General features: G+C 43.8%; 185 protein-coding genes (2 of these 185 only partly in view). 110 read left to right on the forward strand and 75 right to left on the reverse strand.

Features of this window, described 5'->3' with window-relative positions; genetic code table 11:
* The 3 genes in view from ACFQ21_RS17625 to ACFQ21_RS17635 are tightly spaced (at most 1 nt apart) and all read left to right on the forward strand, a layout consistent with a single transcriptional unit that may run on beyond the window.
* A protein-coding gene (locus ACFQ21_RS17625; protein WP_377580598.1) for a PAS domain S-box protein crosses the window boundary here: on the forward strand, nucleotides 1-2112 show its 3' portion. The gene continues 948 nt to the left of window position 1, outside the view; the window shows 2112 of its 3060 coding nt (coding positions 949-3060); its start codon lies beyond the left edge, outside the window; the stop codon is at nucleotides 2110-2112.
* 1 nt (nucleotide 2113) lies between these two features.
* Complete coding sequence (locus ACFQ21_RS17630; RefSeq protein WP_377580599.1) at nucleotides 2114-2482, forward strand: response regulator; 369 nt, start codon at nucleotides 2114-2116, stop codon at nucleotides 2480-2482.
* Nucleotides 2475-3149: a response regulator gene (locus ACFQ21_RS17635; protein WP_377580600.1), complete on the forward strand. Its 675-nt coding sequence runs from the start codon at nucleotides 2475-2477 to the stop codon at nucleotides 3147-3149. The genes ACFQ21_RS17630 and ACFQ21_RS17635 overlap by 8 nt, the downstream gene beginning before the upstream one ends.
* A 38-nt stretch (nucleotides 3150-3187) precedes the next feature.
* Here ACFQ21_RS17635 and ACFQ21_RS17640 read toward each other — a convergent pair whose 3' ends face one another.
* On the reverse strand, nucleotides 3188-3544 hold the full coding sequence (locus ACFQ21_RS17640) for a hypothetical protein (protein ID WP_377580601.1): 357 nt from the start codon (nucleotides 3542-3544) through the stop codon (nucleotides 3188-3190).
* A 313-nt stretch (nucleotides 3545-3857) separates the two neighbouring features.
* On the opposite strand from ACFQ21_RS17640, the gene ACFQ21_RS17645 reads away from it, so the two are divergent.
* Complete coding sequence (locus ACFQ21_RS17645; RefSeq protein ID WP_377580602.1) at nucleotides 3858-4235, forward strand: hypothetical protein; 378 nt, start codon at nucleotides 3858-3860, stop codon at nucleotides 4233-4235.
* A 42-nt stretch (nucleotides 4236-4277) separates the two neighbouring features.
* Here the strand turns inward: ACFQ21_RS17645 and ACFQ21_RS17650 are convergent, their stop codons facing one another.
* A complete protein-coding gene (locus tag ACFQ21_RS17650; RefSeq protein ID WP_377580603.1) occupies nucleotides 4278-4874 on the reverse strand; it encodes a phosphatase PAP2 family protein in 597 nt (198 codons plus the stop codon).
* 298 nt (nucleotides 4875-5172) lie between these two features.
* On the opposite strand from ACFQ21_RS17650, the gene ACFQ21_RS17655 reads away from it, so the two are divergent.
* The 3 genes from ACFQ21_RS17655 to ACFQ21_RS17665 all read left to right on the forward strand — a co-directional run bounded on the left by ACFQ21_RS17655 (nucleotide 5173) and on the right by ACFQ21_RS17665 (nucleotide 11745).
* A complete protein-coding gene (locus ACFQ21_RS17655; protein WP_377580604.1) occupies nucleotides 5173-7569 on the forward strand; it encodes a glycoside hydrolase family 127 protein in 2397 nt (798 codons plus the stop codon).
* Nucleotides 7570-7606: 37 nt separating this feature from the next.
* Nucleotides 7607-9970, forward strand: a complete 2364-nt coding sequence (locus tag ACFQ21_RS17660; RefSeq protein ID WP_377580605.1) for a beta-L-arabinofuranosidase domain-containing protein — start codon at nucleotides 7607-7609, stop codon at nucleotides 9968-9970.
* Nucleotides 9971-10047: 77 nt separating this feature from the next.
* Nucleotides 10048-11745 carry a DUF885 family protein gene (locus ACFQ21_RS17665; RefSeq protein ID WP_377580606.1) on the forward strand — a complete coding sequence of 566 codons (1698 nt, stop codon included), beginning with the start codon at nucleotides 10048-10050 and terminating at the stop codon, nucleotides 11743-11745.
* Between the two features lie 167 nt (nucleotides 11746-11912).
* On the opposite strand, the gene ACFQ21_RS17670 is transcribed toward ACFQ21_RS17665, so the two are convergent.
* Nucleotides 11913-12779 (reverse strand): AraC family transcriptional regulator, encoded by an 867-nt coding sequence (locus ACFQ21_RS17670; protein WP_377580607.1) that lies wholly within the window; start codon nucleotides 12777-12779, stop codon nucleotides 11913-11915.
* A gap of 500 nt (nucleotides 12780-13279) precedes the next feature.
* Between ACFQ21_RS17670 and ACFQ21_RS17675 the strand changes: the two genes are divergently transcribed.
* The 17 genes from ACFQ21_RS17675 to ACFQ21_RS17755 all read left to right on the forward strand — a co-directional run bounded on the left by ACFQ21_RS17675 (nucleotide 13280) and on the right by ACFQ21_RS17755 (nucleotide 36976).
* Nucleotides 13280-15844, forward strand: coding sequence for an alpha-L-arabinofuranosidase C-terminal domain-containing protein (locus ACFQ21_RS17675; RefSeq protein ID WP_377580608.1), 2565 nt, complete (start codon nucleotides 13280-13282; stop codon nucleotides 15842-15844).
* 293 nt (nucleotides 15845-16137) lie between these two features.
* Nucleotides 16138-16647 (forward strand): hypothetical protein, encoded by a 510-nt coding sequence (locus ACFQ21_RS17680; protein WP_377580609.1) that lies wholly within the window; start codon nucleotides 16138-16140, stop codon nucleotides 16645-16647.
* A 133-nt stretch (nucleotides 16648-16780) separates the two neighbouring features.
* Nucleotides 16781-18970, forward strand: a complete 2190-nt coding sequence (locus ACFQ21_RS17685) for a patatin-like phospholipase family protein (RefSeq protein WP_377580610.1) — start codon at nucleotides 16781-16783, stop codon at nucleotides 18968-18970.
* Between the two features lie 246 nt (nucleotides 18971-19216).
* A complete protein-coding gene (locus tag ACFQ21_RS17690; protein WP_377580611.1) occupies nucleotides 19217-20626 on the forward strand; it encodes a hypothetical protein in 1410 nt (469 codons plus the stop codon).
* Between the two features lie 68 nt (nucleotides 20627-20694).
* Nucleotides 20695-21225 carry a hypothetical protein gene (locus ACFQ21_RS17695; protein WP_377580612.1) on the forward strand — a complete coding sequence of 177 codons (531 nt, stop codon included), beginning with the start codon at nucleotides 20695-20697 and terminating at the stop codon, nucleotides 21223-21225.
* Between the two features lie 644 nt (nucleotides 21226-21869).
* On the forward strand, nucleotides 21870-24323 hold the full coding sequence (locus ACFQ21_RS17700; RefSeq protein ID WP_377580613.1) for a TonB-dependent siderophore receptor: 2454 nt from the start codon (nucleotides 21870-21872) through the stop codon (nucleotides 24321-24323).
* A 16-nt stretch (nucleotides 24324-24339) separates the two neighbouring features.
* Nucleotides 24340-25545: a PepSY-associated TM helix domain-containing protein gene (locus ACFQ21_RS17705; protein WP_377580614.1), complete on the forward strand. Its 1206-nt coding sequence runs from the start codon at nucleotides 24340-24342 to the stop codon at nucleotides 25543-25545.
* Nucleotides 25546-25707: 162 nt separating this feature from the next.
* A complete protein-coding gene (locus ACFQ21_RS17710) occupies nucleotides 25708-26607 on the forward strand; it encodes a helix-turn-helix domain-containing protein (RefSeq protein WP_377580615.1) in 900 nt (299 codons plus the stop codon).
* Between the two features lie 395 nt (nucleotides 26608-27002).
* Nucleotides 27003-28457 carry a TolC family protein gene (locus ACFQ21_RS17715; RefSeq protein ID WP_377580616.1) on the forward strand — a complete coding sequence of 485 codons (1455 nt, stop codon included), beginning with the start codon at nucleotides 27003-27005 and terminating at the stop codon, nucleotides 28455-28457.
* Nucleotides 28454-31684, forward strand: a complete 3231-nt coding sequence (locus ACFQ21_RS17720) for an efflux RND transporter permease subunit (RefSeq protein ID WP_377580617.1) — start codon at nucleotides 28454-28456, stop codon at nucleotides 31682-31684. Before ACFQ21_RS17715 ends, ACFQ21_RS17720 begins: the two co-directional genes overlap by 4 nt.
* The gene (locus ACFQ21_RS17725; protein ID WP_377580618.1) at nucleotides 31671-32798 is read left to right on the forward strand and encodes an efflux RND transporter periplasmic adaptor subunit; all 1128 of its coding nucleotides are present in this window, start codon (nucleotides 31671-31673) and stop codon (nucleotides 32796-32798) included. The genes ACFQ21_RS17720 and ACFQ21_RS17725 overlap by 14 nt, the downstream gene beginning before the upstream one ends.
* 165 nt (nucleotides 32799-32963) lie before the next feature.
* Complete coding sequence (locus ACFQ21_RS17730; protein ID WP_377580619.1) at nucleotides 32964-33209, forward strand: hypothetical protein; 246 nt, start codon at nucleotides 32964-32966, stop codon at nucleotides 33207-33209.
* Between the two features lie 106 nt (nucleotides 33210-33315).
* On the forward strand, nucleotides 33316-34875 hold the full coding sequence (locus ACFQ21_RS17735; protein ID WP_377580620.1) for an alpha-amylase family protein: 1560 nt from the start codon (nucleotides 33316-33318) through the stop codon (nucleotides 34873-34875).
* Nucleotides 34876-34893: 18 nt separating this feature from the next.
* Nucleotides 34894-35688: a TIGR03885 family FMN-dependent LLM class oxidoreductase gene (locus ACFQ21_RS17740; RefSeq protein WP_377580621.1), complete on the forward strand. Its 795-nt coding sequence runs from the start codon at nucleotides 34894-34896 to the stop codon at nucleotides 35686-35688.
* Nucleotides 35666-35869 (forward strand): hypothetical protein, encoded by a 204-nt coding sequence (locus tag ACFQ21_RS17745; protein ID WP_377580622.1) that lies wholly within the window; start codon nucleotides 35666-35668, stop codon nucleotides 35867-35869. The genes ACFQ21_RS17740 and ACFQ21_RS17745 overlap by 23 nt, the downstream gene beginning before the upstream one ends.
* 456 nt (nucleotides 35870-36325) lie before the next feature.
* Nucleotides 36326-36766 (forward strand): cold-shock protein, encoded by a 441-nt coding sequence (locus ACFQ21_RS17750; protein ID WP_377580623.1) that lies wholly within the window; start codon nucleotides 36326-36328, stop codon nucleotides 36764-36766.
* 9 nt (nucleotides 36767-36775) lie between these two features.
* The gene (locus ACFQ21_RS17755) at nucleotides 36776-36976 is read left to right on the forward strand and encodes a hypothetical protein (protein WP_377580624.1); all 201 of its coding nucleotides are present in this window, start codon (nucleotides 36776-36778) and stop codon (nucleotides 36974-36976) included.
* Nucleotides 36977-37016: 40 nt separating this feature from the next.
* On the opposite strand, the gene ACFQ21_RS17760 is transcribed toward ACFQ21_RS17755, so the two are convergent.
* From ACFQ21_RS17760 to ACFQ21_RS17770, 3 genes are all read right to left on the reverse strand, one after another.
* Entirely contained in the window at nucleotides 37017-37274 is a 258-nt protein-coding gene (locus ACFQ21_RS17760; protein ID WP_377580625.1) for a hypothetical protein, read from the reverse strand.
* Between the two features lie 62 nt (nucleotides 37275-37336).
* Nucleotides 37337-38440: a fatty acid desaturase family protein gene (locus ACFQ21_RS17765; RefSeq protein WP_377580626.1), complete on the reverse strand. Its 1104-nt coding sequence runs from the start codon at nucleotides 38438-38440 to the stop codon at nucleotides 37337-37339.
* 49 nt (nucleotides 38441-38489) lie between these two features.
* On the reverse strand, nucleotides 38490-38744 hold the full coding sequence (locus tag ACFQ21_RS17770) for an RNA recognition motif domain-containing protein (protein WP_377580627.1): 255 nt from the start codon (nucleotides 38742-38744) through the stop codon (nucleotides 38490-38492).
* 756 nt (nucleotides 38745-39500) lie between these two features.
* Between ACFQ21_RS17770 and ACFQ21_RS17775 the strand changes: the two genes are divergently transcribed.
* On the forward strand, nucleotides 39501-39821 hold the full coding sequence (locus ACFQ21_RS17775; protein ID WP_377580628.1) for an RNA recognition motif domain-containing protein: 321 nt from the start codon (nucleotides 39501-39503) through the stop codon (nucleotides 39819-39821).
* Between the two features lie 215 nt (nucleotides 39822-40036).
* Here the strand turns inward: ACFQ21_RS17775 and ACFQ21_RS17780 are convergent, their stop codons facing one another.
* Entirely contained in the window at nucleotides 40037-40411 is a 375-nt protein-coding gene (locus ACFQ21_RS17780; protein ID WP_377580629.1) for a sensory rhodopsin transducer, read from the reverse strand.
* A gap of 159 nt (nucleotides 40412-40570) precedes the next feature.
* Here ACFQ21_RS17780 and ACFQ21_RS17785 point away from each other — a divergent pair, with 159 nt between their 5' ends.
* Together ACFQ21_RS17785 and ACFQ21_RS17790 are read left to right on the forward strand one after the other, a co-directional pair.
* A complete protein-coding gene (locus ACFQ21_RS17785) occupies nucleotides 40571-41116 on the forward strand; it encodes a toll/interleukin-1 receptor domain-containing protein (protein WP_377580630.1) in 546 nt (181 codons plus the stop codon).
* A gap of 188 nt (nucleotides 41117-41304) precedes the next feature.
* Nucleotides 41305-41736 (forward strand): hypothetical protein, encoded by a 432-nt coding sequence (locus tag ACFQ21_RS17790; RefSeq protein WP_377580631.1) that lies wholly within the window; start codon nucleotides 41305-41307, stop codon nucleotides 41734-41736.
* Between the two features lie 346 nt (nucleotides 41737-42082).
* On the opposite strand, the gene ACFQ21_RS17795 is transcribed toward ACFQ21_RS17790, so the two are convergent.
* The gene (locus ACFQ21_RS17795; RefSeq protein ID WP_377580632.1) at nucleotides 42083-42643 is read right to left on the reverse strand and encodes a hypothetical protein; all 561 of its coding nucleotides are present in this window, start codon (nucleotides 42641-42643) and stop codon (nucleotides 42083-42085) included.
* Between the two features lie 163 nt (nucleotides 42644-42806).
* On the opposite strand from ACFQ21_RS17795, the gene ACFQ21_RS17800 reads away from it, so the two are divergent.
* Nucleotides 42807-43895: a type I restriction endonuclease gene (locus ACFQ21_RS17800; protein ID WP_377580633.1), complete on the forward strand. Its 1089-nt coding sequence runs from the start codon at nucleotides 42807-42809 to the stop codon at nucleotides 43893-43895.
* On the opposite strand, the gene ACFQ21_RS17805 is transcribed toward ACFQ21_RS17800, so the two are convergent.
* The 4 genes from ACFQ21_RS17805 to ACFQ21_RS17820 form a co-directional block, all read right to left on the reverse strand.
* Nucleotides 43888-44202: a cupin domain-containing protein gene (locus tag ACFQ21_RS17805; protein ID WP_377580634.1), complete on the reverse strand. Its 315-nt coding sequence runs from the start codon at nucleotides 44200-44202 to the stop codon at nucleotides 43888-43890. The two genes, ACFQ21_RS17800 and ACFQ21_RS17805, sit on opposite strands and share 8 nt — an antisense overlap.
* A 126-nt stretch (nucleotides 44203-44328) precedes the next feature.
* Complete coding sequence (locus ACFQ21_RS17810) at nucleotides 44329-45495, reverse strand: sensor histidine kinase (protein ID WP_377580635.1); 1167 nt, start codon at nucleotides 45493-45495, stop codon at nucleotides 44329-44331.
* A gap of 2 nt (nucleotides 45496-45497) precedes the next feature.
* Entirely contained in the window at nucleotides 45498-46319 is an 822-nt protein-coding gene (locus tag ACFQ21_RS17815; protein ID WP_377580636.1) for a CheR family methyltransferase, read from the reverse strand.
* A gap of 7 nt (nucleotides 46320-46326) precedes the next feature.
* A complete protein-coding gene (locus tag ACFQ21_RS17820; protein WP_377580637.1) occupies nucleotides 46327-49788 on the reverse strand; it encodes a response regulator in 3462 nt (1153 codons plus the stop codon).
* Nucleotides 49789-50458: 670 nt separating this feature from the next.
* On the opposite strand from ACFQ21_RS17820, the gene ACFQ21_RS17825 reads away from it, so the two are divergent.
* Genes ACFQ21_RS17825 through ACFQ21_RS17835 form a run of 3 tightly spaced genes read left to right on the forward strand, consistent with a single transcriptional unit; the run spans nucleotide 50459 to nucleotide 52457 of the window.
* Complete coding sequence (locus tag ACFQ21_RS17825; RefSeq protein WP_377580638.1) at nucleotides 50459-51142, forward strand: dioxygenase family protein; 684 nt, start codon at nucleotides 50459-50461, stop codon at nucleotides 51140-51142.
* Between the two features lie 36 nt (nucleotides 51143-51178).
* Nucleotides 51179-51748: a hypothetical protein gene (locus tag ACFQ21_RS17830; protein ID WP_377580639.1), complete on the forward strand. Its 570-nt coding sequence runs from the start codon at nucleotides 51179-51181 to the stop codon at nucleotides 51746-51748.
* Between the two features lie 4 nt (nucleotides 51749-51752).
* Nucleotides 51753-52457 (forward strand): pirin family protein, encoded by a 705-nt coding sequence (locus ACFQ21_RS17835; protein ID WP_377580640.1) that lies wholly within the window; start codon nucleotides 51753-51755, stop codon nucleotides 52455-52457.
* Between the two features lie 65 nt (nucleotides 52458-52522).
* Here the strand turns inward: ACFQ21_RS17835 and ACFQ21_RS17840 are convergent, their stop codons facing one another.
* From ACFQ21_RS17840 to ACFQ21_RS17850, 3 genes are all read right to left on the reverse strand, one after another.
* Nucleotides 52523-53392, reverse strand: coding sequence for an SDR family oxidoreductase (locus ACFQ21_RS17840; protein WP_377580641.1), 870 nt, complete (start codon nucleotides 53390-53392; stop codon nucleotides 52523-52525).
* 12 nt (nucleotides 53393-53404) lie between these two features.
* Nucleotides 53405-54892, reverse strand: a complete 1488-nt coding sequence (locus ACFQ21_RS17845; RefSeq protein WP_377580642.1) for a baeRF7 domain-containing protein — start codon at nucleotides 54890-54892, stop codon at nucleotides 53405-53407.
* Nucleotides 54893-55085: 193 nt separating this feature from the next.
* Nucleotides 55086-57569, reverse strand: a complete 2484-nt coding sequence (locus ACFQ21_RS17850) for a zinc-dependent metalloprotease (protein WP_377580643.1) — start codon at nucleotides 57567-57569, stop codon at nucleotides 55086-55088.
* A 260-nt stretch (nucleotides 57570-57829) separates the two neighbouring features.
* Here ACFQ21_RS17850 and ACFQ21_RS17855 point away from each other — a divergent pair, with 260 nt between their 5' ends.
* Complete coding sequence (locus tag ACFQ21_RS17855) at nucleotides 57830-58198, forward strand: hypothetical protein (RefSeq protein ID WP_377580644.1); 369 nt, start codon at nucleotides 57830-57832, stop codon at nucleotides 58196-58198.
* Nucleotides 58199-58284: 86 nt separating this feature from the next.
* Here the strand turns inward: ACFQ21_RS17855 and ACFQ21_RS17860 are convergent, their stop codons facing one another.
* Together ACFQ21_RS17860 and ACFQ21_RS17865 are read right to left on the reverse strand one after the other, a co-directional pair.
* Nucleotides 58285-59148: a DUF4349 domain-containing protein gene (locus ACFQ21_RS17860; protein WP_377580645.1), complete on the reverse strand. Its 864-nt coding sequence runs from the start codon at nucleotides 59146-59148 to the stop codon at nucleotides 58285-58287.
* 223 nt (nucleotides 59149-59371) lie between these two features.
* A complete protein-coding gene (locus ACFQ21_RS17865; RefSeq protein ID WP_377580646.1) occupies nucleotides 59372-59560 on the reverse strand; it encodes a hypothetical protein in 189 nt (62 codons plus the stop codon).
* A gap of 120 nt (nucleotides 59561-59680) precedes the next feature.
* Here ACFQ21_RS17865 and ACFQ21_RS17870 point away from each other — a divergent pair, with 120 nt between their 5' ends.
* The gene (locus tag ACFQ21_RS17870) at nucleotides 59681-60244 is read left to right on the forward strand and encodes an RNA polymerase sigma factor (protein WP_377582044.1); all 564 of its coding nucleotides are present in this window, start codon (nucleotides 59681-59683) and stop codon (nucleotides 60242-60244) included.
* Nucleotides 60241-61332, forward strand: coding sequence for a trypsin-like peptidase domain-containing protein (locus ACFQ21_RS17875; protein ID WP_377580647.1), 1092 nt, complete (start codon nucleotides 60241-60243; stop codon nucleotides 61330-61332). Before ACFQ21_RS17870 ends, ACFQ21_RS17875 begins: the two co-directional genes overlap by 4 nt.
* Nucleotides 61333-61502: 170 nt before the next feature.
* Here ACFQ21_RS17875 and ACFQ21_RS17880 read toward each other — a convergent pair whose 3' ends face one another.
* Both ACFQ21_RS17880 and ACFQ21_RS17885 read right to left on the reverse strand, forming a co-directional pair.
* Entirely contained in the window at nucleotides 61503-61880 is a 378-nt protein-coding gene (locus tag ACFQ21_RS17880) for a hypothetical protein (RefSeq protein WP_377580648.1), read from the reverse strand.
* A 267-nt stretch (nucleotides 61881-62147) separates the two neighbouring features.
* The gene (locus ACFQ21_RS17885) at nucleotides 62148-63176 is read right to left on the reverse strand and encodes a bile acid:sodium symporter family protein (RefSeq protein WP_377580649.1); all 1029 of its coding nucleotides are present in this window, start codon (nucleotides 63174-63176) and stop codon (nucleotides 62148-62150) included.
* Nucleotides 63177-63309: 133 nt separating this feature from the next.
* Between ACFQ21_RS17885 and ACFQ21_RS17890 the strand changes: the two genes are divergently transcribed.
* Both ACFQ21_RS17890 and ACFQ21_RS17895 read left to right on the forward strand, forming a co-directional pair.
* Nucleotides 63310-65790 (forward strand): glycoside hydrolase family 95 protein, encoded by a 2481-nt coding sequence (locus tag ACFQ21_RS17890; RefSeq protein ID WP_377580650.1) that lies wholly within the window; start codon nucleotides 63310-63312, stop codon nucleotides 65788-65790.
* 62 nt (nucleotides 65791-65852) lie between these two features.
* On the forward strand, nucleotides 65853-67574 hold the full coding sequence (locus tag ACFQ21_RS17895) for a M3 family oligoendopeptidase (protein WP_377580651.1): 1722 nt from the start codon (nucleotides 65853-65855) through the stop codon (nucleotides 67572-67574).
* Here ACFQ21_RS17895 and ACFQ21_RS17900 read toward each other — a convergent pair whose 3' ends face one another.
* The 3 genes from ACFQ21_RS17900 to ACFQ21_RS17910 form a co-directional block, all read right to left on the reverse strand.
* Complete coding sequence (locus ACFQ21_RS17900) at nucleotides 67575-68021, reverse strand: MarR family winged helix-turn-helix transcriptional regulator (RefSeq protein ID WP_377580652.1); 447 nt, start codon at nucleotides 68019-68021, stop codon at nucleotides 67575-67577.
* A gap of 39 nt (nucleotides 68022-68060) precedes the next feature.
* A complete protein-coding gene (locus ACFQ21_RS17905) occupies nucleotides 68061-68636 on the reverse strand; it encodes a YceI family protein (RefSeq protein ID WP_377580653.1) in 576 nt (191 codons plus the stop codon).
* A gap of 105 nt (nucleotides 68637-68741) precedes the next feature.
* Entirely contained in the window at nucleotides 68742-69461 is a 720-nt protein-coding gene (locus ACFQ21_RS17910; protein WP_377580655.1) for a tRNA1(Val) (adenine(37)-N6)-methyltransferase, read from the reverse strand.
* Between the two features lie 49 nt (nucleotides 69462-69510).
* On the opposite strand from ACFQ21_RS17910, the gene ACFQ21_RS17915 reads away from it, so the two are divergent.
* Entirely contained in the window at nucleotides 69511-70500 is a 990-nt protein-coding gene (locus ACFQ21_RS17915) for a Gfo/Idh/MocA family protein (protein ID WP_377580657.1), read from the forward strand.
* 3 nt (nucleotides 70501-70503) lie between these two features.
* Here ACFQ21_RS17915 and ACFQ21_RS17920 read toward each other — a convergent pair whose 3' ends face one another.
* The 4 genes from ACFQ21_RS17920 to ACFQ21_RS17935 all read right to left on the reverse strand — a co-directional run bounded on the left by ACFQ21_RS17920 (nucleotide 70504) and on the right by ACFQ21_RS17935 (nucleotide 73884).
* Nucleotides 70504-71061: a hypothetical protein gene (locus ACFQ21_RS17920; RefSeq protein ID WP_377580659.1), complete on the reverse strand. Its 558-nt coding sequence runs from the start codon at nucleotides 71059-71061 to the stop codon at nucleotides 70504-70506.
* Nucleotides 71062-71121: 60 nt separating this feature from the next.
* Nucleotides 71122-71655 (reverse strand): hypothetical protein, encoded by a 534-nt coding sequence (locus ACFQ21_RS17925; protein WP_377580661.1) that lies wholly within the window; start codon nucleotides 71653-71655, stop codon nucleotides 71122-71124.
* A gap of 90 nt (nucleotides 71656-71745) precedes the next feature.
* Entirely contained in the window at nucleotides 71746-72417 is a 672-nt protein-coding gene (locus ACFQ21_RS17930) for a hypothetical protein (protein WP_377580663.1), read from the reverse strand.
* Nucleotides 72418-72501: 84 nt separating this feature from the next.
* Nucleotides 72502-73884, reverse strand: a complete 1383-nt coding sequence (locus tag ACFQ21_RS17935; protein ID WP_377580665.1) for a serine hydrolase domain-containing protein — start codon at nucleotides 73882-73884, stop codon at nucleotides 72502-72504.
* Between the two features lie 98 nt (nucleotides 73885-73982).
* On the opposite strand from ACFQ21_RS17935, the gene ACFQ21_RS17940 reads away from it, so the two are divergent.
* Together ACFQ21_RS17940 and ACFQ21_RS17945 are read left to right on the forward strand one after the other, a co-directional pair.
* Complete coding sequence (locus ACFQ21_RS17940) at nucleotides 73983-74780, forward strand: TIGR02757 family protein (RefSeq protein ID WP_377580667.1); 798 nt, start codon at nucleotides 73983-73985, stop codon at nucleotides 74778-74780.
* Nucleotides 74781-74924: 144 nt separating this feature from the next.
* On the forward strand, nucleotides 74925-75545 hold the full coding sequence (locus ACFQ21_RS17945; protein WP_377580669.1) for a hypothetical protein: 621 nt from the start codon (nucleotides 74925-74927) through the stop codon (nucleotides 75543-75545).
* A 61-nt stretch (nucleotides 75546-75606) separates the two neighbouring features.
* Here the strand turns inward: ACFQ21_RS17945 and ACFQ21_RS17950 are convergent, their stop codons facing one another.
* Nucleotides 75607-77517: a CHASE3 domain-containing protein gene (locus ACFQ21_RS17950; RefSeq protein WP_377580671.1), complete on the reverse strand. Its 1911-nt coding sequence runs from the start codon at nucleotides 77515-77517 to the stop codon at nucleotides 75607-75609.
* 180 nt (nucleotides 77518-77697) lie between these two features.
* Here ACFQ21_RS17950 and ACFQ21_RS17955 point away from each other — a divergent pair, with 180 nt between their 5' ends.
* The 5 genes from ACFQ21_RS17955 to ACFQ21_RS17975 all read left to right on the forward strand — a co-directional run bounded on the left by ACFQ21_RS17955 (nucleotide 77698) and on the right by ACFQ21_RS17975 (nucleotide 81797).
* Nucleotides 77698-78273, forward strand: a complete 576-nt coding sequence (locus tag ACFQ21_RS17955; RefSeq protein WP_377580673.1) for an RNA polymerase sigma factor — start codon at nucleotides 77698-77700, stop codon at nucleotides 78271-78273.
* Between the two features lie 41 nt (nucleotides 78274-78314).
* The gene (locus ACFQ21_RS17960) at nucleotides 78315-79112 is read left to right on the forward strand and encodes a HEAT repeat domain-containing protein (RefSeq protein ID WP_377580675.1); all 798 of its coding nucleotides are present in this window, start codon (nucleotides 78315-78317) and stop codon (nucleotides 79110-79112) included.
* A 69-nt stretch (nucleotides 79113-79181) separates the two neighbouring features.
* The gene (locus tag ACFQ21_RS17965; protein WP_377580677.1) at nucleotides 79182-80063 is read left to right on the forward strand and encodes a hypothetical protein; all 882 of its coding nucleotides are present in this window, start codon (nucleotides 79182-79184) and stop codon (nucleotides 80061-80063) included.
* Between the two features lie 171 nt (nucleotides 80064-80234).
* Nucleotides 80235-81137, forward strand: coding sequence for a DUF4097 family beta strand repeat-containing protein (locus tag ACFQ21_RS17970; RefSeq protein ID WP_377580679.1), 903 nt, complete (start codon nucleotides 80235-80237; stop codon nucleotides 81135-81137).
* Between the two features lie 186 nt (nucleotides 81138-81323).
* On the forward strand, nucleotides 81324-81797 hold the full coding sequence (locus ACFQ21_RS17975; protein ID WP_377580681.1) for a peroxiredoxin: 474 nt from the start codon (nucleotides 81324-81326) through the stop codon (nucleotides 81795-81797).
* Here ACFQ21_RS17975 and ACFQ21_RS17980 read toward each other — a convergent pair.
* Entirely contained in the window at nucleotides 81794-82573 is a 780-nt protein-coding gene (locus ACFQ21_RS17980) for an HAD-IIA family hydrolase (RefSeq protein ID WP_377580683.1), read from the reverse strand. The two genes, ACFQ21_RS17975 and ACFQ21_RS17980, sit on opposite strands and share 4 nt — an antisense overlap.
* Before the next feature lie 184 nt (nucleotides 82574-82757).
* Nucleotides 82758-83777, reverse strand: a complete 1020-nt coding sequence (locus tag ACFQ21_RS17985) for a LacI family DNA-binding transcriptional regulator (protein WP_377580685.1) — start codon at nucleotides 83775-83777, stop codon at nucleotides 82758-82760.
* 258 nt (nucleotides 83778-84035) lie between these two features.
* Here ACFQ21_RS17985 and ACFQ21_RS17990 point away from each other — a divergent pair, with 258 nt between their 5' ends.
* The 17 genes from ACFQ21_RS17990 (at nucleotide 84036) to ACFQ21_RS18070 (ending at nucleotide 107771) form a co-directional block, all read left to right on the forward strand.
* Nucleotides 84036-84605, forward strand: coding sequence for an RNA polymerase sigma-70 factor (locus ACFQ21_RS17990; RefSeq protein WP_377580687.1), 570 nt, complete (start codon nucleotides 84036-84038; stop codon nucleotides 84603-84605).
* A 74-nt stretch (nucleotides 84606-84679) separates the two neighbouring features.
* Nucleotides 84680-85693, forward strand: a complete 1014-nt coding sequence (locus ACFQ21_RS17995; RefSeq protein ID WP_377580689.1) for a FecR family protein — start codon at nucleotides 84680-84682, stop codon at nucleotides 85691-85693.
* Between the two features lie 223 nt (nucleotides 85694-85916).
* Nucleotides 85917-89234, forward strand: coding sequence for a SusC/RagA family TonB-linked outer membrane protein (locus tag ACFQ21_RS18000; protein ID WP_377580691.1), 3318 nt, complete (start codon nucleotides 85917-85919; stop codon nucleotides 89232-89234).
* A gap of 18 nt (nucleotides 89235-89252) precedes the next feature.
* Nucleotides 89253-90815 carry a RagB/SusD family nutrient uptake outer membrane protein gene (locus ACFQ21_RS18005; RefSeq protein WP_377580693.1) on the forward strand — a complete coding sequence of 521 codons (1563 nt, stop codon included), beginning with the start codon at nucleotides 89253-89255 and terminating at the stop codon, nucleotides 90813-90815.
* A 77-nt stretch (nucleotides 90816-90892) separates the two neighbouring features.
* Nucleotides 90893-92632 (forward strand): sugar-binding protein, encoded by a 1740-nt coding sequence (locus ACFQ21_RS18010; RefSeq protein ID WP_377580695.1) that lies wholly within the window; start codon nucleotides 90893-90895, stop codon nucleotides 92630-92632.
* 6 nt (nucleotides 92633-92638) lie between these two features.
* Complete coding sequence (locus tag ACFQ21_RS18015) at nucleotides 92639-94381, forward strand: family 43 glycosylhydrolase (RefSeq protein ID WP_377580697.1); 1743 nt, start codon at nucleotides 92639-92641, stop codon at nucleotides 94379-94381.
* The gene (locus ACFQ21_RS18020; RefSeq protein ID WP_377580699.1) at nucleotides 94378-95379 is read left to right on the forward strand and encodes a glycoside hydrolase family 43 protein; all 1002 of its coding nucleotides are present in this window, start codon (nucleotides 94378-94380) and stop codon (nucleotides 95377-95379) included. The genes ACFQ21_RS18015 and ACFQ21_RS18020 overlap by 4 nt, the downstream gene beginning before the upstream one ends.
* Nucleotides 95380-95395: 16 nt before the next feature.
* Nucleotides 95396-96544, forward strand: a complete 1149-nt coding sequence (locus ACFQ21_RS18025) for a glycoside hydrolase family 172 protein (RefSeq protein ID WP_377580701.1) — start codon at nucleotides 95396-95398, stop codon at nucleotides 96542-96544.
* Nucleotides 96545-96559: 15 nt separating this feature from the next.
* Complete coding sequence (locus ACFQ21_RS18030; protein WP_377580703.1) at nucleotides 96560-97594, forward strand: glycoside hydrolase family 43 protein; 1035 nt, start codon at nucleotides 96560-96562, stop codon at nucleotides 97592-97594.
* A gap of 14 nt (nucleotides 97595-97608) precedes the next feature.
* Entirely contained in the window at nucleotides 97609-98643 is a 1035-nt protein-coding gene (locus ACFQ21_RS18035) for a glycoside hydrolase family 43 protein (protein WP_377580705.1), read from the forward strand.
* 4 nt (nucleotides 98644-98647) lie between these two features.
* Nucleotides 98648-99751 carry a glycoside hydrolase family 2 TIM barrel-domain containing protein gene (locus ACFQ21_RS18040; protein ID WP_377580707.1) on the forward strand — a complete coding sequence of 368 codons (1104 nt, stop codon included), beginning with the start codon at nucleotides 98648-98650 and terminating at the stop codon, nucleotides 99749-99751.
* Nucleotides 99752-100127: 376 nt separating this feature from the next.
* Nucleotides 100128-101312, forward strand: a complete 1185-nt coding sequence (locus ACFQ21_RS18045) for a galactokinase (RefSeq protein WP_377580709.1) — start codon at nucleotides 100128-100130, stop codon at nucleotides 101310-101312.
* A gap of 3 nt (nucleotides 101313-101315) precedes the next feature.
* Nucleotides 101316-102347 carry a UDP-glucose 4-epimerase GalE gene (gene galE, locus ACFQ21_RS18050; RefSeq protein WP_377580711.1) on the forward strand — a complete coding sequence of 344 codons (1032 nt, stop codon included), beginning with the start codon at nucleotides 101316-101318 and terminating at the stop codon, nucleotides 102345-102347.
* A 64-nt stretch (nucleotides 102348-102411) separates the two neighbouring features.
* Entirely contained in the window at nucleotides 102412-103482 is a 1071-nt protein-coding gene (locus tag ACFQ21_RS18055) for a UDP-glucose--hexose-1-phosphate uridylyltransferase (RefSeq protein WP_377580713.1), read from the forward strand.
* A 4-nt stretch (nucleotides 103483-103486) separates the two neighbouring features.
* Entirely contained in the window at nucleotides 103487-104656 is a 1170-nt protein-coding gene (locus tag ACFQ21_RS18060; RefSeq protein ID WP_377580715.1) for an aldose epimerase family protein, read from the forward strand.
* 224 nt (nucleotides 104657-104880) lie between these two features.
* Nucleotides 104881-106554 carry a sodium/sugar symporter gene (locus ACFQ21_RS18065; RefSeq protein WP_377580717.1) on the forward strand — a complete coding sequence of 558 codons (1674 nt, stop codon included), beginning with the start codon at nucleotides 104881-104883 and terminating at the stop codon, nucleotides 106552-106554.
* Nucleotides 106555-106802: 248 nt separating this feature from the next.
* A complete protein-coding gene (locus ACFQ21_RS18070; protein ID WP_377580719.1) occupies nucleotides 106803-107771 on the forward strand; it encodes a helix-turn-helix transcriptional regulator in 969 nt (322 codons plus the stop codon).
* A gap of 205 nt (nucleotides 107772-107976) precedes the next feature.
* Here ACFQ21_RS18070 and ACFQ21_RS18075 read toward each other — a convergent pair whose 3' ends face one another.
* The gene (locus ACFQ21_RS18075) at nucleotides 107977-108510 is read right to left on the reverse strand and encodes a hypothetical protein (protein ID WP_377580721.1); all 534 of its coding nucleotides are present in this window, start codon (nucleotides 108508-108510) and stop codon (nucleotides 107977-107979) included.
* Between the two features lie 304 nt (nucleotides 108511-108814).
* Here ACFQ21_RS18075 and ACFQ21_RS18080 point away from each other — a divergent pair, with 304 nt between their 5' ends.
* The 6 genes from ACFQ21_RS18080 to bla all read left to right on the forward strand — a co-directional run bounded on the left by ACFQ21_RS18080 (nucleotide 108815) and on the right by bla (nucleotide 117355).
* Nucleotides 108815-109795 (forward strand): aldo/keto reductase, encoded by a 981-nt coding sequence (locus tag ACFQ21_RS18080; protein WP_377580723.1) that lies wholly within the window; start codon nucleotides 108815-108817, stop codon nucleotides 109793-109795.
* Nucleotides 109796-109829: 34 nt separating this feature from the next.
* Nucleotides 109830-110723 (forward strand): NAD(P)-dependent oxidoreductase, encoded by an 894-nt coding sequence (locus tag ACFQ21_RS18085; protein WP_377580725.1) that lies wholly within the window; start codon nucleotides 109830-109832, stop codon nucleotides 110721-110723.
* A 212-nt stretch (nucleotides 110724-110935) separates the two neighbouring features.
* Nucleotides 110936-114145 (forward strand): SusC/RagA family TonB-linked outer membrane protein, encoded by a 3210-nt coding sequence (locus tag ACFQ21_RS18090; RefSeq protein WP_377580727.1) that lies wholly within the window; start codon nucleotides 110936-110938, stop codon nucleotides 114143-114145.
* A gap of 19 nt (nucleotides 114146-114164) precedes the next feature.
* The gene (locus ACFQ21_RS18095; protein ID WP_377580729.1) at nucleotides 114165-115619 is read left to right on the forward strand and encodes a SusD/RagB family nutrient-binding outer membrane lipoprotein; all 1455 of its coding nucleotides are present in this window, start codon (nucleotides 114165-114167) and stop codon (nucleotides 115617-115619) included.
* 330 nt (nucleotides 115620-115949) lie between these two features.
* The gene (locus ACFQ21_RS18100; RefSeq protein ID WP_377580731.1) at nucleotides 115950-116345 is read left to right on the forward strand and encodes a hypothetical protein; all 396 of its coding nucleotides are present in this window, start codon (nucleotides 115950-115952) and stop codon (nucleotides 116343-116345) included.
* Nucleotides 116346-116455: 110 nt separating this feature from the next.
* A complete protein-coding gene (gene bla, locus ACFQ21_RS18105; RefSeq protein WP_377580733.1) occupies nucleotides 116456-117355 on the forward strand; it encodes a class A beta-lactamase, subclass A2 in 900 nt (299 codons plus the stop codon).
* A gap of 265 nt (nucleotides 117356-117620) precedes the next feature.
* Here bla and ACFQ21_RS18110 read toward each other — a convergent pair whose 3' ends face one another.
* Nucleotides 117621-117755 carry a hypothetical protein gene (locus tag ACFQ21_RS18110; protein WP_377580735.1) on the reverse strand — a complete coding sequence of 45 codons (135 nt, stop codon included), beginning with the start codon at nucleotides 117753-117755 and terminating at the stop codon, nucleotides 117621-117623.
* A gap of 70 nt (nucleotides 117756-117825) precedes the next feature.
* Here ACFQ21_RS18110 and ACFQ21_RS18115 point away from each other — a divergent pair, with 70 nt between their 5' ends.
* Entirely contained in the window at nucleotides 117826-119529 is a 1704-nt protein-coding gene (locus tag ACFQ21_RS18115) for a GAF domain-containing protein (RefSeq protein WP_377580737.1), read from the forward strand.
* 95 nt (nucleotides 119530-119624) lie between these two features.
* A complete protein-coding gene (locus ACFQ21_RS18120; protein ID WP_377580739.1) occupies nucleotides 119625-119987 on the forward strand; it encodes a VOC family protein in 363 nt (120 codons plus the stop codon).
* Here the strand turns inward: ACFQ21_RS18120 and ACFQ21_RS18125 are convergent.
* Together ACFQ21_RS18125 and ACFQ21_RS18130 are read right to left on the reverse strand one after the other, a co-directional pair.
* Nucleotides 119974-120852, reverse strand: a complete 879-nt coding sequence (locus ACFQ21_RS18125) for an alpha/beta fold hydrolase (protein ID WP_377580741.1) — start codon at nucleotides 120850-120852, stop codon at nucleotides 119974-119976. The two genes, ACFQ21_RS18120 and ACFQ21_RS18125, sit on opposite strands and share 14 nt — an antisense overlap.
* Before the next feature lie 173 nt (nucleotides 120853-121025).
* The gene (locus ACFQ21_RS18130; protein ID WP_377580743.1) at nucleotides 121026-122675 is read right to left on the reverse strand and encodes a S41 family peptidase; all 1650 of its coding nucleotides are present in this window, start codon (nucleotides 122673-122675) and stop codon (nucleotides 121026-121028) included.
* Between the two features lie 141 nt (nucleotides 122676-122816).
* On the opposite strand from ACFQ21_RS18130, the gene ACFQ21_RS18135 reads away from it, so the two are divergent.
* A complete protein-coding gene (locus ACFQ21_RS18135) occupies nucleotides 122817-125798 on the forward strand; it encodes a M16 family metallopeptidase (protein WP_377580745.1) in 2982 nt (993 codons plus the stop codon).
* Between the two features lie 58 nt (nucleotides 125799-125856).
* Here ACFQ21_RS18135 and ACFQ21_RS18140 read toward each other — a convergent pair whose 3' ends face one another.
* From ACFQ21_RS18140 to ACFQ21_RS18230, 19 genes are all read right to left on the reverse strand, one after another.
* Nucleotides 125857-126603: a hypothetical protein gene (locus tag ACFQ21_RS18140; RefSeq protein WP_377580747.1), complete on the reverse strand. Its 747-nt coding sequence runs from the start codon at nucleotides 126601-126603 to the stop codon at nucleotides 125857-125859.
* Between the two features lie 129 nt (nucleotides 126604-126732).
* Nucleotides 126733-127812, reverse strand: coding sequence for a dipeptidase (locus tag ACFQ21_RS18145; protein ID WP_377580749.1), 1080 nt, complete (start codon nucleotides 127810-127812; stop codon nucleotides 126733-126735).
* A 241-nt stretch (nucleotides 127813-128053) separates the two neighbouring features.
* Nucleotides 128054-129166, reverse strand: coding sequence for a D-TA family PLP-dependent enzyme (locus tag ACFQ21_RS18150; protein WP_377580751.1), 1113 nt, complete (start codon nucleotides 129164-129166; stop codon nucleotides 128054-128056).
* Nucleotides 129167-129177: 11 nt separating this feature from the next.
* Entirely contained in the window at nucleotides 129178-129648 is a 471-nt protein-coding gene (locus tag ACFQ21_RS18155; RefSeq protein ID WP_377580753.1) for a RidA family protein, read from the reverse strand.
* A 41-nt stretch (nucleotides 129649-129689) separates the two neighbouring features.
* Complete coding sequence (gene trhA / locus ACFQ21_RS18160; protein ID WP_377580755.1) at nucleotides 129690-130322, reverse strand: PAQR family membrane homeostasis protein TrhA; 633 nt, start codon at nucleotides 130320-130322, stop codon at nucleotides 129690-129692.
* 69 nt (nucleotides 130323-130391) lie between these two features.
* Entirely contained in the window at nucleotides 130392-131708 is a 1317-nt protein-coding gene (locus ACFQ21_RS18165; protein WP_377582046.1) for a gluconate:H+ symporter, read from the reverse strand.
* A gap of 312 nt (nucleotides 131709-132020) precedes the next feature.
* Nucleotides 132021-132794: a hypothetical protein gene (locus ACFQ21_RS18170; RefSeq protein WP_377580757.1), complete on the reverse strand. Its 774-nt coding sequence runs from the start codon at nucleotides 132792-132794 to the stop codon at nucleotides 132021-132023.
* A gap of 5 nt (nucleotides 132795-132799) precedes the next feature.
* The gene (locus ACFQ21_RS18175) at nucleotides 132800-133465 is read right to left on the reverse strand and encodes an ABC transporter ATP-binding protein (protein WP_377580759.1); all 666 of its coding nucleotides are present in this window, start codon (nucleotides 133463-133465) and stop codon (nucleotides 132800-132802) included.
* Between the two features lie 68 nt (nucleotides 133466-133533).
* Nucleotides 133534-134127: a hypothetical protein gene (locus ACFQ21_RS18180; RefSeq protein WP_377580761.1), complete on the reverse strand. Its 594-nt coding sequence runs from the start codon at nucleotides 134125-134127 to the stop codon at nucleotides 133534-133536.
* Nucleotides 134128-134299: 172 nt separating this feature from the next.
* A complete protein-coding gene (locus ACFQ21_RS18185) occupies nucleotides 134300-134557 on the reverse strand; it encodes a DNA-binding protein (protein WP_377580763.1) in 258 nt (85 codons plus the stop codon).
* A 427-nt stretch (nucleotides 134558-134984) separates the two neighbouring features.
* Nucleotides 134985-135209, reverse strand: coding sequence for a hypothetical protein (locus ACFQ21_RS18190; RefSeq protein WP_377580765.1), 225 nt, complete (start codon nucleotides 135207-135209; stop codon nucleotides 134985-134987).
* A 114-nt stretch (nucleotides 135210-135323) separates the two neighbouring features.
* Nucleotides 135324-136325: a 3-oxoacyl-ACP synthase III family protein gene (locus ACFQ21_RS18195; RefSeq protein ID WP_377580767.1), complete on the reverse strand. Its 1002-nt coding sequence runs from the start codon at nucleotides 136323-136325 to the stop codon at nucleotides 135324-135326.
* A gap of 196 nt (nucleotides 136326-136521) precedes the next feature.
* On the reverse strand, nucleotides 136522-139362 hold the full coding sequence (locus ACFQ21_RS18200; protein ID WP_377580769.1) for a sugar-binding domain-containing protein: 2841 nt from the start codon (nucleotides 139360-139362) through the stop codon (nucleotides 136522-136524).
* Between the two features lie 588 nt (nucleotides 139363-139950).
* Nucleotides 139951-140682 carry a putative quinol monooxygenase gene (locus tag ACFQ21_RS18205; protein WP_377580771.1) on the reverse strand — a complete coding sequence of 244 codons (732 nt, stop codon included), beginning with the start codon at nucleotides 140680-140682 and terminating at the stop codon, nucleotides 139951-139953.
* 31 nt (nucleotides 140683-140713) lie between these two features.
* Nucleotides 140714-142333, reverse strand: coding sequence for a carboxylesterase/lipase family protein (locus ACFQ21_RS18210; RefSeq protein WP_377580773.1), 1620 nt, complete (start codon nucleotides 142331-142333; stop codon nucleotides 140714-140716).
* A gap of 124 nt (nucleotides 142334-142457) precedes the next feature.
* Nucleotides 142458-143762, reverse strand: a complete 1305-nt coding sequence (locus tag ACFQ21_RS18215; RefSeq protein ID WP_377580775.1) for a toxin-antitoxin system YwqK family antitoxin — start codon at nucleotides 143760-143762, stop codon at nucleotides 142458-142460.
* A gap of 153 nt (nucleotides 143763-143915) precedes the next feature.
* Nucleotides 143916-145094, reverse strand: coding sequence for an acetyl-CoA C-acyltransferase (locus tag ACFQ21_RS18220; RefSeq protein WP_377580777.1), 1179 nt, complete (start codon nucleotides 145092-145094; stop codon nucleotides 143916-143918).
* A 131-nt stretch (nucleotides 145095-145225) separates the two neighbouring features.
* Nucleotides 145226-146131 (reverse strand): tetratricopeptide repeat protein, encoded by a 906-nt coding sequence (locus tag ACFQ21_RS18225; protein WP_377580779.1) that lies wholly within the window; start codon nucleotides 146129-146131, stop codon nucleotides 145226-145228.
* 24 nt (nucleotides 146132-146155) lie between these two features.
* Entirely contained in the window at nucleotides 146156-147130 is a 975-nt protein-coding gene (locus ACFQ21_RS18230; protein WP_377580781.1) for a vWA domain-containing protein, read from the reverse strand.
* An 851-nt stretch (nucleotides 147131-147981) separates the two neighbouring features.
* On the opposite strand from ACFQ21_RS18230, the gene ACFQ21_RS18235 reads away from it, so the two are divergent.
* A complete protein-coding gene (locus tag ACFQ21_RS18235; RefSeq protein WP_377580783.1) occupies nucleotides 147982-148374 on the forward strand; it encodes a hypothetical protein in 393 nt (130 codons plus the stop codon).
* 37 nt (nucleotides 148375-148411) lie between these two features.
* On the opposite strand, the gene ACFQ21_RS18240 is transcribed toward ACFQ21_RS18235, so the two are convergent.
* From ACFQ21_RS18240 to ligA, 4 genes are all read right to left on the reverse strand, one after another.
* Nucleotides 148412-148903, reverse strand: coding sequence for a GNAT family N-acetyltransferase (locus tag ACFQ21_RS18240; RefSeq protein ID WP_377580785.1), 492 nt, complete (start codon nucleotides 148901-148903; stop codon nucleotides 148412-148414).
* 123 nt (nucleotides 148904-149026) lie between these two features.
* Nucleotides 149027-149899, reverse strand: coding sequence for a 4-hydroxy-tetrahydrodipicolinate synthase (dapA, locus tag ACFQ21_RS18245; protein ID WP_377580787.1), 873 nt, complete (start codon nucleotides 149897-149899; stop codon nucleotides 149027-149029).
* 32 nt (nucleotides 149900-149931) lie between these two features.
* Nucleotides 149932-150438, reverse strand: coding sequence for a DUF6913 domain-containing protein (locus ACFQ21_RS18250; RefSeq protein ID WP_377580789.1), 507 nt, complete (start codon nucleotides 150436-150438; stop codon nucleotides 149932-149934).
* Nucleotides 150439-150446: 8 nt separating this feature from the next.
* Nucleotides 150447-152465, reverse strand: a complete 2019-nt coding sequence (ligA, locus tag ACFQ21_RS18255; protein WP_377580791.1) for an NAD-dependent DNA ligase LigA — start codon at nucleotides 152463-152465, stop codon at nucleotides 150447-150449.
* Between the two features lie 126 nt (nucleotides 152466-152591).
* Here ligA and ACFQ21_RS18260 point away from each other — a divergent pair, with 126 nt between their 5' ends.
* Nucleotides 152592-152837, forward strand: coding sequence for a hypothetical protein (locus ACFQ21_RS18260; RefSeq protein WP_377580793.1), 246 nt, complete (start codon nucleotides 152592-152594; stop codon nucleotides 152835-152837).
* Between the two features lie 48 nt (nucleotides 152838-152885).
* On the opposite strand, the gene ACFQ21_RS18265 is transcribed toward ACFQ21_RS18260, so the two are convergent.
* From ACFQ21_RS18265 to ACFQ21_RS18335, 15 genes are all read right to left on the reverse strand, one after another.
* Nucleotides 152886-155267 carry a TonB-dependent receptor domain-containing protein gene (locus ACFQ21_RS18265; RefSeq protein WP_377580795.1) on the reverse strand — a complete coding sequence of 794 codons (2382 nt, stop codon included), beginning with the start codon at nucleotides 155265-155267 and terminating at the stop codon, nucleotides 152886-152888.
* A 313-nt stretch (nucleotides 155268-155580) separates the two neighbouring features.
* Nucleotides 155581-157452: a M1 family metallopeptidase gene (locus ACFQ21_RS18270; protein ID WP_377580797.1), complete on the reverse strand. Its 1872-nt coding sequence runs from the start codon at nucleotides 157450-157452 to the stop codon at nucleotides 155581-155583.
* 52 nt (nucleotides 157453-157504) lie between these two features.
* Nucleotides 157505-158455, reverse strand: coding sequence for a hypothetical protein (locus tag ACFQ21_RS18275; RefSeq protein ID WP_377580799.1), 951 nt, complete (start codon nucleotides 158453-158455; stop codon nucleotides 157505-157507).
* A 56-nt stretch (nucleotides 158456-158511) separates the two neighbouring features.
* Nucleotides 158512-159030, reverse strand: coding sequence for a hypothetical protein (locus ACFQ21_RS18280; protein ID WP_377580801.1), 519 nt, complete (start codon nucleotides 159028-159030; stop codon nucleotides 158512-158514).
* Nucleotides 159030-159452: a hypothetical protein gene (locus ACFQ21_RS18285; protein WP_377580803.1), complete on the reverse strand. Its 423-nt coding sequence runs from the start codon at nucleotides 159450-159452 to the stop codon at nucleotides 159030-159032. The genes ACFQ21_RS18280 and ACFQ21_RS18285 overlap by 1 nt, the downstream gene beginning before the upstream one ends.
* Nucleotides 159453-159489: 37 nt before the next feature.
* A complete protein-coding gene (locus ACFQ21_RS18290) occupies nucleotides 159490-160026 on the reverse strand; it encodes an RNA polymerase sigma factor (protein ID WP_377580805.1) in 537 nt (178 codons plus the stop codon).
* 83 nt (nucleotides 160027-160109) lie between these two features.
* A complete protein-coding gene (locus tag ACFQ21_RS18295; protein WP_377580807.1) occupies nucleotides 160110-161192 on the reverse strand; it encodes an aminotransferase class V-fold PLP-dependent enzyme in 1083 nt (360 codons plus the stop codon).
* Between the two features lie 408 nt (nucleotides 161193-161600).
* The gene (locus ACFQ21_RS18300; protein WP_377580809.1) at nucleotides 161601-162209 is read right to left on the reverse strand and encodes an ion transporter; all 609 of its coding nucleotides are present in this window, start codon (nucleotides 162207-162209) and stop codon (nucleotides 161601-161603) included.
* Complete coding sequence (locus ACFQ21_RS18305) at nucleotides 162203-162346, reverse strand: hypothetical protein (RefSeq protein WP_377580812.1); 144 nt, start codon at nucleotides 162344-162346, stop codon at nucleotides 162203-162205. The genes ACFQ21_RS18300 and ACFQ21_RS18305 overlap by 7 nt, the downstream gene beginning before the upstream one ends.
* 222 nt (nucleotides 162347-162568) lie before the next feature.
* Nucleotides 162569-164461, reverse strand: a complete 1893-nt coding sequence (serA, locus tag ACFQ21_RS18310; protein WP_377580815.1) for a phosphoglycerate dehydrogenase — start codon at nucleotides 164459-164461, stop codon at nucleotides 162569-162571.
* Nucleotides 164462-164630: 169 nt separating this feature from the next.
* Nucleotides 164631-165068 (reverse strand): arsenic resistance N-acetyltransferase ArsN2, encoded by a 438-nt coding sequence (gene arsN2, locus ACFQ21_RS18315; RefSeq protein ID WP_377580818.1) that lies wholly within the window; start codon nucleotides 165066-165068, stop codon nucleotides 164631-164633.
* Nucleotides 165065-165424, reverse strand: coding sequence for an ArsR/SmtB family transcription factor (locus ACFQ21_RS18320; protein ID WP_377580821.1), 360 nt, complete (start codon nucleotides 165422-165424; stop codon nucleotides 165065-165067). Before ACFQ21_RS18320 ends, arsN2 begins: the two co-directional genes overlap by 4 nt.
* 87 nt (nucleotides 165425-165511) lie before the next feature.
* Nucleotides 165512-165895: a VOC family protein gene (locus tag ACFQ21_RS18325; RefSeq protein ID WP_377580823.1), complete on the reverse strand. Its 384-nt coding sequence runs from the start codon at nucleotides 165893-165895 to the stop codon at nucleotides 165512-165514.
* A gap of 91 nt (nucleotides 165896-165986) precedes the next feature.
* Nucleotides 165987-166943, reverse strand: coding sequence for a transketolase family protein (locus ACFQ21_RS18330; RefSeq protein WP_377580826.1), 957 nt, complete (start codon nucleotides 166941-166943; stop codon nucleotides 165987-165989).
* Nucleotides 166944-167279: 336 nt separating this feature from the next.
* Nucleotides 167280-168683, reverse strand: coding sequence for a vWA domain-containing protein (locus ACFQ21_RS18335; RefSeq protein WP_377580828.1), 1404 nt, complete (start codon nucleotides 168681-168683; stop codon nucleotides 167280-167282).
* A 318-nt stretch (nucleotides 168684-169001) separates the two neighbouring features.
* On the opposite strand from ACFQ21_RS18335, the gene ACFQ21_RS18340 reads away from it, so the two are divergent.
* From ACFQ21_RS18340 to ACFQ21_RS18405, 14 genes are all read left to right on the forward strand, one after another.
* Entirely contained in the window at nucleotides 169002-169442 is a 441-nt protein-coding gene (locus ACFQ21_RS18340) for a CBS domain-containing protein (RefSeq protein WP_377580831.1), read from the forward strand.
* Nucleotides 169443-169555: 113 nt separating this feature from the next.
* Entirely contained in the window at nucleotides 169556-169984 is a 429-nt protein-coding gene (locus ACFQ21_RS18345) for an NADH-quinone oxidoreductase subunit A (RefSeq protein WP_377580833.1), read from the forward strand.
* Nucleotides 169981-170631, forward strand: coding sequence for an NADH-quinone oxidoreductase subunit B (locus tag ACFQ21_RS18350; protein ID WP_377580836.1), 651 nt, complete (start codon nucleotides 169981-169983; stop codon nucleotides 170629-170631). The genes ACFQ21_RS18345 and ACFQ21_RS18350 overlap by 4 nt, the downstream gene beginning before the upstream one ends.
* A gap of 6 nt (nucleotides 170632-170637) precedes the next feature.
* Nucleotides 170638-172386, forward strand: coding sequence for an NADH-quinone oxidoreductase subunit C/D (nuoC, locus tag ACFQ21_RS18355; RefSeq protein WP_377580838.1), 1749 nt, complete (start codon nucleotides 170638-170640; stop codon nucleotides 172384-172386).
* 95 nt (nucleotides 172387-172481) lie between these two features.
* Nucleotides 172482-172973 (forward strand): NADH-quinone oxidoreductase subunit NuoE, encoded by a 492-nt coding sequence (gene nuoE / locus ACFQ21_RS18360; RefSeq protein WP_377580841.1) that lies wholly within the window; start codon nucleotides 172482-172484, stop codon nucleotides 172971-172973.
* Nucleotides 172974-173023: 50 nt separating this feature from the next.
* The gene (nuoF, locus tag ACFQ21_RS18365; RefSeq protein WP_377580843.1) at nucleotides 173024-174346 is read left to right on the forward strand and encodes an NADH-quinone oxidoreductase subunit NuoF; all 1323 of its coding nucleotides are present in this window, start codon (nucleotides 173024-173026) and stop codon (nucleotides 174344-174346) included.
* 74 nt (nucleotides 174347-174420) lie between these two features.
* Nucleotides 174421-177159, forward strand: coding sequence for an NADH-quinone oxidoreductase subunit NuoG (nuoG, locus tag ACFQ21_RS18370; protein WP_377580845.1), 2739 nt, complete (start codon nucleotides 174421-174423; stop codon nucleotides 177157-177159).
* Nucleotides 177160-177170: 11 nt separating this feature from the next.
* Entirely contained in the window at nucleotides 177171-178124 is a 954-nt protein-coding gene (nuoH, locus tag ACFQ21_RS18375) for an NADH-quinone oxidoreductase subunit NuoH (protein WP_377580847.1), read from the forward strand.
* A 46-nt stretch (nucleotides 178125-178170) separates the two neighbouring features.
* The gene (nuoI, locus tag ACFQ21_RS18380; RefSeq protein WP_377580850.1) at nucleotides 178171-178686 is read left to right on the forward strand and encodes an NADH-quinone oxidoreductase subunit NuoI; all 516 of its coding nucleotides are present in this window, start codon (nucleotides 178171-178173) and stop codon (nucleotides 178684-178686) included.
* Nucleotides 178687-178881: 195 nt separating this feature from the next.
* Nucleotides 178882-179403 (forward strand): NADH-quinone oxidoreductase subunit J, encoded by a 522-nt coding sequence (nuoJ, locus tag ACFQ21_RS18385; RefSeq protein ID WP_377580853.1) that lies wholly within the window; start codon nucleotides 178882-178884, stop codon nucleotides 179401-179403.
* Nucleotides 179400-179708 (forward strand): NADH-quinone oxidoreductase subunit NuoK, encoded by a 309-nt coding sequence (gene nuoK / locus ACFQ21_RS18390; RefSeq protein ID WP_377580856.1) that lies wholly within the window; start codon nucleotides 179400-179402, stop codon nucleotides 179706-179708. Before nuoJ ends, nuoK begins: the two co-directional genes overlap by 4 nt.
* Before the next feature lie 21 nt (nucleotides 179709-179729).
* Nucleotides 179730-181616 (forward strand): NADH-quinone oxidoreductase subunit L, encoded by a 1887-nt coding sequence (gene nuoL, locus ACFQ21_RS18395; protein ID WP_377580858.1) that lies wholly within the window; start codon nucleotides 179730-179732, stop codon nucleotides 181614-181616.
* A gap of 11 nt (nucleotides 181617-181627) precedes the next feature.
* Nucleotides 181628-183190 (forward strand): NADH-quinone oxidoreductase subunit M, encoded by a 1563-nt coding sequence (gene nuoM / locus ACFQ21_RS18400; RefSeq protein WP_377580861.1) that lies wholly within the window; start codon nucleotides 181628-181630, stop codon nucleotides 183188-183190.
* A 4-nt stretch (nucleotides 183191-183194) separates the two neighbouring features.
* Nucleotides 183195-184610 carry an NADH-quinone oxidoreductase subunit N gene (locus ACFQ21_RS18405; RefSeq protein WP_377580863.1) on the forward strand — a complete coding sequence of 472 codons (1416 nt, stop codon included), beginning with the start codon at nucleotides 183195-183197 and terminating at the stop codon, nucleotides 184608-184610.
* A gap of 249 nt (nucleotides 184611-184859) precedes the next feature.
* On the opposite strand, the gene ACFQ21_RS18410 is transcribed toward ACFQ21_RS18405, so the two are convergent.
* Nucleotides 184860-185711, reverse strand: a complete 852-nt coding sequence (locus tag ACFQ21_RS18410; RefSeq protein WP_377580866.1) for a transketolase — start codon at nucleotides 185709-185711, stop codon at nucleotides 184860-184862.
* 84 nt (nucleotides 185712-185795) lie between these two features.
* A complete protein-coding gene (locus ACFQ21_RS18415) occupies nucleotides 185796-186437 on the reverse strand; it encodes a peptidylprolyl isomerase (RefSeq protein WP_377580868.1) in 642 nt (213 codons plus the stop codon).
* 154 nt (nucleotides 186438-186591) lie between these two features.
* On the opposite strand from ACFQ21_RS18415, the gene ACFQ21_RS18420 reads away from it, so the two are divergent.
* Nucleotides 186592-187485, forward strand: a complete 894-nt coding sequence (locus ACFQ21_RS18420) for an EamA family transporter (protein ID WP_377580871.1) — start codon at nucleotides 186592-186594, stop codon at nucleotides 187483-187485.
* 258 nt (nucleotides 187486-187743) lie between these two features.
* Here the strand turns inward: ACFQ21_RS18420 and ACFQ21_RS18425 are convergent, their stop codons facing one another.
* Entirely contained in the window at nucleotides 187744-190218 is a 2475-nt protein-coding gene (locus tag ACFQ21_RS18425) for a transglycosylase domain-containing protein (RefSeq protein WP_377580874.1), read from the reverse strand.
* A gap of 547 nt (nucleotides 190219-190765) precedes the next feature.
* On the opposite strand from ACFQ21_RS18425, the gene ACFQ21_RS18430 reads away from it, so the two are divergent.
* The 23 genes from ACFQ21_RS18430 to ACFQ21_RS18540 all read left to right on the forward strand — a co-directional run bounded on the left by ACFQ21_RS18430 (nucleotide 190766) and on the right by ACFQ21_RS18540 (nucleotide 230592).
* Complete coding sequence (locus tag ACFQ21_RS18430) at nucleotides 190766-191176, forward strand: type IV pilin protein (RefSeq protein ID WP_377580876.1); 411 nt, start codon at nucleotides 190766-190768, stop codon at nucleotides 191174-191176.
* Nucleotides 191176-191691, forward strand: a complete 516-nt coding sequence (locus ACFQ21_RS18435; protein WP_377580879.1) for a hypothetical protein — start codon at nucleotides 191176-191178, stop codon at nucleotides 191689-191691. The genes ACFQ21_RS18430 and ACFQ21_RS18435 overlap by 1 nt, the downstream gene beginning before the upstream one ends.
* 38 nt (nucleotides 191692-191729) lie before the next feature.
* Nucleotides 191730-193121, forward strand: a complete 1392-nt coding sequence (locus ACFQ21_RS18440; protein ID WP_377580882.1) for a GspE/PulE family protein — start codon at nucleotides 191730-191732, stop codon at nucleotides 193119-193121.
* A gap of 4 nt (nucleotides 193122-193125) precedes the next feature.
* On the forward strand, nucleotides 193126-195039 hold the full coding sequence (locus ACFQ21_RS18445; RefSeq protein ID WP_377580885.1) for a type II secretion system protein GspD: 1914 nt from the start codon (nucleotides 193126-193128) through the stop codon (nucleotides 195037-195039).
* Between the two features lie 3 nt (nucleotides 195040-195042).
* Complete coding sequence (locus ACFQ21_RS18450; protein WP_377580888.1) at nucleotides 195043-196260, forward strand: hypothetical protein; 1218 nt, start codon at nucleotides 195043-195045, stop codon at nucleotides 196258-196260.
* Entirely contained in the window at nucleotides 196260-196814 is a 555-nt protein-coding gene (locus ACFQ21_RS18455) for a hypothetical protein (protein ID WP_377580890.1), read from the forward strand. Before ACFQ21_RS18450 ends, ACFQ21_RS18455 begins: the two co-directional genes overlap by 1 nt.
* Complete coding sequence (locus ACFQ21_RS18460) at nucleotides 196792-197772, forward strand: hypothetical protein (RefSeq protein WP_377580893.1); 981 nt, start codon at nucleotides 196792-196794, stop codon at nucleotides 197770-197772. Before ACFQ21_RS18455 ends, ACFQ21_RS18460 begins: the two co-directional genes overlap by 23 nt.
* Entirely contained in the window at nucleotides 197773-198276 is a 504-nt protein-coding gene (locus tag ACFQ21_RS18465) for a hypothetical protein (protein WP_377580896.1), read from the forward strand. It abuts the gene before it with no gap.
* Entirely contained in the window at nucleotides 198261-199142 is an 882-nt protein-coding gene (locus ACFQ21_RS18470) for a toxin-antitoxin system YwqK family antitoxin (protein ID WP_377580898.1), read from the forward strand. Before ACFQ21_RS18465 ends, ACFQ21_RS18470 begins: the two co-directional genes overlap by 16 nt.
* 26 nt (nucleotides 199143-199168) lie before the next feature.
* Nucleotides 199169-200425, forward strand: coding sequence for a hypothetical protein (locus ACFQ21_RS18475; protein ID WP_377580901.1), 1257 nt, complete (start codon nucleotides 199169-199171; stop codon nucleotides 200423-200425).
* Nucleotides 200413-200775 carry a type II secretion system protein gene (locus ACFQ21_RS18480; RefSeq protein ID WP_377580904.1) on the forward strand — a complete coding sequence of 121 codons (363 nt, stop codon included), beginning with the start codon at nucleotides 200413-200415 and terminating at the stop codon, nucleotides 200773-200775. Before ACFQ21_RS18475 ends, ACFQ21_RS18480 begins: the two co-directional genes overlap by 13 nt.
* Before the next feature lie 13 nt (nucleotides 200776-200788).
* The gene (locus tag ACFQ21_RS18485) at nucleotides 200789-201247 is read left to right on the forward strand and encodes a hypothetical protein (protein WP_377580907.1); all 459 of its coding nucleotides are present in this window, start codon (nucleotides 200789-200791) and stop codon (nucleotides 201245-201247) included.
* A gap of 8 nt (nucleotides 201248-201255) precedes the next feature.
* Nucleotides 201256-202395 (forward strand): type II secretion system F family protein, encoded by a 1140-nt coding sequence (locus ACFQ21_RS18490; protein WP_377580910.1) that lies wholly within the window; start codon nucleotides 201256-201258, stop codon nucleotides 202393-202395.
* A gap of 280 nt (nucleotides 202396-202675) precedes the next feature.
* Nucleotides 202676-203218 (forward strand): OmpH family outer membrane protein, encoded by a 543-nt coding sequence (locus tag ACFQ21_RS18495; RefSeq protein WP_377580913.1) that lies wholly within the window; start codon nucleotides 202676-202678, stop codon nucleotides 203216-203218.
* 32 nt (nucleotides 203219-203250) lie between these two features.
* On the forward strand, nucleotides 203251-205464 hold the full coding sequence (locus ACFQ21_RS18500) for a hypothetical protein (RefSeq protein WP_377580916.1): 2214 nt from the start codon (nucleotides 203251-203253) through the stop codon (nucleotides 205462-205464).
* Nucleotides 205464-206072, forward strand: a complete 609-nt coding sequence (locus ACFQ21_RS18505; protein WP_377580919.1) for a hypothetical protein — start codon at nucleotides 205464-205466, stop codon at nucleotides 206070-206072. Before ACFQ21_RS18500 ends, ACFQ21_RS18505 begins: the two co-directional genes overlap by 1 nt.
* Nucleotides 206073-206103: 31 nt before the next feature.
* A complete protein-coding gene (locus ACFQ21_RS18510; protein WP_377580921.1) occupies nucleotides 206104-211890 on the forward strand; it encodes a hypothetical protein in 5787 nt (1928 codons plus the stop codon).
* The gene (locus ACFQ21_RS18515) at nucleotides 211887-212627 is read left to right on the forward strand and encodes a hypothetical protein (protein ID WP_377580924.1); all 741 of its coding nucleotides are present in this window, start codon (nucleotides 211887-211889) and stop codon (nucleotides 212625-212627) included. The genes ACFQ21_RS18510 and ACFQ21_RS18515 overlap by 4 nt, the downstream gene beginning before the upstream one ends.
* A gap of 15 nt (nucleotides 212628-212642) precedes the next feature.
* Nucleotides 212643-217340 carry a hypothetical protein gene (locus ACFQ21_RS18520; protein WP_377580927.1) on the forward strand — a complete coding sequence of 1566 codons (4698 nt, stop codon included), beginning with the start codon at nucleotides 212643-212645 and terminating at the stop codon, nucleotides 217338-217340.
* A gap of 3 nt (nucleotides 217341-217343) precedes the next feature.
* Complete coding sequence (locus ACFQ21_RS18525) at nucleotides 217344-226568, forward strand: RHS repeat-associated core domain-containing protein (RefSeq protein ID WP_377580930.1); 9225 nt, start codon at nucleotides 217344-217346, stop codon at nucleotides 226566-226568.
* Between the two features lie 12 nt (nucleotides 226569-226580).
* Nucleotides 226581-227060, forward strand: a complete 480-nt coding sequence (locus ACFQ21_RS18530) for a hypothetical protein (RefSeq protein ID WP_377580933.1) — start codon at nucleotides 226581-226583, stop codon at nucleotides 227058-227060.
* A gap of 701 nt (nucleotides 227061-227761) precedes the next feature.
* Nucleotides 227762-228595, forward strand: coding sequence for a class I SAM-dependent methyltransferase (locus ACFQ21_RS18535; protein ID WP_377580935.1), 834 nt, complete (start codon nucleotides 227762-227764; stop codon nucleotides 228593-228595).
* Between the two features lie 50 nt (nucleotides 228596-228645).
* Complete coding sequence (locus tag ACFQ21_RS18540) at nucleotides 228646-230592, forward strand: hypothetical protein (protein WP_377580938.1); 1947 nt, start codon at nucleotides 228646-228648, stop codon at nucleotides 230590-230592.
* 6 nt (nucleotides 230593-230598) lie between these two features.
* Here ACFQ21_RS18540 and rffA read toward each other — a convergent pair whose 3' ends face one another.
* Nucleotides 230599-230686, reverse strand: the final stretch of a protein-coding gene (gene rffA, locus ACFQ21_RS18545) for a dTDP-4-amino-4,6-dideoxygalactose transaminase (RefSeq protein ID WP_377580941.1). 1037 nt of this gene lie beyond the right edge of the window; the window shows 88 of its 1125 coding nt (coding positions 1038-1125); the start codon falls outside the window, past its right edge — the gene reads right to left on this strand; its stop codon occupies nucleotides 230599-230601.

Here is a 230686-nt window from a genome sequence, read left to right on the forward strand (position 1 = left end):
TTTATACTTTTCTCGGGAGTGCCCGATGATAAGAAGCAACAGTGGATGCAATACTATAGTCGTGCATTGGCGGGTGAATATTTTACCGAAGAGTATGAAGAGCATGATCCTCGTTCGGAGCAAAATACCTGTTTTGAACTTACCATGAATCCGGTATATAATGAAAAAAGGCAAGTGATTGGTGCTGGCTGTTTTTCGCGTGAGATAACGCTTCGTAAACAGACGGAACGAAATATACAGGCGGTGAATGAGAAGTACGAAATACTATCGCGGGCTACAAACGATGCTGTGTGGGACTGGAGCCTGGTAGACGATAAAGTTACCTGGAACCAGGGGCTCGAAGTAATTTTTGGTTATGAAAAGCGAAGCGAACAATATACCGGTAACTGGTGGCTTGAAAATATACATGAAGATGATCGTCTGCGCGTGATTGATGAACTGTCTTCCGAAGTAACCCGCGGGGAGTCCAATACCAGTGCAACCTACCGGTTCCGGTGTGCGAATGGTACCTATAAATATGTTTTCAGCAGAGGCTATATTTTGTATGATGGCGGCCGGCCGGTGCGCATGATCGGTGCCATGCAGGATATAGATATACTCACGCGTGCGAACAATGAGATCAGGAGATTGTCACTGGTAGCCAGCGCTACCGATAGCCTTGTAACCATTCTCGATGAAGATGAATATATAGAGTGGGTAAATGAAAGTTTTGAAAAACTGACGGGGTACAGACTGTTTGAAATTCAGGACAAGAAATTAAAAGATATACTGAACGGTCCAGAAACCGATGGTGCCACACTTGAACGTATACGCAAGCAACTGGATGCCTGTGTGCCGGTAACAGAGGAGATATTAAACTACGCTAAAGACGGGCGCAAATTCTGGATGAAGATCAATATAAACCCGGTGTTCGATCAGCGTGGTAAACTGGCAAAGTTTATTGCTGTAGGAACCGACATCACGATTCTGAAAGAGTATGAACGAAATATAACAACCATTGCCAAGGAACTATCGGATCTGATTGAGAATGCCAATGCAGTAATTTTTGGTATAGATGCAACCGGGGGTGTGAATGAATGGAATACACTCGCGGTATCCGTTACAGGCTATAGCAAGGAATATGCTGCCGGAAAGAAGCTGCTGGAATTACTCGTGAGCAAGGAAGACTGGGAAGATACCGAGCTCATGATGCGATCCGTGTTGCAGGGATTTCCGGTGAGCCATTATGAATTCCCGATGGTAAACCGGGCCGGTAATAAAATTATTCTCCTGCTCAGTGCAACACCGAGGAGAAATGCTTCCGGAGAAATTACCGGTCTGCTTGCCGTAGGACAGGACATTACCGAACTCACGCATTACCGTCACTCACTGGAAGAAAAGGTAAAGGAGCGCACGCATAAATTGCAGGCGGCCTTGGAAAAAGAGAAGGAACTTGTTACATTAAAGAGCAGGTTCGCTTCCATGGTGTCGCATGAATTCAGAACCCCGCTCGCAACGATACGTCTATCCGTTAACCACATTAAAAAGTACAAGAGTCGTATGAGCCCCGATGCTATTGATAGTAAAATAAAAGTTGTCTCGGAACAGGTTGATCACATGACGCACATGCTCGAAGAAGTGCTTACGCTGGGCAAGGCAGAAGAAAGCAAAATTCAGATATCGAAACGCAAGGTAAATATTGAGACATTCTTCGCCGGTATACAGGAGGAGGTGGAGAATATATTCAAGCATTCTCATACAATTCATCGTACGCTGGACATGCAGCAGTATGAAATTGAGACAGACGTAGATTTACTGCGCAATGTATTTATCAACCTGCTGAGCAATGCTATAAAATTCTCACCGGGTAAAGCAGATATTTACCTGGAAGGACACCAGGAGGATAAAAAGCTGATCGTGCAGGTGCGCGATGAAGGATTGGGTATTCCCGAAGAAGAATTACCCAAGATCTTTGACCCGTTTCACCGCGGTACCAATGTCGCAACAATTCAGGGAACAGGACTAGGACTGTCCATTGTGAAGAAAGCAGTTGATTTGATCGGAGGGGAGGTTACAGTGTCGAGCAAACCCGGTGAAGGCACAGTTTTTACCGTTACTATCCCGGTTGGCTGATATGAAGTATATTTTAATCGTTGACGACACCAAACCATTGGCAGAAAGTATAGCCGATATATTGCAAATGGAAGGTTACGAAGTGCATATAGCGACAAATGGTATACACGCGCTGAATACAATGGCATCCCGGATTCCCGATATGGTGATTACCGATTTACTTATGCCTGAAATGGATGGTCTTTCGCTTATTCGGAAAATTCGTTCCAGCGAAAAATATAGTGCTGTGCCTGTGATTGTATTAACAGCCGATGCCAGTGAAGAGAGCGCACGCCTGGGAAAAGAAGCCGGAGCCGACCTGCTGCTGACAAAACCTTTTGATGATACATACCTGGTTGAATGGATACAAAGATTTTTAGCCGATGAATAGGACAGAACGCATAAAAGTATTGTTGGTTGACGATCATACGCTGGTTCGTGATGCACTCGCCATCATGTTGAAGCAGGTCGATGATATACAGGTGGTAGGAGCACTCTCCAGCGGAGAGGATGCTGTGAACAAAGTAAATATACTCATGCCCGATGTTATACTCATGGACATCATGCTGAAGGGCATGACGGGCATTGAAGCTACGCGCTGGATCAAAGAGCGGAACAGCAAGATTAAAATTATACTGCTGTCCATGGAGGTAAAGAAAGAGTTTGTAACAGCCGGCATTCAGTCGGGGATAGATGGATATTTACCGAAAGATGTTGAGCGGCACATTTTGCTCGATGCTATTCGCATGGCATACCAGGGTGGTAAATATTTTAATGAAGCGATTACAAGCCTGGTGTTTGAAGATTTCTATAAAAAAGAGAAGAGCACCCTGCAGACCGAAGAGCGTTTGAAAGTTACCGATCTCACCAAGCGTGAGCGTGAAGTACTGGCCCTTGTTGCCAATGGAAAAAGCAATAAAGAAGTTGCCGATCAGTTATTCATCAGTACCAAAACAGTTGATACACACAAGACGCATATACTCGATAAACTTGGATTGAAAAACACAGCCGAACTGGTGAAGTATGCTATTAAAAACAAACTGATCCCGATGGAGTAGCCGGCTGTGTTGTAATATATATACCGGCAGCGTGATGCCTATGAGTTTACAGCTGCCATTAATAATTCGTACAGAAGCTTTTCTTCTTTCGGTGGGGTTGAGTAGAACGATGTAGCCGGAGTCTGCACTGAATTTTCATAGTATTTGAAAAATACTGCTTTATCTTTATAGATCAGCGTAACTTTAAGAACCGATACATTGCCCATTTTCACCATCATGTCGCCCTGGTCGGGAAATGCGTGGATCAGCGTAATTATTTTTTTGATTGTCTCGGTGTCCGTGAGCACAGTTTCTTTTTGCGGAGCAATGTTATCACGCTCATCCGATAATTGGTTGTAATATTCCAGTAGAATTTTGTCGCATACATCAGCCTGAAAAGTTTCTATATAGTTCATCGTTTCGGGTTTAATGCTTTCAGAAGAATTCAAATTCCGGGATGAACGGTTGCAGCCGTACAACAACATCGTAGCTGTTAGTACAGACAGCATTACCGGGTTAAAATAAAATCGTTTTAGATGCATAGAGAATATTCAATACAGGATACAAATATACTCAGGGTGTATTATATTTAGTTATAAATACAGCGTAGCCGGGACTTTTTTGAGGAACGAAATCCCATCCTTCAGCAAGTGAAGCATTTGCAGGAAGACCAACAGCCCGGCATATATTTTTACGTATTTTCTGTGCGATCACCTTAATCCTGGTACTATGTCAGTTAACACATTGGAAGTGCGGCAATTTTTGTGCAATGCTCCGTGGGATGCAGTTGAAGAAGCCATACACGAGCAAGGTCTCGTGTTTAATACCAGGTCGCTTGTTGATATAGGATTTGATCCGTGCGATGAAATAGGTTCGGCAGTAGAGCGTGCCATGCAGGTATGTAATTACAACGGCCTGCGCCTGAATGATCATTTCAAACCTATTTACGTTTCCGATAATGATACGCATACCGTGCGAAAAGAGTGGAAGCTTTCGCGCCTGGCGTACATGCTGGTAATGCTGAACGGTGCATCAGACAACCCCATGGCTGGACGCCTGCAATACGAAGTGCTAAAAGTATATATGCAGAAGACGGACGAAGACTAAATCTGTGTCTCAAAATTATTCGCCCGTATTATTTTTATTTGGCTATTTCTGGAAATAGTTGTTGGTAATTCCCGCTATAAATCCCGTAGCTGCCCCGGTAAGAATTTCAATAGTCGTATGACGTTTCAGAATAAGACGCGAGGTCGCGATGACGATCGTAAAAATAAACATGGCGATGCTTCCCGTTATAGAAAACTGCCATAATACCGTTGCGAGATAAATGGATGCAGAAGTATGCAGTGAGCATTTGATGACGCGGTTAATGAGTGCCGATGCGATCAGCAATGCAAGTAGTATACACGTGCCTGTAAAAAATGAACCTGTACCTGGAGTGAAATATAGCAACGTGGTTACAAGCGTTGTCAGTGCGATGACGAACGGATAGAACGATTGCCGCTGCTGCCGATCCGATATGTCGAAGTTGGTATACTCATTTCGTTTTGTCTTGATGTAATTTCGTATCGTTACAGGCACCACGATAAAACCAATAATCAGGAGCGATACCCAGGCAGCTTTGTAGGGGGCAAAAAGATTAAAGGCCAGCAACGTGGTAAATACCGGCAAGGTTAGCAGCGGATGCCCCAGCACGGAAGCGAAGCGTGCCGTTTTGTAAAGTACAGATGTGTTTTCTTTATCCATTTCCTGGTAGGAGGAAGCAAGGAGCAAATTAGGCAATACAGATAGTAAAGTAAATACCGGTGCAAGGGAAGTGAAAATAACAGGAGCGGTAATTTTCTACGATATATTGTCAAGCCGCTGTTCACGAATACAAAAATGCGAATGATGTGCTAGCTATGAGACGCGAACAGTGTATTTTGAATGATAATATTTTACCAGCAAAAGATAAGATCAACAAAAAAAACGTTTGGGTATTGGTGTAGGTTTGTGAAGCGTGAATGCTGACTATACCTGCGGCACGCCATAGACTACAAACGATATGAATAAACCTGCCATTCTAAGTCTGCTTTTTCTGTTGAGCCTGTGGACGACTCCGCGCGCCTTACAAGCCCAGCATGGAGACTACCCGATCCATCCTATACTTTTCACATCGGTAAAACTCTCCGATAACTTTTGGGCTCCACGCATTAAAACCAATCACGATGTAACCATTCCTTTTACGCTGGCGAAATGCCAGGAGACCGGACGCATTAAAAACTTTGAGATTGCAGCCGGATTAAAGACCGGAAACTTCTGCACGGAATTTACCTTCGATGATACGGATGTTTACAAGATCATTGAAGGAGCGTGTTATTCCTTTCAGATATTTCGCGATCCGGCCCTGGAGAAGAAAGTAGATTCACTGATTGACCTGATCGGTAAAGCGCAGGAACCGGACGGCTATATTTATACCAACCGCACCATTATGGGCGATCACGCGCACGAGTGGGCCGGTTCAAAACGCTGGGAGAAAGAAGAAGACCTTAGTCACGAACTATATAATATAGGCCACCTCATTGAAGCGGCAGTCGCACATTACCATGCTACGGGTAAACGGAATTTTCTGGATATAGCCATTCGTGCTGCTGATCGTGTATGTGCTGACTTTGGTCCGGATAAATTACATATATACCCTGGCCACCAGATCATCGAACTGGCCATGGCAAAATTATACCAGGTAACCGGTGACAAGAAATACCTCGACACCGGTAAGTTCTTTCTCGATGTGCGCGGTCCGGGAAAAGATGAATACAACCAGGCACATTTGCGTGTGGTTGATCAGCACGAAGCGGTAGGCCATGCCGTACGCGCTACCTATATGTATGCAGGCATGGCTGATATAGCAGCGCTTACACAGGATCCTTCTTATATAAAAGCCATTGATGATATATGGGAGGATGTAGTCTCTAAAAAGATATATCTCACAGGCGGGATCGGCGCCACCGGCCACGGTGAAGCATTCGGTAAACCGTATGAGCTTCCCAACATGTCTGCCTATAATGAGACATGCGCCTCTATCGCCAATGTATACTGGAATTACCGCTTGTTCCTCATGCACGGTGATGCTAAATATTACGATGTACTGGAGCGCACCCTGTACAACGCATTTCTCTCGGGCGTGGCACTAACCGGTGATAAATTCTTTTACCCGAACCCATTGGAGTCACGTGGACAACATGCGCGGAGTCCCTGGTTCAGTTGTGCCTGCTGCCCGGGAAATGTAGCGCGCTTTGTACCTTCTGTAGGCGGATATTTTTATGCGCAGAAAGACAAATCGTTATATGTAAATCTGTTTGCTGCAGGCAGTGCGCAATTCAAGCTGACCGATAACACAGTGACACTCGAGCAGAAAACAAACTATCCGTGGGATGGCGATATACAGATTACCGTACAGCCGGAAAAGACAACAGCTTTTGAAGTGCGCGTACGTATACCAGGATGGGCTGTAAACAAACCAATGCCAAGCGATCTGTATACCTTCAAAGACGCTTATACCGAACAGCCCAAAGTATTTCTGAATGACAAACCGGTAGCCCTTACGTTGCAGCAGGGTTATTTGGTGCTGAATCGTAAATGGAAAAAAGGCGATCGCATCCATGTACAACTGCCGATGCCGATTCGCAGAATAGCTGCCAACCCGAAAGTAGAGGCCGACCGCGACAAGCTTGCTATACAACGCGGTCCGCTGGTATATTGTGCCGAGTGGCCCGATAACAAAGATAATCGCGTACTTAACCTCGTGCTTGCTTCAGCAACTCCGCTTAAAGGTAATTTTGATGCGAACCTGTTAAAAGGTCTGTATGAAATTGAGGGAGCTGGTAAATCTGCGGCACGCGTTAACGCGAAAGAGATCACGATGGCAGATGCAGAAGTGAAATTGATTCCGTATTACGCCTGGGCACACCGTGGTGCGGGTGAGATGATGGTGTGGATTCCCGAGAAGCCTGATGCATCCCAGCCGTTGCCCGCCCCAACCGTTGCGTCACGTAGTAAGATAACAGCATCACACCGCACAAGAACATTGATGTCGTTGAATGATCAGATGGAACCGAAGAACTCCAACGATCAGTCTGTCATATTTTATCACTGGTGGCCGATGAAAGACACGGTGCAATGGGTGCAGTATGATTTCGAGAAACCGGCAGCTGTCACTTCCTCCAAAGTATACTGGTTTGATGACGGTCCTTTCGGAGGATGCCGTATACCGGCCGGCTGGCGACTGCTCTACAAAGATGGCGAGTCGTGGAAACCAGTGAAGAATAAAACATCCTATGAAGTAAATAAAGATGCATACTCTTCGGTATCCTTCGAGCCGGTAACGACACAGGCCCTGCGTTTAGAGGTAACATTACCGAAAGATCATTCCGGAGGTATTATGGAATGGATTGTAGAATAAAACTGTTAAATCAAGATACTATATATCCCAACCCTATATGAATTTAAAACGACTATATATATACCTGTTACTGGTAGTGCTGGCCCATGTTTCCGTGGCACAGTCGTATGTGCCCGAAGTCAATAACGATCGTGTTAAAGTCAAACCGATTGTGGATGTTAAAGCCTATACCTTTCACCTGAGCGAAGTACACATATTGGCGAGCCCGTTCAGGCAGGCGATGGATGCAGACCTGAAGTATTTGCTAATGATCGAACCGGATCGTTTACTCGCACAGTTCCGATCGCATTCCGGATTGCAACCGAAGGGAAAGAAGTATGGCGGATGGGAAGACTCCGGGCTGGCCGGGCATACATTAGGACATTACCTCTCCGCATGCGCTATGCATTACGGTGTCTCAAAAGATCCCGAGTATCTCAAGCGCGTTAATTATATAGTGGATGAACTCGAAGAATGCCAGAAGGCACGGAAGACCGGCTATGTAGGTGCCATACCAAAAGAAGACACCGTGTTTCTCGAAGTATCGCAGGGAAATATACGGTCGCGTGGATTTGATCTGAACGGAGCGTGGTCTCCCTGGTATACCGTGCACAAAGTAATGGCCGGTCTGCTGGATGCATACCTTTACTGCAACAATGATAAGGCGCTGAAGGTAGAGCAAGGTATAGCCGATTGGACAGGAGAGATACTAAAGAATCTGAACGATGAACAGCTTCAGAAAATGTTACTGTGTGAGTATGGCGGTATGAATGAAGTGCTGGTAAATACATACGCCTTTACACAGAATAAAAAATATCTGGACTTGTCCTATAAATTTCATGACAAGCGTATACTTGATTCACTCGCGATGGGTGTCGATGTATTGCCGGGTAAACATTCTAATACACAAATTCCAAAAGCCATTGGTACCGTGAGGCGTTATCAGCTCACCGGTGAGAAGAAAGATTTTGCCATTGCGGATTTTTTCTGGACAACGGTGGTAAAGCATCACACCTTTGCGCCCGGTGGTAACAGTAATTACGAATATTTGAGCAAGCCCGATGTACTCAACGACAAGCTCACCGATAACACCATGGAGACTTGCAATACCTATAACATGCTGAAGCTTACGCGACACTTGTTTGCGTTGCAACCCTCGGCATCCTATATGGATTTTTATGAGCGTGCACTATACAATCATATACTCGCATCCCAAAATCATAGTGACGGTATGATGTGTTACTTTGTGCCGCTGCGCATGGGTACACGCAAGGAATTCAGCGATCAGTTCCATACGTTTACATGCTGTGTCGGGTCTGGTATAGAGAACCATGTGAAGTATGGCGAGAGTATATATTTCAAAGGAAAGGATGGAAGCCTGTATGTAAACCTGTTCATTCCTTCCAAACTGAACTGGCAGGATAAAGGATTGCAGGTTACCCTGAATGCAAACCTTCCGGCTGACCCAACGGTGAAGCTCACGATCAACACAGCAAAGCCTCAGGCTATACCGGTACACATACGCAAACCTTATTGGCTGCAGGCAGTACCGGTTATCAAAGTCAACGGTAAGGCTACACAAACTATAGCAGTTGACAAGGAAGGTTACTGGGTATTGACCAACACCTGGAAAAACGGTGATGTGATCGAGCTGACGCTGCCTTCTTCATTATATAGCGTGGCGATGCCCGATAATGCTTCGCGCAAAGCATACTTCTATGGTCCGGTGTTGCTGGCCGGAAATCTCGGAACGAAAGAACCCGATCCGATGAATGGTATACCGGTACTGGTAACGGGCGAGCCCGATGTAAAACAATGGCTGAAGCAGGACGCATCTGATCCGCTTACCTTCAAGACTCAAAAGACTGGCTTCCCCGGTGATGTAACACTGCAGCCTTTCTATCTGCTGGACGATGAGCATTACAATGTATACTGGGACGTATTCACACCGCAAAACTGGAAAGAGCAACAGAAGCTATACGAAGAAAAAAAGAAACAGGAGTATGCCCTCGAGCAGCGCACAACGGACTACCTACGCGTAGGCGAGATGCAGCCGGAACGAGATCATAATTTTACCGGTGAGAAAACAGAAGCCGGAGAATCACACACACGCAAGTTCAGAGTAGCAAACGATGGTGGCAACCTGGTGTTCACCATGAAAGTAGATGCCAGCGCTACGCACAACCTGACAGCAACGTACTGGGGCATGGATAACCGCGGCCGTAATTTCGATATACTGGTAGATGGAACGAAGGTGGCCAGCGAAGACCTCAACAAGTATAAGGACAGTAAGTTCTACGATATAGTATATGCAGTGCCGGCAACGCTTACCAAAGGGAAGAAGACCGTAACGGTAACGTTTCAGGCCAGGCCGCAGCAACAGGCCGGTCCACTCTATGGCGTGCGTATGGTAAAGCAATAAACATAAAGCTTTTCAGGTATATACTTTTAACTTCAGGCTTTCTCATTAACTTTAGCATACAAGAACCCCATTTGTGCATGCGTCTGCGTAAATCTTTCTTCCAGGTAGTATTCTTTTGCTGCGTTAGTATTCCATCTGTTTATGGCAATGAGCTGTATGAAATGATCAGTCAGTTTGAGGCCGATAAATATGCCTTGATGCGTAAATATACTATACGCGAATCTGCCGAGTATTACGATCGTTTTGTAAAGTTCTATGGTGACTGGAACGATGCGCTGAAGAAGGTTGCATTCGATAAGTTATCGCAGGAAGGAAAGGCAGACTATATCCTGCTCAGAAATCAAATTGATAAAGAGCTATACTTTCTCAGGATCAAACAAAAAGATTTTGAAGAAGTGGCGTATGTAACGGAGTTCGCTTCACCCATCTATACATTTATCCGCGAACGCAGACGCGGTACAACACCCAACGCGATGACACTTGCCAAAAGCTTTGACGACATGCTGGGGGCTATAAAAACATCGCAGGAAAAAATCAGCAAAGCCACGCCATATTCAAGCTGGCAAAAGGCAGATAAAGCTTCGGAGGTAGTTAAGTCGTTGCGTGAAAATCTGAAAGAGTCGTATGAGTTTTATAATGCCTACGATCCGCAGTTTACCTGGTGGATACAAAAGCCGTATGATACATTGTGGCATACTCTGAAACGTTACGAAGAGTTTCTCAAGAAGCACTATGTGAATACTTCCATTAAAGATGATGGCAGCGGTATTATAGGCAGACCTATAGGACGTGATGCACTCATCAAGAGCCTGCAGACAGAATTTATATCGTATACACCGGAAGAGATCATCGCGATTGCACAGAAACAGTTTGCCTGGTGTGATGCTGAAATGTTGAAGGCTTCACAAGCCATGGGCTTCGGTAACAATTGGAAAGCTGCGATGGAGAAGGTAAAGAATACGTATGTCCCCGCAGGACAGCAGCCGGCACTGGTAGACTCACTTGCCGAAGAAGCGATACGCTTTATAGAGCAACGCAATCTCGTAACAATACCGGCATTGGCAAAAGAAACGTGGCGCATGCGCATGATGTCTCCTGAAGCACAAAAGGTCAATCCATTCTTTTTAGGAGGAGAGGAGATCATTATTTCGTATCCTACCTATACCATGGAACACCGTGAGAAGATGATGAGTATGCGTGGCAATAACCCGCACTTCTCACGTGCCACCGTTCAGCATGAATTAATACCAGGACATCATTTACAGATGTATATGAATGAACGGTATAAACCGTATCGCAATGTTTTTGATACACCGTTCTGGATCGAAGGATGGGCGCTATACTGGGAGTTTAATTTATGGGACAAGAATTTTCCGCGCACTCCGGAAGATCGTATTGGTATGTTGTTCTGGCGAATGCACCGTTGTGCGCGCATTATCTTCTCCCTTAATTATCATCTCGGTAAAATGACTCCCCAGCAATGTATAGACTTCCTGGTGGAACGTGTCGGACATGAATATGCCAACGCAGCTGCTGAAGTGAGACGTTCGTTCATGGGAAGCTACGGCCCGCTATACCAGATCGCCTATATGGTAGGCGGACTACAATTCTACGGTCTCAAAAAAGAACTCGTAGACTCCGGTAAGATGACCGAGAAAGATTTTCACGATCGCATCCTGCAGGAAGGAAACATTCCTGTGGAGATCGTGCGCGCTATACTGACGAACCAGCCTCTTAAAGAAGACTATAAATCTACCTGGAAGTTTGCACCCTGAAAAAATCCAGAAACACAAAGAAATCACAGAGAAGATACAAAAGTTACACAGAGAAAAATCCTTTGTGAGACTTTTTGTCTTCTCCGTGCCCTCTGTGCCGTTGGATTTGATAATAGCTATATATAGCGCTCTTCTTATTTTACTCCTCACTTCTTACTTCTAAAAAATCACGCCCCTTGCGACCTCCTGAATTCCGTAGGCGTAATCTCGCACAGCTCACGGAATTTACGATTGAAGTTAGAGAGATTGTTGAAGCCTACCTCAAAACATATCTGTGATATACTCAGATCATTCTGCTGAAGCAACTTCCGCGCCTGTCCAATACGAATCTCGGTAAGGAAATCTATATAGGATTTGCGTGTACGCTTCTTGAAGTAACGGCAGAATGAATTGGTGGTCATGTTGGCGATGTCGGCAACTTCATCGAGGTGGATTTTACGATGATACTCGTTCATGGTAAAGCGATATACATCGGCGAGCTTCTTGCCATCAATCTCGTCAAACTCATTATATATACCTGACGAAGCCAGCGGGTCTATACTATCAGCATTCGAAAGTATATTCAGGATCTTGAGCAACACGATCAGGCGGTCCATCTCGCTGGTGCGAAACAGTTGCTTCATCAGTTGTGATATGCGGCTGCGCACCGGGTCTTTAATATATAATCCGCGTTCGGATATTTTTGTGAATTCCTGCAGCCTCTTCAATTCCGGTAACGACAGGAACTTTTCTCCGAACGATTGCCACTCAAAGAATACAGTATAGGAATGCGCGATGGATATATCAGCCTGCTCGTAGTAGCGTGAATCATTCCGGAATACATGGGGCAGGTTCGGACCGATCAGAAATATATCACCAGGTTTAAACGCTCCTATATAATCACCGGCTATAACTTTTCCTTCGCTGCTAAGAATCAACGTAAGTTGAACCTCCGGGTGCTGATGCAGGTAGTCGTAAAAGTGTGGTTCGCGATCCTCCTGCAAGCGGAAAGACTCTTGGGAAGTCTTGGGAATTTTGAACGGTAGAATTTTCATGGGTGGGTAAAATTCAATCAGTACAAAATATTCATAATTATTTAATGAAATTCAAGAGTAGGGATAAAATAGTATCAATGAAGGCTAAAATCAGCTTAATTTTGCCGTTCTCCTCCCCAGTGCAGCGTTAGGAATTTCAGGTTCCAACATGACTGTTTTTATATGCGTTACTGGAAAATATTGAAGGAAGAAGGTATGTCACATCGTACCCGGGTTCTTCAAAAACTTCCAATGATCACGACCTGGTGAACGAGATAAAATAATATTAACACCTGTCAATATCAGTAAAACAGACGGCTGCTTTTAAAACGTACTTTATAGGATCAACAGATTGGGTAGAATTTATTGGTTTGGTTTAATTGAAGAATGGATTGGCAGCCGCTCGTGCGGCTGCTATATCTACAGATAGTATACATGTATAGCATATCGGTATTGCAATCCTCTCTCTTTATCCCCGGCTATATATTCAAAATCAGTATGCACATTTACAATCAGGATTTATGAAGCATTCCGTGCTGTGTTTTAGGTTGATGATACACTTTGTTGGTCTGATGTTGCCCCTATATGCTATTGCACAGGATGCAACGCTGGTGATTGATACCCAGCATCCCGGGGCAAAAGTATCTTCGAGGTTACATGGTATATTTTTCGAAGAGATAAGTCACGGGGGAGAAGGCGGGTTGTATGCTGAACTTATTCAGAACAGAGGTTTTGAAGAAAGCACTATACCCCCTGGTTGTACACTTGATTCCGGTTGGCTTGTACCACCCCGCACATCACACTTTGCTTCGAATAAGGTAAGCGACTGGAAGATGCCGTGGGAACCAAAGTCACCGTGGCCTGCGTGGTCTTTACGAACAGCAGCTAACGCCCGGGCATCGCTGTCATTATCCACGAAAGTGCCCCTTCATGCTGCTACACCGCATGCTTTACAAGTTGACATTCACTCAGCCGGAAAAGCGGATAGCGTATCCGTTGTGAACGAAGGGTTCTGGGGAATCAGAGTCGATAAGGGCGAATCGTATAATCTTACGACATATATACGAGCTCCTAAATTTAAAGGGGCGGTTACGGCATCACTTCGTGCGTCCGATGGTCGTATACTGGCATCCTATACCTTCAACAATGTAAAGCAGTCTTCGTGGAGGAAATATACCTGTACCGTAAAGGCAACCGCTTCCGATGCGAAAGCGAAATTTTATCTCACGATGAGTTCACCCGGCACGATCTGGTTTGATCTTGTTTCGCTGTTTCCGGCCAGGACATTCAAGAACAGACCCAACGGCATGCGACCTGATCTGGCCAATTACCTTGCTGATCTGAAACCAGCTTTTGTACGGTGGCCCGGTGGATGTTTTGTAGAAGGCATCAGTACGGAAAGTGCGCCCGAATGGAAACGATCACTTGGTCCGATAGAAGAGCGCCCCGGTACATATAGTCCGTGGGGATATTGGTCTTCCGATGGTATAGGCTATCATGAGTTTTTGCAGTTCTGTGAAGATATAGGCGCCGATGCCATGTATGTATTTAACTGCGGTGTATCGTGCGAGATGCGATCCGGTGTATTTCTTCCGGACGATAAAATTCCTGCACTCGTACAAAATATACTGGATGGCATTGAATATGCAATCGGACCTGCGGATTCGAAGTGGGGAGCTGTGCGCGCCAGGAATGGACATCCACAACCATTCCCGTTGCGATATGTAGAAGTAGGAAACGAACAGGTAGGTACGCGCTATGCTACGCGGTTCAATATATTTTACAAGGCTATCAAAGAAAAATATCCGCAGTTGGAAGTAATCACCAGCACCGGTATAGCACATGTACACAAACCCACGATCGATGCAGTAACCAAAACCGATATAGTTGATGAGCATGCCTATAAAGCCGTATACTGGCCCATGATCTATCACGACTGGTATGATAAATATCCGCGCAAAGACTGGAAACTATATGTAGGTGAGTATGCATGCAACAGTGGTGTAGGCAGTGGCAACATGCTGGCCGCGCTGAACGATGCCGTGTTCATCATGGGAATGGAGCGCAATGGAGATCTTGTCGCGATGAGCAGCTATGCACCTTTGCTGGAAAATATTAATGATACGGATTGGCCGGTAAATCTTATTCGTTTTGATAATGCTTCGAGCTTTGCGCGCACATCGTACTATACTATAAAAATGATGAACGATCACAAGGCTTCTGAGAATGTAGCGGTTTCACTAACATTTCATTCGTCAACGTCAACCCCGGTGGCCCGGTATAGCGGAAATATAGGTTTGAGCACGTGGGATACCTATGCCGAGTTTAAGAATATACAGATACTCGACAAAAATAATAAAGTACTTTATGCGGCCGATCTTATCAATCACAAGAACGATTGGAAAACAGAAGGCGGAAAGTGGACAATAGGCGATAGCGTAATAGCACAAACTGCAGACGGTGCGTGGCCTATGGCTATCCTTCAAAACAAAATTCCCGATGTATATACTTTAAGGTTGAAAGCACGAAAGACAGGAGGTCCGAATGCTTTTATGATTCCGATTGCTGTCAAAGACAATGATAATTACCTGCGTGCGCACATCGGTGCCTGGTGGAATCGGGTCAGTGCATTTGAAATGGTAACGAACGGTGCTGATGCAATGGTAACACAACCCGTTACACTTGAGACACCTGTTGAGACCAACCGTTGGTATACCGTTGAACTTCGCGTAAGCTATACTTCGATCGAATGCTACCTGGACGGTAAATTACTGATGACCTATAAAGAGCCGCGTACATTTTTTAGTATAGCCGGTACCGATGAACGAACCGGTGAAATTATAGTTAAGGTGGTCAATGCCGGCAAAGAGCCAGTTCGCTCGGCTGTCGAGGTAAAGACAGCGAAAGCTATAGCGGGAGTAGGGAAGACGTTAACACTTTCTGCTGATGCTCCTCAGGCTGAGAACTCGCTGGAACATCCGTTGCAGTATATTCCTGTAGAACGAAATTTCACCGGGTTTAAGAACAGCTTTGAATATGTGTTTAAACCGTGGTCGGTAACCATATTGCGTATCCGGCAGGAGTAAGGAAAATTTTTGGATATGAGCACGATGGATTTGGGGTGGACGTTTAAACAATCATCGATGCGAAGCAGCTTCTAAAAAATCAGGCCGACCCTCGGTAATGAAGTATAACGAAAAAACTTTCATAGCGCATAGTCGGGTGTGTGGTAAATAGAATATTTACCACTAAATTAGTTCTCCCTGCTGAAGACGTTGCTTGTCAATGAACCGAGGAGATAAAAGTTGTTGAGCGTTTTATTGGAAAAGCAATAAGTGGATCACAGGTAATTTAATTCCTTCACATCTGCTTTGTATCTATGCTACAGAATTTTTCATCCGAAAATCCGGTTCGTAAAAGCTCGGTTCGTATTGTACTCATGCTCGGCTTGCTGGTGGGTACATTAGACATTACCGGTGCCATCATCAATTACGTGGTTGCTACCGGAAAAAATCCCATTGCTATCTTTCGGTATATAGCCAGTGCTTTATTTGATACATCAATGCCTGCGTTGTTCCTGGCGGTGATGGGTCTCATCATGCACTATTGCATTGCCATGGGGTGGACGGTGTTATTCTTTTTTATATATCCTCGTCTCCGTTTTCTTCGTCAAAGCCAGGTTGCAACGGGGATGCTATACGGCATTTTCATCTGGATCATGATGACCCTGGTATTTTTACCACTTACCAGAATTCCACCGCTGCCGGTACGCCCCATGCAGGCAGCAATCGGTATTGGTATTCTGATTGTCGCTATTGGTTTACCGCTGTCGTTCTTCACGCACCATTATTATTTCGGTAAGTCAAACGCATACCGTCAGCAGGTATGACGTAACAACTTCCTCTAACAGGCATTACCGGTTTATGTGATTTCAAAATTCACATAAACCATTACCTTCGCGGGTAGATTTACAGGCTGATGGAAATATAGCCTGATCGTTTTACTTTACCCGAAGCCTTGGCATGTTTACACAGTTGCGCGTTTTTCTAACGTACCTTCCCAAAGCACTCTGGCTCTATGCACCCGGATTGATATCCGTTATGGCCGCATATTTCCTGCTGATGAAATTGCCGCAGGGACAAGACCTGATCATTCAGCTTGGAGAATACCCGGGACCTTTTGTGTTTTCAACGGTAGGGGTACTGGTCTGGTCGTTCTTCGTGTGGTATAGTTCCAAGCTGGTGAGCTATATGAAAGTGAATAAAGGCGTTACGATACCGGCAATTTTTTACCGGCATGTGCCGCGCCTGCTCGGTTACAATGCACTGGTTATGCTGCAGATGGGTATACTGGCGTTGCCAACCATGCTCGATCTTTCTGCAGGCTATATTCTTTGCTTCATGCTGCTGCACAATACGCTATATTTTTTGCTGAGTCACTTCTGGACGGAAGGGTATACTTACCCGGTAACCAAGTGGCTGATCATACTTATCGTGTTGAGTAAAATTGTTTTGATGTTCTGGCTATGCTGGGCACACCGTGACGTTGAACCATTTTTGAGACACCAGTTTTACTTACCCATCATCGGTCTCGGACTTTTTCTATTGGAGATACTCCTCGTGCGGTTCTATATTCTTCGCAGAAGGTATATCAATGAGAAAGAAAAGAATGATCGCATTGATGATCAGGAGTGTGATTACGTTCGGTTCATGGGACGCGAAGTATTGAAAGTACCCAAATCATCACATCGTATTGAACAGCTATATTTCACAACGTTTAACATCGTTGCATTGATTGGTGGACTGGTTTTTACCTGTACTATATTCTTTGTCGGAGTGGCTGATCGTATCGGCCCTCTTGCGTTTGCGTTACTTACGTTTGGTGTACTGGTGGGGTTGGCAAACCTCGTAGGCTATCAATCCGTAAGACGAAATTTCAATTTTCATTTTCTCATCGTTCTCTGGATCATCATCATTGGCTGGTTTGATTTTGCCGAGCTATACCGCGTGCGCCTGGTGAAGACACGTAAGGAGAATATATATGGTGAACGCCCTGACCTCAAAACGTATTTCAACCGGTGGATACAAGACCGTCAGGTAGACATAGCGCAGTCAACAGAGTTCCCGGTATACATTATTCTGTCCGATGGAGGTGCATCACGGTCGGGCTACTGGGTGGCTTCTGTACTGGCTTCGTGGGAAGATCTTCCCGGCAGAGATACTACGCAGGTCTTTTCCAATCACCTGCTTTGTTTGTCTGGTACATCCGGAGGGAGTGTAGGCAATGTTACGTTCTATGCGTTGCTGAAAAATAAACAGCATAACCGTGAGCTAAAACTTACCAAACGTGCTCAGGAATTCTTAAGTACAGATTTTCTCACGTACTGTATTGCCCATTACTTTGGTTCTGACCTGATGCGCCATGTTGTGCCGATACATTTTACCGATCGTGCTGCTGCATTGGAGAAAGTCATGGAGCATGCGTCAGATTCGTGTCTCGAAGGTGCGTTCCGAAAACCGCTGAGCGAAGTGATAGATGTTTCTGGTAAATTACCGATTCTCTTTTTGAACACTACCGAGGTGCAAGGCGGTAGCCCGGCCGTTGTAAGCTCTGTAAAATTGACAAGTTTCAGTAATCGTATGGATGTGTTAACGGAGATAGACTCAACGGGCAAAGATGGTTACGGAGACATCCGGTTAAGCACGGCCACTATATTGAGTGCACGCTTTCCCTATATCTCACCGGCAGGAAGTATACGGAATTATTACTTTGTTGATGGCGGCTACTTTGATAATTCGGGAGCCGGTGTAGTACACGAAATGCTACAGGAACTTCAACGCGTGATGGAGGAGGACACAGTATATAAACCGCTCTACGATAAACTGAAATTTCATTTGGTACATGTTACCAACACACCGTTGGATTCTGCTGAGCTGAAAACGATTCACCCGCTCACCAATGATATAGGGGCGCCTTTGCTTACCGTATTGAATACCTATAGCTCGCAGACAACCGTAAACGATCAGCGCCTCATCAACTACTTCCGCGAACGCGATAACATGGTGATCGATCCGGATATAAATCTGTATAAAGATTATAAGAGCAATGGTATAAAACGCGACAGTGTTCATTACCCGATGAACTGGGTTATCTCCGATTACAATCTTCAGCGTATGAACAAGCGACTCCGCCAGGAGTTTAATGGAAGGTAACGATATAATGATAGCGTTTTAAGTATATATACGGATGTATATATACCTTTTTTTTATGTACAGGTCTGTGTAAATCTCCTCTTGATATAGGCACTTCGCGCCACCTAGCTTTGGTATAACACAGCCGGAAGTATAGGTGTTGATTGCGCGTACGAGGTATAGAAAGGTGTACTTCCGTTGTCCCTGGCAAATATACCACTTTAACGTTACATCTGTTTAAACATTATTAACCTTTATCTATACCCTATGAGAAAGCATTTAGCCTTTGCGCTCCTCATGCTCTTTTTGTTGAGTGCATCCTGTGATGACGAGACACCTGTTTCCAATGATGCGGAACCGAAGATCACCATGACCGACATCCACCACGAAACGGGCGTGCAGGAATTATTATCAAAAATAAAAACAGGTTCTGCCAACGGACGAGTGAGCAGTCTTGAGATCAGTGGAGCCTTCTTCAAATACGAAGAACCCGACAGCGGCATCCTCAACTATACCTTTCTGTTGCCCGATGATTCTCCTGCTTATTATGAAAACCTGATTCTCTCCAAACAGGCGGAAGGCTTTTACGGTTATATATACCGCTATATTCCGGATAGTACGCAGGAAGCTGATGGATCTTTTCAAGGTACTATCAAACAGTTTGATCTTGATGGGAAACAAATTGGTAAATTCTCCATTCCATTTACCCGCGATACTATATATTCAGGAGGAAGAACGCAGCTCATCAATCAATGTATACAAAGCATTGATCAGGTATGTGTTACGGAATATGAAGTCAGAGTTGTTACAGACTATCCATGTCATTGTCAGTACGAGCGTAAAACAGCGGTTGGTCAAGTCTGTACCTTCTCTTTTAACAGGGGCTGGTGCGATGATATGACGGGCGTGCCACCTGCCGGAGGTGGAACTTATGTTGGTATAGGAGACGGACCAGCCCCGCGCAGTGGCTCCGGCAGCAACAGCGGTACAGTAAAGCCCGTCAAGAAAAATCCGGTTGTAGTAGTTCCAGGCAATGATCTTTATGCAGGCGATAAATGTGTAGCCTGTATTGAAAATTACCTCAAGGATCCCTGTTTGAAGATGGTGGCCAAAAAAGTATTAGACCCAGCGATAGCGAGTAGTTATAATAAGCTGATACAGGATATATTTAATAAGAACGACAAGGTAAATCTGATCATTCGGGAGGGAGATGCAGAGGATATGAAAAATGACGATAAGAAGAGTGCAAACGGTTGGACAGAACCTGTTGAGTCACATAATGGCATAGTGGACATCATTATAGAATTAAATACAGAAAAGCTCAATAGCAATGTTTCTCAGGAGTATATTGCCTCCACTATATACCATGAGGCCTTTCATGCCATAGTGCATTACTTCGATAAGGATAAATGGTTTTTTGTAAACACCCCTACAGATGACCATATCTCTATTTTTTACACTTATCTCGATTTAATAGCTTCAGGGCTTCAAAAGGCATATCCTAATTTAACTTTGCGCGAAGCTCAAGGACTTATTTTAAAGGGGATGATGGATTATAAAAAAGAATGGGGAGTCTTATATGATAAGATCCTACAGAAAAAAAATATTACAGAAGATCAACTTCGTGACATCGTCAGACGGCATAGTAGTAAAATATCAGGAACATCTTGCAACTAATCATTATGAAGAGTTATCACTTCCTTATCCTATTAATATTAAGCTTTTCGTCATGCAATTCCTCGAAAGTGGATGGAGAAAACCCTCAGTTTGATTCAAATGCAACCATTGCAGACGTAGATAGAAGTATTCAATACATTGTATCACGCTATCAATTTAGTGTCACTTTTTTTAAAAGGGGCAATAATAACCATGGATGGTATAAAATGTTCGCACGTCATGGGAGCCACTGGGAGAAAATTGAAATAAGAGAAGGCATATTTGATGAGTTACAAATCAAGAAAGACCCTGACTACTATATATCCAGGGACATCACAACGAGAAAACTCTGCAAACCAGAAGAAGCTGAATTTTTTTTAACCAAATTGAAAGCTATGCATGTATTCGAACTGCCGGAAGAAAGTGTGCTCTTTAAAGATTGTAAAGATAGTGGCGTAACAGATTTAGGGAGTACTTATATAGAGATAGTCGCTGGTGATAAAGTAAGAACTCTTAAATATTCTGGCGTTTATGAATGCTCTAATGGAGAGTGGGAGAATCTTCACAAGATAGAAGAACTATTTGAAATGGAGTGGTTTGAAAATGAAAAAGGCAGATGATTGGGCATATATATACTAACTCGCTTCTTCACCAAACATCCACTATTTTTTAGGGATATAGTGCCTCAACTATATACCATGAGGCCTTTACGCTATTGTTCCTTATTTTGATAAGGACAAATGGTTCTTTTAAAAACACTCCAACCGATGATCATATTGCCATATTTTATAATTACCTGGACCTGATTGCATCCGAACTTCAGAAGGCATATCCGAATTTGACATTGCGGGAAGCTCAGGCGCCTTATAAGCAATATGAAAATTGTCCGGAGGTAATGGAGTGGTATTATGTGGATAGAATACAAAATCTCCTTGAATACCGATGGCAATAAGTGATTCAGTGAACTATGAAATAACTGTGGGGTCTTCTTCTACAATTATAGCAAGAGGTCTCAGTGTGGTTACTTTTAAAAAGTTTGATGCGAAGTCTGGAAATCCGGGTGTCTCCCATACACTCATTTACTATACACAGGTGGATAGCAGATACACGCTATCCACTACCTTCTAACCTGTAGAGGGTATATACCTGTCACTGGGTAAGGGTATTCTTCTGAAGAGTAAGGCAAAATCTTTGTTTTCGTTGCGGAGCGAGTGAATATTTGCGGCTGTTAATTAGAAACCTACTATCAAGCAGTCGTAACCTCATGAAATATCTTTACTCCCTTTTATTTATACAAGTGCTTTTTTTTGCCGGCACATCAGCCTATGCGCAGAGCGGTAAGATTAAAGGTACCGTGAAAGATGCACAAGGCCAGGTGTTGCCGGGTGCCACGATACTCGTGGAAGACAACCGAACGGGTACATCATCCGATGCATCCGGAAATTTTGAAATCACGATCAAGCCAGGTCAATACAGACTCGCTGTGAGTATGGTTGGCTTCGAGACTATATATAGCGATGTTACGGTAACAGATGGTGAAGTAACGGTTGTTGATGCTCCGCTCACAGAGAGCAAGAATGTATTGCAACAGGTTGAGATCATCGGAAGAAAAGAGCAATCGTATAAGAATACGTCTTCTTTTGTAGGCTCGAAGACTGAGTTGAATTCGAAAGACCTTCCGCAATCTGTATCGTTTATTACCAAAGAACTTATCAGCGATCAGGGACAGATGCGTGTAGGGGAGGTGGTGAAGAATATGAGTGGGGTAAACCAGTTCACGTTCTATGATGACATCACGATCCGTGGTTTTCGTATCAACGGTCAGAGCAACACACAACTTCTGAACGGTCTGCGTACATCTTCCGGTTTCTGGAAGCAGCCGTTGGCGAACTATCTCGAGCGTGTTGAAGTATTGAAAGGTCCTTCATCAGCACTTTTCGGAAATGCTTCTCCGGGCGGTGTATTAAATCGCGTTACTAAAAAGCCGCTGGACTACAATCGTAAGTCTCTTGATTTTTCATTTGGCAGTTTCAATACGTTCCGTGCCCTCGCAGACTTTACTGGTCCGATGAACACCGAGCGTACCTTACTATACCGATTAAATATAGGCTATGAAGATGCAAACTCATTCCGTGAGTTACAGTTTGACAAGAACCTGGTAATTGCTCCGTCCGTGTCATTTTTACCAACGGAAAAGACACGTCTGAACTTCGACATCATCTACAATCAATCCAACAGCAGGCTCGATCGCGGACAGGCTGTAAATACCAACGATCTATACTCAACACCTACATCCCGTGCATTGAGTTCAGCAAATGATTATCTCAACGAGAATACCTATAACATTTCGGCTTCACTCAATCATTATTTCACAGAGAAGTTATCGGTTACGCTGGCGTATCTGAAGACAGGTTATAACGAAGATCTGCTCGAGCACCGCAGTGCCAATGGGTATGCTGTGGATGGCGACAGTGCTATTATTGAAGACAAAGTGGCGATGCAGGTTTTCCAGCGAAAACGCAGACGCTATATTGATAACGTATCGGTATTCTTTAACTATGCCGCTACAACGGGTGCCCTGGAGCACAAAATGCTGGTCGGCTATGATTACTCACAAGACCAGGTTCCTACAGGCGGTTCGCAGCTAACAGCGAGTGGCTACCGCAATGCTGCCAATAATGGATTTATAGCGACCTACAACCCTGCGAAGAAATCGAATTACCTGTTGGATAAAGATGGTAATCCGGTACCGAATGCAGCGCACTTTAATTTATCAGATCCTATCGGTTCACAATTATTAAAAGACATCAGCAAGTATTTCTTTACACCGCGTTCGTTCGATCCTACATTCTATGAATTGCATGGTATATATGCGCAGGACCTGATCAAGCTCGGTAAATTTCAGGCATTGCTGGGCTTCCGTTATGAGAAGTATATAGACAAAGAAAATTACCTGAAGGCCACCGAGAAGAAAGTAAGACAGGAAGCATTCCTGCCGCGTGTCGGACTGGTATACGAGTTACTGCCACAGATCAACCTGTATGGAACTTATGTGGAAGGTTACAATCCACAAACGGCTTCGTCTATTTCGAATCCCAATGCAGGTGGTCCGTTTGATCCACTCATGAGCAACATGTTTGAAGCCGGGGCGAAGAGCGAATGGTTCAATAAGCAATTGGCGGTGACGGTAGGTGTATATCGCATCGAGCAGAAGAATACACTATATAATGCAAGCGATGCTACCAACCCGGACCTCTTGAGACAAGTTGGTAAAGAATTATCAAAAGGTATTGAGTTTGATGCCGTGGGTCACATCACACCAAACTGGAGCATACTGGCTACCTATTCTCACAACGTAGCACATATTACAGAGAGTCCTGTGGAAGCAGAAGTTGGTCGTCAGAAACCGAACGCACCTAAAAACACGGCGAGCATCTGGACACGTTATTCGATTTCACACGGTGCATTTGAAGGACTCGGCTTTGGTCTCGGTTCTAACTATATAGACGAGCGTGTGCTGAGTATTAACGCCAATCAAACTGTACCAAGCTATATATTGGTTGATGCCGGACTTTACTACACGGTAAATAAAGTTCGCGTACAATTCAATATGAATAATATCTTTGACAAAACGTACTGGGTGGGCGGATATGATTACGTTCGTCTGTTCCCCGGTAAACCAAGAAACTTTCTTGTAACAATAGGCTATACATTCTGATTTTATAGATATAGACATGGTAAAAGCAGTTCTTCTTTTTCTTCATCGGTGGCTTGGTATTATCAGCGGGCTTGTTGTATTCGTGGTTAGTATAACCGGTGCCATCTTTGTTTTTGAAGAAGAACTGTTCCGTGTATTTCACCCGGATATAGTGTATGTTACTCCGGGCAAAACGTTGCGTGATATTAACGATCTTAAGGCTATTGCACAGAACACAATTGGTGCGGATAAAAATGTTAATGTTGTATTTATACCAGGTTCATCCGATCGCGCGTATTGCTTCTCTGCATTCGAACGGGATGCCAAGAGCAAAAGCATCTGGGACAAGGATGAGATTGCATACTACTACCAGGTTTTTGTAGATCCTTATACCGGTGCTGTAACCGGTGTAGTAAATAAGGAGACCGAATTCTTTTATGCTACAAGACGCATTCACCAGAACCTGATGCTGAGACGCGACATCGGTAATATGATTGTCGGTACATCTACGCTTATCTTCCTCTTCATTCTCATCAGCGGTATTGTATTGTGGTGGCCACAACGCATTGCTCAATGGAAACAGCGTTTCGTAGTAAAATGGAAGGCGCGCTGGAAAAGGGTAAATTATGACTTGCACAGTGTAGTTGGTTTCTATGTATTTCTGATCGCGATGCTGATTGCCACCACAGGTTTGGTGTGGTCGTTCGACTGGTGGGAGAATGGTATCTATGCCATGCTGGGTTCATCCAAGAAAGACGCTGCCTTCCTTACGCAGCGCGACACTACGTATACCGCTACCAACCAGGGTATAACACGCGCCTGGAAAGATGCACTGAAGCGATACGAGAAAGGCTTTGAACGCATCACACTAAACTTTCCGACCAAAAAGAATAACCGGGTAGGAGCGTTTGTACACTATGACGGTTCTTCTGCCTGGACTGACAGTGACTATATATATTACAACGGAGCTACCGGTAACGTTCAGCAAGCTATACTACAGGATGACAAGAGCACCGGTATGAAGTGGCGAAACACAAATTATTATATACATACCGGTAAACTATACGGCTGGCCAACCCAGATATTGGCGGTGATTGTAAGCCTGGTGTGTGCGTCATTACCCGTTACCGGAGTAATTCTATGGGTGGGAAGAAAGAATAAAAAGCAGGTGCCGGCATCGCCTCAGCCGGTTTCTGTAAAAACAAAACCGAGACCGCGTATAGCTTCGCGACAACTCACATGAACCTTTCAACAGGTTTTATATCCATCGTTCCCGTTTTATATCCTTTAGGCCCCAACTCACTATTGTTCATTTCGTACTGCCGGCAGGCAATAACCCCCGTCATGCTTTTTTCTCCTGCCATACTGCGTGCAAATATCTATTTGAATTTTATAATTTTGCAGCATGCAGAGAAGCGAGACTTTGGCAGACTTTTACAAGCGCTATCCGGCCATCTATCAAACACAACCCGGGGCAGTGCCTCATCAGGCTTTGGGGGCGTTTAATGTAAACTCGCGCGATTCATGCAATCGCTATGCTCCGTATAACCGGAGAGACTATTATAAGATATCGCTGATCATCGGGCAGGGTAATCTATACTATGCCGATAAAACGATTGAGATCGATCGTACGGCATTGGTGTTCTTTAATCCGCAGGTGCCCTATGCCTGGGAGGCAACATCCGAAAAACAAGGCGGATACTTTTGTCTGTTCACGGCAGACTTTATTCATGCCCAGGGAAATGTAAGCATCCTGGAGTCTCCGTTGTTCCAGATCGGGGGAAGCCCGGTATTCTTTATCGACAAGAAACAAGAGGTAGAACTGTGCGCAATCTTTGAAAAAATGCTCGCAGAGCGCGATTCAGAGTATATATATAAGTATGACTTGCTGCGTACCTATGTGAACCTCGTTATCCACGAAGCGATGAAGTTCCGTCCGATGGATACACAGCATCATCATCCGAGTGCGTCTTCACGCATTGCGTCACTCTTTATTGAATTACTCGAGCGCCAGTTTCCGGTTGATTCCATCGAGCATTCACTGAAACTGCGCACGGCAAATGACTACGCCAGCCACCTTTCTATTCATCCGAATCACTTGAACCGTGCCGTACGCGATGTTACCGGAAAGACAACCACCGAGCACATCACCGGCAGAATTGTGAAGGAAGCCAAGGCATTATTGATGCATACAGACTGGAGTGTTGCCGAGATTGCCTATTGTCTGGGCTTTGAATATCCGGCCTACTTCAACAATTTTTTCAAGAAACAGACAACGCTAACGCCACGTTCGTTCCGGAAGTAATGTTTGAATTTTATAATTTTTAGTTTGAAATCCATAAGCCTGAGCGCCTAGCCGGCACATACCTTTGCACAGGAGCAATCTCTGAAAGACCCTGTCACCTAAATCTCCTGGAATTAAACTACGGATTACCGATGCTGTAAAATCTGAGGGTGACATTGCGCGCTATATATAATTTTTGCAACAGCCCGTTACCTATCAGCAGCAGCATTGAATTTTACGAGACTTTATTTGGTTATAGTATTTTGTTATAGAACAAACGAATGGTTAAGACAATTCTTGATAGTCAAGTTACAAATGCCTCCATTCATACCAATCCAACGAGCAGAAAACGTTTGCTGCAACGTACTGGGTATACGCCAAATCTTTTTCATATACTTTCTGATTTATATATACCAATGCAAAATGAAAAGCGCGCGGTCATGACCGCTCCACCGGCCTTCGTTGTAGGTGCACGAAGAATGGTGATCGTTATGGTAAGTTGTTTTTTACTGACGGACATTCGTGCACAGGAAGTGCAGCAGCCGCTGTCGCTGGGGCAGGCGCTTGAAACAGGCGTGCAGAATTTTCAGCGTATACAGGCCAAGCGAAACTACGTGCAGTCATCGGAAGCACTGACACGCAATACCCGTAACGAATATCTTCCCAACGTTATCGCTTCTGTACAACAGAACTATGGAACGGTTAATGGACAGTTCGGCCCGCTGGGAGCAGTCGGTGTACTAGGTGTTGCTTCGGCAGGTCCGGTATACCAGGAGCAAAACTGGAACGCAGCGTTTGGCGCGCTATATATAGTCAACATGAACTGGGAGGTATTTACATTCGGTCGTGTACACTCGCGCATTGAGGCTGCGAAAGCACAAGTATCGCGCGACTCGGCTGACCTTGCGCAGGAAGAGTTCGTACACAAAATAAAAATATCCGGTGCATACCTGAATTTACTCATCGCACAACAACTGGTGCGCAGTGCGCAGTCTAATCTCATCCGTGCTGAAATTGTACAGCGAACGGTACGAGCGCGTGCGCTCTCCGGATTAAATCCCGGTGTAGATTCAGCGCTTGCCAATGCAGAAGTATCGCGTGCTAAATTATCGCTTATCGATCTGCGTAACAACGAACAACAGGTACGCAATCAACTGGCACAACTCCTCGCACTCAACGGACTGCAGGCTGTACTCGATACATCTTTCTTTACGCGTGAGCCGACTATATTTACTACCGATGCTGTGATCGCGCAAAACCCGCAGGTAAAATTTTACCAGGCGCGTATCAACCAGGCCGAGAAGACTACATCGCTGGTGAAGAAAAGTATAATGCCAGGTGTAACGCTCTTCGGTATATATCAGGCGCGTGCCTCAGGGTTTGACTATAATTATACTCCGCAGTATTCGGATCGTTACTCACAACGTTACTCCGATGGCGTGGATCCATCACGCTTCAATTATGTAGCCGGTGTAAGCTTGTCGTGGAACCTGATGAGCCCGCTAAAGGTAAAACAACAAACGCGCTCCCAGCGTTTTATCAGTGAAGCCTACAGGAATGAATACGATCAGATCTCCGTACAACTTCAGAACGAGTTGATACTGGCCGATCAACGTATCGAGAATAGTTTACAAAGCATTCGTGAAGTACCGCTGCAATACCAGGCAGCATCCGATGCTTATACACAGAAAAGTGTACTCTATAAAAACGGACTTACCACGCTTGTTGATTTGCAACAGGCTATATATGCGCTGAACCGTGCTGAAATAGACAGAAGTGTAGCGTACCTCAACGTATGGCAGGCACTTTTACAGAAAGCTGCGGCTTCAGGCGATTTTAATTTATTCAGTAACCAGGCTCAACCTCAATGAACTTAATACGATCAGCACTTCGTAAACCTATTACCATATTGGTATTGGTAGCCGGTATGTTGTTCTTCGGGATCAACGCTGTGCGTACCATCAAGGTAGATATATTCCCCGCGATGAATCTGCCGGTAATTTACTTGTCTCACCCCTTCGGAGGATTTACACCTTCGCAGATGGAAGCGTTCTTCGGTAAACAGTATATCAACATCATGCTGTTTGTGAACGGTATAAAAACCATCGAGACACGAAATATACAGGGACTTACCCTCATGAAAATTACGTTCTATCCGGGTACCAACATGGCGCAGGCGGCTGCCGAGTTAAGTGCCTTTGCCAACCGGATACAAGCTATATTTCCACCAGGGTCGCAACCACCGTTCATTATACGATTTGATGCATCAACACTGCCGGTAGGACAGTTGGTGTTGAGTAGCCCTATACGATCCAACAACGAGTTGATGGATCTTGCCAACGTATATGTGCGGGCCTCCTTTACTTCTATACCCGGACTCGTTGCTGCGCCTCCTTTCGGGGGAAATTTACGTACCATCGTTATCAAAGCTGATCCTGATCTGATGCGTTCGCACAATCTTACACCCGATCAGCTGGTGGAGGCACTGCGGTTAAACAACCAGACTACACCTTCGGGGAACGTACGCATAGGAGACTATAACTATATGACGCCAACCAACACCACGATCAAAACGGTTAAGGATTTTGAAAAGATACCGTTGTTCAAAGGTGGCGTGCAGAATCTTTACCTGGGCGATGTTGCTACGGTGGAAGATGCGGCCGATATAACCGTGGGCTATGCGCAGGTAAATGGTAAGCGTTCGGTATATTTGAATATAGCGAAGTCTGCCGATGCCTCTACCTGGGAAGTGGTGCAGAACCTGAAGAAAAATCTTCCGCGCTTCCAGGCGCAACTTCCTGAAGATGTAAAACTCTCGTATGAGTTCGATCAGTCTACATACGTTATCAATGCCGTAAAGAGTTTGATGAGCGAAGGTATCATCGGTGCTATATTAACCGGATTGATGGTAGTGTTGTTTCTCGGAGATTTACGCGGAGCCCTGATTGTAATTCTCACCATACCAACGTCAATTATTTCCGGTGTCTTGTTCCTGCAACTCTTTGGGCAAACCATTAACATCATGACGTTGAGCGGTCTCTCACTCGCCATCGGTATATTGGTGGATGAGTCCACCGTAACCATCGAAAATATACACCAGCACATGGGCATGGGTAAACCGAAGGCGCTGGCTATATGGGATGCCTGTAAAGAAATAGCATTCCCGAAACTGCTCATCCTCTTTTGTATACTCGCTGTGTTTGCTCCGGCTTTCTCGATGAAAGGTATACCTGGCTCCTTGTTCCTGCCATTGGCATTGGCCATCGGGTTCTCGATGATAACATCGTATTTACTGTCTCAGACTTTTGTGCCGGTAATGGCGAACTGGTTAATGAAGGATCATGCGAAGGAACATCCGGAAATAAAATACGATCCTACACTCGATGCAGGCCAGCAGAAGATACACATGCTGGAACATGCGGAAGGCGGAAAGGTGTCACGCTTTGAGCGCATCAGAAATCGCTTTGTGTCATTCCTGCAGCGGTTGTTTCCCTTCCGTAAACCGATTGTTATAGTATATGCTATTGTAGTAATTGGTATAACTGCACTGTTGCTTTCCACGATCGGACGTGATGTTTTACCAAAAGTAAATTCACGTCAGTTCCAGGTGAGATTACGTGCACCTGATGGCTTGCGTATTGAACGCACCGAAGAGCGATTACTCAGCGCAGTATCGATACTCGAGTCGATGGTGGGTAAAGATAAAGTTGCTATCAGCTCCGCCTATATAGGTCAGCATCCCGGACAGTTCTCCATCAGCCCTATATATCTATTCACCAGCGGACCGCACGAAGCTGTATGGCAGGTGAGTTTGCAGGAAGACTTTGGCGGCACCATGGATGAGCTGAAAGAAAAATTCCGTGCTGAAATGGAAAAGAAAATGCCGGATGTAAAAATATCGTTCGAGCCGATTGAACTCACGGATAAAATTTTGAGTCAGGGTTCACCAACGCCAATCGAAGTAAGGATCGGCAGTCGTAACAAAAAGCAGAATGAAGCTTATGCCAAAAAGGTTGTAGAGAAACTCAAAGCCATACCGTACCTGCGCGATGTGCAGATTGCTCAACCTATTAATTACCCGGCATTGAACATCAATATAGATCGTGTTCGGGCAGCGCAGTTGGGCATCGATATGAATGATATATCTCGCTCGCTGATCGCTTCAACATCATCATCACGCTATACCGAGAAAAATGTATGGCTTGATGAAAGAGCAGGTCTCAGTTATAGTGTACAGGTGCAGGTTCCTGAAAACAAAATGACATCGGTAAGTGATATATCACAGATACCGGTGTTGCGAAATACAACACGTCCGGTGCTAGGTGATGTTGCCACGATTGAGAATGATACTATATATGGCGAGAACGATAACCTCGGTGCCATGCCTATACTTTCTGTTACGGCGAACTTGCAGAACAAAGATCTCGGCACAGCAACAACGGATGTACAGGAAGCACTAAGCTCATTAGGCGAACTACCACGCGGACTTACCATTGAGACTATTGGTCTCAGCCAGGTGCTTACTGAAACATTGGACAGTCTTCAATCTGGTTTGCTGGTGGCGATCGTGGTGATCTTTCTGATGCTGGCAGCAAATTTCCAGTCGTTCAAAGTATCGTTAGTCGTATTAACAACAGCACCGGCTGTGATTTTAGGAGCGCTTTTGGTGTTATTGATAACGGGATCAACGCTTAACCTGCAGTCCTATATGGGTATCATTATGTCGGTAGGTGTATCCATTGCCAATGCGGTGTTGTTGATCACCAATGCAGAACAGCTTCGTCTTACGAATGCCAACGCGTGGGAGTCTGCAAAAGAAGCCGCAGCCCTTCGCATGCGTCCGATCGTTATGACGAGTATAGCGATGATTGCCGGTATGATACCGATGGCCATTGGACACGGTGAAGGTGGAGACCAGGTGGCTCCGCTGGCGCGTGCCGTAATCGGTGGACTATTTGCCTCTACACTCGCGGCACTATTTATACTGCCACTCGTGTTTGCCTGGTTACAGGAAAAAACAACTACACAATCAGTATCACTTGATCCGGAAGATAAAGACAGTAAATATTATATACCTTCAGCGTATGAAACGAAATAACCAATCGATACAATTTTTTAAAACAACTTTAGGTGTAGCCCTGCTGATAACTCTATTCAGTCGTTGCAACTCCTCTGAAGGAAATGCTTCCGGTCAAAAGGCAGCATCGCCATCGGTACCAACCGTAGAAACATTTTCCCTCGAGAAAGGATTACTGTCTACCGAGATACAAATACCGGGAGAGTTATTCTCGTTTCAACAAGTTGATCTCTATGCACACGAAACGAGCTTTGTAAAGAAGCTATATGTTGACGTAGGATCAGAAGTAAAGGAAGGACAATTGCTGGTATCACTCGATGCACCGGAGATCCGTTCGCGCCTGGCAGGAGCAGAGTCTCGCTGGAAATCACAGGAGTCTGTTTACAAAGCGAGTAAAGCAAGTTACGATCGCCTGCTCGAGACCAGTAAAACACCCGGCACTATATCTCCGAATGATCTTGATCAGGCACATGCGCGCATGAGTTCGGACTACGATCAATTGCAGGCAGCGAAAGCAAGCTATCGCGAAGTAACCAATAGTCTTGATTACCTCGAAGTGCGCGCACCGTTCAGTGGTGTGATCACTGCGCGTAACATCAACCCGGGTGCGTATGTTGGTCCTTCCGGGAGAGGATCTGAGCATCCGTTATTTACATTGCAGGAACAGAAACATTTGCGCCTGGTGGTATCCGTGCCGGAAGCCTATACATCGTACCTGTTGCAGAATGATGAAGTGCAGTTCCGTGTAAAGGCATTGCCACAAAGTACATTCAAAGCTACTGTAAAACGTCAGGCGAGAGCACTCGATGTACGCCTGCGTGCAGAACGTGTGGAGATGGATGTATATAACAACGATAAGAAATTAATGCCGGGTATGGTTGCCGATGTTACGATACCACTGCCGGCTCGTGACAGTACGTTTATTGTTCCGAAATCAGCTGTGATCAATACAGCAGAAGGCGTTTTTGTAATTCGCATCACCGATGGAAAAGCAGAACGTGTAGCAATAAAACCGGGCCGGTCGGCAGAAGGAAAAACAGAGATATTCGGAGCGTTGAACGTGAACGATAAAATTGTTACAACGGGTTCTGAGGAGATCAGGGATGGGGCTGCGGTGGCGGCTGCTAAGAATTAGAGGTAAGAAGTAAGAATAGGAAGTAAGATTCTTTTTAAGGGCACTCGTTGTTTTTGGGACAGCGGGTGCTTTTGTTTTTTTAGGGCGGTATGGTTTTTTATGGGAATGTAGTACTGGTGATGTTGGAATTGCCGGGTATAAAATGTTCCATTAACGCTGTTTATTATGCAAACTATAGATGTCCCGATTGTAGATGAAATATCTTTTCGCGATCTGAAAGAAGGAAATTCCATTCAGGTGCGTGTTACGGTGTTGAACGATGAGCAGACACGTTTTGAAAAGGGAAATACAGTGCGTGTAACGTGCAAGAATAAAAGCGCAGTAGCGAAGATCGTTTCTGATCCGATTATTATTGATGAAAAGACCGATGCCGACCATAAAGTATTGTCGCTGATCGTGGAAGAAGAATGAGACTACACTATATATAGCACGTAGCAAGTATGATCTTATAACCTTTACGATCCCTTTAATGTCTGATAATCTTTGGTACCGGTACGTCACCATTTACTCCTTGGATGTGGAGACGTTTTTTGATTCGAACGATGATGGTATAGGAGACTTCCAGGGGCTTATTCAAAAGCTTCCGTATCTGAAACAACTGGGTATAGATTGCCTTTGGTTGCTCCCGTTTTATCCGAGTCCTAACCGTGATGACGGATACGACATTGCTGACTTCACCGCAGTTGATCCGCGCCTCGGCACGCTCGATGATTTCCGGCAATTTCTGATGGCAGCCAAACAACTTGGTATATATGTGCTGATTGATCTGGTAGTGAATCATACGTCTGATCAGCATCCGTGGTTTAAGAGTGCGTGCAGTGATCGTAATTCTCCGTATCGCGAATACTATATATGGTCAGACTATATCCCGCAAGGACAGCATAAGACTATATTTCCGGGCGAGGAGGACAATACATGGACCTGGAGCGAACAGACGGGTCAATATTATCACCATCGTTTTTACCGCGAGCAGCCGGATCTGAATATATATAATCCGAAAGTAAAGGAAGAGGTACGCAAGATCATAAAGTTCTGGCTTGATGAAGGTGTATCCGGGTTTCGTGTGGATGCTGTTCATATCCTGATTCAGTTCGCGCGTCCTGATCATGTTAATGGTCAGGATCACGAAGCTATCCTCGATGACATGAGGCGCTGGCTCGATGAGTGTAATTCCTCTGCCGTGATGCTGGCGGAAGCAAATGACGATATTGATAAATTACCGCGGTACTTCGGTAATAGCGATCGCATGCACCTGATGTTCGACTTCATTACCAATCAGCATTTGTTTCTGGCGCTGGCGCGTAATACAGCCCAGCCGTTGCGCGAGGCGATTGATATTCTTTTGAAAGTACCTATACCAGCCGGTTGTGGCTACGTAAATTTTATACGCAAGCACGATGAGCTCAATCTCGGCAAACTGAAAGAAGATGAACGTAACGAAGTATTTGAAGCATTTGCTCCCGAAGAGTATATGCGCATCTACGGACGTGGCATACGCAGGCGACTGGCGCCAATGCTGAATAATGATCGTGCACGTATGGAGATGGTATATAGCATTATGTTTTGTTTGCCGGGTACATCCATGATCCGGTATGGCGATGAACTGGGCATGGGCGAAGATCTCCAGTTAAAGGGCCGTGAAAGTATACGCACGGTTATGCAATGGTCTTCCGGGAATAATGCAGGATTTTCAAAGGCATCAGCCGAAGCATTGCCATACCCCGCAATCGACAAAGGTACGTTCAGCTATAAGAATATAAATGTGGCGGAGCAACTGCGGGAGGAATCGTTTCTGCAGTGGATGACCAGTGCTATACAATGCCGCCAGCAACTCGGTGCTACTACCATCGATAAATTTAAAATGCTGGAGTCCGGGAACGAATCGGTTATTGTATTTCGATATGACGAAGGTTCAAAGCGATTTATACTCGTTCACAACCTGAATGATATGCCTGCTTCATACGCGTTAACCGAAGATATAGGCGCTGTGATGTGTTTTTTCGGTCCGGGTATACTGGGCAATAATCGCGAGTTACAGCTGGGACGTTACGGCTATGCCTGGCTAAAGAATATATAGCTAATATATAGTATAAAGATGAAGCCGGTAAAGATTGGATATCACGCATCGCATGAACAGTTTCTTCCCAGTGAATTGCTGCGATGGGTGGTTGCTGCGGAAGGCGCGGGGTTTCAAGCGGCACTCTCCTCGGATCATTTTTACCCGTGGAGTGAACAGCAGGGGCAAAGTGGTTTTGCATGGTCATGGTTGGGCGCTGCGTTGCAGGCTACGTCCAGAATTGATTTCGGTATAGTCAATGCACCGGGGCAACGGTATCATCCTGCGATTATAGCACAGGCATGCGCTACGTTAGCAGAGATGTTCCCGGAACGATTCTGGATTGCTATCGGCAGTGGACAAAATCTGAACGAACATATTACTGGTGATCGCTGGCCCGGCAAACCCGAACGCAATGCGCGATTGTTCGAGAGTGCAACCATTATACGCAGGCTTTGGGCGGGTGAGACAGTTACAACGGATGGGCTGGTGGTTACGGATGAAGCGCGGCTATATACTTTGCCTGCCAGGCAACCATTATTGCTTGGAGCAGCCGTAACGGAAGCAACAGCACGCTGGATCGGAAGCTGGGCTGATGGCCTGATTACAACATCACGACCGACAGAAGAATTGAAACACATGCGCGATGCATTTATACAGGGTGGAGGAGAAGGTAAACCGATCTACGTGAAAGTACAACTTTCGTATGGCCGCTCAGAAAAAGAAACACGTGGCGAAGCATTACTCCAATGGCGCAATAACATTTTCGATAACGTTGTTATGACCGACTTGCGAACTCCTGCGCAATTCGATGCCATTGGTAAAAACGGTTGACGTAAAAGAGCTGAAAGAGAAAGTATTTGTCAGCTCATCACTACAACAACATATGGATTGGTTAAGTGAATATATAGATGCAGGCTTCACAAACCTGATGCTTCACAACGTAAACCGTCATCAACAAACCTTCATCGAAGATTTCGGTGACAAAGTATTACCGGTACTGAAGGGTTTATAGTTCATCTTGTTCGAACCGAAACGGCGTGCATACGTTATATATTGGAGCACCGTAATCATTTCGGCAAGCGGGAATTGACAATTCATGACCGGGCTCTGAAATAATGAATAATATATTCAGTTGTCAATTATTATCCATACCTTTAGCATGCTTTATCAGCCATTCCTCCAATTGTAGAACGCTCTTATCTAATGTCCGCACTTGAGGATAAGTCATTTTGAAGAAACGTAATAAAGCAGTCGTCTTTACGAAAGAATAATACTTCAGGCGAGTATTGCAAACGAGGTAAACCACTCTCTAGTCATTGTTGTAGATTACTAATTAGTGTTATCAGGCAAATTGCATAATGAATTGTTCAAAACGTTATGCGAGATGTATCTCTTCCATTAAGGATCAAAGACAGATTCATCTTTATAAAAGATCTGTGTAGAAATTAAATATCAATAAAAATAGCCTATGAATGGAACATTCAGCAAAAGAGAAAAAGAAAAAAAGAAAGAACAAAAGCGAAAAGAAAAGGAAGAGCGCAAGGCCGAAAGGAGGGCGAATGTAAAAACGGGACAATCGCTGGAAGATATGCTGGCTTATGTGGATGAGAACGGTAATATTACTTCTACACCGCCAGATCCCAATAAAAAATATACTACCAGGACAAATGATATTATTATAGGAGCCCGCAACATTGACAGCGCTTCTGTAAAACCGGTTCGTAAAGGTCGTGTAACTTATTTTAACGTTCCAAAAGGATACGGTTTTATCAAAGATCTGAATACGCAGGAAAGCATTTTTGTGCACGCCAATGCTCTGAAAATTGCCATAAAGGAAAATGATATGGTATCATTTGAAACGGAGCGTACGCCCCGGGGGTTCAATGCAGTAGAAGTGAAGAAAATATAATATTTCAGAATGGATCCGGGTGTTGAAGTGCTTATTCGCAAGGGGTATGACTCTGATCGTAAAGACCTATATTACCTTACACTCTTTACAAAGCTTGAAGATATGAATGAACTCTTCATGCATCCGGATATAATCGATATCATTGGAAAAAACGTGGTTCGTTTGGAGAAGATCGACAATTACCGCTTTAAGCTATTTGTCTCGAAATAAACTTAATTGAATATAGCGAACGCTATAGCAGTGGTATACTTTAAAAATACGAATGGAAGTTCTGCTTCCACCAGAAACTGAAACTGGAGTGGGGATGGTCAAGAGAAATCCGGGAGGCCAGATGCGTTACAGCTTCTTCAATCGTAGTTCCCTGCAGGGGCGTTCGCTTTTCATGTTGATCCACCATATAGAAGTAACCACTTTGTGTCTGCAGTACAATTTCGATATGTAGATCGCTGCTATAGATGTGTTGCAGTACTTCGCCTACATAACTTCGGTCAATTATTCGCTGTGTCATAAGTATAGGTATTGTCCTAGAAAAAAAACCTGCCCCAATGCAACAGGTTTTTTGAAATTATACTATGCTACTTCTACCGGTTTTACACCTAACTGTTTTAGCAATCTGGCGTGGCCTCCCAATGCTGCTATAAATGTGTGGGCGCTTTTATAGGGTAAACCAAATTCGGCTGCTGTTTCCTTTACGATGCTTGCTATCTTTCTATAATGGACATGGCATACATTGGGGAATAAATGGTGCTCAATCTGGAAATTCAAACCACCCACATACCAGGAAAACCAACGGCTTTTGTTGCCAAAGTTTGTTGTGGTGTGTAGTTGATGAACAGCCCAGTTATTTTCAAGCGTGTTATGTTCATCCGGAAGCGGAAACTCGGTGCCTTCAATAACGTGTGCCGGTTGAAAGATAATAGCCAGTATAAAACCAGCGATATAGTGCATAACAACAATACCAATAAAAATTGTCCACCAAGGTAAATTTGTAAAGAGCAGGGGAATTAAGAATATATAGCCGAGGTATACAACTTTGGTAGCCACGAGTATAAACCACTCTTTCACGATATTGGCGTTGTTCTTTTTGGCCATTCCGTTTTTATGATAGCGCACAATGCGAACAAAATCCTTTACAAATAACCAGACCAGCGTCATTAGTCCGTAGAGAAACCATGCATATATATGTTGGTAACGATGAAAGCGCTTCCAGGCAGAGTGCGGTGTGAGGCGCAGTACACCGCGTGGACTTATATCTTCATCCTCTTCATGCACATTGGTAAAAGAGTGATGAAGTACATTATGCTGCATTTTCCAGTTAAATGAATTGGCGCCAACGAGATTGAGGGAATATCCCATGGCTGTATTCAGCCACTTCTTGTTTGAATATGCGCCATGATTGGCATCGTGCATTACGGATAATCCTATACCTGCCAGCCCGAGACTCATAATTATTGTCAATAATAATAGTAACCAGCTGTTGGTAATGCCCAATGCTATGATACAGGCATACGGTATAAAATACAGCGAAAACATAAACACCGTCTTTATCAGCATTTCTTTGTTGCCATGTCTGGAAATACCCGTTGTCTTAAAATAGTCGTTTACTCTTTTGTTGAGCGTGTTCGAAAAGTCGCGCCTTGTGGTGGAAAACGTTACGGTTTTGTTACTTGTCATTCTTTATAGTCAGGTGTATATATAGTTTGTTCTTCTAAAATCCGGGAGATTAGAATATAGTTGTTTGTGGTCTTGCTTTTGAAACACGGAGTTTGCTGCCAAAGAAGCTGGCATTTGAAAGCTTCCGAACGGCTTCCATAGCTTCACGATCATCGGGCATATCAACAAAGCCAAAACCTTTTGAAATGCCTGTAGATTTGTCAATCATAATTTTAACGGAAGCAACTTTACCAAATTCAATAAACAAGGCTTTTAAGGCATCATCAGTAACAGCACGATTAATGTTGGTCACAAACAGATTCATAATAAAAAAGTTGAATGGATAATAGGAAAACTGAGACCTGCGTCTCTTTCAATTGATAAAATCTAAGGAGGAATAATCTGTTGGTGAGAATTACCTTCGGCGGATTCGAGGAATTGAATAACAAAACTACATAAAATTATCCGATAAAGTTCAATCACTGTTTGGAGATGCGGTGAAGATGAGTGTGAACACGCGTTGTCATCGGGCTGAAAGCAACAGCTATACATGTTTACGCATACAGTTCATTGTTTTAACGATATAATTTTATATGTGCGTATAATCTTCATCAATTATATTTATATAAAGTAAAAGCAGGAGTTTTGTTGCTGTGTAAATTTGAATTTTATAGGTTTACCGGTTTATTTAACTATCTTTGTGACATCAATTGCGGATTCTTTTAATTCACCCCATATTCTTCTCGAATTCGGAGTCTCTTAATCCTCTCCACAATTACTGGTTTTTTATAGCAGTTATAGCCGTTCGTAAGGTCTGTAAAATCTTATAGAGACTTGTGAAGATCATAAGGACCTTCACCATTTAGTGAATATGCATTCCAGGGATTAACAGAATTTGTAAGGGCTCTGTACGAAAGAACATATATTCTTATGTATATAATCCGAAGGAACGAAAATAAACTCAAAACATTAAGTAGCGTATTGCTGATAGCCGGAAGGAGTGCATTCTTAATTATGCCAGGGCTATGTAATTCAGCTTCGTTATCCTCAAAAAAGAAATTACATTTTAATTTTTATAATCATGAACATCTATGTTTCAAACATCGCATTCAAAGCAACCGACACTGACTTACGCGAGTTATTTGAACAGCACGGTGAAGTATCATCGGCAAAAATCATTTTAGACAAAATGACGCAACGCAGTCGCGGCTTTGGTTTTGTCGAAATGCCAGACAATGCATCTGCTCAACAGGCTATATCTGAACTGAATAACTATAATTTTCTGGGTAAAGATATATCTGTAAATGAGGCGAGACCAAAGACTGACGCACCACGAAGCGGTGGTTACGGTAACCGCAGCGGTGGTGGTAACGAAGGTAACAGTTTCAGAAAACGCTGGTAATTTGTTGATTACGATCTGCCGGCAAGCTATATTTGAATAGCTTGCCGGTTGATTGTGTCTATACTTTTTAGGGGCATGGCTTCATGCCGCTTCACGTTGGCTATAATTTTATACACCTGAAGATATAGAGGGAGTGTACTATAGATGCGATAGTTGCCACATAGGTATATATTCGGCAACATCATTAAACGTAAGGTGTTAAATGGTATTGAAAACTAATCCGCTGGAAACGCCATCGTGCTTAACAAAGCATTTTCCGCCTGGCGACTGTCCAACCGCGTATGCTGTACTACAATCGGAATGTCAGATTCAATGATACAGGCGTAATCTGTTCCGGTGGGAACGGACTGCGGATCTTTCAGGTCGTTAAAGCGAACATGTTTGGTTCTTCGTGCTGCAACATCTATTTTGTATGGACCTACCGGATCGCGGTCTGAAAAGTAAATGGTAAACGTTACGTGCGCATCTTCATCGTTGGCATTGAGAATGCAGGCTGTTTCATGACTCTCCATTTCAGGAGCAGGTCCTGTGCTATAGGTGGGTATATACCCTTCGGCTATCGCCCATATTTTATGTCCGATGGTTTTCATCCGTGATCGTTTACAAAATATACCGGTAAAAAGAAATGCCAATGCAGGTCGTGTGCGAATCTGTGAAAAGCATCCGTTCGGAAGAAAAAATGACGCTTTCGGAAACATACTTTGCACACCGGGGAGAAAGCTTCTATACTTCGGCTTTACGATTTATAGATGCATCACAATTATTCGTACGACCTTTTTATATCGCATGCGGTAGAAGACAAGATTCTACTGGTGAACGAACTTGCTGCACGACTCGAAGCACAAGGTATAAAAGTGTGGTATACCGGGCAGGAACTTAGTATTGGCGATGTGGTATGCGATACACTGGTAGAAGGTATGCGTCACTGCCGCTATGGTATTGTTGTTTTCAGTCCAAGCTATATATCAAAAATGAAGCCCTCGGCTGAATTCAGTACACTGATCAATTATAAACGCCAGGGCGAAAAAGTAATTATACCGGTACTGTTCGAAGTTACACCGGGTGAATTGGCGATCAGGAATATATTACTACACAATGTCATGGCTATATATAGTAGTAATGGATTGGATGATATCGTAACCCGTTTATTACAGCAAATCAACTTACCGCACAAACTTTCTCCCGCTAAAAGTACATCCGTATTTAAATCCCGGAAGGGTAAACTATATGCCGCCCTGTTACTGGCTGCCGGGGTGGTGTTGCTTCTTTACGGCTTTAGTATGTTGCTGATGTAACGTGATAAAAGGTATATATGTAGCATAGAATGCGAGGTCCGCGATCGGTTGTATAGGTTTATTTATACCGGTCGGTAAATCGTTTCGGAAAGAAAAATGATACCTTCGGAAAAAATCTGCTGCATCCCGGAGAAAACTTTTTACCGGCAGCGATTCCGTGGCGTATTTCATTCTATGAACGAAGTGATATGCGGTTTAACAATTACATAGTCCGCACAACGGTGCTGTTTCTATTCCTGGTTCTGCTGCAGGGATGTGCCTTCAGCCAGGCCGATGATCAAACGGTATACATTACCCGCACAGGCAACAAATATCACAAGAGTACATGCCAATACCTGAAGCATAGTCGCATCGGTATAGAGATTTCGGTGGCAAAGGAGCAAGGCTATACTCCCTGCAGCGCGTGTCACCCAGGTTCTACCAAGAACCCCGTAGCGCCTGCCAAACCACAACAGCAAACTAAACAGCAGATACAGCAGGTACGCGGTTCTTCCGAAAAAGTAACAGCATCTGAGAAGACAGTTACAGCATCACGACAGTGCACAGCCAAAACAAAATCAGGCAGTCGCTGCAAGCGCATCACGCAAAATGCCAATGGAAAATGCTGGCAGCATCAGTAGCAGTGAAAGATTATAATGAAAGATTATAAGATTGGAGATTATAAAATTAAAAAGGAGTTAGTGTTTATCGCTTTTGTTACCACTATGTTTTACAAACAGAAAATTATAATGTTTCAATTTTCCAATTTTAAAATCCATGTATGAATTTCTATTGTGTCGATACTGATGCAGGGCAGAAGGGTGAGCATATCGTACACCGTGTCAAATGTCAATATTTACCTTCGGACAAGATCGAGCTTGGGCCGTTTCCTTCCTGTTACGAAGCCATTCAGGCAGCTCGTAAATATTACCGGCATATAAATGGATGCCAGCATTGCTGCATCGAATGTTATCGCGTGCAAACAGTTTAGGCGAGGTTAACAGATTTGTTTGTCGTGTTGGCAACTCCGGCTTCCTGCGGCTTCACCAGCGTTTCTGTTAACTGTCGCGAACTGATCTCAAAATTTTCAAGGTGTTGGTGAATTTCGCGAAGTGTAGCCTGCGAAAGTGTGGAATCTTTCATCACCGCCAGGTATTCTTTCTGCGTCATGGCTTCTACAGTCGTGCAGCAGTCAGATAGTGATCTTCGTTTGTAGGAGACTTCGAACTTCATCCAGCGCAAGGCTTTTCGATATATGGTATCTTTCGTAAGATCCAGCGCCTGGGCTGAGCCATACGCGATGAGCCAGCGCGAAAGATGATCTTTATTTACCTGCGATTGATATGCAAATTCATGAAAGAGGTCATGCAGCATAGCATTTTTGGAGATGAGTGCGGCATGCTTGTAAAACTCTTCACGCTCATGGTTGGCCATAATAAGTCTGACCAGGTCTTCTACATTCTTCACTACATTTTCCATTGGGATAAGTATAATATTGTGATTTATAAAATACCGTGCCAGGTGTTTAGCGTCCTCCTTTACCGACATAGACAAATTTATACTGTTACCGAAGCCAGTGATTAACATGGTGTATCACGTTCGGAAACATAAAGGCAGCGTTGGGAAACAAAATATAGTGCTTGGGAAAGATCGTCATGTTAATAGGAGGTGGGTGATTAGCTTGATGGATAAACGTTAATTCACGAACCCTATGGACTTTAAAGATCAGATCAAACAACTTGGTGATCGCGTAGCCAAGATGCTGCCTCAGATTCAGACGGAGGAAGCTACCAAAACCTCGCTTACGTTGCCCTTTATTCAGATTCTTGGTTATGATATATTCAATCCGGCTGAAGTAAATCCTGAATTTGTAGCAGACCTCGGCATTAAGAAAGGCGAGAAGGTTGATTATGCCATTATGAAAAATGGTGAACCGATTCTGCTGATCGAATGCAAGCACTATCAGGAAAAACTCGATCCACACAACTCACAGTTGTTCCGGTATTTCCATACTACCAAAGCTAAATTCGGATTGCTCACTAACGGCTTGCATTACCGCTTCTATACCGACCTGGTGGAAGCAAACAAGATGGACGAAAAACCGTTCTTCGAATTTATGCTTACCGATATCAAAGAAGCTGAAGTAGATGAACTGAAGAAATTTCACAAATCGTACTTCGATCTCGAAAGTATATTTACTACAGCCAGTGAATTGAAATATTCCAACGAGATAAAAATAGTGTTGACTTCGGAGTTTAAAGAACCAAGCGAAGACTTCGTACGGTTCTTCATCAGTAAAGTATACGATGGCAAGGCTATGCCCAAAGTAGTATCACAGTTTACCGGTATAGTGAAGAAATCGGTTAACCAGTTGATCAGCGATATGATCAACGACCGATTGAAATCAGCTTTGGCAAAAGAAGCTGAATCAGAAAAAGCACGCGTGACAGAAGAAGCCGCAGCACGCCCGGAAGAAGATAAAGCCATTGAGACAACGGCACAGGAAATGGAAGGCTTTATGATTGTGAAGTCGATTATACGAAAGAAGATCGATGCCAATCGAATTGTTGCCCGCGATACCAAAACGTACTACGGCATTCTGCTGGATGACAACAATCGTAAACCGCTATGCAGACTCTGGTTTAACGGTACGAAAAAATACCTCGGCTTGTTTGATGAAACTAAAAACGAGACACGTCATGAGCTGCAAAAGCTGGATGATATCTTTAATTATACCGAGCAGCTTTTGAAGAGTGTTGATCTGTACGAAAAAGAAGAAAAAGTAGCAAACCCTATATAGCTACTTTCGGCCCGAAGAAAATTACCCAGGTAGAAAAGTCATCGGTAAAATTCTGAAAGCGGTGTACAACACCGGCCGGCACAAACAGAAAGTCGCCCGCTTTGAAAGGTATAATTTCCTGCTCGTAGAGAAAGTCACCGGAGCCGGCTATAATGATATAAAGTTCATCCTGGTCGTGTGGATTCTGAAGATCAACACGATCAGGTTTATATACCTCGACAGACAGTGTATCACGTCTGAAAAATTCTGCAAAAAGTTTGTTTGAATTCTTTAATGAACGCAAGGCGTCTTCGGGGGAGATCTTCATATCCGGGATTGAGACATCAAGATATTATATGCAGTATAAAAATGCAAAATACCCTGCAATAGAATAGTTGATATAGCTTATCATATTCTGCTCGGTCGTGAGATCAGGATATAGCAGGATGAGAAATTACTCCGTTTTCTCAGCCGGAAGCGTAAAGAAAAATGTAGCCCCTTCGTTTACTTTGGCTTCGGCCCATACGCGTCCTCCGTGGCGGGCGACAATACGTTGTACAATGGCGAGTCCGACACCGGTGCCTTCGAAATCACTGGGTTTGTGCAGCCGCTGAAATACACCAAACAGCTTTTCGGCATACTCCATGTTGAAGCCGGCTCCGTTGTCTTTTACGTAGTATACTATATATCCATTGTCGCGATACGACCCGATTTCGATAGCCGGATTTTCTTTTTTAGCAGAATACTTATAGGCATTCGAGATGAGGTTAATCCATACCTGCGTGAGCAGCGCACGGTCTGCGTATGCCGGTAGTAGTTCGTTAACGGTAACTTTTGCGTGATAGTCACTGGCATCGGTAACATCGCTGATCACATCCTTCACCAGGTCCGCTATATTTATCGCTGACTTCTTGACTTCTTTTCGACCCATCTTGGAGAACTCCAGCAGGTCATCAATGAGCGAACCCATTTTGATAGCATTTTTGTGGATTACGCCCAGCATACGTTTCGCCTCATCATCCAGTGTATCGTTATAGCTTTCTTCCAGCATTTTTGAGAAGCCTACCAGCGCACGGACAGGCGCGCGAAGGTCGTGCGAAACAGAGTATGAAAACGATTCGAGTTCTTTATTTACTTCTTCCAGTTGGAAAAGGTTCTTCTGCAGATCAGCGTTCAATTGTTTGATCTGCGCATCGGCTTTTTCAAGCGACTGATTTTTTTCGATCAGTTCTTTTTTCTGCAATTGTATCTTTAGCAGAACCGATACCTTGGCCGTGGTAAGTTCCGGGTCGAGAGGTTTGGAGAGATAGTCAACAGCACCTTCTTCAAAACCTTTCATCACCGATTGCCGCTCTTTCTTTTCGGCTGAGGCAAAGATGATGGGTATATCTTTTGTTTTTTTATTGAGCTTTAATATCTGCGCTACCTCGAAGCCATCCATCTCCGGCATTTGTACATCGAGAATGATCAGGTCAATATCATTGTTCAGGGCAAGCTTCAGCGCATCATTTCCATTGGTCGCATTCAGAAAAGTACGATCGGGTTTATCGAGTAACGTTTCCAGCGCATATATATTGGCTGGTTTGTCGTCAACGATCAATATAGTTACACGTTCCTGCATAGCTACTTCATCTTCATGAATATCTTTTCTTTCTTGTCCGTTTCTTCAAAGCAATCTTTTTTATCAGCAAACAAAAGCGATTCTTTGTCACCGAGTCCTAAAAAGCCAAACGAGCATAAACTCTCATGAAAAAGATTGACAACCCGGTTCTGAAGGTCCTGGTTAAAATACATGAGAACATTTCTGCAAATGATAAACTGAAACTCATTGAAGGATTTATCGGCTACCAGGTTGTGCGGAGAGAACACCACATTTTCACGCAGCGACTTATCAAACAAAACGGAATTATACTTTGCTATATAGTATTCGGAGAAAGCTCTTTTCCCTCCGGCTTCCATATAGTTGCTTGTATATAGTTTCATGCTGCCGAGCGGATATACTCCTTCGCGCGCAATCTTCAGCGACTTCTGGTTTATATCCGTGGCATAAATGATGGAACGATCCAGCAGGTTTTCTTCTTTCAGTAAAATCGCAATCGAGTATATTTCCTGCCCCGTAGCGCAGCCGGCTATCCAGATACGAAGCACCGGGTACGTGGCCAATCGTTTCACTACTCTTTCGCGTATACTTTTGTAAAAGGTCGGGTCTCGAAACATTTCCGTTACGGTAACGGAAAGCTCCTGTACAAACTCTTCGAACAAGTGCTCGTCCTTCAACAGCATTTTTCCGAGCTTGTCGAGTGCATATATATCCCGGTTCTTCATGAAGTGCACGATTCTCCGCTTTACGGATAGTTCAGCATACTCTGTAAAATCGTACCCGTATATAAAGCGGATCGATTCCAGTAGTTCTTTGAATTCAATATCGTCAATCGTGATCGTCATGCATAACTCAACGGTATAGCCATACGCGCATCAGCGAAAGCAGTTGTTCTAGGTTCACCGGTTTGGATATATAGTCTGACATGCCTACGGCGAAACATTTCTCTTTATCTTCCTTCATAGCCTTGGCTGTGAGTGCAATGATGGGCAGTGTCTTCAGCGACTCGATCTTGCGAATCTCCTGCGTGGCTTCATAGCCATCCATCTCCGGCATCATTACATCCATCAACACCAGGTCGATCGACTTGTCTTCTTTGACAACGTCAAGGGCAACTTTTCCATTCTCGGCCGTTACCACCTCCAGTCCTTCGCTCTCCAGTGCGTTGGTGAGCGAGTATATATTTCGCATATCATCATCTACCAGCAATACTTTTTTGTTTTGCAAGACTTCATCAGACTTGTGCAGATTGCGAATGATGCGTTGTTTCTCCTTCGGCAATTTGGATTCTACGCGGTGCAGGAATAAAATCGTTTCATCCAGCAGGCGTTCATGCGAGTCGGCAGTTTTTAGTACCACCGTATTGGCAAGTTTGCTCAGCTGGCTGCTCTCTTCTTTCTTCAGATCTCTGCCGGTATATACGATGATGGGAATCTGGTTGATGTTGCCGTCCGATTTTATTTTCTCAAGCAATTCAAAGCCCGTCATGTCGGGCAGGCCGAGATCAACAATGATACAATCAAACGATCTTTCCTGAAGTATTTCAAACGCTTCTTCACCGCTATAGGCTGAAGAACATTTCACATCACTGTCAGCAATCAGTTCACGAATCGCACCGTTCTGTTGCTCGTTGTCTTCTACGATCAGCAACTTCTTGAGTTTTTTATTCGAGAAACGCTCGATCTTTTCAAAAGCGCCCTGCAAGTCCTGCGTAGATACAGGCTTCATAATATAGTCGAAGGCACCCAATTCAAGACCTTCTTTTTTCTGATCGTAAGCTGAAATGATTTGAACCGGTATATGGCGAAGATCGGGATTGCTCTTGAGCTGTTTGAGTATTTCAGTACCGTCCAGCCCCGGTAATTTCATGTCGAGTAATATAGCAACAGGTTTATAATGGCGCGCATAGCTGATCGCGGCATTACCCTGTGTAGCGATAACACCTTTGTACCTCCGATCGTGTATGAAGTCGAGCAGTATCTTGCTGAACTTCTCATCGTCTTCAACGATCAGTATCACACGATCGCTTTCGATAATATCATTGCGATCATCGTGGGAAGGAGTAGAGGTCGGCACTTCGGCTGAGATGGGGAGGTGTTTATATTCTATTTTGAGAGGTTCCTTTTCCTTGATTTCAACTTTCTTATCTATAGAGGAACTATATGAACTATCGAAGTGGAGGGGTAGATATAGTGTAAATGTACTGCCTTGTCCTTCTTCACTTTCCAAATGTATTTCACCTCCGAGTGCATAGGCAAGTTCGCGACTGATGGACAGTCCCAATCCTGTACCGCCATATTTACGTTTGGTTGACCCATCGGCTTGTTGAAATGCTTCAAAGATTATATCACGTTTAGCCTTGGGTATACCAATGCCCGTGTCGGAAACAGCAAAGGCAACCATGTTGGGTATATTGTTTAGATCTTTCTTGCGGAAGGGTATAAATGCATCGGGCTTGTAAATCTTCAATTGCACCTGGCCGCCTTCGTAGGTAAATTTGAACGCATTGGACAACAGGTTACGAATGATCTGCTCTACGCGTTGCCGGTCTGTTGTAAAAGCAGGAGGAAGTGAATCTTCTTCATAGTCGATTTTGAATGTAACAGACTTGTTGTGGGCAAGCTCTGTGAACATAGATGATATATGCGTAATGATATCATGAAACGGAACGTTCTCGATCTCCAGCTGCATTTTGCCAGCTTCGATTTTTGAAAGGTCCAGGATTTCGTTAATCAGGTTGAGCAGATCGGTACCGGAGTTATATATATTCTTCGAGTATTCAATTTCCTTATCGCCAAGCCGGTTGGTTTTATTTTCCGATAGCAACTGTGCAAGGATCAGGATGCTATTGAGTGGTGTTCGCAGTTCGTGCGACATGTTTGCCAGAAACTCGGATTTGTACTTACTGGTAACTTCAACTTCGCGCGCTTTTGTTTCCAGGCTAACTTTGGCGTCTTCCAGTTTTTCGTTTTGTTCTTCCAGCAGGTTTGATTTTTCTTCGAGCTCGGTATTGATCTGCTGCAATTCCTGTTGCTGCATTTTTAATTCTGTTTCCGATCGGGACAGCAATTCTGTTTTTACATGAAGTTCTTCATTGGCCTGTCTCAATTCTTCCTGCTGCGCTTCGAGTTCCTCGGCCTGTGTTTGTGTTTCAGTCAGAAGCAATGCTGTTTTTTCGCGCGCCCGTGCCGATACCAAAGCAATCGCTATACTATCAGACACCAGTTGCAGATATTGCTGCTGTATATCCGTGAAGTCATATATACTCCCCAGCTCGATCACACCGATTACTTCATTTTCAAAAATAAACGGAACGACAATTATATTCTTCGGACGCAGTTGTCCAAATCCCGTTGCAACATTAAAATAGTGCTCCGGTATATCCCGCAACAGTATAGATCGCTTGTCGTTCGCGGCTTGTCCGGCAGCGCCTTGTCCAAAACGCAGCGACTCAATGGAAGTATTATTTTTATCAACTGAATAAGTAGCGATCGGGTAAAGGGTACGTTGCTCCGGGTCTGTAAGGTATATTACTCCGGCCTGTGCATTTAAATACGTTACCAGTTGGTTGATGGTGATCTCGGCCAGATCGTTCAGTGGTTTGTTTCCCTGTATACTTCGAATAAGGTTTCGGTTTCCCTCCAGGTTCCAGTTTTTAATTTCGGCTTCTTTCTCGGCACGTTTCAACGCACGCAGGTTCGTGGTGATCAATATGTATACCACCACCAGCGTAAATCCAATTACGAGGAGTAAGATAATGAAGAGAATGTTGAAATTGCGTGAATCGGTCTCGCTGGCAAGTTTACGCTGATCAAGTAATTTTTGCTCTACACCTTTTGCCTTGGCTACCATGTTTCTGATTTGTTGCAGTATTTGCCTGCTTTTACCAGTAGAGAACTCGGCTATAGCTTCATCATAGTTGGTCTTTCGTAACCCGATAAATTGTTCCAGTTGTTGTATATGCCGGATTGTTAAACTATCTAACTTCCTGGCGTTGTTTTGTTGTCCCGGATTGTCAACCGTTAGTTGAAGGATTTTGTTGGTGTGATCGGACAAACTGAGTTTCGAATTATAGAATGGCTGCAGAAAATCTTCTTTACCCATGATGACAAAACCGCGAGCGGCATTTTCTGCATCGATGGAATATACCAGCACCTGCTCAAGTTCATAAAGAACCTCTTGCGTGTGGGTTACCCATTGATTCGTGATAACAAGTTTCTCGCTGTTGTTATACGAGATAACAACCACAAATAACAGCACAACCGAACAGATAGAAAATCCGAGGAGTATTTTTTTATCCAACGTTAACTTCATAGTATACGAGAATCGGTTAATAAAAAATCAATCCAACAGGCACACCGATCGGGCAGTGCCATACGGGCGATCCAGGTAATCGACCCGATACTTTTTAATAAATCATGCAAAAATCCCTAACCCTTGACTGCGGGCTATTCTCAACGACCTTCTATAAATATAAATGAAAGCTCCTAATCTTCAAAAAATAAAATACATCAATACACAAAGAATCATCATGTTGTTTATGCATGGATTTCTTATGCCGGGGCACATACACTATAACGATGAGGCTACACGCATTTGCAAATACTCGTTGTGAGACATTGGACAATTGGAAATTGTACTTTTTGCACACTGATGGTAGTATACATAGTAACTCTCATCTGTGTTGAAATGACATTTTAATATCCCGTAAAAGGAAGGATGAAAACCACCTTGATAGAAAATAGCGGTACGCGCGGATATGCTGCAATTCATAGGAAAAAATGCTCTATAGTAGCTTATTTAAGCTGCTATCACCGAAGAAAAGCACGCGTTCACCTCATTTTACCCGCGGGCGCAAAGAAAAGCACTTACATAATCGTTATAGATATAATAAACCCACGGGCATAGGCATTAGCTTGGACAAACGAGGGAGATGCGTGCCGCCCAAGTCTGGTTGTAACGATAACCTAATTTATATACCGCTATGGAACGCAAACAATTTTTGAAACGTCTGGGTATGGGAAGTCTCATCGTACCCTTGTTGCAGGCTTGCAGCAGCGATGATGATGATGCAACATCAGGCGCATGCAGCACAACGCCTTCTGAGACTGCGGGACCTTTCCCGACGAAAAATCCTTCATCCCTGGAGATGGTAGATATACGTTCTGACCGGACGGGATTGCCGCTCACGGTGAAGATTACGATCCAGAATAAAAATAACAATTGCGCTGTGCTGGCAGATGCTATTGTAGATATATGGCATTGCGATAAAGATGGTTATTACTCCGAGTATGGCGGCACGTCCATGCAGACGGTTGATTTTACTTCGGTGCACTTCCTGCGCGGAAGACAGGTTACTGACAGCAATGGACTTGTTGGATTTACCTCTATATTTCCCGGCTGGTATTCATCGCGTGCGCCCCATATACATGTGCATATTTACAACGCCAGCGGAGTGTCATTACTGGTTACGCAGATCGCTTTTCCAAGTGAAGTAACGGACGCAGTATATACTACGGCTACACAATATTATACCAAAGGCAAGCAGGATACATACAATTCATCCGACAACATTTTTGCTGATTCGGTTGCGAGCGAGCTGGCTACGTTAACCGGTAATACAACGGATGGCTATGAGCTTACCCATACCATTGTGGTAAATGCCTGATCAATGTATATAATGTAGTATATTCAGAATATAATTATGGCAAAAGGTCTCATACGGCTGTGTTACGCCAAGGTAATAGATGCTTCGGCATCGGGTACGTGGGAGAAGTATGTATTTGATGATACATACCGTGAGTTTTTTATGCAGGCGCAATACTATAATCAGCAGCAGAAGTTTTCAAGCTTTCGCGAGATTCTTGAGAACGATCCGAAGGCTGACCGGTTGCATGCCCTGGTGAGTACGGCAGCTATAGGCTACCTGCGCCAGTTGAACGAACGTATACCGGATGTTACCAATGTTTCAGGCAAGGTGTTTATTCCGTTCAAAAATTTCAGATTTGAAATTATGCAGTCGCATGTGAAGGATAAATACCAGCATAAGATTGCCATTCACTTTTATAGCGAGGTATTAACGTGGATTGATACGGTGCAGAATATGTTTCTGCTGGCTATTGGTGATCAGCGCGATGCCTTACGTAACGGGCAGATGATCGATACGGAGATGGTTGCCTGGCGCCCGAACCTGGGCATCAGTGCATTTCAACTGGCTGCGGCGGTACAGACTATAGATGCACACGTGCAGGAGGGAAGTGATCTTAAACTATAGCCTTATGCTGTCGAAAACAAAAGCGATGATATACCTGGCCGACCAGCGCGGGTGTTCACAGGAAGACTGGTTCCGGAGTTTCCATATTTTCAATGCCGGTAAATATTTTCATGAAAGCAGAAGGCCGTTCGGCAACCTGAAGGCATTCAATGATACAACGCTGAAAAGTGAACATACGCTGGTGCGATATGCCAGGGAAGACACGGTAATTATGCTGTTGCCGATGGTAGGTGCACTGAATGTTCGCATTGACGCTGGTGAATATATACTTGCCGATGTAGGGGAGGCATTTACCGCGGCAGTTCCGAAAGACTCGGTAGTAGAGATCGCCAATCCGTACGAAGATGAACTCATCAATTTCCTGGAGATATGGTATACAGTGCCTTCCGGAAATATAGCGGCTTCCGGTAAAGTTCTGTTTGATCTGGACAATCGCAAAGATATACTTGTTCCACTGGCATTGGATGCTCAACTCAGTTCAGGTGCATCGCCCTGTATCGGCAAATTTAACGGCAGGGGAGAAGGTATATTTACTCCGGCCGACAGCAACAGTGGTGTTTTTGTTTTTGTACTGGAAGGTGCTTTTGAAGTCGCCAACCGGTTGCTACATGCACGCGATGGCCTGGCGCTGTGGGAAGTGGAAGAAGTGGATTTCGAAGCGCTGTCTAATAACGCGATTATTCTGTTTGTAGAGGTAAAACTCACCTGAAGTATAAAAGGCATCCCGCAGTATATATAGCAGGATGCCTTTAGTTTTTTAAGTATTGATGATGTTTATGTATTGATAACCGAGCCGCCATTCGGGTGTAGTACCTGGCCGGTAAAGAACGATCCTTCCCGCGAAGCGAGAAATACATATGATGGTGCAATCTCTACCGGTTGAGCCGGCCTGCCGAGAGGTGTATCCTTACCAAACTTTTCAACTTTCTCTTCATCGAACGAAGCCGGGATCAGCGGTGTCCAAACCGGGCCGGGAGCTACAGCGTTTACGCGTATACCTTTCTCGACCAGTGATTGGGACAAGCTCCTGGTAAACGCAATGATAGCGCCTTTGGTAGACGAGTAATCCATCAGCGTCTGATTACCCTTATACGCGGTTACCGAAGCCGTGTTAATGATACTGCTTCCTTCCTGCAAATGCGGTACAGTATATTTGATCATATAGAAGTATGCAAAGATGTTTACACGAAATGTATACTCCCATTGCTCCGCACTGATCGATTGTACATCTTTCTGCTCGTACTGCACGGCTGCGTTGTTTATCAGTATATCTACGCGCTTGAAGCGTTGCAGGGTCTGATCCACGATATTCTTGCAGTTTACTTCCTGCGATATATCCGTAGGTATCAGCAGTGCTTCCTTTCCATATTTACGAATGGCCTGAGCGGTTTCTTTTGCATCCTCGTGTTCATCGAGGTAAGCAATGGCAACATCAGCTCCTTCCTTTGCAAATTGTATAGCTACTGCGCGACCTATACCAGAATCACCACCCGTAATGATGGCTACTTTACCTTCCAGTCGTCCATAGCCCGGATCGTCTGTATCGTAGATCGGACGTGGCGTCATTTCCTTTTCTATACCCGGCTGCCGGTCCTGGTGCTGCGGTTTTATATCAGCCGGTTTATTGATCATTACTGTTTCCATATAATATATAGTTTAGTACCGTAACAGCGCAGCTATTTTACCCGAGCCTGGCATTTTTTCTTTTTCAAGAATGTGAATGTCTCCACCGGTGAGTATCGTTTTGATAACTGCTGTGTTCAGCAGGCATTCGTCTCCGCTTTGCTGCGCCTCATGTATTTCGAGTTTGTTGGCCACCTCATCAAACGTTCCCCAGATGCGTTCGCCTTTTTGCACGAACAGGTGCGATACTCTGCCGTAGTAGGCCGCCGGTATAACATCGGCTGGTACGGATGATGTGCGTTCGGTAGCAGACTGGTTCCCGTAATTATCGAGTGCTTTCTTGTGGCGCTCTTCAAAGTAGGGAGCCATTACGTCCATTGCTTTCTGATGAAGTTTGTTTACATCTTCATGTTCGTAGCTTCCGGTAAGCGCTTCGTTCCAGATATAGTTATAACCTGTAACCGATTTGAAGATCGGAATCAGGTAATCTACACCCGCCAGCAGCAGCGGTACATTTTCATTGTGTAGTAATTCTTCCCACAGTGTCTCATCCACCTCTTCCAGGTATAGCGCTATATTTTCTTTTTCGTCCGGTTTACCGGCTCCTATACCATGATAGTTAGCACCGCCACCAGCACCGCTGCTTCCGGTTCGCCAAAGTTTTTGGTCGTCTTTTTCTTCGAAGTGGACAACATCATCTATACCATTCGGCATTTCCGGAATGGGTATATGTTGTATACCGAAGGCATCAACTTTGAAAACTTTGGATTGTTTTTTACTCATCACCAGCAAATAGAAATATTCTCGGTTGGTCATCATCGGGATGAGTTGTTTCAGGAAGAATGAACCGCCCGTGAGCACGCCTTCCTCCACCGGTGCTTCCGGCATTTTGATGTACTTGAATATTTTGTCGGATATAAATATAGCGAGACCTGCCTGCTGGCTTCTCCAGAATGTATCATCTTTCAGAAGATCATAGCCCGGAGCCAGCATGCGTACTACGGTTGTCTCATCCACACCATTTTGACGGAGCTGCGATGAAACCTGCTGCAATATATTCTTGAATACTACGAGATCCTGCTTCTCATTGACTTCTACACCGGCCTGGTGTGTAGCCATGAATGCAGTTATATAGTGACTGGCGTTGTGATTGAAGAGTTCTTCCAATAAAGGCTTGGTGAGAACGCCCGGAAGTTCCAGCCCCTCCGTTGTATCGCGTCTGCCATTCTGCGCAAGTCCGTTTTCAGAAATTGAAGACGAACGCGATGCCTTGGACGCTGTTTTCCTATACCACTTATTCGGTTTGCCGTCTGCGGCATATTCGGTTTGCTTATCTGCATTACGATTGGGATGCCGCACTTTTACATTAGCCGGCATTTCTTCCTGACCATCGGTATACTTCTCGGCTGTTTCGAGGTATAAATCCAAGGCACCCTCTTCTTTCAGATGCAGCTCAATGTTATTGTCTTTGCCCTGTCCGGTTGGTTTTCCTTTGAATTTCCCTTCTCTGTCCTTTCCCATAATCAAACGTGTTTAAATTCAACAGAAATGGGTAAATTATTATACCGCGACTCTGCCTTCAGACACGTTTCAACACAGGTTCCTCACCTTCATTTTCGAAATGAGGGCTGCTTTTCTACACTTCTCCGAAAGTGAAGAATTTTATAACCGAAGCGATGCAATTATAGGACAATATAGATTGCGTCAGATTGCATCAGGGGACGCTGGCAAGTTTTCCTTCCAGGTATTTCAAATGATACACGGTCATGGCATCTTTCGTTTTGGGGATTGCTTTCTTCAGCCGCGCTTTGATCTCCGTGAGTTTATTTTTGATGATTGCATCAGCATCTGAAAATGCAGATGTATTCTTGGAGAGATCCAGCAACTTGTCGACATAATATCGCTGCAGGTTTCTCCTGTAGATACCAATGGTGCTATAGTTAGCCAGCTCTGTCCACATGTATTGATCGAGATCGTCCATATAGTTTATCAGCCGGTATGCCCGTGTCTCATTCAGCGCTTCGGCCTCGGCAATGCGTGTAAGCGTAGTATAGCTCAATAAAGAATTCAATACACGCTCCTGCGATTGGGCTATAATTTGTGTAGCGTTCTGCCCGATGCGCGCTAGTATTACGGTGTCCAATAACCACACGGGTGGTTGAAAGATATGTTTGTTCAGAAAGCTAAGTGCATCCTTTTGCAACGAAGCAGGAACTACACTATATACCGGACCGATTTGCTCAGATGATTTTATAGTCTCATAGGTACCACCGATATAGGTTGTTACGTGATTGAGGTAATAATCATATTGGTTGGTGACACCGTTGTAAAGCTGGTTGAGGTTTTTATAGCCTTCATTGGGAACGTACGTCCACGCGTTAAGTCGCGGTATAATGCGTTTCAGATTTTTTATACCGTATTCACCGGCCTTCATCGCATTGTCGCCTATATCTTCGGTTTGTACACGCGGATCGTCTGTTGAAAATTCAGAGGCAAACCAGAACTGCTGATCTTTCATTTTCTCGATGATGGCTCCATTTAAAAACGGAATTTCTTTTTCAGAAGAAGGTATATCCGGGTAGTATCGATATCCATACTCAATTGCCCACAGATCATATTTACCAATCCGTGCAATCAGTCCGCGTTCGCTTATACTGTCTTCGGGTTGTGCTACATAATTAAAACGGGCATAGTCCATTATAGAAGGTGTGTGTCCGTTTGCTTCCAGCCAGGCACGGTCGCGCAATTTTTCAACGGGAACAGTGGAGCTTGCTCCAAAATTATGAGTGAGTCCAAGGGAGTGCCCCACTTCGTGCGCAGCAACCGAGCGAATGAGTTCGCCCATGAGGTCATCATCAAATTTCATTTTCTGTGCACGCGGATCACTCGCGCCACATTGCACCATATACCAGTCGTGCAATATCGACATGAGGTTGTGATACCAATTGATGTGACTCTCCAGAATTTCTCCGCTGCGTGGATCGGTAATGATCGGCCCTGCAGCGTTGGCGATAGACGATGGTTTATATACGATGGCAGAGTGTCGTGAATCTTCCAGGCTCCAGTCCGGGTATACTTCCGGATCGGGAGCTTCGCGTGCCTGTATGGCATTTTTAAATCCGGCTCTTTCAAACGCTACCTGCCAGTCTTCTATACCTTGCTTCAGGTAGGGCACCCACTTTTTAGGAGTTGCCGGATCGATATAGTATATAATAGGTTTCTGCGGTTCCACCAGTTCGCCATTCCGATAGCGCGCCATATCTTCCGGCTTGGGTTCGAGTCGCCAGCGCTTGATATAGCTTACAACTTTTACACCCTGTGGGTTCACATCATAATCGGTATAGCGTTCCGTAAAATAGCCTACACGCCTGTCTGCAAAACGTTTTCGCATAGGTGTCTTTGGCAGCAATACAATGGATGTGTTCAACTCCAATGTAAATGTATTATCACTTGAAGATTCATCGTAGGTTTTGATGGTGCGTATCTCCAGGTTTAGCGGATAGGATTTCACATCTTTAATATAGCTCATGTTGGGAATGATGCCCCCGATGTGCATTGTTTTCCGTGACGATGCACTGAAGAAGAGTACATCGTTGGTACCATTGATATAGTCGGTGATATCGATGACACTTCCTTTACCCCGGGGTGAGTATGCGCCAATTCCAAATGCTGCCACCAAGGGTTGCAAGTTTGAACGAACAACAGCATTGTACATAGCCGTTGTACTGTCGCCAGCATTATCCTGGTAAGAAATTCTGCGGAGGAAAATTTTATGAGAGGGGCCTTTTTCAAATCGGACAATCGTATTGCCGATCTGGTCGCCTGCATACCCTATATATTCCTGTCGCACACCGGCAGCACCTTGTGCTATACGGCTTACAATGAGCAGATCGCGGCCCAGTAAACTATCGGGTATTTCGAAGTAATACTGATCGTCTACTTTATGCACCGTGAAAAGCCCTTTGCGTGTAATGGCATTGGGTTTAATGAGACTATAATATTTACTCGGTGCGGTAAGCTGTGCATTACCGGCAGGAACTGATGACGGAGTCTCGGTTGTGTCGCGCCTGATCGTGTCCTGCAGCAGTTGGTTAAAAATAAGAGCGGTAGTGTCAGGAGGCGTTGTTACAATCGGGTTCTGACCATGCGATTGCTGCCATGCCGTAAAAACAAGTATAAGAATAATAATACTTCGCATACGTACTCACATTTTCAAAGTAAAGTTAACTGCTTCCCGGGTAAAGAGGTTCGTGCGGTCATCCGCTTTATACGTGCTATATCGAAAATAATATGAACTGTCCGTTTTTACCACAGTCAAGTCTGTAACATGTCCACACCATTCCTCAACAACTTTGCCTTTTTAAATGCTTTTATCGCGCTGTATTGCCGGGCATAGTTTTGTTAACAACAGACTGTATAAAAGTTAATTATTCTTAAAACAAAAATCATTACAGTGCTATGAAAAAGCTTATGTTATTATTTGCCGGAATGCTTATGTTAGGCATTGTGGCAGTGAATGCGCAACAGGTTGATACAACAGGTGTAACACCATCACCACAACAGGAACAACCTTCTGCAACTCAGCAGCCTTCTGATCAATACATTCAGAAAGATTATGATGTAGTAAAATCAGCAGATGTACCAGCATCCCTGAGAACTACATTAAAAGGTTCTGAATATACGGGTTGGGAAAGCGGCTCAGTATACCGTAACAAAACTACAAATGGTTACATGGTTCGCATCGGTTCCGGCGATCAGACTAAAAACTATTATTTCGATAAAGGCGGTAAACGCATACAGGACCCAGGTTCAAGCAGCAGACCATAAGTTCTGAACGCGTAGGTTTTCTGATAAATGAAAAAACCGGCTGATAGTGCCGGTTTTTTATTGACTATATATTTCTGCTTATGAACCTATGCCTGTTTATAGGGTAATGGTTTTCTTCTGAAAAATTTCAGGTATATAACAATAGATCCGGCAGCGATCAGTATGGGCCATATATATACCAATGCTATGACAAGAGTAATTAGTCCTTCCCAGCCGGTTTTCATGGCATCGGTAAATTTGTCTTTCGAGGTTGTGGCATCTGCAGCGGCTACTTCCTGTGATATAGTCTGGTAGAATTCCAGATTGATCGTGCTATAGCTGATCTGCTCTTTCAGATAATTCATGCGGCTGATGGTGGCTTCAATCTCCTCGTGAAGCGCTCCGATCTGTTTTTCAGCTTCTAAAAGTTCTTCTATACTGCCCGCTTTTTTCCGCAATATATCCATGTAACGCTCTTCCACTTCACGTTTGGTTTTAAGGCGTGACTCCAGGTCTACAAATTCTTTCGATGCATCGGTGGTGTTCACATCACGGAAATTTACGAAGCGCGCTTCCTTATCGATATCTTTCAACAGGTCATAAAAGAATTCACTTTGTACACGAATGCTGAGTTTGTTTTCGAGGATAGGATTGTCAAGACGCAGGTTGGATCCAGAAATATAGGCCGGATATTTCTTTATAGCGGCCTCTATATTTTCGGTAGCACGTTTTACATTCTCCACCTCAAAACGATAGTTAACCGTTTTGATGAGTTTTGTTTTGCCATCGGAGTAGAGATCGCGCTGTGGCTGAGGTGTAGCTGCCAGTTGATTTTGCGTGAGCTTGTTTTCGGCAGTAACCAGTTGTTCGTCCGTAATGGTATCTGCGGTCGATAGTTCTGCTTCCTGTTTAGCAGCACAGGCAGAAAAAAGACAAAGCGATACCAGGAAAATATACCATGTATTTTTCATAAGTGTTGTTGTTAAAATGGTAGAGAGAAAGAAATCAGTGTGGGCAATATCCTATCGGCAACACATCGTGTTGTTCAGGTATATTGGCAGCATGTGAAATTTGAAGGAAGTGTGCGCGTTGTAGAAAGAAACGCAAGTAATGGAAAATTTTCCCTGTGGCCGGTCGGGAAAATAGCGAAAAGAAAAAAGCTGACCGTATTTTTCAACGATCAGCTCTTATGGATTAATGAGGTGTTGTTGCAGTAGTATCTGCAGGAGCTTCTACCTGGGTAGTGTCTGGAGCAGCAACCTCAGTTGAAGTTGTGTCAGCAGCAGGAGTAGTTTCTTGCTCAGATGCAGTTTTTTTAGGTTCGCAAGATGCGAGAACAACCAGGCAAAGTATGCCGAAAGCGAATTTCAATGTGTTTTTCATGACTTATTGGTTTAAAAATTTCCTTTCATACCAAAACCTTTGAAAGGTCACCCAACACAAAAGATATTTTTCTTTGGGTTACCTTCGCAGCACTTTTGTATAAAATCGACTTCATTGAACGTGTATTACTTTGACGAGCTGATTGTTTCAGAGATCAAGAAGAAAAATGAGGTAGCGCTCCGGGAGCTCTACAAAACGCATTATCCGATGATTGTGAACCTGATTCGTTCCAACAATGGCACGGAGGAGGAGGCTAAGGATATTTACCAGGAGGCTGTAATTGCTTTTTATGAAAAAGTGCAGCAGCCTGAATTTATACTTACCTGCAAAATTAAAACATACCTCTATGCTGTGTGCCGCAGGCTGTGGTTAAAACGCCTCGCCGAGAAAAAGCGTTATCATGGTAATATACAGGAAACGGAAACTTTTCTGGGTATTGAAGAAGAGATGAATGCCATCGAAGACAACGAGCAACGATTTATCCGGATGCGCGAATCGCTGGCGAGCCTGGGTGAACCTTGCCGGGGAATCCTCGAAGATTTTTATATGCATGATCTTTCGATGGAAGCAATTCGCGACAAGTTTGGCTATACCAATGCAGACAACGCCAAGAACCAGAAGTATAAATGTCTGCAACGACTGAAGAAATTATTTTTTGCAACGTATAAAGAAGACCTTCCATGAACGCTGACCAGGCACTCTACGAATTACTGGACGATTACTTTTCCGGAAAGCTTACTGCCGAAGAAGCTGAGGCCGTAGAGAATAAATTAAAAAGTGATCCGGCTCTTAACGCCAAGGCACAGCAGCATAAAACCATGCGCGATGCCATGAAGTTCTACAACAACCGTGTAGAGCTTAAACACATGCTGGACAGTGCACACCTTGAAGTGGAAGAAACAAAACCGGTTGTGCTGCTTCCGGCCACGATAGGAGGATGGAAAAAATACTGGCCCATGACAGCTGTAGCTGCTTCGGTAGCGATGGTAAGTATACTGGGTACACTGTGGATGACGCAATCGCTTGAGACCAAACAGACTGCTATTTATAAGGAGTTGCGCAGAAATGTAGATCAGATCAAGCATTCACAGAAAATGCTGATGAAAGATATAGCGCAGTCCATGGACAAAGGCAAACAGCCGATACCGAGTAAATATGCAGGTTCAGGTTTTCTCATTTCATCCAACGGTTATGTGGCCACCAGCTACCACGTTGTAAAAGAAGCAGACTCTGTATTTATTGAGAACGAAAAATTCGGCAGGCAGAAAGTAACGATCGTACTGCGCGATCCGGCCAATGATATAGCCGTGTTGAAACTGATGAACGATTCCATTGCCTATACAACACGTTCATTACCGTATGCTATAGCAAAAGATGAAGCGAGTTTAGGTGAACATGTTTTTACCCTGGGCTTTCCACGTGAGGATATAGTTTTTGGTGAAGGCTCCATCAGTGCTTCTACAGGCTTTAGCCAGAATCCGAATTCATACCAGGTATCGGTTCCGGTAAATCCGGGTAACAGTGGCGGACCACTTTTCAACGAAAGTGGTGACCTTGTAGGTATCATCAGCGGTATACAAACAGAGACATTGGGTGCTGCATTCGCGATCAAATCAACTGTTATCATGGATGCCATCTCCAAAGCATCACTAGATACACTAGCCAGACCGTTGGTTCTACCTAAATATAGCACCCTGAAAAACTCTAGCCGCGTACAGCAAGTAAAACGCTGGAAAGACTACGTGTTTGTGGTGCAGGTCTATAAAAACTAGCCGTGAGCTTCGGGCTGCGAGAAAGGAAGAGGACGCTTGGAGCAAAAGGCGGCTGCCTTCTGGCTTGTTTTCGTTCGGTATAGGATTAATCTTTATAGCTATATATAGTAAGTATATAGCAATCCTGTATTTTCCAGTAGCTTGAAGCCAGCAGCCACTCAAGCTCGCAGCTAATTCATTCTTTCCAGTCTTTGTAGATAAATCGCAGCGCATCGTAATAGCCGACCATCAGGGATTTTTGTATTGGTAATACCAACAACAATCATTTTAGGTATAACATTTACATCCCAGCGGCTCAGGTAATCGGTATATTGAGAGAGCATCTCAAAGTGACTTTCACCGTCCAGTAAATATAGCACCGGGAACCTTCTGTCCAGGTGAGCCGAATCCAATGCCGGGTAATGAATATAGATCTTGCGATATTCTTTTAATACTTTCGAATAAAGCGTTATAGCCACACTCGAAACTGGCTTATACGACTCAACCTGCTGTGCCCTCACTTGAAAAACACAAAACAACAACATGATGAACAACTTGCAGCATTTCATAGTGTAGGGTTAAAGAGTCTGGTAATTAGCACAATATAGCTAAATAGCTGCGAGCTTCTAGCTATATAGCGAGACCTGAAATTTTCCAGCAACAACTTGAAGCTAATTGTATTATTTGTAGTTAGTAGCCGTTCCTCATTCATATTACCGCTCACAGGGCCCGCAATGGAAAGCTAGGAGTCAGCAGCTAATTGTATTCTTCATAGTTAATACCTGTTTCCATTCACATCACCGTTCACAAGCTCGCAGCCAGCAGCTCCCAACAGATTACGTTGCCTTACTACGAGTTGCTCGTTTTGCAATAATGCTCACTACGATAAGTTGCAGCGCGTGGTACATCATGAGTGGAAGGAGCAGTAATCCAGTCGCGGTGTTGTTGGTGAAGAGTACGCGCGACATGACGGTGCCGTGGACAAGGGATTTTTTTGATCCACAGAAAACAACGGTAATTCTGTCTTTTCGATTGAAGTGAAGTATACTGCAGAGCATGTTTGTTATTCCGTATACAATAAAAAATAGCAGGAGCATGGCAACACCGAGTAATAGTAACTCGGGCAGCGTGAGGTTGTCGAACATCTTTTTTTCGAACGATTCGCAGAAGGCAGTATATACAATAATAAGAATGATGGTCTGATCAAAATACTTCAGCTGTTTTTTATACTTCTCTGCGATATGTCCCCACTTCGGGTTCAGTAAAATCCCTACTACTACCGGCAGCAATACCTGCAATACAAGTTTCCCCATAATACTACCGAGCTCTATATTTTGTGATGAGCCTGAGAGTATAAGTTCCATCCACAACGGAGTAATAAACACACCGATGATGCTGGATATACTGGCATTAAATATAGCAGCCGGTATATTTCCTTCTGCCATCGACACCATCACTACCGATGATGATACCGTTGATGGTAAACTGGCCAGGAAAAAAGTACCGATCCACAACACGTGCCATTGTTCATCGGGCACCAACATCTGCAACGGAAAAACAAGTAACGGAAAGAGTATAAATGTACTGGCCTGCACGAGTATGTGAAGCTTCCAGTTACCAAGTCCTTGCTGCAGTTTTTGTTTGCTCAGGCGTAAGCCGTAGAAAAAGAAAATGAGTGAGACACCATAATTCGCGAGCGATGATAACGAGAATGTTCCTTCTGTTATGCCGCCTTGTGGCCACAGGTATGCCAGCAGAATCATACCCAGCAGTGCCAGCACAAAACCATCAAGTCCGAATCGTTGTAGCAGTCGCAGCGGATTGAATCGTAAGGACGTTTCGTTTTTTATCTCGTGATCGTTCATGAACGCAATAAATAGCGAAGAAAATATTTTTCAAAAATCACACCGATAAAAGAAAAGTTTGCCGGTCTGTTTTATCTTCACGGCCCGAGTTACCCGGATTTTGTAATAATTTATAGTTAATATTCTTCCCTTTATGAAAAAAAATGATTACGCCTGGTATAGTGTTGTGCTGATGGTAAGCATGTTGGTGTGCCTGCCGGCTGTTGCACAGCAAGATACTTCCCTCAAACTTTGGTATGATAAACCTGCTGTTAAGTGGGAGGAGGCATTGCCACTTGGTAACGGACGTTTGGGCACCATGCTCTACGGTAATCCTCAAAAAGAAGAGCTGCAGTTAAATGAAGGTACAATATGGGCGGGCGGTCCTAACAACAACATCAACCCGGCTATAGGGCAATATATACCACAGATACGCCAGTTACTGGCCGAGGGTAAATATGCCGAAGCACAGGCACTGGCCGATAAGAATGTAAAATCACTGAACGAAGGTATGCCGTATCAACCGGCCGGCAGTTTGTTCATGGAGTTCGCTCCTTATAAAAATATATCCGAGTACTACCGCGATCTGAACATTGAGGATGCCGTAGCTACGGTATCGTATCGTGCGGATGGTGTAAAATATAAGCGTGAAGTGTTTGCTTCCTTTACCGACCAGGTAATTATAGTTCGCCTTACAGCCGATAAACCTGGAAGCATTACGTGCAAACTTTCATTGAAGAGTCCGCAGAAGCATGCCGTGAGTTACGAGAAGAATACACTGCTGTTAACCGGTGTTACCAGCGATCACGAAGGTGTAAAAGGTGCTGTTGAATTTGAAGGACAGTTTCATGTGTTGAACGAGGGTGGTAAAGTTACCGTTGATACATCGGGTATCGTCCTTACCAAAGCCAACTCAGCCACGGTATATATATCCATCGCCACGAACTTTAAAAACTACCACGACATCAGTGCAGATGAACACGCACGTGCCTCCCAGTATTTGCAACCTGCTCTGCGCAAGAAATATGTAAACGCGTTAACGGACCACAAGAACTTCTATAAAAAATATTTTAACCGCGTAACACTGAACCTGGGCACTACGGCATCGGTACAGAAAACAACCGATCAGCGACTCGCTGCATTTGCAACGTCTAATGACCCACATATGGCAGCGCTATATTTTCAATATGGACGTTACCTGCTGATATGCGGTTCACAACCCGGTGGACAACCTACGACATTGCAAGGTATATGGAATCACCACATGATGCCTCCGTGGGACAGTAAATATACCATCAACATTAACACCGAGATGAACTACTGGCCAGCGGAAGTAACCAACCTCAGCGAACTGCATGATCCGTTGTTCAAGATGCTCGATGATCTTTCGCATACCGGGCAGGAAAGTGCCACCAAAACGTATGGCGCACGCGGCTGGGTATGTCACCATAATACAGACCTGTGGCGTGTAACCGATCCGGTGGATGGTGCACATTCATGGGGTATGTGGCCGATGGGCGGTGCATGGTTATCGCAGCATCTGTGGGAACACTATATGTTTACCGGTGATGCTGATTTCCTGGAGCAATATTACCACGTGTTAAAAGGCGCGAGTCGTTTCTTTGCCGATGTGCTGCAGGAAGATAAAGAACACCATTGGTTGATTGTGAGTCCTTCCGTATCACCGGAGAATACGTATCACTATAGCAGTACACAAGAGGCATCGATCACGGCTGGTGCTACAATGGATAATCAGTTACTCTTCGATCTGTTTGGTCGTACTATAAAAGCAGCAGATATACTCAAGGTTGATAAAGCTTTTGCTGATTCACTGAGGGAGATTCGCTCGAAGCTAGCACCGATGCAGATCGGTAAGCACGGTCAGCTGCAGGAGTGGCTTCACGATTGGGACAATCCGGAAGACAAGCATCGTCACGTGTCACACCTCTACGGACTTTATCCAAGCAACCAGATATCACCGTATAGAAATCCTGAATTATTCCGTGCGGCTAAAAATACATTGATACAACGCGGAGATGTTTCTACCGGATGGTCGATGGGCTGGAAAGTAAATTTCTGGGCGCGTCTGCAAGATGGTAATCATGCTTTCAAACTGATTACTGATCAGCTTAAACCGGTCGGTACCAATCCCGGTGGTGGTGGTACATATCCGAACTTGTTCGATGCGCATCCTCCGTTCCAGATCGATGGTAACTATGGATGTACTTCCGGTATAGCAGAAATGTTTGTGCAGTCGCACGATGGTGCATTGCATATACTGCCGGCATTGCCTGATGAATGGAGGGATGGTGAAGTGAAGGGCCTTGTGGCGCGCGGTGGTTTTGAAGTGGACATTGTATGGAAAGAGAAGCAAATCACCAGTTTAAAAGTGCGCTCAAAGCTCGGTGGTGTTTGCAGAATTCGCGTGCATCAACCTTTAAAGGCCAATGGTAATTTTACCCTGAAGGAAGCAACCGGAGAGAATGTCAATCCTTTCTATGCTGTAGAAAGTGTAAAAACTCCGATTGTGTCGCCACAGGCGCAAGCACAACTTGGCAAAATAGAATTGCAGGCAAGTCTTCTGTATGATGTTGCAACAGAAGCTGGTACGGTGTATACCTTTATTCCGTTCTAGAAACGGGAATTTTCTTTCCGTATTTTTGATTTACTATTTTATCAAAACGAATTGAGACAACCATGACAGCGATATCAATACCCACACGACCACAACGTAATTTTTTACCCGAATCATTTACGGTTACAACCTGGGAAGCATTAAAACCTTATTTTGATGCTTTGCTGGACCGTAACCTGAATTCACAAGGCGATCTCAAACAATGGTTCCGCGATCGCAGTGAACTGGAGTCGGTGATATCGGAAGATCTCGCGTGGCGCTATATCCGCATGACGTGCTATACGGAGAACGAAGACTATAACAAAGCTTACCAGGATTTCATTCAGAACATTCAGCCGCAGGTTGCACCTGTGGCAGACCAACTGAACAAGAAAGCGGCTGCATCATCGTACCTCGATACACTCGCGAAGGAAGAAGGGTATGATATCATGATCCGTACATTGAAAAAAGAGATCGAAATTTTTCGCGAAGAGAACGTACCACTATATACCGAGATCAGCACCGAAGCACAAAAGTATGCACAGTTGTCCGGTGCCATGACGATCGAGTGGGAGGGAAAAGAAGTTACGCTTCAACAGGCTTCGGTTGTGTTGATGGATACCGATCGTAAGAAACGTGAAGAAGTATATAGAAAGATTAACAGCCGCAGGTTACAGGATAAAGATACACTCGATGCGTTGTTCTCAAAGTTGATAACGTTGCGTCACCAGGTATCGGTAAATGCAGGCTTCGCGAACTTCAGAGACTATATGTTCAAGTCGCTTGGACGATTTGACTATACTCCGCAGGACTGCTTCAACTTTCACAATGCTATACAAGGTGAAGTGGTGCCGTTGTTAAACGACTTTGCTCGCGAGCGTCAAAATGCCATGAAGGTTGATACGCTACGTCCGTGGGACAAAGCGGTTGATCCGGAAGGACGTGCTGCATTAAAACCATTTACCAACGGACGGGAGCTGACGGAAAAAACAATCGAGGTATTCAAGCGACTTGATCCGTTCTTAGGGCAATGCCTCTCTATCATGAAAGAGATGGGACATCTTGATCTAGAATCGCGAAAAGGTAAAGCACCGGGTGGTTATAATTATCCATTGTCGGAGATTGGTGTGCCGTTCATTTTTATGAATGCTACATCAACATTGCGCGATATGGTAACGATCATGCACGAAGGAGGACATGCTATTCATAACTTTTTGACGCGCGATCTTGAGTTGAATGACTTCAAGTCAACACCATCGGAAGTAGCGGAACTTGCTTCCATGTCTATGGAATTGATCTCGATGGATCACTGGGATGTATTCTTTACTAACCCGGAAGAATTGAAGCGCGCGAAACGCGATCACCTCGAAGACCTGATTGAGACACTGCCGTGGGTTGCTACCATTGATAAGTATCAGCATTGGCTATACGAAAATGCAAATCACTCCACTGCCGATCGCAAGCGTGAGTGGAATAAAATATTCGATCAGTTTGCCGACACCATTACCGACTGGAATGGCCTGGAAGAAGCGAAAGATTACCTGTGGCAAAAACAGCTACACCTCTTTGAAGTGCCATTCTACTACATCGAATATGGTATGGCACAACTTGGGGCAATTGCTGTATGGAGAAATTTCCGGAATGATCCGGTGAAAGGCCTGCAGGGATATCAGAATGCATTGAAGCTTGGCTACCTGCGTTCTATACCGGAGATATACAAGGCGGCCGGTATAAAATTTGATTTCAGCAAAGCCTATATAAAAGAGCTGATGGACTTTGTAAAAGCAGAGCTGGCGAAGATATAGTCAGCTCCTTGCTTTATCGAGCAACTCACTCAGCAGGGCAGCATCTTCATCTGAAAGTGCGAGTATAGCATCGAACTCTTCCTGTCGGGTATCGAGTTCGGCCAGCATATCCAGGCCGCTTTGTGATATAAATATATTGGTCGCACGCTTGTCTTGCGGACTGGGTCTTTTTTCGATCAGGTTCTTCAGTTCAAGCCGGTCGAGCAGACGCGATACATCCGAATTTTTGTCCATCATACGGGCTTTAATGGTAGTGCCTGATATACCATTCGGATACTGTCCTTTCAGGATGCGCAGTATATTAAACTGCTGCAGGGTAATTCCATACGGTTTGAAAAAATTCTGGTATCGATCTACGATCCAGTGCGATGTAAAGATCACGTTGATAATCGCGCGTTGCATCGCATTACGGAATTTGGGTTGACTGATTTCTTCCTCGATTTTCATAGTACTGCTGATTTACTTTTTTGAAGAATGCCTTTTGCGTTACTGCGTTTTGTTTAACTCAATTTTACAGTTGATAGTTACTTCATTGCCAACCACGAGTCCGCCAGACTCAACTGTTTTGCTCCACTTCAAACCATAATCCTGCCGGTTAATTTTACCACTTAGTTTGAAGCCTGCCTTTTCGGTGCCGAATGCTTTTACGGTGCCGCCATATACTACCTGAAATGTTACGGGCTGGGTAACATCGCGCAAGGTGAGGTTGCCCTTCAGCATATAGTGCGTTCCTTCTTTTACCAGGTCGCCTTTAAATTTTATCTCGGGGAATTTCTCTGCATCGAAGAACTCATCGCCCTTTAAATGCATGTCACGTTTTTCATCACCGGTATACACCGAGGCGCTGCGCGCAGTGAATTCCACGTTGGCCCCGTTGAAGTCGGCAGCCTTGCTCGTTACTTTTCCATCAAAGTCTGTAAAATTACCTTCGGTTTCAGAAACAACCATGTGCGCCACACTAAAGCCAATGCGCGTGTGAGGTTTGTCGATCGTCCACACGGTTTGTGCCAAAGCAACTGCCGGCAATACCAGCAGGGCCAGTAAAATATGTATACTTCTCATAGAGGGTCTTCTATAGTACGTATATAAATGAAAACGGATACTGTTTTGTCTTAAACGATGAAACAGTATGGTAAGATAAAGAAAAAAAATCGGGCCCTGTGCCGGCTACATATTCAGGTAAAAATCGCGCGTCAGGTTTGTGTATGAATCATCCCACACGGTATTATGGCTGTATAAGAGAACTTCACCAGTGTCGCGGTCAGTGGCCGGTATACGGGAAAATGCAAGCAGCCAGCGTTCAATGGGTTTGGTGGCACGTGTGCGAAAACTCCATTGGCGGGTGCAATGTAAACCGTGTTGCGAAGCCAGTTCAATAAACTGCAGGCCCTCGGTATAGGGCAGTATAACCTGGAACGTTCCGTCCGGTTTGAGCAGACGCGTTACAGCGCCCAGTAATTCTGCAAAGCTCAGCATCACGGTATGCCGGGTTTGCAGTCGCCTTTTATCCGGAGGTTCCTGGCTGTTGATGAAGTAAGGCGGGTTTGATACGATGAGATCATAGCGGGCTTCACCGGCAAATTGCTGAATGGCTGAAGGAAATATCTTTACTTTATCAGACCACGGTGAGTGCGCTACATTTTCATGCGCCTGCTGTGCATCGTTTTGTTCGAGTTCAACGGCATGGATAAGCGCATCGGGTGGTGTACGCTGTGCGAGCATCAACGCGATAACACCGGAACCTGTGCCGATGTCAAGAATAGTTTTGGCATTGCCGATAGCAGCCCAGGCTCCGAGCAGAACACCATCGGTGCCTACTTTCATTGTGCATCGATCATGTGCTACCGAGAATTGTTTGAAGTGAAAATGCGTACCGCTTTTTGCCATGCGCCAATATTCTTAATTTACCACGAACAACAAATTTACAGGTAAATATATGTCTCAAATAATCCGGTGGGGAATTCTGGGCTGCGGAAAGATCGCGAACAAATTTGCCAATGATCTGAAACTGGTTGAAGATGCTACGCTGACTGCTGTTGCTTCGCGCGATGAAGCGAAAGCCCGCGCGTTTGCCGAACAATATAAAGCCGCTCGGTTTCATACTACATACGAAGCACTGGTGAATGACAGCGAAGTAGATGTGATCTATATCGCTACACCGCACGGCATGCATCACGAGCATGCGTTGCTTTGCCTGAAACATGGTAAAGCCGTGCTATGCGAAAAAGCATTTGCACTTAATAGCAGACAAACTGCCGAGATGATCGACCTGGCGCGAAAGCAAAAGATATTTATCATGGAAGCCTTCTGGACTAAATTTCTACCGCAGTATAAAAAGGTAACAGAGATTATACGATCCGGTATACTCGGACCTATACGCTGGATACAGGCAGACTTTGGTTTTAATCCCGGAGAGCCGATGCCTCAACGGTTGATCGATCCTGCACTGGGCGGAGGCTCGCTATTGGACATCGGTATATATCCTGTATTTTTAGCGCAATCATTGTTAGGTAAACCGACAGATATACAGGCCACCATCACCCAAGGTGTAACCGGTGTAGATGAACAGTGCGGCATGCTGATGAAATTTTCCAACGGTGCTATAGCAGCGCTATCATCAACACTACAGGCACATACACCTGTGGAGGCGGTAATTGCCGGTAGCGAAGGACGTATACTGATGAAGAACCGTTTTCATAACGCTATAGGTATATTGGAGGTAGCCATGGGTAAAGATGCTCCAACACCTGTAGAAGTACATCGCGAAGAAGGTTACGGCTATCAATTCGAAGCGCGCCATGTAGGTGAATGCCTTCGTAACGGACTCACCGAAAGTCCGGTGATGACGCACCAGGATACGCTGGAGTTGATGGAGACGCTTGATCGTGTGAGGAGGATTGTCGGGGTTAAATATAGTGTGGATTGATGGTTAGTTATCCTGAGTCTCCTCGGTGTACGGTAGCATTACTGTTCTGTAAACTGTGTCAGCATAAATGAGCGCAGAATCATTCTTCAATATAATCCTGGCTTTTTCAAAATCAACTCCATCCGGAATATGTACTCTCCCTTTAATCTGTTCGAATACATATAGCTTGTCTTGTGAAACATGATAGCGGCAGCATGGCACAAGAAAACCTTTGGAGTCAGAATAAACCTTTATGTTACCGTCATTGTAATCCGGCAGGATAGGCATAACGGGTGTTAATAATACATAAGACAAAACGCCAAATAATACACTCTGCGTAAAATAGAATATGACCCAAACTGTTGGGGTCAGTACGTAGAGAGAATAGTATGTCGCCATTATCTTAAATGGTCTGAGATTCATAAAGAATAGAACAATTCCTGTCAGGTAAAGGATACTCTTCAGTAGATCGATCAGATAAATATTAAGTCCGAATCCTGTTACTTGTACAAGTACATAATTAAAAATTAATATAACGAGCAGGATAAAATGGATTCGTATAATTTGGGGAAGCTTTAGCATACTGTCGGTTGATTTAACTCACATCTTTGAACGGTGTTCTATCTTTGAAATATTGGTTAACTATTCATGAGGGAATGTAATTCCTAAAAGTCCGATATCAACCGGTAGTGTTAAGGTGTCTTGAGGCTTAAGTTCAGGACGATATAATTTTTCTCTCAGTTTATCATCAGAAGCTGCGGCCTGGTTTTCCAGATCAAAAAGGAAAAGGCCGCTTTGTTCTTCTCTAGTAACTTGAATTACCGTGTATTTTTTTTGGGTACTGTCTCGTTTGTATAATTTGTTAATGAATAGTATACCACCCAGAAGTACATCTTTGAATATAAAAAGAAGACATGCCGTGATAAATGAAACATATAATAATGATACAAATGAGGTTTTAATTGATTTCGTGTTTATGCATAACATAATAAGCCATAGCACACAGATAACACCCCAAATCCAAAATAAAGCTGATATAAAGTATTCATCTTTGAATTTATGGATGTCGGCTTCCAGGTAATCAGCCCGTTGCATGGGGGCAAAGATTAGAAGTATACTGGTAACGACTAACCAATAGATGATAGTATACTTGTATTTAATGATAAATGCTTTCATCGGTGTCAGTAATCTAATACACACAAGGTTTATATATATTCAACGAACCAACAGGCGCAACAACAAGGCCATGGTGGGCATTCGACTTAACTATATCTCGTTAAAAATACCCTCGTATTCTGTTGGGTATACAATTTCGTAGTTCCACTCATTTTTTGCTGTCGCGATTCGTTTTGTAATCAGTACATGGTCCAGGAGGTTTTCTTCTCTTAAAACTTCCATTACTATTTCCATTGCTGGGGTCCAGTCGTCAACAAAGAAAAGCATATTTGCACCTGCACCCATGTCACCGGCAAACCATTCTCCGAGATTGTTGGTTTTGAGTCTTGCGTCAATTTCCTCTTCGATATTGTGTCGTAGGTTTATGAATCCCGAAGCATCCTCTTCATCCATAGCTGAATCAGGGACAATCTGTACAAACATCACATCTCTGTCATCAAATAATTTTTCAGCAAACCCATCGGCTTTAAACTGAGTTTTCAGCGAGTCGAAAATATTGGCATTGGTTAGTTGTTGAACGGAACTGAACTTTTGATGTGTTAAAGTATTATCATCAAGAAAAATATAACCTGATTGAATTTTTGAAGTTGCCCCATCCGTGAGAATTCTTTTAAACTCAATGGTATCATTCGTCTTCTTGTAGAATGATTCAAGAATCTGGCTGTGTTCATTTTTGAACTTGGTCAGTCGTTTTTCTTTTGGTCGGTACGTGCAGTCGGTCAGCAAGCCGAGTAATAATAATGGTAGAAGTAAATTTTTCATTTTTAGAATGAGTATAACGTGATTGTCTAATATATGCCAACTTCAAATTGTCTATATAGGTATTGCTGTACCAATTTACTGAAATCACGGAAGCGCCTCAATCACCCCGTTCACCAAATTAGCCAGACTGAAATTTTTATTATGCGTTACGCCAAGACGCACCACCACAAGTTTCTTCGAAGGAACAATCACAACGAAATTCCGCTCGAAGCCATCGAATACTATAGCTTCGTTGGGTAAGCCTGGATATTCTACCAATGTCGGGTTATCAATGGCTCCAAGATTCAACCAGATCTGCGCTCCGTACTGACGCATAGGAGCCGCTGGGGCAGGTGTCGTTGAATACTTCACCCAACCTTGAGGCAGTATACGTTCGCCATTCCATGTACCATCATTCAGATATAGCATACCGAAACGTGCCCAGTCGCGGGCGGAAGCAAAGGAGTACGAACTGGCTACAAATGTACCCGATGCGTCCGGCTCTATAATCGCGGTGTTCATACCGATTTTATGAAAGAGCTCTTTATAAGGAAACTGATAGTAATCACGATCACCAACAGTTTGCCGGATCATGCGCGAAAGTATATTCGTTGTTCCGCTGGAATATTGAAAGTGTGTGCCGGGCTCATGTTTCAGTTTTTGAGAGGCGGCAAACGCAGCTTTATCATCGCTCTTGATAAACATCTGGTGGAATGATCCGGTAGGAGAGAAGTATGATTCAGACCAGTCGAGTCCGCTGCTGGCCTGGAGTAAATTGTTCAGTGTGATTTTACTGCGCTCGTCATTTTTCCATTCGGGTACAGACGCAGGTTCTTCAACGTTCAGTTTGTCTTCTTTTACCAGTATACCGATGAGTGCGTTGGTTATGCTCTTTGTCATCGACCAACCCATCATGCGGCTGGTATAGGTATATCCGTCAGCATACTGCTCGGCCAGGATATGTCCGTCATAGACAACCACAACACCGTGGGTATATATAGGGTTCTCGGGATCAACATCATTAAAGGCAGCTTGTACAGTCTCTTTTACTTTCGCGTAATCAACGCCGCTAAACGTTGTGTCTTGTATAGCATTACCCATCGGCCACGCGAGTGAATCCTGGTTAAGCGTTGGCACAGGAGGCCGCACGATTGCCTGACTTCTCACAACATCAACATCCTGTTCCGCGATAAGCGTGCATCCTAACCGCTCACGATATATAGCCTTACTCGTCTTCCATAACATCGATACCGAGACAGAAGAATCGTTACGATCTACGGTATAAGGCAGGGAAGGCATACCGGGAAATACCTGGAACTCTTCGTGGACGACACTCTCCGGTGTGCGCCCGGTAACATACACGCACGAGCACATGGTTTTAGCCGCCATGCCTGTCATGATCGGGGGAAAGAAAATTAATATATAGGAGACTGCCAGGATGATGATAACCAGCAAGCTGATACCGAGGTACCGGAAGAATTTTTTCATGTGCAATAGTTACAACGTTAACAAAGCTACTATACCTTTTGAAATCACCTCATGTGTTTCGGTCTAAATCTAGTATTCTTGATAAAAAATTAAAGACGTTGAAAAGAAGTAAACTGAGTATAGCCGAGTTGAAGGATTTTCTGGACGAAAAGGTAGTGCTGTATAATCAGCCGGGCTTTATCGAGAACGATCCGGTTTCTATTCCACATGCGTTCAGCAAAAAGCAGGACATAGAAATAGCAGGTCTGTTTGCAGCCGTGCTCGCCTGGGGACAGCGCAAAACCATCATCAATAAATGTAAACAGCTGATGGGGATGATGGACAACGACCCGCATCGGTTTATACTGCAGCATCGCGAGAAGGATCTGAAGCCGCTGCTCGCGTTTAAACATCGCACCTTTAACGCAACCGATACGTTATACTTTGTAGAGGCGCTGAAATGGTTTTACCAGAACCACACTTCGCTGGAAGATGCCTTTTATGCCGGGGCCGATCATGAAACAGTAGAGCAGGGGTTGGATCAGTTTCAGAAAATATTCTTCAGCCTCGAACACGCGCCACACCGAACACGCAAACACATTCCATCGCCTGCGCGCAAGTCAACGTGCAAGCGCTTGGTGATGTACCTGCGGTGGATGGTGCGCGATGATGATAGAGGTGTAGACTTCGGCATCTGGAAAAAGGTAAAGCCAGCCCAACTGGTTTGCCCCTGCGACCTGCACGTAGATCGTGTGGCCCGCAGGCTCAAGTTGATCAAACGAAAGCAGACCGACTGGCAGACTGCGCTTGAACTGACGGCACGCCTGCGTGCCCTGGATCCGGTAGATCCGGTGAAATATGATTTTGCTTTGTTCGGTTTGGGAATCGAAGAGGGATGGTCGAAACGTTCTGCATAATCTTAGTAATTTCCGAACAAGAATGGTTACCTTTCGTCCCTTGACATAAAGCTTTAATCGAACAGATTCACTGCTGAAATAAAGGAAGTGGTAAAAAAGTAGTGAGATATCGTAGTTTGTAAAACTATCAACCAAAGACCGCTTATGAAGATGATGAAAAACTTTGCTGCACTGTGGGTATGTTTGTTGACGTTTCAGTTTTCATTTGCTCAGCAAGCTGCAGACCAGACGATTCAAACACCACCGGAAAATTACACGTTGCGCGAACGCTATAGTATTATGAAGGCGAAGTCACAGTCCTTCAAAGAATATAAAGTGGTTAAGGAAAGCGTGATGGATGGAGTGTGGAAGATTACACGCGACTCGCTGATGGCCAAAGATGTTGCCATTCGCGAAGCCCAGAAAAATATCAGTCAGCTGAAGAACCAGGTAGCCAGTGTGGAAGCCAACCTGAAAAAGAAAGAAGAGTCGATGGCAGCTACCCTGCACGACAGCACACACATATCCGTACTTGGTATCGACATCGAGAAGGGTGCATTCCTCACGATCGTAACCATCCTGGTAGCCGCGCTTGCTTTTGTTATTGTAACGCTGGCCGGTCGCATGAAAATGCTTACCAAAACACTTCAGGAAAAGAAACTTACTATTAACATGCTCACCAACGAGTATGAAGAATACAAGCGCAGAGCGATGGAGAAACAGACCAAGCTTTCGCGTGAGCTGCAGGATGAACGCAACAAACTCTCGTCCATCCGCAATACATAGTCTGGAGCGAACAGGTTTTAAAATAGTAAAAGTATATATAGCTCGGCTGTATATACTTTTTTTATGCGCTTTCGAAAAGCGGGAGCTCAACGGAAAATATAGTGCCTTTGTTCACTTCACTGGTCACCGATATCTTTCCGTTGAGTGCGGTTACGAGTTCTTTTACAATAGATAGTCCCAGTCCCGATGATCCTTCGCCACCGGTAGGCCGTGTACTCAGTTTCTGAAATTTGCGGAACAATAGATTTATTTCATTGGGCTGTATACCCAGTCCATGATCCTGCACTTCCATTTTTAAATGATGATCCGTCTGCTCAAGGCGTATGATCACGCGGGTATGCGGAGGCGAGAACTTCAGTGCGTTGGATATAAGATTTTCAGCGATACGCTGAAGTGCAGAGCGATCGGTGATAATGCAGCGGTTTGGTGTATGATCTTCCAGTATCAGCGATATATGTTTGGTGGCCGCATGATCTTTGAAGTCATCGAGATGCTCTTTCATAAATTCACTCATATTTACCGGCTCCGGTTTAAACTCCATAATACCTCCCTCAATTTTACCGATGTCCAGCAAGTTGCCGATCAGGTTCTGCATATTACTGCAGAGATGCTGAATGTGCAGTATATATTCTGCCTGCTCGGGCGATATATTTCCTTTCTGCATATTAATGAGACTGATGAGGCCGAGTATATTATTTACCGGGCTCTTCAGATCGTGTGCTGCTACATTCAGAAAATTATCTTTATCTGTATTGAAGCGTGTCAGCTTCTTGTTTACTTCCATTAGTTGATGTTCATATACTTTTCGCTCGGTGATATCGATCACGGTGCCACGGCTCATCATGTACTCGCCCAATTCATTATATATAGCGGTGGCATTGAGCAGCACTGGAAACGTGCTGCCGTCTTTACGCAGAAATGTATGCTCCTTGTTATGAATGAAGCCTTCACGTTTGAAGGCTTCAAAATCATTATAATATGAAGTATGTTCTTCTGGTACGAGGATGGAAGTAACGTGCATCTTGCTCAGCACCTCATCCAGGGTATATCCCAGCCACTTCAATTCAGTTTGATTCATTCTTATAATAGTACCATCAGAAGCAAGCGAATGATAGCCACAGGGGGCGTTGTTATACAGATCTTCAATCTCCTGCAAGGCGCTTTCAGTTTTAATGCTTTTCACTTGCAGTGTCTCATAAAACATCTCAAGCTCTTCCATATTTTCCTGTAGTTTTTGATTCAGTTCTTCGGCTACATCCGATTGTCGTTTAAGTTCCACGGTACGTTGTTCCACCTTTTTTTCCAACGATGTGTTGACCAGGTTCAGTTCTTTAATGAGCTCTTCATTTCGTTCCTGCTTCTGTACAATGGTAAACAGAGCGAGTATCGAAACAAAAGCGATCAGTATAAAACTTCCATAACGTATAATGATCTGGCGATTGTGCGTGATGGCCACCTGTTCCAACTGGTTGGTGAGCAATTCTTTTTCGTGTTTGCTGAATGCAGCAGTATATAGTTGAATGCTATCCATCAGTATTTTTCCCGGTCCCCTCCTGATAAGGGCAAAAGCACTGTCTTTGCCATTGATATTATACTTGCTGATGGCAGCCTCTATATATGCCAGCTTCCGGGCAACGGTAGGCAATAGTTTAGTCTGAACCAACGAAGTTTGTGTTGTATTATCCGATACCAGCTTCGAAATGGAATCGCCCGTGGCTAACACCATCTCACGGTTTGCCTTGAAATTCTGCAGATAGCTTGAATCACCTGTAATAAGATAGCCTCGCTGACTGGATTCGGTATCTTTCAAATGCGTTAGTAGTGTAGCAGAGTGGTCAATAACCTCGTAAGTATGAAAAACCCATTCAACACGATTCCGGCTGTCACGAATCGCATAGTGCGTTATGGCAGCACTGATCCCGGTAAGTATAACAGAACTTACCAGCAGCGTAATGATGCTGTTTGTTTTCATTGGATGGGCCAGAGAAGATAGTAAAAAAAAATGTAAGACCGTATAGCATCAAACGGTTTTATGACTGTAGATATTACAATTATCACGGTTGAGACAGTCCCCTTGGCTTTGGTCGTACTGAATTTTTAAGAAACTTTACAGAAGCCGTGTAACCAAATTGAAATCCTTAAGTTACCCTTTTTGAAAACTTCACCTTCTGAATTGGACGCACTAACAGACAACGCCCTGATGCTGAAAGTCAGGGATGGCGATCTCGACAAGATGAGCCTGCTCTTCGAGCGGTACAAGAAACCTTTGTTCGGTTTTTTCTACCACATGAATAAGGATGCAGAATTGAGCGAAGACCTGGTGCAGAATGTTTTCTTACGGATACTGAAGTATCGTTACCTCTTCCGCGGAGATGGTGACTTCAGAACGTGGATGTTTCACATCGCGCGCAATGTGAGCCACGATCACTTCCGCAAGAATAAAATAGCAGCAAAAGATTCGCTCGAGACCTGGCAAGACCGGCTTGGCAGCGATGAGAATCGCTCTTCCGGTATACAACGCGAAGAAGAAATGCACTTGCTCTCCATGGCCATGGACAGGCTGCCCGAAGACAAACGCGAAATTTTAGTGCTCAGTAAATTTCAGGACAAGAAGTATAAAGAGATCGGTGAGATACTCGGCTGCACCGAAGGTGCCGTAAAAGTAAAAGTTTTCAGAGCGCTTCAGGAACTAAAAGAAATGTATCAAAAACTCGAAACGCGATATTAAAAAAACTCACAGCTCATAGCTCGCAGCTAAAAGCAAAAGGTATGGAACGAAATGAAATAAAAGCATTGCTGGTAAAGTATAACGCAGGGCAGGCCAGTGCAGAAGAAGTAAATATACTCGAAAAGTATATCGAAGCAGGTGTAATCGATTTGTCGGAACTGCAGGAACTACAGGTGATAGGAGAGCAGATTATGCAACTCGAAGTGCCGGCCCCTTCGCTGCAACTGGACGACAACTTCTACCAGATGCTGGCGCAGGAAAAGAAAAGTCAGTTGAATTCATTTTCATGGAAGAAGTTTTTCGCCTGGCCTGAAATGCTACCACGCCTGGCCTTTGCTTCGGTTACGTTACTCGCAGGACTCGCGATAGGATATTGGGTTCGTCCGCAGACTTCAGAAGGTACTGCTAACAACGGACAGATCGCAGAGCTCAGTCAGCAGGTAACGGATCTGAAAGAGATGATGATGCTTTCGTTGCTGGAGAAAGAATCTGCAACGGACAGGCTGAAGGCCGTAAGCCTTACACAGGAAATGGATCAGGTGAGTACCAAAGTTACGCGTGCCCTGTTTGAGACACTGAATAACGACAGCAACGTAAATGTGCGACTCGCTGCCCTCGATGCATTGAAACCCTATGCCAGGGAAAGCTCGGTGCGCGAAGAGTTGATACGTTCTATCGCCAAACAGGAGTCACCGCTCGTGCAGGTAGAGCTTGCCGAGATGATGGCTGCTTTGCAGGAGAAATCTTCCGTGAAAGAACTTGAAAAATTACTCCAACAGCAAAACACTGCGAAGGAAGTAAAGCAGAAGATACGCGAAACCATACAAGTTCTCATTTAGAAAAATTGCAGAAGGTTTAGAGGTTGAAATACGACAGAATACTAGAGTTGGTTTTAAACACAAGAACTTATGAAAACGACATTACTAAGTATAGGTATAGCGCTGTGTATGGTAAATGTATATGCACAGCTCACGCATACCGAGAAGTCAACAAAGGAATTTACATTCGAAAAGAAAGATGTTAATAACACATTGCTCATTGAAAACATCAATGGAAGTGTAGCGGTAACGGGCTATAGCGGTGACAAGATTGTGGTGGAAGTTACCAGGACCGTTCGAGCCAAAACGCAGGCGCGGTTTGATAAAGCGAAAGAAGAAGTAAAGATGGGGGTGATCGACCTCGCAGATTCCATTATACTCTATAGCAGCGATGGCTGTACCCGGTTCGGCAGAGGTACGCCCAACAACAGAGGCCGGAATGGCTGGAGTTATAACTGGAACCAACGCGATGGCTGTCGCACGGAGTATGAATTTGAGTTGGACTTTGTCGTGAAAGTGCCAGCCGGTATAAATATAGATGTAAGCACAATCAACAATGGTGATGTTGCCGTGCAGGGTGTAACCGGCATCGTGATCGCGAATAACATCAACGGAAGTATAAAATTACAGAACATGGTGCGCGAAGCCGAAGCGAGTACGATCAACGGAAACCTGGATGTAGAGTATACTACCAATCCGAAAAAGAAATGCCGCTTCTATACACTCAATGGAGACATCAACGCACTGTTTCAAAAGGGACTCGCGGCCGACCTAAGCTTCGAAAGTTTCAATGGTAGTTTTTATACCAACATTGAAAAGATAGAAGCACTTCCTGCCAAGATCGAGAAGAGCGACAAAGGCAACGGCATACGCTATAAAGTAATGGACAACCTGTTTAAAACCGGACAAGGCGGAGTGATGCTCGACTTTGAGACATTCAATGGAAATGTATACCTGAAGGAGAAGAATTGAAGAGCCGTTATCCGTTAATGGTTATTCGTTAACCGTGATCTGAACTTTCATAACGACTGCAAAGATCTATACTACGAATGACCAGCAAATATATACCACACGGATAACGAGCCACAAAAAAACAGTAAACTACTAATAACGATTAACTGATAACGAATAACGACTACGGAAATGAAAAATCAAATACTAACAATAGCCCTCGCACTGATCACCTTCGGGTTGATACTCATCTCATCATCGATCGCGAATGCTCAGAGCAACAGTGAATTTACCGTGCCCCTGAGTGATCCGGCAAAGCGAGGTAAACTCAAAGCACATCTTAATTTCGGTTCGATCACAGTGAAAGGAACTGCGCGTAAGGATGTACTGGTAAAGTATAAATCTGGTGAGGATAATGATTGTGACGGCTGCGATGATGACGGTGAAGAGAAAGACAAAGATCATTCGCACAACAAAAATCGTAATAACAATAAGGAGAATAACAGTAGCTCAAAATCCGAGGGGCTTCGCAAGATTGGCGGTGGCGGTATGGATCTTGAAGTTACCGAGAACAACAACTTTGTAAAAGTGCAGTCTGATTCATGGAATCATAAAGTTGACCTGGAGATTGAAGTGCCTTCCGGTTTCGATATGGAAGTGCACACCTATAACGATGGCGATCTGATGGTTACCAACGTGCAGGGCGATCTCGAGCTTACCAACTATAACGGGGAGATAACGGCCCTCAACATTTCCGGAGCGATCGTAGCTACAACATTTAATGGTGAAGTAAAGATAACGTTCGATAAAGTAAAAGAAGGAGCACCAATGTCGTTTACAACATTTAATGGTGATATAGATCTTACGTTCCCGGCATCGCTGAAGGCTTCGTTCAAAATGAAAACCGAGCAAGGCGAGATCTTTACCGGCTTTGATATGAAGATGACCAGTGCCGGTCCGGTGCAGAAGAAAGATGCAAAATCAGGAGTATACCGTGTTACAGTAGACGACTACAAACGAGGTGACGTGAATGGAGGAGGAGCGGAGATCATGCTGAAGAATCACAACGGTGATATTTACGTTCGCAAGAAATAACTACGCACACACAACCATAATGTGAAACAGGGTTGATTGGTTTATTGAAAGCGGTATGACTGTAGTCTGCCGCTTTTTTAATGCATTGTATAGCGAGGAGGTTCTGCAAAGTATATTCCGGGTAACCGGTAGTTTTTCGGAATTGTTTTTTCGACTTTTGGGTTTCAGGAAGTAAATCAGAATAATATGCCATTACCGGTTGGAACGAAGGCGCCCGATTTTACATTAGGCTCAACGAGTGGGAGAGATTTTTCGCTGTATCGCGACATGAAGAACAAGCCTTGTATTTTATACTTCTATCCCAAAGATTTTTCAGTAGGTTGTACCAATGAAGCTTGTAGTTTCAGAGATACCTTCGAAGTGTTTAAGGAATTGAATATTACAATCATCGGGATCAGCCGTGATTCATTGGAAAGTCACGCCAAGTTCAAGAAGACACTCGCGCTTCCGTTTGATTTACTTGCTGATGTGGAGGGAAAAGTTTGTCAACTGTACGATACGCAATTGCCGTTTGTACCTTTATTTACCAAGCGCACTACGTATCTGCTGGATAAAGACCAGACTATATTAGCGATGTACCAGAATATATTCTCATCGAAGCGGCACATCAAGGCCATGGTAGAGAATGTTACGGCGCCCACGCGGAGGCAAGCCGTTTAGACTTCCCACCACGGTAACGGAAATTTGATCTCGGTTACAGATGTAACAACCATATCCGGTTTGAAAGCATATTTGATCAGGTCTTCCTTCTTGGTGATACCGCTGAGAGTAAGTATAGTTTTATAGCCCATCTGAACACCGCCTTGTATATCGGTATCCATGGTATCACCGATCACGGTAGTGTCGGCAGTTTCAAGTCCTAAGGCTTTACGGGCAGAGCGCATCATTACCGGACCAGGTTTTCCAATCACAAACGCTTTTATACCGGAAGCCTCTTCGATCATTGCAGTAGTAGCGGCTATACCGAGGTTAGCCCATCCTGCTTTTTTAGGAGAAGGATCGCGGTTGGTAGTAATAAATTTGGCACCGGCCAGAATCATATCTACAGCACGCTGCACCATTTCCAGTGTAAAGTTTCTGCCTTCACCCAACACAACAAAATCAGGATCAGTTTCTACCAGCGATATACCGTTTTCATGCAAGCTGGTGAGTAAGCCTCCTTCACCGAGTACATAGGCAGAACCGTTTGGAATTTGACCGGCCAGAAATTTACCCGTAGCCATCGCACTGGTATAAATATGTTTTTCATCCACGTTTATACCCAGCTTCTTCAGCTTGCGCACAGCCTCTGTACGTGTACGCTGACTGTTGTTTGTCATAAACATGAAGGGTATATCTTTTTTAAGTAACATGGCTATAAATTCGTCAGCCCCCGGTATAAGTATATCGCCACCGTATACAACACCATCCATGTCAATGAGTAAGCCTTTTGCCATTTTAGTAGAGTAAGTTATAGTCAAATATAGTTAACGGTTAATAGTTATCCGTCATTCGTTAACAGTTATCCGAAAAAAAACAATTACACAACGCACACGAAGAAATTATAGTATACTCCGCTAACATCAACACCTGAACACACCAACACCTCAACACAACAAACACACGTACTTACGTAAACACCTAAACACGTCTCGTGCTGTTTCGCACAATCAACTCCGTAGGCAAGATCTTTGTAATCGGCTTAAACTCCTGTTTGTTCTCCACTTGCTGGATAAAGAGTTTGGCAGCGGTTTGTCCCATCTGGTAAGCGGGTTGTGCCACCGTGGTAAGTGAAGGTTCGATGAACTGCGATACCGGTTCGTTGGTAAATCCTACGAGCGATATTTCATCGGGTATACGAACGCCTTTTTCTTTTAGCACCTGCATGGCAAGTATGGCGACCGGATCATTCATGCAAAATATAGCATCGGGTCGCTGCGGTAAATCCAGGAGCTTGTGTGTAGCTGCGGTAGGATCGGTATGCAGATCTTTACAATGAATGATCAGCTCTTCATCAAGTTCTACATTGTAGTTACGTATAGCATCGCGGTAGCCACGTAAGCGCTGATCACTTACATAAAGTGTTTCAGGTCCGCCAATGAAAGCGATGCGTTTACAGCCTGTGCGTATCAAATGTTCAGCAGCTTTAAAGCCACCGTTATAATCATCTACTACAACTTTAGAAACATCGAGCTCGCTGGTGATACGGTCGAACAACACTATCGGTATTTGCTTGGCCAGTAAATGTTCGAGGTGCTCTACATTTTTAGTCTGACTTGACAGCGATATCAGTAATCCGTCCACGCGGTTCGATACCAGCATGTGTATATTTGATTTCTCCGTTCGCAGCGATTCCATCGACTGACAGATCATAATGCTATAGTCGTGCTTCGCTGCATACTCCTGTATACCACTGATGGTAGAGGAGAAGAAATGCATGGCAATCTCCGGTACAACCACACCAATGGTGTTTGTCTTTTTAATGCGGAGACTTTGTGCTACACGATTAGGTTCATAGTGTAATTGTTTGGCAAGTTCGAGTACAGCTTTTTTGGTTTCAGGATTTACATCCGGAGCATTGCGAAGAGCGCGCGAAACAGTTGAGATGGAAATGTTGAGTTTGATAGCAAGGTCGCGGATGGTAGCCTGAGGGTTCTTCATTTCAGAAAATCACGGAAATAGCTCAATAGTACAAGGTCGGTCGATAATATCAAAACGATTTATCGCCCTGAAGTAACAAACGATTTCTGAAATATTATTCTGAAAATAAATATAATTTCAGTGTTGAGATCGTTTCCGGAATCGTTATTTTTAAAATAATATTTCGTGAAGGGATGGCAATTGAAACATTTCGATTACTTCGCCTGTGATAAAAGTTTGTGCAGATATCGAACCCAAACCCTTTGCTGCCACCAAACTATGCATGCGGAAAAAGACGATCAGGTACTTTTTGACTTAATATGCCAGGGCGATCAGCGCGCTTTCTCCGTCTTGTTCGATCGGCATTGGAAGCGATTATACCACGCTGCCTATCGCGTGCTGGAAGATGAAACCGTTGCTAAAGATGTAGTACAAGACGTACTCATCTCGCTGTGGGAGAAAGGTCGCGACCGAAATATACTCAACATACAGGCGTATCTATACCAGGCTGTAAAGCTTCAATGCTTTATGCACCTGCGCTCCGGGGCTATATCTAAAAAGCACCTCGAACACATTAACCTTGTAGCAACAACCAACGACACGGAAGAAGCACTTCACGCTGCTGAACTGCAGTCCGTGCTCGAAGAAGGCATGGCTACACTTCCCGAAAAGTGTCGTGAGATTTTTTACCTGAGTCGGTTTGAGTTACTGCCCAATAAAAAAATTGCCGAGCAACTTCACATCTCGCCCAAGACGGTCGAGAATCAAATCACCAAAGCCTTGCGTACGCTTCGTCTTTCCATCGACAAGCTGGTGATGCTCACAGCCTTCATACTCGACAACTTCTGATTTTTCATTGTCCGAAAATTTTTTCTGATCGCACGTAGGGGATCACACAATCGTGTGCAACTACCGTTTAGATCATGAAAATAGACGAACACCAATTCCGGAAACTACTCGATGCCTACATCAACGGCACGGCATCGCCCGCGGACAAACAACTGCTGGACGAATTCTTTGAATCGTATCCGGAAGCTGAGCAACGCGTGTCTCAACGAGATGAAAGCATCAAGCACGAATTGTGGATGCAGCTTTCCGAAAAACTGCAGGAGCCGCAACGGGCAAGTGCGAAACGCTATACCTTGTCACCCTGGTATTCAGTGGCAGCGGCACTGGCGTTGTTCATGGCGACTTTCTATTTCCTGATCTACAAAAAACAGGATGATGTGGTGAAACCTGAAGTGATTGCCGTGAAGCAGCAGACGGTGCAGACATCACGTGGACAAAAGTTAAAGATCGATCTGCTGGACGGCACACAGGTAATTCTCAACGCCAACAGTACACTTACCTTCCCGGAACAATTTACCGCAGCAACCCGCGAAGTATATCTTGAAGGCGAAGCATACTTCCAGGTAGCACATGATACATCCAAACCATTTATAGTTCACACAGCTTCTGCGAACACAACTGTACTCGGCACATCGTTCAATGTGCGTACATCGCCTGATAAAATTACTGAGATAACATTGGTGGAAGGTAAAGTAAATGTAGGCTCGCGCCTGCATACCGCGCAGGTAAAAGATGTTATACTTGAACCGTATCAACAAGCTATTGTTACCAGTGGCAACAAAGCCATCAGCAAGAAGAAAGTAGATGTACAGGCTTTTGTAGACTGGAAAGACAACGTTCTGCACTTCGAGAACATTACACTGGCAGAAGCCGTGGAGCAACTGGAGTCATGGTACAAAGTTGATATAACCTTTCAGAATCCTGCGCTTGGCAACTGCATCATTAATGCTACCTACAAGCAAGAGTCCTTGCCGAATATCCTGAAAAGTTTAGAGTATATGCTCAAGATAACCTGCACGCAGAAAGGTAACAGCGTGATCATGCAGGGCAAAGGATGCGACATCAAACCCAAACAAAGCAATATATGACTGAAACAATACGATTGAATCCTCCTTAGGGATACGGACTCTCAATCAACTTGAGAGAAAAGATAGTCCGGGTACTAACATTTTGGCCGATGCTTCCCCGGACTACAGCCTGAGAATTAGTTGATAAAACTCAAACCTTAACAAACCTATGAAATTTTTACGTAAGCTGTTCATGCTTATATCGAAGTACACATTGCGCCTTTTTATCATACAGGTAATTTGTATGAACCTTGGCTTTGCAGCGTCTACCAACAGCCAGAGCCTGGATAAGATCAAAGTTTCGCTTTCGCTGGAAGATGCCTCGCTATCGACCATATTCCAGGAGCTGGAAGCGAAAACAAAATTCGTATTTGCTTATTCAGCACAACTGGAGTTAGACAAGTCGTTCGACCTGCACTATAAAGACGCATCGCTGCGCCAGGTGCTGGAAGATCTTTCCGGTAAAGCATCCATCGAATTCAAACGCATCAACAAAACTATTTCCGTTACTGCCAAGGCAGAACGCAAGCCTCAACCAGTCGCGGTAGCGATACAGGTTTCCGGTTCGGTGAAAGATGAAGGAGGTGAAGCGCTGCCAGGGGTAAACGTGATGGAGAAAGGGACATCCAACGGTACGTCTACTGATTCCAACGGAAGCTTTTCGCTTCAGGTAGCAGGCGAGAACAGCGTGCTCGTCTTTTCATTCATCGGGTATAAATCACAGGAAGTCCGCGTAGGTACACAAACAAATATACCGGTGCAATTGCTGCAAGATGTAACAACCATGCAGGAGATTGTGGTGATCGGCTATGGTGAGCAGGAGAAGAAAGATCTTACCGGTGCGGTGTCTGTTATTGATAACAAAGACATGGCGAAAGTTCAGGCAACAACGGTTGCTGAAGCCATGCAAGGACTTGCTGCCGGGGTAAATATACGCAACAGCGGTCGTGCCGGAAGTGAATCAACAATCGAGATACGCGGTCTCGGAAACTTTTCGAACAACCAGCCGCTCTATGTTATTGACGGAGTGCCTACCATTGCCACACGTGATTTCAACGCGGCCGATGTAGAGTCTATCCAGATTCTGAAAGATGCATCCGCTGCTGCTATATATGGATCACGTGCCGCGAACGGTGTGATTATCATCACGACCAAGAAAGGAAAACCAGGACCACTGAAAGTTGATTTCTCCGGACGTTACGGAGTGCAGACTTTGCCGAAGTATGAATTTATGAGTGCGGCAGATTTCAAGAAATATAACACGATGGCTTATCGCGAAGCCATTGAAGTAGAAAAATTTCCGTGGGTGATCGACCAGGGCTATCAGCAATTTCCCGAAGGTATAGATACCGATTGGCAGAGTGAGACCTTCCGCACAGCACAAACGCACGACTATAACTTGACTTTCTCCGGAGGTAATGAATTCGGTACATATTTAGTATCCGGAAATTACTTTGGTAACACCGGTACAAGTATAGGGTCATCGTTCGATCGCTATAGCTTCCGCGTGAACACCGAAGGCAAGCGTGGTATATTTAAGATCGGAGAGAACCTTTCTATTTCGCATGGTCAGTCAGATGATCTGATCACCAATCCGTTCTGGGACATGTTACGCATGTTACCAACCATACCGGTGCATGACCCCACACACCCGGGAGGTTTCGGTTACGGTGATGAAGCCGCTGCACGTACGTTCGGAGTAAACCCGATTGCACGTGAATCGCTGGAAGAAACAACCAACCAGAACCTGCGCCTGCGCGGAAATGCTTACGCAGAACTTAGCTTTCTGAAAGGTGTGTTGAAATATAGGGTTAACGCAGGTCTTGAAGCCAGCAACGAAAACTATAAATATATCCGCAAGGTCGGTAACTGGACATTGAACCAGCCATTCGATCCATCGGCTGTAAATGAATATCGGGGAGAATATGTATCAACCTTGATAGAGAATACAGTTCACCTGAACAAAGATATAGGGAAGCATCACATCGATGCCGTAGCCGGTACAACCTTCCAGCGCCAGAAGTATGATCGCATCTCCGGCACGAAACGCAACCTGGTTGAAGTCGGTGGCAGGTATTATGATGTACTCGATGCAGGAACAACCAATCCGGAAGCAGGTGGTTTTAATAATGAAGATGCACTCATCTCATACCTCGGCCGGTTTAACTATTCGTACGATGAAAAATATTACCTGACCGGTACCGTGCGCAGAGATGGATCGTCACGTTTCGCGAAGAATAATCGCTGGGGGAATTTCCCTTCGGTAAGTGCTGCATGGCGTATCAGCGGAGAAGACTTTTTCAATGTTCCGTTTATAGATGATCTGAAGATTCGCGCAAACTATGGCGAGCTGGGTAACTCCAGTATAGGACGTACGGTTGGATACGGAGGAAGCTTCTACGGTTCTTCAATCTATAACATCGGTAACTGGGATTACCTGGCACTGCTCAATTCTTCCGTTATCGCTACACTAGGTCGCGATCAGCACATTGTGAATGGCGCTACACAGGTAAAACTGGCAAACGCAGATCTTCGCTGGGAAACCAAAGAAGTTGTAAACATCGGAACAGATATAGCGCTCTTCAACAACAAGCTAGCTTTTACGATGGAGTATTTTGTAGCAACCACGAGAGATGTACTGACGGCAATGCCTATATTATTATCTACCGGTAATGATGGCGGTGACCCGTTCGTTAACGCAGCCAGTATACGCAACAAAGGTATAGAGATCTCTACCACCTGGAAAGAACAACGTGCAAGCGGACTCCGCTATAGTGTAACCGCTAATTTTTCTACCGTGCGAAACGAAGTGCTGGAGTTAGGGTATGGTAACGAGGAGATACTAAGTGGTATAACAAAAACGGAGATCGGTGAACCGATCGGTATGTTCTACCTGCGCAAGACCGATGGTATATTTCGCAGTGAAGAAGAAGTACTCGCACACGTAAACTCAACTGGTAAAGTTATTCAGCCGAATGCCAAGCCTGGTGATATTCGTTATGTAGACTTTGATGACAACGGAGAGATCAACGATGCCGATCGCCAGATCGTAGGCAACCCGTGGCCTAAATTTGATCTGGGCCTTGTATTGAATGTAGAGTATAAAAACTTCGATCTGTCAACCTTATGGTACGGATCATTCGGACAGAAAGTATATAACGGTTCACGCGCTGCGGTAGAACGCTTCGATGATAACTCAAACTACTTCGTATTTGAAGAAGGCAGCGAGCCATTCCAGGAAAATCCAAACAGCGATTTCCCAAGATTACTCTACGGTGATGATCGTAACTCGCGCGGAGACACAGACCGCTGGCTGGAGAACGGTTCATACTTCCGACTGCGCAATGTTACACTCGGCTATAATTTCCCGAAAGCACTAACGGAGCGCGTTAAACTCAACAGTGCACGCATCTATGTTACAGGACAAAACCTGTTAACGTTCACAAAATATACCGGTCTTGATCCTGACTTTACGGCACCAGATATATGGCGCAGAGGTCACGATGAAGTGCGTTACCCGAATGCAAAAACTTTCCTGGTAGGTCTCCAATTTAATTTCTGATTCTAAAGACAATCTGCTATGAAAAGCTTAAAACTATATATACTTCTGATACTGTTCGTATCCATTACTTTCAGTTGCAGCGAAGATCTGCTGGATATTGACAACCCGAATACACCAACCGTTGAACAAGGCTGGAAAACGGAGAAGGATGCCGAGATGGGTATCAATGCCGTATACAACATGTTCTATAAACCTTCTACCTGGACACGCTGGATATACTTCCGGTATGATCTCGCTTCCGATGAAGGTCACAGTACAAGTCCATGGGTAGAGCTTGCCGATTGGACACGCTTCCGCTATAACAACTATAATTTCTGGGATGGTAACAATTGGCACTGGCGCGATTTCTACAAAGCTATATTTCGTGCGAATCAGGTGCTGGCGTATGTACCCGAAATAGAGTTTGCCAACGAAGCGAACAAAGACAGAATACTGGCGCAGGCAAGATTTATCCGTGCCCTGTATTATTACCAGATCGCTCTACTGTGGGAGAATGCACCGATTGTACTCGAACCATCCAAACCACAGGACGAACCGCTTCAACGCACCGAAGCTGAAATATGGGCGCAGGTAGAAGAAGATCTCAACTGGGCTAAAGATAAATTACCGGATCAGTGGGACGATGCCAATGTAGGTCGCGCTACCAAAGGTGCTGCCAAAGCGTTGCTTGCACGCGCACTGATGCAGCAAGGTAAACTGCCACAGGCAAAGACAGAATTGGACTGGCTCGTTACCGGAGATGGTAAAGGATATTATGGTCTTGTAGATAATTACCGCGATAACTTTACACACACCAACGAGAACAATAAAGAATCTGTTTTCGAAATTCAGTTCAGTGATGTGAACAAAGGTGGTGATGGCGATGATCTGACGGCTTCGATGGGCTTTCAGCGCACACAGTTTTTCGCGCCTGGTGGTATAGGCTGGCAGGATGGTAAAGCACGTGCCTGGCTTATCGATGAGTATAAGAAAGAGTTGACAAAAGATGGTGAGTACGATTCACGCTTGCTCTACAACATCTTTTACAAGCAGGCCTATAAAGATTTCCCGGATGCAGCTAACAACGATACACTGGTATATAACAGACCGTGGAATAACAATGCGTGGGGTAATGAAACGTTTATCAAGAAATACTCAACGTACTACTATCGCGATCGTGAAGATTACCACGCACCGAACAACTTCCGCTTCATTCGCTATGCCGATGTATTGCTGATGTATGCCGAGTGTCTCAACGCAGCGGGACAAACTGCTGAAGCTTATACGTATGTGAACATGGTGCGTGAACGGCCAAGCACAAATCTTGAAAAGCTGGAAGTTGCTCATCCGGAGATCGGTATGGATCAGGCTCTCTTCGCGAAGCGTTTGCAAATGGAGCGTTCACTTGAGCTTTGCTTCGAAGCAGTTCGTTGGGGAGACCTGAAACGTTGGGGTTTGCTGACATCACAAGCTGGTATAGATGAATTGAAAACACGCGATATAGACTTTAATAACTTTGTATTGCAACGCAATCATCGTTTACCACTTCCTCAGATCGAAGTTGATAACAACACGAACCTTATTCAAAATACTCCTTACTAAGTAAAGGACCCCTTGTGACGGGAAGCACTATAACTAGTGCTTCCTTCTTTAATCAGTTATTTTTTAATGATACGCGTGTGATCGGATATCATAGCCTTGCTATTTTATTTTTTCTGAACAGCATAGCATCCGGGTATATAGATTCGGATGTTGCCATGCAGCAGGACAGGAAGCCTGTCGATGGAATCCGCATTGCCTGGGATTTTAGTACCCGGAAGCAGCTGTCTCCTGTGGAGGCAAACTATGCCGGGTATGCCCGCATGATCAGATTACACAATGGAAAATTGTTTTGCGTGTACGAAAGCGATGGATCAGTATACGCTATAAAAAGTGATGAACGCAGGCAACAATGGAGTGCCCCGGTATTGATCGCAGCGAAGCAGAATGATATAGCGCGTGCGGTGCCGGAAGTATTGCAACTGCATGATCAAAGTATACTGGTGTCCTATAATCTTCGTCCACGAGGTAACAATACAGATTCCACCAAACGATTTGCCATTGAAATGAAACGAACCAATGATGATGGTATACATTGGACGGATGCTGTGGAGGTATACCGCGCAGGACACGAATTTAAGAATGGATGCTGGGAGCCTGCACAGATACAACTGCCATCAGGAGAGATACAATTGTATGTCGCCAACGAAGGCCCCTATACAAAATCAAATGAGCAGGAGATAACACTCTTTCGCTCTATGGACAATGGTGCAACGTGGACAAAAGGAGAACAGGTGGGTTTCAGAAGTGGCTACCGTGATGGTATGCCTGTGCCGGTACTGCTGCAAAACAAACGTGAAGTAATTTTTGCCATTGAAGATAACGGTATTGATGGTAAGGAGTTCAAACCCGCTATCATTCGCTCATCCAGTCAATGGAAGAATGCGCCCGTACTGGCCGCAAGTACTGATCGTGAATATGCGATGGACAATGATGCACAAATACCCGCCAACAAGTATGCAGGTGCTCCCTATATCCGCCAGTTGCCATCCGGAGAAATTATACTCTCATACCAAAGCAACGAGTATAGAAAAGATTTTCAGTGGGACAGGAGCGATATGGTGGTAGCGATAGGCTCACCGGAAGGACGAAACTTTAATCGCAAGAGTATACCGTTTTATACTGCTGATTCAACCCAAACTACACTCTGGAATTCACTGTGCGTGGAAAACGATAGCACTGTGATTGCGCTTGGCTCTACCAATATTTATGGTAAAACAGCGGTATGGATGATAAAAGGATATATACTTCACGGAATTAAATCGCATCAAACCACGCTAACACCGGATGGTGAAAGTAAAGAGCCACTGTGGCGAACTGAAGCTCCTGTATTTATAGGCGGCTACGGACCAACACAAGCGAAAATTCGAACAGGTTGGAATATGGATAAACTATTCTTCGCTGTTCAAGTAAAAGACAAGGATATAGTCACCGCTCCAAATGATCTGCAGAAAGGTGATGGTGTGCGTTTGTTACTGGATGTTGGTAATCTTTCAGCAGTAAAGAGTGGTGAGGGCGTTTACGTCATGCTTGTTACTTCGGCAGGCAAAGCATTTTTCCAACAGCGCGCGAATGATCAATGGACAACATGGAGTCCAAACGGTATCGCTGTAAAATCAAAAAAGCTCGCTGACGGATATCAAGTTGAGGTAAGTATACCGTGGAGGACACTATCAGCTTCTCCTCTGAAAAATAAACGCATAGGCTTTCATGCCGAAGTGAACGAAAGCAGTAACGGCATGCATTGCTATACTGAACCTCTTTCCGGAAATGTTACGGAGCAACCCTTTACATGGTTGCCATTAGTATTAACCGATTAGCAGCAAATGAAAATGAAGAACATACGATATATAGCTTTTGTAGTATGGATGACCGGCATAGGGATAGGCAAGGATCTTCATGCACAGACATTCTCGAACCCGATCAGCGAGATGGCCGATCCGCACATTACATACTATAACAACACCTATTACCTCACCGGTACAACCGGCAATAACATTACACTTCGAAAGGCAACTGCATTGAACGCACTTAAATATGCTCCGGGTATTGTGGTGTTTACAGCTCCTTCAGGTGGACCTTGCTGCAACTTCTGGGCTCCCGAGCTTCATCGAATCAACAATGCATGGTATATATACTATACCGCAGGCACAAGCAGTGATTTGAGTGGACAGCGTACCTGGGTGATCGAGAATACAGCGAATGATCCAACCACCGGCACATGGACAAACCGCGGCCAGATTTACCATCCGACTGAAAATTTCTGGGCAATAGATGGATCTATACTTTCATTGGGTAACAAGAATTACTTTTTATGGTCGGGCTATAGCAGTGGCTCGAATACCGTGCAACGTATTTATATAGCCGAGATGTCCAATCCGTGGACGTTGACTGGTCCGAGAGTTTTGTTGTCGAGTCCTGAATATAGTTGGGAACGAAACGGAGAAGTAAATGAAGGACCAATCATCCTAAAGAAGAACGGGAAAATATTCCTGGTATACTCCGCCAGCGGCTGTTGGACCCCGGACTATGCTTTGGGAATGCTGACGATGAGCGAAAGTGCTGATCCGTTGGTAGCCGCATCATGGACAAAATCACAGCAACCCATTTTTGTTTCGAACAGCGCAGCGAATGTATATGGTCCCGGGCATAACGGTTTCTTTACCTCGCCCGATGGAACTGAACTTTGGAATGTATACCATGCCACAACGGTAGCGGCAGGCGCATGCGACCACACACGTACCACCCGTGCACAAAAAGTAGAATGGAAAGCTGATGGCACTCCGGATTTTGGTATACCAGTAGCAGCAGGGGATACACTCGTTGCTCCGGCCGGGGAGGTAGCATTGCCAGCATCCACTACGTTGCAGAATGGAGTCTATAAACTTACTGCGCGCCATAGTGGTAAAGCGCTCGCGTTGAAAGGATGTTCACCCGCATTAGGTGCCGATGTTATTCAGAATAGTTGGCAAGGCACAGCGTGTCAGCGCTGGAATATACAGTTTACAGGTGATGGCTATTTCGTGCTGACCGCTGCTCGCGGGGGACTCGCGCTGGATGTTGCCGGATGTTCAAATGATAATTACGCGAATGTACAAACGTGGGCCCCGAATGGCGCACCGTGCCAGCAATGGAAAATTGAAGATGCAGGCAACGGGTATTACCGTTTACTCGCACGCAATAGTAACAAGGCACTTACAGTTATACTTAATTCTGGTGATGAAGGCGCTGACGTAGTTCAACAGGATTGGACAGGTGCCGAAGGACAACAATGGCAGATTGAAGTTTCGGAAGAAGTAATCACGGGCAATGAGTCCGGTATAGCTAAACAGTTCACTGTATTTCCCAATCCTGCTAAAGAGAACATCACGATAGCAAGTACTGCCTCAGCTTCGATAAAACTGGTTGTGCTAACGGATATATATGCAAGACCTGTTCGCGATGTAAACGCTGTTCAGCGAGGCGACCAGTGGACGCTATATACAGGCAACATGGCATCAGGGCTTTACCTGTTACGCGTGCAGCACGATCAGAAAGAGACAATTGTAAAAGTCGTACTAGAAAAATGAAGTATCTGAGTATATATATAGCGATGCTGATTAGTTGGGCAGCACACGCACAAGAAACGTTCATCAATCCAATATTGCCTTCAGGGGCCGATCCGTGGGTAACCTGGAAAGATGGTTATTACTATTATACCAATACCGTTGGCAATCGAATCATTCTCTATAAAACCGAGAAGCTTCACGAGTTAAAGAACGTAACACCTAAAACGGTTTGGACGCCACCTGCAACGGGTCCGAATTCAAAAGCGATCTGGGCGCCCGAATTGCATTACCTCGATGGCAAATGGTATCTATACTATACCGCCACAGATGTAAACAATGATGGTGATGCCTCCCGGTATATATTCGTGCTTGAGAATATAGCAGCCGATCCGTTGCAAGGCACCTGGACCGATAAGGGTAAGGTAAATATGAAACATTCTGGTCTGGATGGTTCTGTGTTTGAGCATAAAGGCAAGCACTATTTTGTATATTCTGCATATATAGGCCCGCAAAGTGTACTGGTAATTTCCCTGATGAAGAACCCATGGACATTGGCGGATAAGCAAGTCGTAATTGCCAGTCCGGATAAAGTATGGGAAAAATTTGGCGGAAGAGAAATCCTGGAAGGTCCGCAGTTCCTTATGAACAATACCGGCAAAGTATTTATTATATACTCGGCCAGTGCGTGCTGGGCAGATGAGTATTCGCTGGGTATGCTTACGGCAAATGACAAAGCTGATTTGCTGAATCCCGCATCGTGGATAAAATCAGTTGAGCCGGTGTTCAAACAATCTGCCGTTCATCATGTATATGCGCCCGGTCATAATTCATTCTTCACCTCACCGGATGGAAAAGAGCATTGGATTTTGTATCATGCCAATACAGGTGCCGGTCAGGGATGCGATCATCGCAGATCACCGCGCATGCAGCCATTTCATTGGAAGAAAGATGGGACACCTGATTTCGGTGAGCCTGTACGTGCTGACTCCGTGCTGCGTGCACCTTCTACGGTCAAGTAACTAAACAACCATGGTCATGAAGCATATAGTTTTTCTTTTTGCGTTGCTAATCGTATCACGGTATGCCTATGCGCAGAGCCCGGCCAAATTCAATGGATTGGACTCTAACCTCGGAAATTTATACCGCTTGTCGGATGCAAAGACACGCTCCATCAGCCCCGAGAATTTTACAGGTGAACCCGGTAAAGGCGGGATGGCCACACCCGATAAAGGAAATGCCGGTCGCGAGGCACGCGAGTTAGGACAAGGATGGAAGGTAAATCCGTTCATCATCATTGAACCCGGTCAGACATTTACACTCGCAGAGATAACAGGTTCCGGAGCGATCCAACACATCTGGATGACACCTACCGGTAACTGGCGTTATTCTATACTTCGTTTTTATTGGGACGATGAAAAGGAACCTTCTGTTGAAGTTCCGGTAGGAGATTTCTTCGGCATGGGCTGGGGCGAATTTGCTCCGCTCAATTCACTTGCAGTAACGGTTAACCCTGGCAGTGCTTTCAATTGCTATTGGACAATGCCCTTCCGTAAGAAATGCAGAATTACCATGGAAAATATAGCAACTGAGAAAATGCGTCTGTATTACCAGGTAGACTATACATTGACCGATGTTCCGGGTGATGCTGCTTACTTCCATGCACAGTTCCGAAGAAGCAATCCTACCAAAGGTTCTTTATATACATTGATCGATGATATAAAAGGCAAAGGACATTATGTAGGTACCTATATAGCATGGGGTGTAAACAACAACGGCTGGTGGGGCGAAGGTGAGATCAAATTCTATATGGATGGTGACTCCAAATTTCCAACCATCAACGGTACCGGAACGGAAGATTACTTCTGCGGCTCCTATAATTTCGAGAATAAGAAGACACATCAATACCAGGAGTTCTCCACTGCGTACGCAGGGTTGCACCAGGTAATTCGTCCGGATGGAGTATATACATCACAGCAACGTTTTGGCATGTATCGCTGGCACATAGCAGACCCAATCCGCTTCGACAAAGAACTAAAAATTACCATCCAGGATTTAGGATGGCGCAGCGAAGGACGTTACCTGCCCCAGCAGTCTGACATCAGCTCGGTAGTATACTGGTATCAGGCCGAGCCGCACGCATCTTTCCCGAAACTCCCTGTTAAAAATGATCTTGAAGTAAACTAATCGTAATAAGTAAGAATGAAAAGAGTATATATAACCCTTTGTTTGTTCATTGCGAGTATCTCCGCGTTTTCGCAGGCAACGTTTACCAATCCATTGTTACCATCTGGTGCTGACCCGTGGAGTATATATAAAGATGGTTACTATTATTATACCCATACACTTGGCAATCGCATCGACATCTGGAAAACAAAGAACCTGGCCGATCTGAAAACAGCCGAACGTAAAACCATCTGGATACCTCCGTCCAATACAAAATATTCCAAAGAGATCTGGGCGCCTGAAATTCATTTTCTGCAAGGCAAGTGGTATGTATACTTTGCGGCCGATGATGGCAAGAATGATAACCACAGACTATATGTATTAGAGAACGCCTCAGCTGATCCATTTGCAGATACATGGGTATTCAAAGGAAAAATTTCTGATCCTTCTGATAAGTGGGCGATAGATGGTTCCGTATTCGAATTCAAAAAACAACTATATATGGTTTGGTCAGGATGGGAAGGCGATACCAACGGCCGGCAGGATATATACATAGCCAAGCTGAAAAATCCCTGGACGATCGAGGGTAACCGTGTAAAGATTTCGCATCCCGAACATGAATGGGAGCGTCATGGTGATCTCAATGACCCGGGCAATCCACCGCATGTAGACGTCAATGAAGGTCCGCAGGTGCTGGTATATAAAGATAAAGTGCATATTATATACTCGGCCAGCGGTTGCTGGACAGATTTCTATGCGCTGGGTATGTTAAGTACATCTGCCAAAAGCGATTTGATGGATGCATCGGCCTGGAAGAAATCGGCAAAGCCTGTATTTCAAAAGTCGGAAGCGAATAAAGTATTTGCTCCGGGACACAATTCATTCTTTAAATCACCTGATGGAAAAGAAGACTGGATACTATACCACGCCAATGCCGAACCAGGACAAGGTTGTGGTGGACATCGTTCGCCACGTGCACAGAAATTTACCTGGAATGCTGATGGAGCGCCATTGTTTGGGGAACCGGTGAAGGAGGGGGATGCTCTGGCGATACCGGCTGTTAAGAAGTAAGGAGTAAGAAATAAATGATGCGGTATAGTATAGTGATTGTTGTGATGCTGGGGGTAATGATAAGGCTGTCGGCACAGGTGACTTTTACGAACCCGGTATATACTTCTGATTTTGCTGATCCGACTATAATTCGCGGTCATGATGGTTGGTTTTATGCCTATGGGACGAACACAGAAATCAACAATATACTGTATCATATACAGGTGGCGAAATCGCAAGACCTGGTTCATTGGGAAATTGCAGGGGATGTATTGCCGATAAAACCAACCTGGGCTGATAAAGACTTTTGGGCACCGCATGTGCTGTATGATGCAGTGCGAAATCAATACTATTTATACTACTCAGGCGAATCGCCTGATGATAAGATTGGTAAGTGTATAGGCGTTGCTGTCTCAAAGAATCCTGCGGGGCCTTTTGTAGATATAGGTCAGCCGTTGGTTTGTGGTGAGGAGTTTATAAACATCGACCCGATGGCGTTTGATGATCCGGTTACGGGTAAGAAATATTTATACTGGGGCTCGGGTTTCAAGCCGATCAAGGTACAGGAACTCAATGATGATCGCGTATCATTCAAAGTGGGAACATCGCCTGTAGGTATAGTGTCGCCCGGTAAAGATGTTGATTATAGCAGACTCATCGAAGGTGCATGGGTTCATCATCACGATGGATATTATTACTTATTATACTCCGGTGATAATTGCTGTGGTGATAAAGCCAACTATGCGGTAATGGTGGCGCGATCGAAAAAAGCAACCGGTCCTTTTGAACGTTTGGGTGCGGTAAAGAAAGACAACAACAGTGCTATACTGGTAAAGAACGATGCATGGCTTGCACCCGGACATAACTCGGTTGTTACCGATGATGCCGGTCAGGACTGGATCATATACCATGCTATAGCACGCGATGCCGCGTTGAAAGACAAAGGCAGAGTTATGCTGATCGATAAACTGCAGTATAAAAATGGCTGGCCCTTTATTAAGACAGGAACTCCCGGTATCAAACCTCAGCCGATTCCAACAATCAGGAAATTAATTAATAATCCTAAATAAATCTATGAAACAAATCAGTAAACAACTGCTCGCTGTGATTCTTTTGATATCGCTGTTCACAGCTTGTCAGAAGAAAGAAACGGCGCAGGAGCAACCAACGGTACAGGTACCCGCAGCACGCGATATCTGGACGAAGGAGCAAGCCAACGAATGGTATAAACAATGGGGCTGGCTGCGCGGCAGTGATTTTATACCGAGCTCTGCTATCAATCAATTGGAAATGTGGCAGGCTGAGACATTTGATACGGCCACTATCAATCGTGAGCTGGGTTGGGCTGAAGATATAGGCATGAACTCGATGCGCGTATACTTGCATCACCTCGCGTGGGAGATTGACTCTGTCGGTTTCAAGAACCGCGTAAATGAATATCTCAACATCGCTGACAAGCATGGTATATCTACGTTGTTTGTGTTGTTCGATGACTGCTGGAATCCAACGTACCAGGCCGGTAAGCAACCCGATCCAAAGCCGGGCATCCACAACTCGGGTTGGATACGCGACCCAGGCGATAAGCTTCATGAAGACTCAACACTCTATATTGTACTGGAGCGCTATACCAAGGACGTGCTCTCACACTTTGGAAAAGACAAGCGCATTGTTCTGTGGGATCTGTACAACGAACCCGGTAACTCTGGCTATGGAAACAAATCTATGCCATTGCTGAAGAAAGTATTTCAGTGGGGGAGAGAGGTAAATCCATCACAGCCATTATCAGTAGGTGTATGGAACAAAGATCTTGTTGATCTGAACCACTATCAATTGGACAACTCCGATGTTACCACCTATCACAACTATATGGAGCCGGACGTTCACAAGCAGTGGATCGATAGTCTGCGTTCAACCGGTCGCCCGCTGATCTGTACCGAGTATATGGCCCGTACACGCAACAGCCGTTTCGACAACGTAATGCCTATGCTGAAACAGGAAAATATAGGAGCCTATAACTGGGGATTAGTAGCCGGTAAAACCAACACTATATATGCCTGGGATACACCAATGCCCGATGGCAAAGAACCCAAAGTATGGTTCCACGATATCTTCCGCAAAGACGGCACTCCGTATAGCAAGGAGGAAGTAGCGTTGATTAAGAAGCTGACGGGGAAATAGCTGTGCGCTTTGAGTAAGAAGTGAGAAGTAGGAAGAAGTCGGGAAGCCGGGAAGACAGGGAAGCGTAAAAGTTTTTTGGTTTTACTTCTTAGTCCTGACTTCTTACTTCCGCATTACGATCTGTGCACCAACTTACATTATGCCTCAAACTCCACTTCCGGACTTCCCGACTTTCGGACTTCTGCCACTTAAGAACGTTACCGGAATCGTTATTTCACGCTGGAAACAGCGCTTTTATTCCTAATGTCAACACGATTCGTGTACTTCGTATCGTCATTAACATTTTGGGTTAATTGATTGGTTAAGTACCGGAGATCGAAAGGAGTTTGATCTCCGGTTACTATTTTATAGAGGACACCTAAACTTATTTTAAATAGTGGAACTGACCGCGCAGGATGTACTGAGCAAGTACAGAGAATTGTATCATGACGAGCCGATGCTCGTTCGCTCACCGGGCCGAATTAATCTCATTGGTGAGCACACTGACTATAATGACGGGTTCGTAATGCCCGCAGCGATTGACCGCGAAACGGTTTTTGCTATAGCAGCTTCACCTGATCAGAAAACAGAAATATACTCTGTCAAGTATGACGAATACTATACCGTTGATTTAAAAAATCCGCAGCGCACACAGGCTCCGGCATGGGCTAATTACCTGCTCGGTGTTATCCGCCAGTTTGTTGATAAAGGATATAGTCTGAAACCTTTCAAATGTGTATTCGGTGGAAATATACCGATGGGCGCGGGGCTCTCTTCTTCTGCTTCTGTTGAATGTGGTTTTGCGTATGCACTCAGTGTACTGAACAATCATAACATTGACAAGATTGAACTTATAAAAATAGCACAGTGGTCGGAGCACAACTTCGTTGGCGTGAAGTGTGGCATCATGGATCAGTTTGCCAGCATGATGGGCTCTGAGAACAACGTGATCTTACTCGACTGCCGCTCGCTGGAGTATCGCTACTCACCGCTCGAACTGAAAGACTTTACCATTGTATTGTGCGACTCCAAAGTAAAGCACTCGCTGGTAGACTCTGAGTATAACACACGCAGAAATGAATGTGAGCAGGGAGTTGCTATTCTCAAGAAATATTATCCTTCTATCAACAGCCTTCGTGATGTAACCGAAGCGATGGTGCGTAAACATCAGGATGAACTGAAAGGTAAAGTATTCGATCGTTGCCTTTACGTAGTGCAGGAGATTGCACGCGTGCAGGAAGCGAGTCAGGACCTCGAGCGTCATGACCTGAAAGCTTTTGGTAAGAAAATGTTTGAGACACACGAAGGTTTGTCCAGGCTATATGAAGTAAGCTGTCCCGAGCTTGACTTCCTGGTAGATCAGGCAAAAGCCTCTTCGGGCGTATGGGGTGCTCGTGTTATGGGCGGAGGGTTTGGTGGCTGTACCATCAACCTGGTGAAGAAGGAAGATGTAGGTACGTTTCTGGCCGCGGTTAAGCAGGCGTATGCCGAGCGATTCGGCATTGCCATGGAAACCTATATCGTGAATATAAAAGATGGTACCAGCGTGAGTAAGTCAATCGAGAAAATTACTTTACATTAGGGCATGAAAAAAAAAGTATTAGTGACCGGTGGAACCGGCTACATTGGCTCTCACACCGCAGTAGAACTCATCAAGGAAGGTTTTGAAGTTATTATCATCGATGACCTTTCCAACTCACAGGCAGAAGTATTGAACGGTATCGAAAAGATATCCGGAGTGCGCCCTGAGTTTGTACAATTCAATCTTTGTGAAGAAGACAAGCTTACCGCTTTCTTCGAAAAACATCGTGACATTGATTCGATCATTCACTTTGCAGCAAGCAAGGCTGTAGGAGAATCGGTAGAGAAACCGTTGCTCTACTATAAGAACAATGTACTCTCGCTTGTGCTGTTACTCGAAGCGATGAAGAAGTATAACATTTCAAACATCGTATTCTCATCGTCATGTACAGTATACGGCCAGCCGGATAAACTGCCGGTAACCGAAGCAACACCGTTCAAACCCGCTGAATCTCCTTATGGAAATACCAAGCAGATAGGCGAGGAGATCCTTCGCGATACCTGTAAAGTAAACAAAGATATACAGGCTATATCCTTGCGTTACTTCAACCCGGTAGGGGCGCATGACTCTGCCTTGATCGGAGAATTGCCGAATGGAGTACCTGCCAACCTCGTTCCGTTCATCACACAAACAGCAGCTGGTATACGCCAGCAACTCATGGTGTTTGGCAATGACTATAGCACACCGGATGGTTCGGCTATGCGCGACTATATACACGTGGTAGACCTTGCTGTTGCTCACGTGATTGCCTTGAAGAGACTGATCGACAAAAAGCAAAAGAACAACTACGAGTTCTTCAACCTCGGCACCGGCAAAGGTTTAACGGTATTGCAACTGATACAGGTATTTGAAAAAGTAAACAACCTGAAGCTGAACTATAAAGTTGTAGACCGCAGAGCAGGCGATGTTGAAAAGATATATGCCGATACAACCTTGGCGAATAAAGAATTAGGCTGGGAAACCAAGTTAGGCGTAGAAGAAATGATGCGCTCTGCCTGGAAATGGCAACAACAACTTGCTACCAAAAAAGTATAATTTACGCAATGACACTTTGTGCCTCCTTCGTGCCCTTGGTGTAATGGATTTCTGAAGTATATATATGACGCAGTTCGATTTAAAAGATCACTCCCACAGACGATATAACCCGCTCACCGGAGAGTGGATACAGGTATCACCACACCGCTCCAAGCGCCCGTGGCAGGGACAGGTTGAGAAAACCGGTGCACAAACTTTATTGTCATTCGATCCTACCTGTTACTTATGTCCGGGGAATGTGCGCGCCAATGGAGAAGTAAATCCGAAATATACTTCTACCTATGCGTTCACCAACGACTTTGCAGCGCTGGTAGATGATGTACCGGCAGGGGAGTTCCGCGACAGCGATCTGCTCATCGCCAAAAGCGAAGCCGGTATATGCCGCGTGATCTGTTTCTCACCGCGTCATGATCTTACCGTTGCCGAGATGGATGTGGCGGGTATCCGTAGCGTTGTAGACCTGTGGGTAAACGAATATACCGAGCTCGGCAAGAATAAGAACATACAGTATATACAGATATTCGAGAACAAAGGTGCAGTGATGGGTTGCTCCAACCCGCATCCGCACGGACAGATCTGGGCACAGCAATCCGTTCCCGTAGAGCCTGCAAAGAAGCAACAACACCAGTTAGATTACTTCAATCGTAAAGGTGCTACGTTACTTTCGGATTACTGGAAGCTTGAACAAAAACACCAGGAGCGCATTGTGTTTGAGAACGATCACTTTGCCGTAGTAGTACCGTTCTGGGCAACATGGCCTTTCGAAACCATGATCATTCCCAAGCGACCGATGGCGCGCATCACCGAAATGACGGATGTTGAGCGTAATGCTTTCGCGGATGCCTATCGCAGAATGGCTGCGCGCTATGATAATCTTTTCGAAGTATCTTTCCCGTATTCAGCTGGTATACACCAGGCACCAAGCGATGGTGAAGCGCATGCCGAGTGGCACTGGCACATGGTGTTCTATCCACCGTTGCTGCGTTCAGCTACCGTGAAGAAATTTATGGTAGGGTATGAGATGCTGGCTAATCCACAACGCGATATTACACCTGAATTCAGCGCGGACCGTCTGCGTTCGCTTTCCGATATTCATTTCAAAAATCGAGTAGTTTCTGAAATACCAAACCCCTAAGTTTATGCGAAAGCTTATTGTTTATATCTTATTCGTAAGTGTAATTATGTCACAAGCCTGCAAGAAAAAAGAAGAAGAAACACAACAGCCTGCTGCGGATACAGTAGCCGTTGCAAAAGCGTCTGTTACAAAAGCTCCTTTCGGAAAATTGCCTGACGGGCAGGAAGTGAGCGTATATACCTTGAAAAATAAAAACGGTGTAGAACTGCAGGTGATCAACTACGGAGCCATCGTTACATCACTCAAAACTCCGGATAAAAACGGAGTACTTGAAGACATCGTACTCGGGTTCGATTCGCTTCAGGGCTACCTTACACCGGCACCATACTTCGGAGCCATTGTAGGTCGCTACGGAAACCGTATCGGTAAAGGTAAATTCAAGCTTGATGGTAAAGAATATACTTTAGCACAGAACAACAACGGACAGCACCTGCACGGTGGTTTAAAAGGATTCGACAAAGTATTCTGGAATATAGAAGAAGTTCCTGCATCCGAAGGTGTAGCGCTAAAACTTACCTATCAGAGTAAAGATATGGAAGAAGGCTATCCGGGTAACCTGAGCGTTGAAGCCATATATACTCTTACTGACAACAACGAGTGGAAGATCGATTACAAAGCAACCACAGACAAGAAGACGATCGTGAATGTTACACAGCATTCGTACTTCAATTTGACTGGTAATGTAAAGCGTGATATACTCGATCATCAACTGGTACTGCAGTCTGATAAACTTGTGCCGGTTGATAAAGTGTTGATCCCTACCGGTGAACTGAAAGATGTTACCAACACTCCGTTTGATTTCAGAAATGCTGCCGCGATTGGTGCGCGCATCAACGATAAAGATCAGCAGATACAATTGGGCGGAGGGTATGATCACTGCTGGGTGCTTTCATCGAAAGACAGCGTGAAGCTCGCTGCGAGTGTTTATGAGCCCGTGTCAGGCCGCTATATGGAAGTATATACTACCGAACCGGGTATTCAGTTCTACAGTGGAAACTTCCTGGACGGCTCGCTTACTGGCAAAGGTGGTGTGGTGTACAAGCATCGTTACGGACTTTGCCTCGAAACAGAACATTTCCCGGATTCACCCAATAAACCGGAGTTCCCAAGCGTGGTGTTGAACCCGGGGGAGACGTATTCAACGCAGACTACCTATAAATTCACGACCAAGTAGTTGATTGTGTATAGCATACCAGAAGAAGCTGTTTCTGAGATATACTTTGGAAACAGCTTCTTTTTTTTGACCATACATTAAAAAATTTGCAAGAAGTGGAATACGACAAAGAAATATTTTGTCGTTTCAAAAAGAACATTCATTTTTATCGATTGAACGAACGTGTGAAGTTGTGACTTTACCTATTAATTATTTGCAAAACCAAACCGAATCAAACCTGAACCATGCGACAATTACAAGCTGTTGACTACGTAGTCTTCCTGATTTACTTCGTCATCGTGGCCGGCTATGGCTACTGGATTTACCACCGAAAGAAAAAACAGTCAACTGACTCGAAAGATTTCTTCCTCGCGGAAGGATCGCTCACATGGTGGGCTATCGGTGCATCGCTCATCGCTTCTAACATTTCTGCCGAGCAATTCATCGGTATGTCAGGTTCAGGCTTCAAGATGGGCCTCGCGATTGCAACCTACGAGTGGATGGCAGCCGCTACACTCATGATCGTAGCGATCTTCTTCATGCCGATCTACCTTAAGAATAAGATCTATACCATGCCGCAGTTCCTTACGCAGCGTTATGGTCCAACGGTAAGTACCATCATGGCAATCTTCTGGTTGCTGTTATACGTAGTGGTAAACCTTACCTCAATACTATACCTCGGTGCACTGGCCGTTACAACGGTGTCTGGTATACCTTTCTGGACGTGTATGATTGGTCTCGCGGTGTTTGCAATCTTCATCACGCTGGGCGGTATGAAAGTGATCGGATATACCGATGTTATCCAGGTGTTCTTCCTGATACTCGGTGGTCTTGCCACAACATACCTGGCGATGGATCTCGTATCACAACACTTCAACACAGCCGGTGTAGGAGAGGGCTTCAACCTGATGATGTCGAAAGCAGATGATCACTTTCACATGGTGTTCGACAAGAGTAATCCTAATTACCTCGATCTCCCCGGACTTACCATTCTCATTGGTGGTATGTGGATTGTGAACCTGAACTATTGGGGATGTAACCAGTATATCACGCAACGTGCACTCGGTGCTGATCTTCCTACAGCGCGCAACGGTATATTGTTCGCAGCGTTCCTGAAGTTGTTGATGCCGATCATCGTTGTACTTCCGGGTATAGCAGCGTATGTGTTGTACCAGGATGGTATGTTCCAGCAGGACATGCTTGCCAATGGTGAGCTGAATCCTGACCGCGCTTATCCTGTATTGTTGAACCTGCTCCCGGTAGGATTGAAAGGACTTGCCTTCGCAGCGCTTACGGCTGCTATCGTAGCATCACTTGCCGGTAAAGCCAACAGTATATCAACGATCTTTACGCTGGATATCTATAAGAAATTCTTCAACACCAACGCTTCTGAAAAACAACTGGTATATATCGGTCGCGTAGCGGTTGTGGTGTCGATGGTGATTGCGATCATTATATCGCCATTCCTTGGTATCGATAAGAAAGGTGGTTTCCAGTATATACAGGAATATACCGGCTTCGTGTCGCCTGGTATCTTCGCTATATTTATTTTAGGCTTTTTCTGGAAGCGCACCAACTCTGCTGCTGCTATGGCTGCAGCGTTGATCACCTTCCCGCTGTCAATCCTGTTGAAGTTCTTACCGAAGATGACGGACCTGTCTTCGCTCAGCGGTATGGGCTTCTCTGCACTGAACAAAGAAACAGGTTTGTATGAAATTCCATTCCTCGATCGTATGGGCTTCGTGTTCATCATCTGCGTACTGGTAATGGTGATATTAACTGTAATGGATCCTAACAGCAAGAAGAACCCGAAAGGTCTCGAAGTAGATGCCAACATGTTCAAACCTAAAGGTGCATTTGCCGTAGGTGCATTGATCGTGCTGGGTATATTGGCTATGCTGTATACGATCTTCTGGTAGCCGTATCGTTGTGGAGCCGTTAATCGTTATCCGTTAATCGTTAGACGGATAACCGACAACAGTCAAACAACATTTAGATAAATGACAAGGGTCTGATACGCAAGTGTCAGACCTTTTTCTTTGTGTACCTCTGCGTATTCTTTGTGCCTTCGTGCAATGGATTTTAATTTCACCGTGAAGCGCAACCCTGCGATAACGAATAACGATTAACCGATAACGATTATCGCCCAAATCCGTATCTTCACCCTATGAACCGCATCGACCGCCTCACCGCTATACTCATCCACCTTCAAACCAAACGCGTAGTAAAGGCAGAAGAAATGGCTGAGCGATTCGAGATCAGTCTGCGCACTGTATACCGCGATGTAAAGGCGCTCATGGAAGCAGGAGTACCGATCGGTTCAGAAGCAGGCAAAGGATATTTCATCGTAGATGGTTTTCATCTCCCACCGGTGATGTTTACACAGGAAGAAGCAAGCGCCATGCTGGTAGCCTCCAAACTTGTGGAGCGCATGACCGATAAGTCGATTCAGAAGACCTTTGAGTCCGCACTGATGAAGATCAAGGCGGTATTGAATGATAACGAGAAAGATCACCTGGAGAATTTGCAGACCTATATACAGGTATATAAATCGTCACAGACTACGCACGATGATTTTCCGGATAACTTCATGACCGATATTCAGAAGGCGATTGTAACCAAGCACGCACTGCGTATTGACTATAAAAACAATCTCGGTGAAGTAAGCGAACGCATCATTGAACCCATCGGATTGTTTTACTATAGCTTCGCGTGGCACCTCATTGCGTGGTGTACATTACGAAACGGCTATCGCGATTTCAGAACCGATCGCATCATGAGTCTGAAGAACACCGGTGCATCATTCGATGATCGGAACCGTTATACCTTGCAAGAGTACCTGCAAAGTCTCAGGCACTCGAACCACGACATGCAGGAAGTAAAACTACTGTTGGATAAACCTGTAACCGGCTATATGTCGTACGCGAAACACTACCATGGTTTGGTAACAGAAGAAGACCTGGGCGACAAAGTACGCATGACATTCCTGGTAGGCAACCTCCGACACTTCTGCAAAGGCGTGTTCCAGCAAGGTAATACCGTAGAGATAGAATCTCCCGAAGAAGTCAAGACCGTAGCACAGGAACTCGCGGAGGAGCTATATATGCATTATTCAAAGGTTACAGAGAGTATGTAGCTGCTATACCGTCACCTCGCTATGCTATGTACATATCTTCACGCTCTCCGCGAGAGGCCCCGAATTCGAAGCAACGTTACGAGTTATGAGGATGTTTTTTCTAGTAGCATCAACGGTGCATCACTTTGACGATAAGAGTGGCCTTGGGGTTTCCCGCGGCATAAGCGCATTTTATAGCAAAAGCAGCACACTCGAAATGACGGGCTCAGTTCTCCAAAATTATATTCATCCTTCGTATATCTTCTCTATAGAAGGGCGAGCCTTCTTCCGCCAATATTAATCGGTAACGACCACCAATGCGTTGAGACTTCTTATGAATCAACATCATCGGTAAACCAACGGCTGCCATCGCGATCGATGCCCTTGTTACATCCTGGTTCAGTGACGGATCACCCTGTATTACAGAAACATTTAGCTGGTCCACCAGGAAATACCCGACACCTCCAATCACCAGCAAACCCCCGACTACATTTCGGAAATTCCGTTGTTCGAAATATATACGTTCAATAGAATGAAACGGCACTACCTCGGTATGTGCCAGCACAGCCGTGTCATATACATTACTTACATAGCTCCGCCTGCGCGTATCGCTTCCCTTTACTTTGAAAAGAATCTCATCACCGATATAAAGCCGGAGCAGCACTTTCTCTCCCTTTAGCAAGACAAGTTGTTTTTGTGCTACACACGCAGGCGCTATCAACAGCAACCCCAGCGCCATACCAATAACCAATCGTTTCAAATGTGTAATTATTTTAGCACCTAAAGATATTGAATACAGATGAAGTAACCCTACAAAAAGTTCTAACCCACAGTAAAATCCCCAACATCAACACCGAACACATCAACACCTCAACACACCGGGGCTGTTTGAATTTTATAGTGAATAGTTTGAATATCGTAATCGCACGCGCAGTAGGATGCGATACATTTGTACCGGGGCTGATTCCATTGATTTCTATTCAACGCTGTTCTGCAGAGCGTTATAGAGGAACAGATTTTTTATCACCAGTTCCGGTGAATGTTAAACGTTAAAACCAATTTGTATGAAGTACAGAAAATTAGGCAAGACAAACGAAAAACTTTCGGCTATAGGACTCGGTTGTATGGGGATGAGCTTTGCATACGGCTCGACTGATGACAAGGAGTCTATCGCAACACTACATCGTGCACTCGACCTCGGTATAAATTTCTGGGACACGGCTGATATATATGGTCCCTATACCAATGAAGAACTGATCTCGCAGGTACTGGTGCCGAATCGTGATAAAGTATTTATTGCTACGAAATTCGGATTCCGCATGCGTGAAGATCGCTCTACATATTTTGACGGATCGCCTGCACATATGCGTTCGGCTATTGAAGGAAGCTTGAAGCGATTGAAGATTGATGTGATCGATCTGTACTATGCACATCGTATTGATGCATCTATACCGGTAGAAGAAATGGTAGGAGCGATGGCTGAACTGGTAAAGGAAGGTAAAGTTCGTTACCTCGGTTTGTCAGAAGCATCGGCTGCATCGATACGCAAGGCCAATGCGGTACATCCCATAGCAGCATTGCAAAGTGAATATTCGCTGTTGACACGCGATGTTGAAAAAGAAAATCTTCCGGTGTGTCGCGAGTTGGGTATAACCTTGGTGCCGTATAGTCCGCTGGCCCGCGGACTCATGACGAATACAGTGGATAAAGATTCATTGTCGTCAACAGATTTCCGCAGATCATTGCCTCGCTTTGACGAGCAGCATTGGGACAACAATCAAAAACTCGCGGATCGTTTTTCCGCTATAGCTGCCGATAAGCAATGTACTCCGGCACAACTTGCTCTCGCGTGGGTGCTGGCGAAAGGAGATGATATTGTACCAATCCCCGGAACGAAGAAGAGAAAGTATCTTGAAGAAAATGCAAAGGCAACCGAGGTTGTGTTAACTCCGTCTGATATAGAAACACTGGAAGGATTGGTAGATGAATATCCCAACGTAGGCAACCGGTATAGCGAAGGATCGTTGAAACTCGTGAATCGCTAACTATATATTTTAAATCTTTTAATTTTTTTAAAGCATGAGCACAACCGTAGCATGCATCGGACTCGGCAACATGGGCTACCCGATTGCAAAGAATATTATCACCAGCGATAAAGGTTTTAAGGTTAAACTATATAACCGATCGCCTGAGAAAATAAAAGACCTTGTTGAATTGGGAGGAGAGGCTGTCTCCACCATCGCTGATGCCGTGAAATCAGCCGACATCATTGTGACAATGTTAAGCGATGATACAGCATTGAACCAGGTAACAGAAGAGATACTACCGGCATTGAAGAACGGAAGTATACATCTGTCGATGAGCACCATCAAGGCAGAAACTTCACAGCAGCTGGCGGAGAAACATGCACAGCGCGGTGCTATATATCTGGCATCACCAGTGATGGGCCGCCCGCCCGCAGCAGCAGCGAGACAGTTATTTATACTTCTTTCCGGAGATGAATCTGCGAAAGAAAAAGTTAAGCCTGTACTGGAAGCGGTTAGTCAACGTACATTCGATTTTGGCCGTGATGCTTCCATTGCCCATACGGTAAAAGTGATCATGAACTTCATGATCTTTACCACGGTGGAATTACTCAGCGAAGTAATGCTGATGGCCGAGAAGACCGGCATCGATAAAAATATACTCCTCGATACCATGCTCAATACCATTTACGGAGCTCCGGTGTTCAAGATATACGGTGCGCTGGTGGCAAAAGAAGAAGACAATCCGAATGGTTTTGCTATACAGCTTGCCAACAAAGATCTTCGTCTTGCACAGGAGACTGCAGCAGCAGCAGGCGCATCTTTACCGTTGGCAGAATTGATACGCACGCATTTTGAAAGTATGATTGCTGCCGGTGGCGGTAAGAAAGATTTACCAATGCTGGTTTCGCATTTACGCGAGCAGGTGGAGGCAAATCCCGTTCATTAATATTTAATATTATTAGCACAGGGATTAATCCCCGTGCTAATAATGCCGGAATGATATAGGTATACGTTTCACCATTCAATGAAAAAGGAACGTTTGCATTGAATGCCTCAGCTTAAAGAGGGTATATATTGATTTTTAAATTACCACAGTAGCGCGATTTATCCTTGACGATTGCTTCATCAATTTTAATGCTTCATCCTAAACATTAAAATATGAAGAAGTCTCTACTGTTTCTTCTTGTCCTGCTCGGGGCAAGTCTGGACATTTTTGCGCAGGGAAAAACGGTTTCCGGTAAGGTGACTGCAGCAGAGGATAATTCTCCTTTGCCGGGAGTAAATGTTATTGTGAAAGGAACCATGCTCGGAACAGCTACCGATGCCGATGGTAACTTTGCGCTATCAGTGCCGGAAGGAAGTACACTTGTATTCACCTTTATAGGTTTGCAGACACAGGAAATTGCTGTGGGCAGTAATACGGTGGTAGATGTAAAGATGAATCACGATGCGAAGCAACTTACTGAAGTCGTGGTTACAGCATTGGGCATCGAGCGCGATCAGAAAACACTGACCTATGCTACACAACAGGTAGGGGGCGATAAACTTCGTGTAACGCGCGATACTGATCTTAACAATACACTGGCGGGTAAATTTGCCGGTGTACAAGTGGCGGGTCAGGCCGGTTCCAAGTTGGGTTCAACCGCAGCCATCCGCATTCGCGGTGCCGCTTCGTTAAGCGATCGCGGACCGCTATATGTACTGGATGGTACAGCGATCGATCCCAGCCTGATCAACATGGATAATGTTGAATCAATTTCTATACTGAAAGGCCCTAATGCTACAGCGCTCTACGGTCAGCGTGGTGATGGGGGAGTCGTGATGATCACCAGCAAGAAGGGTAAGAAATCAAATGGTATAGGGGTAAGCATCGGAAGTACAACAACGTTCGAGAAAGTAAATATACTGCCGAAGTATCAGAATGTATACGGAGGAGGAGGCAGCTCTGATTTCCTCACGTTTGAGTATAAACCTGGTGTACATCCTGCAGACTGGGCTGTGTTCGATGGCAAGCAATATCCGGATTATGCAGACGATGCATCCTGGGGACCCAAGATGGATGGCTCCGAATATATACCGTGGTATGCCTGGTATCCCGGGTCAAAGTATTCGTTCAAGACGGCTAAATTTACTCCGCAGAAAAACAACGTCAGGGATTTTTATGAGACCGGTGTAACGCTCAACAACAACGTTGCGTTGTCCAAAGCGGGCGATGGCTATAATGTTAACCTTTCCTATACCGATCTTCACCGTACGGGTATCATTCCGAACTCATCGCTAACGCGCAGATATTTATCGGTAAACAGCTCGGTAGATCTGGGTAAACATTTTGTAGTGGGATTAAACCTTAACTACTCGCACGAAGATCTGAAAGGCAGCTTTAACGATGGTTATGGAAACTATGGCGGGGCCGGATCCTTTCAGCAATGGTTTCACCGCGACCTCGATATGAGTATACTACGTGAGCTGCGCGACTTCAGAACGCCTACCGGTGCACTGGCGAGCTGGAACCACACCAATCCTACAGCCACTACAGACTATAGCGATGCAGGTTTCAATAAGGGTAATTACTGGTATAATTTCTATTCTTACCTAGACAAGGTGAGTAACGATAATGTGAAGGATCAGCTATTCGGTGATTTGAACCTGACGTATAAGATCAACGACCATTTGAAAGTTCAGGGCTTTGCACGCAGAGATCAGTTGCATACACACTATGAATATAAAGTTCCTACCATACTGGAGTTGAGCGGACGCCAAACCAGTACCAAGGCAGGATATGCAACCGGTTTGACGGAAACACTTGAAGAGAACTACGAAGGCGTTGTTACCTATCAGAATCAATTTAAGGATTGGGACATAAGCGCAAATATAGGCGGTAACATCCGCAGAAATACCTATAACGAAGCGCTGATGTCAACTACCACGGGGTTGGTAGTGCCTGATCTGTTTACCATCTCAAACTCGAAGGGTACTCCCAGTTATTCAAACTTCCGATCGCTCAAAATTGTACGCAGTGTATATGCACGCACATCGTTCGGGTATAAAGATCTCCTGTATGTGGACCTCACAGCCCGTAACGACTGGAGCTCGGCATTGCCAGCCAATAACAACTCGTACTTTTATCCGTCAGTCGGAACATCGTTTATCTTCAGTGAACTGCTTACCGGTCAATCTATACTTTCACTGGGGAAGTTACGTGCCAACTGGGCGCAGATCGGATCAGACCTCGATCCCTATAGACTCGTACAAACCTATGGTGTAAATACGGCCCAGTACAGTGGAAATATACTCACCGGTGTATCAGACGTATTAACAAACCCGGCTATAATACCAGCCAAGTCAACATCGTATGAAGGTGGCTTTGACCTGAAGTTTTTTGATAACCGTGTGGGGCTGAGCGCTACGTACTATAAAGAAATAAGAAAGAACGAGATTATTACTGTAAGTGTATCCAGCACCAGTGGTTATGCTTCCAATGTAATTAATGCCGGTCAAGTTGAACGCAGTGGTATCGAGTTGCAATTGAATGTGGTTCCTATACGAACCGACAACTTTACATGGGATGTAACCTTCAACGCTGCACGCAACAGATCGCGCGTTATCAAGTTAACCGATGGAGTAAATGCTATAGAGGCGGAGAGCAGCGGCTTTAATAACGCTGACGACTTTGGCTATATACGCGTATACAATAAAACAAATGCAGATGGGGGAAGCAATGCATGGGGACAGCTTCGCGGTAACGGTATCCGCTATAAAGATGGCCAGCCCGTATTGAATGAAGATGGTACGTATGCATACGATGAGAACGTATACTTCGGATCAGCACTTCCTGATTTTACCGGTGGTATATTCAACAGTCTTACCTATAAAAATTTCCAGTTGAATATATCGATTGATTTTCAAAAGGGTGGTAAATATTTCTCGCTGTCCAATTTCTGGGGTGAATACTCTGGTCTGTACTCTGAAACAGCGGCCACCAACGACAAAGGCATGAACGTACGCGATGATGTAGCCAACGGAGGAGGCGTACATGTAAAAGGTGTAGACGAGAATGGTAATCCGGTAGATAAATATGTAAGTGCGTATGATTACTACCACCAGTTTGGTAATAACTCGATCGTAAACAATTCTTTGTTTGATGCATCGTATGTGAAGCTTCGTGAAATAAGTCTGGGCTATAACATCCCGTTGAAGAACAAGAGCATTGTACAAAGTCTGAGTGTCTCGTTGGTAGCACGAAACCCGTGGTTGATATACCTGGCTAACCGGAACTTCGATGTGTCTGAACTTTCGCAGCGATTTACAGAAAGTGGTCAGCAGCCGGGAACCCGTTCAATAGGTTTAGGTCTTAAAGCATCTTTTTAGTACGTAAAGAAATTGAATCATGAAATATATACGAATCAATATAGAGAAAGTCGTGCAGGCCGTAGTACTCGTAATGATAGCTACCAGTTGCAGTGATTTTGGCGATACGAATATCAATCCCAACGCCAGTACTACTCCCGTTACAGCAGCGTTATTAACAAGCGCACTGACCGATGTAGCCAGTAGTATAGGAGCATACCAGTCAGAGTCAACGTTGTTTGTTCAATACCTGTCGCAGAGTCAGTATCCGGAAGCATCGCTATATTCTACCACATCGGCATCGTGGAGTGATTACTATCTCGGTCCATTGGAGAACCTGCAAACGATCATCCAGTATAATACCGATGAGACAACAAAAGCTACCATGGCTCAATATGGTTCCAACAACAACCAGATCGCAGTAGCTCGCATTCTGAAAGTATATTATTACAGACTGGTAACCGACCAGTGGGGTGATATTCCCTATTCACAGGCGTTGGTAAAAAATCTGCAGCCGGTATACGATACACAGGAGAGTATATATACCGATTTCTTTAAAGAACTGAAGGAAGCCAGCGCGCAGTTTGACGATGGTAAAGCCGTGCAGGGTGATATTCTCTTTGGCGGAGATGCAAGTCGCTGGAAAATGTTTGCCAACTCACTTCGGATGTTAATCGCATTACGACTATCAAAAGTAGCACCTGAGACGGCTCAAACGGAATTTGTAGCAGCGTACAATGATGCTGCCGGACATATCCGAACAAATGCCGATAATGCTGTATATGTATTTCTGAATGATAACAATTTCAGAAATCCGTGGAGTGCTAACTTTGACGGACGCGATGACTATGGTGTCAGCAATGTACTGATCGATCAGTTGAAAGCGCTGGATGATCCGCGCATCAGCGGCTTTGCAGCCGAGACGTCAGACGGTGAATATATAGGTTTACCGTACGGACTTACCCGCGATTCTTTGATCAACTGGACCGCGGCCAGCGACTATTCACGTCCCAGTGCTAAGATGCTAGCCAAAACATTTCCGGGATACGTTATTACCGCATCACAGATGTTACTGGCAGAAGCAGAAGCTGTTGCAAACAATTGGATATCAGGCGATGCGTCATCGCTGTATAACGATGCGATCAAAGCTTCCTTCGAACAGTGGGAAGTATATAGTGATGCAACGTACCAGGCCTATATATCAAACACGGAAATTTCAATCGCCTCTTCTGACACGGATGAAACGCTGGAACGTATCGGTACACAACGCTGGCTTGCACTCTTCCCGAATGGTTTAGAGGCGTGGGCCGAATGGCGTAGAACAGAGTACCCAGCATTGGTACCAACTCCATATGCCGTAAGTGAAAGCAAGCAGATACCGGTACGGTATGGCTACCCGAACTCGGAGAACAATCTTAACAAGACAAACTATGATGCCGCAGTAGCCCGGATTGGTGGCGATACCCACGATATAAAAGTATGGTGGGATAAATAAAATCTTTCAGTTATTTATAAACTAAGCATGAAAGGCTGGCCTCAGTAATACGGCCAGCCTTTTTTTATTTGAAAAAAACGTGTGCGCTGCTGCCTTGGAGATAAAACAGGTATAGATGTTTGCGATAAATTACCGCATCACAGGGATTTACTTTGGATGAATTCATCGTCAATTTTATGACGTTAATCCCGTGTAAAGTAATTTTTCGGATCCTCTGTCTGGTAATGTTGTGTCCTGAAAGATGTAGTGAGTTTGTTGGCAGGGATTCCTGGCTTCGTCTGTAATTCTCTTGCCGTACAGACCTGTTAATGTAACTAAAGCAAAAATTATATGGTTGATTTTATCAGAAGCTACGTGACAGCCGTTCACAACGCAGAGGCTGCATGTTTGCAAGTAACGTTTAAAGGGTTTATCAATTACGATGAACTGGTAGAGGTAATCGCGTATGAGTTTGAGATGATCCGCCATTACAAAATCAAAAAGTGCCTGGTAAACCTGCGTGAGATCAGTGTATACCCGGATGGAGGGCAGGATTATATCAAGGAAGTATGGTTTCCGCAGGTAATTAAGGATGGAATGCTGATAGCTGCTTTCGTTGTACCCGATGACACATTTGGTAAGATGTCCATGCAGGAAGCCCACAACTATCCGCAGAGCAATTTACTCATGAAGCATTTCAACGATGCAGATCAAGCCCTGGCATGGCTTGTGTCGCAGCAGGTATAACTGGTATATCTGTCACTCGGACGAAGTACATTCAAATTGTGTCGTTTGGGTTTTGAGGTGTGGTATATTTTAAGAACTTGCAATACCAAATCTTTTAACCCAAACTATACATGCGAACCCTCCACTGCTTTATCTTTTCCGGTATTTTTTTAATCTCATTTTCGCTACAGGTTGCCGCCCAGAACAAGTCACTTCGTGCTGATCTCGAACAGATCATTAAATCTGCCGATGCGCGGGTAGGCATAGCGTTGCTTCACCTGGAGAATCGCGATACATTGAGCATACACGGTAAACAACACTTCCCGATGCAGAGTGTTTACAAATTTCCGCTTGCCATGGCCGTATTAAGCGAAGTGGACAAAGGGAAACTATCGCTCGATCAAAAAATACATATTCGTAAAGAAGACATGCTCCCGAACACGTGGAGTCCCATGGCAAAAAAATATCCGCAGGGAAATGCAGATGTGCCGCTAAGCGAACTGGTTATGAACACCGTATCACTAAGTGACAACAACACCTGCGACATGTTGTTCAGAATGCTGGGCGGCCCAAAAAGTATAGAGCGCTATATACACGGACTCGGTGTTAAAAATATAGCCATCGTTGCCACTGAAGAAGAAATGCACCGCGACTGGAACGTACAATTCACCAACTGGTGCGAACCAATCGCCATGGTACAACTGCTGGATATATTCTATAAACAGAAAGCGTTGTCCAAAGTAAACAACGAACTCTTGTGGAAATGGATGGTAGAAACCCCAACCGGCATGCATCGCTTAAAAGGACTTTTACCTGCCGGTACAGTCGTAGCCCACAAGACTGGCACCGATGGCCCGAATGCCGAAGGAGTGGTCGGTGCCATTAATGATGTCGGTATCATAACACTACCCAATGGCAGTCATATAGCCCTCGTTGTATACGTCTCCATGCTAAAAGACGAAAAGAAAGCCGAAGACACCATCGCACGAATAGCCAAAACGTGTTACGACTACTATAGTGGTAGTCGTTGAGGTGGCCCTAATCGCTATACTTTTGGCAGCTGTTAGCTACTAGTAGCCAGAAGATTTTCCTTCGGCAACGTTGGTCTTTGTATGACTGATATATTTTTAGTGTCACGATCTTCACGGTTCGACCCTGTTAGTGTTAATCTTTATAATGAAAGATGTACTTACTAGCAGCTGGAAGCTAGTGGCTTTCAAGTTTGAACGCGAATAAATAGGACATGTCTGATGCCAAAATCAGGTAGTTGCTGATTTTTATATGTGCGATATTCTTTTATTTTACTTCTATATCAGCAAGGAATTGTTTTACTGAGCTGTTGGTACGTTTGCTGAATGATAATCGATGTGTGAATGATATATGCTTCTGTGCGTGGTTGTCACTGGTACTGACACCGTACTTGTACTTCATTCTATTCGCTAAGCCTTGTTTGTTAGTGTAGTTTCCCCCGTTGAGTTGTTCTAACCATTCTATACTATATATGAAATTTACCATCCGACAGCAAATCCTTTCTTTGATCGGTGTTAACTCCGTATTAATTATACTGGTGTTGTGTATCAGCTACTACGGTATCATCAACCTGAACCGTGCACAGGATAATTTCAGTTACAAGGCGCGACAGCTTAATTATCTGCTCGTGGCGCAGAATATGCGCGATAATATACGGGGGTTGATATACCGGGGCTTTTCGGTTGATCGCTCCAATGAAAATGAAGTTAAAGATGTAAAGCAGGAATTTAAAACTCAGATCAATGCTTTTATATCCAACATTGAGCAACTCGTAAAAGTGAATGAGACAGACTCGCTTGTCCGGAATATATATGCGCGATCAAAAGAATATGCCGTGTTCTCTACCGGACTTTTTGCCAAAGAGATGGATGGTGATGCCGAGTCGTTTATTATGATCGCTGATTTCCAGGAACTCTATAGCGGGCTGGTGCTTCCCATGAATATTGTAAATGAAAATATTCAGCAAAGCTATGCAGCGCTGGAAGAAGAAGGCAACGCTACTGCGAAGGAATCGCTTTCAGGTATATCCATAATATCACTCTTGTCCATTATAGGATCGATCGCGATCAGTATACTAATTTCCAATCGTATTGCCAGACGCATTAACCAGGCGCGTGATACGCTTTCACAGGTAAGCATTGGAAAATTACCAGAGCGGAATGACAATACCGGTGACGATGAAGTAGGAGAGATGCTGAAGTCGCTTAACAATTACCTCGACTCTGTTAACAAAACGGTGCAGTTCGCTATGGAAGTGGGCAAAGGAAATCTGAATGCAGAGTATAAAGCATTAAGCGAATACGACCAGCTCGGCCGATCGCTTCTCGATATGCGTGACAACCTGAAGCGTGTTGCCGTAGAAGATGAAAAACGCAACTGGGTGCTGAATGGTATGGCAGGCTATGTTGATATCAGCCGGAAAGAATCATCTAACATTGAAAGTTTTGCAGAACATGTATTGTCCTATCTGGTGAAATACCTGCATGCCAACCAGGCTTTCTTTTATACAATAGAGGAACGTGAAGACCGCGAAGAAAATGAAGTGCTGGTGTTGAAGGCTGCGTATGCCTGGGACAAAAAGCGATTCCGCGAAAATGAAATTATGAAAGGTGATGGCCTTGCGGGGCAGGCATGGCTGGAAGGCTCGATGCTATATATGAAAGATCTTCCGAGCGACTATATTAAAATTACTTCGGGGTTAGGTGCTGCCATTCCGCGTAATCTGGTGATACTGCCGCTGAAGTCCAACGATGTTATTTACGGCTTGATCGAGATCGCATCCTTTGAATACATGGAGAAGCATGTGTTGAACTTCCTTGAGAAGATAGCAGAAAATATAGCATCCACGCTGGCCAATGTACAAACCGCAGACCGTACAAGACGATTGCTGTATCAGTCACAGGAGCAGGCCGAAATGTTGCATGCCCAGGAAGAAGAAATGCGCCAGAGCATGGAGGAGATGCAGGCTACGCAAGAGGAAATGATTCGCAAGGAACGCGAATATACTTTGCAGATCAGCAAGCTGAGAGAAGACCTGAAATCGCACACGCGAGCCCTGGAAAGGAAAGAGGAGCAGACCGAAGAACTGGAATTGAAAGATATGATGGAGCATGCTTTACGCAAACAAGGCGAACGATCATCTACAGTATATATTGACCGGTCTCCGTTAGCGTGATGCCTGTGATATAAATTTTGTTAACGATGCATTGATAAAGTGATGTGGAAGAAAGATATTCGTTGTGTTAATGATTCAACTAATTTCTTTCTTCTATGTTAGGACTTCGCACGGCTATCTATAAAGTATCGGATGTTAAAAAAGCCACGGCATGGTATACCAGTGTGTTTAATATCAAGCCTTACTTTGATGAACCGTTTTATGTGGGCTTCAACATCGGGGGCTATGAATTAGGATTGCAGCCCGAGGAGACTCCGGTTACTACCAAGAACGAAAGTGTGCTGGTATACTGGGGTGTTGATAATGTGAACGCAGAGTATCAGCGTCTGCTGGCAGCAGGAGCAACCGAACATGAGGCACCCCAGAATGTAGGTGGTGAGATTGTAGTGGCTACCGTAAAAGATCCGTGGGGAAATATACTCGGCATAATCTACAACCCCGAATTCAAGGTTGCGTAACGTCAGCACTGCTACGGGCGTGTAGCATTTTAATAATGGCATCGTGAATCAGTTCCGGATTACTCCACGGAACGAAGTGATTCATATCTTCTACCAATACAATTTCAACGGGAGCGTTGACCAGCATTTTTTTGGCGAAGTCGGCATTGGCGGGAGAGACAAGTACATCTTTCTTACCTTGTATTACAATTACCGGACACGTTATATTCTTCCACAACGGAAGCATGTCTTCCAACTCAGGCTTGAGGTGGTATATTTCTTCATTCGATGCGCGGAACGATCGCGGCAGTATCCAGCTTAGAAAAGGAGTTGCCAGCGGTGCGCGAAACCATGTCTCATTTGGTTCAAGCACTGGATCGATTGAACCTGCTACGATTATCAATCCATCCACCAGCTGCGGATAATCAATCGCCATGCGTGCAATGAGCGGTCCGCCAAGCGAATGTCCTACGAGTATAAGGGGGCGGTTATGTTTATACTTTTCCAGGAGCGGCTTGAGTATAGCGGCTTGTTTTTGCAACGAACCTTCACCATTGCCAAAATTAGAATGACCGAACCCTGGCCTGTCCGTTGTAATGAGCAAGGCTTGTTGCAGCAATGAGGAGTCTTTCAGAAAATGAATGAAGGCACTAAGCGAGCCGGGTGAACCATGAATAAACAGCACAAGAGGTTTGGTGGAATCACCAGCCACAGCATAATGTATATCACGAAAGCCTGTGCTATAGGCGTGCTGCGAACCATGCACATGATTTTCCTTAAAGAACGCATCCACTTCTTTTGAACTCATGCGAAAAGTCATGCACGCATGCATGATCGTCATCACCAGCAGAAAGAGTATGGGAATGATGAACTTGATGTATCGCATGGTTGTCGCTATCCGTGAATCGTTAACAGTTAATACAGTATTTCTTTGCGAAACTCTGCGCCTCCTTTGAATTCTTTGTGCTCCTGGATTTATAATTGTACTCTACAGATATCTCTTCAGCAGCAGAAATTATCCCTACAGAACGATTAACTGTAACGGATAACGATTAATGACTAAAGATTGAGCAGCTTCTTATACTTCGGACTATCGTGCAGTATCTCAATCGCTTTCTTTACATCATCATCATACTTGAAACCTGCTTCGATGCTTCCTTTCTCAAGGTGATAGCGAGCTACGATATCTTCTTCCAGCAAAAGTTTGATCTCGTCTTTATACAATATCAACTCATTCTTCTTGCTCTCGGCAATGCGGTTGGTGATCTGGTCGAGTTGTCCTTTTAACTCGCTATAGTATTTTTCTTTCTTTGCTTCTTCGGTAAACTCCTGTAGTTCAAATTCAAGGTAAGACTTGTATTTATAGTTCTTGTCTTTCATCCACACTACGAACTGCTGGTAGTCTTCATCGCTTAATGTAAACGTACGCGGACTAACCGGCTCGGGATGTTTGGAAACATATTGCGTAGCGAAGTCAAACAGGAAACCTTTTTCAAACAATACCTGTGTGAGTAGGTGCGCTTCTCTCGCTTCTGTTTTTATATCCGGGTCGATACCGCCACCATCATATACCGTGCGGCCGTTGGATGTTTTGAAAGCGCGCTTCAGTGAATCCGGTATAGAACCCACGCTGCCGTCATCTCTGCGGTGCGTATAGTCGAGCACCTGGATACAGCGCCCGGTAGGAGTATAATATTTTGCTGTTGTAACTTTCAACTGGGAGTTATAGGAGAGTGGTCGGCTTACCTGCACAAGACCTTTACCGTAAGATTTCTCACCAATGATCACACCGCGATCATAGTCTTGTAAAGTACCTGCTACGATCTCCGATGCAGAAGCACTTCCGCGGTTGATGAGCACCGTTACCGGGATTTCCGTATCCACAGGAGTGTTCAATGTCTCATAGTTCAGGTTATTCTCGGGTATTTTTCCTTTGGTACTTACTACCAGTTTACCTTTTGGGAGGAAGATGTTGGTGATGTTTACCGCTTCGATCAGGAGCCCGCCCGGATTACCGCGCAGGTCGAGTATAACGCTCTTGGCACCTTTCTCGCGCAATGCAGTAAGCGCATTCTTTACTTCCTTGGCAGCATCGGGTGTAAAGTCTGAAAGCTGGATATAGGCAACATCATTGCCTACCATACCATAATACGGAACGTTGTTTACTTTGATCTTTTCGCGTTTAAACTCGATACGCAACGGTTGGTCTACACCTTTTCGCTTAATCGTTAACGCTACGGGAGTGCCCACCTGGCCTTTCATCAGGTGTCCTGATTCTTCGCGTGTAAGTTTTGCGAGTTCAATATCATCGATCTTTACAATCTCGTCACCGATTTTCAGTCCGCCTTTTTGCGCGCCATATCCTTCCATGATCATCGTTACAACGGTACGGTTATCGATTTCGCGCGTTATTGCACCAATGCCACCATACTGGCCTGTATTTACCGTGCGAAAATCTTCTACCTCGTCTTCCGGTATATAGTTCGTATACGGGTCAAGGGAATTCAGCATGGCATCAATGCCTGTGCGGATCAGTTTATTCGGATTCACATCATCTACATATAGGGCGTTCACCTCTTTGAAGAGTGTAGCGAATATGTCGAGGTTCTTGGCTATTTCGAAATAACGCTCAGCCGGTCTTGTAAACGACAAGGCAACCAGGGTGATCAGAACCAGGGAGAGGACCAGTAATCTTTTTTTGGTAATCATAGTAAATTCAGTTCTACGCAAAAGTCTACGCTCACGAATGATTTTATTCAGTACTCGAAAATTCATCATTTTATAGCTAAAAATTGTAAGGATGTATGGTATTCTTCGTTATTTTAAGTCGAAACCCAAATTTCTTTCCACATGATCAAAACCTATTGGCAGACCTTTGTAGTTGCCCTGCTCTTTTTATGTGCCTGTGAAAGCAAAAACAGCAAGTATGAACTTCAAACAGGCGAAAGCAACGGCTACTCGTTCGAGTATGTCACCAACGACCCACTTAAGGTAAGGATTTATACGTTAAAGAACGGATTAAAGGTGTACCTGAGCCAGTATAGCGCCGAGCCGCGCATTCAAACGCAGATCGCTGTAAAGGCAGGTGGTAAAAACGATCCTGCCACCAACACGGGCCTCGCACATTACCTCGAACACATCATGTTCAAAGGCACTGCGGATTTTGGTACACTGGATTGGCAAAAAGAATCCGTATACCTCGACAGTATTGAGCACATGTTTACACATTACGGGACATTGAAAGATTCCACAGAACGTGCAAAGTACTACAAGCTTATCGACCAGGTATCTAACGAAGCTTCCAAGTATGCTATTGCGAACGAGTATGATAAAATGGTGAGCGAGCTCGGTGCCCGCGGAACAAACGCTTATACTTCCGAAGATCGCACAGTATATATCAACGATATACCGGCTAACCAGCTCGAGAACTGGTTGCAGGTAGAAGGTAATCGCTTTCAGCGCATTGTGCCGCGCCTGTTCCACACCGAACTCGAAGCGGTATATGAAGAAAAGAACCGAAGCCTCGATAACGACTACTGGAAAACTTTTGAGACACTCTACAGCGGTATATTTACCAAGCACCCCTACGGTACGCAAACCGTAATTGGTACGATCGATCACTTGAAGAATCCCTCCATCACCGAAATCAAAAAATACTTTGAGACATACTATCGTCCGAATAACGTGGCGATCTGTTTGAGCGGTGATCTGGATTATGACAAAACGATCGCGATGATCGAAAAATACTTTGGCAACTGGAAACCAAACGAGCAGTTGCCAACATGGAATAAGGTGGAAGAAGCACCTATTGCAGCTCCGGTAGTACGCGAAGTATACGGCCCGGATGCTGAATGGGTAAATATAGGTTTCCGTTTTAACGGACGTAACAGCGAAGACTATAAATTGTTGACGTTAACAGATATGATCCTGTCCAATTCGCAGGCTGGTCTTATTGATATAAACCTGAAGCAGCAACAGAAAGTGATCGAGCCTGCGAGTTATGTAGATCAGTTAGGCGATTATAGTATACATACATTCTCGGGGCGTCCGCGTGAAGGACAGAGCCTGGAAGATGTAAAGAAATTATTGCTGGAGCAGATCGAACTGGTAAAGAAAGGTGAATTTGAAGACTGGCTGATCGAAGCTACGATCAACGATCTGAAGAAATCAAAAATACAGGGATCCGAACGCAACTGGTCTCGCTCGAATGACCTCGTGTTGTCGTTCACCAATAATATACCTTGGAATCAGTATATCTCCGAAACGGATGATATGAAGAAGATCACCAAGGAAGACATCGTGAAGTTTGCCAACGAACACTATAAAGACAATTATGTAGTGGTGTTTAAACGTTCGGGCAAAGATCCGAATGCACTGAAAGTAGATAAGCCTGCTATTACAAAGGTAACGTTGAACAAGGAGAATAAATCTCCGTTCCACGAAGCTGTTCTGAAAAACAAAACCGAAAAACTTCAGCCTGTATTCCTGGATTATGAAAAAGATATTCAGAAGCTGAAGATGAATAAAGATGTAGCGGTATTGTATACACCGAATACAGAAAATGACCTGTTCTCGCTATACTACCTGTCGGATGTAGGCAGCAACAACAATCCGAAAATGAATGTAGCGGTAGAGTACCTGCAGTATCTCGGCACGGAAGAAATGTCGGCTGAGGATTTCAAGAAAGAGTTTTACAAACTCGGCTGTAACTTCGGTGTGTCGGCAGGAGAGGATCAAACCTATATATACCTCACGGGATTGTCGGAGAATATGGACAAGGCTATGCAACTCTTTGAGAAGCTGTTGGCCAATCCGAAAGCCGATGATGAAGCGCTGAAGAAAATGGTAGATGGTATATTCAAGAAGCGCGATGACAGCAAGAAAGATAAAGGTACGATCATGTTCGAAGGGTTGATCAACTATGGTTTATACGGTGCCAATTCTCCGTTTACCAATGTACTGAGCAATAAGGAACTTCGCGAAGTAAAAGCGGATGAGCTGATCACGATCATCAAAGACTTTACGAAGACCGAACACCGTGTACTGTATTACGGACCGAAGAAAGGTGAGGAGGTTGTAGCATCACTCAATCAGAATCACGTGTTGCCTGATCAGTTAAAACCTGTACCGACTCCGGTTGAATTCAAGATGCAGGATGTAAGCAAGCCAATGGTATATTGGGCGGACTATGACATGGTGCAGGAAGAGATCATGTTCCTCTCCAAAGGACAGGGTTTTGACAAGACACGTATACCGATGAGCCGTATGTTTAATGAATACTTTGGCGGTAACATGAGCTCGCCTGTATTCCAGGAATTACGCGAAGCACAAGGACTCGCATATTCTGCTTTTGCTTACTACGGATCGGCTGATAAACCTACCAGCAATGATCTCTTCTATGCCTACATCGGTACGCAGGCTGATAAACAACCTGAGGCGATGAAAGCGATGAAGGGGCTGCTGACCGACTTTCCGAAATCAGAAGGTGGTTTTGAGGTGGCACGCAATGCTATCCTGAACCAGATCGAAAGCGAGCGCATTACCAAAGCCCGTATACTCTTCGATTATGAGACAGCCCGCAAGCGCGGCCTCGACTACGATATACGCAAGGATATATATGAGCAGACGCAGAAATTTACCCTGGCAGATGTTCAGAAGTTCCAGGAAGAGTATATCAAAGGAAAGAACTATAACATTGTGCTGATCGGCAATAAGAACAAGATTAACTTCAAGGAACTGAAGCAATACGGAGAAGTAAAAGAGCTTACGCTCGATGAGATCTTCGGGTATGAAAAAGTACAGAAGATCGATCTGGAAAAACCGAATCAGTAGTGTACAACGTACTGCCTATACAAAAAAGCCCCGGTAAATTTTCCGGGGCCTTTTTATTTTAATATAGCTTTACTTTATAGCGGTAACGACCGCGATAGTATTCTTTCATCTTTAGTACTTCTCTTGATTTGTCCGCAATCCAGAAAGTAGCATATGAACCTCTGCCGTAGTTGATCTTCAACAACCAACAGGAAACTTTTGCGCTGTTGTTCAGCTGTAATTCTTCTTTACCCGTAACGGTTAAGAGGTAATAATCGGATTTGGGAGTGCCCGGTTCATAGAACGCTATCGCAAATTGTTGTCCTGTTTTCTTAAAGGGCAGCAAGGGGAATATCTCAAGATCCATCGGGAATTCAAATGCCGGTGGATTCATCACTACGCTAAAGGTGCTGTCCCGTTTGGTGTGCCTGGACGAATCCGGAACTGTTACCGTGTTGTTGGTAAATATATAGCTAAATTTTCCGCGCTTCTTGTAGTTGGCATAATGAGACAGTGGTTTCAACGAAGGTAATTCGCCGGTAGCTTCTACGTGTGCTAACAAAGAATCTTTTTGATACCAATCCCACGCGAAGTGGTATATTTTCTTTCCGGCAGCGTCTTTGGAAAAGCGAATCGTTCGGTCCCATAGAGCAGCCGAACTTAACCGGTGCCCGAGACTGTCTTCAAAATATACGGCGTAAGAACTTTTTCCTTCTTTTAACGCAGCGATGTTCAATTTCAGCTTGCCAGTATTCAGCGTGTCCACCTGGGCAAATGTAGTGAATGCTGTAAGGCACAGGGCCAACAGCGCAAATACAACTTTCATATTTCCTGTAGCGATTTAAGGGTGAATATATATCGCAGGCATTAGTCGCAGCGGCTGCGCAAATGCTACAGGAAATCAACAAAAAATGATGAAAGGCAAAAAGAGACTATAAATCCGTGTGTTTTATACTTAGGCCCAGGCTTTGCGTAAGAAGCGCAGCCAGTTACCATGCAATACATTGTTGATGTCGTCAGGAGTATAGCCACGCTTGGCTAACAGCTCCGGAAGTTTTTGCAGGTCAGCAATTGTCTCAATATCGTACGGACTTTGTTCTTTACCGAAAGCACCATCCAGATCAGAACCGATGGCTATATGAAGTGAGTTACCGGCGATCTGACAAATATGATCCATGTGATCAATCAGTTTTTCAAGACCACAATCCATACTCAACGGAGTAGAAACTTTCTTGATCCACTCGGGCACCATCATCCATGCATCCATCACACCACCGATCACAGCCCCGCGACTGATCAGTTCTTTGATCTGTTCATCACTAAACTGGCGGTTGTGATTAACCAGGGCACGAACGTTATTATGACTGGCCCATACATGACCATGAAAGTGATCCATCGCTTCCCAGAAACTGTCGTCACAAAGATGAGTTGCATCGAGAATGATGTTGAGTCGCTCCATTTCCCGCAGCAGCGCACGACCGGGTTGTCCTATACCGCCCGTAGCGTTAGTACCCTGCGCATATCTTCCAGGACCGTAATGACCAGGACCAACTGCGCGCAGGCCGTAGTTATAGGCACGCTCCAGGTAATCTACCGTAACAATAGAATCTGCTCCTTCAAGACTTAATATATACCCGATAGGCTTTTTATCAGTAGCCACTCCGTTGTTCCACCGCTCGAGGTGTTGCTCCAGTTGCTGCAGGTTAGTGATCTGCACCATTTCACCGGCTTCTTCCATGGCTTTATACCACGCAAGCTGTGCCTGTGTCTGTGCCCACGCCTGTTCAGACGAATGCCAGCCGGGTAAATTATTATCAGGCGCTACATAGCGTGCTATTTGTGTAGCCACTACGAGTCCTATATTTCCTTTTCGCAACTCTTCAAAGCACACCACACCGTTACCACGATCCGGTTTATCATTCATATCTTTTTCACGTTCGCGGATCTCGTGTATCGACTTACGATAATCACGATTCCATTCCATGGCATTCATAGCCAAATCAAGATGTGCATCGAAGATGAGCGGAAAAGACATATGTGGTGCTATAGTTTGGTTGTAATTTGTTCAGATGTACTCTTTAGTTTAAAGCTGCTAGCAGCGAGTTACCGGCTTCCAGCTGTTTGCGTTTATTCGTTGTTTGGCGTTGCTATATTTCACTTATCCATAGGCTTTATAGCTTCAGCTGTTGGTGCCAAGGACTCGCTATACTATATATGTGCGAGTTTCCTGGTGTTACGTTTAGCCTAGGGTTCTTCTTACTTCTGGCTTTTTACTTCTAAACCGTAATCACTCTATTCCTTGCTACCGTATTCCAATATTCCGTTACTTCTCCATTCGTAATTACCGCTGCGCGATCGTGTAGTGCTACTGTGGGGCATACATGATACGGTACTCCGTATAGAACATCGCCTACGTGGAACATGTTGGGTTTGTTCGTGCGGAAGATCATGTGTTCTTCGCTGTGTCCGACAGGTTCGAGGTCGGGTGCGTTGAGGAATGTTACGCGATTCTGGATCGGGTTTTCGGATGCTATAGCTTTATGGCCGAGGTCTACGCAAATAGTATCAGCAGTCGGTAATGATATAACACGGCTTACTACCAGTGCTGCGAAGAGGAACGGTTGTTCCAAGAGTATATTTTTATAGCCGCTGTCCCAATATATAAATGTTCCGGGACTGCATTCTACATGTTGGCGTTTGGCGTGTATGGGGAACGTTGGTGTGCCTCCGGCTACTACCGTTACCGTGTTGCCGGTTTGTGTACGAATATCTTCGCGAAGTTTTTCCACGGCTGCAAAGGCTTCATTGCATTTCCGGGTGCGCAATTCGAAATCAACATCGCGTAAATGTCCATCGTAAGCGTGGAGTCCTTTGGCAACTATACCGGGTATTGTGAGTAATTGTTTATAGAGGGCAAGCGCTTCAGCCGGTACAATGCCCGTTCGGTTCATGCCTACATTCAGATCTATGAATACATTCAGTGTCAGACTCGCGGCACGGAATATAGTGCCGATGTGTTGCGCTGTCCCAATATTGTCTGTCAAACAACCGAAGATTACTTGAGGGAATCGCTTGACGAGCTCTGCCAGGCGCACTGCTTTAGGGCCAATAGGTTGGTAGGCGAGGAGTATATCGGCAGCGCCCGCTTCGGCCAGCATCTCGGCTTCAGCGATGGTAGCGCACTTGAATTTCTTTATGCCTTCTGCAATCAGCATGCGTGCTACTTCTGCTGACTTGTTCGTCTTCATGTGCGGACGAAGTCTTGTAACATCCGGAACAAATGTTTTTACGATGCGGATGTTCTCGCGTACACGTTCCGGGTAAACCGCCAGGGCAGGAGTGTCAAGTATATCTATATTTTCAATAGTATACCATGCTGAGTTCGTCATGCTGAAGTTGTTTAGTGAAGTTCAAATTGTGCTTCGATCTCAACCGGTATATTATCAGGCAGCGAACCCATACCTACCGCGCTGCGTACACCGATACCGTTTTCTTCACCCCACACACTTGCAAATAATTCGCTGCAGCCGTTGATAACGAAAGGATGACGTTCGAAGTCAGAAACCGCGTTCACCATCCCCAACACTTTTACAACACGTTTGATCTTGTTGAGACTTCCTAGATTCGCCTTGAGTGTAGCCAGTATAGCGAGTCCTACCTGGCGTGCCGCAAGCTTGCCTTCATCGATGGTGAGATCTTTACCGATGCGACCGATGATGAGTGAGCCATCTTCCTTTACAGTTCCATGGCCGGATACATACGCGATATTACCAACAATCAGAAATGGTTTATACACTCCGATTGGTTTCGGAGCAGGCGGTAATGTTAGTTTCAGCTCTTCAAAGCGTTGGTCGGGGGAAAGTGTTGACATAGCAATGTTTGATTTGAGCTGAAAAGATAATCATTGAATGATTACCCGAGCAACCCAATCACAGAAAAGAAATGCGCGGTACTTCCTGCAAGTACAAACAAATGCCAGATGCTGTGAAAGTATTTGATTTTATCTTTGATAAAGAAGAATGTGCCCGCTGTGTAAAACACACCACCCAACACAAGGAACACAAAACTTGTTGCTGGAATACTCGCATACAGTGGTTTAAAGATCAGTACACCCAACCAGCCCATCACTACATACAGAATGGTGGAGAGTAATTCTTTCTTCCCGGTAAAGAATGCTTTCAGTACAATGCCGGTGATAGCACACGCCCAGATCAATCCGAACATCGTCCAGCCAACCCAGCTTTGCAGGTATAAACAGAAAGGAGTATACGTTCCGGCAATAAGCAGGAAGATAGACATGTGATCAACCTTGCGGAAAAACAGTTTTGCTCTTTCGTTTGATATGCTGTGATACAAGGTTGAGGCGAGGTATAGCATGACGAGTGTGCCGCCAAACACAGAGAAACTTACTACGTGCCATGCGTTACCATTAATAACGGCAATAATTACGAGTAATACCAGGGCCGCAATGGCCAAAAGGGCGCCTAGCCCATGCGTGATGGCGTTTGCCAATTTTTCTTTTCTTGAAACTGCAATACTTTTCATAATCGTCAATCCCGATACTGATTTTTGTGGTAAACGAAATTACGGCTGTAAAAATTTCACCACGCGTTATTAATGTTGCAAGTAATGAATGATCATCACACCAATCAAGCCACACACAGACACAATGGTTTCCATTAGTGACCATGATTGTATAGTTTGTCGTATACTCAGGTTAAAGTACTCTTTGTAGAGCCAGAAGCCGGTGTCGTTCACGTGCGAGAACATGAGACTTCCTGCACCGATGGAGAGTACCATCAGGTTGGGGTCTACATTCATTCCGGGTAGCAAAGGTGCAATGATACCAGCGGCCGTTAGTCCGGCTACCGTGGCAGAACCCACACACACACGGATGAGACACGCAATGGCCCAGCCCAGCACAAGCGGATGTATATCAAGGCCGCTGAGAAGAACCGCTATATTTTGGCTTACACCGCTGTCGATCAGAATTTGTTTCAACGCTCCGGCACCTCCCATAATGAGCAGGATCATAGCTATATCTTTCACAGACTCGCTATAGATGTCCATTACTTTTTTCATACTCATGCCTTGGCGAAGTCCTAAGGTAAACGTTGCAACCAGTAAGGATATGATCATTACCATAGCCGGATCACCGGTGAAGGCAATGGCAGTCTTTACCGATGGCTCTGTTATGTACGAGAGTGAAATGGTTGTAAAGGCAAGCAGGATAACCGGAAGGAGTGAAGAAAATATACTGATGCTGAGGCTGGGTAATTTTTCAGGAGCAACATCGGCAGCGTTCTCAAATATTTTAGGTGCAGGTGGATTGATCTTTTTTAATGCACGTGAGAATACAGGACCTGCGATGATAACGGTGGGTAATCCGATAAAAATACCGTAGAGTAAAGTCATTCCCAGGTCAGCATGAAATTGCGCCACGAGTGCCGTAGGCGAGGGGTGTGGTGGAAGAAAGCCATGCGTTACTGAGAGCGATGCAAGCATCGGAAGCCCTATATATACTGCCGGCATTTTATACTTCAGTGCGACTGAAAAGATCAACGGAACAACCAATACAAAACCAACATTATAGAAGAGCGGTATACCGATGATGAACCCCGTGAACATCAATGCCCATTGAATATAGCGCTTGCCGAAAAGTCTCACCATATACGATGCAATCTGCTGCGCAGCACCGCTGTCAGCTACGAGTTTACCGAGCATGGCACCACAGACGATCACAATCACGAGCGACCCCAGCATGTCTCCAATTCCCTTTTGAACCGACTGTGTGATCTTCGTTACTTCTATACCCAGAAGTCCTCCGGCCAGAATGGATATAACCAGGAATGCCAGAAATGCGTTGACCTTGAATACCGAGATGAGAATAATGAGAAGTGTAATACTATACACAATAATAACCAGCGACATGATCTCCGGACTCAGCTCAGCGCTCAACGCTTTAAGCGCCCTATAGCTTATATAGATTGCCGCGGGAATGGATAGAACGAGATGTGATAAAGATGAACTGGTTTTGAATCGGAAGATCTGCGTCATCAACACAAGAACGCATATTACAATAAGGATCAGCGACATGGTTGGCCGTTATGGGTTTATTGAATGATTGGTTTGCCAACGTAAGCTAATGAAAAATGTGGAAAAATGTGTTGAGGTGTTGATGTGGTTGTTGGTGTGTTATGAGATGTGTTGAGGTGTTGGTGTGTTAAAGTGTTGATGTGATTATTAGTCGGAGAGTGGTTTCAGGTCTGTTTGAAGAAATGATTGATAGGTTAGCATCGTTGCGATCATTATAAATGTAATAGGTAATGTTATTGCTGTCGGATTACCATCGAAGGGATTGTGATAATTTCCGGATGTTGCTTCGCCATTGATGGTGTAGAGTGTTCTGACGAGGTGTAGTGGCAGCCACTTCAATTCGATGCTCCATATACCTGCTGCAACTCTAAAGAGTATACCTTCGGAGAAATTCCATGCGAGGTATATGATGAATCCTATAGCGGGCGACCGCACAATAAACACCAGGCTCATCAAAAGCATTGCGTATGACAATGTGGAGAGGGCAAGTTGGCAAAATAGTTTCATGCATTGAAATATAGTTATATCCGATAGTACAGATGCGGTATATGCCGATGCTATAAATGAAATAATGCCGAGTACTGAAAAGTATGAAGCTATTGAGGCGCAGTACAATAATTTGGATAGAAAGTAATCCTTCCTTGATCTGGCAAAAACGAATCTGTTGATATATCCGTTGGACAATTCTTGTCCAATAAAAAGAATAATCCAGATAGGAAGAAATATATAGGATTGTATATAAGAGATAATGGCGAAGGACAGATTGGCGATGAACTCTGCTTCTGTGAGCGCTTCGTCCTGTGTACTCATATCAGAGATAATGATTAAGGCGAGTGGAAGCACGATCGTAGTCACGATCAGCAACCAGCGTGAAAATTTTCTGTGCAGGATTTTGTCAACTTCTATTTTTATAAGTCTCATATCGTTTACCGGAGAATATTGATGTAGGCTTGTTCAAGATCACCGTATGTCTTAAGAAGGTCATCGGTCAGTGCGTTCTGTACCAGTACACCATGCTTTAGAAACAGGATACGGTCACATACTTTTTCAATATCGGATAGCGCATGACTGGTGATCAGAAAAGATGTTCGGGCAGCTTTCTCTTTCAGAATCAGGTTTCTCAGATTCAGGATAGAATCTATATCCAGATGGTTTGTGGGTTCATCCAGGAAAATAAGATCGTTGTGCCGGGCAAATGCAAGCAGGAGAGAAACCCGCTGCTTCATTCCGGAGGATAGCTTGCTATAGGGAGCATCCAGGTAATCAATCGAAAAGACAGACAGGCATTCATCAATGCGCTTTTGATCGAGCCCGAGTAAGGTTGCATAATGCTGTATATTTCGGATAACAGTCATGTCATCGAAAAAACCTTTTCGCGCTATAGCCATACCAATCTTCAAATCGGTATGGGTTATAAATGAACCCGATGTTGGTTGCATCATACCCAGCAGGATGTTTAGCAGCGTAGTTTTACCAGAGCCGTTGGGCCCGATCAAACCTATAATTTCACCTTGTCCAATGGAGAATTCTATACATGAAAGTACTTGCTTCTGTGCAAAATTTTTGGACAGGTTTTGTGAGAGAAGTAACATGATGTTGATAAGATTTACTGTAAAGAATATACAGTACCCATCTACCACAGGTACTGTATAAAAAATGATTAATCTACCGTACAGCCATCAATGGCACAGGATATTACCTCTTCCGCGAAGCAGTATCCGAAATTTATATAGCATATAGATTTATCAAACCAGTTCAGTTTTTGTATGCGGGCACCAGCACAATCATAAGCGCCACCTTTCTTGGTGATGTCGTTACACTTAGGTTCTTTTCTCGCATTGGCTGACCTTGTTGTTCGACTTCCGGTAATCACTGAATTTTCAAGTGAAACCTGTAAGCTTCCCGTTTCGGTAGTAAAGATGAAATCACCGCTGAATTTGCCGGTTTCAATTTCAGATGGAATCTGATCGGTTGGTGTACTTGTTTGTGTTTCGATGATCGCTATATATATCAGATCATATTGATCATTGAACAAAGCAAGAATCCCTTTCTTGTCTTCTTGTCCGCTGAAAGGAATTACCAGGCTTTTCTTCTTTGAGGTTGTGAATTGTGAATTCGCTGCATTCAACGATGTTAGCGGCACGTCCAGTTTTTTAAATTGATCGGAGGCAATGACAGAATTTGTCAGAGATTCGGTCTCATTAACCGGTGCTATATCATCCTGCTGTTCACATGAAATAAAAAGACTGATCATTATAATCGAGCACATTGTAATAATGGATCTCATTAGTATATATATTATAGTCTCCAGAAATCTGTCTGGAACAGTATACAAATCTGGTCGACCTTAGATTGCATGCCGAAATGTATAGTTGGTCCGTGAAATGAAATTGCACGGAAACAATATTGTAGAATATATATATAGTTTAGAAGGTCACCTCCGATATAGGTGTGATCGAAAAGTCAATAATGAGATCAAAGTCCTTCTCTGTATAATAGAACGTTTCGCGGGTTCTGCTGTATTTTATAGTGGCTCCGTAGTTTTTAAAGAATCCGAATATATTGTACAGCTGTCTTGTACTTACGCCCAGTCTTGCAGCGAATTTTCTCGGACTTCCTGTGCATTCTTTTTTAATAAGCATGTTGGCGGTTTTGATTCTTTCAATTGCTTTGATTACATCCATAATGCATTAGTGTTAGAATTTATAGCCGGGTGTTTGTTTAAGCATTCGAAAATGTTCTATCTCACGCACGCGTTCTGATAGGTATATATCGATAATGATCTGCTCTAAAAATGCTATTAAAAAATATAGTCAGCAGCGAGAAGGTTGGTTAAGGCATCCCGCATTTGCGGTAATAAAATGTTGGCAAGCTGCACCGATAATGCAAGCTTCACCGGCTTTAGGGTATAGCTTTATTGAGTAGTAAGACTGCAAATGAATGAAATTTTATTTCTTTATTTTTGAAATAAAATTTCAATTTAATAGTACTTTTGTACTATGGATGGGATGTATCAGGCTGTTTTTCTGAAGGCAAAATGCAATGCTAACGCACGAGCTGCGACAGTATAGATGAAGAAGATAGTATACAATTACAGGAAAGAGGTGCCCTTTAGAACTTATCCGGCACCTGTACAATACGAAGTACGATTTCGTGTGGATCGCCATCTTTGTCGAGAAGGCTGAAGCGTACCATGGGGTTGTCTCTGCGGATGTTGGTTTCTACATGGATCACCTGGTTATTCTGCAGATGTTTTTCAATTTCCTTTTGAAGGACATATAGTGCATTTGCAAAATCAACTTCAATGGGACTCGGATTATAAGAGGACGTCTTCATCTTGGGGGTGTTTGTTTTACAGTTATCCGTTAATTGTTACAGGTTATTCGTATCCGTTACAGGTTGTTCGTCATTGCTGAGTAACATGAATAACCTGTAATGGATAAAATAGCTTTACCACCGGATCAGAGCAGAGGCCCAGGTAAACCCACTGCCGAAGGCGGCTAAACAAATTAAATCATTTTCTTTGATTTTACCTTCAGCCCAGGCTTCACTCAATGCAATTGGAATGGAAGCGGCTGTTGTATTCCCGTAGCGCATAATGTTATTATATACCTGGTCGCCCGAGAGCGCCAGCTTTTCCTGAATATACTGGCTGATGCGCAGGTTAGCCTGGTGTGGAACCAGCAGGTTAATATCTTCTTTGGTAAGTTTGTTTGCATCAAGAGCCTCCTGAATTACTTCCATGAAGCGCACCACGGCATGCTTGAATACCTGGTTGCCGTTCATAACAACTTTAAAGGTAGAGGTATCCGTGATCTGCTCAGGCTGTCGTTCTTTGTGTGGACGACTGCTGCCCGGATCTTTTACATATAGCTCTTCTGCGAATGTTCCATCGGAGTGGAGGTGTGTTGAAAGAATGCCTGGCTTATCCGAAGGTTGAAGTATAACGGCACCGGCACCATCACCAAAAATCACAGCAGTATTGCGTCCGCGGGTTGTAATGTCGAGCGCGGTGGATTGAATCTCTGCACCTACTACCAGGATCGTTTTATACATGCCGGTCTTGATAAACTGGTCGGCAACCGAGAGTGCATATATAAATCCGGAGCACGCATTCCGAATATCGAGCGCTGCGATTTTTCCATCCAGACCTAATTCGCGTTGCAACAATACACCGGATCCGGGAAAAAAGTAGTCGGGCGTGATGGTGGCAAATACAATAAAGTCTATATCTGTAGCCTGAAGTTTAGCACGTTCCAGCGCCATGCGTGTAGCCTTGGCAGCCATGTTGGCAACGGTATCCGTCTCCGGATTCATCCATCTTCGTTCATGTATACCGGTGCGCTCAACGATCCACTCGTTGTTCGTATCCATGATCGTTGACAGATATTCATTGGTGATAATGTTATCCGGAACATGATGCCCGAGTCCTACAATTTTGGAATGACGCATTCGATTGAATTTTAAAAACGACAAAGGTAGCGAATTGTCGGCAATGAAGCGTTAGTGCGCGGAACGTAGCGCCTTAGCGATTTTTTAGAGACTGTGTGTTTAAACTCTTATTGGCTTCTGGCTGCAGCCGCTGGCTACAGGGAAGAGTATATTCAATTGTATTATCCAGTGGCCAGAAGCCAGTAGCCAGAGGCCCTTACTTCAATAGTCCCTGTATCTTCTCGATTGATACCTGTGTGGTTGGATTGAAGTCTCGGCCCCCTATATATTTCAATAGACTGTGGCGCAGCTGTCGTGCTTCCGCGCGGGCGCTCATGTTGGAGGTCAGGTCGATAGAAGAGACCAATAGTTTTCCTTTACCGACTTTACATTCGAATACAAGGCCGAGCGGCCGGGCGGTGACCCAATCATCGATTACGCGAACAATGGGTTTTATATTTGGATCAACAGCATCCAGTCGGATCGCGGTGGAATGACTCATGGCATCCCACCATTGCCAGTTGCTGTGATACTGTGTCGGGAACAAGTCCAGTGCCGGGTGCTTCGGGTTGCATAGTATACCCAATGTATGCGGAGCTTGCCGGCTTGTCCAGGCGGTATTCCAGAATATACTGGAGAAACCTATCGCTATATCTCCGCCAGCTTCCGGCTTTATACTTCCTTTTTTGAGCGACAGCAGTACGGTACCACCCCGATTCAATTGATCAATAGTTTTCTTATCCAACTGATCAACAATCAATATGCGACTGGTATCTATACGCGATAATTCTGCAGGGTAAACAAAAAAGTCCCACTGGTTGGTATATTTCCCAACAGAGATTTGCAACGTGAGCATCGATTCACGTTTGATGTCAGCAAGGGACTGCTTGATCCTGCCAACAACAATACCATTGCCAACAGGTAAAGCCGTAGAAGGTAAATTTCCGGTATATATAGTTTTCCCTGCACGATCTTTTATCTGCCATGATACGATAGTATTCGCGATGGACTGGCCGGAAAAGTTCGCTACCTCAACCGGTATAGTCAATGTCTCATGATTGAGGTAAATCATTTTCTCAAATCTTGCCAATGGAACAACCCGATTACAGAAGCGACTGAACTCTTCTGCGGTTACATAACCTTTCTCTTTCCAGAAGGGATTAAGCACACCAACCAACGCAGTACCTTGTCCTGGGAAGTCGTGAAGATCTAGAAGTTGAAAGCCGGCAAAGTTCTTAGTTCGAAGTGCAGCCTCTATATCTGCTTTATAGCAGAGCGTTTGTAGTTTTCCAGATGCAAGTAGAAAACTATCAGCCAGCATCTGCATGCCGTTGCGTGTTAGTTTCTCCTGGAAGATCTCGAAGTTCCTGGGTTTCAATACACCATCATATTGAGAAATCTCTTTGAAGTCAGGGTATACACACCACTGACCAATTTCGTGACTAACTGTTGGTTTTGTCCATTTGGAAATTTCGTTGCTCCAGTCGTAGGAGAAACGCGGAGATAATTTATTGATGATACTGTTCAGGCCTTCATCCCAATGTTGAATACGCGGGTCAGGCAGGTTGTGATAATCACTTGCTTCCAGGGCAGGCCAGCCTGCGCCAGCGGTATATAGTCTTCGCGCATCTTTAGCTTTCCAATAGGTTACGAACTTGTCCAGATATACGGTATGTTTTCTGCCACTGGGTTCGTTTCCATAGGCCATGAAACAAAACGATGGATGGTTTCCGTAGGTATCTACAATTCGTTTACTCTCATCATATATATACTGATCGATCGGGGCACCGTCACCAAGTTCGGTTCCCTGGTTTGCCCACGATGAACATTCTATTTGTAAATATACTCCTAAACTATCGGCAACATTGAACGCTGCTTCCGGTGGACACCACGAATGAAAACGCACGTGATTAAGTCCAAATGATTTTACGGTGTTGAATATATGAATCCATTCACGTGGTGTTGTTGGCGGATAACCTGTTTTCGGAAAGATGGCGCACTCAAGTGTGCCGCGTAAAAATATAGGCGTATCGTTTATCGTAAATTGTGTTCCCTGCCGCGATACATTTCGCATTCCAAACTGAACAACTTTGGATTCTGATTTCTTTCCGGATGACAAACTCACCTGAAGTTTATAGAGGTTAGGCATAAACTCACTCCACGGTAAAATTTTTTCAGTGATCGGGTATTCAATCTGAATTTCATTTTTGCCAGGTACCAATGCTATACTCTTCGAAATTGCAGGGTATGATTTACCCGAAGCTGAGACAAATGCATGCAGCGTTGATTTTATCTTTTTTGCAGATGTACTGGTAACAACAGCCGTGATTGATACTTTGTTAGTTGCCAGGTCAGGGTATATTTTGATATCAGAAAGATAAGTTGCCGGCCTTGCGCGCACTTCCAGTTTTCCTATGATACCGTTCCAGTTTGATTGTGTGTGATCGGAAATGCTGTGAGAGTTTTGTCCTACACTGATTTCTTTTATGCGATTATCTACGCGAATGGTTATGGTATGGCGGCCCGGTTTCAGCGGAGTGCGGAGGAAGTATTGATGCGGAGCTCCGAGACTGTTTTGCATACCAATCTTCATGGTATCGACCCAGAGTATAGTTTCCCAATGTGCCCGTTCGATAAAAACTTCAATAACGCTTTGATTCCAATCAACCGGAACATCGATCGTTTTTTGATACCAAGCTGCCCCGTTATAGTATTTCACGGGCTGTAACCAGAACGGCACTTTTACATTTCCGGGTTCGCGATACGGTTTATACTCGTCCGTTTTGAAATACGATGAATCAACAATGGAACCTATCCAGGGGGTATTGGGTGTAATATCATCACCTATAACATTGGTGGTCAGTGATCCGGGCAGTTGAAGAGTTCCTTCCAGCCGTTGACTGAACCATTTTTGTTTAATGCCCACATCATCGCGGTCAAGACGATAATTCCATTCTCCGGATAAATCTATATAGCTGACCGTGTTGTTGGGTAATTTTTGCGCGAATGCATTTGTAAGTATAGTAATGAGTAAAGTGATAACGAGAAATCTGATCATATAGGTTGATGGTATATTAATCGAAGCTTCGAAAAAATCGCGGATGGCGAAATGGAGGATATGATGAAAAGAATGGATTTTCTTATGATGCTGTTACCACGGTTGTCCTTAAAACGCTTTTTTGAAAGGTAAAAGGCGAATTCAATGGATTTCGCGCGTGGAGGAATGACCGCTAGACTGCTATACTATATATAGGCAAGCTATACGGAGAAATCATTCATTTGATTCTGTGGCCATGTTCAGCGCCCCATGAACTCAATCAGAATGGGATTAAAGTGTGTGTTTACAGTACAGTACCGTAGGCATATAGCATATTATATATATAGGTACATTTTTACTTTGTAAAATAATGAATGCACTCATCGTTGATCCTTCACTTTTTTAACTAACATTGATTCTTGTTATAAGTATTGTTCAATAAAAACGTTAAGAGTAAGATGAAAAAAAGTACACTAAATTTGAGAACGGAAAAAGGTAGAGCGCAATCGAACCATCGTGTTCCTATACTTTCAGGTGTTGTTATGATGGCTATTATATAAAATTGACTTTCAAATTTACTTCAGCAAGTCGATGTGAGTGATATTTACTTTACTGTGGCTTCGAACCCAGCAGAATCGGATTTACATCAACCAACGTCAGTGTCTTGATCATATTTTTTGACTCGGTTTTGTATTTAATAAAATGCGATGTTTTTACATGGTTCTCGTACGCAGCCGCGTTAGCATACACTTCCAGAATGCTGATATGTGCGGGCTTGTTCTTCTCGGCTACGGCATACATCACCAGCACTCCCGGCTCTTTCTTTAGTCCGGGCAACATCACGTTGTTTGCCAGCTTATGAAAGCTGTCTATGCTGTTGGTAGCTATTTCCATTTTGATAAGTCGTATAAAGAGATCTCCGCTGCGAGCCTTTGCTAGTTCGGGTTTACGGGTATAGAGTATAGGTTGTGTCTCGATCAACTCAAGGTGCTTTACCATTTGCAGCGTTCCCTGTTTGTATTTTTGAAAATGAGGCGTTGTCAAATGCGCTTTGTATTGCGCTGAGTCTGCATACGTTTCAAAAAGTGTGACACGTTCCGGATTTTCTTTTTCAGCAACGCCATACAATGTGATCACGCCCGGTTCCTTTTGTATGGAAGCTTCGATCTCTTCTCTTAAAAAATCATTATAGCGATCGAGTTGTGTACTATCCACTTCGATTATCGCGAGGCGAACCAGTTGTTTCTGAGGTTGAGCCATTGCTGTACAGGAGGAAAGTAATATAGTAATGAATGTGGATAAAAGAATCAGGCGATCAGTCTTCATCATTATCAGGTTCATAACTTTCACTATATTAAAATTTGTTGCTATACTATCGGTTTGTCACCTTGTCCAGGTATATATAGCGATCGCGATTCTTTTCAACTTCCAGCGTGGTGTTTACATCAATGTTGATGTACTGTACTTTTGCTCCCTCGGTCACTGTTGGCCACTTTGGAAGACCGGCTTCATTCGGATTTCCTGTTTTGATGAAATTCGCGAAATACTCCTGCATCAGGTTGGAAACTTTATAATCATCCGCAGTCCAGTCGTATACTTTGTTGGTGGCCAGATTACCCATGGCATATTCTATCTCGGCCGAATGTACAGCGCGTTTGGCTGCTTGTTTTTTAACAGGTGCCGCATTGGTGGAATCTTTTATTATACCTCCCGCGAGTCCTGCAGCAGCGTTTCCTATAGCAGCGGCCATTGGCGGACGCGGACGAGCGTATAAATAACGGTAAACAGATTTCCCGGTTTTAGTTTGTACATCAATCAACTTCCAGGTGCTGAAGCCAATAAATTTATCACCGGCAAGATCAGTAGCTACCTGTTCTACCTCTGCATCTGAATTGGGTTTATATACTTTCAGAAGTTCACTGGCCTGTTCAGGATACGCACGTTGAACAGCTTTGGTATAATTCTCTATCGTTAATTCCTGTTCGCCCAGCAGTACGCGATAGGTCATCTCTTCCGAGTTCCATCCTGCTAACAACGGTACTTGAGCCTGTTCACCTTTCTCGAAAATTTCGAGCGGATGTTTAGGAAGGAAGTATCCATCCATCGTGATGATCTGAAACCGGAACGGATTACCTTCGGTGGATGATATCAATAATTTTTCGGCAGGAATAGAACGAAGTGCTTCAAGCGAATTTGCGCCAATCTTGTTAGCAAACTCCAAACCTGCCTGTTCAGATTTCGCAAGAGGCGTAGAGGGTATGGATCCGAGCAGGGAGCCGCTTTCGCCTATAGCTTGTGCGAATAAATTCTTCGAGAGGGGAGAAGCCATTAATGCGCTTACCGAAATTGATCCTGCAGATTCGCCAGCGATCGTTACCCGTTTCGGGTCACCACCAAAGGCTGCTATATTTTCCTGAACCCATTTCAATGCGGCAACCTGATCCAACATCCCATAATTTCCGGAAGCATGATGAGGTGACTCCTTTGTTAGTTCCGGATGCGCCATGTGCCCGAATATACCCAACCTGTAATTTACCGTAAGGGAAACAATTCCTTTGGCCGCCATACTGGCTCCATCGTATCGTGCTTCCGAGCCATCGCCTGCAACAAACCCACCACCATAGAAATATACCAGCACCGGTAGATTCTTTTTCTTTGTATCGGGTGTCCATACATTCAGATATAGACAGTCTTCACTCATGCTGGAAGCACGAAATGCCATGTCTCCAAAAACATTCGTCTGCAGAACAGTCGGGCCGAATTGTTGGGCATCGCGAACGCCTTTCCAATTGGCAACGGGCTGTGGTTCTTTCCATCGGAGTTTACCGACAGGAGGCGCTGCAAATGGAATTCCTTTGAAAGATTGTACTCCATTTTCGATGCTTCCCTGTAACTGTCCATTCCTGATTTTTACAACAGGAGAATTTGTCTGTGCGTAGGTTGAAGAAAGCATAAGAAGTAATACTATACTAAAGATGAAATATATTCTCATAAGAAATACGAGTTGTATGATCGGATAGATTTATACGAGTTGATCGCTATAGGCGTCATTCATGAAGTTGCCGTAGCATCATGCTAATGTACAACGTCAGGAGCATTCTTAATAATGGTAATTCTCATTTCTCGGACACGAGTGTGCCCACGCGATAAACCGAAGTATGCACGAGTTTACCTTCTGCATCGTACTCCTTCCACTCTTTGTTCTTTTTGTCAGATGCGTACTCGCCTTGTTCTTTTACTTTTCCGTTTTCATGGTAGGCGGTATATAATCCGTGCTTGCGACTGTTACGATATTCTGTTGTTGATTGCAGCGTGCCGCTTTCATAGTATGTCTTCGCAGGACCGGCCAGCAGATCGAACTTCCAGGTTTCTTCACGCTGAACTTTACCGGAAGGGTAGTAGCTATAGCGGATGCCACTCAGCTTACCGGCTTCGTAGGTTTCTTTTTGTTTTATAGTTTTTCCGTTTTCGTAATATATAGTCCAGAGACCATGAGGTTTTTCATTTCTGAATTTTTTCACAGACTGCGTTGCTCCGTTCTCGGCCAGTACCTCTACCGTTGCGTCTATACCATTGGAGGCAACCTGTTCTTTTACCTTTACTTTTCCGGAAGGATAGTATTCATAGTTGGTACCGATCTTCTTTCCTTCTTTATACTTGAAGCGATGGCGAATAGAACCATCTTCGAAGTAGCCGATGTTATCACCGTGAAGTTTACCGGCAAGGAAGCTGCCGTCTGTGATTAAGTGCCCATCGCGATCATACGTTTTAAACTCACCGTTGCGCGAACCTTCTTTCATGGTTGAAACCGTTTCAAGCTGGCCGTTGGGATAGTAATTTTTATAAAAGCCTGAAAGTATACCTTCTTTATAGTTGGCTTCTGTTTCTACTTTTCCATCTTCATAAAACGTGCGTGTTATACCGTTGGGCTTTCCGTCTTTATAGCCAATCTCTTTCTTTATTTTACCGGTGGTATAAAACTCTTTTACCATGCCTTCCGGTTTGCCTTTTACAAAGTAGGTTTCGCTTTTCAGGTTTCCGTTATCAAAATAGTACTGAATGCTGTCGGCAAGTTTATCGTTCTGATAATAGGCTTTCTGTACAGGTTTACCTTCCTCATTATATACTTCTACTGTGCCATGACGCAATCCGTTAACGAAATGAAGTTTACGAGCGAGCTTTCCGTTTTCATGATACTCGGTAAAGAGCCCGGATTTTATACCGTCATCAAAATTACCTTCTACCATCACGTTTCCGTTCTCGTAATAGCGCAGGTATTTTCCCACGATCTTCTGATCGTCTTCTTGGGCAGTGGTATATATTTCCTGTATATGTTTTTTCTGTTGGTCGTAATACGTCTTTACTTCTTTCTGGGAAAAGACGTGAAGTGGTATCAATATAAATAGCCAGACGAGTCTCATGATCTTACATTATTGAGCACTGAAAAATATGGAATTTAACGTTCATGCAGGCAGGTTATTTTGTATTCGCGCTGCGATGTAAGAAGGAATGAGAAAATAACGGAAAGGAGTGATTTGTAAAAAGAAAAGTCCCGGTTTCCCCGGGACTTTGTGTTACAGATTTTCAATGACAATGGCAGAAGCACCGCCTCCACCGTTACAGATGCCGGCAACTCCAATGCCTGCGTTATTCTGCTTCAGTACGTTGAGAAGTGTTGTGGTAATGCGTGCACCCGATGCACCGAGCGGGTGTCCTAATGCAACAGCACCTCCGTTGATATTTACCTTTTCAGGATCGAGTCCTAACTTGATGTTATTCGCGATAGCAACTGCAGAGAATGCTTCGTTGATCTCGTAGTATGCAATATCTTTCTTATCGATACCGGCATGTTTGATTGCTTTCGGTATAGCGAGCGATGGGGTGGTGGTGAACCACTTGGGCTCCTGTGCTGCATCGCCAAAGCCCCTGATCCTGGCGAGCGGTTTTATACCAAGCTCCTGTGCTTTCTCCTTGCTGATTAATAGCAATGCCGAAGCACCATCATTCAACGTTGATGCATTGGCAGCCGTAACAGTTCCTTCTTTTGTAAAGGCAGGTTTAAGACCCGGTATCTTTTCGAAATTTACACTTTTATACTCTTCATCTTCAGCAAAGAGTGTTGTATTACCCTTGCGATCTTTTATCTCAACCGGTATAATTTCATCTTTAAACTTACCGGCACTCCATGAAGCAGCCGAACGCTTATATGAGTTGATCGCATAGTTGTCCTGATCCTGGCGCGATATATTCATCTCCTTCGCAGTATTGTCGGCACAAACTCCCATCGCACAATGATCGTACGCATCGGTGAGACCATCGTGTTGCAAGCCATCAATCAGTTCGCTGTTTCCATATTTATACCCGTAGCGTGCTTTCATCAGGTAGTAGGGTATATTACTCATGCTCTCGGTGCCACCGGCAACAACAATATCATTTTGCCCTAGCATGATAGACTGTGCTCCGAGCATGATCGCTTTCATACCGGAAGCACAAACTTTATTTACGAGTGTGCATGGAATTTCAAAACCTAAACCGGCACCGGCAGCAATTTGTGTAGCCGGGGCTTGTCCTAAACCGGCAGCGATTACATTGCCTATATATAGTTCCTGTATCAGCTTAGGATCGATTCCTGCTTTTTCAACAGCGCCTTTTACAGCGATGGATCCTAATGCTGTAGCGCTTAACGATGCCAGGCTCCCTCCGAAACTTCCGATCGGAGTACGCACTGCCGAAATGATATATACTTCTTTCATGGGTTAATGAGTTAATTAAGTCTTGGTTGTAGTCTGTAGCGGATTGTATGATATAAATGTATATACTAAAGAATAACGATATATATAGTCATGGCAGAGAACGTTTCTCTGCCATGATGAAAATCTGAATATTACCAGTCAGGTTTCCCTTTGTCTTTGGGTTTTGAAGCTTTGCGTTTGTTCTGTTGCAGGTATTGAATTTCCTGGTTCTTCATAGCTTCGAGGATCATGCGGGCTTTTTGTTCGCTGATCTTCATCTGTTCTAATTTTTCAGAGAGCTCAGGATTAGGCTTCTTCTTTTCCTGATCTTGTTTTTGCTCAGGGTTCTGCTGATCCTTTTGTTGCTGATCTTTCTTTTCCTGCTCTTTCTGTTGTTGTTCCTTTTGCTGCTGTTCTTTTTGTTGTTGCTCTTTTTGCTGTTGTTCTTTCTGCTGCTGCTCTTTGCTCTTCTGATCTTTATTTTGCTGATCTTTCTTTTCCTGCTCTTTTTGTTGTTGATCTTTCTGCTGCTGATCCTTTTGTTGCTGATCTTTATTTTGCTGCTGATCCTTCTGCTGGTCTTTCTTCTGTTGATCTTTTTTCTGTTCCTCTTCTTCCTTTTTCTTCTTCTCGTCTAATTTCTTTTTCAACAGCTCATAATTATAGCGGGCATCCATGTTATCCGGATCTGCCTTGATCGCCTGCTTGAAATTGTTAAGGGCTTGTTCGTTTTTTTGCTTGCGATAGTTCATGATACCTAACTGCTGCTGTGCCTTCGAGCGTACTGCATTTACTTTACTGCCCGCGAGCGATTCGTAGTTCGTCAGCGCATTGGCGGTATCGTTCATCATGAAATACGCATTGGCGAGGTTCAGCTTCAGTTCATCTTCCATTACCTTCATAGAGTCGATGAGGTAATGATACTTTTGAACCGCTGTTTTATAGTCACCGGAAGTATAGGCTTCACGCGCCTCCGATTTTGCACGATTGATTTTGCCAATCCGAAACGGGTCGGTAACAAAAGCAACTACAAATAAGGAAACCAATATATACTTCATGTCTGCCTGGTTTAAACGTTAAAGCTATATTCGTAAGGTTGGTATGTTGATCAGTACATCGAGCAGCAACAATATAGCTGCTGCAGCGAGAAAGTAAAAATACTTGTTGGCTGTTACATCTACATACCGCGCATCCCGCAGTTCTCCCTCGATCTTGTCGATTGTATTAATTAAGCGGGAAACATCGTTTTTAGTTTCATTGATCTCAAAATACTGGCCATCGGTTTTACCGGCCAGCGTGCGAAGCGATTTTGAGTTGAGTCGTGTCAGCACAGGTCTGCCGTTCTTATCTGTTTTCAATCCTCGACCGGCATATATATTTCCGCCCGACTCGGTACCGACACCTAACGTAAACAATTTGATGTCTTTATTCTCTACCTCGCGCGCAACCTCTTCGGTGTCTTCTCCAAAATCTTCGCCATCGCTGATGAGTATAATTACTTTTGATTTGGATTGTGTGGGAGGTCCGGTCTTTTCATCTTCTTCAAGTTTCTTCAAAGCCATGCGCAGGGGAGGACCGAAGTCTGTACCCGAGCTAGGCACCAGTGACGAGTTCATCGTTTCAATGAACAGGTTCAGCGCGTTCTGATCGTACGTCAACGGGCATTGCATAAATGCCTCGGAGCTAAAAATAATAATGCCGATGCGATCGGAGTTGAATGCTGATACAAGACGTTTCATTTCGAATTTGATCTTCTCCAGTCGCGTAGGTTGAATGTCGAAAGCATCCATGGACTTGGAGAGGTCGATGCAGATCATGATATCCTTACCCACCGACTTCACTTCCTTCTTCGAGCCACCAAACGATGGCCCGAGCAAAGCGATCATGAATAATGCAAAATATAGGGTGCGGATTCCGAGTTTAATAAATATAGTATAATAAGGCGTGTTTAAACCTCTGCCAATCTTAACCACCCGTACAATATAGGCTGCATACAATATCGCGAACAGGGCGATAAAGATGATTTCCGTTAATCCAAAGTCACGATACCAAAGCACGTTTTAAGCAATTTACAATCAGCAAGTAACGATTCCTGGCGTGTTTATGCAAGTCATTTTTGCCTGAGGAACGGTGAGCGATCCGGAAAAACGATGGTCGATGATTTTCAGCCGGAGCCTCCGGGACTTGTTGCGTTTTCTCCTCGCGATGAGTCGTCTCTATGTAAAATTCCGGATGCTCTTGCGGATTTTTCTAGACCCCGTAAAATCACCCGGCTATTAAATGGACTACTGACGGCCGTATTTTTCAGGAAGTTGAACGGGTTGATGGTGCTAACACCAGTAATGATCGCCATTCCTATAGTATAACAGATGAAGCTCCACTTGCCGGATTGTCTTACTATAGGTTGAAGCAAACAGATCTGGATGGTAATTATAAATATCTTGGCGTTCGATCGATCGAGCTTGAGAGGGCAGATGAGGTTGTCGTGTCTCCAAATCCGTTGAAGAACTCAAATTTAAATATACTGGTAAATTCTTCCAGTGACAGTCCGTTGGAGGTGAGAGTTACTAGCTTGTCTGGCGAAGAATTATACTCAGGACGATACACGGCTGATGCGATACAAGGAAATCATCTGACGATTAATCTTCCTTCCGGGATGGGGCAGGTGTATATATTGTGCAGGTGTTTTTGAATGACCGGGTCTATTGTAGTAAGGTCTTTGTTGAGTAGACTAGTACCCGTTGTGTGTTTCGGGCTTGTGTTATAACAGGTTATTTGTTTGAACAGTCTGTAGACTGCTGATAGGGGGCACAAGCCGTAAGACTTGCGCCAGTGCATTGTTTTGTAAATGCAAGGGGAAAGTGATCCGGGACGGGAACTATAATTCCTCGCCTTTGATTAACAACGTATGGGGATAAAAGATCTTCCCATAGTACTTTTACTTCTTGGAACAAGTCTCGACTGGACTGGTAGTGAATTAAACTGCCAACAATTCAAGACCGGTAAATTTACACTGACTGAAAGGGAGAAGGCCGGTACATATATAGTGGAACGCGATCTTTCCTTTCAAACTGAAACCGATGTTGCAAGGGGCGTTACTATCAGGTTTAAAGTTACGTGGATCAACGATTGTACCTATCAACTAAACCTTGTAGAAGGGCAGGATGAAACCATGAACTCGTATCGTGGTAAAACACTCACCATACGGATTCTCGAAACATACCCGGACGGGTATAAATTTGAAGTTCGCATGGAAGGATCTGATTACCGACTGGTGGAAGTGTTGAAGCGAATGAAGTAAATCCTGGTCTATCTATGCGCTCTTTAATCTTCTTCTCTTAAATTTCTTTTCTCATCACAAAGTCATTCATCCAGTAAGGTCCAATGGCTATATCTTCTTCGCGGATTACTGTGAAGCCCATCTTCTCGTAAAATGAAATAGCAGGGTTATAACGATTCACATTGAGATCGAGTGCGTGGTGATTCTCTTTTTTTATGCGTTGAATGATTTCATTGATAAGAACTTTACCATAGCCTTTGCCCTGGTTGTCGGGGAGTACATATATCTTGTGAAGCTTCGTTACGAGTTTCTCTTCTTTGCGCGGACCGTATGCTGCGAAGGCCTGATCTCCGCGTTCATCGGAAAGTAACATGAATTGTTGTGAACCATCTTTCATCACGCGGGTCAATGCTTCTGTGGAGTAGATCAGGTTCAGCATGTAGCGGATTTGTTCGTTGGTGAGGATTGGTGCGTAGGTTGGCCACCAGGTTTTTTCAGCGAGGTCCTGGATGATGGTTATATCGGTTGGGGTGGCGTTTCGGATGGTCATGGGTGGGTTGAATCGAAGTGAAAAATGGGAATGAGAAATAAAGAATGAAATAACGGGATAAAAAAATGTTGACAGTCTGGAGACTGTCAACATGGGTGGCACAAGTCGGAAGACTTGCGCCAGTTATTTGATCTCTTTGAAGAGTGTGTCGATCTTTTTCTTTAATGCAGCTGATGCGGGAGCGTGTGGCAGGCGTACGTGGGGTTCGATGATTCCCAATAAAGAGAGAACATACTTCACACCGATCGGGTTGCCTTCTTCATACATCGCTCCGTTAATATCCAGAAGTTTGAATAACTCCTGCGATGCTTTGGTATAGTTACCGGCAAACACATACTCTTTTACCTTTTTGAAAGTTACCGGGAACGGGTTGGCCAGAACAGAGATCACACCTTTACCTCCGATGGAATATATCGGCAGCGATAACATATCATCACCGGATACCAACAGAAAATCTTTCGGCATATACTTCGCGATCTTCATGCACTGCTCCAGGTTACCGGATGATTCTTTTATACCGATAATGTTCTTGTGTGTTGCCAGTCGCAGCGTTGTTTCTGCGGCCATGTTCGAACCAGTTCTTCCCGGAATATTATAGAGAAGCACAGGCACCGGAGATGCATCTGCAATTTTTTTGAAGTGAAGGTATATACCTTCCTGAGATGGTTTGTTATAGTAGGGGCTTACTGAAAGTAAAGCATCAACACCTTTCAGGTCGGTTTCATGTATAGCTTCGAGCACTTCATCGGTGTTGTTGCCACCAATACCGTACACGATCGGCAGGTTCTTGCTATTGTTGTCCTTTACGAATTGCAGTATCTTTTTCTTCTCTTCGCTGGTAACGGTAGGAGACTCACCTGTTGTGCCAAGCACTACATAGTAATCTGCACCCTTTGCCGTGTGACTCAGTAATTTTTTAAGGGCTCTGTAATCTACTTCCAGCGATTCCGTGAACGGAGTAACCAGGGCTACACCGGTTCCATATAACTTTTTCATAAAGGGTTGATATTGAAATTCGTAAAATGTTTCTACTTCAGCTGGGTTGCATACTTGTACATGTTGTCGACCAGTGCCTGTGTGTTGGCTACCGACTCGATCATGAGTTCCAGGTATTGCTCGCCCTTGTCAAAAAACTTTCCTACCCGACACTTCGCTTTACTCTTGGCCAGCAAATGTAATATGAGGTCGTTAGGAGTTAAGTCGATGTAGAATAAAAAATCAAAAGGTGCCTGGGCAAATTGCAATGCGTTTGACGATGTTATGTTGCCCCAGAACGACAGGTCTTTCTCAGTAAAGAAATCGAATTTGAATTCATAGTTATCGTGGCGGGCGGGGAGGTACTCCAACACCTGGATATTTTTTTCGTCCTGCTCCAGCTTTTTAATGAATTCCTTAACGATATAGTGTTTCTGTTTGTCTTCAACTGTAAAGATCAAACCTACTGTTTTAGCTTCTTTATAACCTACAGCAGCACGTAAAGCTTTGTTCTTCTTAAGGAGTGCATTTGTTTTGAATTTCAAAAAGTTAAGCTTCATTGCTAAAGTTATAATGTATGTCCGGTCAATAGTTTTTCAAAGTCTTGTTCAGAGATGATCTTTACACCCAGTTTCTCTGCCTTCTCGCGCTTTGAGGGCCCCATATTATCACCTGCCAGTAAATAATCCAACTTTCCGGAAACAGAAGAGACAACACGGCCTCCATTCTGAACGATGATCTCCTGCAATTGTTCGCGTTCGTACCGTTCAAATACTCCGGAGATCACGAATGATTTGTTGCCGAGTACATCACTCAGTTTCTCAGGCTCTTTGGCTGTACTTTCAAATTGCAATCCAGCCGCTTTAAGCCTCGAAATTTCCAACTGGCTATCTTCATTGCGGAAGAACTGATAGACGCTCTGGGCGATCTTCTCGCCAACTTCCGGGGCTTTTAAAAGATCTTCAAGCGATGCTTCGGCAATTTTATCGATCGACTTGAAGTAACGCGCCAGTTTTTCAGCTACCGTTTTACCGACATAACGTATACCGATCGCAAAGAGAACACTCTCAAAAGGAGTTTCTTTTGACTTTGAGATACCATCCAGTAAGTTCTTGGCAGACTTGTCTTTAAATCCTTCCAGACGAAGTACATCTTCGCGTGTTAACGAGTATAAATCTGCCGGACTTTTTACAAGTCCGAGCTCGTAGAGTTGCTTGATGGTTTGCTCACCCAGTGAATCTATATCCATGGCCTTGCGCTGAATGAAGTGTTCAACACGACCTCGTATCTGCGGAGCACAACCTGTGATGTTAGGACAGTAGAATGCGGCTTCACCTTCGAACCGGATGAGTGGCGTGTTGCACACCGGGCAGTTCGCTATATATTGAATCGGCTGAACATCCTCTTTTCTTTTTTCAAGATCAACCCCGGTAACTTTCGGAATGATCTCGCCACCTTTTTCAACAAACACATAATCACCGATGCGAAGGTCAAGCTGTGCAATCTGATTTGCGTTGTGAAGTGAGGCGCGTTTCACCGTGGTGCCCGCGAGGAACACCGGTTCAAGTTCGGCCACAGGGGTAACAGCTCCGGTTCTTCCAACTTGGTAGGTCACTCCGTTGAGCCGCGTGCTGATGCTTTGTGCTTTGTATTTATAGGCGATGGCCCATCGCGGACTTTTTGCCGTGAAGCCCAAACGTTCCTGTTGTTCGAGACTGTTAACTTTGATCACCACTCCGTCTGTCTCCAGCGGAAGATCCTGTCGCTTGGTGTCCCACTCGGTAATGTACTTTATTACCTCCTGGATGTTTTTGCATTTGCGATATGTTGGCGATACGTTGAAACCCCAGGCCTCCAGTTTTTGAATAGACTCTTCATGCGTGTCTGCTACATCTTCACCGAGCAGGGAGTAAGCGTAGCAATCCAGTTTTCGTCTGGCTACTTCGGTAGAGTCTTGCATCTTCACGGTACCCGAAGCTGTATTGCGCGCATTCGCATAACGCTCTTCACCGATGTCTTCACGCTCTTTGTTAAGTTGCAGAAAAACATCTTTCGGCAGAAACACTTCACCGCGCACTTCAAAAGATGCAGGTGCGTTGGTGCCTTTTACCTTCAACGGTATAGAACGTATGGTGCGAATGTTGTTGGTTACGTCATCGCCACGCACACCATCGCCCCGGGTAACACCGCGCACGAGCAGACCATTTTCGTATGTGAGGCTCATCGATACACCATCGAACTTCAGTTCGCAGAAATATTCATAAGCATCACCTTCCAACCCTTTTGCTACACGCGCATCCCAATCTTCGAGTTCTTCCTGGCTATAGGTGTTGCCAAGCGAAAGCATCGGGTACTTGTGGTATACGTTGGCAAATTCTTTGGTGATGGTTCCGCCCACACGTTGTGAAGGGGAGTCGGGCTGTTTCAGCTCCGGAAATTCTTTTTCAAGATGTTCGAGTTTTTTCAGCAACAGGTCAAATTCCTGATCGCTGATCTCCGTTGTATTTTTCTGATAATAGAGATCGTTGTGATAATTTATCTTGCTGGTGAGTTCCTGAATTTCTTTTAGCGCTTGTGCCGGGGTCATACCTGAAAAATTAAGCGCTTAAAGTTATAGCAAAAAATGAAATCGCCACGGTTCAATCGATATTCGACTGCCCTATGGCGATTCACTGGCTATGATCAAAATTTTTAAAGGTCACGCCAACTTTTTTTGAAATATCTTTGGATGCTCAACGGAGGTTCTTTCTCAGGATCAGACGCCTTTTGGAGTTGGCAACTCGATGGTAGCTGCACTGATCTTCAACATCATGAGGAGAAAGGCAAGAGTACATGTCTATCGAATAAAAAACTATTCCTTGTTAAGCCAACGTATCCTACGGGATCAGGAGTAAAAATGGGACAACGACTGTCCCTTCACAAGAATGTGGAAGTGTCGCGGAAGCACTATACAGGCTAGAGTGTTATAGCTTGTAAGCATGCAGCGTATATACCGGGTTTATTGTTGTTATAACTCTTCTTCCGAATGTTCACGATCACGTTCTTTTTCTTTCATTTGGTTAAGACGATATGTAAATGTGAGGAGGAACTGACGCGATTGCCACTGGAAGCGCGTGTTGGAATAATATCCTTCGGTGTCTACTATATTTTTACGAATGCGGGAGTTAAAGAGATCGCGTACCGAAGCTGCCAGTGTTCCTTTACCTTTCAGTATATCGCGTGATAAACCCAGATCAACCGAATAGATCGCGAGATTTTTACCCTGAGTCGTAATGCGTGGTCCGCGGTAATTGAACGTAGCCTGGAAATCAAGATTCTTGAAAAATGTCATGCGTGATGTAGCGCGGGCAGTCCAGGTATAGGTGTCGCTCTTCAACAGTTCATCTTCATACGAACCTTCTGTTATAGCACGATAAAAATTAGCGCTGCTGTTTATCCGCCACCAGTCATGTATACTCAGCGAGAAATTCATTTCAACACCGTATGCATTTTCTTCGGCCAGGTTGGTGGGTATTACACGTGTTCTTCCGGTAGAGTCCACTCCGGTAACAATGCGTTGAATAACATCGGTGCGGTGTCTGTAATATACACTGGAGAGTATAGATCCGTTTTCCCAGTCAAGCAAATAGCCGGCCTCATACGCATGAGTATATTCCGGTTTCAGATTCGGATTACCAATGAAAAACACACGCGAGTCGCGGAAGTCAGAGAACGGAAGCAGGTCACGGAAGTCCGGGCGACTGATGCGATAACTATAGCTGAGTTGCAGGGTGTTATTCTCTTTTAGTTTGTACGACAAGTTCGCACTCGGAAATAAATTAAAATAGGAGCGAGGATTCTCCTCGTTTGTTACGGTAAGCTCTGTGGTAATATCAGAATACTCACCGCGCAAACCGCCCTGCAGCGAAACTTTATTGAATGTATTACTCGCCATCATATATACGGCATGGATGCGCTCGGTATAGATCATGTTGTTGGTGAAAGCAGGGAGAGCAAACCAGTTCTCGGCTTCGCCATCAAATTGCTCCAATGAATATTCATTGCGAATAATACGCGATGCTGTTTTTATACCGGCCTCCACTTTACCTGTGGGAGAGAACGGATGAATATAGTCTGCCTGCACCAGCCAGTTGGTTTCATTGGCATTGTTCACTGCGCGTTGTAAAGTGAGCGGACCACCGGGTTCGCCTTCGGTATAATCGGTAGCTTCGTCATCAACACCTTTTATCCATTTAAAGTCTGCTGTGAATGTGCGACCTTTTCGCTCGTAATCTTTTTTATAGCTTAAAGTTCCTTCAATGGTTTCCTCATCTTCTTCTTCGCGCTCGGTGCGCACTACTTTTTTTATGAGCGTGCCGCTTTCATCGTAGTCGAGATATTCATTGGTAGATTTGTTTACACCGAAGGATGGATTTAAAAGGAATGAAGCCGTGATGGTACTTTTGTCGGTAACAAAGTAATCAACACCGGCCATGATGTTGTGGGCAAGTCCTCCGCGTGAGCGATCATTTTTTTGTTCGTATATAAAACTGGTATCGCTGCTGCTATAGCGTTGAAAGGAAGAGCCGAAGCCGGGCGTTCTGCGATCATCTATACCATAGCTTGAAAACAGGTTTACTTTGTTTCTGCGGAAGTTTATACTATACGAACCTCCCAGCAAATACGGATGACCGCCATTGGCCGTAAATGTACCGTTGATCCCTTTCTGCTGATCTTTCTTCAGGATGATGTTAATGATACCGACTTCACCCGCAGCATCGTATCGTGACGATGGGTTGGTAATTACTTCTACACGTTCCACCATGTTGCCCTGCAGTTTACGCAAGGCATCAGGATCGCGACTTGTTAACCCGGACGGGCGACCATCAATCAGTATACGAACATTTTCACTTCCGCGAAGACTTACGGTGCCATCAACATCTACGTTGATGGATGGAAGGTTGCCGAGTATATCGGCTGCGTTCAAACCTACGTTACTTAAATCCTGGCTCACGTTGAATACACGTTTGTCCAATTGCAATTCCATCTGCGCTTTCTCTCCCTGTATCACAACTTCTTTCAGCATACTCGCTTCGGCTTTCATCACAACCGTGCCGATGTTCATATTTGCCTGACTGATCACAATGTTGGGAAGTATAGTTTCCTGGTAGGAGAGGAAGGTTACTTTGATAAAATAGTTACCCGGTTTTGCGTTGATGACAAATTCACCTTTATCATCTGAAACAGTTCCCGTCACCAGCGTTGAGTCAGTGGCAGCGTGTATCGCTATACTTGCGAAGGGCACAGGCTGTTGTTGCTCATCGGTAACTTTTCCTGAAATAGTAAAGCTGTCTTGTGCAGAAACTGTCAAGGTATACAGGAGGAATACTATCGCGGGTAAAAATTTCATTACATAGAACCGTGTACGGAATTACAAAGTAGATACCCCTTCTTGAAACGACAATGCGTTTAGGAGCAAAGGTCTTTTATCAGTGTGGAAGACAGTACTGGTAATTTAAAAAAGTATGCCTCTCCGATACGCGTGTATTCTTACTTTCGATATGAAATATGATGCACAAAGTTCGAACCGCGTGGTGTACCGTATGAAATGCAGTTTGTGATCGATAAAAGGAGAATATTTTACAATTGAGACAACGGGCTGGATGGGTATATAAAAAAGTGAGGCTCCGAAGCGCCTCACTTTTTTAGTTGATGTGTATTTTCTAGCGGGTAGCGTTCTGATACGCTTTCAATCCTTGTGAAATATCAACGATGTTATTCTTGCGATCTACATCTGCCAAACGCATGCTTGGATCAATTTCGATAGTAGCAATCTCGCTGGCAGTACGTGTAATCTGTGCCGTATACTGCGGATTTACCCACGGCCATGCCGTAAGATCGGTGCGCTTCACACTCTTGTCTTCTACAGGTTTGCTGCCGAGTGTCTCATTCAACGGAATATAGTATAACTCCTTGGAGCCATCTTTATACGTAACAACGAGATCTACCGGCATCGGAAATTCCCCGAGGCGTTCGAGGGTCACAAATGTATTGTTGTCTTTTTCAATTACCGTCTTAATGGTATAGTCAATCTTCTTGGTAGTGTTTACCCAGTAACTCATATACCACTTTAATTGCATGCCGGAAACTTTTTCCATCACGCGGATGAAATCGTTCGGCTCCGGATGTTTGAACTTCCACGTGTTATAGTAGAGACGCATGCCTTTGTAAAAATGATCTTCACCAATGATATATTTCAACTGGTGCAGAAATATAGTACCCATCGCATACGCAGAAGTGCTATAGGCGTTGTTGGTATTGTAATGATCGGAATGCTGACTGATCGGTTCCTGCAACCCGCGCTTGATCAGGTTGAAGTATGCATTGTAACTGCTGGCATGTGATTCGGCAACCGGTGTATTGAAGAGTATAGCTTCTGATTCCTGGCTTGCAAAATCAGTAAAGCCTTCATCAATCCACGGATATAGCGATTCGTTGGAGGCAAGTACACCCTGGTACCAGCTGTGCGCAGCTTCGTGCGACATCACTCCGATAAGACCTTCGAGGCTACCATCACCGAGAATCAGTGTACACATCGGGTATTCCATACCACCATCGCCACCCTGAATGATCGAGTAGCTTTCGTATGGATATTTACCGAATGTCTTATTCATAAATTCAAAATGCTTCACAGCATAGTCTTCCATCTTCTTCCAGTTGGTGATGGTCTTCTCGCTTTTCTGGTAGAAGAAGTGAAGCTCCGGACCATTCGGCACATGTGCACGATCGTGCATATAGTCAGGATCTGCAGCCCATGCAAAGTCAATTACATTCTTCGCTACAAAATTCCAGGTAAGTTCACCTTCAGCACGCTTTACCGCTGCGCCTTCTTTTTCATAGCCATAGCCGATCTTGTCAGCGTTCACCAGTTTACCGGTACCACCAATAATGAAGGAAGGATCAATCGTGATCTTTACATCGAAGTCGCCCCACACACCGTGGAACTCACGTGCTACATATTGATAGGCATGCCATCCGCGGAAATCATACTCGGCCATCTTCGGATACCACTGTGTCATGGAGTAGGCTATACCTTCGCGGTTGTTACGTCCGCTTCTTCTGATCTGCACCGGTACCTGTGATTCGAATTTCATATCGAATACTGTTTTTGCCCCGGGAAGAATAGCTTTCGGCAGTGTTACTTCCAGTATCGTACCGTCTACTTTATAGCGGGTATCTTTACCATCCTGCTTCAGTGAAAGTATATGCTGATAGCCGATCTCGTCATCTTTCAGTTTTGATATACGGTCTTTCACGCGCTGGTCAGGATCAGCGATGTTGCGCGAACGAACATCCATCATACTGCCCGGTTGAAAGGCGTTGAAATATAAATGATAGTATACTTTGGTGAGGGTATCTTTTGAGTTGTTATAGTAGGTTAGCTTTTGCGAGCCTGTAACTTTATGCGTTTTTACATCGAGGCGCACATCCATGATATACTCCGCACGTTGCTGCCAGCGGTAGTCCTGCGCATGTGCATACAGGCAGCTCATCACAGCAAAAGCAATGAAAACAATTTTTTTGAATTGAACCATGTTGGTTGGTTTGGTTAATAAGTTCTGACAATAATATTCAAAGACTTGAATATTACAAACCTGATTTATGTTGCCTGAGGGCTATAAAGTAAGAAAGGCTGCCTGAAAGAAAGCTGCTTTCCGAATAGGTGAGGGTTTCACCGGGGAGTGCTTTCGGTATGTTATAGTTATAAGTTAAGGTAAGATTCCAGTTTTTATAGCTCACACTAATGGGTGCACTCAGGGTATAATTCATAATACCGAATTCATTCCGTTCGGTAATTTCATACCATGGCAAACCCTGCCGTACCCTGCGTATCAACTCGCGTACAGTCTCCGGGTAACGTACTTCGGTGATGATGTCGTTACCGAACAACGCAAAGAATGCCGGTGAGAATGCGATCCGGTCAATGCCTTTCCAGTTACGCTTCTGAAAGGTCAGGTTGATGCCGGGAGCTATACGGTGCACATGCGCATCGCCAAAGTAGTAGGCGTAATTTACCGATATAGTTACCGGATGTAGTTCCAGTATAGGTGTTATGGATACAGTATTCTGGTAGGGTATATAACTGTCATCGTCCTGCTCGGTATAGAAGTAATGATCGTAACCCGCCATAGCCGAAAACTTTTTGGAGAAGGTGTGGAGGTACCCGACAGAAGCAACGGTGAGATAGTAAGATGGAACAAAGTCTTTACTCCAGAAGCCGGTAACATCAGCATATAGTCCCGAAGAATGATAGTAGGATATACCCGGAGCAAGACCGAAGTTATCAATACCCAGTGTGCGACCCGCAGATTGCACATTGCTGTTATAGCCTACACGCAGTGCAAGTTGTGAGCCGCTGACATCTTCCAGTTGAAGCAAACTGTCAATGAGACTAAATATATTCAGTGAGTCCTGAAACGTAAGAGCAGAATCGGCATCTGGCAGATCCGATAAAAAAGAATCTTCGTCCTGTGCCACAAGTCGTGAACAGGAGAACAGCAAGACAAGGAAGATGTTCCTTCGTATCGAATTCATCATGAGGCCAATCAACTGATATAGTATCAGTGGTAGAGGATTGGCGGCTGGTTACGTGATCAATTATTTCGTTGCTGAAGTTTTTGCTGTTGCCGGTCGCGCATATTATCAAGCCGGTCGCGTTGCCCTTGCCTGCGTTGTATCTGGTCAAGAATCATTTGCCTGAATTTTCGTTCGGCTTCCGGTAACGTACGAAGCTTCTGTGCCGAAATAACTTTCAGCAATTTGCCAGAGTAATCTTTTTCAAGATCAACCTCCTGCTGTTTTAATTTCAGACTGAGGTCCACCAGGTCTTTATCGTTTTGCTCGGCTGTTTTATTCGGATCGGGGTTTCGCTTGGCCTGCCGGTATTCTTTCAGCAAGTGCTGACGCTTCTCCGAGAACTCACGATATATAGGCCAGAACTTTTCGGCCTCTTCGGGTGTAAGGGCAAGCTGATCCGTAATATAGGCTACGCGTGCCGCCTGTATCTTTTGTTTTACCTTCGGATCCTGCTCTTGCTGCTGAAGTTCTTCGTCCTGCGCAAACAGCCTGACAGAAAGCAACAGCATTACAATTATGTTGGTTAGTATCTTCATCACAAACTGTTTAATTCCATTTCATCGGTTAGTATATCCAGTGTTTCATTGTCAAGGTCAAGCCCGTATACTTCCTGCTCAATCTCTTCCACATCCGCAGCATTCAATGATGCATGCTCCAGTAATTCATCCGTACTCATGTCGGTATCATCGAGGTACGTGATCAGGTCTTCGGTTTGTATTTCTGCCAGAAGTGTTTCGGTTGAAGACGGGTTTGAAGATGATTTTTCAAACCAGATGAGACCGATCGTGATGATCATGACCAATGGCAAGGCATATTGAAACGCATAGCGAAGCACCGGGCGCGATGTTGTTTGCTGCTTGCGCTCCGCGATGCGTGCCTGAATCGTACCCGGCAACTTCTCAAAGTAGCCTTCGGGCACATCGAATATCTCTTTTTTGGGCAGGTCTTCGAGCTTCATGGTATATCTTCGACTTCTAATTTTCCAAAAAGTTTAATTATGCTGTAAGGAATTCTTCAATTTTCTTTACTGCGTGATGATAGCTCGCTTTCAATGCGCCTACACTGGTGTCAGTGACGGCTGCTATTTCTTCGTACGACATATCATCAAAATATTTCATGTTGAAAACCAGGCGCTGTTTATCCGGCAACTTCAGCAATGCTTTCTGAAGTTTCAACTGGATTTCATCACCTGATACGTGCGTTGCGTGATCGAGTTTGGCGCTGAGTTCTCTGGCAACATCAGCGATCGGTAAAAAGAATCTGCGCTTCTTGCGCTGCAGAAAACTTAAGCATTCGTTGGTAGCGATCCGGTAGATCCAGGTATACAGCTGAGAATCTTCTCGGAAGTTTTCAATGTGCTTGTGGATTTTGATAAAGACCTCCTGTGTGATGTCATCGGCATCGTCATGATCAATAACCATTTTACGGATGTGCCAATAAACCCGTTGCTGATACATGCGTACCAGCAGGTTAAAGCCATAGTTCCGCGTGTCAGCGTTCCTGATCTTTTCTAAAAGCTCTTTATCTTCCAAAGGAAAACGAGGTGGATTCCAGAAAATTAGACAAAAGAACGGTGCGTTGGTTTAACGCACCGTCATAATTTTTTCTCTTTTTTTTATCCGCGTGAAGCCGCGAGTGTATCCACCAGCAACTCATATTGTTCTTTGGAGTGCGTAGGGAAGTTGGCAAAACGAAGTTGTGTTTTCTTGAACGAGCCGTAGCCATCTCCGGGCTGCATGCCATTTTGCTGAAGTAGTTTGGTGATGCTTTCGGTTTGCTCTCCGCAGTCTGCAACAATAACGGTTTGGGAGCGAAACGTTTTATCTTTCACAAATGGTTTTATCGCTCCGTGACTTTCCAGTGCCTGGTATAGTATAGCTGCTTTATACTCGGTCTCTTTGCGAATGGCGGTAATGCCTCTGCGCACCATATCGTCTACCACCTGTGCGAGTAAATATATACCCAGTACGTTCGGTGTTTCAGGATTCTGATTTTTGATAGCGTGAGAATATAGCGATGGTATGCTGTGGAAAGATCCGATGGAAATTCCTTTTGACAGCAGTTGTTCTGCTTTGGCAATGCACCGGTCGTTGATCAGCCATACACCTAATCCTGCCGGTAAACCAAATCCTTTCTGCACAGAGAAGAATACCGAGTCAACTTTTGTATAATCAAAATCGGGAAAGGGTAGGGAAGACACAGCATCCACTGCGATCAATGTATCGGGATGTTGCTTGCGTAAGTTGTATATAAATTCAAGCGGCAATGAAACGCCTGAACTTGTTTCGTTGTGCGTTACTCCAAGAAGTTCGATTCCTGCCGGGACTACGACACTGGAATCAAAACCCAACCCCATCGCCACTTCAATCTTCTCTGGTTTCTTATTCAGCAACTGTGCGATCTCGAAGAAGCGTTTGGAGAAAGAACCGTTTACAAAGTGTAGCGATTTTTCTTCAACAAGATTCTGAACGATACGCTCCCAGATTTCATTGGCAGAACCTGTGAACAACACATGATAGTTGGATGGAAGTCCTAACAGTGAACGCAGTCCATCAACCGCTTTTTTATAGATCGCTTCATATTGCTTACTGCGATGGGATATAGATGGAATGCCTTCGCGGAAAGCTGTGCGCACATGATCTTCTACCGTGAAATAAAGTTGAGAAGGGCCGGGAGTAAAGTTGGTCTTGAGATTCATAGTCGGGCGCAAAAATAACGCTTGTGCATTTATCCATTACCGCAGTGTGGTTAAAAGTTCCCTAAAAATGGAAAGCTTTTTTTACAACAAATTGAAGATTTCATAATCGCGTAGAAAGCTTGTCAGCCAATGCTTAGCGCGTTTAGAAAAAAAATACTTTTAAATCAATCTTGGCCAAAAAAAGTGTTTTGCCTATGTTCGCACTGCCCTTGGATTTGGGACACGTTTGCTGAACCTAACAATTTAAACAATACCGAGTGAAGCTTTCGATCAAAATCAGGCCTCATCCCGATACTTATCGGGACCTCGCCCAAAAAGCAGGTTAACAGAAGAAGGTTGCGATTGACGGCAGCTCAAAACTTGTCTTTTATGGGGTTCAGAAACACCTCACCAAATCCATTGGGTTTTTTATATTCTCTTCTCGACTTCTTCATTCAACGTTCCTCCGCAGTATTTACAGAACACCGCATCATGGTCATGACCTTCGCGCATGCAATGCGGACAAACTTGTGTGGTTAGTTTTTCCTGCGTTTTCAGTTGTATCATCTCCGCAGAAACTATACCGGTGGGTACTGCTATAATACCATAACCGAGAATCATAATACACGAAGCGAGCGCCTGGCCGAGCGTTGTCTGCGGTGCTATATCTCCGTAGCCAACAGTAGTCATGGTTACAATCGCCCAATATATACTGCGCGGTATACTGGTAAACCCGTGCTCCGGACCTTCCACTAAAAACATCATGGTACCGGTAATGATTACCGAAGTAATGACAGTGACAAGGAACACGGTTATTTTATGCTTGCTCGCCCGTAACGCGCGCATCAGGTTTTGACTTTCACCTATATATCTTGACAGCTTGAAGATTCTGAAAATGCGCAGCAACCGTATACTGCGAATAACCATGAGCGATTGTGCCCCGGGAAAGAACAGTGCGAGGTAGCTGGGAAGAATAGAAAGCAGATCAATAATGCCGAAGAAGCTGAATATATACTTACTGCGTTTCGATACTACCATACGCGTGCTATATATTCCACGGTAAATATAGCGGTGAAGAACCACTCCAGCAGAAAGAACCATTGGCCATACGCTACACGAAATGATTGAACACTTTCTGCAATGATAATGAAGACGCTGGCTACGATGCAGCACAACAATACAATGTCGAATGTCTTGCCTGCTTTGTATCAGCTTCGAAAATTATTTCATAGAGACGAAGTCGCAGGAGAGGCCGCAGATTTTGCCGATAGAAAATGCAGAGAAGTTTTTACTGGTATTCTTCTGCGATTTCTATGATTCATGCATTTTCGCAGACAACAAAAAAAAACGCAGCGGTAACACCCCTGCGTTTTCATGAATAAATGCGTATAAAGTTATCAATACAACACTCTGAACTTGATCGTGTTTTCGATCGCGCGGAGTTTGGCAATGACATCTTTGTCATATTGCTTGTTGATATCCGTGATCACGTAACCTACAGATTCGTTCGTCTTCAAATATTGTCCTACGATGTTGATGCCGTGATCTGCTAACAGCTGGTTGATCTTGGCCAGTATACCCGGCACGTTGTTGTGAATGTGAATGAGGCGATGTGCATCTTTCAGAATCGGCAACGTAAGGTTCGGGAAGTTTACACTGTTGGATGTGCTACCGGTGTTGATATAGTCCATCATTTTGCCCGGAACAAAGTTACCGATGTTCTCCTGTGCTTCGAGTGTACTTCCTCCGATGTGCGGACTCAGAATTGTGTTAGGCAAGCCACGCAGCTCGCTCATAAATTCTTCATCGTTGCTTACTGGTTCGTATGGGAACACATCGATCGCGCAGCCTGCTACTTTACCACTGAGTATATTTTCGCGCAGCGCCTGTATATCTACTACGTGTCCGCGGCTCAGGTTGATGAAGATAACACCTTTCTTCATGAGACTGAATTCTTTCGGCCCGATGAGGTTCGCGTTAGCCTTACGACCATCCACGTGCAGGGAGATAACATCAGCCTGCTCGAGTACTTCCGTCATCGTCTTGCACTTCACGGCATTTCCGAGTGACAGTTTTTCCTCTGTATCATAGTATAGCACTTTCATACCGAGTGATTCGGCAATGACTGAAAGTTGCGTGCCTATATTTCCATAACCGATAAGTCCGAGTTTTTTACCGCGCACTTCAAAGCTTCCCTTCGCAGATTTGTCCCAAACGCCTTTGTGCATTTTGTTAGACTTGTCTACGATGTTACGCATCAGGATGATCATTTCAGCAACAGCGAGTTCCACAACGGAACGGGTATTGCTAAACGGTGCGTTGAAAACAGCTATACCTTTTTTTGTAGCTTCCTTCAGATCGATCTGGTTCGTACCGATACAGAATGCACCGATCACCATCAGGCGATTGGCATGCTCCAGGACCTTAGCCGTAACCTGTGTCTTGGAACGTATACCGAGTACCGATACATTTTTGATTTTCTGTATCAGTTCTTCTTCCGTCATCGCAGCGTGGTAGGTCTCTACGTTGAAACCTTCTGCGCGAAGCAACTCTACGGCTACCGGGTGAACGTTCTCCAACAGCAATACATTGATCCGGTTTTTCGGATAGGATATAGCGGTGTTGAGTTTGTTCAGGTATAGGAACTCATCAAGACTTGGTGTGATGTGGTCTGCTTTGCTTTTCACATTTTCGCGTTCTACGTTCTCTGTAAATGCAAAGAATTTATTTGCTAAACCGGCATGCTTTATTTCATAGTCGGTATAGCCATCGCCAATAACATAAATATCTCCGGGCAGATTGAGCTTTTTAAGTTGCTCTACTTTTCCGCCATTGGCTGATAGCGGGTTCTCCGTATCAAAGCCAACCACTTTACCTTCTGTATCAAAACGAAATTCATTCGCGAGTATATTTTCTGCCTTGATACCAAACTCGGTAACGATAGGCTCTATAAACTCACGGAAGCCGTTAGAGATGATATAGATGTTATCAGAGTATTGTTGAAAGAACTCTTTATTGCGTTTAAAAGATTCTGATACGCTGCCCTTGAGTTTGGTGATAAGTGCAGGTAAGTGATGCTGACTGGGTGCGAGCAGGTTTAATCTTTTCTCCAACGATTCGCGGAACGAAATGGAACCATCCATTCCCTGGTTTGTAATCTCAATGATCTTTTTTTTGCGCTCTTCTCTTTCAGGATGATCCTGTAAAGAAATGTCGGCCAGAACATCAAAGGCTTCTACTTTAGTAAAAGTGCTGTCGAAATCGATAACAAAATATTTATTCAACTTCATACGGGTTGGAAAAATGAAGCGCAAATGTAGTCTATCATTTACGAATTATGATTTAGGATGTGTGTTTTTTATTATCCTAACGGATGCTCGTTCCTTTCTGCGGTTGTATAAAGCTGAAAGCACTATGCTATCAGACATATTTACTTTCAGCTTTACGATTGCTCTTTAATTATAATGGAAGGTGCATGACTACTGCCGAGGCAGGACATACATGCGAGAATTCAGAAGATGCGTGAAGTTCCTGAGGCACTGCATCGCGCGTAGTATCGAGAAAGCCTTTCTTCAGAAAGAAGCCGCGCGCTTTTTCAGTGAGGAGGTAAATGCCTTTGAGCTTACGGCCGCGTGCTTCGTCAATCAGGTAATCGGTAATTGTAGTGCCTACCGATTTTCCGCGTATACCCAGTTTAACCGAGAGGGAACGCAGTAAGGCATAGTCGCCATATACTTCAAGTGCACCGGTGCCTACAAGTTGATCGGCTTCGTAGTATCCCACCAGCAGATCGCGTTGAAAGTTGAGGTCATCAGCAGGTAAACCGGAAGCTTTCAGCAGCGTGCGAAATTTTTCGAAGCCTTCTATATCGGTAATTGGTTTATAGGTCAGTGTCATACGTTCATACTTTTGGGTTCAGGAAATCGATTCAATGTATTGGCAGGATCGCAATTTTCAAAAAGATAACCAAGCGCCCGCTTCGCGCGGCTCCAGATTTTTTCATCAATGGAATAATGTACACTCGGGCCATCAACATCTCCCTTGATGAGGCCTGCATTTCGAAGTTCTTTAAGATGCTGCGAGATTGTAGATTGTGAGAGAGGTATAGCATTGACGATCTCGCCACACAAGCTCCCCTGATGCTGCGCCAGGTACTGAACAATAGCAATGCGTGCCGGATGTCCTAATGCTTTTGCATACATCGCCAGGTGAATCTGTGCGGGTGTAAAGTTATCGATCTTGGAGGCTCCCATAGCGTGTTAAATGTTACTCGAGTGATTCCTGTTGACTACATATATACTTATACTTTTTATAATTGAAATTGACACATCGTGTTGTTACTACTGGCGCGAGTGAAGTGCGAGAAAGTTACCTTCGGTATCGTTAAATAAAGCAAAGTATCCGTGCTCTTCCGCGATCAGCGTCTTGGGTAAAATTACTTTGCCTCCGGCTCTCTCTACGCGGTTCAGGACTATGGCAAGGTCAGAACCACCGTTGAGGTAAATGCGCGCACCTTGCTTGGTGGGTATATATCCTTCGCCATAACATATCGCTCCGCCTACACGCTGTTCCTTTTGCTCGTAGAGCAGAAAGCCCATGCGTGTTTTACCAACCATAGCTTCAGGCATGGTATAGTCGTAAATGGTGGAATAGAATTTTTTGGCGCGTTCAAAATCTGCTACCGGTATCTCAAACCAATTGACAGCATTATCCAGCATTTCCATCGTGGAAGTAATTTAGAGTAACAAGTACGTGAAAGTGCCCGTGAAAAAAAATACCCCGCGGGTTGGCGGGGCATTTTCTATGGAGTTGTTTTTATTTTTTGCGCTTCAGTACTTTTTCAACTGCGGCTACGATGTTCTCAGGGCCGAGTCCGTATTTCTTGAGGAGCTGCGTTGGTGTACCGCTTTCTCCGAATGAATCATTCACCGCTACCATTTCAATAGGAGTAGGACGGAAGCGGCTCAGCACTTGTGCCACACTGTCGCCTAGCCCACCGTTGATCTGGTGCTCTTCGCAGGTAACAACACATCCTGTTTTTTCAACCGATGCTAATATAGCTTCAACGTCCAGCGGCTTGATGGTGTGAATGTTGATCAGCTCAACGCTGATACCTTTTTCCGCCAGTGCAGCTTCAGCTTCAACAGCCTGCCATACCATGTGGCCACACGCAAAGATGGTTACATCTTTACCATCGATAAGTTTATCAGCTTTACCAATTTTGAAAGGTCTGTCAGCCGCCATAAAAATTGGCCAGCTCGGACGGCCAAAGCGCAGGTATGCCGGGCCGTGATGATCGCCCAAGGCAATAGTAGCCGCTTTGGTTTGATTATAGTCGCAGGGAACAATAACAGTCATGCCCGGAAGCATCTTCATCATCCCTATATCTTCCAGTATCTGGTGCGTTGCACCGTCTTCACCCAGGGTTAAACCCGCGTGTGATGCGCATATCTTTACATTCTTGTCAGAGTACGCTACCGACTGGCGGATCTGATCGTATACACGACCTGTTGAAAAGTTAGCGAATGTACCGGTAAAAGGAATTTTCCCTCCGATAGTCATACCGGCAGCAAGGCCGATCATGTTTGCTTCTGCTATACCAACCTGGTAGAAGCGTTCCGGAAAATCTTTCTTGAAAGCATCCATCTTGAGCGATCCCGTTAGGTCAGCGCACAATGCTACTACATTTGAGTTGCTTTTGCCAAGCTCATGCAAGCCCACGCCAAAACCTGAGCGTGTATCTTTCTTTTCAGTAAAGGTAAATTTGGTCATATTAAAATTACGAGTGCGAATTACAATACTTAACGCGTGCCACTATATCAACGCTTCCTACATTTAATACCCCTCGGGCACGGGCGCTGCGAAAGTCGTAAATAATTTCCGTTCTTCCATCACAGAATGGCATAAACTGTTAATGATTTGTTAATCACCCACATCCTTCAGAACATTCGTTCGATAAGCCTCGTAAAGACAGCCAAGTTAACCACCGCTTATGCACCACCAATCTGCCTCATCGTCAGCCGAAAAGAAATCCAATCGTAAACTCATCATCTGGTTTATCATTGCCTTGCTGCTGGCGTTGCTGCCCTGGCTTATTCTCGCAGATCTTTAGTTGAATACATTGATCATCTTGGTTTCACCGGAGGCCAGCTCAAAATTTTTGAAGCCGGTAAATTTACTGCCCGCAGAATTACGTACGCGGAAAACTATTTTATACCGGCCGGGCAACAACGTTAAGGTAAAATTAGCTTTCTGGTTATTGAGGTTGCAAACCCATTGCTGCGTTCCATCGGCCGCTACTTCATATAGACTGCCATAGCCGGTAGATATAGTGTTGAAGTTTACAATGCCGGGCGAGGGCAGGTAAATATTCTGTGTCTTGTTGAATTGGACATCAACGGTAAATTTTCTCCGCGGCAGCGTGAGGGTTTCTACTTCATATTTACCGGTAAGGTAACGGAACGTTTCATTGCTGCGCTGAACATTGATTACTTCAGTCTTGTCTTTTTCGCGAACAATCGCTTCGAGGCTGTTGTCTTTTCTGCCTTCCTGCTGTATAGCTATATTTCCCTGCGGCACCGGTATACGAATTACATTGTGCTTACCGATCTCAATGGTAACGTTACGTTTTGTTACCGGAGGTGTAGTGTTAACAACCAGGTCATAGTCAATTACCGGGTCAACCTGTACCGAATCCGGATTACCCTGCACATCACGATAGTGAACAAAGTCATACATCGACATCCCCGTAAGGGAATTCATAAAACTTACGTTGACATTTGTTTCGGTAGGTTGATTGCGCGCATCCAGTAACTCTATACTTACCGTTGTTTTTGAGAAGGTAGATTGAATGGCTTTGTTTAACTCTTCATGAAACTCCTGCGGTGTTTCAGCACTTATATATTTACCGGCACAATCCAGCGTCTTCTCCGCGCGAAGTCCCAAGCCTATAATATAGGGGCGGAGGAATACACCTTTCTTCTGCAACTCACGCGAAGTAGCACAGAGATCGCCACCGCATGATTCTATACCATCGGTAATCAGGATCACTATATTTCGATAACCCGCGTTGGGAGGGAAGTCTTTCGCGGCTTGCTCCAGCGAGTACGTTATAGGTGTTACGCCCTTCGGTTTGATCTCGTTGATCTTGTCGATGATAAGTTTGTGATTCTTCGGTTTGAACGGAACCTCCAGCCAGGTGTCTTTACAGTTGTTGGCTTCACGCGGAGAGCGGTGTCCGTAAATACGGAGCGCGAGTTCAAGATTATTGTTCTGCTGAAGCGAATCTACAATTTGCGTGAGTATAGATTTAGCGATGTTGATCTTGTTTTGATTCGGTCGGCCCCAGGGTTCCAGCATACTGCCCGAACCATCGAACAGAAAAAGTATACGCGTCTTCTCCGGCACCTTCTGTTGAAGTTTGCGCTGCGCAATGGAGGCCGTGGTAATAAGTATACAGAAGAGTACAAAAATGTTACGGATAATCACGATGTTCTTAAAAGCCATGCTCATGTATAAAACGTAAAACGTTGCAAGGTTAGTGAAGATTGTAAAAGAAGCAACATTGAATTTCGGTAACGGCAAGGTATATATCAGCCGCACGCGTGCTGTATAATTAAAGAGTATATTAAAAGAGTATACCGGCAGTTCTCGTTACAACAAGCGTTGCATCGCAATATTTATTCCTGAGAAATAAAATGCCGTTATTTTAAACGCATTCACCCTTTTTTAATTTTTTACTTGAAAGCGCTCTAATTTATAGTTTCAAACGCTTGCATTAGTCTGGTGAAAAGTGTTATCTTCAATTACTTCAATCAAGCAGACACTCGTATGGGAAAAGTTAGAAACATCCTTCAGGGCAAGGGAAATGTTGTCTTTTCCGTTGCACCCACTGTAACTGTATACAAGGCTATCGAGTTAATGTCCTTAAAGAATATCGGTGGACTTCTCATCACCGATGACCAGGGACACCTGCTCGGTATATTTACCGAACGTGATTATGCACGCAGGCTTATCCTGAAAGGTAAATCTTCAAAAGATACATTGATCGGTGAGATCATGACGGAAAATCCTGTAACGGTTTCTCCGGATAACAGCATTGAAGATTGTATGAAGACTATGACCAACCGTTTCATCCGCCATTTACCGGTTGTAGATGATGGGGAGTTGGTAGGAATGATTTCGATTGGTGACGTTGTTCGCTATATCATCGAAGAACAACGTGGCATCATCGAAGACCTGGAATTTTATATCACAGGTCATCATCAGTAAGATTGACGTGACGCGGGCTACAAACAGCTCGCGTTTTCTTTTGCACTTCTCTCTGCAACGATACCCGCACGGAGAAAAAGTATTCGGTATATAGGTTCTCTAAAGCCACTACGTTGGATACGCCAACAGAATATAGTGTTCCGCTTTGGCCTTTATTCCTGTACGGAATAATCGTACTGAGTCTGGTCGGTGCCATGCTCGGGCTCTCGTACGTGTTAGGACAACGTCATAACGACCGCGCCACCGGTGATCCATACGAAGGTGGTATACTCAGCACAGGCTCTGCACGCATTCGTTTCTCTTCACAGTTTTACCTCGTAGCCATGCTCTTCGTCATTTTTGACGTGGAGACAGTATTCATTTTCGCATGGGCTATAGCTTTTCGCGAGCTCGGCTGGTATGGCTATGCCGGTGTAACGGTATTTCTGATACTGTTGGTTGTTGTGTTGATCTATGAATGGCGTGCCGGTGCGCTGGATTTTGGTCCGGATGGTAAAAAAATACTCAAAGCCTATAAACGCATAACCAAACAAACAACATGAACTGGTGGCTCTCACATCCCAACGGTAATGGTAAAGCACATGTAAACGGTGTGCAGAGTACAAGCTCCATGGAAGAAGCGATGCAACAAAGTGTAATGCTTACCAGTGTGCAGAGTCTGCTGGCGTGGGGACGAAGAAATTCCATGTGGCCGTTTCACTTTGGCCTGTCGTGTTGCTTCGTTGAAATGGCAACCAGTATGACGCCTAAATATGACGTAGCACGTTTTGGTGCCGAAGTAATTCGCGGTACACCGCGCGAAGCTGATGTAATGATCATTGCCGGCACTGTATTTATAAAAATGGCTCCTATCATTAAAAGACTATATGAACAAATGATGGAGCCACGCTGGGTAATTTCCATGGGCTCCTGCGCCAACTCCGGGGGCATGTATGATATATATAGTGTGGTGCAGGGTGTAGATAAATTCATGCCCGTAGATGTATATGTACCGGGATGTCCGCCACGCCCGGATGCTTTTATGGAAGGACTGGTGTTGTTGTCTCAAAGCGTAGGCAAGGAACTGCGTCCGCTGAGTTGGGTAATTGGCGACCAGGGCGTAATACGGCCTGAGAAAATTTCATTGAAAGAAACCAAACGGGAATTGCGCAGGGAGATGGTAACATTCCGCACGCCCGATGAAATATAGGTATATATGGAAGCGACACTTGATCCAACAGAAAAATTAAAGCAAAGGTTTGGCAACGAAACCTTTACTTCGCAACGTGCCAAAGATGATATAGTTACCCTGTGGCTTCCGCTGGAGAAAATAAAAGAAGTGTTGTGGTATTTAAAGAATGAGATAGACCGCCCCTATATATTACTTTTCGATTTGTCAGCCATTGACGAACGAAGCCGGAATCGTGAGTACGGCTACCCCTCTGATAATTTTACCATACTCTACCATTTGTTTTCCTTCGATCGCAATAGCTTTATTCGTCTTAAAGTAGCATTGAAAGGAGAATTCCCAACCGTGCCGAGTATAACCAATCTCTGGGCGAATGCCAACTGGTATGAACGGGAAGTGTTTGATATGTTCGGCATTCGTTTCGAAGGACATCCGCACCTGAAAAGGTTATTGATGCCTGAGTCGTGGCAAGGTAATCCGTTACGGAAAGAACATCCTGCACGTGCTACAGAAATGGGACCGTTCCGTTTGTTTGATGAAAAACAGGATCGTGAACAAAGTGCACTGCAATTCCGCCCGGAAGAATGGGGACTTCAGACATCCAGTGATGATTCTGATTTTATGTTTCTCAACATCGGTCCGCAGCATCCCGGCACACATGGTGTTTTGCGCATTATACTCCAGCTCGATGGTGAAGATATCGTAGATGCTGTACCGGATATAGGTTTCCACCACCGTGGTGCTGAGAAGATGGCCGAGCGACAATCCTGGCATACGTATATACCCTATACCGATCGCGTGGATTATCTCGGAGGCGTCAATAACAACCTTGCCTATTTACTCGCAGTAGAAAAACTGGCGGGTATAGAATTACCCGAGCGCGCCAATGTGATTCGCGTAATGATGTGCGAGTTCTTTCGTATAGCCAGTCACCTGGTGTGGTACGGAACCTTTGCGCAGGATATAGGACAACTCTCACCGGTGTTCTATATGTTCAATGATCGGGAAAAGATATTTGATATAGTAGCCGCAGTTTGTGGAGGACGCATGCACCCGAACTGGTTCCGTATAGGCGGTGTTGCCCAGGATCTACCACGCGGGTGGGACAAGCTCGTTAAAGATTTCATCGACTATTTTCCCAAACGACTGAAAGAGTACGATGCCATGGTGATGAAGAACAGTATCTTTAAGGCACGCACAGTCGGTATAGGTATATTTACCAAAGCCGAAGCAATCGAGTGGGGTGTTACCGGTCCGGGGTTACGTGCCTGCGGTTATGATTGGGACTTCCGCAAAAAACAACCATACTCTGGTTACGACAAGTTTGATTTTGATATACCCATCGCACACAACGGTGATTGCTACGACCGCGCTGTAGTGCGTGTGGAAGAAATGAGACAAAGTCTGCGCATTATAGAACAATGCTGGAAGTATATGCCGGAGGGTAATTATAAAGCTGATCATCCACTCACCACACCTCCGGTGAAAAAACATACGATGCAGGACATTGAGACACTCATCACGCACTTCCTCGGTGTAAGCTGGGGACCTGTAATTCCTGCCGGTGAAGCCATGAGTTGCATTGAAGCAACCAAAGGAGCCAACAGTTATTACGCGATCAGCGATGGCAACACATCACCGTATCGTGTAAGAGTCCGCACCCCATCCTTCCCCCACATGCAAATGCTACCCTACATAAGCAAAGGCTACACCGTAGCCGACATGCTCAGCATTCTGGGAGCGATGGATTACGTGCTTGCTGATATTGATCGATAAGTTGTGTTGAAGTGTTGACGTGTTGGTGTGTTGATGTTTAAGGAACATCATATATATACTAACGCGAAGCTCCACCAACATGAACACCTCAACACATGAACACTTCAACACAAAGAAAAGCTATGCTTTCCCTTGAAGAAACTCACGAAATAGACGAAGCCATCAGGATCGTTCCCTACAAAAAGGCTGCTTGCATTGAGGCGTTGAAGGTGGTGCAGGAGCATAGACGGTGGATCTCGGATGAGAGTTTGCGCGAAGTGGCTGATTACCTGCAGATGTCGGCAGAGGAGTTGGACTCGGTGGCTACATTTTATAATATGATTCATCGTAAACCCGTGGGTCGACATGTTATACTCTTGTGCGATAGTATATCATGCTGGGTAATGGGCTATGAAAATATTCGTGCAGCGGTAATGGAACGCCTGGGTATACAATACGGACAGACAACTGGAGACAATCGCTTTACACTTTTACCGAATCCATGCCTCGGCACCTGCGACCACGCACCTGCACTTATGATCGACAACGATCTATACCGCGATGTAACTCCGGCTATGCTGGGAGATATACTGGATAAATATTCTTAGAAGTGTAAGTAAGAAAAACTGTACCATATAGAGATTAACGGATAACGACAATGGAACGCCCGCTCACCGAACATATACGCAAGGATCTCCGGCCGCTTACGCTGAAGGAATACGAACAGGTTGGCGGATACCAGTCTGTGCGGAAGGCATTGAAAGATATGGCTCCGAAAGATATCCAGTCCGTTGTGAAAGATTCGAACCTGCGTGGTAGAGGAGGAGCAGGGTTTCTCACCGGACTAAAATGGAGTTTTGTTCCGATGGACAGTTCTATTGATACAAAGTATCTCATCGTTAATGCGGATGAGATGGAGCCCGGCACATTTAAAGATCGTCTGTTGCTTGAGAGTGCTCCGCATCAGTTGATTGAGGGAATGATCGTATCTGCGTATGGCATACAGGCTAATATATCTTTCGTCTTTTTACGCTGGGCCTATAAGGAAGCTGCTAATAATATACGCTTCGCGATACAGGAAGCTTACGATGCCGGGTATTTAGGACATAATATACTGGGATCAGGCTTTAATCTGGAGATGCATTTGCATACCGGTGTAGGCCGCTATATATGTGGAGAAGAAACTGCGTTACTCAATTCACTCGAAGGTAAACGTGCTACACCGCGCGCGAAACCTCCATTTCCACAAGTAAGTGGTTTGTTTGGTAAACCTACGATTGTAAATAATGTAGAGACACTAAGCTGTATACCTCATATTGTGAATAAAGGTGCAGACTGGTTTCAGAAGTTGAGTCTTACGAACGATGCCGGCACAAAACTGTTTGGTGTAAGTGGTAAAGTAAGAACTCCCGGGCTATGGGAATTACCAATGGGCATAACCATGCGAGAGCTGCTGGAAGAACATGCCGGTGGTATGCAGGACGGATTGAAATTCAGAGGTGCATTACCCGGTGGTGCATCCACTGATTTTTTAGTAGAGCAACACCTGGATGTTAAGATGGATTATGTGTCCATTGCAGCGGCAGGAAGTCGTTTGGGTACAGGCACCATGATTGTGCTCGATGATAAAACTTCTGTGGTAGGATTTGTGCGAAACCTGATGCACTTCTTTGCACAGGAGTCCTGCGGCTTTTGTACACCGTGTCGTGAAGGTATACCCTGGATTGAAAAGATACTCACATCTCTCGAAGCTGGTAAAGGTGAAGGACATGATCTCAACTTGCTCGACTTCCACACTAAATATTTAGGTCCCGGCAATACATTTTGTGCGTTAGCACCCGGAGCGATGGAACCCCTGCAAAGCGCACTCCGATATTTCCGAAAGGATTTTGAACAATATATAGCCGAAGAACTGCCCCACACAACGGACCCTCTACCCGTAAAACGCAATCGTCTCATAACCGACATCTCTAAATTCTAGAACATCATAGTATATATGCTCACACACCCACCAACCTACACACCTAAACACATAAAAACGTAAACACGTTAATCATGGTGCTTTTCATCGACAACAAACCGTATGAAGTTCCTGCCGGTAAAAATCTGCTGGAGACCTGCCTCTCGCTCGGGCTGGATGTACCATACTTCTGCTGGCATCCGGCTATGGGTTCTGTAGGAGCTTGCAGGCAATGCGCCGTGAAGGTATATAAAGATGAAAACGACCAGAAAGGCAGACTTGTCATGTCGTGTATGGAGCCCGTTGTAAACAACCAGCGTATATCCGTTGAAGATCATGAAGCCAAAGAGTTTCGAGGACATGTAATCGAATGGCTGATGACTAACCACCCGCACGATTGCGCAGTATGCGATGAAGGCGGTTCCTGTCATTTGCAAGACATGACGGTAATGACCGGACATAACTATCGTAACTTCCGCTATAAAAAACGCACCTATACCAATCAGTATTTAGGTCCCTTTCTCAATCATGAAATGAACCGTTGCATCCAGTGCTACCGTTGTGTGCGCTTTTATAAAGACTATGCAGGTGGTAAAGATCTGGATGTATTTGCGTCAAAGAACAATGTATACTTTGGCCGGGCAGAAGATGGTGTGCTGGAAAATGAGTTCAGTGGTAACCTGGCCGAAGTATGTCCTACGGGAGTGTTTACCGATAAGACACTCAAGCAACATTATACGCGCAAGTGGGATCTTACCATGGCACCTTCTGTTTGCCAGCATTGCAGCATTGGCTGTAATACCATTGCCGGTGAACGATACGGTTCGCTGCGCATGATTGCCAACCGGTATAACGGTGATGTAAACGGATATTTTCTCTGCGATCGCGGCCGGTATGGATATGAATTTGTCAATGCTGCCGATCGTATTCGTAATCCACATATACAACAACGCGAGACCGATCGTGGGACCTTGCTTTCAACCTTATCCGGATTGCTCAATAAACCAGGCGTGATTGGTATAGGTTCTCCGCGTGCGTCACTTCAATCCAATTTTGTTTTGAAAGCATTGGTAGGCGAGCATAATTTTTACCACGGTGTATCCGATACAGAACATGATCTGGCCGAACTCGCCGTTAAGATTTTGCGTGAAGGTCCTGTGCGTACACCGTCTACTAAAGAAGTCGAAGAAGCCGATGCTGTTTTTATACTCGGTGAAGACATAACCAATACAGCTCCTATACTGGCACTGGCCGTTCGTCAATCTGTACAACAACAACCGGCAGCACTTGCTGAGAAAGCAAATATACCCTTGTGGAATGATGCTGCCGTGAAAGGTATTGTACAGGATAAAAAAGGCCCCTTGTTCATCGCGACTTTAACTACAACTAAACTGGATGAACTGGCCACTGCCACGTATCGGGCAACCCCGGAATGTATAGCGCGACTTGGTTTTGCCGTAGCACATGCATTGGACAATACGTCTCCGGCCGTTACGGATCTCTCAGAAAATATGGTGGTCCTTGCCGGACAGATAGCCCAGGCGTTGCGTGCTGCCAAAAAGCCGGTAATCATTTCAGGAGCAGGTTGCGAAAGTGATGCCGTGATGAAAGCTGCCGCCAACGTGGCCTATGCTTTGAATAAAGAAAACAGTAACACAGGCCTGGTATATACCATGCTCGAATGTAACTCCATCGGACTCGCCATGATGGGAGGACACCGGCTGCATGCAGCATTCAACGCAGTTGTGAACGGACATGCTGATACGGTAATTGTACTGGAGAACGATCTATACCGTCATGGAAGAAAATCAGATGTAGAAGCATTCCTGAAAGCCTGCCGGAATATAATTGTACTCGATCATTCTGTTCATGCCACTACGCAACAGGCCGATGTAGTTATACCGGCCGGTACATTTGCAGAATCGGATGGCATAGTGGTGAACAACGAAGGGCGCGCACAGCGGTTCTTCCAGGTATATGAATCCAAGGATATGGTTTGTGAAAGCTGGCGATGGTTACTGGATATAGGAGCTGCCGCCAATCATGCACGACTAAGCCATTGGAAAAACTTTGAAGAAATCACTCACGCTATAGCAACCGATGAGCCTTTATTGAAGCGTATAGATGCTGTAACACCGCCATCGCAGTTCAGAGTTGCCGGCCAGCGTATACCACGTGAGCCACATCGCTATAGCGGTCGCACTTCAATGCACGCCAATATCAATGTAAGCGAACCTAAACCACCGGAAGATGCGGATTCACCATTGTCCTATACCATGGAAGGGTATCGTGGCATGCCGCCATCATCGATGATTCCATTCTTCTGGTCTCCGGGTTGGAACTCGGTACAATCCGTAAATAAATATCAGCAGGAGATAGGGGGTGAACTGAAAGGTGGCGATCCCGGCATACGATTACTCGAACCCGTTGCCGATAAAACAATAAAATACTTTGAAGGTATACCGGAAGCGTTCAAACCGTTGGAAGATCATTTGCTCATTATGCCGATGCATCACATTTTCGGTTCAGATGAGCTGAGTGCACGATCTCCTTCAGTAGCACAACGTATACCGAAGCCCTATATATTACTCAGCATGGACGATGCCGTTGCTTTGAGCCTTCTCGAAAATTACATGCTTACTTTTTATATAGGTCGCTACGAATATAGTTTACCCGTAAAAGTAAGCAACGCCCTTCCCAACGGAGTAGCTGCTGTACCGTACGGTCTTCCCGAAATACCCTACACCGAACTCCCCGAATGGGCCACCACACGCTCCCCTAAATACTTACACACCTTAACCCCAACCTACACACCTAAACACCTAAACACTTAAACACGAGAAAAATGTCACCAGTAATAATCGTCATTTGCGTCTTGGGAGGTTTGTTGCTCATAGCACCGGGGTTGATCTGGCTTGAGCGAAGATTGCTTGCAGTGTGGCAGGATCGTTACGGTCCTAATCGCGCGGGTCCGTTAGGGGTATTGGTTGTACTCGCTGACACATTGAAACTTTTTTTCAAGGAAGACTGGATACCACCCTTCGCAGATAAGAAAGTATTTGTGCTGGCGCCTGCTATAGTTGTGATCACAGTGCTGATGAGTTTTGTCATTGTTCCGTTCTCACCGGGATTTATAGTGGTTGATCTGAATATAGGATTGCTCTTCTTCCTCGCCATGTCATCCATGGGCGCATATAGTATAATTCTCGGTGGCTGGGCTTCCAATAATAAATACTCATTACTGGGAGCGATGCGCGGTGCAGCGCAGATGATCTCTTACGAAGTGTTCATGGGACTTTCGCTGATGGGCGTAGTGTTGATTACCGGTTCATTTAGTCTGCACGATATAGTCGAAGCACAACGCAACATGTGGTTTGTGGTGCCGCAGTTTTTAGGATTTGTAATTTTCTTAATAGCCGGTATAGCGGAAACACATCGTTTGCCTTTTGATATACCCGAAGCCGAGAGTGAATTGATTGCCGGGTTTCACTCCGAATATTCCGGAATGAAATTCGGAATGTTCTTCGTAGGAGAGTATATAGGCATCATGCTCATTTCGTGCATGGTTACATGTTTGTTCTTCGGTGGCTGGCTCGGCCCAGCGTTTCTGCCACCCATCGTGTGGTTTGTCTTGAAGATGTTCGCGTTTATTGCGTTGTTCATCCTGTTGCGTGCTTCATTGCCACGTCCGCGGTACGACCAGCTGATGGAATTCGGTTGGAAAATATTGTTGCCGTTGTCGTTACTCAATGTGATGATAACAGCCGGAATTATATTGTGGAACGAGAATCCGCTATGAAAGTATATATAGTTTGGTAAGTATAGTTCACTAAAAATAAAACGCCATGTTCAGCATTATCCGTACCATGTGGCTCACGTTTTTGCACATGTTTCACAAACGTGCCACCATTCAATACCCGGAAGAGAAGCCGCAGTTACCGGCACGCTGGCGAGGGCGTATCGTATTAACACGCGATCCGGACATGGAGGAGCGCTGCGTAGGATGTTATCTCTGCGCAGCGGCTTGTCCGGTAGACTGTATATCGCTTCAGGCGACAGAAGATGAACATGGCCGCAGATACCCGGCATTCTTCCGGATAAACTTCTCGCGGTGTATATTCTGCGGTTACTGCGAAGAAGCATGTCCTACATACGCCATACAACTTATACCGGATTTTGAAATGGGCGAATACGTTCGGCAGAACTTAGTATACGAGAAAGAAGATCTGCTCATTAACAGTCAGGGTAAATATCCTGGCTATAATTACTATAGAGTAGCAGGACTGGCGATCAAGGGCAAGTCGAAGGGAGAAGGCGATAACGAGCTTGAGCCGGTGGACGTACACAGCTTGCTGCCGTAGAAGCTACTAGCTTCTAGGTGTTTTGTCCTGAGGCCAGGAGCCTGCAACCGGAAGCGATCTTTAGATCCAATTGCACAGAGAACACGAAGAAGACGCAAAGGATCACAAAGTTTTTGATGCATTTCACTATTAACCGGCTGTTTGTCCTGAAGCCAGCCAGAAGCCGGCAGCCAAACCAATAACGGATAACGAACTATGGCCTTCTACATCGCATCCATCATCGCTATACTCGCCACTGTCATGGTGATTACGCGCTATAATATGATCCATGCATTGCTATACTTGGTGGTTTCCTTCCTGGCGGTAGCAGTAATTTTCTTTATGCTGGGAGCTCCGTTTGTCGCGGCTCTCGAAGTAATTATATATGCCGGTGCCATTGTGGTGCTCATCATCTTCGTAATTATGATGCTCAACATGAAAGAAGAATCGGTTGAGCAGGAGCGAAAGTGGTTTAGCAAGAATATATGGATTGGTCCCGGAATATTAGCATTGGTGTTGCTGGGCGAGCTGGTATATATACTGGTAACGTCCGAGCGGGTGTTGTTGAATAATGCTGTGGTGGATTCAAAGGCAGTAGGCATGTCGTTGTATGGTCCATACATTATCGGTGTGGAGTTATGCGGTTTGTTGTTGATGGCCGGTATAGTGGGTGCCTATCATTTGGGCAGACAGCGTAGAAAAGTGATTCATCGTTTCCTTGAAAAGACAGAAGAATGAATGCATTGCCAATTGATATGGGGTTGTTGCTGGCAGGAGTGTTATTTACTCTTGGGTTGATCAGCGTGCTGATCAGGCGCAACATTATATTCATGCTGATCTCGGTAGAGATCATGCTGAATGCTGCAGGTCTTGCTTTTATCGTAGCAGGTTCGCGCTGGGCGCAGGCTGACGGACAAGTGATGTTCATCTTTATACTCACCATGGCCGCAGCCGAGGTTTCTGTAGGACTCGCCTTAATCCTGCAGATATACCACCAGTTGAAGACGCTGGACAGTGATGCTGCCGATAAGATGAACGGATAAATATATTCTAAACATCGTGTAATGATCAAATTGCTTTGGCTTATACCAACCTTGCCTTTCCTGGGCGCACTGATCCTGATATTAACCGGTTCGCGACTATCATGGCGTATCGCGGCATGTATTGGCGCGGGCAGTATAGGACTTGCTGCTATACTTACAATACTGGTTGGCTATGATTTTCTTGCATCCGGAAAAGAAGCTTACCTGCATGTTGCGTGGAACTGGTTTCAGGCAGGAGACCTTTCTACAACTTTTTCGTTCTACCTCGATTCACTCTCCATGGTGTTTATATTCGTGATCACTTTCGTAGGTTTTCTCATTCATATATACTCCATCGAGTTCATGCAGGAGGACGAAGGCTTCTCACGATTCTTCGCGTACCTGAATTTGTTTGTATGCTCTATGCTTATCCTGGTACTGGCCGATAATCTCGTGCTACTATACTTAGGTTGGGAAGGTGTAGGGCTCTGTAGTTATTTATTGATCGGCTTCTGGTATACCGAAGAAAAGAATGGTTATGCAGCACGTAAAGCTTTTATCATTACACGTGTAGGCGATACAGCCATGGCTGTTGGTTTGTTCCTGCTGTTCACCGTCTTTCATACATTGAATATACAGGATATACTTACACAGGCGCCACTGCTATGGACAACCGGAGCATCGATGGCTGTTGTGATAGGATTTTCACTGTTAGGTGGAGCGGTAGGTAAATCTGCACAACTCCCGTTGCAGACATGGTTACCCGATGCCATGGCCGGTCCTTCTCCGGTCAGTGCACTCATTCATGCCGCTACGATGGTAACAGCGGGAGTATATTTGATCACACGCATGCATATCGTATATGAACTTGCACCGCTGGCACAACTGTGGGTTGGTATAATTGGTGCGATCACGTTGTTGATTGCCGGCTTCAGTGCGTTAACGCAGTTTGATCTTAAACGTGTGTTGGCATACTCTACCATCAGTCAGATCGGCTATATGTTTCTGGCGATGGGCGTAGGAGCGTGGTCTGCCGCTATATTTCATTTTATGATACATGCTTTCTTCAAAGCCCTGTTATTTCTTGCAGCAGGAGCAATCATTATGGCGTTGCATCATGAACATGATATGTTCCGCATGGGCGGACTCAAAAATAAATTACCGGTTATCTATTGGACATTCCTCATCGGTGCGGCATCGCTGGCGGCATTGCCTTTTGTAACAGCAGGTTTCTATAGTAAAGATCAGATCCTGTGGCTGGCGTGGGCCGGAGAGGAAGGTAATCTCTGGTTTTTTCTGGCAGCTTTAACGGGTGCGGTAGTGACTGCAGTCTATACATTCCGTATGGTGTTCATTACGTTTTTCGGGGAGGCCAAAACTAAGATCAGTCACGTACCAGGAATGCGCATAACCGTACCGTTGATGGTACTGGCAGCGCTGTCGTTCGCGGGTGGTTTCATTGAACTTCCGCATACATTAGGACACTTTACATTGTTTTCGGATTACCTGTCACCGTTGTTACCGGCAGTTACGTTGAAAGAAGGGATTGAAACCACCGAATGGACTATTCAACTTGTAACGGCTGTACTGGCACTTGGCGGTGTATACCTCACGTATATACTCTATGTGAAACAACCACAGCTCTCCAACGAGATTAAAAGTTCAACGTTTGAGTTGCACCAGTTCTGGTTTCGTGGCTGGGACTTCGATGCACTCTATAACTTTGTATTTGTACGACCTTTTGTATTCCTGTCGCGCATCAATAAGAATGATGTGATCGATCAATTTTATACCGGGCTGGTGCAGATCACCGAGTACTTCAACAGCGCCTTTGTCAAAACTCAGAATGGTGTACTGCGCTGGTATGTTATGAGTATCGTGGTAGGAGCAATCCTGATTTTAACCATTAGTCTGTTTGTTCAACCCTAAAAGCTCTGCGTATGCTGCTCGCGTTATTAATACTATTACTCATGGCCGGTGGTATAGCTTCTGGTTTCCTCGCAAGAGTAAGTCACGCAGCGTGTCGCTGGCTGGCATTGATTACCGTTACCATTGCATTTGCTATCATCGTCTCAGTATGGATTGATGAAGGTCTATCGATGACACAGACAGATTCGTGGCTTCGCGATCTATATATACCCTGGATACCAAGTTTTGGTATCGCATTTCATTTGGCGATGGATGGTTTAAGCCTGTTAATGCTTGCCTTAACATTCTTCCTTGGTATACTCGCTGTGCTTGTCTCATGGAAAGAAATTCAATATCGCGTAGGATTTTTTCATTTCAATCTGTTGTGGGTGGTGGCCGGCATCACAGGTGTATTCTTAACCATGGATCTGTTCCTATTCTATTTCTTCTGGGAAGTGATGTTGATCCCGATGTACTTTCTCATCGGCATCTGGGGACATGAGAATAAACAATACGCGGCCTATAAATTTTTCATCTTTACTCAGGCGAGCGGATTGCTGATGTTGCTTTCCATACTTGCCCTATATTTCATTCATGGCGAACAAACCGGGATCTATAGCTTTGATTACTTCTCGATACTGGGTACAACGCTATCGCCTGAGACAGGGCGGTGGTTAATGTTCGGATTCCTGATCGCCTTCATTGTTAAATTACCCGTTGTGCCTTTGCACACGTGGTTGCCCGATGCTCATACGGAAGCACCAACAGCCGGAAGTTTGTTGCTGGCGGGTTTACTACTCAAAACAGGTGCGTATGGTTTGATACGTTTTGTGCTGCCTATATTTCCGGAGGCATCGGCCAGTATAGCACCCGTTGCTATGTTACTGGGCGTTGTCGGTATACTTTATGGCGCCATGCAGGCATACTCACAAACAGATTTTAAACGACTCGTGGCCTATACCAGTGTTAGTCACATGGGCTTTATTATGCTCGGTGTATTTGCCTTCAATGAGCTGGCCATGCAAGGTGTGGTAATGCAAATGATCACCCACGGAATTAGTACGGGTGCGTTGTTCGTTATAGCCGGTGTACTTTACGAACGCATCCATACCCGTGATATACTTCGCATGGGGGGAATGTGGAAGAAGGTTCCGTTCATGGGCACTGTGGCTATGATATTTGTTATGGCTTCGCTGGGTTTACCCGGACTCGGAAATTTTGTTGCTGAATTCATGACGCTGATCGGTGCCTGGCAGGCGAACAAGTTATTCACAATCATTGCAACGGCCGGGCTGGTGTTCGCGACTGCTTACTCACTTCGCATTATGCAGAAAGTATTTTTAGGGAAGAATATAGAAGGACACAGCATGACCGACCTGTCGCTTCGTGAAAAATTTATACTGGTACCGCTGTGTGTGGTGATCATCTGGCTCGGATTATTCCCGCAGCAGGTGATCAATGCCGCCAGGCCTACCGTTGCCAATAGTATGCATGCGAAGAACCACACGGCTATCCATCAAGAGGCACAAACAAATCACGTAAAGTATACATCGGCATTTACTTTAGAGAAAGGAGGAAGCCATGAACATGAATGATATTATGAGTCTTATCCCGCTGTGGATACTATCCAGTGCCGCAATCCTGATCTTTTTTTCGATCTCGATAAAACGGAATCACAAAGTAATTTTTGTGATCACGGTAGTATCCCTGCTGGTTGATTTCTTTTTCCTGACAAGCTATAGCATCAAACACCTTCAGCCGGTAGAACCGCTGTTGATTATAGACGGCTTTGGTGTTTTTAATATAGGGCTGATCCTGCTCACAACGCTGGTTGTTGTATTGATATCGTATGCCTATTTCGAACAACGTGAAGAACGAAAGGAAGAATATTATATATTGATTATACTGGCAGCGCTGGGTGCTGCTATACTCGTGATCAGTAAACACTTTGCATCGCTTTTCCTCGGTCTGGAAATACTCAGTGTTTCTCTCTATGCGTTGATTGCGTATCTGCGCAAGCGCGAGCGTTCCGATGAAGCCGGTATAAAGTATCTTATACTCGCAGCATTCTCCTCTGCCTTTCTGTTATTTGGTATGGCGCTGGTATATGCGGCTACCGGATCCATGGAGTTTGCCGGAATTGCTGCATGGATCACACAAGCCCACGAGATGCCCACGATTGTTGTTGCCGGTTTCGGTATGATGATCGTTGGTGTTGGGTTTAAACTCGGCATAGTACCATTTCATATGTGGACCCCGGATGTATACGAAGGTTCGCCTGCTCCGGTAACGGCCTTCATCGCCACTGTCTCAAAGGGTGGGATGGTAGCATTGCTGGTACGTTTCTTCAATACATTGAACGGTTATCAGTATACTACATTTATGCTGGTGTTTACCATACTGGCTATAGCATCGATGTTCATCGGAAATATACTCGCGCTTCGGCAGAACAATGTGAAGCGACTACTCGCGTATTCATCTATAGCGCACCTCGGATATTTACTCGTGGCATTTCTGGCCGGAGAGAAGCTTGGCATGGAAGCTGTGATCTTTTACCTCGTAGCATATTTTATTACAACGTTAGGCGCCTTCGGTATACTGGCTACACTTTCTGATAAAGAACGCGATGCCGAGTTACTCGAAGATTACCGCGGCCTTCTCTGGAAGCGCCCCCTGACCGCGATTGTATTTAGCGCCATGCTGCTATCACTGGCTGGTATACCACTTACGGCAGGCTTTGTCGGTAAGTTTTATGTACTGGCAGCAGGTATTCAAACACATCGATGGTTGTTGGTAATTATACTCGTCATCAACAGCGTCATCGGACTATATTACTATATCAAACTGATCGCCATCATGTTCGATCAGAAGCAGGCAGCGCGCACCTCGCAGGAGTTACATCCGCTGGTATATATAGTCAGCAGCGTTACCATGGCGATACTGGTATTGTCTCTTTTTTGGATTGGTGTAAATCCGGAAGGGATGATGACTCTTATTAGAGACGTTGTCCGGTGAGTCGTTATCCGTTATTAAGGGGTAATACATTGATGAGATTCGTAGCTATAGCTGAGTTGATATAGCGTACTCGTAAAAATCCAATTGCACAGAGGGCGCGGAGGAGACACAAAGAGATCACAAAGTTATATTTAGCTGCATCTATATTGACAATAGCGTTTAGCCTATTTCTGATAACGATCAACGATGTAGCATAAAAAAATGCCGGGCAGTTTGTCCGGCATTTTTTATAAGCTATGGGGATATCGATTAATAATCGCCCAGTGTTTCTTCGAGTTGAGCCAGGGCTTTCGCGAGCTCATCATCGTTCGGAGCAACTCCGTGCCACTTGTGTGAGCCCACCATGTAATCAACACCAAAGCCCATTTCGGTCTTCATCAGGTTCATTACAGGTTTACCTTGTTTGGCAAGCTTTTGTGCGTTTTCCAAACCGGCAACAACTTCTTCCATTACGTTACCATTGAACTCCTGTACAATCCATCCGAAAGATTCCCACTTCGCACGGAGGTTGAGTAATGATAATATTTTATCTACGGGACCATCGATCTGCTGACCGTTATAGTCAACTGTAGCAATCAGGTTATCAACTTTATTATGGCCTGCATACATAGCAGCTTCCCATACTTGCCCTTCCTGTAATTCGCCATCGCCCATCAACACATATACAAAGCGATCATCTTTGTTCAGCTTCTTGGCTTGCGCAGCACCGGAAGCAACAGAAAGTCCTTGTCCAAGTGAACCTGAAGCAATGCGGATACCCGGCAGATGCTCATGTGTAGCAGGGTGGCCTTGTAAACGTGAATCGAGCTTACGGAATGTAGCGAGTTCCTTAACATCAAAGTATCCGGACCTTGCCAAAGCAGCGTAGAACACCGGAGAAATGTGACCATTGGATAAGAAGAAAAGATCCTCACCGGCAGCGTTCATGTTGAACTTTGGATCATGCTTCATTAATTTGAAATACAGCGCAACGAAAAAATCGGTGCAGCCTAATGAACCGCCCGGGTGGCCCGACTGGCAGCTATGTACCATGCGCACAATATCTCTGCGGATCTGTGAACTTATCTTTTTAAGGGATGCGATGTCTGTTGCTTGGCTCATGAAGGTAAAAATTGTGTCGCGAAGATGCTGTAATTTTTTATACTGTAAAAGAAAAATGCCGTGTGATTTCGTGGACCAGCTCGTTTACTTTGATTCTACCACGCGAATTGTAAACGGAATTTTACGTAAAGGCTGATCGGTGTTGAAAACTTTCTCGCTGGCGATCTTGTCAACAATGTCAAGACCTTCGGTAACTTCACCAAACACCGTATAGCGCCCGTCCAGCGTCATATAGCCACCTACCGTTCGATAGGCTTCACGTTGTTCAGGCGTTACCTGTATACCCAGGTTACGTGCCTCTATATCGATGTCTTCATCGGCATAGCGCGTACCATGCACGATGAAAAACTCAGCAGCAGATGATTCAAGGTTTGGATTATTTTCATCAACCCGCGCCATCGAGAGCGCACCTTTTTTATGATAGTACTTCGGGTTGAACTCGGAAGGTATACGGTAATTCAGTTTCTTTTTAAGATCACCACCTTGAATCATAAACTCATAACCGATGCGATAAAAATCGGAGTCATCATAATATCCTTCTTTGATAAGCTTGACAAAGTTAGCGCGATGTAGCGGAGTATCTTCAAACAAACGAAGCTTGATTGTGCCCATCTTCGTCTCAATGATCACTTCGTTCTCTGGATTCTCTTTACCGTATAGAGTCAACACTTCACGAATGTTGTCGGGTGTTATAACGACTGATTCTTTCTTCTGCGTGCAAGACACGAGCAGGAGAGTGGTTAATAATAGTATCGAATACCGAACCATATAGGCAGCGAGTAAGTTTTTAATTATGATTTTTTAAATGTAAAAACGTTTGCAATAATGTACAACGATAAAGCTTTTTTAGCGTTTACTTTAATCTCTATCTTCGCCCCTTATGGATAACAGGAAGCATTACTTGGCGGCCATCAGTGCATTTATCATCTGGGGATTCTTCTCAATTCCGTTACGGGCGTTGAAGGATTACTCGGCTGGTGAGATACTGTATTTCCGGATATTGTTCTCAACGTTAATATTGCTTGTGATTATATTCGGATTCAAGCGTAAAGATATACGTAAAGACCTCACATTCTTTCGTTCGTTTACTGCTGAAAAGAAACGCAATGTTATTCTGCTTACGCTGGTTGGCGGTGTGTTACTCACGGTGAACTGGCTAACGTTTATTTATATAGTGAACCACATTAACATTAAGACCGCGTCATTCTCATACCTGATCTGCCCGGTAATAACAGCTGTGCTGGGATATGTATTGATACAAGAGAAGATGTCGAGTCTGCAGTGGATAGCCGTTGCGTTGTGTACGCTGAGTTGTGTGGTAATGGGATTAAACTCTGCGCTTGAATTAGGCTATAGCTTCCTGACAGCCGCTACATACGCACTATATCTGATTTCCCAACGCAAGAACCAGGGTTTCGATCGCATTATTGTACTGGGCATACAAGTGCTATTCTCATTTATCATTCTGAATCTATTCTATAATCAGCTCATCCATGCGATACCGACATCATTTATGTTTTATGGATTAATTACCGGTATAGCTATACTCTTCACGGTGCTGCCTTTGTTCCTGAATTTATTTGCATTGAACCGGATCAACTCAGCCACCATCGGTATACTGATGTATGTAAACCCCCTGATAAATTTCTCTGTTGCCTTTATCGTATTCGGAGAAACCGTAAACGCCATTCAACTGACAGGATACTTTCTCATTGTAGTTGCCCTCGTCATCTTCAACTACCCTGCGATGCGGTTTGTGATGGGGAATCGTTAATGAGGGGGCTAGCTACGGGCCTCAGGACAGAGCATTATTCGTTAATCGTTATCTGTTAATGGCTGGGAAAAGCTATACGTTGATCAAAAAAAAGGAGCACAGCATATTACAAGATATATACTTTGTAATATGCTGTGCTTTTTTTTCGTACTATACCAGGACGTGTATCCTTTAGCAGCGGAGTTATACATTGAAACGGATAACTGTTAACCATTGGCGATTAACGAATAACGCTTCTGTCCTGAAGCCAGCCACCAACTATCCCCCCAGATTCTCCAGGTTCTGCAAATCGTTCGAGGTGCTATCGTTCGGCTGACTTGCCTGTAACTTTCTCACCTTGCGTTTATAGAGTTTTTCCATAAACGATTCTTTCAATGTAGAAAGCGTATCGGCTTGTCGTATGGAGTCCTGTTTGGATACCATGATCTTCAACTCGGCAAGCAATGCATCATCAAGTTCATACAGATCACAGCTTAGTCTGCGTTGCAGATCATAGGGTAAATTTGGAAAAGTAGCTTTCGATATATTTTCGAAACGTTTATCATCGTTTACCTGTCTCATAAAGTAACCAAACATTGGTAACGCTGTGCTTGAACCCTGCCCAAGTTCTGTACTTCTGAAATGTATACGCGGATCGTCAGCACCTGCCCATGTTCCTACAACAAGATTTGGAGTCATTGCCATGAACCATCCGTCAGCGTTCGCTTGTGTTGTTCCTGTTTTGCCTGCGACATCATTTAACACGCCATACTTCCAGCGTAGACGCGATGCTGTACCTTCGTGTACAACGGTCTGTAACATTTGTCTTACCAGCAATGCAGCTTCTTTTGAGACAGCGCGTATACCTTTTGTATTCGGTTTGAAGTTGTCGTATACATTACCGTATAAATCTTTTATAGCCGTGATATGATAGGGGAGAACTGTAACACCTTCGTTCGCGAGACAAGCATAGGCTGTTGTCATTTCCGTAAGCGACACCGAAGAAGATCCCAATGCAACGGAAGGTACATGTTTCATCTCACTGATCACACCCATCTTTCTGGATAATGCAATGGTGCTGTCAACACCAGCCATCTCAATCAGTTTTACTGATACTGTATTCACTGAGTACGCGAGTGCGCCACGCATTGAATATTTTACCTGGTAATCGTTTTGTGTATTGCGCGGTGTCCACTTATCGCCTTCCTCATCAATATAGGTTTTACGTTCGGCTGATATAAAATCACAGGGTTCAAATCCTTTCTCAATCGCCATCGCATATACGATAGGTTTGAAAGTAGAACCCACCTGGCGCTTGGTAGAAACCTTTACGTGATCATATTGAAAGAAGTCGTGATCAATACCACCCACCCAGGCTTTGATCTGTCCTGTCTTCGGATCCATAGCCAGGAGACCGGCATTGAGAAATTGAATGTGATGTTTGATGGAATCGATCGGACTCATCTTTACCGCCTTTTCACCTTCCCATGAGAACACGCGCATCGGTACAGGTTTCTGTAACTCGTTGAGTATTTCTTCTTCCGACATACCGCGTTCTTTCATGCGCTGGTAGCGATCACAACGATGAATAGCATCTTGGATCACTTCCTCATTTTTTTGCCATGGATTTTCTTTTCTCCAGTGATCGAAGAATTGTTTTTGTACGTCTGTCATGTGCTGGGCAACAGCTTTTTCAGCATATTCTTGCAGTCGGGAATCTATTGTGGTATATATTTTCAAGCCATCGGTATATATATTGTATGGAGAACCATCCGGTTTGGAGTTGTTCTTACACCACGTCATGAGTTCTGCTTTTACATACTCGCGGAAATAGGGGGCAAGTCCCTGGTGGTGAGATATACTGTTATACTTCAGCCCGAGTGCTTCCTTCTTCAATGAATCTAGTTCTTCTTTTGATATATAGTTATACTTGTTCATTTGCGAGAGCACTACATTTCTGCGTGTAAGCGATCGCTCCGGAAAGAGACGCGGGTTATAGGAGTTGGTTGCCTTGAGCATCCCCACCAATACAGCGGCCTGATTAACCGTGAGATCCTTCGCTGTACAAGAGAAGAAACGTTTCGCAGCAGCTTCGATACCAAAGGTCTGGTCAGCAAATGGAATGGTGTTGAGATATAGCGTGATGAGATCTTTTTTAGAGTATAGATCTTCGAGTCGCTGTGCCGTTACCAACTCACGAGACTTGTTGATGAGCATAGAGAAAACCCAATATCGCTTTCGCGGATACAGGTTCTTGGCAAGCTGTTGTGTAATGGTACTACCTCCACCAGCAGATTCTTCCTGCATCAGGATGGACTTGATAAATACACGTCCTAAACTTTCGAAGTCAACACCACTGTGTTCGTAGAACCGTACATCTTCAGTAGCGATGAGCGCATCAATTACATCGGGAGAGATGTCTTCGAATTTGATTTCAGTGCGGTCTTGTATATAGTAACGGCCTAGCAGCACACTGTCAGCACTATAAATTTCGGAAGCAACCTGGTTTTGGATTTTTCGCAGCGTGCGTTTGCTCGGAATTTGAATCCACACAAAGATCATCAGAATGAGCGGTGGACCTAAAATAATAGAACCGAAGATCGACCATCTGCGGGCTTTCGGGTGTGTTCGGTAATACTCACGGATTTTACCGTATCGGGTTTTGATGAACTGAATAGCAGGCTCTGCTTTCTGCAGCAGGAGCGAGTAGAAGTCACGAAGTTTACCAACCAGATTTTTAAAAAATTCTTGCATACTATTCACGTCAACAAAAAACGAAGGAGGTAAGATAATTACCAGCACATTATATAACAATCAGGAAGCGATATACATTGGGTTCATTTATCGCCTGATGTTATGGTAGGAGAGTTTATTAAACTTAAAAGCCTTCAAATCTATAGATTCGAAGGCTTTATTTTGCGCAAATATAAGATTAAACATTGAAGTCCAGAATTTCATGTCGGATTTTGTTACAAAACAGTCTGTCGCTGTCTTGCAAGGTGATGATTTTTCAGGTACATCTTGATTAAGTAGTAGTTCCGTAATTCTTTAGTCCGGCCTCTGTTTCTTAGAAAGCTGTAACAGATCATTTTCTTTAGATTTACCTCATAAACTGTCATGAGTTAGGTGCAATTAAAAAATGATGCACCGAAAGTATGATTAATTGAACGGCATAATTGATATTTGCACGATTTCCATTTTGAATCCTAACCCCAGTTCTGAAGGAGAGCACTTAAATTTATTAAGAGTGATTATCAATCGTTTGAAATAATACATAATACAGTTAACTGTTTGAATTGAAATGAATAGGTTTAAGAAAGTAAAAGCTTTTACTCTCACTGAAGTGCTTGTTGTATTAGTTATAATAGGAATTCTTGTTCTACTCGCACTGCCGAACTTGTTGCCGTTAATAACGCGAGCCAAAAGTACCGAGGCAAAAATTCAATTGGAACATCTTTTCACGTTGGAGAAGACTTTCTTCTATGAAAAGTCTAAGTTTTCTAATGACCCGGCAGCCATTGGTTTTATTCAGGAGGAACTTGTAACCGAATCTGAAAACGGAAAGGCTAACTATAAAATTGATATAGTTGAGGCCGGGTCAGCAACATTTTTGGCCAGAGCAACCGCTGTTGTTGATTTTGACGCTGATGGCGTTTTCAATGTTTGGGAAATAGATCAGAATAAAAATCTGCGCGAAGTCGTACAAGACTAATGTCACTGGTATTTTCTCTGCCAACCCTGCTCATATTGGGTTTTATTATTTACGAAGACTTTAAGTTCCGGGCAGTGACTTGGTATCTCTTCCCTTTATTAGCAGTAATAATTCTCATCGAGAACGTTGTAGTATATACTTCAGCAATGCCTCTGCAAATTTTTATTATTAACTTCTTATTCATCGCTATTCAACTGATGGCAGTTACACTTTACCTGTCGATAAAGAATAAAAAGTGGATATGGATATGGGAACAGTACCTTGGGCTTGGTGATATTTTGTTTTTGCTGGTTTTATGTTTGTTTTTTTCACCTCTTAATTTGATTGTATTTTATATAGGCAGTTTAGTATTGACAGTTGTTGCAGTTCTATTACTTCGAGGAGCATATCCATCCTTCGCGATTATACCTCTTGCAGGATTACAGTCAGCCTTCCTTGCAGCATTAATAATTTTTAATCTTCTGATTAGTCCAACGAATTATAAAGTTGATCCTGATATTACTTTTTTATTTTGACACCCGAGATAGACTATATTTTCCTAACCACAGACCAAATGCAAATGCTTACTCCAGAGCAAGCATGGCATTATAGGATAGTTCCTAAATCCACAGGGAATGACAGTCTAAGCTTTTATATTGACGAAACTGTATTTGACTTAGGTACGATAAACGAGTTAGAGGTAATTTTTGGAAAGACCATTTACCTTGAAAAGGTCGAGTGGACGAGGATTAATAAGACACTAAGCAAATATTATAGGATTGAGCATAACAAGAATGCCACAATAACAGCAAAGGGCACCCATGATGATTTTCTATTAAATCTAATCGCTGAGGCAAAAGGGTTGGGGAGTAGTGATATACATATTGAAATATATGAAGGGAAGTGCCGCATAAGGATTAGGATGGATGGCATGATGGTAGAACGATATGTTATACGAAAAGAGGAATATCCTTCATTAATAAATAAGATAAAGATCAAAGCCAATCTTGATATAGCGGAGAAGCGTTTGCCGCAAGACGGTCGCATTTTTTTTGTGGTTGGCGAGGATAAGAAATTTGACATCAGGGTGTCTGTACTACCGACACTACACGGTGAAAAGGTTGTACTGCGATTGCTATCTAATGACGCTACTAACATTGATATCTATAAAGTTGGGTTTACCGAATTTGATTTGGAAAATTATCTCGAAGGTGTAAAAAGGCCAAACGGCATCATGTTGATAAGTGGTCCTACGGGGTCTGGAAAAACGACAACCCTATATGCGACCTTAAAGCTTTTAAATAAAGAGACGCGGAATATCCTAACTATTGAAGACCCGATTGAATATACCCTAGACGGAATAAACCAGGTACAGCTAAAGGAGAGCATCGGACTAAATTTTGGAAGTGCTCTGAGGACATTTTTAAGGCAAGATCCCGATGTTATTATGGTTGGGGAGATCAGAGATCCGGATACTGCTTCAATGGCTATACGTGCGGCATTGACAGGACATTTGGTTCTATCAACGATACATACAAATTCCGCTTGGGGAACAATTTCTCGTCTCGTTGATATGGGTATTCCTCCATTTTTGATTGCTAATACTTTGAATACAACCGTTGCCCAACGCTTGGTAAGATTGCTGTGCCCGGATTGCAAAAAAGAGGAAGTATTCACTTCCTTTCTTTATCCAAAGCAGTTTGTTCCTTTTCGTGTGGTGAGCAGGCATTGTGTAGCACAGGGTTGTGAGAAATGTTTTTACACCGGATATAAAGGGAGAAAGGCTGTGTACGAGGTAATTCCTATCGATGCGACTTTATCTAAACAAATAAAAGAAGGTCAATATGAAATTTCTGAATTATTGAAAGAGCGCAAAATCAAGAGTTTATCCGAAAACGTATTTGAGCTCTTTGAAAGTGGTAAGACATCATTAGAAGAGATTTATCCATTACTATTTAATTTTTAAGATTTTGAAATATATAGTTTCATTTCTCCTGTTTTTCCCGTTTTTAGTTTTTGCCCAGGAAAATCGATTTGCTGTACTCGAGCAGAAGTTTAATGAGCTGTCGTCCGTAAATCCTGGGTTAAATGAAAAAGTGGATTTTTCGGTCTCTGGAGTTTCAATACAGGAATTTCTTCGCGGGCTTGCAGAATCCAACAATCTCAACGTTAGTATCGACCCTAATTTAAATTTTCGTATTTACAATAATTTTACGAATGAGAAGGTGTCCAATATACTTTTGTTTTTGGCGCGTGAATATGAGCTTGACATTAGCTTTGTAGGTTCAATCATGTCATTCAGAAAATTTGTGAAGCCGTCACAAGTTGTTCTGTATACTCCCAAGGATATTGGAGTAAAGTATAACACATACAAAGACGAATTGAGTTTAGACCTCCAGCGTGATACGTTAGAAAATGTAGTAAAGAAAATTACTCGGACTTCTAGAAAGAATGTCATATTCGCTGCCGGCCTTGCGGATAAAATTGTCAATGTATATATAGAGGACTTACCGTTTGAAAAAGCATTAGAAAAGTTTACATTGGTGAACGGACTTAAGTTGATAAAGACTGACGATAATGTATACTTTATACAGAAACGAAACGAGTTAGAAGAAGCAGATATCAGTAAAGTCAATACGCAGCCAAATTCAGGTTCCAGAAACTCTCAGAAACAGAAAATAAAAGGACGCGATGGCATCTCTATATCAGTTATGGATACACTTGGAAATAAATTTGTTAGTCTAACTGCATTTAATCTTCCTATAGCCGACATTATTCAAAGTGTAAGCGAGGAGTTGGGAGTTAATTACTTTATGTACTCTTCAATACAAGGAAACACTACTATCAATTTCTCAAAGCTTTTATATAGTGACTTCCTTACGCACGTTCTAAAAGGCACCAACTATACTTATAAAGTAGATCATGATATATACTTGATTGGTGATCGAAAATTGGAGGGGTTACGAGCGAATCGCGTTTTTCAGTTTAAATTCAGATCATTAGATGCTATAATCGATATTATTCCTGCCGAGCTAAAGGCTGGTGTCGAAATAAAAGAATTTAAAGAGTTGAATAGTATCCTGCTGTCAGGTTCACTACCTCAGATTAATGAAATAGAGCTGTACATAAAAGAGTTGGATAGGGTTGTACCTCTCGTTTTAATTGAGGTAATACTTATTGATGTGCGAAAAGGTAAGACAGTAAGTACAGGTATAAGGGCTGGTCTTTCTGATTCCGTTACAACAACAAGCGGTACCCTGCTCCCCGGAATTGATTTTACTTTAAGCTCAAAGTCGATTAATGATTTCCTAACAAGAATCGGAGGTAATGCTGTTAATATAGGCAAAGTAACTCCTAATTTTTATATGGGACTTAGCGCTCTCGAAGAGAATAGTAACGTTGAGGTTAGGTCAATGCCGAAGCTATCCACGCTTAACGGACATGAAGCCAGCTTGAGTATAGGAAGTAAACGTTACTATAGTATAAAAACTCAAAATGTTCTTGGTTCACTAAACCCGCAGACGGTAGTGACGGAGCAGTTTCAATCGGTGGAGGCAAATTTAGGGATCAATATAAAACCGGTGGTTTCCGGAGATGATCAGGTCACACTAAATATAGATGTCAATATTTCGGACTTCCTCGGTGAGCCGACAACAAATGCCCCGCCACCAACGTCAACGAGCCAGTTTAAATCTATAATTCGTGTTCGAAACGAAGAGATGATCGTGCTAGGTGGAATTGAGCGAAATGAGAAAAGTGAGAGTGGCAGCGGAGTACCATTACTATCTAGAATTCCGGTTATAAAATGGCTATTTAGTAGTAGAACTAAATCCAGAAATAAAACAGTGTCCGTTGTTTTCATTAAGCCAACTATAATTTATTAGGAAATGCTTGGTAAGATAACTGACAAATTGTTCAAGATCCAATCTGTAGTGGGGGTGGAGGTTCTCCTTTTGCCCGATGGACAGATTGAGTACAGTAGTGTGCGGCTATCTCGGAAGAAGAGATTAATAGTGACAGAGAGTAAGAATTCACATATCCGTGGTTTAGCTGACCTTCAAGGTGTTGTTGATCATAATACTCCGGTTTGTTTGTCGCTTAGTGGAAGAGGTATTCTTCATAAGAAAGTGAAACAAGCATCTGGAGAGTCTGGTAAAAGTCTGTTAAGTGTATTCCCCAACGTTAACCTTGATGAGTTTTATATTCAACAGTATACTGCTGGTCAAGATGTTATTTTTTCGATGATAAGGCGAAAAAATTTTCGTGATATTCTGGATTCATTTACGCAAGCCAGCCTTGCAGTTGTAAGTGTTTGTCTTGGTCCCTTTTCTATTGAAAAATTACTTCCAGTCATGGAATTGGAGTCCAATAGCGTAGTTATAAGTAACCATCAGATCGCGTTCGAAAATGGTCATATAGTTGAATATAGTTTTGTGAATCAAGGGAATCAAAATCGCTCCTTCAGAATTGACAAAGATGATATTCATGAAACAATGCTTGTGGCCTACGCTACGGCATTACAAAATCTGATTACTAAAAGCCCGATCGCTTTAGATGTGGATGAATTGAATCAATCCAAGGAGGAGTTGATCAACCAAAAAGTATTTAAAGTATTTGGTATTACGTCATTAGCTATATTTTTTTTAGTACTGCTCGTCAACTTCGTGTTGTTTAACTATTACAATAAGCGATACATAGAATTGTCCGGTAATTATTCAGAGTATTCAGCTTTTAAAATTGAGTTTGATTCGATTAACAAGAAAATCACAGAGAGAGAGTTCTTCTTGCAAGAAGCAGGTTGGATGAGGCCTTCCCAAATTTCTTTTTATGCCGACCAAATTGCAGAATCCGTCCCGCCTTCAGTTGTGCTAAAAGAAATGTCTGTTAACCCATTAGATAATGGATTGACTCGGACGGAGAAAAAACATGTTTTCTCTTTCAATAGAATTATTCTGTCTGGAGTATGTAATAAGCCGACAGATCTTAATTCATGGATACGCAGTATTAAATTGATGAGTTGGATACGTGAAGTAGAGATACGAAATTATACTTATGACGATAAAATTCAAAGGGGAATTTTCTTGCTTGAGATAACTGTAAAGTAATGGGATTTATCGATAAAATATCTTATAGAAAACGCAATATATACCTAGTAATTATTGTGCTTGTGCTTGCCATTGTTGCATATTTTATAGCCATTAAAAAGACGATAGTTCTCTATAAAAAGAATAAAAATTTGGTTGAGAATATTGGTGCAGATCGCTTTGCCAGAGATAAATTGAATAACGCGCAAAATAGACTACAAGACTTGAATAATTATTTTGATGCTTACACACTAGATTCACTAAAGAAGACTCATGATATAATGAGTGAGTTTAGTAGTTTGTGTAGAACTTTGGGGGTGACCTTAAAAAGCTTTCCTCAATCGGTTCTGTCGGTTGAGAGTAATCTTCAGATTGAAACTCTGGTAATTGAGACAGAAGGAAATTTTATCAACCAGCTGCAGTTATTGTATGCACTCGAAACAAAAAACAGATTGGGAAGGGTCGCATCTGTTACCTATAAATCCTATACAGATAATAGGCGAAAGAAAACCATTCTATCATTAACAATATATTTACAAAACATAAGAAGTAATGCAGAAGCAATGCAGATTTAATAAAGGACTGTTTGCAGTGATTTTGATTTTAGGAGTTTTAGCATGTAGTGATTTAATCGAAGAGTCGATTGAAGACAAGGTCGTGGTTATTGTAACTCCAACAGACAGGACTATTTCTACTAATTATACGCAGACGTTTTGGTGGGAAGAACTAAAGTATGCATTGAATTATAGACTTCAAATTGTTTATAACAAGTTCGATTCTGCCGCGGAATTTAGGTTGGATACACTTTTATCAACTAACAAATTTAGCATTACGCTAAAGCCTGCTAAGTATCAATGGAGAGTCGAGGCTATAAATGGAAGCAGTAAAACGGCAATTGAAACAATCCAGAGTCTTAGAATCGATAGTGCAAGCATTGAAGGCCAAGATATACTTTTAACATCGCCGGGAAACGGGGCTATAACGAAAGATACAGATTTTAATTTTCAATGGGAAGCTCTGCCTGGCGCCACAGACTATCGATTCCAATTATATTACTCGTCGAATAATACGATCGTACTTGATAGCACTGTGCGAACGGAAACGTCTTTTAATTATGTCATTGAACGTGATTCTGTATATTACTGGACGGTTACAGCTAAAAGAAAGGACGTTTATTCTAATCCATCAGAAGCATGGAAGTTTACTTTGGACCGCGAGTCGCCAGATTCGGTTAAGTTGGTTTCGCCTTTAAGTGGTGCAAATGTCTCTTCTCCGGTCACGCTAAGCTGGAGCGGCCCGAGCGATCCTGGGCTGGCTTACTATGAAATATATATATTCAAGGGATCTACAGGCACTCCTTTTAGTGATAAGTACAACCCCTACAAAACGGCTAACGATGCATCTTCATTAAAGAAGTCGTTCACTTTTACCGAAGGAAGTTTGAATGATAGAATACTTTGGAAAGTAAGAGCTGTGGATAAGGCTGGAAATAAAAGTAGCGGTGAGAAAACCAGAACGTTTATAATTAACTGAGTGAAGAACAAAGCAATAACATATTTCTTGCTAGGAACGGTATTGCTCATCTGGGGCGGTATATTTCTAAAGGTATTCGCGACTTTTTTTTCGCAGGATAAAAATACTCACAGCAGCATACCAATACCTAAGTCGCGGGAAAATCGTGTGGAGTATGAAGCAACTATATATAGCATCAAGACTAACTATAGAGATCCGTTCCTGGGCAATTCTGCTAGTATTGAAAATGAATCTTTACCTCCTGGTGAAAGAGTTGAAAGAAAAGAACCGGCAAGGAAAGTGGTGCCCAAAATCGTGGAAGCTCCTGTAGATTGGAGTTTTGTTAAATATTTAGGATCAATTAGGAATTCAGGAAGCGGAAAGAAGATTGCATTGGTCAGCATAAGAAATCAGGAAGTGATGATTGAAGAGGGGATGGAGCATGATGGCCTAAAGTGTTTGAAGTATTATAGGGATTCAATTATTGTCATATATCAAGGGAAACGTGCATGTATAAAAAAATAGTTATTCCAGTTATTTTGGGTATACGCTTCATGTCATTAGCATGCCTGCTACTCATGTCGATGGGAGTGTTAGCACAAAAGTATACAGACGTGGCTGTTAACAACCGAGTAATCCTTAATAAAGGTGAATACATAGTATATGCGGAGCTAGTGCAAAGTCATTCATCCAGGGAGGTAAGTGACGATATTTTTTACTATTGGTATAGTGCTAATGAAGTGAAAAGAACACAAGGCGGCTATGATGGTAAGTTACTACATGGAAAATATACCGAGTTTTATTCCGATAAGGATCTGAAAGTGCAAGGGAAATTTTCACAGGGAGTAAAAACAGGGCAATGGAAGATGTGGCATGCCAATGGCAATCTCAGTGAAATTCAGGTTTGGCGTTCGAGTGGAAGGCGCGCAAAGTTTGAATCGTTTGATGAGAATGGAAATTTGATCAGAAGAGGATCTTATAGATATGAAAAACTTCACGGGATAATTAAAGAAATAGGCCCACAGAATACTGTAAAAAGAAAGTACAGAGATGGTATTGAAGTGATCAAAGCGAAAAAGGCTAAGCCGGATACTACACTTAATAGGAAAGTGGATAAGAAAAGGAAATTTGCCCTTTTTAAAATTAGACGACATAAGAAAGATACGGTGAGCAATGGTGTGAAAGAGGATAGGAAAATTAAGGCTAAAAAGAATAGCGAAGTAAAGAATAGTGGAGCTCAAGAAAAGAACAGAAAATCGAATAAAGACATTGCTAAGCCTGCTGTTAAAAGCAAAGACGAGTTACCCTCGGAATCACATACAGCCGATTCAAAAAAGAAGAAAAGGCGTAAGAAAAAAAAGTCCGATACAACAAATTCGTCCGTTGATTGATACTCTGAAATTTTAATTGTAAGTAAATGCTTAAAGGAAGTACTTTATTTATGGTGACAGTAATAGCGTTAATTATTGCTGTATTTAGTGCTTGTCTGATTTTAGTTGCCTTTAACTATAAGTTATATATACTTCGAAATCAACGCGAGCAGATTGTTGAATTAAATTGTACCTCTGGAGTTAATTTATTATTGTCTACATTTTCGGATTTGTTATATAACGAAAGAAGGGCGATTGATCTGTACGGAGAAGGCAATGACTCTGTTTTCGTTGAGAAAGATACATGGGGTATATTTGATATAGGAATCGTGAAAGCCGTCCGTGGCGATATCGAAGCGATGAAAATCTTTCAAATTGGTAGCAGACCAGCTGGTATGACAAAATCGGCTATATACCTGGTTGACGATGGGAATTCGTTGGCTGTTGCAGGGAATACAATTGTAAATGGAACTTGTTTTTTGCCTGAACGAGGAGTCAGATCAACCCAAATTTCTGGTTTAAATTATACAGGCATTAGACTTATAAATGGTGTGGTTAAGCGGAGTTCTCGCAAGCTTCCTGAAATAAGTAAGGATCCGGTGGATGGCATTATTCAATTGTTTAAATCTGATACGGCTACAATTGGCAAAAAATATAGCGCCACATACACAGAAGGATTAGACAGTGTTTTTCAATCCTTCCTAAAACCCGGGCTAGTCGTTTATAAGGCAGGCCCGTTAGTAATTGATAAGACTTTCAAAGGTCATGTTCTTATAAAGTCTGATACAATAGTTATTGTTGAACGTGAGGCACATCTGCAGGATGTCGTAATAGTTGCACCAGATATAATCATCTCTTCTGGCTTTCGAGGAAATTTACAAGCCTATGCTACTGATACTATAGCGTTAGGAGAAAGTTGTATACTGGAGTATCCTTCTTCGTTAGGAATAATCAAAAGCGAATTCGGTGAAGAACAGCCTTCTATTACGGTCGGTAAAGGCACCGTTTTTAGCGGATTCATTTTTAGTTATCAACCCAGTGATGATATACGGAAGACCTTAATCAGAATGGATACGGATACAAAAATGTTAGGGCAGATATACTCCGATGGATATCTTGAATTGAAAGGTAATGTGATTGGAGGTGTGATGTGCAAAAAAATTATCTTGAATACAGCTTCGAGCTTTTATGAGAATCATTTATTGAATGTAAGGATTGATAATTCTTCACTGTCATCAGAATATTTAATGCCTGCTATGTTGGAGACTTCCGAAAAAAAGGGAGTTATGAAATGGCTTTACTGAACTCACGGAAGATAACGTCAGCTACTTTGATAGAGGTAGTAGTGTCTCTTGTTATTATTATGATTGTATTTGGTATAGCAATGACTATCTATGTAAATGTTCTTGGCTCGTCCAGTTCAGAACGAGTTTTAGATATCAGCTTGTTATTGAAAGAATTGAGTGAAGAGACAATTGACACAAATCGACTTTTTGATGAACGAATAGAGCGAGATGGGATTAGGATCATTAAATCTGTTGAAGAGTATAATGGTGTAAAGGGATTAGTACACTTGCATTTTGAGGTTGTTGATGGAGGAAAATTAATAACGAGAGATCAGCTTTTAATAGTTAAAAGTGATGAAGAGAATTAGGGCTTTTACATTAATGGAAGTAATCATTGTCATGATCATTAGCATGATCGTAGTGAGTCTGACATATAAAACGTTGGATATTGTTACTATGCAATACCGTCAGTTTAGCAAGAATAGAAAACATATTTATGAGCTTTCTCTAATAGAAACGTTACTAACCAGAGATTTTATGAACAGTGAATATCTCAAGCGTATGAATGACGGAGTGATGTGTAAGTATAGAGATAAGAACGTGATATATATATTTAATGATCAATTTATTGTGCGAAGCGAGGGCACTATGGCTGATACTTTCAATATTATGCCACGCGATATAAAGTACTATTTCTCCGATAAAGAAGTTAATGACATTAATAATTATATCGATAAGGTTGCTTTTGTGTATGTTCAGGAAAGTTCCAAGCTATTTATTCATAAAAAAGTGTATGCGGCTGATTTCTTTCTAAATACGAGGGCTATACAATTAAATTGAATGATGCAATGAGCGGTTTGAACTTAGATAGATTGACTGATACTCCTGACTTGGGGCACAAGCGTCAAGGTAGCAAGATCATTGATTTTCTGAATAAAGATATTTCATTCTCTCGTGTTAAAGTATCTGATAGGAAAAAAGAAGAATTTTATCTGGAATTATACGTGTTATGTACAGCAGGAGTTGATATAAAGTCTGCATTGGAATTGATAGCAGAAGAGCAGGCCAAGAAGAAAGATAAAGCACTTATAGAAGATATTAAGAATAAAGTAATTAACGGAAGCACGTTATCTAATGCGATTAAGGACACAGGCTATTTTACTTCTTATGAGTATTATAGTTTGCAGATAGGCGAAGAGAGCGGTAAAATTACGCTGGTATTGAAAGAGCTGGCCGGATTCTACCAAAAGAAGATAAAACAAAGAAGGCAGATTGTAAGCGCTTTGACTTATCCCTCGATAGTTCTTTTAGCGTCTTGTGGTGCAATTTTTTTTATGATGAACTTCATAGTTCCAATGTTTGCGGACGTTTTTAAAAGATTTGGTGGTGACTTACCGGTTCTAACTAAAATTATACTAAACATATCTGAAGGTATTAGCAGGTATTTTTTAGTGATATTTTTTTTCTGTTCAGCAATAGTGTATTTACTGTACAGACAAAGGAAGAAGGATTGGTTTAGGCGCGTAGGTACTAATGTTTTATTAAGAGTACCACTGTTTGGAGAGATGATCAGGAAAATTTACCTGGCGAGATTTTGTCACTCGATGACTCTACTGCTCGGATCGAAAATTCCCTTATTGAGATCAATATCGCTTATAAGACAAATGATAGGCTTTTATCCGATCGAGTCTTCGCTGACAACGATTGAAAGCTATATTTTGAAAGGTGATCCGCTTCACTCGGCTTTGTCGCATTTTCCGATATATCACCGGAAGATGGTTTCTTTGGTGAAAGTGGGCGAGGAGGTTAATCAATTGGATGGCTTTTTTGATAAGATAGCTAAGCAATATACTGAAGATGTGGAGTATAAAACATCAATGATAAGTAGCCTAATTGAGCCGTTTATGATTATTTTTCTAGGGCTAATTGTTGGAACTATATTGATTGCTATGTACTTACCTTTATTTAATTTAAGTAACACAATATAGGAGGTACATTTATAATATATATCTATAATTTTTGTTAAAAAAAAGTATATAGATTCAGTAAACTGAATTTGTATTTTAGTTACATTTACGCAGTAAATAATTTATATCCTAACTTGCCGGTCACATGAAAAAGGTTTACCCTGCAATACTCCCGTGTTGCGTTGTTGAAAGTTTATTTTCTGAATTTCGAAATCTTATAGCCACAATTTAACACTCGGTCTAACATTGGATTAGCTGAAGTACTCAGCAGTGTTTTTGATGTTGACTAGCCAATTATGTTATGCTTAACAGAATCTTAATCTATATACTGGTTGCTTTTGCTCTTTTGGGGCTTAGCCTTGGTGTTTACAATTTTTTCAATACTCCTGAAATAGTATATATCCGATCTTACGATTTGGTCGATAAATACGAGGGCACAAAGGAGGCGCGACAAAAATTTGATGCTAAGAAAAATACTTGGCAATCTAATATAGATACCTTATCCTATAATTTGAAGAATGCGATTGAGAAGTATAACATGGAACGAGTAAGAATGTCTGTGGCGCAGCGGGTAGATATGGAGAAGTATCTGGATAACAAAGACAAAGAGCTGGCAAGTTATACTCAGTCGGTTGAGGCAAAAGCCCGCGAAGAAGAGGAACAAATGATGCAAGCCATTTTGAATCAAGTGAATAGTTATGTCGAGAAGTATGGACAGGATAATGGTTACGATGTGATTCTAGGTACATCTACGTCAGGAAACGTAATGTTTGGTAATAAAGAATTGGATGTTACGGAGGATGTCCTGGCCGGGCTTAACAAAAGTTATCAGGGTAAGGAGTAATTATAGCCAGTAAAAATATATAGATAGTTCAAATGATATTTGATGTGATAATATATAGTAAATATTTCCGATCAGTAGCTTTCGCTTTAATCCTGTTGTACCCAGGATATGTGTCTGCAACTGATTATACTTGGGTGGGTACAACTTCTGCGTGGACAACATCAACAAACTGGTCTCCAGTATCTCCGGCTGGTGGCCCCACCGCCTCAGATAATGTTATTATAGCAAGTGTTGTATCGCCTAAGGTAGCACCGGTGGTCAGCTCCAGTGTTATTGTTAGCGGTCTTATAATGAATTCTGGTCGGTTGACCATTAATAAGAATATTATTCTTACGGTTACTACTAACTTAACTGTAACAGGAGCAACTACAAAAGTATTGGGTTCAGGTAGGCTCGCAGTGGGTTCTTCTTCAACTTCTGCCGCTCAGGTAACTTTTGGAAATGAGAGTGCAGGAACGACTGTAGATCCCACACTCGTTGTTTACTCAAATGTAGTAGCAATGACTGAAGCTTTGTTTAAGACTGTGTCACTTACTGTGACTGACTTGACTATAAATGGTTGTACGTTTGGTGGTACATTCGCACTTACAAAAAATGGAGATCCATCAGGTGTCATTAACGGTACTGTACAATTCTCAACAATTGCAAACATTACTAATCAGGGTAATGGAGCATTGCTTCTTGGAAATACAGATGGAGATAATTTGACATTCAATGGGGCGACTACGTTCATAAATACAGGTAGTGGTTCAATACTGTTTGGAAATACAGATAATGATGTGTTTTCCTTTAAGTCTACGGCTGTATTCACGAAGTCATCTACAGGGCCAATTGAAGTTGCTCGGTTTGGTAATACAGATTTTTACAATACCATTACAGTTAATTTACCTTCTGGGGAAACGAGTACGCTCGGAAATGTAGGTGGTGGTTGGTGTAATTTCAAAGGAACAGTATCGCAGGTAATAAAGGGTACAGCTAGTGGTTTAAATATCAATAAAATTTCAATTGATAAAACCGCAGGAACCTTAACCATTCAGGTGCCTGTAAATTTAGTATCTATAGTAGGTGCAACACAACCTAATCCGGAATTGAGTTTGTTAAATGGTATCGTGGTAACAACCACAGCGAAACTTATAACTATACCGGATGCTACTTCGATCACTTTGAATCAGGATCCAAACAAGAGTTTTATTAATGGGCCTGTGAGGAAAGTAGGTAATGCTGCCTTTACTTTTCCTATTGGTAAAGGAGCAGTTTACCGACCAGTGTCTATCGCGGCTCCTACACCGGAAGGATCATCTACTTTCGTTGCTGAATATTTCAATGCAGTACCAACTTCCAGCACAAGTCTAAATACGGATGTATCTTCAGTGAGTTCTTGTGAGTACTGGAAGCTTACAAAAGAAGCTGGTACTTCTAATGTGAAAGTTACATTGGGGTGGTCATCTTCAAATTGTGAGACGGTACAACCGATAGGTATTAAACTCTGTAGATTTAATGCAAGTAATAAATGGGAGTCTGTTTCTGCGAACACCGAAACTAGTACTATAACATCTAGCGAAGTATTAGAGACCTATGGGAATCTTACGTTAGGCTATTCTTCAAAGAGAATTTACATAGACACGCGTTTGTTGGAACCTGTTAACTTTTCAATAAGTGGAGCACAACTTCCTGAGGGTATAGTATATACCAGTGCAGAGTCTGGTCCTGGTAAAGACGGACTAATTCCGATTCTTCCGGTACCACTTTCGAGTGGCGTAACACCGATAACGATCGATATCGCAGCGGGTAGCGAGAACACTGCAATGAAAATTACCTTTGACATTGATAATCTGTATACTATATCTAACGTAAATGCGAGTACTGATAACGGTACGATATTTCGCCCCATGATAGGTGATTTTTATGCTATAAATAATGCACCGGCAAATGGAAAAACTATTAAATTCTTAAGGGGCGATGAGAAGGCTGCGGCTTCTTTTACTACGAACCTGGTTGATGGTACTACAATGATGAATTCAACGGGTAGCAATTTTCAGATTTTAGGACTAACAGGATATATTATTAAGTCTTTCAAGATCCTTTCTTTGGATAATACGCTTGTAAAAGGACCGTTAACCACAACCATATGGGATGGTACTAACGTGAATAGTCAAGAGGTAACAAATGGAGTTTATAAGTTTGAGTTAGTTATCACGAACAGCTCAAACAACTACACATATACGGGGCAAATAATTGTAAAGTAATGCGGAATCATATTTTAATATTGCTCTTGTCGTGTGTAACATTTGCCTGCAGCAATGATCCAAAAGACCTGAAGTCTTTTTATAAATGGATTAATGATCCCGATAATGGACTGGTTAAATCGAGAGATGTTGAAGGTATAAAAATCTCGGTTAAATATTTACCTGCTGAATTTCTGGCACTTAAGGAATCAAATGAAAGTAATTTGAAAGGAAGCTATGATAGTCTGTATACTTTATATAAACAGAATCATACTTTTCTCTTATCAGTCTCATATACTGACAACAAAGATATAAATGACCCGATGTATAAAAACTTGCGGGATTATCCGGAATATAAAGCCCGTGCTCAGGCAATGAATTTTGATATGAATGAATACGTTTCAATAAAGACTTCTTCGAATGAATACAGACCTGTTCTGACTTCTATGGAAAATACATATAGTCTTAAAGGACAACGAAATATTTATTTGGTCTTTGCAGACGAATCTTTAAAGAAAGAGCTGCAAAATGAAAAAGAACTGGATTTTGTTTTTGATGACGTTATTTTTCAAACAGGTGTAAATCATTTCGTTTTTCAACGAAGTGATTTAGCTCCGTTTAAGCAATAAGAATTTTTGACAGATAAACTAAATAGATGTTATGAAGTATTTAAGAGGGAAGATATTGAGAGTTATTGCTCTTTTTATGGCCTTCAACATTTTGACGGGAGTAGTGGCTCCAAGTGTTGCTTATGCATTAACAGCAGGACCAACATCACCTGAGTTTTCAAGCTTTGAGCCAGTGGCTACTACAGACATGGTTAATGTGTTTACAGGTGACTTTACCTATAATTTGCCTGTATTGGATATTCCGGGACCGGACGGGGCAGGCTATTCGATGTCATTGGCTTACCATAGCGGGGTCTCCTCCGAAGAGGAGGCGTCATGGGTCGGATTTGGCTGGACATTAAATCCAGGAGCAATTAACAGAAACACCCGTGGATTCCCTGACGACTATAACAATGCGCATATTGATTACTATAACAAAACACGACCAAATTGGACTGCAGGGACTACCAATGATATTGGTATTGAGTTCTTTAGCAAGGATACTAAGACTACGTTTGGTATGAATGCCAGTGCCTCTCTGCGCTTCAATAATTATCAAGGTTATCAACGTAGCTATGGATTGGGTGTAGATTTTTTGGGTATGGTAAATCTGGGGCTCAATTATAGTGCACAGGGTGTGACGTATTCGGCACACATAAGCCCAATGGGTGTTTTAAACCGATTCAGGAATCTTCCTGATGCTGAGAAGCCAGAGAATCAAAAAGGGAGAGTAACCGATGAAAAGTTAGTTCGAGAAGAGGCTGCTAAATATAAATCTCGTATTGCGGGCATAATTAGATCTAAAGCCACTCAAGGCCTGGGTAGTGGTTATGGCTTATATTCATTCAATGAATCTTCAAAAGCGGTAAGCTTAACAAAATATGATGGCTATTCATTCAACTTTAGTACTTCAGTCCAGGTAAATGCTTATCCTCCGGTTGGTCTACAAGTTGGGTTTGCAGGTAACTTTAACATGCAACATAATGAGCCTGTCACTCCTAAGGCTGCATTTGGCTTTATGAACAATATAGCAGAAGTGGGCGAAAATCAAATGTCAGATTATTATGTAGAAAAGGGAAGTTCATATAGTAAACGAGATTACTTCTTGGGGATACCTTTTAATAACGCAGACAATTTTAATGTGACAGGAGAGGGACTTGGAGGCGGCTTCCGATTTTATCCTCAGAAAAACGGACATTTCTATGCTGACAAAGTGAAGAGTAGCACCAAATTCAACCAGCTTGGTATTGAGTTTATGGTGGGCCAAAACTTAGGTATCGGTGTTGATATCGGTACCGGTGTTGAGAAGCTTAGTATGGATAATTGGCCAAGTGTCAACGGAAGTGTTGGTAATACATCCAGTTATAGATATGATTCACCTGCAGGTGTATTTAGATTTTTTAATGACCTGGGGGGAGAGGTAGAATATAGTGCCAGTAACGAAGCCGAGACAGCAAGTGTATCACAACTAGGCAATATTCCCGGTTTTAAACGTGCAGATATAGCTATACCAACTTCCATTTATACTCATCTTAATGGGAATACAACAAACTTGCCAGCGGGAAGATCTTCTTATATAGCATATCATACCAATGAACAGTTGTCAAATTCCGTGGAGCCATTTAATAGGACTTCCAATGTCAGCGACCTGATTTATCGCAATTTGCCTCCTGATAACATGAAGAGTGGAATAGCTGAAATTGCCGTTCATAACGAAGATGGCAATCAGTATGTATATGGACTCCCTACCTATATTAAAAATGATGCGAGTTTACAATTTGATATCAAAAGAGGTTCGGCCTCAATCTTTGATAATTATATAGCTTATCAGGACGTAGGAGTTACAGCTGATGCATATACTCCTGATCTATCAAAACACACTACAGTTGTAGGAGAGGTAAAGAAAGTTCCTTATGCTACTAATTATTTGCTAACACAAATTCTTACTTCAGACTACGTTGATGTTGATGGAAACGGTGTAAGCGATAAAGATTTTGGTGGTTGGACTCAGTTTAATTATCATAAAGCATTGGGGACTGTCAATGATAACTGGTATAGATTCAGAACACCTTATACAGGGCTGTTATATCAACGAAATAGTATATCAGACGTCAAAGACGATGTTGGTAGTGTAATGAGTGGTGAAAAAGAGGTTTACTACTTAAAGACAATTGAAACAAAAACACACATCGCCTTCTTTGTAACGAACAAGTCCATAGCATCACGATTTCCGTCCGGGTATAATTCAACATACTTGTCGGGAAGTGGTAACGCGAGATTAGACGGTAGGGGAGCAAGTAAAGACGTTGCGGGTGGACTTGAAACGGCATCAAAGGCACAGGGGGGGAATGCAGCAAGAGGAAGCGAAGAGCTGGAATACTTGGAGAAGATTGTTCTATTTTCTAAGGCGAGAAAGGACAAACCTATTAAAGTAACTCGCTTTGATTATAGCTACGATTTGGTTGGAAACCTGCCGAATAGTAGTAATGGTAATTTTCCCAATAGTAAGATTAATAAGAATAGCGGCAAGCTAACATTGGAGAAAGTGTGGTTTGAATACGAAGGTATAGTAAATGCAAAAATCAGTCCTTATGTATTCAAGTATGAGTATAAAGATAAAGATGAATTGACAACGAATAACGAGGGACATCTAACTGCGAAGTATTCTGTATTCAATGAACTGCTAAGTCGCTACACAAAAGAGTCTCAAAATCCTGACTATAATCCTCACCTCTTAGACCCTTGGGGAAATATACAGCGATTAGGTCGTGAGCAACAACTCAAGGATCGGTCGTGGCTATATCAGGGACCGGATGGAGCTGTTGGCGCTAAAAGTTTTGACCCTGCTGCCTGGCAGTTAAAGCAGATCAAACTTCCCTCGGGTGGGGAAATACTGGTGGAGTACGAGCAGAAGGATTACAGATACGTGCAAGACCGGGAAGTTATGGCTATGGCAAGTCTAATGCCTGAGACAGAAAACTATATAACAGATGAATATACAAACCCTTCTTACATCGTAAATGTAAAGGATCTCAATATCACTACACAAGCAGAGCGTGATAAGTTAATTGAGATGATTCAAGAGCATTATAGTAATGGAAAGGATAAAGTCTTTTTTAAATTTTTGTATGCACTAACTGGCACGATCGCAAGTCTCGATTTCTGTAAGTCTGACTACATTGATGGCTATGCAAATTTTCTTTCTGTTGAAGCAGTAGAACCTCAATCGACTACCAATCTCAATGTTAAGATTACACTTGAAGGAAAAACTGTATCGGGAACAACCGGCTTGCGTCATAATTCGCCACGTCAGGGATGTTACGATCTGGTGGCTAACCAACGCATTGGTAAAGTCGATGACGCATTAGGTAGTGGTTGTTCTTCTGTTCTCGAAGAGCAATTTGATGATGACATTGCGAAGAGAGCGGATGGTTCAGACTTCAGTAATAAAAGTCTTAAGCTAGGCCTTATTCCTTCGTTGTTAGCGATTATACAAGGAGAATTAATGATTGGTTCTCGCCATGCTATACCTGGAAAAGAGCGCGTGTGTATGCGAATGAACCCCGAGCTTTCATATTTGAAATTGCCAATGGTTGGCGCAAAAAAAGGTGGCGGAGTAAGAGTGAAGAGACTATATATGCTGGATCATGGACTCGAATCAGGTGATGCCGCTTTATATGGTACTGAATATCTATATGAAAATGAAGACGGAACAAGCAGTGGTGTAGCTACGAATGAACCTTCTTCAATTCGGGCAGAGAATCCATTAGTTAAATTTTTACCTAAGAGGGAGCAAAGTTGGTTTAGCAGGATCACAACCGGAGAAGAGAAAGACCAGACCGAAGGTCCATTAGGCGAGAGTTTATTACCATCTGCCTCTGTAGGACACTCTCGAATAGTGGTGAAGAATATCCATGAAGGACCTACAGGAACCGGATTTGTTGTTCACGAATACTTAACAGCAAAGGATTATCCGTTCGATAAAGTATATGGTAGAAATGCTGGCAGTGAGGTTCAACGCAAGAGTATTGTGCAAACGAATCTGGATGACAACACAGTAACGGATCGATTAAAATTACCTGCCGGATTTTTTAGTTACTCGGTTGATAAGGTATGGGCAGCGCAAGGTTTTCGTTTTGTTGTCAATAACATGCACGGCCAACTTAAAAAGTTAGCCACATATGGAGGAGACTATAAAGATTTTAAGACAGACAAAGTATACATATCATCTTCGCAAGAGTATACTTATTTTGAACCGGGTGAGAAGATAAAAATTCTGAAACCAGACGGAACGTACTCACTTGAAACACCAGGTAAAGAAATGGATGTAGCGATGGAAATAAAATCGCTGCGTGATAATACGATGGACTTCAGTATTGAAATGGACATCAGTATTACGATTTCAGTATGGCCACCGGTTTTCTTTTCGCTATGGCCGAGCTTCCAGCTTAGTGATTCCAGAGTCAGTACTCACGTTACTTCGAAAGTGCTACGTTATCCGGCGATTGTGAAGAGCGTTAGAAGCACGAAGGATGGTGTAGCAGCATACTCTGAAAACCTTGCATTTAATGGTTCGAATGGTAAGCCTATATTGGTGAAAACATTGGATGGATTTGATGGTGTCAAGATTGGCGATGAAGTGCATGATGGATCAATATATTCATTGACTGTTCCTGCTTCCTGGAAGTATTCTGCCATGGGGCAAAAAGCGGTTGACTCCAATAATACCAATCAGCTGAGTACATCAACGGGTACATTTGTTACCTATGGAACGGCTGGTAATCTGATTAATACAAACAACTCTACATGGACGTCCAACATTACTAGTGCGAATAATGTCCTTTCTGCCGAAGTACAAACGTATAGCAATAGCGCCCTGGTTGATGGTTGGTTTGGTGCCGATGTGCAGGCTAATTATCCAGGAATTACCGATGCCAAAACTAAACTCAATAAGATATGGCGTCCTTATGAGACCTATGCATATAAGACAGATGCTGCATCTTCTAATCTTGCGACAGGTGAAGACAAGGTTTATAAGGGAGGATTCTTCAAGAACTTTTCCATGTTTAACTGGACAAGTACCAGCCAAGCTGATGCTAACTGGCTCAAACTAAACGAAGTAACAAAGTATTCTCCACACGGAAGTGCTTTGGAAGAGAAGAACATACTCGGTATATATAGTTCTGCAAAGTATGATTATTCGTTTGGCAATAGCAGTAATCTGTTACCAGTTATGATTACATCAAATGGAGCGTATACATCCATTGCGTTCGACAGCTATGAGACTTCGGGTAATGCGCAGATTGGTCACTCCGGAAGTAAATCAAAGCAATACTCAGGAACTTCTCTCGCTTTGCTAAGCGGATTGTCAGTAACAGAACAACTAAATACCAAGGGCGGTATTCTGAAGTTATGGTTAAAATCTGATTATGGGACAGAGCCTCAGCAACCTGAAGCTATAGTTAATGGAGCCAGGGTAAAAATGGAGCGCGTTGCTAAAACGGGAGCATGGACATTATATAGCACGAACGTTAATAAAAGTATATTCCCCACAAAAGGTGCAGCGTTCTCGGTGAGTGTGTCGTATCCTTTGCGCGCTGGAGAGAACGTATATATAGATGATGTTCGGTTCCAGCCGATTGATGCACAATCGAAGTGTTATGTATATGATGTGTCTACGTTCAGATTGCTCACACAGTTTGATGATCAGCACTTCGGTTTATACTACCAATATAACAGCGAAGGTAAGTTGATAAGAAAGCAGATAGAAACAGAAAAAGGACTGAAGACAATTCAGGAAACACAATACAATACACCTAAAACACAAAATCTGCAATGAGCAAACTTAAAATAATGATACAGCTTGCGCTGTTGTTGCTTATCACAGCAGGGTTTTCTCCGAAAGATGATTTCTCTGCTTGTAAAGAGGAATTGAAGAAATACGTGAATGAACTTGGAAAGATAGGTGTACCGTCTGGTAAGCGTGTGTACTATATGAACATGACGATAACTACGGATATGAGTTCGAAATCACGTATACCAGACTCTGATGTAACGGTTCGTGTATATATGAGTGCTACTAAGTTGCATTATGTTAGTGACGTATTAAGTACATATCAGGATGAAGAGAATGCTTTTGCAGTATTGCCACAACGTAAGGTAATTGTATGGTCAAATGGGGGCAAGCTTCCTGACGCTAAGAGTAACATGGAGATGGTGACTCAGTTGCAGGATACACTTGTATCGCTTTCAAATGTAGTAAGCTGTAATGAATCTGTTGAAAATGGCAGAGCAATGAAAGTATTAACCATGACGCCATACAAGAAGGCAATGGATATATTCAAGGTGAATAAAATAGAATACTCTATTGATCCAAATGCGAAACGGATCGAGCGTGTAAAAACGTACTATCAGCCAGGTGAAGATATTGTTATGAGAAGTATAACCTATCATGAGCTTGATCTGAATTATAATAAGACGAACCTTGCCAAATCTGTTTATCATGAGATCTTCAATGCATCAGGTAAACTTCTTGACAAGTATAAAGGGTATCAGGTAATCGATAATAGAAATTAATCAACTGCGTTTAGTATGAACATTTTTAAATGGTCTGGCTGTCTTTTTGCACTGTTTGTTTCGCATTTGAGTATATATGCGCAGGTAGTTCAGACTCCCGTTTACGAGAACTCGCATTTTCGCTATAGCTTGAAAACAGAGCCATTAACAACTTCAATAACGGCAAATAATGTAACCTCGGGAAGCGCCATTGCTACTGATTTCACATCAGACGTAACAATGCCAGCAGAGCTTAACATTTCCAAGCGAAACATTGTTAGCGCGTTGTTTAATATGAAGGTCAACCTGGGTGATGATTATGCATTTGGCCCTGCCGGTACAACGCTGGATTTCAAGTATAAAATTACCTTCACCATAAAAGGTTTCAATGGTTCTGCGGAGGTACCGAATGTATTTGATGCCGCTGCGTATGAACTTATTATCGAGAACGGTAAACCCGAAGCTGTCTTTGCAAAAGACTTTACGCAGTTTACTGATCTCACAACAAACAGCGTAGACGCTTCTGATTTTCTATTTCAGAGATTCTCTATTGAAAATGTAACTATTACTCCGCTGGTAACTGCGGCATCAGCTTCTTCAACGCAGGCTGAAATGTTGGCGATGATCGCAAACAAAATTCGTTTTGAATTGTCTTATGATATAGTATATGGACTTGATGTTACATCAACTTCAGTAAAGCCTGTATTGACTTCACTGAAGGCAATGAAACAGATTTTCAAGCAAGTTACGTTTGATTGGGATAACAGCGGTTACGAATTTCCAAATTACGAATTCCAGTTGCTCCGTTTGTATAATAATCAAGAAGCCACAGCAGCTTCAGAAAAAGATATAACTGCAGATGTTGATTGGAGTAAGGCTTTGAGAATTGAAACGCAGAGCAGTGCAACGTCACTAACACTTACAATGCCGGAGGGGACGGGCTTCTATGTGTGGCGTGTCAGGCCGATTGGCACTTTTTATGATGGAGGTATAGCCAACGATCTAAACTATTCGGACAACAATTGGAGTGTAAATCCGGGTAATGTATCTGGAATACACATTCAATTTTCCGACACAGAAGGTATACTTTACAATGGTGGTGACAGCGATGCTTACTTTTATTACGAAGATAGCGAAGCTGATAAAAACTGGATATACTCCAGAACATTTACAGAAGAAAATAAGGTAAGTGAGAATGTTGTTTTTGCGACACCACTTCAACAGGTAAGACAGACACAATCTTATCGCGCATCGAAGGACAATACATTGATTACGCAAACTATTCCTGATAATACCGGCCGCCCTGCACTCACAACGATGGGAGTACCGGTACCCGGAAAGCTTGGAGAGTATAAAGAGAACCTGGTGCAAAGGCCCAGTGATAATAAGGTATATACGGCAGATGATTATGACAATGCCTCAAACTATAGAAATCCATCCAAGGTGGAGCAAACAAATTCTCCGCTGAATTATTACTCCAATCAAAACCCGGATTTGAATATACCGGATGCCGAAGGATACCCGTTTCAGCGTACGCTTTTTCATAATGATGGAACTACGCGCGTGCTGGAGCAATCAGGTGTTGGTAAAAAACATATGATAAGCGATGCTAATGATAGTGGTAAAACTATAAAGACTCTTTATGGAACGGCATCAGAAGAAGAATTGATTGCACTATTTGGTGACGAAGCGCCTGATGCAGAAAGCGTATTGACTACCTATACGATAGATCAAAATAACACCGCTTCTATTAGCTATATGTCAAAAGAGGGGAAAGTTATTGCAACGGGGCTTTCTTTTCAGGATGGTGAAGGAAATATACTCGATCCACTAAAAGATGAAGGAAACGCTTCGTCCAAGAAAACTGTCAGCGATGTAATCACTCAGAACATCACTACGCAGAGTGGTTTTGTGAGCAGCAAACGAATTGCTTTGCTGCAGTCTAGTCCTTTGAATATTAATTATAAAGTAAAGTGCCAGGACCTGGAGAATAACTGTCTTGACCTCTCGCTCGATTGCAAGTATAAGGTAAAGGTAATTATACATAATGTGGAAAACCCCAATGCTACCATTGTTCTACCTGAGCAGGATCTGGGAGCATCCGTAGCGTGTACGCCAGACGCAAATGGTGTTGAATATAAAATGGTATCATGGTCGCAACAAACTTTAAGTCCTGGTACATATGTAATAGAGAAGATACTACAAGCCGGTGAACCTACTATTGCTATTGAATCTAAAACGAAGGCAGAGAAACAGATCATGCCTCTGATCAATAAAATCACAGGATGGCTCGAGGGGGTAGATTGCGAAGCAGAGCTTCAGGATTTTTATACAAAACTGTCGGATATAAAAAACGATGTTAACAATGCGTTTGCGGGCGGAAGCTCTTGTGATGCTGCTTGTGTTGTAAGTAAATACAGTTTGGGTGATTTTATACTAACTCCTGAGCATAAGATTGATATATATAACAATACAGCCGGCAATCCGATGCGATTAGAGATTAGCAGTCCATGCTGTGGTGTGATGTCGGTTTCGGTGGCTTATGTTCCTCCATTCAGATGTCCTGCCGTTGTGGAACAAGTTGATGCTAATCACAATGGTGTGTTTGACGTAAACCCTGACTTTATTGATAATCCAGGTGCTACAGAATACTTTCCGGATTTTGAAGGTTATGCCTGGTCTCTTTTGAAAGAGTGCGTAAGCTCCGATTTTAGCCGTGACATTTTTTACCAGAAGTATATGTTAGGCTGGAGTACACCGGGTGACTTCAACAAAATGATATACCATATGCTTACCGATAAGTATAATGCACAAGGTGTGGAATCGGTGGAAGGAACGCAAAATGCAAGTGGAGCACCTCCTGTAGCAAGTAAAGATGATTGTGGTAATCCGATCGTGAATACCGGTATTCTTTGTGATGCTAATACTAATAATTGTACACAGTATACCTGTTCTCAGTTAATTGATTGCTGGACGCAACAGATCGTACTGCTTCGAAGCTCCATGTGTGGTGACGGTACGCTTTCGGGAAAAGCTAATGTTTCTAACAGTACAGATGATGCAGCGGGCGAGACAGTTGGTGAAGGGAAAACACATGACAACCATTTTAATGACAATTTTAGCGATGTGAAATTGTCCCGTAGAAAGAAGCGAAAACTTAAAAAGAAGATTGCAAAAGCAATGCGAGACTTATCGGCATCGCAGGCTGATGTAGAATATACCGGTTTTCTTGTTAAAGATTTCCTGGAATGTACAGGGTATAAGTTTGCTAAAATATTAACTGCCGATGATCCTCAGCCACTTCCTGGAGATGTAAGCGGTGCTACATCGTATAATGTTCCGTTTACTGGAGCAGGAACTTCAACACCGTCTTGTCCGTCAGGCGGCTGTAAAAAATGGCCGTACAATCCTACGGTAGTTAACGGAGTTGCTACGTGGCCTGAAATAATTGTAGTGCCAGCGGCCGGCGGGATACCTGCTAAAAGAATGAAAGATTATTTCCCGCATATCAAAGATCCATTGTATGCCTTTAAATATTTTGAATATCCGGAAACTGAACGCATCCGTGAGATAGAGGTGCTTACTTGCTATAGCGACCCGAATGATTGCTTTGAGATAGTGAACGGAGTAAAAACGAAGATTCCATGCTGCTTTGTAAAAAACTCTGATGGAACTTTTAACCGGGATTTCTGCGAAACCGGAGTTTCGGTAGGTAATGGTAATGGGAACTACTCATCTGCAAATGGTACATATGATTTGAAGTTTTATGCAAAAGAGTTCTGTGACTTAGGTAAGGTTGTTTGCCCCTATACGGCTACTGGCTGGAGTGCTGGGCAACGCTATACATTCTATAACATGCTTAATACATACAGGCCTCAGGATTTTGAAGGAGAAGATAATGATCAGGTAATTGAAACTGAGGCAGACTATACAATTAACCCAATGGGTATCTACAATGAGGATACTAACCCTATAGGCTTGGAGCCGCAGGAAATTGCAGATTGGAAAGAGTGGAACGGTATCACAACCGAGCTACCAGCGAATCAGTATCCAACGGTTGTAAAATTTGATATGATGAAGATGACCAAGAGCTGTGAAGGTAAATGTGATGAAAGACGAAGTGAATTCAGAAATAAACTTTTACTCTCATTTACACAAAACGGTTATGTTATAGGGGGATGTAAGGGCGCAGATACTGATAATGTAGTACCTGAAGAAGATATAGACCTATTGGTAGATGAGATTATAGCACAATGCAAATCACAATGTATGATCTCAACATATCAACTGGATACAAGATCGTGCCGAAAAATTAATACAGATGCCATTACACTTGGTCCGACAAATACAAATATAGAAGTTGAGTACGGAGTAGGAGGTTGTACGGGTAACTGTCCCGGGAATGTTCCTGGTTGTCAGGATGCTTCGTGCGATCCTTCATCAGGTAAGTGTCCTGCAACATCAACTACATTAAGCCGTTGCGAACAGAAAAAATGGAAGCAGGTGATGACCTGGGATTTTGAAATTGATATGCCTAGTAAACTGGATGCAGATGGCAATGCTACGCCAGACGGCAGCCGAAAATTCAATTGTATAGCTAACCCGAACATGGCAGACTATACTGAATTGCCAAACTCCATTAATACAGGAGTACCGGATATAAATAATTTTAAAACAGCGAAGACTGTATCTCCGGCAGTTGAAATAAATCTTAGCCTCCCTGCAAAAAACTAGTGTATGACATTTGATAGTGTGAATGTTTTGAAAAAATTACTTCTAACTATAGCCGGTGTGATGTTGCATACCGTGCTCTTGTTAGCGCAGCCTGTAAATGATAGTCGAGTAAATGCGCTCCCGCTAAACTTAAACTCATGGGCCAGTGCCGATGCTGCCTATACCAATGTAGGAGCTACGGGGAATGGCTTTAATGAAGTTGCCGGCCAGGGATTTCATAACGTGTGGTTTAAGTTTCAGGCTACTACCAACGAGATCAGTTTTCACGTATATACCGGGGGATCGAAAGGTACGCTGGCAGGAATCTCGTTGAAGCTTTTCAACGAATTGGGTACGCAATTGTTTAGTAATACATATTGGAGTGGTCCAGGCTATATTCAATATTCTAACTTGACACCAGGTTCGGTGTACTATATCTCCGTAGATGATCCCAATAGTACACCGGGTACATTTACAATTTATTCAAGTAGTGTTATTAACAATGATAACCGAACAAAGGCAATCTTAATACCAAGCACGCATCAGTGGTCGAGTGCTGACGGTGAGTTTAACAACTTTAACAGTACAGGGGAATCGTACGGTCCTGGTTCAGAAGATGCAGGCAATACCCATAATGTGTGGTTTAAGTTTATAGCAGAGACAAATGAAATAGATATACGCGTACTAACCGGTGGTACGAAAGGAACGATGAATCAGATCCGGTTGAAGTTTTTTGATGAAGCAGGCAAGATTATCGGAGGGTTCGGGTCGTCATCGGCAGCTACGATTGGTACCCAGGAGCGTACGTACACTCAAAATTTGTCGTTAACCCCGGGACATGTATACTACTTTTCAATTGACGATGATAATTATACCCAAGGCACTTTCAGTTTGTATGTTAATGACGATATAGGGTATGATCATAGACTTAATGCGGAGGTTATAACGAACACTACGGCATTTAGAAGTGGAAGTGCTGCGTATAATAACATTGGGGCAACGGGTGCAGGCTTCAACACTATATGGGGCGTAAATCCGAATGTTTGGTTTACATTCATGGCTACTACCAATCTTATCAAGATAAATGTACTAACGGGAGGTGCCAGCGGGACAATTTCTATGCCGTTCATCTATTTATATGATGATGCAGGTACTGTGATTACTTCTAATTATGGTAATGTTCAAAGTACTTCATTGGTGCCAGGTAAGATATACTACTTTTCAGTTCACGGGGAGGCGCCAGTACGGCAAGGTACATTTACATTGAGTGTTAGCAATCAATCATGCAGCGCAACACTCGAAGATGAGTACAGTGCTCTTATGGCGCTATATGCAGCTACAGCAGGACCTGGATGGACAAATAAAAACGGATGGAAAGACGCTAATCCCTCTGTCAGACAAAGTGTAACGGGCTGGTCAGGTATAACTACAAACTCATCAGGCTATGTTACCGGACTTGTACTGAGTGGTAATAAATTGAGTGGCACTATACCAGCACAGATCGGTAATTTGTGTCAGTTGCAACAATTGACCCTGAGTGAAAATACACTTACGGGTGAAGTTCCTGTGCAGATTTCGAATCTTCAGAGCTTAAGCTACCTGGCGCTTCAAAACAACCAGCTTTCAGGTTCTATCCTGGATAAAGTTTCGAATATACCTTCCATGGTGACTTTGTATTTGCAGGGTAATCAATTCTCAGGAAGTATACCTTCCAGCATAAAGAATCTTAAACAGCTTCAACTTTTTCATATAGGTAATAACAAGCTTTCGGGAGTAATTCCTCCGGAGGTTGGTCAGTTAAGCAGCCTGAAGGTTTGGGAAATATATGGGAATCAGCTTACCGGTTCATTACCTGCAGAGCTTGGAAATTTACCTAATATTACAGCTCTATATTTTAATCGTAATCAACTAAGCGGTGAGATTCCAGCAGGGTTGAGTAAATCGAGTACATTAGGCACGCTCAATGTCGAGTTTAACAATCTTAGTGGTACTATCCCTGCGGAGTTAGGTAATATGCCTAACCTGAAGTACTTGATTGTTAACGACAACAAGCTAACGGGTTCTATATCTACTGACTTCAATGACTTTACATATTTACGATTTTATAATAACCGGTTTACATTTTCAGACTTTCTGCCGCTGAAGCAGAGTTTTGGAGGCACGTCATCAAATTTTATATACTATCCGCAAGACTTAGTTGATGAAGCGAAGAACATCCGCGCTATAGTCGGCCAATCGTTTACGTTAACTGCTGCTGTTGATATTGATACGAACCCACAGAGTATATTTCAATGGTTTAAATTGTCGAATGGCTACTTAACGAGTTATCCATCCAAAGTCAATGGGTATACCTTTGAGATTCCGGAAGCAGAGATGACTGACGCAGGTCAGTATTACTATAAGATCACAAACCCGGATGCATCGGCCCTTACGTTGACAAGTCGCATGCAGACGGTAGTGGTGTTGAACTATGATTTCAAAGAAGCCGCAGAGCTTGTTTCCAATCCTACATCCTATATAACGGAATCAGGTTTTTATAGCAACGAAGGTGCTACACCAGATGGCAGTGGCTGCGATGCTACACATGCAGCCTCTAAAAACGTATGGTTTAAATTCCAGGCGCTTACTGCGAACGTGGATTTAAAATTACTCACCGGTGGCACGTATGGTACCCTTCAAAATGGTTTCTTAGGACTTCACGATGCATCGGGTAACAGCTTGGCATGTACCAGTGCTACGGGTAGTGCCTCTGCTATCATTCATTACAATGGTTTAACGCCTGGTCAATGGTATTATGTTACGGTTGATGCCGTTACAGCAGGTACATTTACGTTGCAGTTCGGTAATTGTCTTCAGCCCTTACCGGTAAGTGCTACAGCAGATGCAGCAGCGGTGTGTAAAGGCAATGCCACTACACTTCGTGCTATCGTATCAAAATCGGGTAACTATAGCTATCAATGGTCACCGGCTACGGGTTTGAGCAATACTTCATCGGCTGCACCAACGGCCACCTTGCAATCCACAACTACGTATACTGTTACGGTAACCGATCTTGAAGATAATTGCAGCGCCTCGGCAGCAGTAACCGTATCTGTTAACGCTCTTCCTGTTATTAGTAACATCACCAAACAAGGTGTTACGTGTTTAACCGCCACGGATGGCGAACTTGCTTTCCAGGTATCCGGTGGTACCTCTCCATATACCACGACACTGGTAGGTGGCAACTTGCCAGCGGAAGGCGTTGTACTATCGTCCTATATGCGCACGGATTTATCTACGGGTGTATATAGTATATCCGTTCGCGATGCCAATAGCTGCAGTGCTACCAGCAATGTAACAATCGGCTATGGCGGAGCAGTGTTCACTTCCTATTGTGATGGTAACGTAGGCAGCCCCGGTACGGCCTGTACATTGAACGGAACAACGATCACATCAACCTCAGCCGGCTTTACGGTAAGTAAATCAAACCCCCGTGGTGGTAACAACTATACGTACCATGTATATACTTCATCAGGAGTACGCGTATCTCCAGCGGAAGGTTATCCGGGGATATTTGGCACACGCTCTACAATAAGCAACCTGGGAGCTGACACCTATAAGATCGATGTAATCTATAATAACAACAGCTGTACGATCTCGACCAGCGATGCCGGCAATCGGTCTCTGCAAGTAGAACCGCTGTCGATGCTTTTTACAGCAAAACTCAATTCCAACCAGGAAAGCTTTACCATAGTAGACGGACAGAAGTTTGATTACTGTACGTTACAGGCTTGTGACAATGTTATCACGGTAACGCCTACACTTGGTTTTAAAAACCAATTGAGCTGTACCGACCTGTCAGGAAAGGCACGTACGTTCAAATTGTTAAAGCAAAATGCTTCAGGTAGTTATGATGTAGTTACCACGATCACCAATGGAAGCTTCCCGATGTCGGTAGGTACCCTGATCGGTAAGTATAAAATAGAAGCAAGCCTTGCGAACTACGGTTGTGCAGATCCAATCTTCTTTGAGATCGAAGAGCAAACCCCTCCGCAGGTTACACTGCTGGTAAGTCCGGAGACATGTGCGGGTGCTCATGATGGTGCTGTCGAGATCAACGCTTCGGCTCACCTGATCTCACCGGTACGCTATGAACTATACGAGGTAAATGGTGCTGATATTTGTGACCGCTCGTTGATATCTGACAAGAGCAGTGCTGTGATGACGGGCCTGGAACCCGGTAAATATTGTGTGAAGATTAAGGATGCACGCGAAGATGCAGTATCCTGTAAATGTCACGAGTTCGAGATCTATAGTGGCGACTACCAGGCAAGTCCTATACTGTTGCCCGGGGAGAAGCGTCAGTGGCCTTACGCAGCGACAACGAAGTCATCATTGACAACGGATCATACATTACTCACGTGTGCCGCAGATGTAACAGCCACCGGCGGAACACCTCCCTATAAATTTGTATGGAAGCGCGAAGTTCAGGAGAAGCGTGCCGTATTTAACAGCACAACGGGTCTGTACGACCAGGTGTTACAAACCGTAGAGTATGAGATCATGCAGGAGAGTAACACAACCGGTATATCGAAGAACATGGAGCTTCAGTCGGGTAAGTATAATGTATATATATCAGACCACTGCAGTGAAACACCTTTACTAGAGACTTTTGTCGTACCGGTTCCTGCGCGCAGCTATAGTCTATGCTTCCGCTGGAAGACGGGCGATGCAGAAGATGATCTTGCTCCTAAAGAAGCACCGAAGGTTACTACATTATCAGCGATAGCTGCCAGCAGCATCAGCCGCCAGATCACAGACAAAGCAGCTGAGTGTATCACGGCTCAACTGGAAGCCGCCACAGAAGAGCAGCGTCAAAAATGTTTATCCTTGGAATACCTGGAAGACCAGGTTGATATGACCTATGATATCAACTACTTCCACTATACTTTATATTATTACGATCGTGCCGGTCAACTGGTACGAACGGTTGCCCCGAACGGAGTTAAAGCTGTAGCAACCGACAGGACCGTTGCACCTATACAACATACTTTTGTAACGAGCTATAACTATAACACATTAGGCCAGCTGTCAAGTCAACACACCCCTGATGCGGGACAAAGTAACTTTATATACAATGCCATCGGGCAATTAAGGTTCTCACAATCCGCGAAGCAGCGCGATGCTTCAGAGAACGAATCGGGTACCGAACGCTATAGCTATACCAAGTACGATGAGATCGGCCGGGTGATTGAAGTAGGGGAGACGACTCTTACGAATGCTGCGTTTGCTTCACTGGCAGCCAGTGCCGATGTTGCTACGTTCCCTGCCACCAATGCGCTTGAAAAGATCAACACCTATTATAGCCAGCCGGCCAACGTTACCTACCAGGGTAATGCACAGCGCAACCTGCTGAACCGTGTGAGCTATAGTGTGGTGCAGAACAAGAATGGCAAAATATCAACTACCTATTATAGCTACGATCCGCATGGTAACGTAGAGTGGTTGCTTCAGGATGTACCGGGACTAGGACAACTGGCTACGGCATACGAGTATGATCTGATCAGTAACAAAGTTCTGAAAGTAAAATTCAATGAACACCGCCCGGATCAGTTCTTCCAGCGCTATAAGTATGATGAAGACAATGTATTGTTAACGGTAGAGACTTCACGCGATGGCTATATCTGGGATACCGATGCCCGCTATGAATACTATGCCCATGGCCCGCTGCGCTCGGTTGGTATAGGGGAAGACCATATCCAGAAACTGGATTATGTATATACCCTGCAGGGCTGGCTCAAAGGTATCAATACACCAGACCTGACTGCCAATACATCGGAAGGCACAGACAAGCTCTATGCAAAGGATGAGTTCGGTATGGGACTTGGTTATTATGAAGGCGACTTCTCCCGCCAGTATAACAATGTAAACTCGGTGTTTAACTGGAAGACCGGTAGCACATTCTACTTATCCAGTGGTAATAAAGATCTGTATAACGGTAACATCAGCACCTGGATCAGCAAGATGGGACAGAGCCCTAATCCATCGAACATGGAACTTGATAACACCTTAACAGGACATGTCTATACCTACGATCGTCTGAACCGGATCAAGTCAAGCAAGCTGAATGTATATAGTGGCACAAGCTATACAGCCACGAATAATTATGGTACAGCTTATACCTATGATGCGAACGGAAATATCCTGAGCCTGAAACGCAATGGTAATGTAAGCTCAACGCCTACACTGGATGCGATGGACGACCTGACCTATATCTACAACCTGACCGATAACAAACTAAAACAGGTAGTAGAGAACTCCAGCTATAATGAAGCTGGCAGCGAAGACATGAAGCCCGGCCAGGTAGCTGATAACTATGTGTATGATAAGATCGGTAACCTGATCGAAGACAAGCAGCAGCAGATCTATATCCACTGGAATATATCGGGTAAGGTAAGTGAAGTGAAGCCGTATGCATCGACCTCACAAAAGCCACACGTGATCTTTACTTATGATGCACAAGGCAATCGTATAGCCAAAGAAGTGAACAAGCTTCCGTATGTATCAGGCGTATACCAACGCAAGCCGGATAATATTTATACAACCTATTACGTTCGCGATGCCTCGGGTAATTTGCTGGGCGTTTATGAGCGAAAAAATATAGCGTTGGGTGGAGATACCTACCGTGCAGAGTTCACCTTAAAAGAACTTCCAATCTATGGCAGTGACCGCTTGGGACAGTTGAACGCCAAGCAGCTTTTGGCAACAAAAGTATTTACAGCGTCACAAGTGGATGAAGTAACGCTGTCGATTAGCGATGTTGATAAGAAAACAGCCAACGTAAACTGGTTAACACTGAGCAAGAAGACGGATGCCTTGAAAGTAAGTTCAAGCACCCGGTATATAAACACGGTGCAGGCGCACCTGGCGAGCTATAGCAGCAACACCCAAAAGTATGCAGCGGTAAACAATGTAAGTTTTGTAGGAGCCGCTTCCGGCAATATAGCCCTGGCAGAAGATGAAGAAGGTAATCTGGAGGTATATGCGATAACAACAGAAGACTACTGGGGTAAAGCAGGTGTCTGCCTGGTATACGACCGGTTCGGTAATCTGATGCCGAATACAAATGGTATATATGCAGAACCTAAATCGAAAGCGGTTATCGTTAAGCAACCGGGTACGAAGAACTATATATTGTTTACGGTAAGCACAGCCGGTAAACTCAATTACCATGTCATCGACATGAGCCAGGCAGGTAACGGAACAGGCGGAGCCCTGCTGGGCGATATCGTGGTTAAGAACCAGGAACTGGATGCAGAGAAGAAATCTACTTACGGCAGAGAGTTACTGGCAATAGAAGATAACATCAAAGGCAATACTATACTCTATGCCACCCGCTATGAAGCGCCCGCAACGGGCAGTGGTATCGGTAAAAAAGAGATCGTACGTTTTACGATAACGGATGGCCCGCTGGTGCAGCAGGCTGCCGTACAAACTACCCTGACGAGTCTTGACAAGTTGGGAGAAGGTGACCTTCAACTTGATCCTACAGGTAAACGCCTGCTGGCCGTGAACTATAACAAGCCTGCGGGTTGGACGATCCAGCGCGAAGCTACCCTGAACTTGTTTGCCGTAACACCGGATTTTGATCTGGCCAGCACCAATGATGCAGTACAACCAGAGAAGACTGTTGACGTTACCAATGGATCGTTACCACTGAGTGCCGACTTTACATCCGACAGTCGCCAGCTGGTATACAGCCAGCGTACAGTCACTCCGTTGTTACCATCGACAACAGCCGAAGCGTTGTGGAGCATCAGTACAATAAGTGCAGCGACTCCAACTATTATGCAGAGTGGTATCTCGGGAGAAGTTCGCCGGGGCCGGGATAACAATATCCACATCGCCCAACGCAACAGCACCAATGTACTGGCGTATGGCGGAGCTACATTGGATGCTCTGACGAGTACACCTGCGAGTGATTTTCAGTTAAGTATAGCAGGCAGTGGCCACCTGGTAAACCAGGTATATAAAGTATATGCCAGCGAGAACCCGTATGAGAACACGTATGTGCGTGGTGTTGGTGATAAGGATTATGAGTTGAAAGATCACTTGGGTAACGTATCCGCTGTGGTAACGGATGTGAAGTATGCTACATTATCCGGTCTGCTGTTAAGTACACATGCAACTATAAAGGCATACTATAACTATTATCCATTTGGTATGCAGATGCCGAAGAGATACTATCCTCAGAATGATGTAGCGGATGGCGGATATCGCTATGGATTTAATGGTAAAGAGAAAGATGATAGTGGCGAGTTTGGAGGGACTGTGTATGACTATGGGTTTAGGATATATAATCCAAATATTGCTAAGTTCTTAAGTGTGGATCCGTTGAAGGAAAGTTATCCAATGCTTACACCTTATCAATTTGCTAGTAACTCGCCCATTGCCTCTGTTGACTTAGATGGCGCTGAAGCTACCTTAGGTTTGAAAATACTTGAGAAATTGATATTTGGTACAAATCATCTACAAAAAATGGAAGAGGGGGCAGTTAAAAGAGCCATTGAAGGAGCTAAAGGGACTATCACTGGAGTTATTGCTGCGGCGAATGTAGCCCATTTTCTCTCTAATACTTATTCGCCAACTAAGCTAGCCACCGGAGCTGACTATTCTGAAACACAGTATTTTATTGAAATATTAACTGCATTGGGTACAGAGTCTGCTCAAAATATGATCGATGATTACGAAGATCTAATTACGAGAGCGGCAGAAGGAGACGATGAAGCTATAGGAGCTCTTGTGTTTGAGTTGGGAATGCTGGCTCAGGAGCTTGATGAGCTGAGGCACTTAAAGGCTCTGAAAAACCTTAGAAAGCTTATAGATAACTGGGAAATAGACCCTGAAGTACTCAATTCGGGTTTTCCAAAACTAAGAAAAGTCAATAGCGATGTTGCGAAATTAAAAGAGCTTGGGTTAGAAAATGTTTCGTTGAGAGGAAAGTCTTACAATGCGGGTAAAAAGAAGTTAGAAGAAGCGGGATTTAAGTATGTTGAGACGACTGAGACAGGTCGGCGAAAGTTCATACATCCCGAAAAGAAAACTGAAGTATTTTATGATGGAACGTCTAAATCTTTGGTAGGACGGCAAGACCCTCATTGGCACATTAAAGACAAGCACGGTCGTAAATACGGAGCAACGGGACTACCTGCCGAAAGAGATAAATTTGGGGGCCACATTCCATCGGACAAAGGAAATGGACAATTTTAGAATGAATTAGATATGAAATTAGACACGAGGACATATGATCTTTTAAAACAAATATTGGGAGATGCACACCTGATCGATATAGATCTTTCGATGTGGGATAAATATTTATCCATTATTGTTATAGCCGATCATTTTGAATCTAGATATTCAAGTAAAAGACGTGCTTTATTCAAGTTGAAGTTTGATCTTGTAAGTCATTTTAGCTGTAATTTTTTTCATTTAAAAGAGAAGTCAGATGAACAGGATAGGTATATACACTATCAATGGTTAATAGATAAGAGCTCGATTAAGCAAAATGGAAATGAACTTGAAATAATCATGGAATGTACTTCTGAACTTCTTCCATCGTTATTAATAATTTGTGAGAACATTGAGATTGAAGAGATAGATCCTAAAATTTTAGATACGATTAATCCTAAATGGACGGATCCATCTGGCCCTCTGGTAAGACTTGACGTTAATTCCATCTATAGTATGATGAAAAGGAAATAAATTGTACAGCAGCCAAAGCAAAGAACCATGCATTGTTAATAAAGGTAGCGCTTAGCCTTTGTTGGTGTTGTGCGTTGGACTAGTGGAGAGGTCACCAACAAACGAGAGCTATAGCATAACACCTAAAGTGAATAACTATACATTTATAATAAACAGAGATATTTATCTTCATTTTTAAATAGACCATTAGCCTAGCCACCTGAAGCTTACGAAGAGCATTGTCAGCCTTTGTTGGTGTTGTGCGTGGGATTAGTGGAGAGGCTGACCAACAAACGTGAGCTATAGCATAACACCTAAAGTGAATAACAATATATTTTATAATAAACGGAGGTATTTATCTTCATTTTTAAATAGACCATTAGCCTAGCCACCTGAACCTGAATATGATAACCTGTAGTGAAAATGCTTTGAGAAGAGCGTTGTTTTTAGTAGTCGTGTTGTTGTGTAATGCCGTGCTGCTGTTAGCCCAACCTGTAAATGATAGCAGAGTAAATATCCTTTGTTTTTGAGTCTAATCGTTGTTGGCGTATGGATTAGTGGAGAGGCACCAACAATCCAATTGGTTGTTAGCGTAACGTTGCTGCTGTTATACCTTAACTGGTACCTTATTAGCGCAGATATTTCAACTTCAATTTTTTGTTTTGCTTCTAATTTTTAACTTGGTTGTTTTGCAGGCTGCTTAACTCACCAAGGATTTTAACATGAATTTGCAAGAGTACACAACCGGGCTTATTGAGCGAAAAGGCATTTATTATTCTAAAGAGCAGAGTAAAATATCATATCCAGCAAGTGGCAACGATAATTACTTTCAAATAGAAGAAAATAGCTTCTGGTTTAAGCATAGAAACAATTGTATCATCGAGGGAGTTATGAAGTATAGTGCCAATAGCACATTCTTTGATGTAGGTGGAGGAAATGGATTTGTTGCAAAAGGCCTGGAAGAAAAAGGGATATCAACGGTGTTGGTTGAACCTGGTATTCAAGGATGTGTTAATGCAAAAAAGAGAAGTTTAAAAAACGTAGTTTGCTCAACGCTTGAGAATGCTTCGTTCGTAAAAGGCAAAATTCCTGCTATTGGACTATTTGATGTTGTAGAACATATAGAGCATGACGTTGATTTTCTGAAAAGTATTTATTCCTATTTAACGGATGGTGGCTTTGTTTTTATAACCGTCCCAGCATTTAATGTGTTATGGTCTAACGAAGATGTTGATGCCGGTCATTTCAGAAGATATACCACAAAAGAACTAAAAAGGAAGTTGCAGTCGGTTGGCTTTCATATTGAGTACTCCTCGTATATATTTTCGATTCTGCCTATAGCGGTATTTTTGTTTCGTACATTACCTAGCAGACTCGGGCTGCACAAGAACTCCGGTAATTTGGATAAGCATAAGAAGGAACACAAAAGTGGCGGCTTGATCGGTATAATACTAAACTATATTTGGGACTTCGAAATATCCAGAATAAGAAATGGTAAGGTGATTCGCGTGGGAGGAAGTTGTCTGGTCATTGGCAGAAAAGGTATTCGTGTATAATTATTTTATTGAGATAACTAAAGAAGATTGTAGATTGAATTCGGAAAGAAATGATGATTGAGCTGATCTTAAAAAATTTACTTTATGTAATCCTTTTCTTATCGATAAGTATGTCGGTTGGTTTTGGTGTTTTGCGGTTTTTGCGGTTCAAAGTCGAAAAGAGTTATGGCGGAGCATTTAAGATCTTTTTAATAGGCTTCTTCTTAATAGTGACACTTTTTGCCCTGGTAAAATCCCGCGGTGCTACTGTTCTCCTGGGTTTCGTACTAATTGGAGTATTCCTGTGGTGGGACAATCGGGTTAGTCGCCAAACGGTATTCGCAGAGCGGACACAAGGAGATATGACAACCTTTTTTCTTTTGAAGCGACTGCTGGAGTTGTCCATTGTGTCACTTGCTGTTATTGTATACCGAACAGCATTTATGGATACCGGCGGTTATTTTATTGAGCATGTTTACAACGACTATATTTTTTACGGAAAGCTTTCAAAGTATTTACTGGAAACAGGTATAGAGAATGCGGAGTTTGATTATATATTTTTTGATCATAACGTGGTGCCTTATCACTACGTGGATATTTGGATAAACTCGTTGTTGATTTACGTGACACGCCAAAATGCAGTGGAGCTGATGATTCTGAGTTCATATACAATAGGTATAGTTGGTATTTGGCTGGGGCTAATTGCATTACTTGAAACCTGGTTTGGTGTTACTTATTATAGTAAAATTATTGCATTGTTCTTACTATTCGCAACCGGCATTTTTTGGGGAGCTATTATCAGTATTCCGTTTCTGCAATCAGCAGATGTCTTTGCAAAGCATAGTGTAAATTATTCGAAGCTATTTCCTATATATTGGATGGTCATACTTGTGATTCTGCTCTACAGGGAATCCAATACTTTTCGAAGTAAATTCATTGTATCGATTTTACTCGCGTTGCCTATCATTAATGTGTCATCGGCACCGGGCGTTTTTCTTGTTCTTTTTCTCTTCTTCGTAAACGAGCTATTCAGAAAAGGCTTTTTAAAATGGGAAATTGCTTTAAAAGCAATAATAATAGTCTTGTTCATCGCGATTTTCTACAAAACGGGTCAGTCAGATGCCGGAGGTGATTGGTCTTTTGATTATCACGAGTATACATCAGCAACATATATAAAAACATTTATCAACGTAGTAGGCGGCACAGTTATTCAGGTATTTCTTTTATATCTGCCAATATTTTTGGTATTGTTATTTACTGCCAGACAATATGGTTTTAAGAAGGTACGTGATGTACTGCTTACACTGGGAGTCACTTTTTTTGCATTCGTTATACCGTGGGGTCTTTTTCATAGAAATGCAAACAGCGTTCAACTATTCTCAAATACAATGATTCCGTTTATAACGTGCTTTCTTATTGCTATAGGATGTGATATAGTTAAGAGCGTAAATAATAAAATGTATAGGAACAGCATATTAGCCGCTATGTTGTTGCTACCTGTTATTGGTTTGCTTAAGGATGTCACGGAGCGAAAAGCTCTGGCAAATTCAGTATCTGTTACGGAAAGCTCCGTTCAGGAATGTGTAGAGTTCTTTTCGGCAAAAGTGAAAAAACCAGTTGGCGTTTTCTTTTCTTCAGATACAAACTGGGCAACCAAAGCATTGCCGTTCGGAGCGTTGGATATGAAACTACAGCAGTTTGTCAATAGAGATAGTTTTCATACTATATCCTTGTCGATTTTGGATATTCCTCTTGATAGCAGCAGTATTCATTTTGCAAATGAAAAAGAACAAATAAAAAATGCATTGTTCTATCGCTATCTTGAAAAGCAGCCAAGTTACAGCCCTGAAAATATAGCTACTCTTCAGCAAAAGTTTATCAAGGACTTCAATATCGAGTATGTTCTAACGAACTATAACTATTCGTTACCAGATGATAAGAAGCGCTATTTAGAACCTTTGTATGATGCGCCTGCTATTAATCTGAAAGTTTATTCAGTTATTCGAGGCAAACTGTGAAATAGCCTAGTTAAAGAACTCTTGTATCGTGTTTATTATTTTTTCCTGATCGTCAGGAGATAGTTCAAAATAGAAGGGGAGTCGCAAAAGTCGA

This window comes from Ohtaekwangia kribbensis, from assembly GCF_042676245.1.
GTDB lineage: Bacteria > Bacteroidota > Bacteroidia > Cytophagales > Cyclobacteriaceae > Ohtaekwangia > Ohtaekwangia kribbensis.

What these genes read in the sequence shown, in the direction of transcription:
- ACFQ21_RS17630 (WP_377580599.1), top strand. Translation starts at nt 2,114, where the DNA reads ATGAAGTATATTTTAATCGTTGACGACACCAAACCATTGGCAGAAAGT.
- ACFQ21_RS17635 (WP_377580600.1), top strand. Translation starts at nt 2,475, where the DNA reads ATGAATAGGACAGAACGCATAAAAGTATTGTTGGTTGACGATCATACG.
- ACFQ21_RS17640 (WP_377580601.1), bottom strand. Translation starts at nt 3,544, where the DNA reads ATGAACTATATAGAAACTTTTCAGGCTGATGTATGCGACAAAATTCTA.
- ACFQ21_RS17645 (WP_377580602.1), top strand. Translation starts at nt 3,858, where the DNA reads ATGTCAGTTAACACATTGGAAGTGCGGCAATTTTTGTGCAATGCTCCG.
- ACFQ21_RS17650 (WP_377580603.1), bottom strand. Translation starts at nt 4,874, where the DNA reads ATGGATAAAGAAAACACATCTGTACTTTACAAAACGGCACGCTTCGCT.
- ACFQ21_RS17655 (WP_377580604.1), top strand. Translation starts at nt 5,173, where the DNA reads ATGAATAAACCTGCCATTCTAAGTCTGCTTTTTCTGTTGAGCCTGTGG.
- ACFQ21_RS17660 (WP_377580605.1), top strand. Translation starts at nt 7,607, where the DNA reads ATGAATTTAAAACGACTATATATATACCTGTTACTGGTAGTGCTGGCC.
- ACFQ21_RS17665 (WP_377580606.1), top strand. Translation starts at nt 10,048, where the DNA reads ATGCGTCTGCGTAAATCTTTCTTCCAGGTAGTATTCTTTTGCTGCGTT.
- ACFQ21_RS17670 (WP_377580607.1), bottom strand. Translation starts at nt 12,779, where the DNA reads ATGAAAATTCTACCGTTCAAAATTCCCAAGACTTCCCAAGAGTCTTTC.
- ACFQ21_RS17675 (WP_377580608.1), top strand. Translation starts at nt 13,280, where the DNA reads ATGAAGCATTCCGTGCTGTGTTTTAGGTTGATGATACACTTTGTTGGT.
- ACFQ21_RS17680 (WP_377580609.1), top strand. Translation starts at nt 16,138, where the DNA reads ATGCTACAGAATTTTTCATCCGAAAATCCGGTTCGTAAAAGCTCGGTT.
- ACFQ21_RS17685 (WP_377580610.1), top strand. Translation starts at nt 16,781, where the DNA reads ATGTTTACACAGTTGCGCGTTTTTCTAACGTACCTTCCCAAAGCACTC.
- ACFQ21_RS17690 (WP_377580611.1), top strand. Translation starts at nt 19,217, where the DNA reads ATGAGAAAGCATTTAGCCTTTGCGCTCCTCATGCTCTTTTTGTTGAGT.
- ACFQ21_RS17700 (WP_377580613.1), top strand. Translation starts at nt 21,870, where the DNA reads ATGAAATATCTTTACTCCCTTTTATTTATACAAGTGCTTTTTTTTGCC.
- ACFQ21_RS17705 (WP_377580614.1), top strand. Translation starts at nt 24,340, where the DNA reads ATGGTAAAAGCAGTTCTTCTTTTTCTTCATCGGTGGCTTGGTATTATC.
- ACFQ21_RS17710 (WP_377580615.1), top strand. Translation starts at nt 25,708, where the DNA reads ATGCAGAGAAGCGAGACTTTGGCAGACTTTTACAAGCGCTATCCGGCC.
- ACFQ21_RS17715 (WP_377580616.1), top strand. Translation starts at nt 27,003, where the DNA reads ATGCAAAATGAAAAGCGCGCGGTCATGACCGCTCCACCGGCCTTCGTT.
- ACFQ21_RS17720 (WP_377580617.1), top strand. Translation starts at nt 28,454, where the DNA reads ATGAACTTAATACGATCAGCACTTCGTAAACCTATTACCATATTGGTA.
- ACFQ21_RS17725 (WP_377580618.1), top strand. Translation starts at nt 31,671, where the DNA reads ATGAAACGAAATAACCAATCGATACAATTTTTTAAAACAACTTTAGGT.
- ACFQ21_RS17730 (WP_377580619.1), top strand. Translation starts at nt 32,964, where the DNA reads ATGCAAACTATAGATGTCCCGATTGTAGATGAAATATCTTTTCGCGAT.
- ACFQ21_RS17740 (WP_377580621.1), top strand. Translation starts at nt 34,894, where the DNA reads ATGAAGCCGGTAAAGATTGGATATCACGCATCGCATGAACAGTTTCTT.
- ACFQ21_RS17745 (WP_377580622.1), top strand. Translation starts at nt 35,666, where the DNA reads ATGCCATTGGTAAAAACGGTTGACGTAAAAGAGCTGAAAGAGAAAGTA.
- ACFQ21_RS17750 (WP_377580623.1), top strand. Translation starts at nt 36,326, where the DNA reads ATGAATGGAACATTCAGCAAAAGAGAAAAAGAAAAAAAGAAAGAACAA.
- ACFQ21_RS17755 (WP_377580624.1), top strand. Translation starts at nt 36,776, where the DNA reads ATGGATCCGGGTGTTGAAGTGCTTATTCGCAAGGGGTATGACTCTGAT.
- ACFQ21_RS17760 (WP_377580625.1), bottom strand. Translation starts at nt 37,274, where the DNA reads ATGACACAGCGAATAATTGACCGAAGTTATGTAGGCGAAGTACTGCAA.
- ACFQ21_RS17765 (WP_377580626.1), bottom strand. Translation starts at nt 38,440, where the DNA reads ATGACAAGTAACAAAACCGTAACGTTTTCCACCACAAGGCGCGACTTT.
- ACFQ21_RS17770 (WP_377580627.1), bottom strand. Translation starts at nt 38,744, where the DNA reads ATGAATCTGTTTGTGACCAACATTAATCGTGCTGTTACTGATGATGCC.
- ACFQ21_RS17775 (WP_377580628.1), top strand. Translation starts at nt 39,501, where the DNA reads ATGAACATCTATGTTTCAAACATCGCATTCAAAGCAACCGACACTGAC.
- ACFQ21_RS17780 (WP_377580629.1), bottom strand. Translation starts at nt 40,411, where the DNA reads ATGAAAACCATCGGACATAAAATATGGGCGATAGCCGAAGGGTATATA.
- ACFQ21_RS17785 (WP_377580630.1), top strand. Translation starts at nt 40,571, where the DNA reads ATGCATCACAATTATTCGTACGACCTTTTTATATCGCATGCGGTAGAA.
- ACFQ21_RS17790 (WP_377580631.1), top strand. Translation starts at nt 41,305, where the DNA reads ATGCGGTTTAACAATTACATAGTCCGCACAACGGTGCTGTTTCTATTC.
- ACFQ21_RS17795 (WP_377580632.1), bottom strand. Translation starts at nt 42,643, where the DNA reads ATGTCGGTAAAGGAGGACGCTAAACACCTGGCACGGTATTTTATAAAT.
- ACFQ21_RS17800 (WP_377580633.1), top strand. Translation starts at nt 42,807, where the DNA reads ATGGACTTTAAAGATCAGATCAAACAACTTGGTGATCGCGTAGCCAAG.
- ACFQ21_RS17805 (WP_377580634.1), bottom strand. Translation starts at nt 44,202, where the DNA reads ATGAAGATCTCCCCCGAAGACGCCTTGCGTTCATTAAAGAATTCAAAC.
- ACFQ21_RS17810 (WP_377580635.1), bottom strand. Translation starts at nt 45,495, where the DNA reads ATGCAGGAACGTGTAACTATATTGATCGTTGACGACAAACCAGCCAAT.
- ACFQ21_RS17815 (WP_377580636.1), bottom strand. Translation starts at nt 46,319, where the DNA reads ATGACGATCACGATTGACGATATTGAATTCAAAGAACTACTGGAATCG.
- ACFQ21_RS17820 (WP_377580637.1), bottom strand. Translation starts at nt 49,788, where the DNA reads ATGAAGTTAACGTTGGATAAAAAAATACTCCTCGGATTTTCTATCTGT.
- ACFQ21_RS17825 (WP_377580638.1), top strand. Translation starts at nt 50,459, where the DNA reads ATGGAACGCAAACAATTTTTGAAACGTCTGGGTATGGGAAGTCTCATC.
- ACFQ21_RS17830 (WP_377580639.1), top strand. Translation starts at nt 51,179, where the DNA reads ATGGCAAAAGGTCTCATACGGCTGTGTTACGCCAAGGTAATAGATGCT.
- ACFQ21_RS17835 (WP_377580640.1), top strand. Translation starts at nt 51,753, where the DNA reads ATGCTGTCGAAAACAAAAGCGATGATATACCTGGCCGACCAGCGCGGG.
- ACFQ21_RS17840 (WP_377580641.1), bottom strand. Translation starts at nt 53,392, where the DNA reads ATGGAAACAGTAATGATCAATAAACCGGCTGATATAAAACCGCAGCAC.
- ACFQ21_RS17845 (WP_377580642.1), bottom strand. Translation starts at nt 54,892, where the DNA reads ATGGGAAAGGACAGAGAAGGGAAATTCAAAGGAAAACCAACCGGACAG.
- ACFQ21_RS17850 (WP_377580643.1), bottom strand. Translation starts at nt 57,569, where the DNA reads ATGCGAAGTATTATTATTCTTATACTTGTTTTTACGGCATGGCAGCAA.
- ACFQ21_RS17855 (WP_377580644.1), top strand. Translation starts at nt 57,830, where the DNA reads ATGAAAAAGCTTATGTTATTATTTGCCGGAATGCTTATGTTAGGCATT.
- ACFQ21_RS17860 (WP_377580645.1), bottom strand. Translation starts at nt 59,148, where the DNA reads ATGAAAAATACATGGTATATTTTCCTGGTATCGCTTTGTCTTTTTTCT.
- ACFQ21_RS17865 (WP_377580646.1), bottom strand. Translation starts at nt 59,560, where the DNA reads ATGAAAAACACATTGAAATTCGCTTTCGGCATACTTTGCCTGGTTGTT.
- ACFQ21_RS17875 (WP_377580647.1), top strand. Translation starts at nt 60,241, where the DNA reads ATGAACGCTGACCAGGCACTCTACGAATTACTGGACGATTACTTTTCC.
- ACFQ21_RS17880 (WP_377580648.1), bottom strand. Translation starts at nt 61,880, where the DNA reads ATGAAATGCTGCAAGTTGTTCATCATGTTGTTGTTTTGTGTTTTTCAA.
- ACFQ21_RS17885 (WP_377580649.1), bottom strand. Translation starts at nt 63,176, where the DNA reads ATGAACGATCACGAGATAAAAAACGAAACGTCCTTACGATTCAATCCG.
- ACFQ21_RS17890 (WP_377580650.1), top strand. Translation starts at nt 63,310, where the DNA reads ATGAAAAAAAATGATTACGCCTGGTATAGTGTTGTGCTGATGGTAAGC.
- ACFQ21_RS17895 (WP_377580651.1), top strand. Translation starts at nt 65,853, where the DNA reads ATGACAGCGATATCAATACCCACACGACCACAACGTAATTTTTTACCC.
- ACFQ21_RS17900 (WP_377580652.1), bottom strand. Translation starts at nt 68,021, where the DNA reads ATGAAAATCGAGGAAGAAATCAGTCAACCCAAATTCCGTAATGCGATG.
- ACFQ21_RS17905 (WP_377580653.1), bottom strand. Translation starts at nt 68,636, where the DNA reads ATGAGAAGTATACATATTTTACTGGCCCTGCTGGTATTGCCGGCAGTT.
- ACFQ21_RS17910 (WP_377580655.1), bottom strand. Translation starts at nt 69,461, where the DNA reads ATGGCAAAAAGCGGTACGCATTTTCACTTCAAACAATTCTCGGTAGCA.
- ACFQ21_RS17915 (WP_377580657.1), top strand. Translation starts at nt 69,511, where the DNA reads ATGTCTCAAATAATCCGGTGGGGAATTCTGGGCTGCGGAAAGATCGCG.
- ACFQ21_RS17920 (WP_377580659.1), bottom strand. Translation starts at nt 71,061, where the DNA reads ATGCTAAAGCTTCCCCAAATTATACGAATCCATTTTATCCTGCTCGTT.
- ACFQ21_RS17925 (WP_377580661.1), bottom strand. Translation starts at nt 71,655, where the DNA reads ATGAAAGCATTTATCATTAAATACAAGTATACTATCATCTATTGGTTA.
- ACFQ21_RS17930 (WP_377580663.1), bottom strand. Translation starts at nt 72,417, where the DNA reads ATGAAAAATTTACTTCTACCATTATTATTACTCGGCTTGCTGACCGAC.
- ACFQ21_RS17935 (WP_377580665.1), bottom strand. Translation starts at nt 73,884, where the DNA reads ATGAAAAAATTCTTCCGGTACCTCGGTATCAGCTTGCTGGTTATCATC.
- ACFQ21_RS17945 (WP_377580669.1), top strand. Translation starts at nt 74,925, where the DNA reads ATGAAGATGATGAAAAACTTTGCTGCACTGTGGGTATGTTTGTTGACG.
- ACFQ21_RS17950 (WP_377580671.1), bottom strand. Translation starts at nt 77,517, where the DNA reads ATGAAAACAAACAGCATCATTACGCTGCTGGTAAGTTCTGTTATACTT.
- ACFQ21_RS17960 (WP_377580675.1), top strand. Translation starts at nt 78,315, where the DNA reads ATGGAACGAAATGAAATAAAAGCATTGCTGGTAAAGTATAACGCAGGG.
- ACFQ21_RS17965 (WP_377580677.1), top strand. Translation starts at nt 79,182, where the DNA reads ATGAAAACGACATTACTAAGTATAGGTATAGCGCTGTGTATGGTAAAT.
- ACFQ21_RS17970 (WP_377580679.1), top strand. Translation starts at nt 80,235, where the DNA reads ATGAAAAATCAAATACTAACAATAGCCCTCGCACTGATCACCTTCGGG.
- ACFQ21_RS17975 (WP_377580681.1), top strand. Translation starts at nt 81,324, where the DNA reads ATGCCATTACCGGTTGGAACGAAGGCGCCCGATTTTACATTAGGCTCA.
- ACFQ21_RS17980 (WP_377580683.1), bottom strand. Translation starts at nt 82,573, where the DNA reads ATGGCAAAAGGCTTACTCATTGACATGGATGGTGTTGTATACGGTGGC.
- ACFQ21_RS17985 (WP_377580685.1), bottom strand. Translation starts at nt 83,777, where the DNA reads ATGAAGAACCCTCAGGCTACCATCCGCGACCTTGCTATCAAACTCAAC.
- ACFQ21_RS17990 (WP_377580687.1), top strand. Translation starts at nt 84,036, where the DNA reads ATGCATGCGGAAAAAGACGATCAGGTACTTTTTGACTTAATATGCCAG.
- ACFQ21_RS17995 (WP_377580689.1), top strand. Translation starts at nt 84,680, where the DNA reads ATGAAAATAGACGAACACCAATTCCGGAAACTACTCGATGCCTACATC.
- ACFQ21_RS18000 (WP_377580691.1), top strand. Translation starts at nt 85,917, where the DNA reads ATGAACCTTGGCTTTGCAGCGTCTACCAACAGCCAGAGCCTGGATAAG.
- ACFQ21_RS18005 (WP_377580693.1), top strand. Translation starts at nt 89,253, where the DNA reads ATGAAAAGCTTAAAACTATATATACTTCTGATACTGTTCGTATCCATT.
- ACFQ21_RS18015 (WP_377580697.1), top strand. Translation starts at nt 92,639, where the DNA reads ATGAAAATGAAGAACATACGATATATAGCTTTTGTAGTATGGATGACC.
- ACFQ21_RS18020 (WP_377580699.1), top strand. Translation starts at nt 94,378, where the DNA reads ATGAAGTATCTGAGTATATATATAGCGATGCTGATTAGTTGGGCAGCA.
- ACFQ21_RS18025 (WP_377580701.1), top strand. Translation starts at nt 95,396, where the DNA reads ATGAAGCATATAGTTTTTCTTTTTGCGTTGCTAATCGTATCACGGTAT.
- ACFQ21_RS18030 (WP_377580703.1), top strand. Translation starts at nt 96,560, where the DNA reads ATGAAAAGAGTATATATAACCCTTTGTTTGTTCATTGCGAGTATCTCC.
- ACFQ21_RS18035 (WP_377580705.1), top strand. Translation starts at nt 97,609, where the DNA reads ATGATGCGGTATAGTATAGTGATTGTTGTGATGCTGGGGGTAATGATA.
- ACFQ21_RS18040 (WP_377580707.1), top strand. Translation starts at nt 98,648, where the DNA reads ATGAAACAAATCAGTAAACAACTGCTCGCTGTGATTCTTTTGATATCG.
- galE (WP_377580711.1), top strand. Translation starts at nt 101,316, where the DNA reads ATGAAAAAAAAAGTATTAGTGACCGGTGGAACCGGCTACATTGGCTCT.
- ACFQ21_RS18055 (WP_377580713.1), top strand. Translation starts at nt 102,412, where the DNA reads ATGACGCAGTTCGATTTAAAAGATCACTCCCACAGACGATATAACCCG.
- ACFQ21_RS18060 (WP_377580715.1), top strand. Translation starts at nt 103,487, where the DNA reads ATGCGAAAGCTTATTGTTTATATCTTATTCGTAAGTGTAATTATGTCA.
- ACFQ21_RS18065 (WP_377580717.1), top strand. Translation starts at nt 104,881, where the DNA reads ATGCGACAATTACAAGCTGTTGACTACGTAGTCTTCCTGATTTACTTC.
- ACFQ21_RS18070 (WP_377580719.1), top strand. Translation starts at nt 106,803, where the DNA reads ATGAACCGCATCGACCGCCTCACCGCTATACTCATCCACCTTCAAACC.
- ACFQ21_RS18080 (WP_377580723.1), top strand. Translation starts at nt 108,815, where the DNA reads ATGAAGTACAGAAAATTAGGCAAGACAAACGAAAAACTTTCGGCTATA.
- ACFQ21_RS18085 (WP_377580725.1), top strand. Translation starts at nt 109,830, where the DNA reads ATGAGCACAACCGTAGCATGCATCGGACTCGGCAACATGGGCTACCCG.
- ACFQ21_RS18090 (WP_377580727.1), top strand. Translation starts at nt 110,936, where the DNA reads ATGAAGAAGTCTCTACTGTTTCTTCTTGTCCTGCTCGGGGCAAGTCTG.
- ACFQ21_RS18095 (WP_377580729.1), top strand. Translation starts at nt 114,165, where the DNA reads ATGAAATATATACGAATCAATATAGAGAAAGTCGTGCAGGCCGTAGTA.
- ACFQ21_RS18100 (WP_377580731.1), top strand. Translation starts at nt 115,950, where the DNA reads ATGGTTGATTTTATCAGAAGCTACGTGACAGCCGTTCACAACGCAGAG.
- bla (WP_377580733.1), top strand. Translation starts at nt 116,456, where the DNA reads ATGCGAACCCTCCACTGCTTTATCTTTTCCGGTATTTTTTTAATCTCA.
- ACFQ21_RS18110 (WP_377580735.1), bottom strand. Translation starts at nt 117,755, where the DNA reads ATGAAGTACAAGTACGGTGTCAGTACCAGTGACAACCACGCACAGAAG.
- ACFQ21_RS18115 (WP_377580737.1), top strand. Translation starts at nt 117,826, where the DNA reads ATGAAATTTACCATCCGACAGCAAATCCTTTCTTTGATCGGTGTTAAC.
- ACFQ21_RS18120 (WP_377580739.1), top strand. Translation starts at nt 119,625, where the DNA reads ATGTTAGGACTTCGCACGGCTATCTATAAAGTATCGGATGTTAAAAAA.
- ACFQ21_RS18125 (WP_377580741.1), bottom strand. Translation starts at nt 120,852, where the DNA reads ATGCGATACATCAAGTTCATCATTCCCATACTCTTTCTGCTGGTGATG.
- ACFQ21_RS18130 (WP_377580743.1), bottom strand. Translation starts at nt 122,675, where the DNA reads ATGATTACCAAAAAAAGATTACTGGTCCTCTCCCTGGTTCTGATCACC.
- ACFQ21_RS18135 (WP_377580745.1), top strand. Translation starts at nt 122,817, where the DNA reads ATGATCAAAACCTATTGGCAGACCTTTGTAGTTGCCCTGCTCTTTTTA.
- ACFQ21_RS18140 (WP_377580747.1), bottom strand. Translation starts at nt 126,603, where the DNA reads ATGAAAGTTGTATTTGCGCTGTTGGCCCTGTGCCTTACAGCATTCACT.
- ACFQ21_RS18145 (WP_377580749.1), bottom strand. Translation starts at nt 127,812, where the DNA reads ATGTCTTTTCCGCTCATCTTCGATGCACATCTTGATTTGGCTATGAAT.
- ACFQ21_RS18150 (WP_377580751.1), bottom strand. Translation starts at nt 129,166, where the DNA reads ATGACGAACTCAGCATGGTATACTATTGAAAATATAGATATACTTGAC.
- ACFQ21_RS18155 (WP_377580753.1), bottom strand. Translation starts at nt 129,648, where the DNA reads ATGTCAACACTTTCCCCCGACCAACGCTTTGAAGAGCTGAAACTAACA.
- trhA (WP_377580755.1), bottom strand. Translation starts at nt 130,322, where the DNA reads ATGAAAAGTATTGCAGTTTCAAGAAAAGAAAAATTGGCAAACGCCATC.
- ACFQ21_RS18165 (WP_377582046.1), bottom strand. Translation starts at nt 131,708, where the DNA reads ATGTCGCTGGTTATTATTGTGTATAGTATTACACTTCTCATTATTCTC.
- ACFQ21_RS18170 (WP_377580757.1), bottom strand. Translation starts at nt 132,794, where the DNA reads ATGAGACTTATAAAAATAGAAGTTGACAAAATCCTGCACAGAAAATTT.
- ACFQ21_RS18175 (WP_377580759.1), bottom strand. Translation starts at nt 133,465, where the DNA reads ATGTTACTTCTCTCACAAAACCTGTCCAAAAATTTTGCACAGAAGCAA.
- ACFQ21_RS18180 (WP_377580761.1), bottom strand. Translation starts at nt 134,127, where the DNA reads ATGATCAGTCTTTTTATTTCATGTGAACAGCAGGATGATATAGCACCG.
- ACFQ21_RS18185 (WP_377580763.1), bottom strand. Translation starts at nt 134,557, where the DNA reads ATGGATGTAATCAAAGCAATTGAAAGAATCAAAACCGCCAACATGCTT.
- ACFQ21_RS18190 (WP_377580765.1), bottom strand. Translation starts at nt 135,209, where the DNA reads ATGAAGACGTCCTCTTATAATCCGAGTCCCATTGAAGTTGATTTTGCA.
- ACFQ21_RS18195 (WP_377580767.1), bottom strand. Translation starts at nt 136,325, where the DNA reads ATGCGTCATTCCAAAATTGTAGGACTCGGGCATCATGTTCCGGATAAC.
- ACFQ21_RS18200 (WP_377580769.1), bottom strand. Translation starts at nt 139,362, where the DNA reads ATGATCAGATTTCTCGTTATCACTTTACTCATTACTATACTTACAAAT.
- ACFQ21_RS18205 (WP_377580771.1), bottom strand. Translation starts at nt 140,682, where the DNA reads ATGAACCTGATAATGATGAAGACTGATCGCCTGATTCTTTTATCCACA.
- ACFQ21_RS18210 (WP_377580773.1), bottom strand. Translation starts at nt 142,333, where the DNA reads ATGAGAATATATTTCATCTTTAGTATAGTATTACTTCTTATGCTTTCT.
- ACFQ21_RS18215 (WP_377580775.1), bottom strand. Translation starts at nt 143,762, where the DNA reads ATGAGACTCGTCTGGCTATTTATATTGATACCACTTCACGTCTTTTCC.
- ACFQ21_RS18220 (WP_377580777.1), bottom strand. Translation starts at nt 145,094, where the DNA reads ATGAAAGAAGTATATATCATTTCGGCAGTGCGTACTCCGATCGGAAGT.
- ACFQ21_RS18225 (WP_377580779.1), bottom strand. Translation starts at nt 146,131, where the DNA reads ATGAAGTATATATTGGTTTCCTTATTTGTAGTTGCTTTTGTTACCGAC.
- ACFQ21_RS18235 (WP_377580783.1), top strand. Translation starts at nt 147,982, where the DNA reads ATGGGGATAAAAGATCTTCCCATAGTACTTTTACTTCTTGGAACAAGT.
- ACFQ21_RS18240 (WP_377580785.1), bottom strand. Translation starts at nt 148,903, where the DNA reads ATGACCATCCGAAACGCCACCCCAACCGATATAACCATCATCCAGGAC.
- dapA (WP_377580787.1), bottom strand. Translation starts at nt 149,899, where the DNA reads ATGAAAAAGTTATATGGAACCGGTGTAGCCCTGGTTACTCCGTTCACG.
- ACFQ21_RS18250 (WP_377580789.1), bottom strand. Translation starts at nt 150,438, where the DNA reads ATGAAGCTTAACTTTTTGAAATTCAAAACAAATGCACTCCTTAAGAAG.
- ligA (WP_377580791.1), bottom strand. Translation starts at nt 152,465, where the DNA reads ATGACCCCGGCACAAGCGCTAAAAGAAATTCAGGAACTCACCAGCAAG.
- ACFQ21_RS18265 (WP_377580795.1), bottom strand. Translation starts at nt 155,267, where the DNA reads ATGAAATTTTTACCCGCGATAGTATTCCTCCTGTATACCTTGACAGTT.
- ACFQ21_RS18270 (WP_377580797.1), bottom strand. Translation starts at nt 157,452, where the DNA reads ATGGTTCAATTCAAAAAAATTGTTTTCATTGCTTTTGCTGTGATGAGC.
- ACFQ21_RS18275 (WP_377580799.1), bottom strand. Translation starts at nt 158,455, where the DNA reads ATGATGAATTCGATACGAAGGAACATCTTCCTTGTCTTGCTGTTCTCC.
- ACFQ21_RS18280 (WP_377580801.1), bottom strand. Translation starts at nt 159,030, where the DNA reads ATGAAGATACTAACCAACATAATTGTAATGCTGTTGCTTTCTGTCAGG.
- ACFQ21_RS18285 (WP_377580803.1), bottom strand. Translation starts at nt 159,452, where the DNA reads ATGAAGCTCGAAGACCTGCCCAAAAAAGAGATATTCGATGTGCCCGAA.
- ACFQ21_RS18295 (WP_377580807.1), bottom strand. Translation starts at nt 161,192, where the DNA reads ATGAATCTCAAGACCAACTTTACTCCCGGCCCTTCTCAACTTTATTTC.
- ACFQ21_RS18300 (WP_377580809.1), bottom strand. Translation starts at nt 162,209, where the DNA reads ATGGTAGTATCGAAACGCAGTAAGTATATATTCAGCTTCTTCGGCATT.
- serA (WP_377580815.1), bottom strand. Translation starts at nt 164,461, where the DNA reads ATGAAGTTGAATAAATATTTTGTTATCGATTTCGACAGCACTTTTACT.
- arsN2 (WP_377580818.1), bottom strand. Translation starts at nt 165,068, where the DNA reads ATGACACTGACCTATAAACCAATTACCGATATAGAAGGCTTCGAAAAA.
- ACFQ21_RS18320 (WP_377580821.1), bottom strand. Translation starts at nt 165,424, where the DNA reads ATGGGAGCCTCCAAGATCGATAACTTTACACCCGCACAGATTCACCTG.
- ACFQ21_RS18325 (WP_377580823.1), bottom strand. Translation starts at nt 165,895, where the DNA reads ATGGAAATGCTGGATAATGCTGTCAATTGGTTTGAGATACCGGTAGCA.
- ACFQ21_RS18330 (WP_377580826.1), bottom strand. Translation starts at nt 166,943, where the DNA reads ATGACCAAATTTACCTTTACTGAAAAGAAAGATACACGCTCAGGTTTT.
- ACFQ21_RS18335 (WP_377580828.1), bottom strand. Translation starts at nt 168,683, where the DNA reads ATGAGCATGGCTTTTAAGAACATCGTGATTATCCGTAACATTTTTGTA.
- ACFQ21_RS18340 (WP_377580831.1), top strand. Translation starts at nt 169,002, where the DNA reads ATGGGAAAAGTTAGAAACATCCTTCAGGGCAAGGGAAATGTTGTCTTT.
- ACFQ21_RS18350 (WP_377580836.1), top strand. Translation starts at nt 169,981, where the DNA reads ATGAACTGGTGGCTCTCACATCCCAACGGTAATGGTAAAGCACATGTA.
- nuoC (WP_377580838.1), top strand. Translation starts at nt 170,638, where the DNA reads ATGGAAGCGACACTTGATCCAACAGAAAAATTAAAGCAAAGGTTTGGC.
- nuoE (WP_377580841.1), top strand. Translation starts at nt 172,482, where the DNA reads ATGAACACTTCAACACAAAGAAAAGCTATGCTTTCCCTTGAAGAAACT.
- nuoF (WP_377580843.1), top strand. Translation starts at nt 173,024, where the DNA reads ATGGAACGCCCGCTCACCGAACATATACGCAAGGATCTCCGGCCGCTT.
- nuoG (WP_377580845.1), top strand. Translation starts at nt 174,421, where the DNA reads ATGGTGCTTTTCATCGACAACAAACCGTATGAAGTTCCTGCCGGTAAA.
- nuoH (WP_377580847.1), top strand. Translation starts at nt 177,171, where the DNA reads ATGTCACCAGTAATAATCGTCATTTGCGTCTTGGGAGGTTTGTTGCTC.
- nuoI (WP_377580850.1), top strand. Translation starts at nt 178,171, where the DNA reads ATGTTCAGCATTATCCGTACCATGTGGCTCACGTTTTTGCACATGTTT.
- nuoJ (WP_377580853.1), top strand. Translation starts at nt 178,882, where the DNA reads ATGGCCTTCTACATCGCATCCATCATCGCTATACTCGCCACTGTCATG.
- nuoK (WP_377580856.1), top strand. Translation starts at nt 179,400, where the DNA reads ATGAATGCATTGCCAATTGATATGGGGTTGTTGCTGGCAGGAGTGTTA.
- nuoL (WP_377580858.1), top strand. Translation starts at nt 179,730, where the DNA reads ATGATCAAATTGCTTTGGCTTATACCAACCTTGCCTTTCCTGGGCGCA.
- nuoM (WP_377580861.1), top strand. Translation starts at nt 181,628, where the DNA reads ATGCTGCTCGCGTTATTAATACTATTACTCATGGCCGGTGGTATAGCT.
- ACFQ21_RS18405 (WP_377580863.1), top strand. Translation starts at nt 183,195, where the DNA reads ATGAGTCTTATCCCGCTGTGGATACTATCCAGTGCCGCAATCCTGATC.
- ACFQ21_RS18410 (WP_377580866.1), bottom strand. Translation starts at nt 185,711, where the DNA reads ATGAGCCAAGCAACAGACATCGCATCCCTTAAAAAGATAAGTTCACAG.
- ACFQ21_RS18420 (WP_377580871.1), top strand. Translation starts at nt 186,592, where the DNA reads ATGGATAACAGGAAGCATTACTTGGCGGCCATCAGTGCATTTATCATC.
- ACFQ21_RS18425 (WP_377580874.1), bottom strand. Translation starts at nt 190,218, where the DNA reads ATGCAAGAATTTTTTAAAAATCTGGTTGGTAAACTTCGTGACTTCTAC.
- ACFQ21_RS18430 (WP_377580876.1), top strand. Translation starts at nt 190,766, where the DNA reads ATGAATAGGTTTAAGAAAGTAAAAGCTTTTACTCTCACTGAAGTGCTT.
- ACFQ21_RS18435 (WP_377580879.1), top strand. Translation starts at nt 191,176, where the DNA reads ATGTCACTGGTATTTTCTCTGCCAACCCTGCTCATATTGGGTTTTATT.
- ACFQ21_RS18440 (WP_377580882.1), top strand. Translation starts at nt 191,730, where the DNA reads ATGCAAATGCTTACTCCAGAGCAAGCATGGCATTATAGGATAGTTCCT.
- ACFQ21_RS18450 (WP_377580888.1), top strand. Translation starts at nt 195,043, where the DNA reads ATGCTTGGTAAGATAACTGACAAATTGTTCAAGATCCAATCTGTAGTG.
- ACFQ21_RS18455 (WP_377580890.1), top strand. Translation starts at nt 196,260, where the DNA reads ATGGGATTTATCGATAAAATATCTTATAGAAAACGCAATATATACCTA.
- ACFQ21_RS18460 (WP_377580893.1), top strand. Translation starts at nt 196,792, where the DNA reads ATGCAGAAGCAATGCAGATTTAATAAAGGACTGTTTGCAGTGATTTTG.
- ACFQ21_RS18470 (WP_377580898.1), top strand. Translation starts at nt 198,261, where the DNA reads ATGTATAAAAAAATAGTTATTCCAGTTATTTTGGGTATACGCTTCATG.
- ACFQ21_RS18475 (WP_377580901.1), top strand. Translation starts at nt 199,169, where the DNA reads ATGCTTAAAGGAAGTACTTTATTTATGGTGACAGTAATAGCGTTAATT.
- ACFQ21_RS18480 (WP_377580904.1), top strand. Translation starts at nt 200,413, where the DNA reads ATGGCTTTACTGAACTCACGGAAGATAACGTCAGCTACTTTGATAGAG.
- ACFQ21_RS18485 (WP_377580907.1), top strand. Translation starts at nt 200,789, where the DNA reads ATGGAAGTAATCATTGTCATGATCATTAGCATGATCGTAGTGAGTCTG.
- ACFQ21_RS18490 (WP_377580910.1), top strand. Translation starts at nt 201,256, where the DNA reads ATGAGCGGTTTGAACTTAGATAGATTGACTGATACTCCTGACTTGGGG.
- ACFQ21_RS18495 (WP_377580913.1), top strand. Translation starts at nt 202,676, where the DNA reads ATGCTTAACAGAATCTTAATCTATATACTGGTTGCTTTTGCTCTTTTG.
- ACFQ21_RS18500 (WP_377580916.1), top strand. Translation starts at nt 203,251, where the DNA reads ATGATATTTGATGTGATAATATATAGTAAATATTTCCGATCAGTAGCT.
- ACFQ21_RS18505 (WP_377580919.1), top strand. Translation starts at nt 205,464, where the DNA reads ATGCGGAATCATATTTTAATATTGCTCTTGTCGTGTGTAACATTTGCC.
- ACFQ21_RS18510 (WP_377580921.1), top strand. Translation starts at nt 206,104, where the DNA reads ATGAAGTATTTAAGAGGGAAGATATTGAGAGTTATTGCTCTTTTTATG.
- ACFQ21_RS18515 (WP_377580924.1), top strand. Translation starts at nt 211,887, where the DNA reads ATGAGCAAACTTAAAATAATGATACAGCTTGCGCTGTTGTTGCTTATC.
- ACFQ21_RS18520 (WP_377580927.1), top strand. Translation starts at nt 212,643, where the DNA reads ATGAACATTTTTAAATGGTCTGGCTGTCTTTTTGCACTGTTTGTTTCG.
- ACFQ21_RS18525 (WP_377580930.1), top strand. Translation starts at nt 217,344, where the DNA reads ATGACATTTGATAGTGTGAATGTTTTGAAAAAATTACTTCTAACTATA.
- ACFQ21_RS18530 (WP_377580933.1), top strand. Translation starts at nt 226,581, where the DNA reads ATGAAATTAGACACGAGGACATATGATCTTTTAAAACAAATATTGGGA.
- ACFQ21_RS18535 (WP_377580935.1), top strand. Translation starts at nt 227,762, where the DNA reads ATGAATTTGCAAGAGTACACAACCGGGCTTATTGAGCGAAAAGGCATT.
- ACFQ21_RS18540 (WP_377580938.1), top strand. Translation starts at nt 228,646, where the DNA reads ATGATGATTGAGCTGATCTTAAAAAATTTACTTTATGTAATCCTTTTC.